At 62.4% G+C, this 228,595-nt stretch carries 207 protein-coding genes, 5 tRNA genes and 2 pseudogenes (2 of these 214 running past the window's edge); 130 read left to right on the top strand and 84 right to left on the bottom strand.

Annotated elements, in window-relative coordinates; genetic code table 11:
* The 3 genes from FGK64_RS01645 to FGK64_RS01635 all read left to right on the top strand — a co-directional run.
* Window positions 1-1,025, top strand: the 3' portion of a protein-coding gene (locus tag FGK64_RS01645) for a TRAP transporter substrate-binding protein (protein ID WP_138862065.1). 64 nt of this gene lie to the left of the window's left edge; 1,025 of the gene's 1,089 nt are visible here — the last part of the coding sequence; its start codon lies off the left edge, out of view; its stop codon occupies window positions 1,023-1,025.
* A gap of 72 nt (window positions 1,026-1,097) precedes the next feature.
* The gene (locus tag FGK64_RS01640) at window positions 1,098-1,991 is read left to right on the top strand and encodes a TRAP transporter small permease subunit (RefSeq protein WP_138862064.1); all 894 of its coding nucleotides are present in this window, start codon (window positions 1,098-1,100) and stop codon (window positions 1,989-1,991) included.
* 15 nt (window positions 1,992-2,006) lie between these two features.
* A complete protein-coding gene (locus FGK64_RS01635; RefSeq protein WP_138862063.1) occupies window positions 2,007-4,346 on the top strand; it encodes a TRAP transporter large permease in 2,340 nt (779 codons plus the stop codon).
* A gap of 83 nt (window positions 4,347-4,429) precedes the next feature.
* Here the strand turns inward: FGK64_RS01635 and FGK64_RS01630 are convergent, their stop codons facing one another.
* The 4 genes from FGK64_RS01630 to FGK64_RS01615 form a co-directional block, all read right to left on the bottom strand.
* Window positions 4,430-5,254 (bottom strand): arginyltransferase, encoded by an 825-nt coding sequence (locus tag FGK64_RS01630; RefSeq protein ID WP_138862062.1) that lies wholly within the window; start codon window positions 5,252-5,254, stop codon window positions 4,430-4,432.
* A gap of 297 nt (window positions 5,255-5,551) precedes the next feature.
* The gene (locus FGK64_RS01625; RefSeq protein ID WP_138862061.1) at window positions 5,552-5,995 is read right to left on the bottom strand and encodes an RDD family protein; all 444 of its coding nucleotides are present in this window, start codon (window positions 5,993-5,995) and stop codon (window positions 5,552-5,554) included.
* Window positions 5,996-6,068: 73 nt separating this feature from the next.
* Window positions 6,069-6,494 carry a DUF2852 domain-containing protein gene (locus FGK64_RS01620; protein ID WP_138862060.1) on the bottom strand — a complete coding sequence of 142 codons (426 nt, stop codon included), beginning with the start codon at window positions 6,492-6,494 and terminating at the stop codon, window positions 6,069-6,071.
* A gap of 159 nt (window positions 6,495-6,653) precedes the next feature.
* A complete protein-coding gene (locus FGK64_RS01615) occupies window positions 6,654-7,121 on the bottom strand; it encodes a YbaK/EbsC family protein (RefSeq protein WP_138862059.1) in 468 nt (155 codons plus the stop codon).
* 63 nt (window positions 7,122-7,184) lie between these two features.
* Here FGK64_RS01615 and FGK64_RS01610 point away from each other — a divergent pair, with 63 nt between their 5' ends.
* Genes FGK64_RS01610 through FGK64_RS01590 form a run of 5 tightly spaced genes read left to right on the top strand, consistent with a single transcriptional unit; the run spans window position 7,185 to window position 12,465 of the window.
* Window positions 7,185-7,565, top strand: a complete 381-nt coding sequence (locus FGK64_RS01610; RefSeq protein ID WP_138862058.1) for a nuclear transport factor 2 family protein — start codon at window positions 7,185-7,187, stop codon at window positions 7,563-7,565.
* 31 nt (window positions 7,566-7,596) lie between these two features.
* Window positions 7,597-10,383 carry a bifunctional [glutamate--ammonia ligase]-adenylyl-L-tyrosine phosphorylase/[glutamate--ammonia-ligase] adenylyltransferase gene (locus tag FGK64_RS01605; protein ID WP_138862057.1) on the top strand — a complete coding sequence of 929 codons (2,787 nt, stop codon included), beginning with the start codon at window positions 7,597-7,599 and terminating at the stop codon, window positions 10,381-10,383.
* Window positions 10,380-10,655, top strand: coding sequence for a hypothetical protein (locus FGK64_RS01600; protein WP_138862056.1), 276 nt, complete (start codon window positions 10,380-10,382; stop codon window positions 10,653-10,655). Before FGK64_RS01605 ends, FGK64_RS01600 begins: the two co-directional genes overlap by 4 nt.
* A 38-nt stretch (window positions 10,656-10,693) precedes the next feature.
* The gene (locus FGK64_RS01595) at window positions 10,694-11,914 is read left to right on the top strand and encodes an RSP_2647 family RNA methyltransferase (RefSeq protein ID WP_138862055.1); all 1,221 of its coding nucleotides are present in this window, start codon (window positions 10,694-10,696) and stop codon (window positions 11,912-11,914) included.
* Complete coding sequence (locus tag FGK64_RS01590) at window positions 11,911-12,465, top strand: RSP_2648 family PIN domain-containing protein (RefSeq protein WP_138862054.1); 555 nt, start codon at window positions 11,911-11,913, stop codon at window positions 12,463-12,465. Before FGK64_RS01595 ends, FGK64_RS01590 begins: the two co-directional genes overlap by 4 nt.
* On the opposite strand, the gene FGK64_RS01585 is transcribed toward FGK64_RS01590, so the two are convergent.
* Window positions 12,450-13,142 (bottom strand): M48 family metallopeptidase, encoded by a 693-nt coding sequence (locus FGK64_RS01585; RefSeq protein WP_138862053.1) that lies wholly within the window; start codon window positions 13,140-13,142, stop codon window positions 12,450-12,452. The two genes, FGK64_RS01590 and FGK64_RS01585, sit on opposite strands and share 16 nt — an antisense overlap.
* Before the next feature lie 218 nt (window positions 13,143-13,360).
* Between FGK64_RS01585 and FGK64_RS22100 the strand changes: the two genes are divergently transcribed.
* Window positions 13,361-13,507 (top strand): hypothetical protein, encoded by a 147-nt coding sequence (locus FGK64_RS22100; RefSeq protein ID WP_171053948.1) that lies wholly within the window; start codon window positions 13,361-13,363, stop codon window positions 13,505-13,507.
* Between the two features lie 61 nt (window positions 13,508-13,568).
* On the opposite strand, the gene FGK64_RS01580 is transcribed toward FGK64_RS22100, so the two are convergent.
* The 5 genes from FGK64_RS01580 to FGK64_RS01560 form a co-directional block, all read right to left on the bottom strand.
* Window positions 13,569-14,753 (bottom strand): vWA domain-containing protein, encoded by a 1,185-nt coding sequence (locus FGK64_RS01580; protein WP_138862052.1) that lies wholly within the window; start codon window positions 14,751-14,753, stop codon window positions 13,569-13,571.
* Between the two features lie 61 nt (window positions 14,754-14,814).
* Window positions 14,815-14,982, bottom strand: a complete 168-nt coding sequence (locus tag FGK64_RS01575) for an apolipoprotein acyltransferase (RefSeq protein WP_138862051.1) — start codon at window positions 14,980-14,982, stop codon at window positions 14,815-14,817.
* Window positions 14,983-15,002: 20 nt separating this feature from the next.
* Window positions 15,003-16,367, bottom strand: a complete 1,365-nt coding sequence (locus FGK64_RS01570) for a DUF2927 domain-containing protein (RefSeq protein WP_138862050.1) — start codon at window positions 16,365-16,367, stop codon at window positions 15,003-15,005.
* Window positions 16,364-16,816 (bottom strand): GNAT family N-acetyltransferase, encoded by a 453-nt coding sequence (locus FGK64_RS01565; protein WP_138862049.1) that lies wholly within the window; start codon window positions 16,814-16,816, stop codon window positions 16,364-16,366. The genes FGK64_RS01570 and FGK64_RS01565 overlap by 4 nt, the downstream gene beginning before the upstream one ends.
* Window positions 16,817-16,825: 9 nt before the next feature.
* A complete protein-coding gene (locus FGK64_RS01560; protein ID WP_138862048.1) occupies window positions 16,826-17,668 on the bottom strand; it encodes an AAA family ATPase in 843 nt (280 codons plus the stop codon).
* A 184-nt stretch (window positions 17,669-17,852) separates the two neighbouring features.
* Between FGK64_RS01560 and dksA the strand changes: the two genes are divergently transcribed.
* Window positions 17,853-18,275: an RNA polymerase-binding protein DksA gene (dksA, locus tag FGK64_RS01555; RefSeq protein ID WP_138862047.1), complete on the top strand. Its 423-nt coding sequence runs from the start codon at window positions 17,853-17,855 to the stop codon at window positions 18,273-18,275.
* A 69-nt stretch (window positions 18,276-18,344) separates the two neighbouring features.
* Window positions 18,345-19,490, top strand: coding sequence for an FAD-dependent monooxygenase (locus FGK64_RS01550; RefSeq protein WP_138862046.1), 1,146 nt, complete (start codon window positions 18,345-18,347; stop codon window positions 19,488-19,490).
* A gap of 162 nt (window positions 19,491-19,652) precedes the next feature.
* Here the strand turns inward: FGK64_RS01550 and FGK64_RS01545 are convergent, their stop codons facing one another.
* Both FGK64_RS01545 and gyrA read right to left on the bottom strand, forming a co-directional pair.
* A complete protein-coding gene (locus tag FGK64_RS01545; protein ID WP_138862045.1) occupies window positions 19,653-20,003 on the bottom strand; it encodes a DUF6614 family protein in 351 nt (116 codons plus the stop codon).
* A 120-nt stretch (window positions 20,004-20,123) separates the two neighbouring features.
* Window positions 20,124-22,856, bottom strand: a complete 2,733-nt coding sequence (gyrA, locus tag FGK64_RS01540; protein WP_171053993.1) for a DNA gyrase subunit A — start codon at window positions 22,854-22,856, stop codon at window positions 20,124-20,126.
* Between the two features lie 222 nt (window positions 22,857-23,078).
* Here gyrA and FGK64_RS01535 point away from each other — a divergent pair, with 222 nt between their 5' ends.
* Complete coding sequence (locus FGK64_RS01535) at window positions 23,079-23,348, top strand: usg protein (protein ID WP_138862043.1); 270 nt, start codon at window positions 23,079-23,081, stop codon at window positions 23,346-23,348.
* Between the two features lie 124 nt (window positions 23,349-23,472).
* Here FGK64_RS01535 and FGK64_RS01530 read toward each other — a convergent pair whose 3' ends face one another.
* Complete coding sequence (locus FGK64_RS01530; RefSeq protein ID WP_138862042.1) at window positions 23,473-24,426, bottom strand: radical SAM protein; 954 nt, start codon at window positions 24,424-24,426, stop codon at window positions 23,473-23,475.
* 192 nt (window positions 24,427-24,618) lie between these two features.
* Between FGK64_RS01530 and zwf the strand changes: the two genes are divergently transcribed.
* The 4 genes from zwf to FGK64_RS01510 all read left to right on the top strand — a co-directional run bounded on the left by zwf (window position 24,619) and on the right by FGK64_RS01510 (window position 30,161).
* Complete coding sequence (gene zwf, locus FGK64_RS01525) at window positions 24,619-26,076, top strand: glucose-6-phosphate dehydrogenase (RefSeq protein WP_138862041.1); 1,458 nt, start codon at window positions 24,619-24,621, stop codon at window positions 26,074-26,076.
* Entirely contained in the window at window positions 26,073-26,744 is a 672-nt protein-coding gene (gene pgl / locus FGK64_RS01520; RefSeq protein WP_138862040.1) for a 6-phosphogluconolactonase, read from the top strand. Before zwf ends, pgl begins: the two co-directional genes overlap by 4 nt.
* A 3-nt stretch (window positions 26,745-26,747) precedes the next feature.
* Complete coding sequence (gene pgi / locus FGK64_RS01515; RefSeq protein ID WP_138862039.1) at window positions 26,748-28,355, top strand: glucose-6-phosphate isomerase; 1,608 nt, start codon at window positions 26,748-26,750, stop codon at window positions 28,353-28,355.
* A gap of 186 nt (window positions 28,356-28,541) precedes the next feature.
* Entirely contained in the window at window positions 28,542-30,161 is a 1,620-nt protein-coding gene (locus tag FGK64_RS01510; protein ID WP_138862038.1) for a long-chain-fatty-acid--CoA ligase, read from the top strand.
* A 114-nt stretch (window positions 30,162-30,275) separates the two neighbouring features.
* Here the strand turns inward: FGK64_RS01510 and FGK64_RS01505 are convergent, their stop codons facing one another.
* The 6 genes from FGK64_RS01505 to FGK64_RS01480 form a co-directional block, all read right to left on the bottom strand.
* Window positions 30,276-30,503: a hypothetical protein gene (locus tag FGK64_RS01505; RefSeq protein ID WP_138862037.1), complete on the bottom strand. Its 228-nt coding sequence runs from the start codon at window positions 30,501-30,503 to the stop codon at window positions 30,276-30,278.
* A gap of 251 nt (window positions 30,504-30,754) precedes the next feature.
* Window positions 30,755-30,828: transfer RNA gene (locus tag FGK64_RS01500), tRNA-Gly, on the bottom strand.
* Between the two features lie 304 nt (window positions 30,829-31,132).
* A complete protein-coding gene (locus FGK64_RS22795) occupies window positions 31,133-33,865 on the bottom strand; it encodes a methyl-accepting chemotaxis protein (RefSeq protein WP_138862036.1) in 2,733 nt (910 codons plus the stop codon).
* Window positions 33,866-33,931: 66 nt separating this feature from the next.
* The gene (locus FGK64_RS01490) at window positions 33,932-34,282 is read right to left on the bottom strand and encodes a hypothetical protein (protein WP_138862035.1); all 351 of its coding nucleotides are present in this window, start codon (window positions 34,280-34,282) and stop codon (window positions 33,932-33,934) included.
* Between the two features lie 33 nt (window positions 34,283-34,315).
* The gene (locus FGK64_RS01485; RefSeq protein ID WP_138862034.1) at window positions 34,316-35,512 is read right to left on the bottom strand and encodes a chemotaxis protein CheW; all 1,197 of its coding nucleotides are present in this window, start codon (window positions 35,510-35,512) and stop codon (window positions 34,316-34,318) included.
* A gap of 118 nt (window positions 35,513-35,630) precedes the next feature.
* Window positions 35,631-37,670 carry an ASKHA domain-containing protein gene (locus tag FGK64_RS01480; protein ID WP_138862033.1) on the bottom strand — a complete coding sequence of 680 codons (2,040 nt, stop codon included), beginning with the start codon at window positions 37,668-37,670 and terminating at the stop codon, window positions 35,631-35,633.
* 222 nt (window positions 37,671-37,892) lie between these two features.
* Here FGK64_RS01480 and guaB point away from each other — a divergent pair, with 222 nt between their 5' ends.
* The 3 genes from guaB to FGK64_RS01465 all read left to right on the top strand — a co-directional run bounded on the left by guaB (window position 37,893) and on the right by FGK64_RS01465 (window position 42,906).
* Window positions 37,893-39,341, top strand: a complete 1,449-nt coding sequence (guaB, locus tag FGK64_RS01475; protein ID WP_138862032.1) for an IMP dehydrogenase — start codon at window positions 37,893-37,895, stop codon at window positions 39,339-39,341.
* A gap of 2 nt (window positions 39,342-39,343) precedes the next feature.
* Window positions 39,344-40,501 carry an RsmB/NOP family class I SAM-dependent RNA methyltransferase gene (locus FGK64_RS01470; protein ID WP_138862031.1) on the top strand — a complete coding sequence of 386 codons (1,158 nt, stop codon included), beginning with the start codon at window positions 39,344-39,346 and terminating at the stop codon, window positions 40,499-40,501.
* A 101-nt stretch (window positions 40,502-40,602) separates the two neighbouring features.
* A complete protein-coding gene (locus tag FGK64_RS01465) occupies window positions 40,603-42,906 on the top strand; it encodes an ATP-binding protein (protein WP_138862030.1) in 2,304 nt (767 codons plus the stop codon).
* 3 nt (window positions 42,907-42,909) lie between these two features.
* Here the strand turns inward: FGK64_RS01465 and FGK64_RS01460 are convergent, their stop codons facing one another.
* The gene (locus FGK64_RS01460; protein ID WP_138862029.1) at window positions 42,910-43,503 is read right to left on the bottom strand and encodes a gamma-glutamyl kinase; all 594 of its coding nucleotides are present in this window, start codon (window positions 43,501-43,503) and stop codon (window positions 42,910-42,912) included.
* A gap of 183 nt (window positions 43,504-43,686) precedes the next feature.
* Here FGK64_RS01460 and recA point away from each other — a divergent pair, with 183 nt between their 5' ends.
* The 3 genes from recA to FGK64_RS01445 all read left to right on the top strand — a co-directional run bounded on the left by recA (window position 43,687) and on the right by FGK64_RS01445 (window position 47,833).
* A complete protein-coding gene (gene recA / locus FGK64_RS01455) occupies window positions 43,687-44,757 on the top strand; it encodes a recombinase RecA (protein WP_138862028.1) in 1,071 nt (356 codons plus the stop codon).
* A gap of 105 nt (window positions 44,758-44,862) precedes the next feature.
* Complete coding sequence (gene alaS, locus FGK64_RS01450; protein WP_138862027.1) at window positions 44,863-47,541, top strand: alanine--tRNA ligase; 2,679 nt, start codon at window positions 44,863-44,865, stop codon at window positions 47,539-47,541.
* 4 nt (window positions 47,542-47,545) lie between these two features.
* Window positions 47,546-47,833, top strand: a complete 288-nt coding sequence (locus tag FGK64_RS01445; protein WP_138862026.1) for a DUF1330 domain-containing protein — start codon at window positions 47,546-47,548, stop codon at window positions 47,831-47,833.
* A 136-nt stretch (window positions 47,834-47,969) separates the two neighbouring features.
* On the opposite strand, the gene typA is transcribed toward FGK64_RS01445, so the two are convergent.
* Window positions 47,970-49,793: a translational GTPase TypA gene (gene typA / locus FGK64_RS01440; protein WP_138862025.1), complete on the bottom strand. Its 1,824-nt coding sequence runs from the start codon at window positions 49,791-49,793 to the stop codon at window positions 47,970-47,972.
* A 74-nt stretch (window positions 49,794-49,867) separates the two neighbouring features.
* On the bottom strand, window positions 49,868-50,203 hold the full coding sequence (locus FGK64_RS01435) for a DMT family transporter (RefSeq protein WP_138862024.1): 336 nt from the start codon (window positions 50,201-50,203) through the stop codon (window positions 49,868-49,870).
* Between the two features lie 198 nt (window positions 50,204-50,401).
* Here FGK64_RS01435 and FGK64_RS01430 point away from each other — a divergent pair, with 198 nt between their 5' ends.
* The gene (locus FGK64_RS01430) at window positions 50,402-52,201 is read left to right on the top strand and encodes a calcium-binding protein (protein WP_138862023.1); all 1,800 of its coding nucleotides are present in this window, start codon (window positions 50,402-50,404) and stop codon (window positions 52,199-52,201) included.
* 230 nt (window positions 52,202-52,431) lie between these two features.
* Window positions 52,432-52,647 carry a hypothetical protein gene (locus FGK64_RS01425; RefSeq protein WP_138862022.1) on the top strand — a complete coding sequence of 72 codons (216 nt, stop codon included), beginning with the start codon at window positions 52,432-52,434 and terminating at the stop codon, window positions 52,645-52,647.
* Between the two features lie 82 nt (window positions 52,648-52,729).
* On the opposite strand, the gene FGK64_RS01420 is transcribed toward FGK64_RS01425, so the two are convergent.
* Entirely contained in the window at window positions 52,730-53,944 is a 1,215-nt protein-coding gene (locus FGK64_RS01420) for an NADP-dependent isocitrate dehydrogenase (RefSeq protein ID WP_138862021.1), read from the bottom strand.
* Window positions 53,945-54,223: 279 nt separating this feature from the next.
* On the opposite strand from FGK64_RS01420, the gene FGK64_RS01415 reads away from it, so the two are divergent.
* Window positions 54,224-55,132 (top strand): collagen-binding domain-containing protein, encoded by a 909-nt coding sequence (locus FGK64_RS01415; RefSeq protein ID WP_171053947.1) that lies wholly within the window; start codon window positions 54,224-54,226, stop codon window positions 55,130-55,132.
* Here the strand turns inward: FGK64_RS01415 and FGK64_RS01410 are convergent.
* The 3 genes from FGK64_RS01410 to FGK64_RS01400 are packed head-to-tail and all read right to left on the bottom strand — an operon-like array spanning window position 55,129 to window position 56,631.
* Complete coding sequence (locus FGK64_RS01410) at window positions 55,129-55,707, bottom strand: HD domain-containing protein (RefSeq protein ID WP_138862020.1); 579 nt, start codon at window positions 55,705-55,707, stop codon at window positions 55,129-55,131. The genes FGK64_RS01415 and FGK64_RS01410 overlap by 4 nt on opposite strands.
* Entirely contained in the window at window positions 55,704-55,976 is a 273-nt protein-coding gene (locus FGK64_RS01405) for a hypothetical protein (protein ID WP_138862019.1), read from the bottom strand. The genes FGK64_RS01410 and FGK64_RS01405 overlap by 4 nt, the downstream gene beginning before the upstream one ends.
* A gap of 1 nt (window position 55,977) precedes the next feature.
* A complete protein-coding gene (locus FGK64_RS01400) occupies window positions 55,978-56,631 on the bottom strand; it encodes an alpha/beta hydrolase (RefSeq protein WP_138862018.1) in 654 nt (217 codons plus the stop codon).
* A 242-nt stretch (window positions 56,632-56,873) separates the two neighbouring features.
* Here FGK64_RS01400 and iscR point away from each other — a divergent pair, with 242 nt between their 5' ends.
* From iscR to FGK64_RS01345, 11 genes are all read left to right on the top strand, one after another.
* Window positions 56,874-57,332: a Fe-S cluster assembly transcriptional regulator IscR gene (gene iscR, locus FGK64_RS01395; protein WP_138862017.1), complete on the top strand. Its 459-nt coding sequence runs from the start codon at window positions 56,874-56,876 to the stop codon at window positions 57,330-57,332.
* Between the two features lie 60 nt (window positions 57,333-57,392).
* Window positions 57,393-58,436 (top strand): cysteine desulfurase family protein, encoded by a 1,044-nt coding sequence (locus FGK64_RS01390; protein WP_138862016.1) that lies wholly within the window; start codon window positions 57,393-57,395, stop codon window positions 58,434-58,436.
* Between the two features lie 16 nt (window positions 58,437-58,452).
* On the top strand, window positions 58,453-59,976 hold the full coding sequence (gene sufB, locus FGK64_RS01385) for a Fe-S cluster assembly protein SufB (RefSeq protein ID WP_138862015.1): 1,524 nt from the start codon (window positions 58,453-58,455) through the stop codon (window positions 59,974-59,976).
* A 69-nt stretch (window positions 59,977-60,045) separates the two neighbouring features.
* Entirely contained in the window at window positions 60,046-60,357 is a 312-nt protein-coding gene (locus tag FGK64_RS01380; protein ID WP_138862014.1) for a heavy metal-binding domain-containing protein, read from the top strand.
* Window positions 60,358-60,380: 23 nt separating this feature from the next.
* Window positions 60,381-61,136 carry a Fe-S cluster assembly ATPase SufC gene (gene sufC, locus FGK64_RS01375; protein WP_138862013.1) on the top strand — a complete coding sequence of 252 codons (756 nt, stop codon included), beginning with the start codon at window positions 60,381-60,383 and terminating at the stop codon, window positions 61,134-61,136.
* Window positions 61,136-62,416, top strand: coding sequence for a SufB/SufD family protein (locus FGK64_RS01370; RefSeq protein ID WP_138862012.1), 1,281 nt, complete (start codon window positions 61,136-61,138; stop codon window positions 62,414-62,416). The genes sufC and FGK64_RS01370 overlap by 1 nt, the downstream gene beginning before the upstream one ends.
* On the top strand, window positions 62,416-62,910 hold the full coding sequence (locus FGK64_RS01365; RefSeq protein ID WP_138862011.1) for a YIP1 family protein: 495 nt from the start codon (window positions 62,416-62,418) through the stop codon (window positions 62,908-62,910). The genes FGK64_RS01370 and FGK64_RS01365 overlap by 1 nt, the downstream gene beginning before the upstream one ends.
* On the top strand, window positions 62,900-63,496 hold the full coding sequence (locus tag FGK64_RS01360) for a Yip1 family protein (protein ID WP_171053946.1): 597 nt from the start codon (window positions 62,900-62,902) through the stop codon (window positions 63,494-63,496). The genes FGK64_RS01365 and FGK64_RS01360 overlap by 11 nt, the downstream gene beginning before the upstream one ends.
* The gene (locus FGK64_RS01355) at window positions 63,489-64,709 is read left to right on the top strand and encodes a cysteine desulfurase (RefSeq protein ID WP_138862009.1); all 1,221 of its coding nucleotides are present in this window, start codon (window positions 63,489-63,491) and stop codon (window positions 64,707-64,709) included. The genes FGK64_RS01360 and FGK64_RS01355 overlap by 8 nt, the downstream gene beginning before the upstream one ends.
* 78 nt (window positions 64,710-64,787) lie before the next feature.
* Window positions 64,788-64,864 (top strand) — tRNA-Arg (locus FGK64_RS01350).
* Window positions 64,865-65,176: 312 nt separating this feature from the next.
* The gene (locus FGK64_RS01345; protein ID WP_246057645.1) at window positions 65,177-66,619 is read left to right on the top strand and encodes an ATP-binding protein; all 1,443 of its coding nucleotides are present in this window, start codon (window positions 65,177-65,179) and stop codon (window positions 66,617-66,619) included.
* A gap of 15 nt (window positions 66,620-66,634) precedes the next feature.
* On the opposite strand, the gene FGK64_RS01340 is transcribed toward FGK64_RS01345, so the two are convergent.
* The 3 genes from FGK64_RS01340 to FGK64_RS01330 form a co-directional block, all read right to left on the bottom strand.
* Window positions 66,635-69,244, bottom strand: a complete 2,610-nt coding sequence (locus FGK64_RS01340; RefSeq protein WP_138862008.1) for an AAA family ATPase — start codon at window positions 69,242-69,244, stop codon at window positions 66,635-66,637.
* Entirely contained in the window at window positions 69,241-70,371 is a 1,131-nt protein-coding gene (locus tag FGK64_RS01335) for a metallophosphoesterase family protein (protein ID WP_138862007.1), read from the bottom strand. The genes FGK64_RS01340 and FGK64_RS01335 overlap by 4 nt, the downstream gene beginning before the upstream one ends.
* Window positions 70,372-70,442: 71 nt before the next feature.
* On the bottom strand, window positions 70,443-71,438 hold the full coding sequence (locus FGK64_RS01330; RefSeq protein WP_138862006.1) for a helix-turn-helix transcriptional regulator: 996 nt from the start codon (window positions 71,436-71,438) through the stop codon (window positions 70,443-70,445).
* 371 nt (window positions 71,439-71,809) lie between these two features.
* Here FGK64_RS01330 and FGK64_RS01325 point away from each other — a divergent pair, with 371 nt between their 5' ends.
* The 8 genes from FGK64_RS01325 (at window position 71,810) to FGK64_RS01290 (ending at window position 81,532) form a co-directional block, all read left to right on the top strand.
* The gene (locus tag FGK64_RS01325; RefSeq protein WP_138862005.1) at window positions 71,810-72,823 is read left to right on the top strand and encodes a substrate-binding domain-containing protein; all 1,014 of its coding nucleotides are present in this window, start codon (window positions 71,810-71,812) and stop codon (window positions 72,821-72,823) included.
* A 70-nt stretch (window positions 72,824-72,893) separates the two neighbouring features.
* Window positions 72,894-74,405, top strand: coding sequence for a sugar ABC transporter ATP-binding protein (locus FGK64_RS01320; protein WP_138862004.1), 1,512 nt, complete (start codon window positions 72,894-72,896; stop codon window positions 74,403-74,405).
* Window positions 74,405-75,412, top strand: a complete 1,008-nt coding sequence (locus FGK64_RS01315; RefSeq protein WP_138862003.1) for an ABC transporter permease — start codon at window positions 74,405-74,407, stop codon at window positions 75,410-75,412. The genes FGK64_RS01320 and FGK64_RS01315 overlap by 1 nt, the downstream gene beginning before the upstream one ends.
* 8 nt (window positions 75,413-75,420) lie before the next feature.
* The gene (locus tag FGK64_RS01310) at window positions 75,421-76,401 is read left to right on the top strand and encodes a sugar-binding transcriptional regulator (RefSeq protein WP_138862002.1); all 981 of its coding nucleotides are present in this window, start codon (window positions 75,421-75,423) and stop codon (window positions 76,399-76,401) included.
* Window positions 76,391-77,386: an aldo/keto reductase gene (locus FGK64_RS01305; RefSeq protein ID WP_138862001.1), complete on the top strand. Its 996-nt coding sequence runs from the start codon at window positions 76,391-76,393 to the stop codon at window positions 77,384-77,386. Before FGK64_RS01310 ends, FGK64_RS01305 begins: the two co-directional genes overlap by 11 nt.
* A gap of 69 nt (window positions 77,387-77,455) precedes the next feature.
* Window positions 77,456-79,183, top strand: coding sequence for a glycerol-3-phosphate dehydrogenase/oxidase (locus FGK64_RS01300; protein WP_138862000.1), 1,728 nt, complete (start codon window positions 77,456-77,458; stop codon window positions 79,181-79,183).
* Complete coding sequence (locus FGK64_RS01295; protein ID WP_138861999.1) at window positions 79,174-80,016, top strand: class I fructose-bisphosphate aldolase; 843 nt, start codon at window positions 79,174-79,176, stop codon at window positions 80,014-80,016. Before FGK64_RS01300 ends, FGK64_RS01295 begins: the two co-directional genes overlap by 10 nt.
* A complete protein-coding gene (locus FGK64_RS01290) occupies window positions 80,009-81,532 on the top strand; it encodes an FGGY-family carbohydrate kinase (protein WP_138861998.1) in 1,524 nt (507 codons plus the stop codon). The genes FGK64_RS01295 and FGK64_RS01290 overlap by 8 nt, the downstream gene beginning before the upstream one ends.
* 17 nt (window positions 81,533-81,549) lie before the next feature.
* Here the strand turns inward: FGK64_RS01290 and FGK64_RS01285 are convergent, their stop codons facing one another.
* Entirely contained in the window at window positions 81,550-82,638 is a 1,089-nt protein-coding gene (locus FGK64_RS01285) for a substrate-binding periplasmic protein (RefSeq protein ID WP_171053945.1), read from the bottom strand.
* Window positions 82,608-84,506 carry a hypothetical protein gene (locus FGK64_RS01280; protein WP_138861996.1) on the bottom strand — a complete coding sequence of 633 codons (1,899 nt, stop codon included), beginning with the start codon at window positions 84,504-84,506 and terminating at the stop codon, window positions 82,608-82,610. The genes FGK64_RS01285 and FGK64_RS01280 overlap by 31 nt, the downstream gene beginning before the upstream one ends.
* A gap of 788 nt (window positions 84,507-85,294) precedes the next feature.
* On the opposite strand from FGK64_RS01280, the gene FGK64_RS01275 reads away from it, so the two are divergent.
* From FGK64_RS01275 to FGK64_RS01265, 3 genes are all read left to right on the top strand, one after another.
* Window positions 85,295-87,916, top strand: coding sequence for an N-acetylmuramoyl-L-alanine amidase (locus tag FGK64_RS01275; RefSeq protein WP_138861995.1), 2,622 nt, complete (start codon window positions 85,295-85,297; stop codon window positions 87,914-87,916).
* A gap of 43 nt (window positions 87,917-87,959) precedes the next feature.
* Complete coding sequence (locus FGK64_RS01270; protein WP_171053944.1) at window positions 87,960-90,623, top strand: trypsin-like serine peptidase; 2,664 nt, start codon at window positions 87,960-87,962, stop codon at window positions 90,621-90,623.
* A gap of 111 nt (window positions 90,624-90,734) precedes the next feature.
* Window positions 90,735-91,019 (top strand): SH3 domain-containing protein, encoded by a 285-nt coding sequence (locus FGK64_RS01265; protein ID WP_138861993.1) that lies wholly within the window; start codon window positions 90,735-90,737, stop codon window positions 91,017-91,019.
* A gap of 9 nt (window positions 91,020-91,028) precedes the next feature.
* Here the strand turns inward: FGK64_RS01265 and FGK64_RS01260 are convergent, their stop codons facing one another.
* A complete protein-coding gene (locus FGK64_RS01260) occupies window positions 91,029-91,913 on the bottom strand; it encodes an HAD-IIA family hydrolase (protein ID WP_138861992.1) in 885 nt (294 codons plus the stop codon).
* 240 nt (window positions 91,914-92,153) lie between these two features.
* On the opposite strand from FGK64_RS01260, the gene FGK64_RS01255 reads away from it, so the two are divergent.
* The 7 genes from FGK64_RS01255 to FGK64_RS01225 all read left to right on the top strand — a co-directional run bounded on the left by FGK64_RS01255 (window position 92,154) and on the right by FGK64_RS01225 (window position 99,483).
* A complete protein-coding gene (locus tag FGK64_RS01255) occupies window positions 92,154-92,927 on the top strand; it encodes a DeoR/GlpR family DNA-binding transcription regulator (protein WP_138861991.1) in 774 nt (257 codons plus the stop codon).
* Complete coding sequence (locus FGK64_RS01250; RefSeq protein ID WP_138861990.1) at window positions 92,924-93,976, top strand: ABC transporter ATP-binding protein; 1,053 nt, start codon at window positions 92,924-92,926, stop codon at window positions 93,974-93,976. The genes FGK64_RS01255 and FGK64_RS01250 overlap by 4 nt, the downstream gene beginning before the upstream one ends.
* 25 nt (window positions 93,977-94,001) lie before the next feature.
* Window positions 94,002-95,258 carry an ABC transporter substrate-binding protein gene (locus FGK64_RS01245; protein ID WP_138861989.1) on the top strand — a complete coding sequence of 419 codons (1,257 nt, stop codon included), beginning with the start codon at window positions 94,002-94,004 and terminating at the stop codon, window positions 95,256-95,258.
* 62 nt (window positions 95,259-95,320) lie between these two features.
* On the top strand, window positions 95,321-96,214 hold the full coding sequence (locus FGK64_RS01240) for a carbohydrate ABC transporter permease (RefSeq protein WP_138861988.1): 894 nt from the start codon (window positions 95,321-95,323) through the stop codon (window positions 96,212-96,214).
* Window positions 96,211-97,020 carry a carbohydrate ABC transporter permease gene (locus FGK64_RS01235; protein WP_138861987.1) on the top strand — a complete coding sequence of 270 codons (810 nt, stop codon included), beginning with the start codon at window positions 96,211-96,213 and terminating at the stop codon, window positions 97,018-97,020. Before FGK64_RS01240 ends, FGK64_RS01235 begins: the two co-directional genes overlap by 4 nt.
* 1 nt (window position 97,021) lies before the next feature.
* Complete coding sequence (locus FGK64_RS01230) at window positions 97,022-97,816, top strand: metallophosphoesterase (protein ID WP_138861986.1); 795 nt, start codon at window positions 97,022-97,024, stop codon at window positions 97,814-97,816.
* Between the two features lie 11 nt (window positions 97,817-97,827).
* Window positions 97,828-99,483 carry a Na/Pi cotransporter family protein gene (locus tag FGK64_RS01225; protein WP_138861985.1) on the top strand — a complete coding sequence of 552 codons (1,656 nt, stop codon included), beginning with the start codon at window positions 97,828-97,830 and terminating at the stop codon, window positions 99,481-99,483.
* 6 nt (window positions 99,484-99,489) lie between these two features.
* Here FGK64_RS01225 and FGK64_RS01220 read toward each other — a convergent pair whose 3' ends face one another.
* Complete coding sequence (locus tag FGK64_RS01220; protein WP_138861984.1) at window positions 99,490-100,386, bottom strand: LysR family transcriptional regulator; 897 nt, start codon at window positions 100,384-100,386, stop codon at window positions 99,490-99,492.
* 84 nt (window positions 100,387-100,470) lie between these two features.
* On the opposite strand from FGK64_RS01220, the gene FGK64_RS01215 reads away from it, so the two are divergent.
* A complete protein-coding gene (locus tag FGK64_RS01215; RefSeq protein WP_138861983.1) occupies window positions 100,471-101,325 on the top strand; it encodes an oxidoreductase in 855 nt (284 codons plus the stop codon).
* Between the two features lie 30 nt (window positions 101,326-101,355).
* Here FGK64_RS01215 and FGK64_RS01210 read toward each other — a convergent pair whose 3' ends face one another.
* From FGK64_RS01210 to FGK64_RS01190, 5 genes are all read right to left on the bottom strand, one after another.
* Window positions 101,356-102,009 carry an aspartate/glutamate racemase family protein gene (locus FGK64_RS01210; protein ID WP_138861982.1) on the bottom strand — a complete coding sequence of 218 codons (654 nt, stop codon included), beginning with the start codon at window positions 102,007-102,009 and terminating at the stop codon, window positions 101,356-101,358.
* Window positions 102,006-102,842 (bottom strand): ABC transporter permease, encoded by an 837-nt coding sequence (locus tag FGK64_RS01205; RefSeq protein WP_138861981.1) that lies wholly within the window; start codon window positions 102,840-102,842, stop codon window positions 102,006-102,008. The genes FGK64_RS01210 and FGK64_RS01205 overlap by 4 nt, the downstream gene beginning before the upstream one ends.
* Before the next feature lies 1 nt (window position 102,843).
* Window positions 102,844-103,710: an ABC transporter permease gene (locus FGK64_RS01200; protein WP_138861980.1), complete on the bottom strand. Its 867-nt coding sequence runs from the start codon at window positions 103,708-103,710 to the stop codon at window positions 102,844-102,846.
* A 146-nt stretch (window positions 103,711-103,856) separates the two neighbouring features.
* Window positions 103,857-105,128: an ABC transporter substrate-binding protein gene (locus tag FGK64_RS01195; protein ID WP_138861979.1), complete on the bottom strand. Its 1,272-nt coding sequence runs from the start codon at window positions 105,126-105,128 to the stop codon at window positions 103,857-103,859.
* Window positions 105,129-105,220: 92 nt separating this feature from the next.
* Window positions 105,221-106,195: an ABC transporter ATP-binding protein gene (locus tag FGK64_RS01190; RefSeq protein ID WP_138861978.1), complete on the bottom strand. Its 975-nt coding sequence runs from the start codon at window positions 106,193-106,195 to the stop codon at window positions 105,221-105,223.
* A gap of 250 nt (window positions 106,196-106,445) precedes the next feature.
* On the opposite strand from FGK64_RS01190, the gene FGK64_RS01185 reads away from it, so the two are divergent.
* Window positions 106,446-107,132 (top strand): GntR family transcriptional regulator, encoded by a 687-nt coding sequence (locus FGK64_RS01185; RefSeq protein ID WP_138861977.1) that lies wholly within the window; start codon window positions 106,446-106,448, stop codon window positions 107,130-107,132.
* On the opposite strand, the gene FGK64_RS01180 is transcribed toward FGK64_RS01185, so the two are convergent.
* Genes FGK64_RS01180 through FGK64_RS01165 form a run of 4 tightly spaced genes read right to left on the bottom strand, consistent with a single transcriptional unit; the run spans window position 107,129 to window position 111,599 of the window.
* Complete coding sequence (locus FGK64_RS01180) at window positions 107,129-108,472, bottom strand: CoA transferase (RefSeq protein ID WP_138861976.1); 1,344 nt, start codon at window positions 108,470-108,472, stop codon at window positions 107,129-107,131. The two genes, FGK64_RS01185 and FGK64_RS01180, sit on opposite strands and share 4 nt — an antisense overlap.
* A 37-nt stretch (window positions 108,473-108,509) precedes the next feature.
* Window positions 108,510-109,550: an ABC transporter substrate-binding protein gene (locus tag FGK64_RS01175; protein ID WP_138861975.1), complete on the bottom strand. Its 1,041-nt coding sequence runs from the start codon at window positions 109,548-109,550 to the stop codon at window positions 108,510-108,512.
* Entirely contained in the window at window positions 109,550-110,935 is a 1,386-nt protein-coding gene (locus FGK64_RS01170; RefSeq protein WP_138861974.1) for a sensor histidine kinase, read from the bottom strand. Before FGK64_RS01170 ends, FGK64_RS01175 begins: the two co-directional genes overlap by 1 nt.
* Window positions 110,928-111,599, bottom strand: coding sequence for a response regulator transcription factor (locus FGK64_RS01165; protein ID WP_138861973.1), 672 nt, complete (start codon window positions 111,597-111,599; stop codon window positions 110,928-110,930). The genes FGK64_RS01170 and FGK64_RS01165 overlap by 8 nt, the downstream gene beginning before the upstream one ends.
* A 167-nt stretch (window positions 111,600-111,766) precedes the next feature.
* On the opposite strand from FGK64_RS01165, the gene FGK64_RS01160 reads away from it, so the two are divergent.
* From FGK64_RS01160 to FGK64_RS22810, 6 genes and pseudogenes are all read left to right on the top strand, one after another.
* Entirely contained in the window at window positions 111,767-112,744 is a 978-nt protein-coding gene (locus FGK64_RS01160) for a Bug family tripartite tricarboxylate transporter substrate binding protein (RefSeq protein ID WP_138861972.1), read from the top strand.
* 84 nt (window positions 112,745-112,828) lie between these two features.
* On the top strand, window positions 112,829-113,260 hold the full coding sequence (locus FGK64_RS01155) for a tripartite tricarboxylate transporter TctB family protein (RefSeq protein WP_138861971.1): 432 nt from the start codon (window positions 112,829-112,831) through the stop codon (window positions 113,258-113,260).
* Window positions 113,261-113,270: 10 nt separating this feature from the next.
* Complete coding sequence (locus FGK64_RS01150; protein WP_138861970.1) at window positions 113,271-114,809, top strand: tripartite tricarboxylate transporter permease; 1,539 nt, start codon at window positions 113,271-113,273, stop codon at window positions 114,807-114,809.
* 201 nt (window positions 114,810-115,010) lie between these two features.
* A tRNA-Ser gene (locus tag FGK64_RS01145) sits at window positions 115,011-115,100 on the top strand.
* Between the two features lie 335 nt (window positions 115,101-115,435).
* Window positions 115,436-116,266, top strand: coding sequence for a DDE-type integrase/transposase/recombinase (locus FGK64_RS01140; protein WP_246057644.1), 831 nt, complete (start codon window positions 115,436-115,438; stop codon window positions 116,264-116,266).
* A 12-nt stretch (window positions 116,267-116,278) separates the two neighbouring features.
* Window positions 116,279-116,407: pseudogene (locus FGK64_RS22810) on the top strand (integrase core domain-containing protein); the annotation flags it as partial.
* Here FGK64_RS22810 and FGK64_RS01130 read toward each other — a convergent pair.
* The gene (locus tag FGK64_RS01130; RefSeq protein ID WP_210236531.1) at window positions 116,396-116,818 is read right to left on the bottom strand and encodes a hypothetical protein; all 423 of its coding nucleotides are present in this window, start codon (window positions 116,816-116,818) and stop codon (window positions 116,396-116,398) included. The pseudogene FGK64_RS22810 and the gene FGK64_RS01130 overlap by 12 nt on opposite strands.
* 828 nt (window positions 116,819-117,646) lie before the next feature.
* On the opposite strand from FGK64_RS01130, the gene FGK64_RS01120 reads away from it, so the two are divergent.
* The 9 genes and pseudogenes from FGK64_RS01120 to FGK64_RS22435 form a co-directional block, all read left to right on the top strand.
* Window positions 117,647-118,246 carry a TetR-type transcription factor C-terminal domain-containing protein gene (locus tag FGK64_RS01120; protein ID WP_171053943.1) on the top strand — a complete coding sequence of 200 codons (600 nt, stop codon included), beginning with the start codon at window positions 117,647-117,649 and terminating at the stop codon, window positions 118,244-118,246.
* A 90-nt stretch (window positions 118,247-118,336) separates the two neighbouring features.
* Window positions 118,337-119,497: an acyl-CoA dehydrogenase family protein gene (locus tag FGK64_RS01115; RefSeq protein ID WP_138861968.1), complete on the top strand. Its 1,161-nt coding sequence runs from the start codon at window positions 118,337-118,339 to the stop codon at window positions 119,495-119,497.
* Window positions 119,498-119,507: 10 nt separating this feature from the next.
* Window positions 119,508-120,551, top strand: coding sequence for an acyl-CoA dehydrogenase family protein (locus tag FGK64_RS01110; RefSeq protein WP_171053942.1), 1,044 nt, complete (start codon window positions 119,508-119,510; stop codon window positions 120,549-120,551).
* A gap of 13 nt (window positions 120,552-120,564) precedes the next feature.
* A complete protein-coding gene (locus tag FGK64_RS01105) occupies window positions 120,565-121,362 on the top strand; it encodes an enoyl-CoA hydratase/isomerase family protein (RefSeq protein ID WP_138861966.1) in 798 nt (265 codons plus the stop codon).
* Between the two features lie 27 nt (window positions 121,363-121,389).
* Complete coding sequence (locus FGK64_RS01100) at window positions 121,390-123,036, top strand: AMP-binding protein (RefSeq protein ID WP_138861965.1); 1,647 nt, start codon at window positions 121,390-121,392, stop codon at window positions 123,034-123,036.
* Window positions 123,037-123,062: 26 nt separating this feature from the next.
* Complete coding sequence (locus FGK64_RS01095; RefSeq protein ID WP_138861964.1) at window positions 123,063-123,617, top strand: TRAP transporter small permease; 555 nt, start codon at window positions 123,063-123,065, stop codon at window positions 123,615-123,617.
* Window positions 123,614-124,924 (top strand): TRAP transporter large permease, encoded by a 1,311-nt coding sequence (locus FGK64_RS01090; protein WP_138861963.1) that lies wholly within the window; start codon window positions 123,614-123,616, stop codon window positions 124,922-124,924. Before FGK64_RS01095 ends, FGK64_RS01090 begins: the two co-directional genes overlap by 4 nt.
* Window positions 124,925-124,984: 60 nt before the next feature.
* The gene (locus FGK64_RS01085) at window positions 124,985-126,091 is read left to right on the top strand and encodes a type 2 periplasmic-binding domain-containing protein (RefSeq protein ID WP_138861962.1); all 1,107 of its coding nucleotides are present in this window, start codon (window positions 124,985-124,987) and stop codon (window positions 126,089-126,091) included.
* A gap of 161 nt (window positions 126,092-126,252) precedes the next feature.
* A pseudogene (locus FGK64_RS22435) lies at window positions 126,253-126,339 on the top strand (IS6 family transposase); the annotation flags it as partial.
* Between the two features lie 150 nt (window positions 126,340-126,489).
* Here FGK64_RS22435 and FGK64_RS01075 read toward each other — a convergent pair.
* Genes FGK64_RS01075 through FGK64_RS01040 form a run of 8 tightly spaced genes read right to left on the bottom strand, consistent with a single transcriptional unit; the run spans window position 126,490 to window position 133,194 of the window.
* The gene (locus tag FGK64_RS01075) at window positions 126,490-127,017 is read right to left on the bottom strand and encodes a 2,4'-dihydroxyacetophenone dioxygenase family protein (protein ID WP_138861961.1); all 528 of its coding nucleotides are present in this window, start codon (window positions 127,015-127,017) and stop codon (window positions 126,490-126,492) included.
* A gap of 14 nt (window positions 127,018-127,031) precedes the next feature.
* Window positions 127,032-127,736, bottom strand: coding sequence for an SDR family NAD(P)-dependent oxidoreductase (locus tag FGK64_RS01070; RefSeq protein WP_138861960.1), 705 nt, complete (start codon window positions 127,734-127,736; stop codon window positions 127,032-127,034).
* Window positions 127,733-128,653 (bottom strand): sugar kinase, encoded by a 921-nt coding sequence (locus tag FGK64_RS01065; protein WP_138861959.1) that lies wholly within the window; start codon window positions 128,651-128,653, stop codon window positions 127,733-127,735. Before FGK64_RS01065 ends, FGK64_RS01070 begins: the two co-directional genes overlap by 4 nt.
* Window positions 128,654-128,665: 12 nt before the next feature.
* Window positions 128,666-129,316, bottom strand: coding sequence for an RraA family protein (locus FGK64_RS01060; protein WP_138861958.1), 651 nt, complete (start codon window positions 129,314-129,316; stop codon window positions 128,666-128,668).
* Between the two features lie 52 nt (window positions 129,317-129,368).
* A complete protein-coding gene (locus tag FGK64_RS01055) occupies window positions 129,369-130,337 on the bottom strand; it encodes a C-terminal binding protein (RefSeq protein WP_210236530.1) in 969 nt (322 codons plus the stop codon).
* Window positions 130,338-130,354: 17 nt separating this feature from the next.
* Complete coding sequence (locus FGK64_RS01050) at window positions 130,355-131,371, bottom strand: DctP family TRAP transporter solute-binding subunit (RefSeq protein ID WP_246057643.1); 1,017 nt, start codon at window positions 131,369-131,371, stop codon at window positions 130,355-130,357.
* 18 nt (window positions 131,372-131,389) lie between these two features.
* Window positions 131,390-132,676 (bottom strand): TRAP transporter large permease, encoded by a 1,287-nt coding sequence (locus FGK64_RS01045; RefSeq protein WP_138861957.1) that lies wholly within the window; start codon window positions 132,674-132,676, stop codon window positions 131,390-131,392.
* A gap of 2 nt (window positions 132,677-132,678) precedes the next feature.
* Entirely contained in the window at window positions 132,679-133,194 is a 516-nt protein-coding gene (locus FGK64_RS01040; protein ID WP_138861956.1) for a TRAP transporter small permease, read from the bottom strand.
* 125 nt (window positions 133,195-133,319) lie between these two features.
* Here FGK64_RS01040 and FGK64_RS01035 point away from each other — a divergent pair, with 125 nt between their 5' ends.
* The 6 genes from FGK64_RS01035 (at window position 133,320) to FGK64_RS01010 (ending at window position 140,625) form a co-directional block, all read left to right on the top strand.
* Window positions 133,320-133,976, top strand: coding sequence for a GntR family transcriptional regulator (locus tag FGK64_RS01035; protein WP_138861955.1), 657 nt, complete (start codon window positions 133,320-133,322; stop codon window positions 133,974-133,976).
* A gap of 540 nt (window positions 133,977-134,516) precedes the next feature.
* On the top strand, window positions 134,517-135,539 hold the full coding sequence (locus FGK64_RS01030) for a TRAP transporter substrate-binding protein (protein WP_171053941.1): 1,023 nt from the start codon (window positions 134,517-134,519) through the stop codon (window positions 135,537-135,539).
* A 123-nt stretch (window positions 135,540-135,662) separates the two neighbouring features.
* Entirely contained in the window at window positions 135,663-136,157 is a 495-nt protein-coding gene (locus tag FGK64_RS01025; RefSeq protein WP_171053940.1) for a TRAP transporter small permease, read from the top strand.
* A 1-nt stretch (window position 136,158) separates the two neighbouring features.
* Window positions 136,159-137,433: a TRAP transporter large permease gene (locus tag FGK64_RS01020; RefSeq protein WP_138861952.1), complete on the top strand. Its 1,275-nt coding sequence runs from the start codon at window positions 136,159-136,161 to the stop codon at window positions 137,431-137,433.
* Between the two features lie 166 nt (window positions 137,434-137,599).
* Entirely contained in the window at window positions 137,600-138,913 is a 1,314-nt protein-coding gene (locus FGK64_RS01015; RefSeq protein WP_138861951.1) for a M24 family metallopeptidase, read from the top strand.
* A gap of 89 nt (window positions 138,914-139,002) precedes the next feature.
* Complete coding sequence (locus FGK64_RS01010; RefSeq protein WP_138861950.1) at window positions 139,003-140,625, top strand: class I adenylate-forming enzyme family protein; 1,623 nt, start codon at window positions 139,003-139,005, stop codon at window positions 140,623-140,625.
* A 216-nt stretch (window positions 140,626-140,841) separates the two neighbouring features.
* Here the strand turns inward: FGK64_RS01010 and FGK64_RS01005 are convergent, their stop codons facing one another.
* The 4 genes from FGK64_RS01005 to FGK64_RS00990 form a co-directional block, all read right to left on the bottom strand.
* The gene (locus tag FGK64_RS01005) at window positions 140,842-141,309 is read right to left on the bottom strand and encodes a carboxymuconolactone decarboxylase family protein (RefSeq protein WP_171053939.1); all 468 of its coding nucleotides are present in this window, start codon (window positions 141,307-141,309) and stop codon (window positions 140,842-140,844) included.
* Window positions 141,310-141,728: 419 nt separating this feature from the next.
* Window positions 141,729-142,631, bottom strand: coding sequence for an amidohydrolase family protein (locus FGK64_RS01000; RefSeq protein ID WP_171053938.1), 903 nt, complete (start codon window positions 142,629-142,631; stop codon window positions 141,729-141,731).
* Between the two features lie 47 nt (window positions 142,632-142,678).
* The gene (locus tag FGK64_RS00995; RefSeq protein WP_138861947.1) at window positions 142,679-143,071 is read right to left on the bottom strand and encodes a cupin domain-containing protein; all 393 of its coding nucleotides are present in this window, start codon (window positions 143,069-143,071) and stop codon (window positions 142,679-142,681) included.
* A 50-nt stretch (window positions 143,072-143,121) separates the two neighbouring features.
* On the bottom strand, window positions 143,122-144,264 hold the full coding sequence (locus FGK64_RS00990) for an aromatic ring-hydroxylating oxygenase subunit alpha (protein WP_138861946.1): 1,143 nt from the start codon (window positions 144,262-144,264) through the stop codon (window positions 143,122-143,124).
* 74 nt (window positions 144,265-144,338) lie between these two features.
* Between FGK64_RS00990 and FGK64_RS00985 the strand changes: the two genes are divergently transcribed.
* From FGK64_RS00985 to FGK64_RS00945, 9 genes are all read left to right on the top strand, one after another.
* Window positions 144,339-145,301 carry a LysR family transcriptional regulator gene (locus tag FGK64_RS00985; protein WP_138861945.1) on the top strand — a complete coding sequence of 321 codons (963 nt, stop codon included), beginning with the start codon at window positions 144,339-144,341 and terminating at the stop codon, window positions 145,299-145,301.
* 568 nt (window positions 145,302-145,869) lie between these two features.
* Entirely contained in the window at window positions 145,870-148,878 is a 3,009-nt protein-coding gene (locus tag FGK64_RS00980; protein ID WP_171053937.1) for a BPTD_3080 family restriction endonuclease, read from the top strand.
* On the top strand, window positions 148,875-149,804 hold the full coding sequence (locus tag FGK64_RS00975; RefSeq protein WP_138861944.1) for a hypothetical protein: 930 nt from the start codon (window positions 148,875-148,877) through the stop codon (window positions 149,802-149,804). The genes FGK64_RS00980 and FGK64_RS00975 overlap by 4 nt, the downstream gene beginning before the upstream one ends.
* Complete coding sequence (locus FGK64_RS00970) at window positions 149,801-152,668, top strand: site-specific DNA-methyltransferase (RefSeq protein ID WP_138861943.1); 2,868 nt, start codon at window positions 149,801-149,803, stop codon at window positions 152,666-152,668. Before FGK64_RS00975 ends, FGK64_RS00970 begins: the two co-directional genes overlap by 4 nt.
* 27 nt (window positions 152,669-152,695) lie before the next feature.
* A complete protein-coding gene (locus tag FGK64_RS00965; protein ID WP_171053936.1) occupies window positions 152,696-153,109 on the top strand; it encodes a hypothetical protein in 414 nt (137 codons plus the stop codon).
* Window positions 153,106-155,118, top strand: a complete 2,013-nt coding sequence (locus tag FGK64_RS00960) for a 3'-5' exonuclease (protein ID WP_138861941.1) — start codon at window positions 153,106-153,108, stop codon at window positions 155,116-155,118. The genes FGK64_RS00965 and FGK64_RS00960 overlap by 4 nt, the downstream gene beginning before the upstream one ends.
* Before the next feature lie 238 nt (window positions 155,119-155,356).
* Window positions 155,357-155,581, top strand: a complete 225-nt coding sequence (locus tag FGK64_RS00955; protein ID WP_138861940.1) for a helix-turn-helix domain-containing protein — start codon at window positions 155,357-155,359, stop codon at window positions 155,579-155,581.
* A 29-nt stretch (window positions 155,582-155,610) separates the two neighbouring features.
* Window positions 155,611-157,680 (top strand): tyrosine-type recombinase/integrase, encoded by a 2,070-nt coding sequence (locus FGK64_RS00950; RefSeq protein ID WP_138861939.1) that lies wholly within the window; start codon window positions 155,611-155,613, stop codon window positions 157,678-157,680.
* 26 nt (window positions 157,681-157,706) lie between these two features.
* Window positions 157,707-159,104, top strand: a complete 1,398-nt coding sequence (locus tag FGK64_RS00945) for a hypothetical protein (RefSeq protein WP_138861938.1) — start codon at window positions 157,707-157,709, stop codon at window positions 159,102-159,104.
* A 226-nt stretch (window positions 159,105-159,330) separates the two neighbouring features.
* On the opposite strand, the gene FGK64_RS00940 is transcribed toward FGK64_RS00945, so the two are convergent.
* Window positions 159,331-160,830, bottom strand: coding sequence for a DUF3987 domain-containing protein (locus FGK64_RS00940; protein WP_138861937.1), 1,500 nt, complete (start codon window positions 160,828-160,830; stop codon window positions 159,331-159,333).
* Window positions 160,831-161,183: 353 nt separating this feature from the next.
* Here FGK64_RS00940 and FGK64_RS00935 point away from each other — a divergent pair, with 353 nt between their 5' ends.
* Complete coding sequence (locus FGK64_RS00935; RefSeq protein WP_138861936.1) at window positions 161,184-161,573, top strand: hypothetical protein; 390 nt, start codon at window positions 161,184-161,186, stop codon at window positions 161,571-161,573.
* A 93-nt stretch (window positions 161,574-161,666) separates the two neighbouring features.
* Window positions 161,667-161,972: a hypothetical protein gene (locus tag FGK64_RS00930; RefSeq protein ID WP_138861935.1), complete on the top strand. Its 306-nt coding sequence runs from the start codon at window positions 161,667-161,669 to the stop codon at window positions 161,970-161,972.
* Between the two features lie 43 nt (window positions 161,973-162,015).
* On the opposite strand, the gene FGK64_RS00925 is transcribed toward FGK64_RS00930, so the two are convergent.
* The 3 genes from FGK64_RS00925 to FGK64_RS00915 all read right to left on the bottom strand — a co-directional run bounded on the left by FGK64_RS00925 (window position 162,016) and on the right by FGK64_RS00915 (window position 165,478).
* On the bottom strand, window positions 162,016-164,292 hold the full coding sequence (locus FGK64_RS00925; protein WP_138861934.1) for a DUF6538 domain-containing protein: 2,277 nt from the start codon (window positions 164,290-164,292) through the stop codon (window positions 162,016-162,018).
* A 118-nt stretch (window positions 164,293-164,410) separates the two neighbouring features.
* Window positions 164,411-164,485: transfer RNA gene (locus FGK64_RS00920), tRNA-Asn, on the bottom strand.
* Between the two features lie 72 nt (window positions 164,486-164,557).
* Window positions 164,558-165,478 carry an MBL fold metallo-hydrolase gene (locus tag FGK64_RS00915; protein WP_138861933.1) on the bottom strand — a complete coding sequence of 307 codons (921 nt, stop codon included), beginning with the start codon at window positions 165,476-165,478 and terminating at the stop codon, window positions 164,558-164,560.
* 125 nt (window positions 165,479-165,603) lie between these two features.
* Between FGK64_RS00915 and FGK64_RS00910 the strand changes: the two genes are divergently transcribed.
* Window positions 165,604-166,923, top strand: coding sequence for an ATP-binding protein (locus FGK64_RS00910; protein WP_138861932.1), 1,320 nt, complete (start codon window positions 165,604-165,606; stop codon window positions 166,921-166,923).
* Between the two features lie 146 nt (window positions 166,924-167,069).
* On the opposite strand, the gene FGK64_RS00905 is transcribed toward FGK64_RS00910, so the two are convergent.
* The 5 genes from FGK64_RS00905 to FGK64_RS00885 all read right to left on the bottom strand — a co-directional run bounded on the left by FGK64_RS00905 (window position 167,070) and on the right by FGK64_RS00885 (window position 172,858).
* Window positions 167,070-167,903 carry a bifunctional allantoicase/(S)-ureidoglycine aminohydrolase gene (locus FGK64_RS00905; protein ID WP_138861931.1) on the bottom strand — a complete coding sequence of 278 codons (834 nt, stop codon included), beginning with the start codon at window positions 167,901-167,903 and terminating at the stop codon, window positions 167,070-167,072.
* 93 nt (window positions 167,904-167,996) lie between these two features.
* Entirely contained in the window at window positions 167,997-169,502 is a 1,506-nt protein-coding gene (locus FGK64_RS00900) for a tripartite tricarboxylate transporter permease (protein WP_138861930.1), read from the bottom strand.
* 1 nt (window position 169,503) lies between these two features.
* Window positions 169,504-169,998, bottom strand: a complete 495-nt coding sequence (locus tag FGK64_RS00895; protein WP_138861929.1) for a tripartite tricarboxylate transporter TctB family protein — start codon at window positions 169,996-169,998, stop codon at window positions 169,504-169,506.
* 95 nt (window positions 169,999-170,093) lie between these two features.
* Window positions 170,094-171,068 carry a Bug family tripartite tricarboxylate transporter substrate binding protein gene (locus FGK64_RS00890; protein WP_138861928.1) on the bottom strand — a complete coding sequence of 325 codons (975 nt, stop codon included), beginning with the start codon at window positions 171,066-171,068 and terminating at the stop codon, window positions 170,094-170,096.
* Between the two features lie 71 nt (window positions 171,069-171,139).
* Window positions 171,140-172,858 (bottom strand): thiamine pyrophosphate-binding protein, encoded by a 1,719-nt coding sequence (locus FGK64_RS00885; RefSeq protein WP_171053935.1) that lies wholly within the window; start codon window positions 172,856-172,858, stop codon window positions 171,140-171,142.
* Window positions 172,859-172,990: 132 nt separating this feature from the next.
* Here FGK64_RS00885 and FGK64_RS00880 point away from each other — a divergent pair, with 132 nt between their 5' ends.
* The 4 genes from FGK64_RS00880 to tig all read left to right on the top strand — a co-directional run bounded on the left by FGK64_RS00880 (window position 172,991) and on the right by tig (window position 176,340).
* Window positions 172,991-173,674 carry a GntR family transcriptional regulator gene (locus FGK64_RS00880; RefSeq protein ID WP_138861926.1) on the top strand — a complete coding sequence of 228 codons (684 nt, stop codon included), beginning with the start codon at window positions 172,991-172,993 and terminating at the stop codon, window positions 173,672-173,674.
* An 82-nt stretch (window positions 173,675-173,756) separates the two neighbouring features.
* Window positions 173,757-173,841, top strand: a tRNA-Leu gene (locus tag FGK64_RS00875).
* Window positions 173,842-173,949: 108 nt separating this feature from the next.
* Window positions 173,950-174,819 (top strand): type IV pili methyl-accepting chemotaxis transducer N-terminal domain-containing protein, encoded by an 870-nt coding sequence (locus FGK64_RS00870; protein WP_138861925.1) that lies wholly within the window; start codon window positions 173,950-173,952, stop codon window positions 174,817-174,819.
* A gap of 189 nt (window positions 174,820-175,008) precedes the next feature.
* Window positions 175,009-176,340 (top strand): trigger factor, encoded by a 1,332-nt coding sequence (gene tig, locus FGK64_RS00865; RefSeq protein WP_138861924.1) that lies wholly within the window; start codon window positions 175,009-175,011, stop codon window positions 176,338-176,340.
* A 93-nt stretch (window positions 176,341-176,433) separates the two neighbouring features.
* On the opposite strand, the gene FGK64_RS00860 is transcribed toward tig, so the two are convergent.
* The 5 genes from FGK64_RS00860 to rpsF form a co-directional block, all read right to left on the bottom strand.
* Window positions 176,434-176,985: a manganese efflux pump MntP gene (locus FGK64_RS00860; protein ID WP_138861923.1), complete on the bottom strand. Its 552-nt coding sequence runs from the start codon at window positions 176,983-176,985 to the stop codon at window positions 176,434-176,436.
* Window positions 176,986-177,103: 118 nt separating this feature from the next.
* Complete coding sequence (locus FGK64_RS00855) at window positions 177,104-177,574, bottom strand: transglycosylase SLT domain-containing protein (RefSeq protein WP_138861922.1); 471 nt, start codon at window positions 177,572-177,574, stop codon at window positions 177,104-177,106.
* Window positions 177,575-177,778: 204 nt separating this feature from the next.
* Window positions 177,779-178,402: a 50S ribosomal protein L9 gene (gene rplI, locus FGK64_RS00850; RefSeq protein WP_138861921.1), complete on the bottom strand. Its 624-nt coding sequence runs from the start codon at window positions 178,400-178,402 to the stop codon at window positions 177,779-177,781.
* 11 nt (window positions 178,403-178,413) lie between these two features.
* Entirely contained in the window at window positions 178,414-178,641 is a 228-nt protein-coding gene (rpsR, locus tag FGK64_RS00845; protein ID WP_028957713.1) for a 30S ribosomal protein S18, read from the bottom strand.
* Window positions 178,642-178,669: 28 nt separating this feature from the next.
* Window positions 178,670-179,023 carry a 30S ribosomal protein S6 gene (gene rpsF / locus FGK64_RS00840; RefSeq protein ID WP_138861920.1) on the bottom strand — a complete coding sequence of 118 codons (354 nt, stop codon included), beginning with the start codon at window positions 179,021-179,023 and terminating at the stop codon, window positions 178,670-178,672.
* 277 nt (window positions 179,024-179,300) lie between these two features.
* Between rpsF and FGK64_RS00835 the strand changes: the two genes are divergently transcribed.
* The 26 genes from FGK64_RS00835 (at window position 179,301) to cysE (ending at window position 200,832) form a co-directional block, all read left to right on the top strand.
* On the top strand, window positions 179,301-179,807 hold the full coding sequence (locus tag FGK64_RS00835) for a hypothetical protein (RefSeq protein ID WP_138861919.1): 507 nt from the start codon (window positions 179,301-179,303) through the stop codon (window positions 179,805-179,807).
* Between the two features lie 94 nt (window positions 179,808-179,901).
* Window positions 179,902-180,831, top strand: a complete 930-nt coding sequence (fabD, locus tag FGK64_RS00830) for an ACP S-malonyltransferase (RefSeq protein ID WP_138861918.1) — start codon at window positions 179,902-179,904, stop codon at window positions 180,829-180,831.
* 26 nt (window positions 180,832-180,857) lie between these two features.
* On the top strand, window positions 180,858-181,595 hold the full coding sequence (fabG, locus tag FGK64_RS00825) for a 3-oxoacyl-[acyl-carrier-protein] reductase (protein WP_138861917.1): 738 nt from the start codon (window positions 180,858-180,860) through the stop codon (window positions 181,593-181,595).
* A gap of 344 nt (window positions 181,596-181,939) precedes the next feature.
* The gene (locus tag FGK64_RS00820) at window positions 181,940-182,173 is read left to right on the top strand and encodes an acyl carrier protein (RefSeq protein WP_037309926.1); all 234 of its coding nucleotides are present in this window, start codon (window positions 181,940-181,942) and stop codon (window positions 182,171-182,173) included.
* A 145-nt stretch (window positions 182,174-182,318) separates the two neighbouring features.
* On the top strand, window positions 182,319-182,870 hold the full coding sequence (locus tag FGK64_RS00815; protein WP_138861916.1) for a GNAT family N-acetyltransferase: 552 nt from the start codon (window positions 182,319-182,321) through the stop codon (window positions 182,868-182,870).
* A 125-nt stretch (window positions 182,871-182,995) separates the two neighbouring features.
* The gene (gene fabF, locus FGK64_RS00810; protein ID WP_138861915.1) at window positions 182,996-184,255 is read left to right on the top strand and encodes a beta-ketoacyl-ACP synthase II; all 1,260 of its coding nucleotides are present in this window, start codon (window positions 182,996-182,998) and stop codon (window positions 184,253-184,255) included.
* Complete coding sequence (gene mltG, locus FGK64_RS00805; RefSeq protein WP_138861914.1) at window positions 184,255-185,409, top strand: endolytic transglycosylase MltG; 1,155 nt, start codon at window positions 184,255-184,257, stop codon at window positions 185,407-185,409. The genes fabF and mltG overlap by 1 nt, the downstream gene beginning before the upstream one ends.
* 201 nt (window positions 185,410-185,610) lie before the next feature.
* Window positions 185,611-185,964: a hypothetical protein gene (locus FGK64_RS00800; protein ID WP_138861913.1), complete on the top strand. Its 354-nt coding sequence runs from the start codon at window positions 185,611-185,613 to the stop codon at window positions 185,962-185,964.
* Window positions 185,873-187,243 carry a DNA-packaging protein gene (locus FGK64_RS00795; RefSeq protein ID WP_171053934.1) on the top strand — a complete coding sequence of 457 codons (1,371 nt, stop codon included), beginning with the start codon at window positions 185,873-185,875 and terminating at the stop codon, window positions 187,241-187,243. Before FGK64_RS00800 ends, FGK64_RS00795 begins: the two co-directional genes overlap by 92 nt.
* A 129-nt stretch (window positions 187,244-187,372) precedes the next feature.
* The gene (locus FGK64_RS00790) at window positions 187,373-188,560 is read left to right on the top strand and encodes a phage portal protein (protein ID WP_138861912.1); all 1,188 of its coding nucleotides are present in this window, start codon (window positions 187,373-187,375) and stop codon (window positions 188,558-188,560) included.
* Window positions 188,553-188,780: a GTA head formation protein, RCAP_rcc01685 family gene (locus tag FGK64_RS00785; RefSeq protein WP_138861911.1), complete on the top strand. Its 228-nt coding sequence runs from the start codon at window positions 188,553-188,555 to the stop codon at window positions 188,778-188,780. Before FGK64_RS00790 ends, FGK64_RS00785 begins: the two co-directional genes overlap by 8 nt.
* Window positions 188,781-188,810: 30 nt before the next feature.
* Window positions 188,811-189,368, top strand: coding sequence for an HK97 family phage prohead protease (locus tag FGK64_RS00780; RefSeq protein ID WP_138861910.1), 558 nt, complete (start codon window positions 188,811-188,813; stop codon window positions 189,366-189,368).
* Between the two features lie 32 nt (window positions 189,369-189,400).
* Window positions 189,401-190,582, top strand: coding sequence for a phage major capsid protein (locus tag FGK64_RS00775; protein WP_138861909.1), 1,182 nt, complete (start codon window positions 189,401-189,403; stop codon window positions 190,580-190,582).
* 170 nt (window positions 190,583-190,752) lie between these two features.
* On the top strand, window positions 190,753-191,352 hold the full coding sequence (locus FGK64_RS00770) for a head-tail connector protein (protein WP_138861908.1): 600 nt from the start codon (window positions 190,753-190,755) through the stop codon (window positions 191,350-191,352).
* Window positions 191,349-191,687: a head-tail adaptor protein gene (locus tag FGK64_RS00765; RefSeq protein ID WP_138861907.1), complete on the top strand. Its 339-nt coding sequence runs from the start codon at window positions 191,349-191,351 to the stop codon at window positions 191,685-191,687. Before FGK64_RS00770 ends, FGK64_RS00765 begins: the two co-directional genes overlap by 4 nt.
* The gene (locus FGK64_RS00760; protein WP_138861906.1) at window positions 191,684-192,097 is read left to right on the top strand and encodes a DUF3168 domain-containing protein; all 414 of its coding nucleotides are present in this window, start codon (window positions 191,684-191,686) and stop codon (window positions 192,095-192,097) included. The genes FGK64_RS00765 and FGK64_RS00760 overlap by 4 nt, the downstream gene beginning before the upstream one ends.
* Before the next feature lie 25 nt (window positions 192,098-192,122).
* A complete protein-coding gene (locus tag FGK64_RS00755) occupies window positions 192,123-192,536 on the top strand; it encodes a phage major tail protein, TP901-1 family (protein ID WP_138861905.1) in 414 nt (137 codons plus the stop codon).
* Complete coding sequence (locus FGK64_RS00750) at window positions 192,536-192,859, top strand: gene transfer agent family protein (RefSeq protein ID WP_138861904.1); 324 nt, start codon at window positions 192,536-192,538, stop codon at window positions 192,857-192,859. The genes FGK64_RS00755 and FGK64_RS00750 overlap by 1 nt, the downstream gene beginning before the upstream one ends.
* Window positions 192,856-193,080 carry a rcc01693 family protein gene (locus FGK64_RS00745; RefSeq protein WP_138861903.1) on the top strand — a complete coding sequence of 75 codons (225 nt, stop codon included), beginning with the start codon at window positions 192,856-192,858 and terminating at the stop codon, window positions 193,078-193,080. Before FGK64_RS00750 ends, FGK64_RS00745 begins: the two co-directional genes overlap by 4 nt.
* The gene (locus FGK64_RS00740) at window positions 193,067-193,726 is read left to right on the top strand and encodes a phage tail tape measure protein (protein WP_138861902.1); all 660 of its coding nucleotides are present in this window, start codon (window positions 193,067-193,069) and stop codon (window positions 193,724-193,726) included. Before FGK64_RS00745 ends, FGK64_RS00740 begins: the two co-directional genes overlap by 14 nt.
* Before the next feature lie 22 nt (window positions 193,727-193,748).
* Window positions 193,749-194,381 (top strand): DUF2460 domain-containing protein, encoded by a 633-nt coding sequence (locus tag FGK64_RS00735; protein WP_138861901.1) that lies wholly within the window; start codon window positions 193,749-193,751, stop codon window positions 194,379-194,381.
* On the top strand, window positions 194,381-195,268 hold the full coding sequence (locus FGK64_RS00730; protein ID WP_138861900.1) for a DUF2163 domain-containing protein: 888 nt from the start codon (window positions 194,381-194,383) through the stop codon (window positions 195,266-195,268). Before FGK64_RS00735 ends, FGK64_RS00730 begins: the two co-directional genes overlap by 1 nt.
* Window positions 195,265-195,699 carry an NlpC/P60 family protein gene (locus FGK64_RS00725; protein ID WP_138861899.1) on the top strand — a complete coding sequence of 145 codons (435 nt, stop codon included), beginning with the start codon at window positions 195,265-195,267 and terminating at the stop codon, window positions 195,697-195,699. Before FGK64_RS00730 ends, FGK64_RS00725 begins: the two co-directional genes overlap by 4 nt.
* 12 nt (window positions 195,700-195,711) lie before the next feature.
* Complete coding sequence (locus tag FGK64_RS00720) at window positions 195,712-199,620, top strand: baseplate multidomain protein megatron (protein ID WP_138861898.1); 3,909 nt, start codon at window positions 195,712-195,714, stop codon at window positions 199,618-199,620.
* 4 nt (window positions 199,621-199,624) lie between these two features.
* The gene (locus tag FGK64_RS00715) at window positions 199,625-199,927 is read left to right on the top strand and encodes a DUF7742 family protein (protein ID WP_138861897.1); all 303 of its coding nucleotides are present in this window, start codon (window positions 199,625-199,627) and stop codon (window positions 199,925-199,927) included.
* A 92-nt stretch (window positions 199,928-200,019) separates the two neighbouring features.
* Window positions 200,020-200,832, top strand: coding sequence for a serine O-acetyltransferase (gene cysE, locus FGK64_RS00710; RefSeq protein WP_138861896.1), 813 nt, complete (start codon window positions 200,020-200,022; stop codon window positions 200,830-200,832).
* Between the two features lie 75 nt (window positions 200,833-200,907).
* Here the strand turns inward: cysE and FGK64_RS00705 are convergent, their stop codons facing one another.
* The 6 genes from FGK64_RS00705 to FGK64_RS00680 form a co-directional block, all read right to left on the bottom strand.
* Window positions 200,908-202,233: a pyruvate dehydrogenase complex dihydrolipoamide acetyltransferase gene (locus FGK64_RS00705; protein WP_138861895.1), complete on the bottom strand. Its 1,326-nt coding sequence runs from the start codon at window positions 202,231-202,233 to the stop codon at window positions 200,908-200,910.
* 11 nt (window positions 202,234-202,244) lie between these two features.
* On the bottom strand, window positions 202,245-203,621 hold the full coding sequence (locus FGK64_RS00700) for a pyruvate dehydrogenase complex E1 component subunit beta (RefSeq protein WP_138861894.1): 1,377 nt from the start codon (window positions 203,619-203,621) through the stop codon (window positions 202,245-202,247).
* Window position 203,622: 1 nt separating this feature from the next.
* Window positions 203,623-204,633: a pyruvate dehydrogenase (acetyl-transferring) E1 component subunit alpha gene (gene pdhA / locus FGK64_RS00695; RefSeq protein ID WP_138861893.1), complete on the bottom strand. Its 1,011-nt coding sequence runs from the start codon at window positions 204,631-204,633 to the stop codon at window positions 203,623-203,625.
* A 109-nt stretch (window positions 204,634-204,742) separates the two neighbouring features.
* On the bottom strand, window positions 204,743-205,033 hold the full coding sequence (locus FGK64_RS22430; RefSeq protein ID WP_246057642.1) for an FtsB family cell division protein: 291 nt from the start codon (window positions 205,031-205,033) through the stop codon (window positions 204,743-204,745).
* A gap of 145 nt (window positions 205,034-205,178) precedes the next feature.
* Window positions 205,179-206,072: a fructose bisphosphate aldolase gene (locus tag FGK64_RS00685; RefSeq protein WP_138861891.1), complete on the bottom strand. Its 894-nt coding sequence runs from the start codon at window positions 206,070-206,072 to the stop codon at window positions 205,179-205,181.
* Window positions 206,073-206,257: 185 nt separating this feature from the next.
* Window positions 206,258-207,454 (bottom strand): phosphoglycerate kinase, encoded by a 1,197-nt coding sequence (locus FGK64_RS00680; protein WP_138861890.1) that lies wholly within the window; start codon window positions 207,452-207,454, stop codon window positions 206,258-206,260.
* Between the two features lie 129 nt (window positions 207,455-207,583).
* Between FGK64_RS00680 and FGK64_RS00675 the strand changes: the two genes are divergently transcribed.
* Both FGK64_RS00675 and FGK64_RS00670 read left to right on the top strand, forming a co-directional pair.
* Window positions 207,584-208,093: a peptidylprolyl isomerase gene (locus tag FGK64_RS00675; protein WP_138861889.1), complete on the top strand. Its 510-nt coding sequence runs from the start codon at window positions 207,584-207,586 to the stop codon at window positions 208,091-208,093.
* Complete coding sequence (locus tag FGK64_RS00670; protein ID WP_138861888.1) at window positions 208,083-208,640, top strand: peptidylprolyl isomerase; 558 nt, start codon at window positions 208,083-208,085, stop codon at window positions 208,638-208,640. Before FGK64_RS00675 ends, FGK64_RS00670 begins: the two co-directional genes overlap by 11 nt.
* Window positions 208,641-208,679: 39 nt before the next feature.
* Here FGK64_RS00670 and FGK64_RS00665 read toward each other — a convergent pair whose 3' ends face one another.
* From FGK64_RS00665 to FGK64_RS00645, 5 genes are all read right to left on the bottom strand, one after another.
* Complete coding sequence (locus tag FGK64_RS00665) at window positions 208,680-209,396, bottom strand: hypothetical protein (protein ID WP_138861887.1); 717 nt, start codon at window positions 209,394-209,396, stop codon at window positions 208,680-208,682.
* A 150-nt stretch (window positions 209,397-209,546) separates the two neighbouring features.
* Window positions 209,547-210,077, bottom strand: coding sequence for a bactofilin family protein (locus tag FGK64_RS00660; RefSeq protein ID WP_138861886.1), 531 nt, complete (start codon window positions 210,075-210,077; stop codon window positions 209,547-209,549).
* Window positions 210,040-211,389 (bottom strand): M23 family metallopeptidase, encoded by a 1,350-nt coding sequence (locus tag FGK64_RS00655; RefSeq protein WP_138861885.1) that lies wholly within the window; start codon window positions 211,387-211,389, stop codon window positions 210,040-210,042. Before FGK64_RS00655 ends, FGK64_RS00660 begins: the two co-directional genes overlap by 38 nt.
* 191 nt (window positions 211,390-211,580) lie before the next feature.
* The gene (locus FGK64_RS00650) at window positions 211,581-212,405 is read right to left on the bottom strand and encodes a ferritin-like domain-containing protein (protein WP_138861884.1); all 825 of its coding nucleotides are present in this window, start codon (window positions 212,403-212,405) and stop codon (window positions 211,581-211,583) included.
* Complete coding sequence (locus FGK64_RS00645; protein ID WP_138861883.1) at window positions 212,402-212,863, bottom strand: peroxiredoxin; 462 nt, start codon at window positions 212,861-212,863, stop codon at window positions 212,402-212,404. The genes FGK64_RS00650 and FGK64_RS00645 overlap by 4 nt, the downstream gene beginning before the upstream one ends.
* Before the next feature lie 75 nt (window positions 212,864-212,938).
* Here FGK64_RS00645 and FGK64_RS00640 point away from each other — a divergent pair, with 75 nt between their 5' ends.
* From FGK64_RS00640 to lpdA, 6 genes are all read left to right on the top strand, one after another.
* Window positions 212,939-216,331, top strand: a complete 3,393-nt coding sequence (locus FGK64_RS00640) for a YhdP family protein (protein WP_138861882.1) — start codon at window positions 212,939-212,941, stop codon at window positions 216,329-216,331.
* Window positions 216,332-216,386: 55 nt separating this feature from the next.
* Window positions 216,387-217,439, top strand: a complete 1,053-nt coding sequence (queA, locus tag FGK64_RS00635; RefSeq protein WP_138861881.1) for a tRNA preQ1(34) S-adenosylmethionine ribosyltransferase-isomerase QueA — start codon at window positions 216,387-216,389, stop codon at window positions 217,437-217,439.
* A gap of 101 nt (window positions 217,440-217,540) precedes the next feature.
* On the top strand, window positions 217,541-218,803 hold the full coding sequence (locus FGK64_RS00630) for an MFS transporter (RefSeq protein WP_138861880.1): 1,263 nt from the start codon (window positions 217,541-217,543) through the stop codon (window positions 218,801-218,803).
* A gap of 105 nt (window positions 218,804-218,908) precedes the next feature.
* Complete coding sequence (locus tag FGK64_RS00625; RefSeq protein WP_138861879.1) at window positions 218,909-219,487, top strand: DUF924 family protein; 579 nt, start codon at window positions 218,909-218,911, stop codon at window positions 219,485-219,487.
* Between the two features lie 38 nt (window positions 219,488-219,525).
* Entirely contained in the window at window positions 219,526-220,200 is a 675-nt protein-coding gene (locus tag FGK64_RS00620) for an SGNH/GDSL hydrolase family protein (RefSeq protein ID WP_138861878.1), read from the top strand.
* 84 nt (window positions 220,201-220,284) lie between these two features.
* On the top strand, window positions 220,285-221,679 hold the full coding sequence (lpdA, locus tag FGK64_RS00615) for a dihydrolipoyl dehydrogenase (RefSeq protein WP_138861877.1): 1,395 nt from the start codon (window positions 220,285-220,287) through the stop codon (window positions 221,677-221,679).
* A 49-nt stretch (window positions 221,680-221,728) separates the two neighbouring features.
* Here the strand turns inward: lpdA and FGK64_RS00610 are convergent, their stop codons facing one another.
* Window positions 221,729-222,715, bottom strand: a complete 987-nt coding sequence (locus FGK64_RS00610; protein WP_138861876.1) for a DUF4394 domain-containing protein — start codon at window positions 222,713-222,715, stop codon at window positions 221,729-221,731.
* A gap of 239 nt (window positions 222,716-222,954) precedes the next feature.
* Between FGK64_RS00610 and FGK64_RS00605 the strand changes: the two genes are divergently transcribed.
* From FGK64_RS00605 to uvrA, 3 genes are all read left to right on the top strand, one after another.
* A complete protein-coding gene (locus FGK64_RS00605; protein ID WP_246057641.1) occupies window positions 222,955-223,491 on the top strand; it encodes a methyltransferase domain-containing protein in 537 nt (178 codons plus the stop codon).
* Between the two features lie 70 nt (window positions 223,492-223,561).
* Entirely contained in the window at window positions 223,562-224,713 is a 1,152-nt protein-coding gene (locus FGK64_RS00600) for an MFS transporter (RefSeq protein ID WP_138861874.1), read from the top strand.
* Window positions 224,714-224,827: 114 nt separating this feature from the next.
* The gene (gene uvrA / locus FGK64_RS00595) at window positions 224,828-227,713 is read left to right on the top strand and encodes an excinuclease ABC subunit UvrA (RefSeq protein ID WP_138861873.1); all 2,886 of its coding nucleotides are present in this window, start codon (window positions 224,828-224,830) and stop codon (window positions 227,711-227,713) included.
* A gap of 33 nt (window positions 227,714-227,746) precedes the next feature.
* Here uvrA and FGK64_RS00590 read toward each other — a convergent pair whose 3' ends face one another.
* The 3 genes from FGK64_RS00590 to FGK64_RS00580 form a co-directional block, all read right to left on the bottom strand.
* Complete coding sequence (locus tag FGK64_RS00590) at window positions 227,747-228,025, bottom strand: hypothetical protein (protein ID WP_138861872.1); 279 nt, start codon at window positions 228,023-228,025, stop codon at window positions 227,747-227,749.
* Window positions 228,026-228,040: 15 nt separating this feature from the next.
* Entirely contained in the window at window positions 228,041-228,505 is a 465-nt protein-coding gene (locus FGK64_RS00585) for an excinuclease ABC subunit A (protein WP_246057640.1), read from the bottom strand.
* A 71-nt stretch (window positions 228,506-228,576) separates the two neighbouring features.
* On the bottom strand, window positions 228,577-228,595 hold the 3' portion of the coding sequence (locus FGK64_RS00580) for a Hint domain-containing protein (RefSeq protein ID WP_138861871.1). The gene runs 1,559 nt beyond the window's last position; only the last 19 of its 1,578 coding nucleotides appear in the window; its start codon lies beyond the right edge, outside the window; it ends in the stop codon at window positions 228,577-228,579.

The raw sequence follows: 228,595 nt of genomic DNA, 5'->3' as shown, positions 1-228,595 counted from the left end.
TGGCTGCACCGGCCTATGCTCAGGGCAAACGGACCCTGACCATGGTCACCACCTGGCCGCGTGGTCTGGCTGGCGTGTGGGATTCGGTCGAGCGCGTTGCGAATTCGATCACCGAGGCAACCGACGGTCAGCTGACGGTTGAACCCAAGGCCGCAGGCGAACTGGTTGGCGCGTTCGAAAGCTTTGACGCCACCGTTTCGGGCCAGGCCGACATGTACCACGGCGCCGACTATTACTGGGTCGGCCAGCACCCCGCATGGGCCTATTTCACCGCTGTTCCCTTCGGCATGACCGTGCCCGAGATCATGACCTGGTACTACGGCCAGGATGGCATGGCACTGCACCAGGAGCTGGGCGAAGTGTTCGGCGTGCGGTCCTACATCGCGGGTCAGACCGGCGCGCAGGGTGGCGGCTGGTACCGCAAGGAAATCACCTCGGCCGACGACTTCAAGGGCCTCAAGTTCCGTATGCCGGGCCTGGGCGGCGAAGCGCTGTCGAAGCTGGGCGCTTCGGTTCAGGTTCTGCCGGGCGGCGAAATCTATCAGGCGCTGTCGACCGGCGCACTGGACGGCACCGAGTGGATCGGCCCCTGGTCGGACGAAAAGCTGGGCCTGCAGGAAGTCTGTGACTTCTACTATCCCGCCGGTTTCCACGAGCCGGGCGCCGCACTGTCGGTTGGCATGAACCTGGAAGTGTTCAACAGCCTGACCCCGTCGCAGCAGAAGATTTACGAAATCGCCTGCGCCGACGCGCATCAGGCCAACTATGCGCAGTTCATCGCGAACAACGGCCCCGCGCTGGAGCGTCTGAAATCGGGCGGTGCGCAGGTCAAGGAATTCTCGGAAGACGTGTGGGATGCCTTCGGCGCGGCTTCGATCGAACTGCTGAACGGCTATACCTCGGACGATCTGTTCAAGAAGATCCACGAGTCGGCCCAGGCCTCGCTGCGCTCGACCTCGGGCTGGTTGTCGGTGTCCGACAGCTACTACGCTCAGCAGCGCAACCGCGTTCTGGCGGCGATGTAAGCGGGCAATTCCGAAACAAACCGGCCGTGCGCGACATCCGCGCACGGCTTTTTTGGCTTAGGGGCAAAGGCGATGGGTGACGCATTGGTCTGGCTGGTGACGAACATCGGCCTGGGGTTCTACAACTTCTTCTACGCGCTGTCGCATCCAAGCCTCTGGCTGGATTGGTCGAACGGTGAATCGCTGGTGCGCTTCATCTACTACGGCGCGTCGGTCGAGCTGTTCTTCGTGGCGCTGGACCTGTTCCTTGTCATCACCGTGATCGGGCTGATCCGGCCCGGGTTCATGTGGGGTGTGACGCGCGGGCTCGAAGGCTTTGCCAATGGCGTCGGACGTCTGGCCGCATGGGTCGGGCTGCTGATGGTGCTGCAGCAGGTGATGATCGTGTTCCTGCAATCCATCTTCCGGCTTGGCACCTTGTCGATTTCGCCGCTGGGACTTGGTTTTGAACAGTCTGTTGGTTGGTTCAGCGAAGAGCTGAAGCTGTACAATGCCATGATCGTCGCGCTCTGCGTGACCTACACCTTTGTGCAGGGCGGCCACGTGCGCGTGGACCTTGTGTATTCCGTCGTGAAATTCCGTACCAAGAAGATCATCGACATGTTCGGGTCGATCTTCTTCATGCTGCCTGCCGCCATCCTGACATGGCTATATGCGTGGTTTTTCCTGTGGCGCAGCCTTGTGACACCCAAGGTATCGGCCAGCGACAAGCTGGACCTGCTGCTGCGCAAGTCGAAGATCATGAAATGGAGCGTTGAAACTATCGGTTTCTCGCCCAACGGGTTCAACGCCTACTTCCTGTTCAAGATCCTGATGCTGGCCTTTACCGCATTGGTTCTGCTGCAGGCCGTGGCGTTCTTCTATCGCTCGCTTCTGGAGTTCCGCGAAGGCGAGGAAAGCGAAAACAAACATATCGACCGTGACACGCTGGGCGCGGGCGAAGAAGCCTATGAAGGCACGCACTAACAGGGGGCAGGGCGCATGTTTCTGGGACTTGATGGCGTCGAGATCGGTCTGATTATCGTTCTCTTCTGCCTCTTCGGCGGAATTCTGTCCGGCTTTCCGGTGGCCTTTGCCATCGCGGGCGCCGGGGTTATTTCCTTCGGTATCATTGCCGCGCTCGACAGCGCGGGGCTGTTGATCCATCAGGCGATCGACACTGGGTCCGAGGCATACAACGCCTTGCTGGCGCAGGGGGTGCATCGCGACGCGATCAGCGTATTCCGATACCCCGATTTGCCGCGCGTGGCGGAATCCGTGTTCCCCGGCGGTTGGGAAATGGCGGTCAACCGCAACCTGTCGTTCATCGTGAACCGCATGAATGAACGGGTTTTTGCAGGGCAAAGCATCGAAACGCTGCTGGCCGTGCTGATGTTCGTGATGATGGGCATCGTGCTGGAGCGGTCCAAGATCGCCGAGGATCTGCTGACCACCATGGCGCGGGTGTTTGGCCCGCTGCCGGGTGGTCTGGCCGTGTCGGTTGTTGTTGTGGGCGCGTTCCTTGCGGCATCCACGGGCATCGTCGGGGCTACGGTTGTCACCATGGGCCTGCTGTCGCTGCCCACGATGCTGCGCAACGGCTATTCCCCGGAAATCTCGACCGGGGTCATCGCGGCCTCTGGCACGTTGGGCCAGATCATTCCGCCCTCGATCGTGATCGTTCTGCTGGGGACACTGGCGGGCGATCTGTATTCGACGGCGCAGGAAACCCGCGCGCAGGCTGCCGGCTGTACCGACGCGCTGACCTATCTGGGACGCCCTGCGGTGGTGTCGGTCGGCACGCTGTTTCAGGCCGCGATGCTTCCGGGCATCCTGCTGGCCGTTCTCTATGCTGCCTATGCCTTTGGCTACGCGCTGTTCAACCCGTCGCGGGCACCCGCCGTTGACGTGGGCCATGGTTCGGGCGAGGTGATCACCCGCTCCGAGGCGCTGACATGGTTCCTGATCGTGCCGGCCGTGGCAATTTTCGGGACTATCGCGCTGGGATACATGGAAATCGTCGGCGACCAGGTGCTGCACACCACCGCTCAGTCCACGGGCGATACCGTGTCGATCCTGCGTACCAATGTGTCCGAGCAATGCCAGGCCGCGATGATCGAATTGCACGGGCAGGCGCGCTGGGATGAATCCGTCCGCATCGCAGGGGAAACGGCGGCGAATGTCGCGGCTGCTGCGGAAGCCGGCGGCACGGACGAGCCTGTTCCGTTGCCTTGGGCCGCGCCCATCGGGACCGGAGTCGCCATCATCGCGCTTTTGCTGGGGCTGGTGCTGACCACGGCGCGTGGGATCGCACCTTCGCTAGATCCGCGCCCGCTGATGATTGGCGGCGTTGGGGTCGCGCTGATGATTCTGGCCGATCTGCTGCTGATCCAGCCTGACACCAGCGCCGGCGTCACCGTGCTGATCCTGCTGATCCCGCTGGCGATCACGCTGTGGTCCTGCCGCGAGGCTGCAGCCCGGTTGGCGCAGAACGATCTGATCCGCGTGGTGTTCCCGCCGCTGGTGCTGATCATTGCAGTTCTGGGCTCGATCTTGGGTGGCATCACCAACCCAACCCCGGCCGCTGCGCTGGGGGCCGCGGGGGCGATCATGCTGGCGGCCTATCGCAAGCTGCGTGACGAGGGCGGCTCCGGCAAGATCATCATCAACGCGACCTTCGCGATCATCGTGATGATCCTTCTGGGCATGAATTTCGACCTGCGCATCAACCAGGCCGAGGTGCCGTTCGAATCCTGGGTCGCCTTCCTGTTCGCCTATGCTGCCTATATGTTCGCCTTCTTCGGCCTGCTCTATGCCTGCTGGGTTCTGTATCGCACGGCGGTGCTGCCGCCGGTGGTGCGGGAAACGGCCAAGGTGACGTCGATGGTGTTCACCATCCTGATAGGATCGCAGCTTCTGAACCTCGTGGTGATCTCGTTCGGCGGAGAACATTACATCCAGCAATTCCTGATGAGCTTTGACAACGAGTTCAAAGTCTTCCTGATCGTGATGCTGGTGCTGTTCCTGCTGGGTTTCGTGCTGGATTTCTTGGAAATCATCTACATCGTGATCCCCATCGTGGGGCCGGTGATCTATGGCGGCAGCTTTGACCCGAAATGGGTGACGATCATGATCGCAGTTAACCTGCAAACCTCGTTCCTGACGCCGCCTTTCGGATTCGCGCTGTTCTACCTGCGTGGCGTGGCCCCGAAAGAGGTGACGACCGGCCATATCTACCGCGGCGTCTTCCCCTTTGTGATCATTCAGGTGGTGGGGCTTGGCATCCTGTGGTTCTTCCCGGGCATCGTGACCATTGTCCCGGCGCTGCTGGGCGGAAACTGACGCGACAGTTGGTGCCGGGTGGAGACACCCGGCGTTGACATCAAGGGATTTGAGATGGAAATCGCCCGAAACAGGGGCCGGAGTCAGCCGCGCTGGCCGGTCGGATGACGGTCGGGAAGCTGGATGTTTGCGACCTGCTCGGCAATCGGATCGGTCGATAGCGGGTGGGTTTCGTGGCTGTAGGCTTCGGGGTCGTTCATGGGCTGCCATTCGCCGCCCAGGTAAATCTCGAGACCCGAAAAATTCGCCTTGTAGCCCATCTTCTGGCTGCCGGGCACCCAGTAGCCCAAATAGACGTAAGGGAGGTCAAGTTCCTGCGCCAGCCGCACATGATCCAGGATCATGAAAGTGCCCAACCCGGCGCGTGGTCGGTCGGGAGTGTAAAACGAATAGACCATGCTTAGCCCGTCGTCCAAGACGTCGGTCAGGCTGACAGCCTGTAGCTCGCGTAGTTCGTCGGTGTATTCGATCACCCGGCTGCGGATCGGCGTTTCCTCGATCATCGCGGCGAACTCAAAGACATCCATATCGGCCATGCCACCGTCGGCGTGGCGTTCATCCAAATAGCGCCGGAACAGGGTAAACTGTTCTTCAGTGGCCCAGGGCGATGTCGTCTTGCGCGTCAGGTGCTCGTTCCGGCGCAGGATTTTGCGCTGACTGCGCGAGAGCGTCATACGCCGGACGTCAATGCGCGCGGACAGGCAGGCAGAGCATTCCGCGCAGGAGGGACGGTACAGAACGTTCTGCGACCGCCGAAACCCCTGTTGCGACAGCGAGTTGTTTAGTCGATCGGCGTTTTCCCCCTGCAGCGCGGTAAACAGCTTCCGCTCCATCCGGCCGTCTAGGTACGGGCAGGGCTGGGGGGCCGTAACATAAAACTGCGGCGCGATGGGAAGCGTGTGGCGCATGGAAAACTTGAATTGTCTCGAACTCGTTTAACAAAAAGATAACAACGCAGGCGGGCCGCGCCAAGTAGAGAAGTGTTGCTTGCACCAGCAACCTGAATTCAGGGTTAATTCTTCGCTCCGACCGCTGGGTTCATTGCTATGGCGCAAGGGGGCTCTGCCCCCGCCCGGCTGCGCCGGACTCCCCCGGGATATTTGAAGCCCAAAGAATGGAGCGGGACACCCTGCTTCTTTGGGCTAAAAATATCCCCGCCGGAGGCATCGCGCGTCAGCGCGATTTCGGGACGTCTCAGCCTGGTGTCACGCTGCGCGGACCATGCGGCGGTTCAGGGCAGAGGTGCCCAGCAGCATGTCGCCCAAGCCCTGGCCGCGTTGCGAGGTTGCCATCATGACGATCGAGATCACCTGGAGGATCGGAATCGCGCAGGCCATGGTGTAAAGTAGCGTGTGCATCACGGCGTGCCCCGGGTCGAACCTGTCGCCGCGCGCGGTGCGCAGCTCGATCCCGGCAAGGCGCATCCCCAGTGTGGCCGAGCCATTTGCAAGCGTGATTACGCGGTAGGCGAAGCCGATTGTCAGGTAGAGGATCGGCCAGATCAGCAGGCCGACGAAGGCGGTGAACAGCACCACGACACAGCTGATCAGCAGGATGAGGATGGTATCGGCTATCCAGGCGATCAGGCGCTTGATCGCGACGCCATCATAGAATTGGGGCTGTCTGTCGGGGTCTGGCAGGTTCATCATCTTGAATGTGGCTTTCCATGTAAAAATTGCAACGGCCCCCGGTGTGGCGGGGGCCCTGCGGTTTTATATGGCCTCAGGCAGCGTCGCTTTCGTCATCGCTGCGGCTCGCGCGCTTGGCACGGTCGTCGATGAACTGGTCGAATTCGGCCTTGTCCTTGGCTTCGCGCAGGCGTTCGAGGAAGGCCTCGAATTCGCTTTGCTCTTCTTCCAGCCGGCGCAGCGTGTCTTCCTTGTAGGCGTCGAATGCCGAATTGCCGGTGCGCGAGTGTACGCTGTGGAAGTGGCGGCGGCGTGCGCTGCGGCTGCAGGAGGATTTGAACATGCGTTTGCTCCAGATCATGTAGAACAGAAGGGCAAGGCCGACGGGCCAGAAGAAGATGAAGCCCAGGACCATTGCGGCGATCCAGGCGCCTTTGCCTTTTTCGTCAAGCCAGGATTCGGCTCTGCTGAACCAGCCCGGCCTGTAGGCAGCTGGGTAGGTATCGCTCGTCATTGTCATTGTCGCTCTCTCCGTTTGGAACTGTCGAATGTGAATGTCTTTCACATTACGATAGATCGGGATGGCAAAGCGGCTTTGCAAGGGGTGATGTGAATGTTTTTTACATCGGTGCAGTGATGCTGGGGCAAGTATCTGAATAAAAATGGATTTTCCAAAGGTTCAGTCGGTGAAATCGGCCGTTTGGCCACCCGTCAGCGTCACCATTCGACCAGGCGCGATGGAAAAGACGTGATGCGGTGTGCCTGCGGCGGCCCAGACGTAGTCAAATTCCAACAGGCGCGGGTCGACAAAGGCACGGATCGGATTCAGGTGGCCCAGAGGAGATACTCCGCCGATGGCGAACCCGGTTTGCGCGCGCACCAGTGCGGCATCGGCCTTGCCCAGCGGTTCGCCTGCGACAGTGGCGGCCTTTTCGGCGTTGACCCGGTTGCCGCCCGCAGTCAGGAACAGGATCGCTTCGCCGCTCGTTTCGCCGCGAAAGATGATCGATTTTGCGATTTGATCGACCTCGCAGCCCACCGCCTGCGCGGCATCGGGCGCCGTGCGGGCCAGCGCCGTTTCGCGAATCTCGGTGGGTTCTCCGGCAGCGTCCAGCGCGGCGCGCACGCGTTTCAGGCTCTTGCTCATGTCGGGTCGTCTCTTTCCTGTGCCGGTCTTGCGATTGTCGGCGGAACATGCAGGGTTGGCGGGATGGTGACAAGGGACAACCCAAGCGTGACGCGCGCGGGCTTGCTGGCGCTGGAAACGGCGGTGTGGCAGGCCCTGTGCTATGGCGATGCCGCCGCCGACCGTGCAGCGCTGGCCGAGGATTTTCTTGGGGTCTACCCCTCGGGGCAGGCCACGCGCGCCGAGCATGTGGCGCAATTGGCGGATGGGCCAAGTATTGCGGCGTTTGAGCTGTCGCAGGTGGTCTGGCGCGACTATGGCAACGGGCTTGCGATGATCAGCTATCACGCGCGCTATCGTCGGGACGGGGCAGAGGAGGACGAGCAGATGTACGTCTCGTCGCTCTGGCGCTGCGAGGCGGGGACGTGGCGCAATGTCTTCAGCCAGGACACGCCTTGCGCTTGAACACGCCCGCGCGCCGTGTATGCCTGAGCATATGAGATTTTCCGATCGCATCACCCGCAGCCCCCGGCCCATGGCGCCCGACTTGGGCGCAGAGGCCGCCGCCGCGCTTCCCGATATGCCGCCCGAGCTGCGCGAGGTTATCGTTGGCGCCGCGGCCAGCAGCCCGTTTCTGAACGGGTTGATCCGGGGGCACGCCGCTTGGCTGGAGGGCGCACTGGACGATCCAGAAGCGGCAGTGGTTGCGGAGTATGAAGCGATCCGAGAAGCATCGCCGGACGCATTGAACAGCGTTCTGCGGCGGGCCAAGGCGCGGATTGCCCTGATGACCGCTCTGGCAGATCTGGCTGGGGTCTGGCGGTTGGAAACGGTTACCGGCACGCTTAGTGATTTTGCGGCGCTGGCTTGTGACGCCGCATTGCAGGCTGAAATCGCGGCGCTGATCCGTCGTGGCAAGCTGCCGGGGCAGGGCGAGGATGACGTGGCCAGCGCCGCCGGGCTGTTCGTGCTTGCCATGGGCAAGATGGGCGCGGGCGAGCTCAATTATTCTTCCGACATCGACCTGATCTGCCTGTTTGACGAGAGTCGTTACGACCCTGACGATTATCACGAAGCGCGGCAAAGCCTTGTGCGGGCGACCCGCAACATGTGCGCGCGGCTGTCGGATCGCACCGCCGAGGGCTATGTGTTCCGCACCGACCTGCGGCTGCGGCCTGATCCGTCGGTCACACCTGTCTGCATGTCGATGGCGGCGGCGGAAACCTATTACGAAAGCCTTGGCCGCACGTGGGAACGTGCCGCCTATATCAAGGCACACCCCTGCGCGGGTGACACCGAGGCTGGTGCGCGGTTCATCACCGCGCTGCGGCCTTTCATCTGGCGGCGGCATCTGGATTTCGCCGCCATTCAGGACGCCCATGACATGCGCCTGCGCATCCGCGAGAACAAGGGCACCGGGGGCGCGCTGACGCTCTCGGGCCACGACATGAAACTGGGGCGCGGCGGTATCCGCGAGATCGAATTCTTCACCCAGACCCGCCAGTTGATCGCCGGAGGGCGCGATGAATCGCTGCGTCTGCGCGGCACGGTGCCGGGGCTGCGCGCGTTGACGGTGGCGGGTTGGGTGACGGAAGACGTGTCGGACAGGCTGGCCGATCATTACCGCGCCCATCGCGAAATCGAGCATCGCATCCAGATGGTGCATGACGCCCAGACCCACAAGCTGCCCACGAACCCCGAGGAATTCACCCGCGTCGCCTGCCTGACTGGCATGGACGAGGCGGACCTTCGCGCCGATCTGCTGCGCCGCCTGAACGAGGTGCATGAGCTGACCGAGGGCTTCTTTGCCCCCGATGTCAGCCCTGTCACGCCGACCGCGACGCCAGAATTCGATACCTCGATCTGCCGCCGCTGGCCCCGCTATCCGGCGCTGCGCTCGCAGCGGGCGCAGCAGATATTTGAACGCCTTCGCCCCGAAATGCTGGCCCGGCTGGCGCGTACTGCCCGGCCGGAAGAGGCTCTGGTGGCGCTGGATGGGTTCATGGCGGGGTTGCCCGCCGGGGTGCAGCTGTTTGCGCTGTTCGAGGCCAATCCCCAGCTGATCGACCTGCTGATTGACATTGTCGGCACCTCGCCCGCGCTGGCGGGGTATTTGTCGCGCAATGCGGGGGTGTTCGATGCGGTGATCGGGGGCGATTTCTTTACCGACTGGCCGGCCAAGGCGACGCTGGCCGCCGATCTGACCGCGCGGCTGGAATTGGAGCCCGACTATGAGGCGCGGCTGGACACCGCGCGCCGCTGGGCGCGGGAATGGCGGTTTCGCGTCGGGGTGCACCACCTGCGCGGATTGATCGACGGCTACGAGGCCGGGACGCAATATGCCGATATCGCCGATGCGGTCATCACCGCGCTGTTCCCCGTTGTAACCGATCATTTTGCCGCGAAACACGGCACGCCTCCGGGGCGGGGGGCGGCGGTTCTGGGTATGGGCTCGCTTGGGCTGGGGCGGCTGAACGCGGCTTCGGATCTGGATCTGATCGTGATTTACGATCCCGATGGCGTCGAAAATTCTGAAGGGCGCAGGCCTTTGCCCGCGCGTACCTATTACGCGCGGCTGACGCAGGCGATGATAACCGCGCTGACCGCGCCCATGGCCGAGGGGCGGCTGTACGAGGTTGACATGCGGCTGCGGCCCTCGGGCAATCAGGGGCCGGTCGCCACCAGCTGGGCCAGCTTCCGCGACTACCAGGAAACTCAGGCCTGGGTGTGGGAACATCTTGCGCTGACGCGTGCGCGGGTGATCGCGGCGCATGACGCAGGGTTGCGGGATGATATCGAAGCCTTCCGCCAGAAGCTGCTGCGCCAGCCACAGGACCGCGACAAGGTGCTGCAAGAAGTCTCCGAGATGCGCGCCCGCATTGCCGAGGCCCGCGCGCCTGCCAGCGTCTGGGATGTGAAAACCGGTGCCGGGCGCTTGCAGGACATTGAATTGATCGCGCAGGCTGGCGCTTTGACGGCGGGGCTTGCGGTGCCGGATGTGCCCGGGGGCCTGCAGGGTGCCGTGGAAACCGGCTGGCTGTCGCCTGAGGCATCTGTCGCCATGGCAGAAGCGGCGGCGCTGTATTGGTCGGTGCATGCGGCAGTTGCGCTGCTGGCGGGCAGTGCGCGCGATATGGGCGAGCCGGGGCAGGGCGCGGCCGATTTCCTGTGTCGCGCCACGGGGGCCGAAACGGTTGACGACCTGGCCGCCCGGCTGGAGGACGCCTACAGGGATACCGCGCGGCGCATCGCGACCGCGCTGGGGGAGGACGAGCAGGAATGAGCAGGACGGGCAACCCGGACGACCCGAAGGGGCTGATCCGCGAGGCATACAACATCGAGGGCATCACCGAGGCCGAGTGCCGGTCGATCTTTCTGGACTGGGCGCTGTCGCTGGGCGAGGGCACCGAAACCGCGGCCTCGCTGCGCCGGCTGGTGGACAGTTACGGCGCCAATGCCCCCGACCACCCGATGACGGCGATCCTGCGCGACGGGCAAACCGCGATCACCGCGCCCCGGCGGCGTGGCGGCTGGCGGTCGCGGCCCCGCAGCTAGGGCTTTCGCCGGGCGCGGCCTGCGGATATGAGGGCGCCATGACAAGCTCTGCGCCCCATCCCGCCCAAGTGTTCGACCGCCCGACCGTCCGGCTGAAGCCCAAGGCCAATGCCCGTGGGCTGCGCCGGGGTTTTCCTTGGGTCTATGATAGCGATCTGGTGACCGACAGGCGCACCCGCGCGCTGCTGCCGGGCTCGCTGGCCTTGCTGGAAGATGGCGAGCGCGCGCCGCTGGGGCTGGTCACCGTCAACCCGCAGTCAAAGATCATCTGCCGGATGCTGGATACCGATCCGAATGCGCAGATCGACGTGGCGTGGTTTATTGCCCGGATCGCGGCGGCCCAGGACATGCGCGCGCGGATCTACGATGCGCCTTTCTATCGCCTGATCCATGCCGAGGCCGATGGCCTGCCCGGCGTGGTGATCGACCGCTTCGGCGACACCTGCGTGGTGCAACCCAACGCCGCCTGGGCCGAGCTGCATATCGAGCCGCTGGCCGAGGCGCTGGCGCAGGTGACGGGCTGTGCCACGATCTTGAAAAACGCCTCAGGCCGGGCGCGCGGGCTGGAAGGTTTGGACGATGTTTCATCCATGTTGCGCGGGCAGGCGCCCTATGCGCCGGTGCCGGTTGTGATGAACGGCGCGACCTATATGGCTGACGTGACCGGCGGCCAGAAGACGGGGCTGTTCTATGACCAGCGGCCCAACCACGCCTTTGCCGCACGGCTGGCAGGCGGCGCGCGGGTGCTGGACGTATTTTCCCACGTTGGCGGCTTTGCGCTGGCCATGCTTGCGGGTGGGGCGGTGTCGGCGCTGTCGGTCGATGGCTCGGCCCCGGCGCTTGATCTGGCGATGCGCGGCGCGCAGGCCGGTGGCATGGCCGACCGATTTGCCACGCGCCAAGGCGATGCGTTCGAGGTGATGACGGCGCTGGCCGGTGAAGGCGCGCAATTTGATGTGGTCGTCTGCGACCCGCCCGCCTTTGCGCCCAACAAGCCCGCGTTACAGGCGGGGCTGCGCGCCTATGAACGGGTGGCGAGGTTGGCCGCGCAGCTGGTGGCGCCGGGCGGTTATCTGGGCTTGTGTTCCTGTTCCCACGCCGCCGATCTGGCCGCCTTCCGCGAGGCCAGCGCGCGCGGCATCGGGCGGGCGGGGCGCACGGCGCGGATGATCCACACCGGCTTTGCCGGCCCGGACCATCCGCAACTGCCGCAACTGGCCGAAAGCGGTTACCTCAAGGCAGTGTTCTACCGGCTGTGAAGATCGTCATCGACACCTGCGTCCTGTTCCCCACGGTGATGCGCGAACTGGTGCTGGGGGTGGCCCGCGCGGGCGTGTTCACCCCGCTCTGGTCCGAGAGGATACTGGAAGAATGGCGCCGCGCCGCCGCGCGACTGGGGCCAGAGGGCGCCGCGCAGGGCGAGGCGGAAATCGCGCTGCTGCGCGCGGCTTGGCCCAAGGCGCTGCGCCCGGCTGCACCAGGTCTGGAATCGCGGCTGTACCTGCCCGACGCCGCCGACATTCACGTGCTGGCGGTTGCTGTCGATGTCTCGGCCGATGCGATCATGACGATGAACGCCAAGGATTTCCCGCGCAACCTACTGGCCGAAGAAGGGGTGGCGCGCGTTGATCCAGACACCTTCCTTTTTCAGGCGTGGCAGGCGAACCCTGACCGGGTCGTGCCCGTCGCGCAATCCGTGCTGGACACCGCGCGCCGCTTGTCGGGCGAAGACTGGCAGATGCGGGCCTTGCTGAAAAAAGCGCGCTTGCCCCGGCTGGGCCGCGCGTTGGCGGATCACGACGGCGGGTAGAGACCCCAGTTGCGTTCCAACCGTTCCAAAGCGGCGATGCGCTCTTCCGTCTTGGGGTGGCTTAGAAGCCATGCGGGGGCGCTTCCGTGGCCTTCGCTCATCGCGGCGAGCTTGCGGAACATGGATTTCTGTGGCGCGATCCCGATCCCGGCCTTGGTCAGCAGCGCGGCGGCATATTCATCGGCTTCGTATTCATCCTGCCGTGACAGACGCGCCGCCAGAAGCGATGTCAGCATCCCCGCAATCCACGGCCCGATAAAGGGCACAAACCGCCCGATCACCATCATCAGTGCGGTGCGAATGGCATTCTGACCGGAAAAGTCGATCATCCGCCGCCGCGAATGTCCCAACGCCACATGCCCCAACTCGTGCGCGATGACAGAACCCATCTCTTCGGCAGTGATCTCGCCTGCCTGAAACTTGCGATAGAAGCCGCGCGTGATGAAGATACGCCCATCGGGCGCCGCCAACCCGTTCACCGGATCGATTTCATAGATGTGCACCGGCACTTGATCGACTTCGAGGCTCGCCGCCATGCGGTCTGTCAGGCGATTCAGGCGCGGATCGACCAGTCGGGTGGATTTGCTGTTCAACTCGCGATTGGTGCGCCAGACCGAAAACCGGTACATGATCACCGCGTAAAGAACGGCCAGTAGAATTGGACTAAAGCGCAACATGCCCCAGATATGGCGGTGAACAGCCTGCCCGGCAAGGCCCCGGCTTAAGGACCGACAGTCTGGTGAACGGTTTGTAACTTGCTGAAACGCATGTTACGAATTTATCACATGTTAACCGTCGTGTGAAAAACTGACAAAATCGCGGAACCCATTCGGTGTCCCAGCCATTATTCCTGTACCAACAGGGGCTGAGCAAAAGAAAACGAAGCAGGTGTGCCATGCCACGTGATGAAATAGCGCAGAACCTGAAGCTTGCTTTCAGGGTCAACACGACGGACAGATCCGACAGCGATGATCGGATTGCAGAGCTGCTGTCGGCCCTGAAGGGCCAGTCCAGCGCAGAACAGAAATCCGGCGCGGAATGACTCCCGCCGGATTAAATTTCTCTTATGTCTCAGGCACCCGTCGCCGGCTGCGGCCGGGTGATTAGCGCGTCAGTTCGCGCATTCCTTTTTCCAGCCCTGCCAATGTCATGGGAACCATCTGGTTCTCGAAAATATCCTGCACCATCTGGATGGACTGGGTATAGCTCCAGTATTTTTCGGGGATGGGGTTGATCCACAAGGTCGAGCTCCACTGGTCGCGGGCACGTTTCAACCATGTCTGCCCGGATTCCGCATTCCAGTGTTCATTCGCCCCGCCGGGATAGGCAATTTCATAGGGACTCATCGAGGCGTCGCCGACAAAGATCGCCTTGTAGTCAGGCCCATAGGTGCGCAACACCTCGTGCGTCGGGGTCTGGGCATCCCAGCGACGGCGATTGTCGCGCCACACACCTTCATACAGGCAATTGTGGAAGTAGAAGTGTTCCATATGCTTGAATTCGCTGCGCGCGGCCGAAAACAGCTCTTCCACCACCTTCACATGCGGATCCATCGACCCGCCCACATCCAGAAACAGCAGCACTTTCACAGCATTGCGCCGCTCGGGGCGGGTCTTCACGTCGAGATATCCGTTTTCCGCGGTCGAGCGGATCGTCCCGTCAAGGTCCAGCTCGTCCGCCGCGCCTTCGCGTGCCCAGCGGCGCAGGCGTTTCAGCGCGACCTTGATGTTGCGCGTACCCAGTTCCACCGTGTCGTCCAGGTTCTTGAACTCGCGCTTGTCCCAGACCTTGACCGCGCGCCCGTGGCGGCCTTCTTTCTGGCCGATGCGCACGCCTTCGGGGTTGTAGCCGTAGGCGCCAAAAGGCGAGGTACCCCCGGTGCCGATCCACTTGTTGCCGCCCTGATGGCGCTTTTGCTGTTCGCGCAGCCGCTCGCGCAGCGTCTCCATCAGCTTTTCGAACCCGCCCAGCGCCTCGATCTCGGCCTTTTCGGCGTCGGTCAGGTGCTTTTCGCTCATCTTGCGCAGCCAGTCCTCGGGCAGGTCGACGGCCTCGAGCACCTGATCGAACGAGATATCTTCCAACCCTTTAAAGCTCGCGGCAAAGGCCTGATCGAACTTGTCCAGGTTGCGTTCGTCTTTCACCATCGTCACCCGCGCGAGGTAATAGAACGCCTCGACATCATAGGTCGCCAGACCGCCTTTCATGCCTTCGAGAAAGCTCAGGAATTCGCGCAGGCTGACCGGAACACCGGCCTTTCGGAGGTTTTCGAAAAACGGAAGAAACATGGGCGCTCCAATAGTTGCGGGCAGGTCCAGCCTAGACCGTCGTGCCCGTCTGTGCCAGCAGTCAGAGCATCATGCGGTGGATCACGATGGTTGCAATGGTGCCCAGAAGGGCAAGCCCGATCGCGCCACCTGCTGCATATTGCAACATATCGACTGTCTTGCCCCCGTTGCGCCGCGCGCTCCACGCGCCCAGTACGGCCCCAATGAGCGCCCCGCCAATCACCAGCATCTTGTCGTGTTCCTTTCGGATCAGCCGCGGCGCGCCTTGGGCGCAAGGGCTGCGATTTCCTTCATCTTGGCGCGCACCGCGCCGTCCGAGCCAAAGCCGTATCGCGCCCATCCCAGACTGTCCAGCCGAACCGCCTGCGCCTCTTCGTCCCGCCCCAGCAGGTCCAGCGCTTCGGCCTGAAGCAGCATCAGCGTCGCCAGAAGGGCGGCGTTTTCGGCGCGGCGGGCGATGTCGAGATGCGGCTCGATCCGGGCCAGCGCCTCGTCGCCGCGTCCACGCGCGACGGAAAACGCCGCTGTTTGCGTGGCGATGAACGCGCGATGCAACTCGGTGCCGGGCGTGCGTTCCAGATAGGACATGGCGTTTGAGTAATGCTGCTGTGCCAGCACCGGGTCGGTCGCCTGAATCATCCGGCCCAGCATGTAGTGGCTGAAGGCGCGGCGATGATCCTGCCAGCCCAGCTCTGATGCCGTGCGTGCCGCCCGTGCCGCCGCCGCGCGGCGGGTTGTCAGCGTGACGCCGGGGCCAAGTGCGGTTTGCACATCGGCAATCCAGTTGCGGGGCGTGGCGGAAATGGCGTGGCTCGGTTCGCTGTCACCACGTGGGTTCATCCGGGTCAGAATGCCGGGCAGGCGACTGGCCACCTCGGTACGCGACATGCCCGAATGCAGCTCGGGGGCATAGGTCGCGCGCAGGATCAGCATGTCGTAGCCGGTCAGGATCGTGTGCACGTTGTCGTCGTTGAAGACGGAGTCGGCCAGTCGATACATGTCGTTCAGCGGCCCCAATGCCTGCGCCAGTTCCTCGTGCAGGCAGTCGCGCACCTCTTGCGGGGCGGTGTCATTGGGCAGGAACACCGCCATGCGATAGCGTTCGCGCAGCATCGACCAGTTGGTTTGCGGTGCGCGCCGGTTGCGCATGAATTCCGCCAGAGAGCTGACGTTGGGCACCACGAAACAGGCGGCCTGGGGCAGGGCGCGCTTGATCTCGGACCGGTTGACCGCTTCGACCGTGATATTGGCCTCGCCGCGCGAGATTTCCGAAATCGAAATCCCGGCTTCGCGATTCAGGCGCGCCAGAAGCGCGGTCAGATCGGTTTTCAGTGAGGCGGGCGCTTGCCCGGCCACGCGCAGGGTGATCGGCCCCTCGAACCGCGTGAAATTCGGCAACTCGCGCCCGCTTTCCAGTTGGAAATGCAGGTCAAGGAAATCCTGCGCGATGTTGACGTTGCTATAGACCGGCGGGCGGACATAGCTGACGCCGAAGGTCTTCATCGGCGGCAGGCTCGACTCGCCGATCTGGGCGCGTGTGGGCTGATCCGGGCTGGTGTCGCTTTCGCAGGCGGCCAGCATCAGAACAGCGCACAGCAGCGCCCACATCTTCATGGCCGCGCGTATTTGATGAACGGCGTCAGCACGCCGATCCGGTCATACAGCTGACGGCCCACGGCGTTGAACTCTTGCGTCATCCAGTAGACAGAGGGCGCGCCCTTGGCATCGGCCACGTCATACACCGCCTGAATCAGCGCGCGCCCCGCACCGGTGCCACGCGCTTCGGGGCGGGCATAGAGATCCTGCAGGTAACACACCTCTTCGATCTTCCAGGCGTGGCGGTGGAACAGGTAATGCACCAACCCCACGGCACGCCCGTCCTGTTCTGCGATCATCGCGTTGAAATCACGCGGATCGTCACCCAACAGCCGGGCAAAGGTGCTGTCATAGACCTCGGGCGTGACAGAGGATTCATAAAATTCGAGGTAACCCGCCCACATCTCCTGCCAGTCGGCACGGTCGCTTTCGCGCAGAGGGCGGACGGTGGTGGCGATCTTGCTCATGGTGGTAACTCAGCGGTTCTGGGCGCGCGCCATGAAGGCGAGCCGTTCGAACAGATGAACATCCTGTTCGTTCTTCAGCAGGGCGCCGTGCAGTTTGGGCAGGGCATTGGCCCCGTCGCGCTTCAGGTCTTCCGCCGTCAGATCTTCGGCCAGCAGGAGCTTGAGCCAATCCAGCACTTCCGAGGTCGATGGTTTTTTCTTCAGCCCCGAAGTTTCGCGAAGTTCATAGAATTGCGTCAGCGCTGTGGTCAGCAGCGATTCCTTGATCCCGGGGTGGTGCACTTCGACGATCTTGCGCATCGTGGCTTCGTCGGGGAAGCGGATGTAGTGGAAGAAACAGCGCCGCAGGAAGGCATCGGGCAGCTCTTTTTCGTTGTTCGACGTGATGATGACCACGGGGCGGTTCACGGCGGCGACGGTTTCGCCGGTCTCGTAGACGTGGAACTCCATCTTGTCGAGTTCCTGCAAAAGGTCGTTCGGAAACTCGATATCGGCCTTGTCGATCTCGTCGATCAGCAACACCACGCGCTCGTCCGAGGCGAATGCTTCCCACAGCTTTCCGCGACGGATGTAGTTGGACACATCGTGAACTTTTTCCTCGCCCAGCTGGCTGTCACGCAGGCGGCTGACCGCATCGTACTCATACAGGCCCTGTTGCGCGCGGGTGGTGGATTTGATGTTCCACTCGATCATCCGCATCCCAAGGGCATCCGCGACCTGCCGCGCCAGCTCGGTCTTGCCGGTGCCTGGTTCGCCCTTGACCAGCAGCGGCCGCTCCAGCGCGACGGCGGCATTGACCGCGATCGTCAGGTCTTCGGTCGCTACGTAATCTTTGGTGCCCTGAAATTTCATGCCTCGCCAATCCTTTGTTTCTGCGCCGGAAACAGCCCCGAGGCTGTTCACATCTTTAAAACAGAGCGTGGCACTATTGTGTAGTGACATTCTCGGGTGCCTCGGATAAACGCTGCGGCAGTGGGGTGCCAGATACCAGGGGAAAATTATGTCCAACGGTCTTGGCCAGTCTGAGGGGGCAAAAATGAAGCAGGAATCCTTCTTGCCGGATGACTATCAACCGGCCGAAGACGAACCGTTCATGAACGAACGTCAGGTTGAATATTTCCGGCGCAAGCTTCTGAACTGGAAACAAGAATTACTTGCAGGAAGCCGCGATACGATCGAGGGTCTTCAGGATGGCACGCGCAACATTCCCGATGTTGCGGACCGTGCCAGCGAAGAAACCGATCGCGCGCTTGAACTGCGGACGCGCGACCGCCAGCGCAAGCTGGTTACCAAGATCGACGCGGCGCTGCGACGCATTGACGAAGGCGAATACGGGTACTGCGAAGTCACGGGCGAGCCGATCTCGCTCAAGCGGCTGGATGCACGGCCGATCGCAACAATGAGCCTCGAGGCGCAGGAACGTCACGAGCGCCGCGAAAAAGTGCACCGCGACGACTGACCGAAGGGTCGCAACAGCTTACAGGCGCCGGGGCCCACGCTCCGGCGTTTTGCGTTTCAAGGGGGCTGTATGGCGCTGACAGGGCAAGAGATCACCGTGCTGGGCGCGGGAATTGGCGGGCTGACCGCGGCGCTGGCTTTGGCCCGGCGCGGCGCGCGGGTACGGGTGCTGGAACAGGCTGAGGCGTTGACCGAGGTCGGCGCTGGAATCCAGATCGCGCAGAACGGCATGGTCGTCCTGCGTGCGCTTGGAGTGTTCGATGACCCACCGCCAGCTGTTTGTTCTCAGGGTGTAGACCTTCGCGACTATCGTGCCGGTCGGCTTGTGATGCGCCTGCCACCGCCTGCTGCCGGGCCGACATGGTACTTTCACCGGGCGGATCTGATAAAAACGCTGGCCCGTGCAGCGCAGGCCGCAGGGGTGAATATCGAGCTTGGCCAGACGGCGGTGGCGGTCAGTACTGTTGGTGGTGCCGCCTGCATCCACCTTGCCTCGGGGCGCGAGATGGAAACGCCTTTGCTCATTGCGGCAGACGGGATGCGCGGGCCGGGGCGAGCCGCTGTCGCGGGGGACACAATCGCAGAATTCTCGGGGCAGGTGGCCTACCGGGCGCTGGTGCCGGGGCAGCCCGGCGCGCCGGAACGGGCCACCCTGACGATGGCGCCGGGCCGACACGCTGTGACCTATCCGCTGCGCGACGGCAAGGTCACCAACATCGTCGCCTTTCAAGAGCGCCGCGACTGGGAGCGCGACAGCTGGCGCGACACGATTGATGCAGCCGAAGTGCGCGCCACCTTTGCGGATTTCGGCGGGCCGGTGGGGCAACTGTTTCAACGCATCGAAACTGCGCATATCTGGGCGCTCTACCTGCATCCGGTGGCCAGCCAATGGCACAAGGGCGCGATTGCTTTGCTGGGCGATGCCGCACATCCAACGCTGCCCTATATGGCACAGGGCGCTTGCATGGCCATCGAAGACGCTTGGGTGCTGGCTGACTGCCTGACAAATGACGGTGGATTTGCCGCCTACCAGGCACGCCGGATCGAGCGGGTCAGGCGCGTGGTCGCAGCTGCCGGTGCAAACGCGTGGCGTTTCCACGCACGCAGTCCAATGCGCGAGATCGGACAACTCGGGCTGACAGTCGCAGGCCGCTGGCTCGCGCCGCGTTACACGTGGTTATATGGGCACGACGTAACGTCCTCCCCGGCGCTCTAAGAGATCAGGCCGACCAGTTCCTGACTGTAGCTGAACATGCTGCTCTATGCTTCCTTTCGGCAATAATACTCAATTGCGCCTCGCTTTTTCCAAGACACATCGCTTGAGTCTGATGGCAGGCATGTGAGTTTTTGTGCCGAAAAGAAATTGGGCTTAAGTTGCTTACAGCAACGCCATACGCTCGGCGCGCTCGGGATCGGGGAAAGGGCGGTAGAGGGCGAAATCAGCCTCGGAGATCAGCATGTGGACGTTGTGATGCAGGGTTGCGATGTCTTCGTCCTGCTGACCGGTCAGGCGAAAGGCTTCATCCAATTGGCTGAGGTTTTCGACTTCGATTTCGAGCAGGAAATCGCGAAAGCAATCGGCGGCAAGGTTCAGTTTGCGCCGCAGCAAGCGCCAGTTCCGGATCACGCCTTTCGTGGCAAGAAAGCTCATCCATTCGTCGACGGCCTTGGCAAAGGCAAGCGCCTTGGCATCGTCGCGTATCGAGATTTGGCAGGAATACAGGTTCACCAGCGCCTCCTTGGTTGCTGTGCAGCGCAGTTTGACCTGAAAGCCGTTACACAACCCTTAAAGTACGCATGAAAACGGCGCCCGAAGGCGCCGCGTTCAATCCCAACCGTTCTGAAGGAATTAGTTTTCCGGGCTATCGGCTTCGGCTTCGGGCGTGTCATCGTCATCGCCCTGATCGGCGATCCAGGCGACGCTGACAACTTCTTCCCCTTTGGCGGTGTTGAACACCTTGACGCCGCCGGCGCTGCGCGAGCGGAACGAGATGCCATCGACCGGCACCCGGATCGACTGTCCGCGCGAGGTGGCAAGCATGATCTGGTTGTCCAGTTCCACCGGGAACGACGCCACGATGTCACCGCCGCGCATGGATTTTTCCCATGCTGTCACGCCCATGCCGCCGCGTCCGCGGATCGGGTAGTCGTGGCTTGACGACAGCTTGCCCAGGCCCTTGGAGGTGATGGTCAGGATCAGGTTCTCGGCGGCCGACATCTCTGCGTAGCGCTCGGCCGGCAGCAGGCTGTCGGCGTTGCCTTCTTCCTCGTCCACTCCGTCTTCTTCGGTCACGCCGGCCATCAGGCGGCGCATCTTGAGGTAAGAGGCCCGTTCGTCCGAGGTGGCATCGAAATGGCGGATCACCGACATCGACACGACTTCGTCGCCATTGCTCAGCTTCACGCCGCGCACGCCGGTCGAATTGCGCGAATTGAACACGCGCACATCCGGCACCGGGAAGCGGATCGCGCGGCCCGAGTTGGTGACCAGCATCACGTCGTCATCCTCGGAACAGATCCGAGCATTGATCAGCCGGGTGTTTTCGTCTTCGCCTTCGAATTTCATCGCGATCTTGCCGTTGCGCATGACGTTGGTGAAATCCGACAGCCGATTGCGGCGGACGGATCCCTTCGACGTGGCAAAGACGATCTGGAGGTCGTCCCATTCATCTTCGTCGCGGTCCACCGGCATGATCGCGGCGACCGAGACGCCCTGCGGGATCGGCAGGATGTTGATGATGGCCTTGCCTTTCGACGTGCGTCCGCCTTGGGGCAGGCGCCATGTCTTCAGCTTGTAGACCATGCCTTCGGTCGTGAAGAACAAAAGCTGCGTATGGGTGTTGGCGACGAAGAGCGTGGTGACCACGTCGTCTTCTTTCAACCCGCCACCCGACAGCCCCTTGCCGCCGCGCTTCTGGGCGCGGAAGTCGGCCAGCGGGGTGCGTTTGATATAGCCGCCCGACGTGACCGTCACGACCATGTCGGCGCGCTCGATCAGGTCTTCGTCTTCCATGTCGCCGGACCAGTCGACGATTTCGGTGCGGCGCGGCACGGCAAACAGGTCTTTCACCTCGCGCAGCTCGTCCCCGATGATGCCCATGATCCGGTCGCGGCTGCCCAGGATTTCAAGGTATTCCTTGATCTTGCCGGCCAACTCTTCCAGTTCGTCCGTCACTTCCTTGACGCCCAGCTGGGTCAGGCGTTGCAGGCGCAGTTCCAGGATCGCGCGGGCCTGTGCCTCCGACAGGTTATAGGTCCCGTCGTCGTTCATCGTATGGGTCGGATCGTCGATCAGGCGGATGTAGCCGGCGATATCCGAGGCGGGCCAGCGGCGCGTCATCAGTTTCTCGCGGGCCTCGGCGGCGTCGGCCGAGGCGCGGATGGTGGCAACCACTTCGTCGACGTTGCTGACCGCCACGGCCAGACCGCAAAGGATGTGGCTGCGTTCGCGGGCCTTGCGCAGGTCATAGGCGGTGCGGCGCGCGACCACGTCTTCGCGGAAGTCGATGAACGACGTCAGGAAACGGCGCAGGGTCAGCGTTTCGGGGCGTCCGCCGTTCAGCGCCAGCATGTTGCATCCGAATGAGGTTTGCATCGGCGAGAAGCGGTAAAGCTGGTTCAGCACCACCTCGGCGGTGGCGTCGCGTTTCAATTCCACCACCACGCGCACGCCGTTGCGGTCGGATTCGTCCTGAACGTGGGCCACGCCTTCGATGCGCTTGTCGCGCACCTGCTCGGCGATCTTTTCGATCATTGCGGCCTTGTTCACCTGATAGGGGATCTCGTCGATGACGATGGCCCAGCGGTCCTTGCGGATTTCCTCGATCCGGGTCTTGGCGCGGATGATGACGCTGCCGCGCCCCTCAAGGTAGGCCTTTCGCGCGCCCGAGCGGCCCAGCATGATGCCGCCGGTCGGGAAATCGGGCCCCGGGACATAGTCGATCAGCTGTTCGCTGGTCAGGTCCGGGTCTTCGATCAGGGCCAGGCAGGCATCCACCACTTCGCCCAGGTTGTGGGGCGGGATGTTTGTGGCCATGCCGACGGCAATACCGCCCGCGCCGTTGACCAGCATGTTCGGGAAGCGCGCGGGCAGGACGGTCGGCTCGCGGTCTTTGCCGTCGTAGTTGTCCTGGAAATCGACGGTTTCCTTGTCGATATCGGCCAGCATGAAGGCCGAAGGCTTGTCCATCCGCACTTCGGTATAGCGCATCGCGGCGGCGTTATCGCCGTCCATCGAGCCAAAGTTGCCCTGGCCGTCGAGCAGCGGCAGGGACATCGAAAAATCCTGCGCCATCCGCACCAGCGCATCATAGATCGCGCTGTCGCCGTGGGGGTGGTACTTACCCATGACGTCGCCCACGGGCCGCGCCGATTTGCGGTAGGGTTTGTCGTGCGAGTTGCCGACCTCGTGCATGGCATAGAGAATACGGCGGTGCACCGGCTTCAGCCCGTCGCGCAGATCGGGGATCGCGCGGCTGACGATGACCGACATCGCGTAATCAAGGTAGGACGTGCGCATCTCATGTTCGATCGACACGCTGGGGCCCGAATAGCTTGGGCGCTCCGGTGGTGTTTCGTCCATGTTTTCAGGGGGTTCTGGCGTATCGCTCACGTCGGCTGCCTGTCTTTTGTGCATGCTCTATATATAGTGGAGGCACCTTATCAGAACCCGTACATAAGGTGCAATAGGGGCTGGCCAGCGCGTTTGGCAGCCGCGGGGGTTGATTGATAACATGCTGTTTTTGTTGATTTTTAAGAATTGCGATTCAAGATGGGTTTATACAGGCAAATTTCGAGGTCGCGCATGGACAGATCCGAGACCGAGCTGATGCTCAAGGGCTATGGGCTTACAACGGCGGAAATCTTCTATCGAATGCCGGATTTTCAGCGCGTGCTGAACAGCTACGTCTGGCAGGATTATGATCTGGCGCCGGATCACAAGCGGTTGTTCGAGTTCATCGAATTCTGGCAGCGCGAGATTGAAGGGCCGTTGCATTCGGTGCGGTTTACGCATCGCAAGCTGATCGGCCCGGGCGAATGGCGCAACATGGTGGGCGAATTCACGCTGCACTAGGGTGCGTTTGATTTGAGTGAGGGGGCTCTGCCCCCGCCCGCTGTGCGGGCTCCCCCGGGATATTTGAGCCTCAAAGAAGGGGCGGGCAGGCGTGCTCGCCCTGTGGCCTGCGGCGGACTGTATGTCAGGCCGAGCAACTGGCTCCGCCCAGCACGCAGAACTTGGCGCAATGGGGGTGGTTCAGAGCCACGTCAGATTCGGCCTGGGCCAGGGTTGGGCCAAGGTCGAACTGCGCGTCGTAGGGCAGCAGGGTGCAGGCCACGACGCTGGGCGCATCGGCGCCGCGGCGTTTCACGACCATGCGGGAGGAGGCGCACATCACGCTGTCGGGCGACTTTTTCAGGATGTCCCAGCAAGCGGTGGTGATTTCGGGCACCTCGACGGTTTCGTCCATCTCGGGGAACAACACGCAGGTGGCCGGGTCGTGCGCGTCGATGTCGAAGTCGTAGCGCGCGAAGAGCGCGGCATAGCCGTCGCGGCCCTCGCTGTCGCTGCCTGTCCACTGCGCCCGCCCGGCTACGGCCATGCGCAGCCCCGCATCGCGAAGCCATTTCATCCCGTCGAGCGTGCGGGCAAAGCTGCCAGTGCCCCGTTCGCGATCATGTTCCGCCGCGTCGAAGTGATCGAGCGAGATTCGCAGCGTTAGCCGCGCGCCAAAATCGCGGTTCAGCGCGGCCAGCCCGGCGCGGACCTTGGGGCGCATCATCGGCTGCATTGCGTTGGTCAGGATCAACACCTCGAACCCGGCGTCCAGCGCAAGGCGCGCCATGTCGATCATTTCGGGGTTCATGAATGGCTCGCCGCCGGTAAAGCCGATTTCGCGCACCGGCCAGCCCCGTTCGACGATCTGGGCAAGGTAGTCGGAAACATCTGCGGCGCTCAGGTAAACCAGCGCATCGTTGGTCGGGCTGCTGTCGATATAGCAGTTTGCGCATGTGATATTGCACAGCGTTCCGGTGTTGAACCACAGCGTTTCCGGGCGGCTCAGCGCGACGCGGGCGCGCTCAGACCCATCGGCAGTGCGGCGCGGGTCAGCGAACTTGCCCGAATTGGCGGCGCTGGCGGCATTATCTTTCATCTTGGCGTCCCGACGGTGGCGTGCTGGTTGGATCTAGCCTATGGCTTTTACAAAACGAAACCCGTGGTGCCACCTCTGACGGATAAGTGATGCCAGCGGAGCACGCCGCTGGACCACGGTGTGTTGTTTGCGCTAACATGCGCCAAACGAGTCTGCCGTGCCCAAGGCGCCGGCGATCGAAAGGACAGGGAAATGGTTTCACGCGTCATTCCAGTCGATCCGTTCGACCTTGTGATCTTTGGGGGCACCGGCGATCTGGCGCAGCGCAAGATCCTGCCGGGCCTGTTCCGCCGCTATTGCTCGGGCCAGATGCCAGTGGATGCGCGTATTATCGGTGCGGCGCGCAGCGAACATGACAGCGCGGAATACCGCGCCTTCGCGGCGCAGGCGATCCGCGAGTTTTCCGGTGGGCGGCGGTGCGAGGATGGCACGCTGGACGATTTCCTGAACCGTCTCGAATACGTCACCATCGACGCGCGCGGCACCGATGGCTGGGAACAGCTGGCAAGCCTGATGCGCGATGGCGTGGTGCGGGCCTTCTATTTTTCGGTCGCGCCGGCGCTTTTTGGCGATCTGGCGCAGCGGATCCACGAACACGGCATGGCAACGGAAGAGTCGCGCATCGTGGTGGAAAAGCCGTTCGGCCATGATCTGGCCAGTGCGCGGGCGCTTAATCGCACGCTGGCGACGCATTTCGATGAAAGCCAGATTTACCGCATCGATCATTACCTGGGTAAAGAGACCGTTCAGAACCTGATGGCTGTTCGCTTCGGCAACATGCTGTTCGAACCGCTGTGGAATTCGCAATACGTCGATCACATCCAGATCACCGTGGCCGAAACCGTCGGCGTGGGCGGGCGCGGCGAATACTACGACAAGTCGGGTGCCATGCGGGACATGATGCAGAACCACCTGATGCAGCTTCTGTGCCTGATCGCGATGGAGCCGCCCGCGAAATTCGACCCGGACGCGGTGCGCGACGAAAAGCTGAAGGTGATCCGCGCGCTGGATCCGGTTCTGCCGCACCATATCGTGCGCGGCCAATACGGCGCGCAGGATGGCGAACACCCCAGTTATCGCGAGGCGGTGGGAAATCCGCGCACCCGCACCGAAAGCTATATTGCGCTGAAAACCCACATTTCCAACTGGCGCTGGGCCGGGACGCCGTTTTACCTGCGTACCGGAAAACGGCTCAAGGCACGGTCGTCTGTCATCAACGTGCTGTTCAAGGACACGCCGCATTCGATCTTTGGCGAAGAGGCGGGACGTCATGCCAACCTGTTGACGATCCGGTTGCAGCCGAACGAGGGCATCACGCTTCAGGTGACAATCAAGGAACCGGGACCGGGCGGGATGCGTCTGATCGACGTGCCACTGGACATGACGTTTTCCGATGCGCTTGGCCCGGAAGAGGCCGACTTTCCCGACGCTTACGAGCGGTTGATCATGGACGTGATCCGGGGCAACCAGACGCTGTTCATGCGAGGAGACGAGGTGGAGGCCGCCTGGGCCTGGACCGACCCGATTATCGCGGGGTGGGAGGCGCGCAACGACGTGCCCAAGCCCTATGACTCGGGCAGCGCCGGGCCGACCGATGCCGAGATGCTGATCCAGCGTGACAATCGCAATTGGAGGGGGATCACCCCGTGAAGATCGAAACCTATGCCGACCGCGAGATGCTGGCCATTGACCTGGCCAACGTTCTGGCGTCAGAGCTGGAAAACTGCCTGTTCAACCACGATCATGCCTCGCTGGCGGTGCCTGGGGGCACGACGCCGGGGCCGGTGTTCGACGCACTCAGCGGGGTCGATCTGGATTGGCGGCGCGTGCATGTGCTGCCGACAGATGAACGCTGGGTGCCGGAAACGCACGAACGCTCTAACGCGCGGCTGATCCGCGACCGGTTGCTGGCCGACCGTGCCGCAGGGGCGCGGCTCGTGCCGCTGTATCGCGATGGCGCCAACCCAGAGGATGCGCTGACCGAAATTACCGCCGAGCTGGCGCGAGAACTGCCACTGTCGATCCTGCTGCTGGGCATGGGCGACGACATGCATACCGCGTCCCTCTTTCCCGGCGCGCCCGGGCTTGATGTGGCATTGGCGGGCAAAACGGGGCCGGTGGCCATTCTGCGGCCCGAGGGTCAGCCCGAAGTGCGGATTTCGCTGTCAGCGCCCGTGCTTGATGGGGCATTGTCAAAGCACCTTGTGATTTTTGGCGCGGCAAAGCGCGAGGCTTTGGAACGCGCCACGACATTGCCGGTGGAACAGGCGCCCATCCGCGCCGTTTTAAGTGATATGACCGTACATTGGGCCGAATGATTTATGCTTGATCTTGACCAGCTGACGTCCCTGCGCGCCGCGCAGGGCAGCCGCCGTATGACCGAACTGTTTGCGGACAACCCGACCCGGGCGCAGGATTTCAGCGTCTCAACCGGCGACATGCGGCTGGACTATTCCAAGACGATGATCGACAGCGCCGTGCGGGATGCGCTGCTGGCTTTGTGCGACAAGGCCGATCTGGCCGCGCGGCGCGATGCGATGTTTTCGGGCGAGCCGATCAACACGACCGAGGGGCGCGCGGTGCTGCATACGGCTCTGCGCAATCTTGATGGCGGCAAGGTGATGGTTGACGGGCAGGATGTCGTGCCCGGTGTCCGCGACACACTGGCGCGGATGCGCGCCTTTGCCGACGGGGTGCGCGGCGGCGCCATCGCCGGGGCAGGGGGCGCAATCACGGATGTGGTGAACATCGGCATCGGCGGGTCCGACCTTGGGCCCGCGATGGCTGTGCGCGCGCTGACGCCCTATCACGACGGGCCGCGCTGCCATTTCGTTTCTAACGTGGATGGCGCGGATATCACCGACACGCTTGCCGGGCTGGATCCGGCGACAACACTGGTCATAGTGGCCTCGAAAACCTTTACCACCATAGAGACGATGACCAACGCGCACACCGCGCGCGACTGGCTGACGCGGGGCGGCGGCGATGCCGGGATGCAATTCGCGGCCCTGTCGACAGCGGGCGACAAGACGGCCGAGTTCGGGATTTCGCCCGATCATGTCTTTGGGTTCGAAGATTGGGTCGGTGGGCGCTATTCCATGTGGGGGCCGATCGGGCTGTCGCTGATGATCGCCATCGGTCCCGACGATTTCGACAAATTCCTGTGCGGCGGACAGGCCATGGATGCCCATTTCCGCGAAGCGGATTGGGCGCAGAACATGCCGGTTCTGTTGGCGTTGGTGGGGCTGTGGCATCATCAGGTTTGTGGCTATCGCACCCGCGCGGTGCTGCCTTATGACCAGCGGCTGGGCCGGTTGCCCGCCTATTTCCAGCAGCTGGAAATGGAAAGCAACGGCAAGTCGGTGGCAATGGATGGCACGCCGCTGCCATATCCCAGCGGCCCGATTGTCTGGGGAGAGCCGGGCACCAACGGACAACACGCCTTTTATCAGCTGATCCATCAAGGCACCGCCGTGGTGCCATGTGAATTCATGGTGGCCGCCAAGGGGCACGAAACCGGGCTTGCCCATCATCACCGGCTTCTGGTTGCCAATTGCCTGGCGCAGTCCGAGGCGCTGATGCGTGGCCGCTCGCTGGACGAGGCGCGCGCCAAGGTGGCCGACCGTTTCAGCGGGGCCGAGTTGGAACGGCAGGCTGCACATCGCGTGTTTCCGGGCAACCGGCCTTCTACAACTTTGATCTATCCACAGCTTACGCCGTATGTTTTGGGCCGTATTGTTGCACTTTACGAACATCGGGTGTTTGTCGAAGGGGTTTTGCTGGGCATCAACTCCTTTGACCAATGGGGCGTGGAACTCGGCAAGGAACTGGCCACATCGCTCCAGCCAATGGTTGATGGAACCGCATCCGCCGACGCCCGCGACGGTTCGACAGCGGCGCTGATCAATTATGTTCTGGGGCACCGATAGGGCCGACCCGCTCCGTTGCGTCACGGGCGCGTGGCTTGTGTTGCAAATGGCCTGAATCATTGCCAATTTATCCGGCAGGAGGAGAAGGGGGCGACCATCGCGCGACCCGCGCGGATCAATCCCAGCTTCAGCGCCATTGCCATCCGCGGCCGGCAACGCTTCGGCCGCCCATGAAAGGAACGTGCCATGCTGGGCCGGATGATGACCGAACCGCTGCTAATTTCGTCGCTGATCGAACATGCGGGGAAATACCACGCCGATACCGAGATCTGGTCGGTCGAGACCACGGGTGGGGTCGAAACCACCTCCTGGGGGCAGGTGGCCGAAAACGCGCGCCGCCTTGGGTCGGCGCTGACGAAACTGGGGCTCGACCCGCAGGCGCGCTGTGCCACGATTGCCTGGAACAACCGACGCCACCTTGAGATTTACTATGGTGTGTCGGGCGCCGGGCTGGTCTGCCACACGATCAACCCGCGGCTGTTCCCCGAGCAGCTGGTTTATATCATCAACCATGCCGAGGATAAGGTGCTGTTCCTCGATGCCACCTTCCTGCCGATTGCCTCCGGTCTGAAAGACAAGCTGCCGACTGTCGAACACTTCGTGCTGATGGGCCCGCGCGACGAAGAGGCCGCCTCCAAGGTTCCCGGCCTCAAGTTCTATGACGAGCTTATCGCCGAGGGTGACCCGGAGTTCGAATGGCCGAGCTTTGACGAGAACACTGCCTCAAGCCTCTGTTACACCAGCGGGACCACGGGGAATCCCAAGGGGGTTCTGTATTCGCACCGCTCGACTGTGCTGCACAGCTTTGCCTCGAACACGATCGACGTGATTGGCTATTCCGCGCGCGATGTGGTGCTTCCGGTGGTGCCGATGTTCCACGTCAACGCCTGGGGTTCGCCCTACGCCGCGGCGATGTCAGGCGCGCGTCTGGTGATGCCGGGGCCGGGGCTGGACGGCGATAGCCTTGTGCGCCTGATCGACACCTACGGGGTGACGCTGGCGATGGGTGTGCCCACAATCTGGCTGGGCCTGCTGGGCGCGGCCAAGAAATCGGGCTCGAAACTCGAGTCGCTGACCCGCACTGTCATTGGCGGCTCGGCCTGTCCGCCGTCGATGATCGACACCTTCCGCGATACCTATGGCGTCGACACGGTGCACGCCTGGGGGATGAGCGAGATGAGCCCGCTGGGCTCGGCCAATCACCCGCTGGCGAAACATGCCAAGCTGCCGTTGGAACAGCAGCGCAAGATCCGTGAAAATCAGGGCCGTCCGCCTTTTGGCGTTCAGCTGAAGATCGTCGACGACAACGGCAAGGATATGCCCGAGGATGGCAAGGCGCAGGGTGATCTTCTGGTGCGCGGGCACTGGGTGCTCGACAGCTATTTCCGTCAGGACGATGATGGATTGCTGGCTGATGGATGGTTCGCCACCGGCGACGTGGCAACGCTCGACCCGGACGGCTATCTGACGATCAAGGACCGCTCGAAGGATATCATCAAATCGGGTGGCGAATGGATTTCCTCGGTCGAGCTGGAAAACATTGCCGTGTCGCATCCGAAACTGGCCAATGCGGCGGTGATCGGCGTAGCGCATCCGAAATGGGACGAGCGCCCGCTTCTGGTGGCTGTGAAAGCAGAAGGCGAAAGCCCCAGCGAAGAAGAATTGCTGGCATGGTACGATGGCAAGATCGCGAAATGGCAGGTGCCCGACAAGGTCGTGTTCGTTGATGCGTTGCCCGTCGGAGCAACCGGTAAAGTATTGAAACGAGAGCTGAAGACCCAATTCAACGATGTGCTGACGGTCTGAGCAACCGGGTGTCGGCATAGGTGCCGGATGCCCCAAAACGTGATGGCGCGGGACACTGTCCCGCGCCGTTAACATTTCACTTGTTACCATACGAACACGCATGACCATGAGGGTCTAGTCGCCACATTGGCAGGTTTCCTTGCGGGGCGGCGCGCGAAGAACCTGAGTATTCCAGCGCGCAACTTTTCCGCTTATCAGCCAAATACAGGCCAAAGTGACCGGACATACCACCAGCAGCGCCCAAAATGCGCCTGTTTCGAGACAGGCCAAGGCAAGCCCGCCGCCGACGCTGGATACAATTAGCAGTTCAAAAAGCGCGCGTCGCAGTTCCCCTTTGGTCATCTTCGATTTCCCCTTGTGACGCAGACAGTGCTACAGAGCAGGGGTGACAAAACATGACGTGGGGTGTGTGGAGAATTCTTCGAATGTGATCGTCTGGTGCGGGCTGTCCATAGATACCGGTAGTCGGGCCTTGGCGCGATACCAGCTCGATAAACGCTTTCCTGAGCAGTCGGATAATTCGCGCACGTCAAACCAGACGTGCGCCACTTGGCAGCCTTGGGGCGACTAAATCACAGACATATCCAAGGATTTGGAGCGGGTAGCGGGAATCGAACCCGCACTTCAGGCTTGGGAAGCCGGCGCGCTACCACTACACCATACCCGCAACAGCGATGTCTCTAGCCTGCGCACCGACCTTGTGCAACCGAGAATCTGGCTTTGATGGCTCCCGAGTTGTGGCGGGGCCCGGCGTGAGCGATTTCGTCTGCCAACAGGCCAAGCTGCATCTTAAACGGCGATGCAGGTCTGGCGCAGTGAAGGATGGATATATCGAACACCCGGGGCTTGCTGTTCAAAACCAAGTACGATCGCTGGGCAGGCCGCCGTTTGGTGGCTGCGAGAAGCAACCACCAACGTTGGAGCGTGGATCGATATGCCCTGCTGATGGCCCGAACATCTTTCGCTCGCGCTCACGAGCGGGTTCCGGCGGTTTCGACCAGTTCGCCGATCAATTGAACCACCCGTTCAGAGACTTTCTGCTGAACATTGGCAGAGCTTGATATTTTCTGAATCGAACTGGTGGTCTGGGCAACGCTGGATACGATTTCTTCAAAGGCGAGTTTGGCAGCCTGCGATCGTTCGGTGCCAAGGTTCACCCGCTCAACAGATTGGCCTATCAGCTTGCCGATTTCCTGCGCGGCTCCAGAACTGCGTTCGGCCAGCTTGCGCACCTCGTCTGCCACGACCGAAAACCCGATACCATGTTCCCCGGCCCTTGCGGCCTCGATCGCCGCGTTGAAGGCAAGAAGGTTGGTCTGGTTTGCAATTTCGCCGATTACGCGCACGATATCTGATATTTCGTCCGAAGACTTTTGGATAAGGTCAATCGAGGCGATAGCATTGTTGAGCGCGTCAAACCCGACATCTGCGTTGCTGCGAGATGCTTGCGCCATCTCGATCGTTTCGGCGGTCGACCCTGTGATTTGGGATATGGAATCACCAAGCTCCGAGACGATGCCACCCATCTCGCCTGCCTTGCTCTTTATTTCATTCTCAAGCCGAACCTGCGTGGTGATATCAAAGGCGTATTCGATCACGCCGCGTGGAAGGCCGGACTTGTCGAAAATCGGTGCGCAGGTCGTGTTCACGAATATTTCATTGCCGAATTTCCCAACCCGGGTTGCGCGACCAAGCCAGTACTGACCGTTACGAAGATCGGACCACAAGTTGCGGTATTCTTGTGTCTGCACTTCGTCGCTCGGGCAGAAATGGGCATGATTCTGGCCGATCATCTCGCGGCGGGAATATCCGGTCAGGCGCAGAAATTTATCGTTGGTATCCACAACGTTGCCATCCAGATCGTATTCGATCATTGCCAATGACTTGTTTATCGCTCCGACCTTGCTTTCGAAATCAGCCGCGCGAATGGTTTCGGCTGTGACGTCGACAGCATATTTTACGACTTTCTTCGGAGAACCGTCGGAATCCAGGACCGGGCTGTAGGTTGCACGAAGCCAGATTTCGCTGCCATCGGCACGAATGCGACGGAATTCACCTTCGACATACTGGCCGGATTTCAATTTTTCCCACTGCTTGGCATAATCAGGGCTTTCGACCGTTTCCTTGTCGCAGAACATGCTGTGGTGCTTGCCTGCGATGGCCTCTTCCGAGCGGTATCCCATAGCTTCGAGGAAATTCGTGTTCGCGGTCAAAATCTGACCTTCGAGGTCGAATTCGATCATTGCCTGCGCACGGCTGATCGCCTTGATCTTACTTTCATAATCGGCAGAGAGAGCCTTTGCTTCTGTGATATCTCGGGAATAGGCAACCACGCGCGCCGGATTGCCGTCGTAATCGAGAATGACGCTATACTCCACGTGAAGGTAAAGGACGTCACCGTCCACATTCATCATGCGCAGCTCGCCGCCCAGCCCTTGTCCCGCGCGGAATGTCTTCCACATGCCTTTAAATGCGCTCGAGCGGTTGGTATCTGGTGGGCATAATTCCTCTAGGCGCTTGCCTTCGATGTCCGAGCTATTTCTTCCCGTGAGTTTGCAAAATCGGTCATTCGCGCGGAGCATTCTGCCTTCGATGTCAAACTCGAAGATGCAAAGAATGTTTTCGATTGCATCCACGCGGCTTTTCATGTCGCGGCCGGACAGCCAGACATTCGTTGTGTCCATTCCAATCTTGACGATTTTCTGAACCTTGCCAGCGGCGTCATGAACCGCATTGTAGCTCGCCCGGAGGCGAACCAGGGTTCCGTCCTTGCGCTGCAGCACGTAGAAATCGGTGCGACTTTTGCCATTCGCCAGATCTTTCCAGTGCTGCCGATACGCCGGGCTGCCAACTTCGTCCGAGCGACAGAACATCGCGTGGTTCTGACCGACGATTTCAGAAAGTTCGTAACCCATGAGATCGAGGAAGATCTGGTTCGCATCCAGCACATCTCCCTCGGGCGTGAACTCGATTCGCGCAGAGGTTTGGTTGAGGGCGTCAATGATGTCGCCAAGCGAGCGATTTGCGTTCTGCAGATCGCTGATATTGGCGCCATTGAAAACAAAACCACAGAGGTCGGTGGCGTCTTCGGGCAATGCCGTAATCGTACCGCGCAACCAGGTGCGGGCTTCGCCATTGTGCCCGCGGAGACCGATGTCGCCCGACCATTTTCCACCCTTTGCGATGGCATCCCAGTCGGGATAGGAAAGTCCTTCTCCGACATCTGCCGTGGCATCAAAGCCCTGACCGGAAAGATCGTCGGCGGTCGCGTGCATCAGATCGAGCAGGGCGCGACTGGCGCTGACGATATTGCCATCTCTGTCGATGTAAAATTCCAGAGCATCTGCCGCCCGTCCCTGTGCGGGGCGAGGTTGCACATCACCGAAGAACAGGACCGAAGCGCCGTTCTTGGCCGGAATCAACGTTCCCACAAGTGCAAGGTCAGTCTTGCCGGACAAAGGGGCATCAAGCGCTGTCTGAACTTGCCCTGCGCTGGCCAGCGATGCTTGTGCGACCTGTTGTGCCGCGAACAGGTCTTGAAAGGCCGTACCTTTCACTTTCGAGATGGTGATCGGTAGCCGTTTCTTGGGGTCACAGGCTTCCGTGATCTTGCCTGTGTCAGATTCGATACGCAGGGTGACGCCGCCCAAGCCAGCCGCAGCGGCGATAGCGCCAAGATCATCTTCGGATAAATTGAATGTCATGTGGTGATTTCCCCAGTCGGGCCTGAACAGTGAATGGCGGTTTGGCAGATAAGATTTAACGGCGGGTCAACCGGGATGCGGAATCCGATCAACGGCTTCATTGTCTTGCTGCGGGAACTTGGACATCGCCGCTGTCTCATGATCTGATTTGGACCGCTCGGCGGGCGCGGATTTATTTTCGGGATCCAGAGGGCCGGGATTTGGCGCACTATCATTGGGCAAAGAGGTTTCTTCGTCGCGAGTAGTGTCCGTAGTAACCGGCGGCTCGACCCGTTGGAGGATCGTGTCAAAATTCACCAGCGACGTCAGATCGCCGGTCTTGCTGTTCTGCATGATTTGCAGGCCCGTCGTGCTCTTGTTCTTGACGACCCGGCCGCGTGCGACTTCGATCAGCGAGTCCACCTTGAAGCCGAACAATTGTCCGGCCCTGTCGATCAGAAGTATGCCGCTTTAATCTTCGCGATAGGTGCCGCGTTGCCCGAAAACCTGCGCCAGACACAGCAGAGGAACAACCTGGCGGCGGTGCGTGATCGTGCCAGAATAGCCGTCTCCACGCGCAGGTATGGCGATCTGTGCGTTCGGCAGGCGAATAATCTCGAATACCTTGCGGATGTCACAGGCGAATCGCCCGCCGGCATTGAAAACAAGATATGTCTCTTCAGGGCCGCGTGCCTCGTCCTCTGGGCTGGTCTGGTTTCGGTCAGAGGCGGTTGCCCTGGCAAATTGGTGAAACCCATCGTCTTTCTGAACCGCGCTGGACTCCACGACCTGAAACCAGTCGCCGTCTGGTGTCACATAGGCACGCGGGACCAGATCGGGCCGTGTGGTCGTGATTTGGGGGCGGGGCTGGAAATCGCTTTCGCGCAGACGGCAAATGTCGTGAAACCGATCCACTTCAAGCCCGACAAGGCCGCTTCCCTCCATGCGCACAACGATCGAACCCGACTCGGTCGGACGTGCCGCATTTGCCCCAAGCCCAAGCGCCTGCAGGGTATCAAGAACGGGAATATCGTGCCCATGATGGGTGATCACACCATCACACATGCCAACGACAAGCGGGCTATCTTTCAATTCGCTGCGGGGCAGAGTGGCGTCGATCAACAGGGTTTCGACGGCAAAGTTGTGCCCGGCAATGCCACACAGAAGATAGGACACCTCGTCCGGGGCGGCGATGGCATCGGCAGAGTGCATCGTTTCTTGTGCGGTATCCAAACCCTGTGCAAACAGGTCCTCGACCGAAAGAATGCTGATGATTTCACCGTCATGCCGAATGACATCGCGTTCCGTGCCGTTGGGGAGCTGGATTGAACGTCGGTCGCTGGCATTGACCGAAAGCAAACCCCGGATTTCGGTGGCAAGCAGGCCGAGAAGCCTTCCTCCGCAACGGAGCACGACAATGATGTCGCTTTCGCCCCTTGGGGTTGGGGCGCCCTCAAGCATCTGGTGCAGGTCGATCACCGGAACAGTATCGTCACGCAGGATCATGACGCCGATGGTGTAGGGGCTGCCCGCGGGCAGGGGGCTGAAGCAACCGGGCCGCATGACCACTTCGCGGATGCGCAGTGATGGTACCGCCACCACAAGCGCGCCTACCCGAAATATGCCCAAGGATACGGCCCCATCGCGGGGCGCGTCTGTTGCCGTCATGCTCTCACTCCGTTCGACAGAGGAGGCTTAGACGCCAATGCCTTAAAACGGGGTAAAGCTGCTCACGCCGGGTGTGCGGCCAAATCGAATCTGGAACGGCGGGCCGACAGGTCCGCGGTCAGCCGCGCCTGCGCCGCCGCCGCCCGCCGCCTTCGCCATCGCCGCCCTGGTTGAAGCTAACATCGGGCAGGGTGACGATGCTGTTCAACACTGGAAAAGGCTCGACCGCGTTCGGAATCGCCGAGGCGTTAACGAAATGCTCCTGGAACCGTGGCTCGATCGCGGTTTCGATCTTGTCGATCGCGCGTACCGTCTGTTCGATCAACTCGCGCGCGGCGGTGTTCAGCAGGGCGATGCGGGCGCCGGTTCCGGCGGCATTCCCGGCCGAGGTGACACGATCCAGCGGCGCATCCGGGATCATGCCCAGCACCATCGCGTGACGGGGCGAGATATGGGCGCCAAAGGCCCCGGCCAGCACCACGCGATCTACCTTGTCGACGCCCAGCTTGTCCATCAGCAGCCGCGCGCCGGAATAGAGCGCGGCCTTGGCCATCTGGATCGCGCGGATATCGGGGTTCGTCACCGCGATGACCGGCCCGCCAGTGGCCGAACCATCGTGCAGCATGTAGGAATGCGTGCGCCCATCCGCAAAACAGCGCGGCGTGCCCGTTTGCACGGCGCTGCCGATCAGCCCCGAGGCATCGACCAGCCCGGCCAACCGCATCTCGGCAATCGCCTCGATGATGCCAGAGCCGCAGATACCGGTGATGCCCGAGCGTTCGGTCGCCTTGGCAAAGCCCGGGTCGTCTGACCACAAATCGCAGCCGATGACCTGAAACCGAGGCTCTTTCGTTGCGGGGTCGATTTCCACCCGTTCGATCGCGCCGGGTGCAGCGCGTTGTCCGGCCGAGATTTGCGCGCCTTCAAACGCCGGTCCGGTGGGCGAGGAGCAGGCCAGCACCCGCTCGCGGTTGCCCAGCAGGATCTCGGCATTGGTGCCGACGTCGACGACCAGCATCAGGTCTTCGGATTTATCGGGCGCTTCCGAAAGCGCCACGGCGGCGGCATCGGCGCCGACGTGCCCCGCGATACAGGGCAGCAGGTAGACCCGCGCCGACGGATGCAGGCCAAGGTCCAGCTCGGCCGCCGTCAGGTTCACCGCGCTTGATGTCGCCAAGGCAAAGGGCGCCTGTCCCAGCTCGAACGGGTCGATCCCCAGAAACAGGTGGTGCATCACGGGGTTGCAGACGAATACCGCATCGACGATCTGATCCGTCGTGGCGCCCACCTCTTCCACGATCTGGGCGAATAGCGTGTTCATGCCCTCGCGCACGGCGGCTGTCATTTCGGCCGCGCCGTTGGCGTTCATCATCGAATAGCTGACCCGGCTCATCAGGTCTTCGCCAAAGCGGATCTGCGGGTTCATGATGCCGGACGAGGCCACTACGTCGCCCGATTGCAGATCGCACAGATGCGCAGCGATAGTGGTCGAGCCAAGGTCGACAGCAAGGCCGAAAATCGGTTTGTCATGGAAGCCGGGCCAGACCTCGATGATGCGAGGCCAAAGCGCGTTGGTGCCCAGATGTATCGCGCAGGTGACTTTCCAGTCGCCCTTGCGCAGGGCCGGTTGCAGCTTTTGCAGGATCGGCAGGTCGATTTGCACCTCGGGCAGTTCCCACTGGTCGCGCAGCGCATCGCGCAGGCGTTGCAGATCGCCCGAGGGGTCGTGCATGTCGGGCTCGCGCACATCGACATAGAACAGCTTGACCGCCGGGTTCATCGTGATCTGGCGTGTTTCGGCCCGCTTGCGCACCACCTGGCGGTGGACCTGGCTTTCAGGCGGCACATCAATGACCACGTCGCCCTGAATTTGCGCCTGACACCCAAGGCGGCGGCCGTCTTTCAGCCCCCGCTTGCTGCGATACCGCTCCTCGACCGCGTTCCACTCAGACAGCGCATCCTCGGCGACGGTAATTCCGTGCTTGGGGAACGATCCGGCCCCGGGGGTGATCTGACAGCGCGAGCAGATGCCGCGCCCGCCGCAGACGGAATCCAGATCAACGCCCAACTGGCGCGCTGCCGATAGAACAGGGGTGCCCACAGGGAACCGACCGCGTTTGCCCGAGGGCATGAATACAACAAGAGCGTCAGCAGTCATCTTACAGTGCGGCCTTCGTTTTTGCGCACCATAGCGCCGGTTTCGACGCGCGAAAGCCGGTGCGCGGCATATTCATGCCCGCTCGCGTCATTTGCGCAGGATTCTGGGCCTGGGAATGGCTGCCTTGCAGCCCGCGCAATACATATAGTGTTGCCCCTTTCACACCCCGACAATCCGTGCCATAGGGTGGCCGTCAAACGGGGCTTTGCATGGGGAATGATGATGCAGATTCGTGAGGCGCTTACCTTTGATGATGTTTTGCTGGTGCCGGCAGCCAGTTCGGTGCTGCCCAGCACGGCTGACACCCGCACCCGCGTGACGCGCGCGATTTCCATGAACATCCCCCTTCTGTCCAGCGCGATGGACACGGTGACCGAAAGCCGCATGGCGATCACCATGGCGCAGGCCGGTGGCATCGGCGTGATCCACAAGAACCTGGATGTCGAGGCGCAGGCGCGCGAGGTGCGCCGGGTGAAACGCTTTGAATCGGGCATCGTCTACAACCCCGTGACGCTGCGCCCCGATCAGACGCTGGCCGACGCCAAGGCGCTGATCGAACGCTATAATTTCACTGGCTTCCCGGTGGTTGACGAACAGGGCCGGGTTGTCGGCATCGTCACCAACCGCGACATGCGCTTTGCCACATCGGACGAAACCCCCGTCCGCGTGATGATGACCTCGAAAGATCTGGCGATCCTGACCGAACCCGCCGACCGGGACGAGGCGATCAGCCTGATGAAATCGCGCCGGATCGAAAAGCTGCTGGTGACCGACAAGAACGGCAAGCTGACGGGCTTGCTGACGTTGAAGGATACGGAAAAATCAGTGCTGAACCCGACGGCCTGCAAGGATTTGCTGGGCCGTCTGCGCGTGGCGGCCGCCACCAGCGTCGGCGATGCCGGGTTTGAACGCACCGAGGCGCTGATCGACAGCGGCGTGGATATCGTGGTGATCGATACCGCGCATGGCCATTCCGCCGGCGTGATCGAGGCGGTATCCCGCGCCAAGAAGCTGTCGAACGAGGTGCAGGTGATCGCGGGCAACGTTGCCACGGCCGAGGCAACCCGCGCGCTGATCGACGCGGGCGCCGATGCGATCAAGGTCGGGATCGGACCGGGCTCGATCTGCACCACGCGGATGGTGGCGGGCGTGGGCGTGCCCCAGCTGACCGCGATCATGGATTGCGCGGCGGCGGCGGGTGACGTGCCGGTCATCGCGGACGGTGGCATCAAGTTTTCCGGCGATTTCGCCAAGGCCATTGCGGCGGGTGCATCCTGCGCCATGGTCGGTTCGATGATCGCCGGCACCGATGAAAGCCCGGGCGAGGTGATCCTTTACCAGGGCCGCAGCTTCAAAGCGTATCGTGGGATGGGCAGCATTGGCGCCATGGCGCGCGGTTCGGCCGACCGGTATTTCCAGAAGGATGCCGCCAGCGATAAACTGGTGCCCGAAGGGATCGAGGGGCAGGTGCCCTACAAAGGTTCGGCCGGCACCGTGATTCATCAGCTGGTCGGCGGCTTGCGTGCGGCGATGGGTTATACCGGCTGCGCCACGGTCGAGCAGATGCGCAGCAACTGCCAGTTCGTGAAGATCACCGGCGCAGGGCTGAAGGAAAGCCACGTCCACGACGTGCAGATCACCCGCGAGAGCCCGAACTACCGGATCGGCTGAGGATGACGCCGGGCGCCCGGATACAGGCCGCGATCGAGTGTCTCGACGCGATCGCCGGAGGCGCGGCGGCCGAGCAGGTGCTGACCGGCTGGGCGCGTCGCAGTCGGTTTGCCGGGTCCAAGGACCGGGCGGCGGTGCGCGATCATGTGTTCGGCGTTTTGCGGCGCTGGCGGTCTTGTGCGGCGCTGGGCGGTGGCGAAACCGGCCGCGCCCTCATGCTGGGTGCACTTCGGCAAGACGACGAGGCGCCCGAGTCGCTGTTTTCAGGGCAGGGCCATGCACCTGCACCGTTGACCCCCGAAGAACTGGCCTTGGGTCGTCCTCCGGCCGAGGGTGCCGAGGCACTGGACATGCCCGATTGGCTGTGGCCACGACTTGGGGATGATGCCGCGCAGACGGCAGCAGCCCTGCGCCATCGCGCGGGGGTGCATTTGCGAGTCAATCTGATCAAGGCAGATGTGGATTGGGCGATTGAGTCTTTGAAACACAGCGGGATAACGGCGGTTTCTCATCCGGCATCACCCACTGCACTTGAGGTGGTCGAAGGTGCGCGTGCCCTGCGCAATGCGCCTGCTTATACCGACGGGTTGGTTGAATTGCAGGACGCAGCTTCGCAAGCCGTGGTCGACAGGCTGAACCTGCGCGCCGGGATGCGCGTGCTGGACCTGTGCGCCGGAGGCGGCGGTAAGACATTGGCTATTGCGGCGCGCTGCCCCGAGGCGCAGGTGTTCGCCCATGATATCGCGCCGCAGCGGCTGAACGATCTGCAGCCGCGAGCAGAGCGTGCCGGGGCCCATGTATCGGTTATCGCCACCGACAAGCTGGCGGCGGCGGCGCCTTTCGATCTGGTTCTGTGCGACGTGCCCTGTTCGGGCAGCGGCTCGTGGCGCCGCGCGCCCGAGGGCAAATGGCGGCTGGATGCCGCAGCCCTGGATCGCCTGCGCGCCACACAGGCCGATATTCTGCGTCAGGCTATGAATTTCACGACCGAAGGCGGAACGGTCGCCTATGCAACCTGTTCCGTTCTCGCCGAAGAAAATTCGCTTCTTGTTCAGTCTGTTTTGTCAGAATCCTCAGGCTGGTTAATGGTGGATCAGGCGCATTGGCCGGTGACGCAGGGCACCGATGGCTTTTACACCGCGCATCTGTGTCGGGCCTGATCCCCAACGCTCTCTCTTTGTGGCGCAACTGATGTTAACCATAGGTTAATATCTGACAGCGACAGTTTGTCGGCGATTCCGAGGGGGGCCAGATATTGAACATGCCCGACGCTCATTCCCTGCGTCGTGTCCTGCCCGATCTGCCGGTTGCGGTGCGGGTCGGGATTGTTGCCGTCGTCGCATTGGGCTGTCTGGCGCTCGCGCCATCGGCAGACATACCGCTTTTACGTGTGATCCTGATTGCCATTGCCGGAACCTTGATCACTGTTCTGGCGGGCATGATGCTCGTTTGGCTGTCTGCAAGGTTCAGCGCTCGGTGGGGGCGGCAGACCATCGTGGCGAGTATAGCCCATGATCCGGCGCCGATGTTCCTGACCGATCGTGCCGGATATCTTCACCACGTCAATGCGGCTGGCCGCGCGCTTGGGCTTGATGGTACCACCAATTCGTTGCCGGACTATTTGCGTTCGACCCTTGCCGACCCGGCGGGCCTGCTTGAGCGGCTTCAACTGCGGGCAGAGGAAAACGGCTCCGCAGTCGAAGATATTTCCGGGAGCGATGGGCTCATGCGGCTGTCGGTGATGCGGGCCGGACCCGAGGGATTGCTGTGGCGGGTAGAGCGCATGCCGACCACCGGGAGCGTGGGTGCGCGCCGGTTGGCTGCGACAGACCTGCCGGTTCCGGTGCTGACGGTCGACGCATCCGGGCAGATCGTGTTTGCCAACGAAGCGGCCCGCGCGCTTGCCGGGGGGCGTGTCAGCCAGATCGACAGCCTGTTCGCAGGAAAATCGCCGGTTTCGGGCGATATAAATGTCATCAAGACCGTGGCGGGCAAGCTTCCTGTGGCGGTGGCAGAGCTTCCCGGCGATGGCGATCAACGCAATCTGGTTCTGCTACCGGCCCGGGCCGCGACCGACACGCCGGACACCGGGTTTGCCGGATTGCCTGTTCCACTGTTGAAGATCGCCCCTGACGGCCGGATCCTGACCGCGAATGATCAGGCGCTTCAACTGCTCGGAGGCTCTTTGAACGAGGGCGCGATGGTTGGCGATGTGATGCAGGGGCTGGGCCGACCGATTTCGGACTGGCTGCGCGATACGATTGCCAGCGGCGGCACACAGAAGTCCGAATTCCTGCGAGTCGCGCGCAAGGATGCGGAGACCTTCGTTCAGGTGACGATGAACGCGATCAAGGAAAAGGGCGAGGATTTGCTGATCGCGGTTCTCACCGACGCGACCGAACTCAAGACGCTTGAAGCGCAATTCGTGCAAAGCCAGAAGATGCAGGCGATCGGTCAGCTTGCGGGTGGCGTGGCCCACGATTTCAACAACCTTTTGACCGCGATTTCAGGGCATTGCGACTTATTGTTGCTGCGCCACGATCAAGGCGACCAGGATTATGGGGATCTGGTGCAGATCAATCAGAACGCGAACCGCGCCGCCGCGCTGGTGACGCAGCTTCTGGCATTTTCCCGCAAGCAGACCCTGATGCCCGAGGTACTGGACCTGCGCGAAACCCTGTCGGACCTGACCCATCTGCTGAACAGGCTGGTGGGCGAAAAGGTGACGCTGACCCTGAGCCATGACCCGGTGTTACGCGCGATCCGGGCCGACAAGCGGCAGCTGGAACAGGTGTTGCTGAACCTTGTTGTCAACGCACGCGATGCGATGCCGCAGGGTGGCGACATTCGCATTGATACCGAAATTCTGGTACAGCGCGAGCCTCTGGTACGTGACCGCGCCACTGTGCCGCCGGGGGAATACGTGACAGTCCGGGTTAGCGACAATGGCACCGGCATCGCGCCTGACAAGCTCAGCAAGATATTCGAACCGTTCTATACAACGAAACGCACCGGCGAAGGCACCGGGCTGGGACTGTCCACCGCCTATGGCATCGTCAAGCAATCGGGCGGCTTCATCTTTGTCGATTCGAGGCTGGGGGACGGCACGACTTTTACGCTGTATCTGCCGGCCTATGATGCGGTGACCCAAGGTGCGGAGGCCGAGCCGCCGCCCGTAAAAGCCAAACCGGCGGGGCGAGGCGACGGTGTCGTGCTGCTGGTCGAGGACGAAGCGCCCGTGCGCGCATTTGCCTCGCGCGCGCTACGCTTACGCGGCTACACCGTGCTCGAGGCTGAATCGGCCGAGGATGCGCTGCACACGCTGGACGACCCCGACCTGAAGGTTGATATTTTCGTGACCGACGTGGTGATGCCGGGCATGGATGGCCCAACCTGGGTGCGTAAAGCTTTGGAAACGCGGCCAGACGTGAGGGTGGTATTCGTATCGGGCTACGCCGAGGATGCCTTTGCCGACTATGGCCATCCGGTGCCGAATTCGGTGTTCCTGCCGAAACCCTTCTCGCTCAGCCAGCTGACCGACACGGTGCATCAGCAACTGGCGTAAGGCTCAGGGGATGCTGTCATACAGTTCGAAATCCTCGGCGCATTTGCGTCGCAGCTTGTCCCGCATCTTGTCCGACAACTCCAAAGCCGTCGCGGGCGAGACGTTTTCGCGCTGCGGCTCGGGCCGCAGCCCGATGCGGTGCTCGAGGAAATCGAACAGCCTCTCGGGCGCCTCGTAGCGGAACAGATGCGTGATTGGCGCGCCGTCGGGGCGGGGCGCGACGAACCGCGCTTGGCTACCGACATTGGCAAACGCAGGCCGCGCGCCGCGACAATAGGCCTCGACGAATTCGTCAAAGTTCACATTCGCAGTGGAATTCGGCTTGCCCTCAAGGAACGGTCGCTGGCGATAGCGGTACCAGCTGCCCAGCCAGCTGACCGGTTCGCGCACAACGGCCAGCGTTTCCAGCGTGGTGTCGCAGACCTTTTCGTAAATCGGGCGAAAGAACCGATCATACCGATAAAGGGGCGCGTGTTTCAACTCGGGCGGGCCGGTGATAACCAGGTCGGCCCGCGCCCCAAGCGCCGATTGCAGCGCCGTTGTCCCGGTTTTCGGCATCGACAGAATGACCAGACGGTCCTTGTAGAAAACCAGCATTCCGGCCCCCGGTCTTTAACTTTGCCCTGAAATGTAAACCACTAATTAACCTTCCTTGTCAAAAGTGGCGACGCAAGAATTTTATTGAAATGTTCTCCGTTTGGTCTCATATGGAACAAGAGGTGAACAAAGCAGCGATTGCCGCCCGGGACCGGGTGTGACAATAAGATAGGGATCAGGACAATGGCGGACCTTTTGACAATGGACAAGAAGAGCGCGGACAAGCAGAAGGCGCTGGACAGCGCGCTTGCGCAGATCGAGCGGCAGTTTGGCAAGGGCTCGATCATGAAGCTGGGCGCCGAGGGCGCGATCCAGGAAATCGAGGCCAGTTCGACCGGCTCGCTGGGGTTGGATATCGCTTTGGGGATCGGTGGTTTGCCGATGGGGCGGATCGTTGAAATCTATGGCCCGGAAAGTTCGGGCAAGACGACGCTGACGCTGCATTGCGTGGCCGAACAGCAGAAAAAGGGCGGTATCTGCGCCTTTGTCGATGCCGAACATGCGCTGGACCCGCAATATGCCCGCAAGCTGGGTGTCGATATCGACGAACTGCTGATTTCGCAGCCCGATACCGGCGAACAGGCGCTTGAGATCACCGATACGCTGGTGCGTTCCGGGGCGGTGAACATGGTCATCGTCGACTCGGTCGCCGCGCTGACGCCGAAATCGGAACTTGAAGGCGACATGGGCGACAGCAGCGTCGGCGTGCAGGCCCGCCTGATGAGCCAGGCGATGCGCAAGCTGACCGGCTCGATCAGCCGTTCGAACTGCATGGTGATCTTCATCAACCAGATCCGCATGAAGATCGGCGTGATGTTCGGCAGCCCCGAAACCACGACGGGCGGCAACGCGCTGAAATTCTATTCGTCCGTGCGTCTGGACATCCGCCGCATCGGCTCGGTCACCGACCGGGACGAGGTTGTCGGCAACGCGACCCGCGTGAAGGTCGTCAAGAACAAGGTGGCGCCGCCGTTCAAGCAGGTCGAATTCGACATCATGTATGGCGAAGGCATCTCCAAGATGGGCGAACTGCTCGATCTGGGCGTGAACGCCGGGGTTGTGGCGAAATCGGGCGCCTGGTTCAGCTATGGTGACGAACGCATCGGGCAGGGCCGCGCCAATGCCAAGACCTTCCTCAAGGAAAACCCCAAGATCGCGCTTGAGATCGAGGACAAGATCCGCGCCTCGCACGGGTTGGAATTCGACATGCCTCCGGGCAGCGAAGACAGCGACGACGACGTTCTGGAAGCGTAATCCGGAACCAGGAGGGGGCGGAGCGCAATCCGCCCCCTTGCGCTTATGGACAGTTGGCAATCTGCCGGATAAACCCGGTCGAAACCAAGTTTTGGGGCCGACCGCATGCGCACATTGAACGATATCCGTTCCACCTTCCTGAGCTATTTCGCCCGCAACGGGCACGAGGTTGTCGACAGCAGCCCGCTGGTGCCGCGCAACGACCCGACGCTGATGTTTGCGAACTCGGGCATGGTGCAGTTCAAGAACCTGTTCACCGGGGTCGAAACCCGCGATTATTCCCGCGCCACCACCGCGCAGAAATGCGTGCGCGCGGGCGGCAAGCACAACGATCTGGACAACGTCGGCTATACCGCGCGCCACCACACGTTTTTCGAGATGCTGGGCAACTTCAGCTTTGGCGATTATTTCAAGTCCGACGCCATTCCCTTTGCCTGGGAAATGGTGACCAGGGAACTGGGCATCCCCAAGGACAAGCTGCTGGTCACCGTCTACAAATCCGATGACGAGGCTGCCGAAATCTGGAAAAAGGTCGCCGGCCTGACGGATGACCGCATCATCCGCATCGGGGACAAGCCCGACGGCGGCAGCGACAATTTCTGGCAGATGGGGCCGACTGGCCCCTGCGGCCCCTGCACCGAAATCTTCTATGATCACGGCGAGAAATTCTGGGGTGGCCCTCCGGGTAGCCCCGAGGAAGACGGTGACCGGTTCATCGAGATCTGGAACCTTGTTTTCATGCAGTTCGAGCAGTTCGAGGACGGCTCGCGCCGCGACCTCGAGGCGCAGTCGATCGACACTGGCATGGGAATCGAGCGCGTCGCCGCGCTGTTGCAGGGCACCAACGACAACTATGCCACCGACCTGATGCGCAGCCTGATCGAGGCCAGCGCCGATGCCACCAGCACCGACCCCGACGGGCCGGGCAAGACGCACCACCGCGTGATTGCCGACCACCTGCGGTCGACTTCGTTCCTGCTGGCCGATGGGGTGATGCCGTCGAACGACGGGCGCGGATATGTGCTGCGCCGGATCATGCGCCGTGCGATGCGCCATGCGCACCTGCTGGGCGCCAAGGATCCGTTGATGCACCGCCTTGTGCCCGCGCTGGTGCGCCAGATGGGCGCCGCCTATCCGGAGCTGGGCCGGGCGCAGGCGCTGATCGAAGAGACGCTGAAGCTGGAAGAAACCCGGTTCAAGCAGACGCTGGACCGCGGGCTGAAGCTGCTGGATGACGAGTTGGCCGACCTGCCCGAAGGCGCGGAACTGCCCGGCGCGGCGGCGTTCAAGCTGTACGACACCTATGGTTTCCCGCTGGACCTGACGCAGGATGCGCTGCGCGAAAAGGGCCGGGCGGTTGATACCGACGGGTTCGATGCTGCCATGGCCGAGCAGAAGGCCAAGGCGCGCGCGGCTTGGTCGGGCACGGGCGAGGCGGCGGATGCGGCTGTCTGGTATGACGTGGCCGATGCGCATGGCGCGACCGATTTCCTGGGCTACGACACGGAAACCGCCGAGGGGCAGATCGCCGCGCTGATCGTGGACGGCGCGCAGGCCGAACAGGCGGGCGAAGGCACCAGCGTGCAGATCGCGCTGAACCAGACTCCGTTCTATGCCGAAAGCGGCGGGCAGGTGGGCGACACCGGCTTGATCCGCACCGAGACCGGCTTGGCCCGTGTGAGCGACACCAAGAAAACCGCCGGTGTCTTTGTGCATATCGCCGAAGTGACCGAAGGCACTGTTTCACAAGGGCAGGCGGCCACGCTCGAGGTGGATCACACCCGCCGCTCGATGATCCGCGCCAACCACTCGGCCACGCACCTGCTGCACGAGGCGCTGCGCGGTGCGCTTGGCGACCACGTGGCGCAACGCGGGTCGCTGAACGCGCCCGACCGGCTGCGGTTCGATTTCAGCCACGGCAAGGCGCTGGCGGCGGACGAACTGTCGCGGGTAGAAGGCGAGGTGAACCAGTTCATTCGCCAGAACAGTGCGGTGGATACACGGATCATGACGCCCGACGATGCCCGCGCCATGGGCGCACAGGCCCTGTTTGGCGAGAAATACGGCGACGAGGTGCGCGTGGTCAGCATGGGGCAGGCGCCCACGGGCAAGGGCGCCAACAAGCAGACCTATTCGATCGAACTGTGCGGCGGCACCCATGTGGCGCGCACCGGCGACATTGGCGCCTTTGTTCTGCTGGGCGACAGCGCGTCGAGCGCGGGCGTGCGCCGGATAGAGGCGCTGACCGGGCAGGCGGCGCTGGCCCATCTGCGCGATCAGGACCAGCGCCTGGGCGACGTGGCGGCCGCGCTGAAGGCACAGCCTTCGGACGTGCCCGCGCGGGTGCGCGCGCTGCTGGATGAACGCAAGGCACTGGCAAATGAAGTGGCGCAGCTGCGCCGTGATCTGGCGATGTCGGGCGGGGCTGGGAAGGCCGGTGAAGAGGCTGCCGCGCGTGAGGTAAACGGCGTGCCGTTTCTGGCGCAGGTGCTCTCGGGCGTGTCGGGCAAGGATCTGCCCGCGCTGATCGACGAACACAAGTCGCGCCTTGAATCGGGCGTCGTGCTGCTGATTGCCGACACCGGCGGCAAGGCAGCCGTGGCCGCAGGCGTGACCGGCGATCTGACCGGGCGCGTCTCGGCCGTGGATCTGGTGCGCGCGGCCGTGGCCGAGCTGGGCGGAAAGGGCGGCGGTGGCCGCCCCGACATGGCGCAGGGCGGGGGCGCGGATGCCGCCAACGCCGAGGCCGCGATCAAGGCCGCAGAAACCGTTTTGGAAGGATAGACCGATGCCCGCACTCTGGATTGCCCATGTGACCGTGACCGACGAAGAGGCGTACGGGAAGTATGCCAAGCTGGCCGGCCCCGCGATTGCCAAGCACGGCGGCAGCTTTATCGCGCGCGGCGCGCGGTTCGTGCAACTGGAAGGCAAGGAGCGCCCGCGCAACGTGGTGGCGCGCTTTCCCAGCGTCGAGGCGGCGGTAGATTGCTACAACTCGCTCGAGTACCAGGAGGCGCTGAGCCATGCGCGCGGCGCGTCAGAGCGGGAATTGCTGGTGGTTGAAACCAGCGAATAGGCTGGTTTTCAGACTGGAGGTGTAAAAAAGGGGGCTTTGCCCCCTCTTGGCCGCTGGCCAATTCACCCCCAGGATATTTGACCCCAAAGAATTGGGGAGGGTGGCCGGCGCCTGTGATAGGTACCGGCCGTTTTTGTCAGGAGGCCGCGCGCGCGTGGCGCTTGCGCTCGTGCGGGTCGAGGTGGCGCTTGCGCAGGCGGATCGCGTTCGGCGTGACTTCGACCAGCTCGTCGTTGTCGATATAGGCGATCGCCTCTTCCAGGCTCATCGTGACCGGCGTGGTCAGGCGCACGGCATCATCGGTGCCCGAGGCGCGGACGTTGGTCAGCTTCTTGCCCTTGAGCGGGTTCACCTCGAGATCGTTGTCGCGGCTGTGTTCGCCAATGATCATGCCGGTGTAGACATCGGCCTGGGCGCCGATGAACATCTTGCCACGCTCTTCCAGGTTCCAAAGCGCATAGGCCACCGAGGTGCCGTTTTCCATCGAGATCAGCACACCTGCGCGGCGGCCCGGGATCGGGCCCTTGTGCGGGGTCCAGCCATGGAACACACGGTTCAGGACGCCGGTGCCGCGCGTGTCGGTCAGGAATTCACCCTGGTAGCCGATCAGCCCGCGCGAGGGCACATGGGCGATGATCCGGGTCTTGCCGGTGCCTGCCGGTTTCATTTCCGCCAGTTCGCCCTTGCGGGCGCCGGTGATCTTTTCGATGACCGCGCCGGAGTATTCGTCATCCACGTCGATGGTGACTTCCTCGACCGGTTCCAGCGTCTTGCCGTTTTCGTCTTCGCGGAAGAGCACCTGCGGGCGCGAGATCGACAGCTCGAACCCTTCGCGGCGCATGTTCTCGATCAGGACGCCCATCTGGAGTTCGCCACGGCCCGCAACCTCGAAGGCTTCGCCGCCGGGGGTGTCGGTGACGCGGATGGCGACGTTGGTTTCGGCCTCTTTCAGCAGGCGGTCGCGGATCACGCGCGATTGCACCTTTTTGCCATCGCGGCCGGCAAGCGGGCTGTCGTTGATTCCAAAGGTCACGGTGATGGTGGGAGGGTCGATCGGCTTGGCCTGGATCGGCTCGCTGACATCTGTCGCGGCGATGGTATCGGCCACGGTGGCCTTGGCCATGCCTGCAAGGCTCACGATATCACCGGCTTCGGCCACGTCGATGGGCTGTTGGGACAGACCGCGGAAGGCGAGGATCTTGGTGACCCGGAAGTTTTCGATCTGCTTGCCGTCACGCGACAGCGCCTTGACGGATTCGCCGGTGCGCAGCGTCCCGCTTTCGACGCGGCCGGTCAGGATGCGCCCGATGAAGGGGTCGGCGCCCAGCGTGGTGGCCAGCATGCGGAAGGGTTCGTCGCGCTGTGCGATCTGCGCGGGGGCGGGGACGTGTTTCACGATCAGGTCGAACAGCGCCGAGAGATCCTTGCGCGGACCGTCCAGTTCCATATCGGCCCAGCCCGAGCGGCCCGACGCATACATCGACGGGAAGTCCAGCTGGTCGTCATCGGCGCCCAGGTTGGCGAAAAGGTCGAAACATTCGTCCAGCGCGCGATCCGGCTCGGCGTCGGGCTTGTCGACCTTGTTCAGCACCACGATGGGGCGCAGGCCGAGGGCCAATGCCTTGGAGGTCACGAACTTGGTTTGCGGCATCGGACCTTCGGCGGCATCCACCAGCAACACCACGCCATCGACCATCGACAGGATGCGTTCGACCTCGCCCCCGAAATCGGCGTGGCCGGGGGTGTCGACGATGTTGATCCGCGTGCCTTTCCATTCGACCGAGGTCGCCTTGGCAAGAATGGTGATGCCCCGTTCGCGTTCGAGGTCATTGCTGTCCATCGCCCGCTCGGTGGTGGCTTGATTTTCCCGGTATGTCCCGGATTGTTTGAGAAGCTCGTCGACCAGCGTCGTCTTGCCGTGGTCTACGTGTGCGATGATCGCGATATTGCGAAGGTCCATAACGTCAGCCTTTATCGGGAGGTTGCCGGGCGCATAGCGCGCCGCAGTGCAGAAGGCCAGAGTTAATAGGTGCCTTAGTGCGTTGCTGTGCGCGAAAACAGCTGGATCACCACGATTCCGGCAACGATCAGCCCGATCCCGAGCACGGCGGGCAGATCGAGCGGCTGGCGGAACACGATCCAGCCGATGGCCGCGATCAGCACGATGCCCACGCCCGACCAGATGGCGTATAGCACCCCGACCGGCATGTAGCGCAGCGTCAGGCCCAGCAGGTAGAAGGCCACCGCATAGGCCACCACGGTGATGACCGAGGGCCAGAACCGCGTGAACTGCTGGCTGGCCTGCAATGCGCTGGTGCCAATGGTTTCGGCCGCAACCGCCAGGACAAGATACAGGTAATGGTAAGGCATCGGGGCATCCGCAGCAGGTGGTATCTGTTGGCCCTATCCTGTCGCGGCTTTTCGGTAAAGTGCTCGCCTCATGAGTGTGGGGAATATGTAACCTTGGGCCGTCTTGTGCGGCGGCGCGCGGTGCCGTGATTGACGCAGGCGCAACGCGTGGGTCTGATATGCGGCAAGACACGAAAACGCGTCACATGAGGCAGGAAAATGAAACTGAATGCGCTTGGCCAAGAGGTGGTTGTGGAATCCGCGGGCTTTGGCGGTACCGCCAATTCCCCTGATCTGATCACTTTGAGCAACGGCAACCTTCTGATCGTCTGGACAGAGGTGTTGGGCACCCCGACCGACTCGTTCGACGATGTGGACGGTGGGGTTTTTGCACGGGTGCTGGATGCCAATGGCATCCCGGTCGGCGACATCCTGCAGATCAACGGCGCGAGCACCGGCCTGCAGGCCAACCCCGAGGCCGTAGCCCTGAGCGCGGGCAGCTTTGCAATTGGCTGGAGCAGCTATCAGACGTTTGGCGATCACCCTGCGGACGTTGACACCTATATTCGCTACTTCGATTCCAGCGGCACGCCCTTCAACAACTTCCTTATTGATGTGCATCAGGACACGGTCCCACTCGCGACCGACGATGTCCTTATGGAAATGGTCGGTCTGGCCAGCGGTCGGATCGCCGTTCTGCTCGAGAACGAGACCGAGGAAGGCTATTACACCTACATATATGACGGAGCAGGGGCGCCTTTGGTGCAGATGTCGGCCCCGGCGTCAGACATGATCCAGCTGAGCAACGGAAATATCGTGCGCGCCGATGTGATCGCGCCGCAGGTGGGCAGCGGCGAGGAAGGCGATCACGTTCAGATCACCATGCTCAGTTCTCGCTTTACCGCGCCCGACGACATTCCCGGCGTCTACGATGGCCTGATTTTCTATATCGACGGGATCGAGGGCAACGCCTCGAAAACACCGAAGCAGGTGCAACTGGCGGCGCTGGCGGGTGGCGGATTTGCCGTTGCCTATGTCGAGAAAACGCCTGGCGGCTCGGCAGTCGCGGTATCGGTCGTGACGGACGACGCGCAGATCGAATTCGAAACCGTGCCGCTGTCGCAGACGCTGAGCTACCTTAGCCCAAAGGTGCAGATCGAGATGATCGCCCTGTCGGGTGGAGGGCTTGCGCTGGCGGTGACCACTCCGGACGACAGCGGTGGCGGAGTCGGGCTGGACCTGTTGCTGCTTGATGCCGATGGCCGGATGGTGGACAGCCACAGCCTCAGTGTCGATCAAACGGGTGATCAGTTCCAGCCGTCGCTGACCGAGTTGCCGGACGGCCGCATCGCGCTGGCCTACACCGATGATCGCGCCGACGATCCGCTGCAAATTCAGTTCTTCGAGGTGACTGGCGATGGCGGCCGTTTCATCGGGACGGCGGGCGATGACGATCTGGCCGGGCTTGGCGGCAATGATCGGATTCTGGGGCTGGCGGGGAATGACACAATTAAGGGCGGGCGCGGCGACGATCGGCTAGTTGGTGGCGATGGCGACGATACCATTTTCGGCGGTACGGGTGCGGATTCGATCCGTGGACAGGCCGGCAACGATACTCTGGTCGGCGGCGGTGGAGCCGACGGGATCGGCGGAGGCGCCGGAGACGACGTGATCCGCGGTGGCGCCGGGCGCGATGTGCTGGGTGGCGGCAGCGGGGCGGACAGGCTGCTGGGGCAGGCGGGCAATGATGTTCTGATTGGCGGGCTTGGCGACGATACGCTGATCGGCGGCGGCGGGCGCGATACCTTCCGGTTTGTCTATGACAGGTCCGGCGATGACGTCATCTCCGATTTCGATGCCACGCGCGACAAGCTGTGGGTCGACCTGCGAGGCAATGCCGCAGGAGATGTGACGGTCGACGTGGTCGATGGCGATACGCTGGTCGGGTTCGGCGATGCGTCGGTCACTTTGAACGGGGTAACACTGACCGAGGCCGAGATTACCTTTACCTTCGTCTAATGCATGAAATGACACAGGGCGCTGCCGGCGTCTGTGCTACGCTCGGGTCTGTTAGGCTCGGGCGTTTTTCTTTTGTTGGGTACATGCAGCCTGAATATACATGCCAGATACAGCTTTGTTTTTGGCGCATGTATTTGAAAACACTTAACTATTGAGGCGCCGGGAGTGTCGCGTTAATCTTACGTCAAGGTGATGGGTGCACCTGGCGTTAGGTATTGGGGAGTGCTGACATGACACCAGATGGTTCGGATAACCTGGCCAATGTATCGGCCGCGGCAATGGACTTTGCGCATACGTTGGGGAATGTGCAGCAAATGTTAAGTTCCAGCAATCGGCTGCTGCGTCCGGACACGGGGCCGGATGTGTTGATGGCGATTGCCGAATCCCTGCGCTCGGCCGCCGACATGCTGCAATCTCTGGTCGATGCACCGGATGAACGATTCTAAGGTTTGCACCTCGACACCACGGACATGAAAAAACCCGGCGCCGAAAGTGCCGGGTTTTTCCGTTGGTCGGAGCTGGGAGCGTTTAGCCCGCCAGCGCCTTGTTCAGGTTTTCGTCGACCTTTTCGAGGAAGCCCATGGTGGTGAGCCACTTCTGCTCGGGGCCGACCAGCAGCGCGAGGTCTTTGGTCATCGAGCCCGACTCGACCGTTTCCACCACGACACGCTCCAGCGTGGTGGCGAAGTTCATCAGCGCGTCGTTGTTGTCGAGCTTGGCGCGGTGCTTCAGGCCACCGGTCCACGCATAGATCGACGCGATCGAGTTGGTCGAGGTTTCCTCGCCCTTCTGGTGCTGGCGATAGTGCCGCGTCACGGTGCCGTGCGCGGCCTCGGCCTCGACGATCTTGCCATCGGGGGTCATCAGCTGCGAGGTCATCAGACCCAGCGAGCCAAAGCCCTGCGCAACGGTATCGGACTGCACGTCGCCGTCGTAGTTCTTGCACGCCCAGACAAAGCCGCCGTTCCACTTCATCGCGCAGGCGACCATGTCGTCGATCAGGCGGTGTTCGTAGGTGATGCCCTTGGCCTTGAACTTGTCGGCGAATTCCTCGTCGAACACCTGCTGGAACAGGATCATGAACTGTCCATCATACTGCTTGAGGATGGTGTTCTTGGTCGACAGGTACAGCGGCCAGCCCAGGTTCAGCGCATAGTTCATCGACGCGCGGGCGAAATCCTTGATCGAGTCGTCAAGGTTGTACATGCCCATGTAGACGCCCGAGGTCGGGGCCTTGAACACTTCTTCCTCGATCACGGTGCCGTCTTCGCCGACGAATTTCATCGACAGCGTGCCCGCACCGGGGAATTTCATGTCGGTGGCGCGGTACTGATCGCCAAAGGCGTGGCGGCCGATGACGATAGGCTTGGTCCAGCCCGGCACAAGGCGCGGCACGTTGTTGCAGATGATCGGCTGGCGGAACACCACGCCGCCCAGAATGTTGCGGATCGTCCCGTTGGGCGAACGCCACATCTTTTTCAGGCCGAATTCCTCGACGCGCGCCTCGTCCGGCGTGATCGTGGCGCATTTCACCGCAACCCCGACTTCCTTCGTCTTTTCGGCGGAATCGATGGTGATCTGGTCGTTGGTCTCGTCACGCGCCTCGATCCCGAGGTCGTAGTACAGCAGGTCGAGATCCAGATACGGCGTAATCAGTTTCTTCTTGATGAAATCCCAGATAATCCGGGTCATTTCATCGCCGTCCATTTCGACGATGGGGTTTTCCACCTTGATCTTGGTCATGGGCGCGGTCCCTTTGTTGCGGTTGAGTCGTCTGGGCTGTCTCTAGCGCACATCTTGCAGGTGCGAAAGGTTGTATACACTCGTATACCGCGAATTTCCCGGTCGAATTGTCGCGACGGGCGCAACAGTGCCGGGGTCGCAGTGCCAACTGTTCCCGGTGCCGTAGGGTTACATGCTGTCAGCAAAGGTTTTTGTTAACCTGTATTCTTTTGTCAGGTATGGCTCGGCGCGCCGGCGCGGCAAATGCCGCAGCGCGGCGGGATGTTTCCGGGGGTTACCATGTTCAAATCCGTTTTTCTGGCTGCCGCGATTGTCGCAGCGCCGTTTTCTGCCGCGCAGGCGGCTTCGCTTGATGCCGTCGACCTGCTTCAGCAGTTCAACCTGATCACCAAGGGCGACGTTCAGGCCAACAGCCTGCATGTTCATGGCCGGGCTCTGATTGGCGGCGGAATGACCGGCAACAAGGTCGACGTGAACATGGACAATATCGACAATATCGTTGGGTCCGATTTCGACGATCTGATCGTGGGCAATGCGACCTCTGGCACCAAGGTACATCTGCACAATGGCGCCACCGCAAGTATGAACGGAACGCCCGGTCTGGTCGAAGCGGGCAGCTATACAACGCCCGCCGTGATGCCCGAAAACTACGCCGCGATCCTTGACGATTTCGCCGCGCAACTGGCTGGCGTGGACGCCACCGCGATGGCCGTCAAGAACAGCGACGGCAACCTGATCACCTTTGGCGCGGCGGCAAGCGGCGGCACCACCTATTACGATATCGTGGCGGCCGACCTGCAGAACCGCGATATCGATCTGCTGCTGAACGGCGCGGAAAGCATCGTGATCAACGTGACCGGCACGGGCACATTCAACCTGAACAGCAACTTCCGCGGCAACAAGGCGGTGTCGTCGAATGTGATCTGGAATTTCACCGGCTTCGACACGGTGAACCTGTACCGGTCGATCTGGGGTCAGGTGCTGGCTGGTGACTCGCACGTCTATTTCAACGCCGATATCGAAGGCTCGCTGTTTGCCGATACGGTGACCGCGCAGGCGCAGGTGCATGTGCAGCCTCTGCAATTCACGCCGCCCGTGTCGCAGGTGCCGCTGCCGGCAGGTGGCTGGCTGATGCTGGCGGGCTTTGGCGCCTTCGGGGCGCTGCGGGCCCGGCGCGCGCGGGCCTAGGCGCGCGCGAACCACGCCACAAGGCGCGGGCGCATCCAGGCCCAGAGGCCGGGCGCGCCCCGCTTGACCGGAGAGCCCACGCGGGTTTCCATCTGGTCCATCGTCACGTTGTAATCGGTCCATGTGCCGCCGCCCGATGCCAGGTTGGCAACCGGGGTCTGGAAACGGTCGATCGCTTTGGCAAACTGCGCATCCACGCTTTCGGCCGCTTCGAATTCCTGCCACAGCGCCAGATAGTCGGCCCCTTGATCGGCCGGAAGCAGGCCGAACAGACGCGTGGCGGCAGCCGCTTCTTTCGCGGCCATTGCCTCGTGATCGACATGGCCGTGAATGGGCGCATCGCCCGCGTCGATTTCCACGATGTCGTGGATCAGCAGCATCCGAAGAACACGATCAATCCGCACGTCAGGCCCGGCGTGTTCACCCAGCACGGCGGCATACAGCATCACATGCCACGAATGCTCGGCGGAATTTTCATGCCGCGAGTTGTCGATCAGCCGCGAGGCGCGCAGGATCGACTTCAGCCGGTCGGCTTCGCGCAGGAAATCCACCTGCGCGTCGATCCGGTCGCTCATTCCGGCGCCTTGTGATCTGCCTCGTTGCTCGCCTTGTCGGCGGCAACCTGGGCTGATCGCGCCTCGGCCAGTTTCTTTTCCAGAAACCGGCGGCCGGTGATTTCCGCCTGACGCACGCGCACCTCGGTCAGAAACGCCTCTTCCAATGTCTGCGACGAAGCCCCGATCACGGCGGACACCTCCATGAACAGGCGGTCGTTGCCGGTTTCGCGCATGGCCTCCATCACGTCGTCGGCCAGTTTCGAGGCCATGATCTGAAGTGTGCTCATATCAGCGGGTGTTCTCTGTCAGACGGCGTTTCACATAGTCCGAGACGCTGCCGATGAGGGTGTCCATGTGCTGATCCTGAAAGAAATGGTCAGCGCCGGGCACTTCCTGATGGGTGATCGTGATGCCCTTCTGTTCGTGCAGCTTGCCGACCAGCGAGGTGGTATCGGCGGGCGGCGCGACGCGGTCCGAGCTGCCGTTGATGATCAGCCCGGACGAAGGGCAGGGCGCCAGGAACGAGAAATCGTACATGTTGGCGGGGGGCGAGACGCTGATGAAGCCCGTGATCTCGGGGCGGCGCATCAGCAGCTGCATCCCGATCCAGGCGCCAAAGGAAAACCCCGCGACCCAGCAATGTTTCGAGTTGTTGTTCATCGATTGCAGGTAATCCAGCGCCGAAGCGGCATCCGACAACTCGCCGATGCCCTGATCGTATTCGCCCTGGCTGCGCCCGACGCCACGGAAATTGAACCGCAACACGGTGAACCCCATGTTGTAGAAGGCGTAGTGCAGGTTATAGACGACCTTGTTGTTCATCGTGCCGCCGAACTGCGGATGCGGGTGCAGCACGATGGCGATGGGGGCGTCTTTTTCTTTTTGCGGGTGATAGCGGCCTTCCAGGCGACCTTCGGGTCCGGGAAAGATGACCTCGGGCATGGGCAGTTGATCCTGTCTCGTCTTTTTTGTCGGCGGGGTCCGGCGGGCATTCTTGACGCAAGCGCCCGCGGTCCTTAGAACGGTTCTAATCGGTTGGCCGCGGTTGGTGCGACCGGCTGTGCGCACATACGCACTGTTGCGTTGAAGGTCAATGTTTTCGGTGCTTTCGGGCGTGTTATGGCCGGGTTTGGCCGTGGAACCGCCCGGGGTCGGGCAGGCATTGCAGAAGATGGGAGGCCGGAATGAAACTTTCGACCAAAGGGCGGTATGCGATGGTGGCGCTGGCGGATATTGCGCTGCAACCCGAGGGCACGATGGTGACGCTGGGCGATATTGCGCAACGGCAAAAGATTTCGCTGCCGTATCTTGAGCAGCTGTTCGTCAAGCTGCGCCGGGGCGGTCTGGTCGAATCGGTGCGCGGACCGGGGGGCGGTTATCGCCTGGCCAGACCTGCCGCAGACATTCGCGTGGTCGATGTGCTTTCGGCGGTTGATGAAACCGTCGATGCAATGCAGAAGGGCGCCGGCGCGTCGGGCGGGTCTTCGGGCAGCCGGGCGCAATCGCTGACAAATCGGCTGTGGCAGGGGCTAAGCGCGCATGTCTACGTGTTCCTGCACCAGACCAGTCTGGCGGACGTCATCGGCAATGGGCTGGTGCCCTGTCCGGCGGTACCGGGGCTGTTCGCGGTCGTCGACGAATAGACGCAGGCGTGTCGCATTGGGCGGACGTCGGGATTTGAGTATTTGGACCGAAAAGAAGCCGTGAACAGGGTCTATCTGGATCATAACGCCACGACCCCGCTGCGCCCCGAGGCGCGGGCGGCGATGGTTGCCGCGATGGATGTGGCGGGCAATCCGTCGAGCGTTCATGCCGAGGGCCGCGCCGCCAAGGCGCTGGTCGAACGCGCGCGCGCGCAGGTGGCGGCGGCGCTTGGTGCGGATGGGGCAGACGTGATCTTTACCTCGGGCGCGACCGAGGCGGCGGCGCTGGCCTGCGCGGGGCGGGGGCTGGCCTCGGCGGCGGTGGAGCATGATGCGGTGGCGGCCTGGGGCTCTGGCACCCTGTCGGTGCGGGCTGATGGCGTAGTCGAGGTTTTCGAGCCGGCGGCGACAGCCCTGCAACTGGCGAATTCCGAAACCGGTGTGGTGCAGGAGTTGCCTGCAGGTCTTGCCGTTACGGACGCGACGCAAGGCTTTGGCAAACTGCCTTTTGCCTTCAACTGGAGCGGAGCCGAGATGGCGCTGGTTTCCGCGCACAAGCTGGGTGGGCCCAAGGGCATTGGCGCGCTGGTGATCCGCAGGGGGACCGATCTGGTGGCGCAGCTGAAAGGTGGCGGGCAGGAGATGGGGCGCCGGGCGGGCACCGAGAACGTGATCGGGATTGCGGGTTTTGGCGCCGCGGCCGAAGCTGCAGCGCGGGATCTGGCCGATGGTCGCTGGGGCGAGATCGAGAAACTTAGAAATATTCTAGAAAACGGGCTTGAGGCCAGCGCCAAGTCGATTATTTTTGTCGGGAAGGATTCTCGCCGTTTGCCCAATACATCGTGCTTCGCGGTGCCCGGGTGGAAAGGCGAGACGCAAGTCATGCAGATGGATTTGGCGGGGTTCGCGATCAGCGCCGGATCGGCCTGTTCCAGCGGTAAGGTCCGCGCCAGCCGTGTGCTGGGCGCGATGGGATATGATGAGACGGTTGCCGCATCGGCGATCCGCGTGTCGCTTGGGTTGGAGACCCGGGAAGAGGACGTGCAGCGGTTCGTGGATGCCTGGCTGAAACAGGAAAGCAAGTATCGCGCGCGCGCCGCGTGATGGCAGGAGAATGACAATGGCCGCTTTGGACCAGACCCAGGTGAAGGAAGGTGTCGATCAGGATACGGTCGACGCGGTGCGCGAGGTCGGTGGCGCCTACAAGCACGGCTGGAACACCGATATCGAGATGGAATACGCCCCGAAAGGGCTGACCCCGGATATCGTGCGCCTGATTTCCGAAAAGAACGAAGAACCCCAGTGGATGACGGAATGGCGGCTGCAGGCTTATGAGCGCTGGCTGACCAAGGAAGAACCGACCTGGGCGATGGTCGACTACCCCGAGATCGACTTTCAGGATCAGTACTATTATGCCCGCCCCAAGAGCATGGAGGTCAAGCCGAAGTCACTGGACGAGGTGGACCCGAAGCTGCTGGCGACCTACGAGAAGCTGGGTATTCCGCTGAAGGAACAGATGATCCTTGCGGGCGTCGAGGGTGCCGAGGATGCGCCCGCCGAGGGCCGCAAGGTGGCCGTGGATGCGGTGTTTGATTCCGTGTCGGTCGGGACGACCTTTCAGGCCGAGTTGAAAAAGGCCGGGGTGATCTTCTGTTCAATCTCCGAAGCGATCCGCGAGCATCCCGAGCTGGTGAAGAAATACCTTGGCTCGGTCGTGCCGGTGAGCGACAACTTCTATGCAACGCTGAACAGCGCGGTCTTCTCGGATGGTTCGTTCGTCTATGTACCGCCCGGCGTGCGCTGCCCGATGGAGCTGTCGACCTATTTCCGCATCAACGCCGAGAATACCGGCCAGTTCGAACGCACGCTGATCATCGCGGACAAGGGCAGCTATGTGTCCTACCTTGAAGGCTGCACGGCACCGGCACGCGACATCGCACAACTGCATGCAGCGGTTGTGGAAATCATCGTCGAGGAAGATGCCGAGGTGAAATATTCCACGGTGCAGAACTGGTATCCGGGCGACGAGAACGGCAAGGGCGGCATTTACAACTTTGTCACCAAGCGCGCCGACTGCCGGGGCGACCGGGCCAAGGTGATGTGGACGCAGGTGGAAACCGGAAGCGCGGTGACGTGGAAATACCCCAGCTGCATTTTGCGCGGCGACGACAGCCAGGGCGAATTCTACTCGATCGCGATCGCCAATAACTACCAGCAGGCCGATACCGGCACCAAAATGATCCACCTTGGCAAGAACACCAAGAGCCGGATCGTGTCGAAAGGGATCAGTGCGGGCCACGCGCAGAACACCTATCGCGGGTTGGTGTCGATGCACCCCAAGGCGAAGCACGCGCGCAACTACACGCAATGCGACAGCCTGCTGATCGGCGACAAATGCGGGGCGCATACGGTGCCCTACATCGAGGTCAAGAACAACTCGGCCCGGGTTGAACACGAAGCGACGACATCGAAGGTGGACGACGACCAGCTGTTCTATTGCCGTTCGCGCGGGATGGACGAGGAAGAGGCCGTGGCTCTGGTGGTGAACGGGTTCTGCAAGGACGTGCTGCAGGCCCTGCCGATGGAATTCGCCATGGAAGCGCAACAGCTGGTGGCGATTTCACTGGAAGGGTCCGTGGGGTAGTAAAAATCTCGCCGAGATTTTTGACAAATGTCTCACGGAGACATTTGGGCGCTTGATGGGAGACTTGGGATGATCATTACGACCACGCCGTCGGTCGAAGGCTATCAGATTGCCGCCTACAAGGGCATCGTCACGGGCGAGGCCATTCTGGGCGCCAACGTGTTCCGCGATCTGTTTGCCGGGATCACCGACATCATAGGTGGCCGGTCAGGTGCTTATGAGAAAGAACTGGGCCGTGCGCGCAAGGTTGCACTGACCGAGCTGGAAGAGCGCGCCGCCGACCTTGGCGCGACCGCCGTGGTCGGGGTCGATCTGGATTATGAAGTCATCAACAACATGCTGATGGTGAGCGCCTCGGGCACCGCCGTCGTGCTGGGCTGAGCGGCCCGTAGGAAGGAAAGAAAATGCTGGAAATCAAGAACCTGCATGTAAAACTTGAAGAAGAGGACAAGCAGATCCTCAAGGGTGTCAACCTGTCGGTGGAGGCCGGGAAGGTCCATGCGATCATGGGGCCGAACGGGTCGGGCAAATCGACGCTGTCCTACGTTCTGTCCGGGCGCGATGGTTACGAGGTGACCGAGGGCAGCGCGACTTTGGAAGGCACCGACCTGCTGGAACTGGAGCCGGAAGAACGTGCCGCCGCCGGTCTGTTCCTGGCCTTTCAGTATCCGGTCGAAATTCCGGGCGTCGGCAACATGACCTTTCTGCGCACCGCCGTGAACGCGCAGCGCAAGGCGCGCGGGCAGGACGAGATGAGCGCCGCCGACTTCCTGAAAGAGGTGCGCGCGCGCGCCAAGGATCTGAAGATCGACGCCGAGATGTTGAAGCGTCCGGTCAACGTCGGCTTTTCGGGCGGCGAGAAGAAGCGCAACGAGATCCTTCAGATGGCCATGCTGGAGCCGCGCATGTGCATTCTGGATGAAACGGACTCGGGGCTGGACGTCGACGCGATGAAGCTGGTGTCGGATGGCGTGAACGCGTTGCGGTCCGAAGGGCGCGGTTTTCTTGTTATCACGCATTATCAACGGCTTCTGGACCATATCCAACCTGATGTCGTACACATCATGGCCAATGGGCAGATTATCAAGACCGGCGGGCCCGAGCTTGCCCTGGAGGTCGAGAAGAACGGCTATGCCGACATCCTGAACGAGGTAGCGTAATGGCGGTGCCCGATCGAAGACTGTCGGAGACCGACGCCCGGCTTGAGGGGCTGCGCATGCCCGAAGGCGGCTGGGCAGCCCCCGCACGGCAGGATGCGCTGGCGCGTGTGCAGGCGATGGGCCTGCCGCAGCGGCGCGACGAATACTGGAAATTCACCCGCCCCGATACGCTGGCGCAGGTCGAGCCGCCGAAGGCTGGGCTGTTCCACAGCGACGAGGCGCCGATGTACGATGGCATCGATCGGCTGCGCATCGTTTTCGTCGACGGCGTGTTCGACGCCGCGCAATCCGACGATCTGGCGCTGGAAGGTGTCAGCATCGAACGGCTGGCCGAGGTTGGCGCCAGAGATATCCATTGGGCCAAGGACTTGTACGGCACTCTTGAAGCGCGCGGGCAGGTGCCTGTCGCCCGTCCCTTTGCGGCGCTGAACACGGCCTTCGCCGAGGATGGCGTGCTGATCCATGTCACCGGGCGGCCCTCGCGGCCGATCAACCTGGTCTACATGCACCAGTCCGAGTCCTCGGATGCGATCCTGCACAATGTGATCAAGGTCGACGCCGGGGCCGAAGCGACGATCCTGGAAAGTGGCCCCGCCGCGGCGCGGTTCAACAAGTGTACCGAGGTCGACATCGCCGATACCGGCCGGTTGCACATGGTCCGCTCGCAGGGGCGCGACCATGAACGCCGCGCGGTGACGCATATCTTTGCCCGTCTTGGTGCCGAGTCGGTCTTCAAGGCCTTCACGCTGACCATGAACGGCGTGCTGACGCGCAACGAATGCGTGGTCGAGCTGACCGGAGATGACGCGGTGGCCCATGTCGCTGGTGCCTGTGTGGGCGATGGCGATTTCCACCATGACGACACGGTCTTCGTCACCCATGACGCGGTGAATTGCGAAAGCCGGCAGGTGTTCAAGAAGGTGCTGAACAACGGCGCGACCGGCGTGTTCCAGGGCAAGATCTTGGTCAAGGCGGGCGCGCAAAAGACCGATGGTTACCAGATCAGCCAGTCGCTGCTGCTGGATGGCGACAGCCAGTTCCTGGCCAAGCCCGAGCTGGAAATCTACGCCGATGACGTGGCCTGTTCGCATGGCTCGACCAGCGGCGCGATTGACGAGGATGCGCTGTTCTACCTGCGCTCGCGCGGGGTGCCCGAAGGCCCGGCGACCGATCTGCTGACGCTGGCCTTTCTGGGCGAGGCGCTGGACGAGATCGAGAACCGCGACCTGGCCGAGCATCTGCTGGAGCGGCTGAACAACTGGCTGGCCCGCCGACGCTGATGCCGGTCACCGCCGACATCACCGCCACCTATCGCGGCCCCGGTCGCGTGATGGATCGCCTGCTGGCCGCCGGTCAGCGCGAGGATCGCGCGCTGGCGCTGCTGATGGGCTTCTGCGCGCTGATGTTCGTCGCGCAGATGCCCCGCCTTGCGCGGGAGGCGCATTTCACCGGGCAGGAACTGAACATGCTGATGGGCGGGGCCTTGCTCGGCTGGGTCTTCATGGCGCCGCTGGGGCTATACGCGCTGGCGGCACTGACCCATCTGATCGCGCGTTTGCTGGGCGGCAAGGGCAGCTGGTATGGCGCGCGGCTTGCCCTTTTCTGGGCGCTGCTGGCCTCGACCCCGCTGTTGCTGCTGCATGGGTTGGTCGCCGGTTTCATCGGCTCCGGACCGGCGTTGCAATTGGTCGGCCTGATCTGGCTGGTCGTTTTCCTATGGTTCTGGGGGCGTTGCCTGTGGCGGGCCGAACGCGGAGACTATGATGCTGTTTGACCCTTTAGCCATGGCACGGCGCACCGTGACGGCCCCGGCCGAGGCGGCGCAGGCGTTGATGGGCCTTGGTCTGTCGCGCCAGGTGCTTTGGACGGCGCTGATCCTGATGGCGGTGCTGCAATCTGCGATTTTCGGATTTTCGGTCCTGATGGCGCCACCGATGCCCGAGGGTGTCGCAATGGCAGAGTTATTCACGTCGCCCTTGCGCTTTTTTGTTCTTGCCGCAGTTGCGCTGGCACTGACGGTGTACGGGCTGCTGTTCATCGGCCGCGCCATGGGCGGCAGCGGCGCGATCGAGGATATCCTTGTGCTGGTGGTCTGGTTGCAGGCCCTGCGGGTGGCGATCCAGCTTGTCGTGCTGGTGCTCAGCTTTCTTGTGCCGGTTCTGGCCACGCTGGCGGTTCTGGCCGCCACCATCATCGGCATCTATGTCATGGTGCATTTTATCAATCAGGCGCACCGGCTGAATTCGCTGGGGCGCGCGGTGGGCGTGCTGATCGCGGCCAGCCTTGGCGTGGTGATCGGCCTGTCGGTGATCCTTGCGCTGATCGGCCTGCCGCTGGGAGGAGCCTCGGGCTATGTATGACGTCAACCAGATCCGGGCGCAGTTTCCGATCCTCGCGCGCGAGGTGAACGGCCAGCCGCTGACCTATCTCGACAACGGCGCCTCGGCGCAGAAGCCGCAGGTGGTGATCGACGCGATCACCCAAGCCTATGCGATGGAATATGCCAACGTGCACCGGGGCCTGCATTTCCTGTCGAACCTCGCGACCGAGAAATACGAAGCCGTGCGCGGCACCGTTGCGCGCTTCCTGAACGCCGCCGATGAAAACGAGATCGTGCTGAATTCGGGCACGACTGAGGGCATCAACATGGTCGCCTATGGCTGGGCCATGCCGCGGTTTGAACCGGGCGATGAAATCATCCTGTCGGTGATGGAGCATCATGCCAACATCGTGCCCTGGCATTTCCTGCGCGAACGGCAGGGTGTGGTTCTTAAGTGGGTCGATGTGGATGCAACCGGAGCGCTTGATCCGCAGGCGGTGCTGGATGCCATCACGCCCCGGACCAAGCTGATTGCCGTCACCCATATGTCGAACGTGCTGGGCACGCTGGTAGACGTGAAAGCCATCTGCCACGGCGCGCGCGAGCGTGGTGTGCCGGTGCTGGTCGATGGCAGTCAGGGCGCGGTGCATCTGCCAGTGGACGTGGAGGACATTGGCTGCGATTTCTATGCGATCACGGGGCACAAGCTCTACGGACCGTCCGGGTCGGGGGCGATCCATGTGCGCAAGGAACGTCTGGCCGAGATGCGCCCCTTCATGGGCGGCGGCGACATGATCCGCGAGGTCAGCAAGGATGCCGTGACCTATGCCGATCCGCCGATGAAGTTCGAGGCCGGAACCCCCGGCATCGTCCAGACCATCGGGCTGGGCGTGGCGCTGGAATTCCTGATGGACCTGGGGATGGAGAACGTCGCCGCGCATGAGGCAATGCTGCGCGATTACACGGTCGAAAAGCTGGCCGGGCTGAACTGGCTTCAGGTGCAGGGCACGACACCCGACAAGGGCGCGATCTTTTCCTTCACGCTTGATGGCGCGGCCCATGCCCATGACATCTCGACCATTCTTGACAAGAAGGGCGTGGCCGTCAGGGCAGGGCACCACTGTGCCGGGCCGCTGATGGATCACCTCGGCGTCTCGGCCACCTGCCGCGCGTCTTTCGGCCTCTACAACACCACCGAAGAGGTCGATCGCCTTGTCTCGGCGCTGGAACTGGCGCACGAGCTTTTCGCCTGACGCGCAATTCGAAAAAGCAGCCTCCCGCGCAATCGCATGTTGCGGGTCGCTGCGCGATGGTCTAATCCACGCCGCAACGCACCCGTAGCTCAGCTGGATAGAGCGCTGCCCTCCGAAGGCAGAGGCCAGAGGTTCGAATCCTCTCGGGTGCGCCAGTTTTCCATACTGCGGACTTTGGTTTGTACGGCTCGCCGGCTTTGCGGGGCGGGCTGGTCTGCACTGGCGCGGGGCTTTGCTTATATATCTACGTACTTCTCAAACATGACGGCTTTGGGTCAAACCACCGCCACTTTTCGAAACAATTAACCTGTTTCAGAATTGAATATTTAAGGCCCTCCCCAATGATCTCTGTCTTGTCGTGTATCGTCGTTCAGCACGACATAAGTCTTGTTTTGCTTGCCGCCGCGCTTTGCGCCTTCGGGAGCTGGGCAACCTCCCGCATTTTCAGAACCGCGCGCAGCCGACCGATGCCGCAGGCTCAGGTGTGGTACTGTCTTACGGCCGCCACGGCGGGGGTTTCGATCTGGTGTACGCATTTCGTCGCCATGCTTGGCTTTCGCCCGGGGGTTCCCGTCAACTTCGATCTTGGCCTGACATTTGCCTCGCTCGTGATTGCAATCCTGGGTTGTACTTTCGGCTTCCTGTTTACCGCCATCTTCCGGTTCAGGTTCGCGAGTGCCATCGGCGGCGCGATTCTTGGGCTGACGCTGGCGGGGATGCATTATGCGGGCATGATCGCCTATCGCGTGCAGGGCTTGGTGATCTGGGATAAAACCTACCTGATCGTGTCGATCGTGTGTGCCGTGGTGTTGTGTGCCGCGGCCGTCTGCAGTGGCGCGCGAAGCCACAAGTACAGCGAGTTCCACATGGCCGGAATCCTGACGGCGGCCATCGTCAGCCTGCATTTCATCGGCATGACCGCCTTTCATGTCGAACCGCTTGAAATTGCCGGGAACTATGTGAACCCCGAGGCGCTTCGCGTTCTGGCTTTGGCAATTGCGGGGATCGCGCTGCTGATCGTGTTGGGCGGGCTGCTGAGCTATATGATCGAAGGGCGCGCCCGGCTTGAAAACATCGCCGAGCTGACCGCCGCGCGCAATGCCGCCGAAGCCGCAAGCCGCGCCAAATCCGAATTCCTGAGCGTGCTCAGCCACGAGTTGCGGACACCCCTTACCATCGTTCTGGGGTATGCCGGGATGCTGTCCCATCTGAAGGAGGCGCAAAGCCCCGAGCCGAACAGCACAATCGATCCGGCCGCGCCGAAGGGCCGGACCGTGGCAGAGCAGGCCGACAAATACGGGCGCAAAATCACGACATCGGCCAACCATCTTCTGAGCCTGATCAACGAGATACTGGACTACACCAGCATGGAACTGGGCGATGCCAAGCTGCAGAAGAAGGAATTTTCCCTGCATGATCTGCTGGAGGATGTGCGCGACCAGTTTCAGGTGATGAGCGCCCAGAAGAACGCCGCGCTTGTGGTCGAGTGCGATCAGATCGAAGCCTTTGCCGATCGCGGGCGCATCCTGCAAATTCTGATCAACCTTGTCGGTAACGCGATGAAATTCTCGAAGGGCAGCCAGATCACCCTGCGCGGCAAACGGCAGGGCAGCGGCTATGTGATCGAGGTGGCCGACAACGGGATCGGCATCCCGGAAGACAAGATCGAGGTGATTTTCGAAGCGTTCCAGCAAGTCGAATCCGCAGATCACCGGGCGGCGGGTGGCACCGGGCTTGGGCTTGCCATTTGCGAACGTCTGGCCGTGGCCCACGGCGGTGCCATAGCGGCCAGAAGCACCTTGGGCGCAGGAACTGTGTTTACCGTGACCATGCCGGCCGAGGCGATCTTTCAAGAGGCCGCGTCCGCCGGCAAAGTTGGCATCGTCGAACAGCCGCGCCTTGCAAGCTAAGGCCCGATGGGCCGATCACCCTGTGGTTTCGGGCGCCATATGCAACAGCCGTAGCGCAGTGCCGCCAAGGCTGCGGAAGGCGCGCTGGCGGCAACTGAGCACGATGATCTGCAGATCGCCCGCCTGACGGTGCAGCGCGTCGAACATGCGTTCGATCCGATCGTCGTCAGAGAAAACCAGCGCGTCGTCCAGGATCACCGGCGCGGCGCGCCCGGAGCGGGCCAGCATCCGGGCAAAGGCCAGCCGAACCAACAGGGCCACCTGTTCCTGCGTACCGCCAGACAGGATGTCGATCGGTTCTTCGCGCCCCTCGCGGATCAGCACTTCGGGCAGCAGCGATTCTTCGCCCCAGGTTAGGTCGGCCTCGGGCCAGAGCAGGCGCAGCAGTGGTTTCAGCTCTTGCACGATCGGGGCGAAATAGCGATCGCGCGCCTGGCTGCGGGCGGCGTCCAATGCCTGCTCCAGGCGCTGCAAAACGGCCACCTCGTGCAGGACGCGCGACAGGGCAGCCCGGGCGGCGGCAAGCTCCTGTTCGGTCTCGGCAAGCCGTTCTTCGACGGCGTCGCCGAATGACCGGGTGATACGTTCGTCAAGCCGGGCTAGAAGCGGGCGCAAACCGGCGATTTCATCCTGGGCCCTTTGCTGGACCGACTCTGCCCGAGTCAGGGCGGCCCCTGTGCTGGCAAGATCGGGGGCATCGCGGGTCAGCGTGGCGTGGGCGGTTTCTGCCTCGGCCAATGCGGCGGCGCTTTGTGCAGTCTCGATTGCCAGGCTGTCGAGCGTGGCCGAGCCAAAGGCAGCCAGCGTTTCGTCGGCGCGGCGCAGCCTGTCTGCCAGAGCATCCCGTGCGGCTTCGGCTCGGGTGGCCATGTCGCGGGCGTCGGCGAGGCGCTCGGCCGCGCTGTCCCGGGCGGCGCGGGCGGTATCGCGCAGGGTGCGTGCCTTTGCCAACGCGGTTTCAGCGGCGGCTGGATCAGGCGCTTCGTCCTGCGAATCCAACACCGGAATGCGGGCGAGCGTGCTGCGCAGCACTTCGATCCCGTCGGGCGCGAGGCTGTTCAGAACGGCCTTGGCCTGATCGTGGGCCTGTTCGGCCTTGGCGCGGGTCGCAGCGGCTGTGCGCGCGCCGTCGACATCGGCAACGCCTGCGTCTGTCAGCGCGGCGCGCAATGCGCGGTCGGCAGCATCGACGCTGCTATCGTCATGTACGGTATCGCCCGGGCACACCTCAAGCTGACCAATACCGTCAAGGTCCAGCCGCATGACGCGGGGCAGAGGCACAGGGTGGCCATCTGGCAGCGCCGCGCCCCCGGCCCGAATCGTGCCTTCGCGCCCCGGTGTATAATGGGCGACAACCTGCGTCACCGTCGCATCGCGGGCCGCGCGTGCCGTGGCAAGGGCCCCGGCCAGGGTGTCGATCCGGCGCAGGCTTGCCGCGTCGGGGCCGATGCGTCCTGCCGCTGCGGTTTCCATGGCGCGGCGTGCCTCTTCGGCCTGGACAATGCGGTGTGTCAGGTCCGTACGACGGTCGGCCCCATCCCGCGCGGCCTGCGCCTGCTGGGCGGCATTGCGCAGGGCTTCGGCTTTGGCGGCGTTGGCCTCTGCCTGGTCCAGCCGGGCCTGCGCCGTGTCGCGGGCGGCTTGCGCCTCGGTTCGGGCGTGCAAGGCGGTCCGGGCTTTGGTGTCAGCCGCGCTCAATTCCTGCCGAGCTGCTGTCTGTTCGTCCCGGGCCGCGTTAAGTTCGGCAAGACGGGCCTGTGCAGCCTGTGCTTTTAGCCGCGCCAGATCAACGGTGCGGGCCTGCGAGTCGATCGTTTCCGCATGGCGCTGCGCTGCCGCATGGGCAGAGCGGGCCGCTTCCAGTGCGGTTTGGCGGCTTGCTACGGCGTCGGGGTCTTCCCATTCGGCCAGCTCTCGCCGGGCGCGCGCGCGGGCTGTCAGCGCCTCTTGCAGATCGCGCGCCGTGGCGGCCAGGGTCTCGCGCTCGGCTTCCAGCCGCTCGACCTCGTCCTGAGCGGTTTTCCACGGGCCGCCAACCTTGGGCCGCCCGGTGCCGGTGGCCAGCGCGGCCAGTTCCTCGCGGCATTGGCGCAGCGCGGCATCCATCCGGCGCCCGCCCGTCATCGCCTCGACTTCGTGACCGACCGACGACATCAGGTCGCGCCGCGCGTCAAGGCTCAGCTTGCGCTCGGCTTCGGTCGCCTCAAGCAATCCGGTCAGGCCCTGACGCACCCAGATCAGCCCCGAAGGCCCGCCCGAGTCGCGCCCCAGCAGATCGGCGATCCAGGCTTCGGCGGCATCCGATTGCGCCACAAGCCCCGTTCCCCGGTGCACTGTCGCCGCCGGCTTCTTCAGCCAGCGTTTGCTGAGACGAAACAGCCCATCGGGCGTATCGACCTCCATTGACACTTCGGGGGCGCCACCGGCATGGGGTTGCAGAGACGTGACTTCCTTCTTGCGCGACCCGTGCGGGATGAAGAACAGCGCCTGAATGGCATCGAACAAAGTGGATTTACCGTGCTCGTTCGGTTCGCACAGCAGGTTCAGGCCATCGGAAATACCAGAGATCCGGGCGCTGTCGGTGAAACGGCGGACATTGGTCAGAGTGATCGACCGGATTTTCATTCCATCCCTCCCCGCACATAGGCATACAGCCGGGCCAGCGCATCGCCCGCCACCTGCCTGTCATCCTGCGAAAGGTCGTCGGATTCTGCGTCGTTCAGCAAGGTTTCGGCGGCAATGCGCAGGGCGCCGCCCGTGTCGATGTCATCCAGATCGGTGGTGTCGTACAGCGTGCCAAGCTGCGCGGTGAGCAGTTCGAAATGTGCAAAATCAGGGGCTGCCCGGGCGGCCGCCTCTTGCAGCGCAGCGCGGGCGGGCAACCCGGCCCAGCCGCTGGCCTCGATCCGTAGCAGAATGTCGCGCCGTGCCGCGCCCGGCAGAACGGCGGCAAGGGCCTCTGCCGCGTCCTGGCCCGAGGTCAGCGGCACCGCGCGGGTGTCCCAGTGGAACTGCCCGGTTTCCACCTCTTCGATGCGGGGCGTGGCGCCGGGCGCGTCAATGGCGACGGCAAGGCAGACGCCCCGGGCGCCATGTTTGAACCGGTCCTGTTCTGGGGTGCCGCTATAGTGCACGCGGTCAGAGATTGCCCGGCGCCCGTGCCAGTCGCCCAGTGCAAGATAGTCGAGCCGGGCGCTGCGATCCCGGTCGGGGGCGATGGCGGCGCCGCTTTCGGTGAAATCGGTCACGCCCCCGTGCGCCAATGCAATCCGCAACTGGCCGTCACCGCTGGGCAGTGTTGCAAGCGGCTCGGTCGGGTCACTCGCCGAAGCGCGAAAGGCAACGGGGCAGGGCAGCAGCACCGCGGTTTCGTCCATCTTCAGCGGGGCGGCGATAGTTACCGCGCGAATGTTCGCGGGCGCATCGGCGCGGATCGTGTCCCACAACGGTTCGGCGTCGCGCAGGTTGTCGTGATTGCCGGGCAGGATCCACCATGTGATCGCCGGGTCTTCGCCCATCGTCGCAAGCGCATGGCGGATCACGCCGGGCGAGGGCGTGGCGGTATCGAAGGTATCCCCGGCCAGCAGCACATGCGCCGCGCCATGATCGCGCGCGGCTTGGGCCAGACGCGACAGCGCGCCATGACGGGCCTCCATCAGACGCCCCCGGATGTTGCCGTCAGCGGCTTCGGGGATGTTGGCGAACCTGCGCCCGATATGCAGGTCTGAACTGTGGATGAAACGAAAACTCATGGCAGGCCCCGGGGTATTGGAAAGTGAAAAGGTCTGCTGTCAGACATGGCGCAAATGGGTGGCAAAACCTGTCATGGAAGCGCCGGGAAATCGGTTCGACGATGCGCGGCAACCATAGCGCGCAGGGCATCCGGGGCGATCACCTCGACCTGATCGCCCCATTGATACAGATACCATGCCATCTCGACGTGGCCCGAGGCGGAAAACCGGACGGTCAGTGCGCCATCGGGCTCGTCGGTCACCATCTGATCGGGATGGAACACGAATTGCCGTGCAACATCCGCAGTTTCAGGCGTGAACCGCCAGACAACCGGGCCGAACTCCGATTCCGCGTGATAAGAGCCGAAGGCTTTGGCCGAAAATCGGGCCAGATCGAAATCGGCCAGCCGGGTAAAGCTGGTGCCGGTGATTCGCGCACCGCGGATACGGTCCAGCCGAAACCGCCGCATCTGCCCATCGCCATCGACGGGCCGCGCCACAAGATAGCGGCGGATGCCCAACAGCATCCCATAGGGCTCCAGCACACGCTCGGTGGGGGTGCCATCTGCCCCCAGATAGGTCAGCGCCACGGTCCACGGCGCGCGCAGCGCTTCGGTCAGGACGCCCAGCGTGGTCAGATCGGGCGGCAGATGGGGCCCGGGCCGCGAGGCAAATCCTTGCGCTTCCAGCAGCGCTTCGGCGTCGGCTTCGGTACGGCGGGCGTGGCTGGAAGGCATCGCTGCCAGCAAACGATCGCGCAGCACGTTAAGGCGCTGCGCCTCGTCCGGGGCGCTGTCACGCTCGGCCCGCTTGATCGCCATGTCCAGCGCCACAAGTTCACTGTCACGCACCCCCTGCGCCTGCAGCCAGCGATGATCCAGCCGGGGCATCCGCCAGCGGCGTCGCCGGTCGGCATCCTCAACGATGTCGACCTGGGTAAAAACAGTTTCGAAAGATCGCATCATGCGCTGGGCAGTGCGGTGATCGCAGCCGAATTCCGCTGTCAGATCCGAAAGCGAGATGCCGTCATACCGCGACATGGCCATTTCGGCGACCCGCAGCAGGTCGGCAGCCTTTGCATAAGACATCTGGCGGGCCCTTCTAGATCCGATAAACGGATCTTAGTGTTTGGTGGTGACAGATTTTGCCATGCTTGTGCGGAACAGCCGCAATGTCAACGGGGCGTCGAGAAGCCGGCTGGACGAAGCCACTGCCAGTGGGGTCAGCTGCATGCCCAACATACCTGTACACCCTGCATTCGCCACCTTGGCAATCTTCGAGGGGGGCTCCGAATTCCGCAAGGCATATGAAATAAATTTCAGTTCCCGAGGAAAATTTCGGGTGTCGTTGACGGGGGCGGTCGGGATTCGTAGCGTCCCTGCAATGAATGTCGGCGATTGAAATAAATTTCGACTTCATGTGAGCCCCGGATCGCGCCGGGTGCATAGGGAGGAATAAAATGGCAACGAATTTCAAATCACCGGCCTTGGCCGGAACGGTGGCGGCTGTCCTGAGTGCATCGCCCCTTGCTGCGGAAGAGGGCCGCAGCCCGATCATGTGCGAGCCCGGTGATACCTATATCATGAACGTGATGGTCTCGGCACACCCCTATTGGGTGCCGGTCTACGAGGCGTTCCAGCAGGCCGCCGCCGCCTTTGGCTGCGAAACGGTTTTCTCGGGAACGCCGGATTACGACATCTCGAAACAGATCGCGTCCTTCGAGCAGGATGTGGTGCGTCAGCCGGCAGGCGTGCTGTTGCATCCGATGCAGTCCGATCCGTTCATCGAGCCCATAAATCAGGCGATCGATCAGGGAATTGACGTTGTCACCTTTGCTGCGGATTCTCCGCTGTCCAAGCGCACCGCCTATATCACGTCGGACAACCACGCCGAGGCCAAGTTTGCCGCCGAAGAGATCGTCAAGCAGCGTGGCGAGACGGGTGAATATGCCGTGCTCGAAAATCCCGGGCAGTCGAACCACGATCTGCGCGTGACCTCGCTGGTGTCGTATATGGAAGCCAACTATCCGGGCTGGGAGCTGGTGGGGCGGCAGGCCACCAATCAGGACAGCACCGCAGCCTATCGCGCCATGTCGTCCATCGTACAGGCCAACCCAGAACTTGACGCCGTGTGGATCCCCGAGGCGGGATCGGCCGAAGGCGCGGTGGCCGCCATTCAGGAAGCGGGGGCCGACGTGCTGGTGATGCATGCCGATATCACGCCCACGATGCTGGAACACATCCGCGCCGGCAACGTGCACATGGCGCTGAACCCGAACCAGGGTATCCAGGGGTTCATGGGGTTTGTCGCCCTGCATCTGGCGGCGCATCCCGACATCTTCGAGCCGTTCAACGACTACAAGACCTCGGGCTACAACCCGTTCCAGATCCCGTTCATGGACAATGGGTTTGCCGTGATCACCCAAGAGAACGCCGACAGCTTTGATCTGAACGCGTACATGAAGGACCGGTAAGACCGGGTTCAGCAGGCGGCAGCACAGCCCTGCCGTCTGCTGCCACTGTCCGCCGATTAGGGTGATCGCAATGACTGATGTCGTTCTGAAACTGTCCGGGATCCACAAGTCCTTTGGCTCGGTGCAGGCGCTGCGCGGCGTGGATCTGACCATGCGGCGGGGCGAAATCCACGCCCTTGCGGGCGAGAACGGCGCCGGGAAATCGACCCTGATGAACGTGATCGACGGCATTCTGGCGCCCGACCGCGGCACCATCTCGTGGGAAGGGCGCGAGGTGACCATTGGGTCACCGACCGAGGCACAAAAGCTTGGGATCGGGCTGGTGCATCAGGAAATCGCGCTGTGCCCGGATGTTTCGGTGGCAGAAAACATCCTGATGGCACAGATGAACATGAGCCGCAGGCTGTTCGTCGACTATGCGGCACTAGAGGCGCGGGCGGCCGAAGTGCTGGGCCAGCTTGCCGATATCGATCCGCGACAGCGGGCCGGAGACCTGTCGATTTCGAACCAGCAGCTGGTCGAGATTGCCAAGGCGCTGACGCTGGACTGCAAGGTGCTGATCCTTGATGAACCGACGGCGGCGCTGACTGACAAGGAAGCCCAGATCCTGTTTGGGATCATGCGGCGCCTCGCGGACCGAGGCATCGCGATCATCTATATCTCGCACAGGATGGCCGAGATCTTCGACAATTGTGACCGGGTGACCGTGTTCCGGGATGGCCGCCATATCTCGACCATGCAGGTTTCCGAAATCGAGCCGCAGGATGTGGTGAAAGCGATGGTGGGGCGGGTCATCGACGACCTGTATCCCGACAAGGCCGACGCTCCGGGCTCCGATGTCGTGCTGGACGTGCGCAATCTCAGCGAGGCGACGCGCTTTCGCGATGTGTCGTTCCACCTGAAACGCCGAGAGGTTCTGGGCATCGCCGGTCTGATCGGGGCCGGGCGCAGCGAGATCGCCAAGGGCATCTGCCGGATCGAAGGGGACATCACCGGAGAGGTCTGGCTGAACGGCAAGCCACTAAAATTAAGGGATTATGGCGAAAGTATCGACGCGGGAATGGTGTACCTTTCGGAAGACAGAAAAGGGTCGGGCTTGTTCCTCGATATGTCGATTGCCGAGAATATCTCGGCGCTCGATCTGTCGCGCATCGCGCGGCGCGGTGGCAGGATCGACGCGCGCAAGGAACACGCCCGCGCGCGCGAGTTGGGCCAGCGGCTGGGACTGAAATACGGGCGCCTCAGCGATCCGGTGTCATCCCTGTCGGGCGGCAATCAGCAGAAGGTGGCGATTGCGAAAATGCTGTCTGTCGATCCGGCGCTGATCTTTCTGGATGAACCGACCCGGGGCGTGGACGTGGGCGCCAAGGCCGAGATCCACCGCATCCTGCGCGATCTGGCGCAAAGCGGCGTGGGCATCGTGGTGATTTCCTCGGAACTGCCCGAGTTGATTGGGCTGTGTGACCGGATCCTGGTGATCCGGGAAGGGCGCGTTGGCGGGGAAGTCACGGGCAACGAGATGACCGAGGAGGCCATCATGAGCCTAGCCTCCGGCGTGGCATTTGAGGGAGCGGCACAGTGATGCAAAGCGGTACGGATCAAGCAATCGGCATCGACGGAACGCGACAGCCCAAAGGGCCGGGTGTCGCCAAGGGCCTGCTGAAGATGCGCGAAACCGGGCTGATCGCGATCATCCTTCTGCTTGTGGTGGTGATGTCTTTCGCCTCGCCCTATTTCCTTACCTGGGTGAACATCCGCACGGTCATCATGGCATTCGCGGTCGAGGGCATCGTCGTGGTGGGGATGACGATCCTGCTGATCTCGGGCGGTATCGATCTGTCGGTCGGGTCGGTGACGGCGCTGGCCATGGTGATTGGCGGCTGGTTGTTTCTGGCTGGTTTCGATCCCTGGATCGCCTCGGCGATCGCCATCGGCTGCTGCACAGCCGTGGGGGCCTTCATGGGCTTTTTCGTTACCAAGATTGGGCTGCACCATTTCATCGTGTCGCTTGCGGTCATGGTGATTGCACGGGGGATCTGCCTGCTTGGGACGGGGGGCCGGCCGCTTGGGCTCTATACCCTGCCACCGGAATTCAAGTTCATTGGGCAGGGCTCGCTTGGGCCGGTGCCAGTGGTGATCCTGACGTTTATCGTGATCGTTGTGATCTTCGATATCCTGCTGCGCCGCACGACGATGTTTCGCAAGGTGTTCTATACCGGCAGCAACGAACGCGCCGCGGCCTATTCCGGGATCCGCACAAAGCGGGTGATCTTTGCCACCACGACCCTGTGTTCAACGCTCTGCGGCGTGGCTGGCGTGATCTATATGGCGCGCTTCGGTTCGGCGCAGCCCACCTTCGGCATCGGGATGGAGCTGAACGTGATTGCCGCGGCGGTGATCGGCGGGGCCAGCCTGAACGGCGGGACAGGTACGATCTTTGGCGCGATCCTTGGCGCGGCGCTGCTTTCGCTGGTGTCAAGCTCGCTCGCGCTGCTGGATGTCTCTGTCTACTGGCAGGACATCATTCGCGGCTCGATCCTTCTGGCGGCGGTCACCATCGATCTGTTCCTGAACAAGCGGCGCGGGTAGGGCAGGCGATGCAGGATCCAACCACAGATTTCGAACTTTCGCGCCTGATCCAGACGGTGCTGACGCTGCACTTCATCGAAGGGATGAAACAGTCCGAGATCGCAGACAAGCTGAACATGTCGCATTCCAAGGTGAATCGGCTGATTGCGCAGGGGCGCAAACTGGGCATGGTCAAGATCAGCATAGATACACCCTTTCCCCGGCTGGCCGAGCTTGAAGCCGACCTGTGCGGAGCTGGGGCGTTGCGTGCTGCCGTGGTGACACCTTCGGTGCTGGGCAATGCAGAAACAACGCTGAACCAGGTCGGGCGGGCCGCCGCCGGGCTGCTTCTGGAAAACCTGCGCGACGGCGATGTGATCGCCATTTCCGGCGGCCGCGCGGTCAGCGCGGTGGTCGAGAACCTTGTCGCCGAGAGGCCGATGGACGTAACCGTGGTGCCGCTGACCGGCGGGGTGCAAGGAAAGTTCTATACCGATGTGAACCGGCTGGTATCGCTTTTGGCCGAGCGGCTGTCGGGCCGCGCGATGCTGTTGCACGCGCCGCTGTTCGCCGAGAACCGGCAACAATGCGACATGCTCAAGGATATGGCGCAGGTGCGCGACATTCTTGATCTTGCGCGCGGGGCGACCGTTGCGCTGACCGGCGTCGGTTCGGTCGCGCCCAGCGGGTCAAGTTACTACGACTTGAACCCGGTGCCGAAATCCGACCGCGAGATGCTTGTGCGTATGGGGGTCGAGGCCGAGTTCCTGGCGCATCTCGTTGGCCGTGACGGGACGGTGGCCGACTATGAACTGAACAGGCGCCTTGTGGCGGTAAACCCGGCCGAGCTCGGCTCGTGCCGGGTGGTGATCGGCGTGGCCTCTGGCCCGCAGAAGGCGCGACCGCTGCAAGCGGTGCTGAACGGTGGTTTCCTGCATACGCTCGTGTCGGATGAGGAAACGGTAACTGCTCTGCTTGGAAATTTGAAAGGATCGAAGAATGTCGCATGAAATGCTGTGCCGCCCCATCGGGGCCTCGGGGATCAAGGCCTCGGCTGTGGGGCTGGGAACATGGGCCATCGGGGGCTGGATGTGGGGCGGTACCGACGAAGCCGCCTCGATCTCGGCGATCCACACTGCGCTCGACGAGGGCATCACGCTGATCGACACCGCGCCCGCCTATGGTCAGGGTCTGGCCGAAGAGATCGTTGGCCGCGCCATCGCATGCCGCCGCGACAAGGTCGTGCTGGCCACCAAATGCGGGCTGGTCTGGGACACGCAGAAAGGCAACCATTTCTTCGACTACGAAAGCGGGCCGGTGCATCGCTATCTGGGGCGCGAGTCGATCATTCACGAGGTGGAGCAAAGCCTGCGCCGCCTGCGCACCGACTATATCGACCACTATATCACCCATTGGCAGGATCCGACGACGCCCGTTGATGAAACGATGGCGGCGCTGGAAACCCTGAAGCGCGACGGCAAGATCCGCTCGGTCGGGGCCAGCAACACCTCGGCACAGGACATCCGCGCCTACCTGGACACGGGCCAGCTGGACGCCGTGCAAGAGGAATATTCGATGGTCAAGCGCGGCATCGAACAGACGCATCTGCCGCTGTGTCGGAAAAAGGGTGTGTCGGTTCTGAGCTACTCGTCGCTGGCGCTTGGCCTGCTGAGTGGCAAGATGGGCCCTGACCGCAGGTTCGAGGGTGACGACCTGCGCAAGGATAACCCCCTGTTTTCGCGCGAGAACCTGCAACAGGTCGAGACGTTGATGCGTGAAATCGACCCGATCGCCGAGGCCCATGGAGCAACCCGTGCTCAGGTTGTTGTCGCCTGGACGCTGCAGCAGCCGGGGATCACCTTTTCGCTGTGTGGTGCGCGGACGGCTGACCAGGCGCGCGAGAATGCCGCCGCCGGTCGCATCAGGCTTGCGCCCGCAGAGGTGGACACCATCACCGCAGCGGCGGACCGGCGTCTTTCGGCGATGGCCGCCTGACCGGAGCAACGTTACCCGCCACCCGCCCGAAGAAACGCCGGAACGCCCCGTCCGGCGCAGGAGACCGTCATGCCGATGCAAAGAGGCCAGGCCCTAGATCATATCCGTGCCGATGCCGCCTTTGACGCCGTGGTGATCGGCGGAGGCATCAACGGCTTGGGCGTCTATCGCGATCTCTCGTTGCAGGGGCTGCGGGTTCTGCTCGTGGAAAAGAACGACTTCTGTTCAGGGTGCAGCGCCGCCCCATCGCGGATGATCCACGGCGGGTTGCGCTATCTTGAGAACGGTGAATTCGCGCTGGTGCGCGAGTCTTTGTCAGAACGGGACGCGCTATTGCGCAATGCGCCGCATCTGGTGCGCCCGCTGCCAACAACCGTGCCCATCGTGCCGCTGGTTTCCGGAATGTGGAACGCGGCGGCAGGCTTTCTGGGGCGTACCGGGCGGCCGACACGCCGGGGCGCGTTGCCCATCAAGCTGGGGTTGTCGCTGTACGATTTTGTGTCGCGCAAAGGCCGCAGGCTGCCGCGCCACCGTTTCAACAGCGCTCGCCGCACGCGGCAACTCTGGCCCGATCTGTTTCCGGGGCTGACCTGCTCGGCCACCTATCACGATGCGTGGATTTCCTATCCCGAGCGGTTGGGGATTGAATTGCTGCAGGATGCCGAACGCGCCGGCTCCGGGTCTGTGGCGCTGAACTATGCCGAATTGACGCAAAAGGGCGGCAGCTTTGTCCTGCTGGATCACGAAAGCGATACGTGCTTGCCGGTGTCGCCTAAGGTGGTGGTGAATGCCGCCGGGGCGTGGCTGGACGAGGTGCGCCGCTCCCTTTTCCCGGGGGAAAACGCGCCTCCCTTGGTCACAGGCACCAAGGGCTCACACCTGATCCTTGATAATCCGGCTCTGGCCCGTGCGTTGGGCGGGCACATGATGTTCTTTGAAAACGTCGACGGGCGGGTCTGTATCGTGTTCCCCTACCTTGGCAAGGTGCTTGCCGGATCGACCGACATTCGCGTCAGCAAGGTAACGCGCACCCGGTGTGAGCCGGAAGAGCGGGACTATATCCTCGACTCGTTGCGGCGTCTGTTCCCCGCGATCCCGGTCGACCCGGGGCAGATCGTGTTCAGCTACAGCGGCATCCGGCCGCTGCCCGCCAGTGACGCCGATTTTACCGGCCGCATCAGCCGCGATCATGACGTTCTGCGTGTTGACGGGCCGGTCCCGCAATTTTGCATGATCGGGGGCAAGTGGACGACATTCCGTGCCTTCGCGGCGCAGGCCAGCGATCTTGTTCTCGCCGAGATCGGGGAACGGCGGCGGCTGGACACCGGCACAGTACCCATTGGGGGCGGAGCAGGATTTCCAGGGCAGGCGGAACTCGCCCGGTCGCTGCAAGACCGGTTTGGCATTTCGACGGACCGCGCTGAACATCTGGTTGATCTTTACGGATCGCGCGCCGAACAGGTGATGACCCATTGCGCCGTGGCTAAAACGGATGCGCCGCTGGCCCGTGATCTGGCGATGACCGAAGCCGAGATTGTCTGGCTGATCCGAACCGAGCGGGTCGTGCATCTGGCAGACATCGTATTGCGCCGTACCCCGCTTGCCATCACCGGCCGGATCGACCGCGCGCTGTTGCAGGGTATCGCGGCCATCGCCGCTGCCGAACTTGGCTGGTCCGACGACAGAACCCGCCGCGAATGCAACGCCGTGACCGCCGAATTGTCCGAGTTTCACGGGGTTTCACCCCAACACCTGGATACCCGAAACAAAAACAGGAGCCGCACAGAATGCGCATAAGCCCCAAAGCCCGCATGAACCGGATGTTCACCAATGGAGGCTGTCTTGACGTCGCCATCGATCACGGGGTCTGTAACGAGCCAGGCTTTCTGAACGGCCTGGAAGACATGGCCAGTGTGGTCGACACGCTGATTACGGCGGCGCCCGATGCGATCCAGATGACCTATGGCCAGGCCGACCTGCTGCAAGCGCGGCCGGAAAAAACCAAACCGGCGCTGGTCATGCGGATCGACATGGGCAACCCCTATAACGATACCCGGCACCGGGTGATGTGGTCAGAGTTGCAGAACGCGGACGAGCCGATCATCGGCGCGCTGGAAATGGATGCCGCCTGCGTGGTGGTGAACCTGTTCATGCTGCCCGACGAACCCGAATTGTTCCGCCAGTGCGTGAATAACATCGCCCGGGTGCGTGCTGCCTGCCACCGCTACGGGATGCCGCTGATGATCGAGCCGCTGGTGATGCTGCCCAACGACGTGCGCGGCGGTTATCAGGTGGACGGAAACGCCGAGAAGATCGTGACGCTGGTGCGGCTTGCCTCGGAGATGGGGGCCGATATCATCAAGGCCGATCCGACAGACGATCCCGATGATTTCCACCGCGTGATCGAAGCGGCGCGCGTGCCGGTTCTGGTACGAGGCGGAGGCAAGGCCGACCTGAAGGAGGTGCTGTCGCGGTCGGCCCGGTTGATGGCGCAGGGCGCAAGGGGGATGGTCTATGGTCGCAACATCTATCAGCACGACAACCCGCGCGCGGTGGTCGCGGCGCTGATGGCGCTGGTGCATGACGGCGCGGATGGCGATACCGCGTGGGAGATTTACCGCAATGGCTGACGGTGCGCGCTACCTGCTGGGGCTGGACGCGGGAAATACCGTTATCAAGGCGGTGCTGTTCGACGCCGAGGGGCGGCAACTGGCGGCCCGGGCGCTCGATGGTAGCTCGGTCAGCCCGGCGCCGGGGCGGGTCGAACGCGATATCGACGAACTGTGGGCCAATGCCGGCGAGGTGATCCGCGCCTGCATCACCGACGCTGGTATCGCCCCCGAAGAGATCGCCGCCGTGGGCTGCGCGGGGCATGGCAACGGGCTGTATCTTGTCGATGACGCGGGCGCGTCCGTGATCGGCATTCAGTCGCTTGATACGCGTGCCTCGGAGATGGCCAGGACGTTGGCGGATCAGGCGGGCGATGCCTTGTTCGACCTGTGTCTGCAAAAGCCGTGGCCGTCGCAGACGCCGATGTTGCTGGCCTGGCTGAAACGCCATGCGCCCGAGGTGTACAGCCGCGCGGCGACCGTGATGTTATGCAAGGATGTCATCACCTTCCGGCTGACTGGCGCGCGCACCAGCGACGTGTCGGACATGTCCGGCTGCGGATTGGTGCGGATGCCGGATGGTGTTTACGACGACCGGCTGCTGTCGCTTTACGGGCTTGAAGATGCGGCGGGAATGCTGCCGCGATTGGTCGGGCCAACCGAGGTTGCCGGGCATGTCACCCGCGATGCGGCTCTTGCCACCGGTCTTGCACCCGGAACACCTGTCATCGCGGGTTTTTTCGACGTGATCGCCAGTGCGCTGGGCTCTGGTGTGGCGACACCGGGAGAGGCCTCTCTGATCGTGGGCACGTGGAGCATCAACCAGGTCGTCTCGACCGCGCCGATCACCTCGCAAGAGGTGTTCATGGTGGCCCGCTATGGCGATGACCGTTTTATGAACATCGAATCCAGCGCCACATCCGCCGCCAACCTGGAATGGTACATCCGCGAGTTGGTGGAACGCGGTGCGCATCACGATGACCCCTTTGGCCAGTGCGCGGCGCAGATCGCCAGGATCACCCCGGCGCGCGACGATCCGATCTATCTGCCGTTCCTGTATGGCTCGCGCCTTGGCTCGGAGTTTCGTGCAGGTCTTTACGGGCTGGGGGGCTGGCACGGCGAGGGCCATGTTCTGCGCGCCATCCTTGAAGGCGTGATGTTCGAACACCGACGCCATGTCGAGGTGCTCCACTCAGCCGGGGTCAAACTGCGGTCGGCCACGCTCTCTGGTGGGGGGACGCGCAGCCCGGTGTGGCCGCAAATGTTCGCGGACGGATTGGGCCTGCCGGTGCGGGTGGCAGACTCGCAGGAAACCGGCGCGCTGGGTGCTGCCATGGGGGCATCTGTGGCTGCCGGTTTTTATGATGATCTTGAAACCGCTGCCGCCGCGATGGCGCGCACAAAAACCCGCCTGACCCCTGATCCGGCAATGCAGGCGCATTTTGATGCGCGATACCGGCGTTTTCTGGCGGTGCGCGATGCGATGCGCCCGCTTTGGGCAGAGGATGCAAGGACGCAGGCCGCGCAGGGGGGATAGGCCACTCAGGGCGCGGTCTAACGCTCGGGCACGATCATGCTCTTGAACAGGGTGATCAGCGAGGGCGATGGATCCTTGCCTGGGAAATAGCGTGCAAACAGCTCGAACGGCAGCGTGGTGCGCCACGGCGTGCCGGTGGGCGTGGTGGTTTCGCGGACCGCACTGAAGGTTTCCAGCAGGGCCTTCTGCAATATCTTGATCTCGGCCGGTGCAATACGGTCAGAATAGACCATCGCATAGGGTTCCACTGAAAAGAACCTGTCTGACACCGCAACGGGGCCGCAATCGACTGCGCCATCGGTGCGAAGCGTGTCGAGATAGCTGAGGATGATGTCGCGATCACCAAAGTAGTAGCTGAGAGGCACGCCACTTGAATCCGGCTCGCGGCTGCAGAGCGCGGCAATCCCCGTCTGGTGCGTTTCGAACACCTTGTAGCAAACCGTATCCCAGCCGCTTCTGGGGATCACGCTTCGCCCCGATTGCAGCGCGTTGTTGATGATTTCGGGTGCGGTGCTGCCATCCAGTACGCCGATGCGGATGGTGCCGATCCGGCCGGAAGCCTCGATCCCGTGGCAGGACGCGACCTTGGTCTGATGCGCGTCGGCGCCCGGGGGATCACCATTTTCATAGGATACGATGCCATTCTTGGCAGGCACCAGCCGGCGGCCGTTGAAATCTGTCAGCGTTCCGCCCGCCGCAGCCTGTTCGATCCGGGCAAGCCCTGCCAGGTAGATCGCATCGTTCTGTTCCTTGTCATCGAAGTACAGAAACGACCCGCCCGATACGAAGACAATGGGCGAGAATTGAAACCGGGCGGCCCGATCCAGGGTCACGGTCACCGGGTCGCACAGAAGGTCGATCCTGTCTTCGTCGCCCAGCCACGACAGCCGGTTGGCTGCGTTGACATCGACCAGCGTGTAACCCAGCCCCGAAGTGTCCAGCACCGCCTTGCACAGATCGAACAGGAACCCCTTCGGTTCACCCGCCTCGCGATAAACAAAGGGTTTGGCATCGTGCCGGATGCCCACGCGAATGGGATCGGCCGCGCCGCCTTGTGTGAAGGTGCCGATCAGGATCAGGCAGAGGACGGGGATGCTAAAGCGCATTTGCGTTTCCATTGCGCAATTGACCACGAAACCATGACATTCATCAGAACAAGAAGCGTAATGCTGACCAGAACCAGAGCCAGGGCCTGCTGCCGCTGTGTCGTTTCGATATTGCGGCTTAGAAGCTCTGCATCCGTCATTGTCAGCGAGGCATAGTCGGGATCGAACATCAGGGCGCCGAACTGGAACACGGCGTGGATGACGATCAGAACCATCGACCAGAATATAAAGGGCCGCATGTGGCGCAGCTCCTGATCATAGGCCAGCCGCAGGAACAGCGCGAGGATCGTGCCGGGCAGGGCAGCCGCCGCGAAGGTCTTGAGGTTCTGGGCCTGTAGCAAATCGGAAAAGGCCAGCGTGTCCTGTGTGCCTCCGATAATCGGTGCAAGGTAATGAAACAGTGCCTGGCACAGGAAACAGAAAGCGAAGGCCACGACAAGATACAGCTGGTACTGGAAGATGGGCGGCCGAAAGAAATTCACCCAGCGTTTCCACCGCTGTTCTTCGTCATAGACCACGCGGAAGACGTAAACCGGAACCAGCGCGGCCGTCAGGGTGGTTGCCATTCTCAGCGCGAAAATGCCGGCGTCCTTCTTGCTCCAGATCACGTAGTCGGTCAGGCCAAGAAGCAGGTAGAGTCCAAAGCCGATCATGCTGGCGACAATGGAGACGAACACCGCAAAGTTCATCGCGGTAAAGCTGCTTTGATCGTCGATGTTGTCGCGGGCGCGGTCGACCCAAGTGCGGAGCGTGTTGATCACGCCATCGTCGTTGCGGATACTGCCAACATTGCCCGAGCGTTCAGCGTAAAGCGCGATCATCAGGCAGCACAGTTCATATTGACCGACAGATCCCGTATTCGGGTCGCCGGCCACGCGCCGTTGCAGCGCCGCCCATCGCTGGCCAATGATCTGTTTCGCTGCCGCGATGTCTCGCACACCAAGGTCAGCCGCCTGCTGCGCGCCATAGGGGCGCGGGGCTTCTGCCAGCCCTTCATTGGCGGCTTGGGCAACACGCAGGCCAAGCGCCGGGCTTGGCCTTGCCTCCTGCGCGACCTTGCTCAGGCTGACAAGATCGCTCACCTCTTCGGTGGTCAGGGTAACCTCGCTCTCAAGATTGGTTGGCGCGCGCCGCGAAATCAGCGCGCGGACTTTCGGATGCGGCCATGTCTTTGCGTCCATCCATGCCTTGAAGCAGAAAATCTTTTCGAGCTGTTCGATAAAGCGGCGGGTGCCAGAGTCGCTGTCGCCTGTCAGGTCAGCGTAATATTGCCGCGCGTTCTGAAGTGTCTCGTGCGTCTCATCGTCAAAGGCATGTTCGGTGGGAACCGGGTCGGCCTTCAACTGCTCCCAAAGCTTGATGACCTGACGAGGAATGCCCGCGACAAGCAGGGACAGTTTTCGCACGCGAACCTCGGCTGCACGAACGAACATGATGCTGGGCAGCAGCCCGACCATGCCAAGCGCCAGCAGCACCGGTTGCCATGGGTACTGTGTAAAGCGCGACGGCCGATCCAGCCAGGCAAGAACCTCTTGTGCGAACGTAAGCTCGGGTCTTGGGACCAGTTCTGGGGTGAAGATTGCCGTGTCGAGCGCATCAAGGTTCACGCCGACTTCGACAGGGAGCACGCCTTTCAGCCCGGCCACGATCGCCGCAGACAGCACCGTGTATATGATGGCAAGCCCGGCCACATAAAGCGCGACGGCAAACCAGAAATAACGCCCAACCCTGATCGAGGACGGCGGCAGGCTGCTGATGAACGTGTCACTCGAAAAGCCACTGGCCTTTCCGGTGTCAGCCTCTTGCGAAATCGCTGAGCCCGTCGACGGAATATCAAGCCGTTCACGGGCGTATAGAATCAGTATCAATAACCCAATTACATACGCAATTATGAAAGGGTCCGTGTTTTGAAATGGCATGGGCGCATTCCTTTATGTCCACGCCATACCAGGCGTGGCCAATCCCGAAGGCGTCTTAAATTACCTTGTCAGCAGCGGGTGAGTTTTGGGTTGCACTGAGCCTGCGCCGCGTCGGGCGAATAAATTAAAAGGCCGCCAGTCAACGCAATAGTTAACAGAATAACAAATATTCTAAAGCCAGACATTGCAATCCGCCTCCGAATTTTGAACAAAAATATTTAGTGTACTGTGGCGGTGCATATCACACTTTTTACGCGAAAAGAATACTTTCTTTCCCCCCAAAGCTGCTGGCGCGATAGATGGTCAGAGTGGGTGGCGAGCCGGGAGAGGTTGGGGTTATGTTTTAAAATTCTGTTTTTATTCATTATTTATGATTCTGCGATCTTCATTCTTGCGGGATCTTTCGCGCGATAGCAGACGGCGTTGGATCGGTCTGGCGCGTTACTCTGCGCGCAAGTTCAAGGATCGGGGCACCTGTCGCAGCATCGCTGGGCGCGCGTGTGTTGGTGCGGTTCTTGACAGGCTGCTATGGGGGAAACCATGAGAGTTAACTTCTCGCAGCTGTTTGATTTTCTGTCGTATTCGACCCTTTTGCGCTGGTCTTGGGGTCCTGTCAATTCGGTATTGTAAACTTCTGAATTCGCGAATCGCGAAATTCTTGTTACGATGGGTGTCATTAAGAATATTAACTTTTGCAGCCGCAGCTTTTGCGCGGTTCATTTTACAGCGAGATTGCCATGACGTTAGAGGCCGATATTCAAAGGCGGATTGATTCCGCCGTCGCGCAGGGTGATGAACAGGCCCTGAACGATCTGCTGAAAGACCTGTACGAACCGGCTGAACACGGTGACAATCCGTTCGATGCCGCGATCCAGCTGCGCCCCGAGGTGAAACGCGAACTCAGCGAAATCGCTGTTGAAAGCGATGCGGCGCTGAACTGGGCGAACAAGATCGCGCGGGCCGGGCGGTGGGTGGCCTATCAGGCCAAGACGGCCGTGGGTTTCAAGGGGCTGCGCATTGTCGAGGAAGGCGACAGCTGGTTCCAGTATCCAATGCTTCTGGACGACACCATCGACCAGCTGAGCCGCGATGCCGACAAGGCAATCTTTTCCCTAAGCGGCGCAGGCGATCTGCTGGAAGACATGGCCAACCGCCGCGAATACCTAAGCGCCTTGCAGCAGACCTCGGCCAGCCTGATGCTGCTGTCGGGTGGCGGCAACGACATTCTGGGCGGCGGTCGGTTCGGAACCTTTCTGCTGCCCTATGCTCAGGGCAAGACGGCCAAAGAGTTGTTGAATATGCCGGTCGTCAATGCCGAGTTGGGCAAGGCCGTCCGTGCTTACCGCAGTATCTTGAAAGAGGTGAAAGACAGGTTCCCGGCGGTGCGGGTTCTGGGCCATGCTTATGATGTGCCCTTTCCCGAGTCCGATGGCCGCTGGATCGGCAAGCCGCTTGGTGCGGCGGGCATTCCGTTGGACGTGGGGCGGTCAATCGTCGAACACCTGCTGGACCTGTTCACCAATGAACTGCTTGGACTTGAAGCGGAATTTTCGAACTACGGGTTCGTCAACCTGCGCGGCAAGGTGGATCAGGGCAAGAACAGCTGGTTCGACGAGTTGCATCCCAGAAACGCGGGTTATGGCCGGGCGGCCGAGGAATTCCGGAACGCCATAACCGATCTGGTTTCGGCTGGCAGCGTCGAAATCGCCGAGACCCCGATGGATGCAGCCGCGATTCCGATGACCCGACTGTCACCCGGTGTGAGCGAGGGCGAGTTTGTTGCTGCCGCGACGGGCCAGGTGATCGTGCTGGATCCGGGCCACGGCGGCGCACCGCCGCCAACAAAACTTGGCGGTTCAAGCTGGAACAACGCCATCGGCCCTCAGGGAACGTTGGAAAAGACGCTGACTCTGGACATTGCCGGGCGCGCCAAAGCCGTATTGGAAGGACAGGGGCATCGGGTCCATCTGACTCGCGACACCGACATAAACCTGTCTTTGAGCGATCGGGCCAAGGCCGCCCGCAACCGCAAGGCGGCGGTGTTCGTGTCGATCCACTTCAACGCATCGGCCGGGCACACGGCGCAGGGAACGGAAACCTTCGTGCATCCCGATCACGCGGCGCGGTCGGAACAGCTGTGTCGGACGGTTCAGGCGGCGATGGTGGCCGCCCTTGGCTTGCGCGACCGGAACAAGGGCGATCCCAACGGTCTCAAGACGGGCGCCTTCGGGGTGATCAACGGGGGGCGACACGCGGCGGAAACGGCCGCTGTGCTGCACGAAGTCAGCTTCCTCGATCGTGCCGATGAAGAACAGCGACTGATGGGCGAACCCTATCGTGACCGGATCGCCCGAGCACTGGCGCATGGCATTTCCGATTATCTGACCGCCGGCACCGAAAGCTTTGTTTTTGAAAGTGGCAGCAGCGATATCGGCGATGCCATCGAACTGGCGGCGAGCGAGGCGCACCGGACGGTTCCCGAATATCTTGGCTGGGCCGAAGCGCCGCAATCGGACCGGGTCGGGCTTGCCATGCCGCGTCAGACCGGCCGTGTCGCGCCGCGTCAGGCGGATTGGACGCACGCAGGGCAGGCGAGGTCGGCTGAGGCCCCGCAGTCGGGTTGGGCCCACGCGCAACAGTCGGGATTGTCCGACGGGCCGCAGGCGGAGTGGGTCGGAGGCCATGCGCTGCCACAGGATAGCGAAAGCGACAGTTTGGTTGCCCAGCCCGAGTTCGCGCGCCTGCTGGCCGAAAGCCTCTCGCGCGGGGCAGGCGACGCCAATGACATTTCGGAATTCGCCCATGTCGATCCGGGACCGGGGTTCGATATTTCTGGCATGGGGCTGAATGTCGAGGCGGACACCAGCGCCCTGCGTCCGATCTTTGCCGGGGTCGAAAGCGATGGGTTCGATGTAGGCGCATTCGAAACCTTCATCGCCGATCTGGGCCTGATGCATTTCAAGGCCATCGAGTTTCTGTTTCTTGGCAACAGCAATGCACCGGGGCGGAGCTGTGACGGGCGCAACGCCCTGCCGCCGCAAAGCCTCTGGCCGAAGATTGCACAATCCGCGCTGATGCTGGATGAAATCCGGGCCCGACTTGGCGCGCCTGTGCGGATACTGTCGTGTTACCGCAATGCCTCTTACAACAGCTGCGTCGGTGGGGCATCGGGAAGCCTGCATATGCAGTTCAACGCAATCGACTGGCGCTGCGACAGAGGCACGGTGGATGAATGGCACAGCGCCGCAATCGCCGTGCGGCAGTCGCGCAGCGGATTTGCGGGTGGCATTGGCGCGTATGGCAACAGCGGCTTCGTCCACATCGACACCCGCGGCAGCAACGCCGACTGGACCGGTTGAGCCCAGGGCGCCGATCAGCCACCCCCAGATGCGGAGTATAGCCATGCGCGACCATATCACGCCCCCGCCGCCGGGACGGGCCGCATCCGACACGGTGCCCTTCATCTCGGATTGGCGGGACACCCGTTCGTTTTCCGATGTTTCTGCCAATGCCGGCGTTACCGACACACGGAAAATGCTCGAAGGCTGGACAGCCACCCGCGAGAAGGCGTTGCGTGGTGTCCAGCTAGAGGCGCAGGTGGGCGATTGGAACACCGTGCCCGCCAGTCTACTGGAACTGCTTGCGCGCTATCGCCGGTCGGTGGCCCGGATCGTGGTGCCACCGGGGCAGACCAACTTCCGTCAGGTCCGGGCCGACAGCGGCTGGACCGGAACGGGCTTTCTGGTGGCGCCGAACCTTTTGCTGACCAATCACCATGTGCTGAACAGCGCCGAGGTCGCGGGCGTCGCGACGGCCGAATTCGATTACGAGTGGCCCAGTGACAAGCTGTTTGCCAATGTCGGCACGCCGGAGCCGCCGACCGTGCGCTTTGATCTGGCGCCGACACGGCTGTTCGTGACCAGCCCCGTCGGGGGCGGAGGGCTGGATTACTCGTTCGTCTGGATCTCGGACAAAGCTTCGGAACAATTCGGGAAAATCCGCATGGAGCGCGGATCCTTCATGATCAACCAATACGAACCGACCTTTGTCATCCACCATCCCAAGGGCCGCCTGAAAGAGGTGTCCTTGGACGATACCGAGCTTCTGGCCGTTAACGCGCTGAACATCCTGTACGCCGCCGATACCGATTTCGGGTCGTCCGGGGCCTGTGTGTTCAACCGCAACGGTCGGCTGGTTGCCCTGCATCACGCACGGCAGGAAGGCGAGGCGCTGCGTCGCAATTACCCCGAAGCCGCGCAACGCCTGTCCGACGGGCGCGCCGTCGAGGTTGGAAACGAGGGCATCAAGATTTCCGCCATCGCGCTGGATCTTGAGGCGCGGACAAGGCGGGGCGACACGGACTCGGAAAGCGCGGCCGAGGTTCTGGCGCAGATCGAAGGCTCGGACACGCTGACCGGCGTGTTTGGCGCGCTGGGCCGCACCAGCAGCGCAGAGGGAGACGCCGCGCGCGTCCGCGATCTGTATCAGGGCACGGATCAGGACATCGATATCGGGTTCTGGAACATGCACTGGCTGACGGACAGCGGGGCAGGGCCGGTTCGCGTTGAAGATGCCGTTACCGCGATGGCCGATCTCAACCAGGATATCTGGTGCCTGACCGATGTGTCGCCATTGATGGTTGGGGACATCGTGGCCGGGCTCAGTGACAGGTTCGGCGAAGAATTCGCGATCCTGTTCAGCGAAGACGGCGCCTCTCAGCTGCGGCTGGCGACTGCTGTGATCTGGCGCCCGGGCACGGCCAGTTGCACGAAAGAAGATTGGCCTGCTGCCGTTGCCGGTGCGTGGACACGACCGGTGCCCGATATCGAAGGCGGGGGCGGCATATTTCAGTCGCCTCCTGCGCGATACCGCATCGGGTCGCCATCCCGACCGGACGTGGGCATCAATCTGGTGCCGGTCAGCATCCGGCCGCTCCGCTCGGACGAGTTGCGCCGCCGTCTGGCGTCCAAATTGCTCGCCCGGGCCGTCGATCTGACCATCACTGCCACCTCCGGCACGTCCGATTGGATCATCGGGGGCACGTTCGAACCGCCCTTGGCCGACGAGGAGTCGGCCGCGCTGCAAGCCCGCGACTACGAAGTGATGTCCGCCGCCGACAAGCGGAGGGGCGGGGCGGTGAATTTCCTGCGCGCGCGCACCTCGGGCATTGGCAATATCTTTGTCACGGCGGATCTGGACCTGATCGGCGACAAGCACAACTTTTTTGACGTGGTGACAGACCGCACCGTCGACAAGTACATCAACAAGCTGGCCGACAATCGACCCGCCGTGCTGCGGCTGTCGCTGGACAAACCCGGCGCGACGCTCAGCGAGCAGACGCTTGACGCAACCATCAACAGCCTGATGTCGGGCGCGCCGGCGCGGGCTGCGGTCCACAGCTTGGCGCCGTGGCATGACGGGCTGGACTGGCGGGGCCGCGACAAGGTGGGGTTCCTGCTGGCAAACCGCGATCGCTTTCATGCGCTTCTGGCGCAAACCGCCGCCAACCAAAGGCAGATTTACCCCGATCTTTCGCCGCTCACCCTGCGCGACCTCTGGGTCATCATCTTCGCCGAGGCCGGGCTTGGACCGGGCAGCGTTGATCCGCAGTTCCGTCATTCCAATGGAGAAATCGGCCTGTTCCCGCTGCCGTCCAACATCGCCTTCTGGATCGGGGCTGACGCGCCTGCCTGGAACCAGCCGATGCCGCTGGCGACGAATATCGAAAGTTACGCCCGCTACCTCGGTCAGATCCGGAACAAGACCGTGGCGACTTCAGCCGGCCGCGCGCTCTATCGCGATCTGTTCCGCGAACCGGGGATCGCCAGGGAAGAGGCGCGGCAGGCGAAACTGCTGGCTGCCATTGTCCACGGCTATTTCGTGCGGGCAAATTATCGGGAGGGAGCCGTTCCGTTTCAGCACCTGCTGTCAGGTCTGGCGCAGGATGTGCCCGTCGACAGGCTGTTGTCGGGAACATCCTATGTTCACGCCGGAAGCTCGATCCTGACCAACCGCCAGCGCAACATCGACGCCGCGCTGGATGCCTATACCGCCGCAATGGTTTGAGGGCGCGTCGGGCCGCGTGCGATGCGCCAGCAGGTGGGGTCACGCGGCTCTTGCCGGTTGGGCCGGGGTTTGTCATTCAGGGGGCAAAACTGGCGAGCAAGGAGCAGGCAGATGCGGTGGGCGGCAATCGTGGTGTCAGGGACGATACTGCTGGCGGGATGCGCCGGGGTGATGGGCGAGCGTGCAGTGGTGACGGGTGTCGGCCAAGGCGACCTGCTGAAACTGCGCTATGGTCCAAGCCTTGGCTACAAGGTCAAGCTGGGGCTACCCGACGGAACCGAGGTTGTCCGGCGGACATGCGTGACCGAGATGGGGCAACTGTGGTGCGAAGTGTCGCTGGCGAAGGACCCGGGCGTGACGGGATACGTTTCGGCCGACTATCTGAGAAAGCCCTAGAACCCGCGCTTAGATGCGCGACAGCCGCCATGTTGGCATCACCTCCGAGGCGCTGCGATAGGGCCCCGTGTCAACGCCGCTGAACATCCCGTCCTGTTCCACGAACACGGTGCGCCAGCCGCGCGCGGCAGCGCCAAGGATGTCGGTGTGCAGCGTGTCGCCGCACATGGCGATCCGGTCCGGCGGGATGCCGGGCAGCGACTGTTCGGCAAGCGCGAAGACTTCGGGGAAGGGCTTGCCGAAAAAGCGAATGTCGGAAAGGCCCCGATCGGCCAGTAAATGGCCGTAATGTCCGGGCTCCAGCGAAAACCCGTGGTCGCGCGGCGCGGCGATATCGGCATTGGCGATGACCACGGGGCGCGGGGCCGCGGCAAGGCTGGCGGCCAGCAGGCCCTGGCGGGTGTCGTCCCAATCTTCGCTCGACAGGAACAGAATGCCCTCGGCCCGGTCGTAGCTCTCTGGGGTCTGGTCCAGTCGCAGGGTGTTGGAGTCGATGTCCGTCAGGGCATCAGACGGGGCGGCGACACAGCCCCACAGCCGGTCGTCGAGGCTGAGCAAGGCGGCGTCGCGGCTGGTTATGATCTCGTCGTGCGCAACCCGCATCCCCAGCTTGCGGAATTTCTCGGCCGCGCGGTCGTGGTCGTAGCTGGCGGCGTTCGACAGGATGCGGATGGCACGCCCGGCATCGCGCAGTTGATCCAGCCGCCGCGCGGCGCCGGGGATCGGCGTTTCGCCTACGTTCAACACACCGAAAGCATCGAAGACGAAGGCATCGACCGTATCGGCAATGTCCAGAAGCGAATCGATCCTGGTGGTTGCACGTTCGAACCGGGCCTGCGGCAGCCGGGGCCGCACCGCCTGATAGCGGTCAAAGATGCTGACAACGTCGGTCATGTCGCGGGCGGGATCCTTCAGTGCAAGCAGGGCAACGCCACGGAAGCGGCGCGGTCGGGGCGATGGTAGCGGGCACGCGGGGAAAGAAAAGCAAAAACGACAAATCAACATTTTTTCCTGCGCGGCAGGGGTTTCATGGGGTGAAGCGTGTCTTGTGCTAAATTTGTAGGCGACATGTGTATGATTTCGTTGTTTTGTTACAATTGCTCCGTATAGTTCCAACAAAACGACAGGGAATCGATGGCTTCGAAACGGATCAAACGGCGCGACCTTATCCTGCAGGTCGTACAAGAGCGGGGCGGCGCCAGCGTCAACGCGCTGGCCGAGATGCTGGGCGTGTCGACCCAGACGATCCGCCGCGACATCGACCTGTTGTGCGAAGACAATATGCTTCGCCGCAGGCATGGGCGGATCGAACTGGCCGAAGACCGGCTGAATACTCCGTTCGATCAGCGCGCCGGGTCCAACCTTGCCGGGAAGCGCGCGATCGCCGCAGTAGCGGCAGCGCAAATCCCCGATGGGGCGACGCTGTTCCTGTCCATCGGCTCGACGGTGCTGAGTGTGGCGCAAGCCCTGACAGACCGCAGGGAACTGACCGTGATCACCAACAACCTCAGCGCTGCGATGGCGCTGAGCGATGAGGTCTCGAACCGGATCATCCTGCCGGGGGGAGAGCTGCGGCTGCCCGACCGCGATTTCGTGGGCGAGGAGGTGGTGTCGTTCTTCTCGCGCTACCGGGCCGAATTTGCCGTGTTCGGCACCGCAGGCGTGGCGGACGATGGCCGTTTGCTTGAATTTCACCAATCCGAGGTGCGCGCATCCGAGAAGATGAGGGCGAATGCGCAGCGCTCGATCCTTGTGATCGACCACAGCAAATTCGGGCGCATGGCCCCGGCGGCGGGGGCGCTGATCGGGGATGTGGACCAGACGATCTGTGACACAGCTCCGGTGGGGTTCGCCCCGGTGATCGACGATCTGGGCGACAGGATCATTTTTGCGGAGGGGGCGGAATGAGCGCGACCAATCCATTTGTGCATGTTGACAACGTGGCGAAGCGGTGGAACGGCCAGCTGGGGGTCGAAAACATTTCTCTGTCGATTCCGCGCGGGTCGTTCGTGGCGCTGCTGGGGCCATCGGGCTGCGGCAAGTCTACGACGCTGCGCCTGTTGTCGGGGCTGGAATTGCCCGACGAAGGCACTATCGCGATTGACGGGCGTGACGTGACCAATGCCGCGCCATCTGATCGCAATCTGTCGATGGTGTTCCAGTCTTATGCGCTGTTTCCGCATCTGAACGTGGCCGAAAACGTGGTGTTCGGGCTGAAGGTGCGCCGGGTCGCGGCCGCCGAGCGGCGCGAAAAGCTGCACCGCGCGTTAGAGATCACCGGGCTTCTGGGCTATGAAGATCGCAAACCCGGAGAGCTGTCGGGCGGGCAACGCCAGCGGGTCGCGCTGGCCCGGGCGATCGTGGCGAACCAGCCGCTGTGCCTGATGGATGAACCGCTGTCTAATCTGGATGCCAAGCTGCGCGCCTCGGTGCGCAAGGACATCAAGAAGTTGCAGACCGACCTCGGCATTACAGTGGTTTACGTCACCCACGACCAGACCGAAGCGATGAGTATGGCCGACATGGTCGTGCTGATGAAAGACGGTCATATCCAGCAGGCCGGCCCGCCGGAAGAGTTATACTATCGCCCCGCCAACACCTTTGTCGCTGAATTCGTCGGAGCGCCACCGATGGCGCTGATCGACGGCGCGGCGCTGCCGGGGGTTGGTGGCGCCGCACGTGTCGGCCTGCGGGCCGAGAATGTCACAGTTGCCGAACCGGGGCAGGGGCGGCTGTCATGCACTGTGGCGGATTGCGAATTCCTCGGCTCGGAAACCTTCATCGGGCTGTCACATCCGGCCGCTAGTGGCCTGACCGTCAGCCTGCCGGGGCTTCGGCATATTCCGGCAGGCGAGAAGATGGAAATCGCGTTTTCGGACAAGGATTTGCACTTTTTCGACGCGGCAGGCCAGCGGCTTGCCGACCCGGCCGGGCAACCGGCCTTCACCGACGGATGAACGCGTAGTTTCAGGGAGAACTCAGATGAACGCTTTCAAGACACTCAGCCTCGCAACGGCCTCGGCCCTTGCCCTGGCGGCACCGGCTGCGGCCGAAACCGAACTGACCATGTACTACCCCATCGCCGTAGGCGGTGCGCTGACCGAGGTGGTCGACGGCATCGTCGCCGATTTCGAGGCGGCGAACCCCGACATCAAGGTGAACGCCGTCTATTCCGGCAACTACGACGACACCCGCGTGCGCGCGCTGTCGGCGCTGGCCTCGGGCGAACCGGCGCAGCTGGCCGTCATGTTCTCGATCGACGCCTATGACCTGATCGAACAGGACATGATCGTGGCCTTCGACGATATCGAAGGTGTGGATCAAGCCTGGCTCGACAGCTTTTACCCGGCGCTGATGGCGAACGGGCAGGTCGAGGGCAAGACATGGGGCATCCCGTTCCAGCGCTCGACCATCGTGGCCTATTATAACAAGGATATGTTCAAGGCCGCCGGTCTGGACCCCGAGGCGCCCCCGGCAACCTGGGACGAAATGGTCAGCATGGGCAAGGCGCTAACCAAGGACGGCACCTATGGCCTGATGATCCCCTCGACCGGCTATCCCTACTGGATGTTCCAGGCGCTGGCGATCCAGAACGGCAAGGAACTGATGTCGAATGACGGTCTGACCACCTATTTCGACGATCCCGCCGTGGTTGAGACGCTGGAATTCTGGAAATCGCTCAGCACGGACGAGGGCATCATGCCCGAGGGCACCGTGGAATGGGGCACGCTGCGCCAGGCCTTCCTGGAAGGCCAGACCGCGATGATGTGGCATTCGACCGGCAACCTGACCGCCGTCAAGAACGCCGCCAGCTTTGATTTCGGTGTGGCCGAGCTGCCCGCGAACGTGCGCAAGGGCTCGCCCACCGGGGGCGGCAACTTCTATGTGTTCAAGGACACCTCGCCGGAAGAGCAGGCCGCCGCGCTGAAGCTGATCGAATTCATGACCGCGCCCGAACAGGCGGCGGCATGGTCCATCGGCACCGGCTACATGGGCGTGTCGCCCGCGTCCTACGACACCGAGGCGCTGTCGACCTACACCAAGGAGTTCCCGCCGGCGCTGGTCGCGCGCAACCAGCTGGAAAGCGCGGTGGCCGAGTTTTCGACCTTTGAAACCGCCCGTGTGCGCGAAGGTCTGAACAACGCGATCCAGGCGGCGCTGACCGGGGCGAAATCGCCCGCAGATGCGCTGGCCGAGGCGCAGGCCGCCGCCGTGCGCCTGCTCAAGGACTACCAGTAACCACCCAGGCGGGCGCCCCGATGACAGGGGCGCCCGTTTGCCATTCCGCGAGGGGCACAGCCATGGCCGATCACGTCAGCAACGAACGCCGCAGACAGGCGATTTATGGCTGGATCCTGCTGTCGCCCGCCGCGATCCTGCTGGCGACCTTCGCGTTCTACCCCTCGCTGGCCACGCTCTGGTCCAGCCTGTTCAGCCGGGGCACCCGGCGACGGCCCAGCGAATTTGTCGGCGGCGAAAATTATAGCGACCTGTTTGCCGACCCGGTGTTCTGGAAAGTGGTCACCAACAACCTGATCTATGCGGGCGCGACCATTCCGATTTCCATCGCCATCGCGCTGGGCATGGCGCTTTGGGCGAATTCGAAACTGCCCGCGCGCGGGTTCATCCGCACCGCCTATTTCACGCCGACCGTGCTGCCGATGATCGCCGCCGCGAACCTGTGGCTGTTCTTCTATACGCCCGGGCTTGGCGTGCTGGACCAGATCGGCGGGCTGTTCGGCCTGCCCAGCGTCAACTGGCTGGGCCAGCCCGAAACGGCGCTGTGGGCCGTGATCATCGTGACGATCTGGAAAGAGGCCGGGTTCTTCATGATCTTCTACCTCGCCGCGCTGCAGACGATCCCCGAGGATTTGAAAGAAGCCGCCGACATCGAAGGCGCCAGCCGCTGGACCTATACGCGCCGGATCGTGTTGCCGCTGCTGATGCCGACGACGCTGTTCATCGCGGTGAATGCGCTCATCAACTCGGTCAAGCTGATCGACCACCTGTTCATCCTGACCAAGGGCGGGCCGAACGATGCGTCCAAGCTGATCCTCTATTACATCTGGGAGATGGCCTTTGCCTTCTTCGATGCGCCCCATGCGGCGGCGATGACGATCCTTGTGCTTGTGGTGCTGGGCGTGGTCGCGGCCGTGAAATTCACCATCCTCGACAAGCGGACCCATTACCAATGAGCAGGCTTTCCCGGCATTTCGAGGCGCTCGGCGCGCTGCTGCTGGCGGTGATCTGGATTTCGCCGCTGGTCTTCGCCTTCTGGGCGGCGTTTCACAGCACGTCGGATGCGGTCAACTTCAACCTGACCTCGCCTTGGACGCTGGACAACTTCCGCACCGCCTGGGAGGGCGCGCCGTGGTTGCGGTACTTCCTGAACACCTTCGTACTGGTCACGGTGATCCTGATCGGGCAATTCGTGGTGACGACGCTGGCGGGCTTTGCCTTTGCCCAAGTGCGCTTTCCGGGGCGCGACGTGCTGTTCATTCTTGTTCTGATGCAGCTGTTCATCCTGCCCGAAGTACTGATTGTCGAGAATTACGCCATGGTCTCGCGGCTGGGGCTGTTTGATTCCATCCTTGGGGTGGGGATGCCCTATATGGCCTCCGCTTTCGGGATCTTCCTGATGCGGCAGGCGTTCAAGGGCGTCCCGATTGAGCTGCACGAGGCCGCGCGCGTCGAAGGCTGCGGCTGGTTCGGGATTCTTTGGCGCGTCTACGTTCCGCTGGCCCGGCCGACGTACCTGGCCTATGCGCTGGTGTCGGTCTCGACTCATTGGAACAATTTCCTGTGGCCGCTGATCGTGACGAATTCGCCCGATACCCGGCCGCTGACCGTGGGGCTGTCGATCTTTGGCGCGCCTGAAAACGGCGTGGACATCAGCGTGATTTCCGCGGCCACGATGATGACGGTGGCGCCCCTTCTGATCGCCTTCCTCGTGTTCCAGCGCCAGTTCGTGCAGGCCTTCCTGCGCGCGGGGATCAAATGACATGGCACGATTTCTGCAACTGACCGACCTGCATGTGGTGGCCGAAGGCGCACACGCCTCTGGCGTGCTGGACACGCGCGCGCTGTTGGAGGCCGCCATCGACCGGCTGATCGCGATGCGCGCCGCGCTGGACCCGCTGGATGCGCTGCTGGTCTCGGGCGATATCAGCGACGATGGCAGCGCCGGTAGCTATGGCTTTGCCCGGGCGCAGCTCGACCGCCTTGGCCTGCCGATGTTCGTCGTGCCGGGCAACCACGATGCACGCGCGCCGATGCGCGCTGCGTTTGCCGACCTCGACCATGTGCCCGGCTCCGGCCAAATCGACTGGATCGCACAGGTGGGCGACACCCGCGTGATCGGGCTGGATACGCTGGTCGAAGGGCAGGGCGGCGGACGCCTGCACGACGACAGCCTCGCCATGCTGCGCGATGCTGTGGCGGATGCGACCGGCCCCGTGCTTGTGATGCTGCACCACCCGCCGATCCGCACGGGCATCCGGTTCATGGATGCTATCGGGTTGGAAAATACCGCGGCGCTGAATGCCACTCTGGCCGATGCACGCGCCGACATCACCCTGATTGCGGGCCATGTGCATGGGGTCCATCACGGACGGCTGGGCCGCCATCGCGTCTTTACCGCACCTTCGACCTGCAGCGGGTTCGCGCTGGATCGCCGGGCGGATGCCGTCACGGGGTTCTACCTCGGGCCGACTGGCTGTGCTGTAATCGACACGGGGGCCGACGGAATTATCAGCGCGGTTCCGCTGGATCCTGCAGACGGCCCGTTTTCGTTCTAGAACGGCGCGCTATGGAAAACTCTCCCGTTCTGGTTGTTCTCAATCTTGCCGCCGCGGCGGCATTCCTGATCTGGTCGGTGCGCCTTGTGCGCACCGGATTCGAGCGTGCGTTCGGAGGCCACTTGCGCCAATGGCTGCGCCGGTCGACCAGCAACCGCCTTGCCGCTGCCGCCACCGGGGCGGGCGCGTCGATTCTGCTGCAAAGCTCGACCGCAGTGGCGATGCTGCTGGCGGGGTTCATGTCGTCGGGTGCGATCAGCGTGGCGGCCGGGCTGGCGATCATCCTTGGGGCCGATCTGGGGTCGGCCATCGTGGTGCAGGTGCTGACCTCGCCGATCTCGGTTTTGATGCCGCTGCTGTTGCTGGCGGGTGTGCTGATTTTCCTGCGCAGTTCGCGCCGCAGCCTGCGGCAGGTGGGGCGAATCCTGATCGGGCTGGCGCTGATCTTCATGTCGCTGGACCTGATCCGCGATACCAGCTTTCCCCTCACGCAAAGCGATACCGCGCGCGCCACTTTGGCCTACCTGTCGGGCGATCCGCTGACGGCCTTTCTGTTGGCGGCAGTCTTTGCATGGCTGGTGCATTCCAGCGTTGCCGCCGTGCTGCTGTTCGCCACGCTGGCCGCGCAGGGGGTGCTGCCGTTGCAGGCGGCCTTTGCGATGGTGCTGGGCGCGAATCTTGGCGGCGCCTTCATCGCCTTCTTCCTGACGCTGCAATCGGATGTCGACGTGCGCCGCGTGATCCTTGGCAACCTGCTGCTGCGGGGCGGCGGGGCTTGTGCGGCTGTAATCTCGCTTTACTGGCTGGATGCTACCGCGTTGATCCCCGGCGGCTCGGCGCAGCAACAGGCGCTGAACGTGCATCTTGGGTTCAACGGTCTTCTGCTGCTGGTCGGGTTGGTCGTGCTGGTGCCCTGTGCGCGACTGGCCGGGCTGTTCCTGCCGGCCACGGCCGGTTTGGGCGCGGACATCACACGCTCGGCGCTGGATCCGACGGTCAAGAACCGCCCGGCACTGGCATTTGCATGCGCACAACGCGAACTGGTCGAGATGGCGAACCGGATCGAGGCGATGCTGCGCGAGGCAATGCCCCTGTTCGACACCTTCGACGAACCCGCCGCCGAAAGGCTGCGCGTGGAACAGCGCGAGGTGTCGCGCATGTCGCTGGATCTGCGCGTCTACCTGTCGGGCATCCGCAGCACGGACCCGAACGAAGATACCGGCACCCGTGCTTTCGATCTGGCGGGGGTGGCCGTGAACCTTGAGGCGGGGGCCGACAGCATCGCGCGCAAGATGGTCAGCCTTGCCCGGCGCAAGAATGCGGAAAAGACGCATTTTTCCGAAGACGGCTGGCGCGAGCTGAGCGATTTTCACGATACTGTCCTTCGCAACGTGCAGCATGGTATCATCGTGCTGATGTCGGAAGATATCGGCGCCGCGCGCGAGTTGGTTGGGCAGAAGGAAAAGATCCGCGAGATCGAAGAACGGCTGGAGCGCAATCACCTGACCCGCCTGCGGCAGGGTCTGACGGAATCGATTGAAACCAGCGCCATCCACATCGATCTGCTGCGCGCGCTGAAGATGCTGAACACATCCTTCGCGATGATCGCCTATCCGATGCTGAAGGAACATGGCGAACTGCTGGAAAGCCGGCTGGCCAACAGCTAGGGCCGGTCAGGCCCGGGCGGCGCGCAGGTAGTCCACAAAGGCGCGCAGCGGGGCAGGCGGACGGCGTCCGTGGAAGTACAGGAACGGGCCTTCAAAACCGGGCCACCAGTCTTGCAGCACGGGAACCAGCGCGCCGCTGTCGAAGTGTGGCTGCAGCCAGTTGCGAAAGGCCATGCACAGCCCCATCCCGGAAATCGCGTGCCCGATCAGCGCGGCCGAGCCATTGGTGCCCACGGTCAGCCGCGCCCGAACGTCCAGCGAGAGCGTTTCGCCGTTGCGCTCGAACTCCCACGGGACAAGCGCGCCGCTGGTGAACCGCGCGCGCAGGCAATCGTGGTGCAACAGGTCGCGGGGGTGGGCCGGGATTCCGGCGCGTTCCAGATAGGCCGGGGCGGCGGCCAGCGCGGCCTGCTGGCGCCGTGGCCCCAGGGGCAGGGCGATCATGTCCTGCGCCAGTGCTTCGCCATAGCGCACCCCGGCATCGCATTGCGCGGCCACGGTATCGACCAATCGGTCGTCTACCATGATTTCGACCGTCACGCCGGGATGGCGCGCCATGAAGCCTTCGATCAGCGGCGGCAGGATATCGACCATCACCGCCCCGGGTACATTCAGCGTCAGTCGCCCTTGCAGCGTGCCGGACCGGCTGCGCACCGAATCCATCGCGTCAGCCGCGTCGGCCAGAAGCGGCGCGATCCGTTCGGCCAATTCGTGGCCCGCTTCGGTGGGCGCGACGCTGCGGGTGGTGCGGGTCAGCAACCGGGTGTCAAGCCGCGATTCAAGTCGGGCAATGGTGTCACTGATCGTTGCCGGAGACAGACCAAGCGTGCGGGCGGCGCTGCGAAAGCCCCGCGCGCGCACCACCGCAAGAAACACGCCAAGATCGTCAAGATTGTTCGTCATGCCGATCAGCTTATTCGGATTGAGGGGTGTTTTCAAACAATCTGGCGGAGGCCATCTGTGGCCTGTCAAACAAGGAGACGCCGCATGACAATTCCCGCCGCCGCCGCTGGCCGCTTTACCTTTCCCGGAACTGACCTGAGCGTGAACCGCTTGGGCTATGGCGCCATGCAACTGGCCGGTCCGCACGTGATGGGCCCACCGAAAGATCGGGAAGAGGCGCTTGCCGTCCTGCGCGAGGCCATCGCGCTGGGCGTCGATCATATCGACACCAGCGATTACTACGGGCCCCATGTCACCAACGAAATCATACGCGAGGCGCTACACCCCTATCGGGATGGCCTGGTGCTGGTCACCAAAGTCGGCGCCTGGCGCGACAATGCGGGCGGCTGGAACCTGCAACGTGACGCTAGTTTTCTGCGCCAATCGGTCGAAGACAACCTGACCCGCCTCGGTCTGGACCGTATGGACATCGTGAACCTGCGCCTGGGCGGCCCCGAGGACGATGTCGCAACGCCGATGCGCCTGATGCGCAAGCTACAGGATGAAGGGCTGATCGGCCATATCGGCGTCAGCACCGTCACGGCGGATCAACTGCGCATCGCCCGCGATATCGCGCCTGTGGTTTGCGTCCAGAACCACTACAACCTTGCGTATCGGGACGACGACGCGCTGATTGACGGGCTGGCAGAAGACGGGATCGCCTATGTGCCTTACTTCCCGCTGGGCGGCTTCAGACCGCTGCAATCCGCAACGCTGGACACGGTGGCGCGTGACATGGGCAGCAGCCCGCAGAAGGTGGCGTTGGCGTGGCTGCTGCAACGCAGCCCGAACATGCTGGTGATCCCCGGCACCTCGCGCCGGGTGCACCTGCACGACAACGTGGAGGCCGCTGCGCTGACGTTTACGGAAGCGCAGAAACGCGCGTTGGACGCGATCTAGGGCAAGCAGGCCGCCCCTTTGCCGGGGCGGTCACCCCGCGCAGGCCACCGCCGCCCGCGCCAGTTGGGCCGAAGCCGCTACCCCGTCGATCAACGGCAGACCCGCACGGGCGGCCAACTCCGCACGTAGCGGCGACATGCCCGCACAGCCCAGAATGACGCAGCCGGCCTGATCTTGCACGCGGGCGGCCTCAATCTCCTCTGCGATACGATCAAGCGTTTCGGGCGCGCCTTCGTCGATGGTCAGCACCGGCAACCCACTGGCCCGGACCGAGGCGCAAATCCCCGCAAACCCAAGCGCGGCGATGTTTTCCTCGATCACCGGGATCGACACGGGCAAGGAGGTGACAACCGAAAACCGCCGACCAAGAAGCATCGCCATGGCATAGGCCGCCTGTCCGATCCCCAGAACCGGGCAATCCAAAGCGGCCTGTGCCTCGGTCAGCCCGGTATCGTCGAAACAGGCAATCACGATCGCATCCGCACCCTCGGCGCGCGCAGCGCGGGCGCGGACCAGCACACCGGGCACGGCGGCAGCGCCGTCTTCGGGGCCCTCAATCGCGGGCGGGCCATCCGTATTGGTCACCCCGACGATCTCGGCCCCGTACAGCGCCTCTTGCGCCATGGTGACGATGCCATCGGTCATCGATTGCGTGGCATTCGGGTTGATATAGGCAATCTTCATGCGGCCTTGCCTGCGTCCGACCCATGGCGCGCCCGCCGCCGCCCGATCACCCAGACGCTCACAAGAAACACCGCGATGATGACGAAGGAAAACGCCGTGGTCAGCGTCCCCAAGGCATAGATCACCGGGGTCGTCACATTCGTCGTCATCCCGAAAATTTCCAGCGGTAACGTGTTGTAGCTGCCGGCCGTCAGTAGGGTGCGCGCAAATTCGTCATAGCTGAGGGTAAACCCGAACAGCGCCACCCCGATAAGCGAAGGCGCGATGATCGGCAGCACCACATGGCGCAACGTCTGCCACGCGGTTGCCCCCTGATCGCGCGCCGCTTCCTCATAGCTTTTGTCGAAGCGGTTGAAGACGGCGAACATGATCAGCAGCCCAAACGGCAGGGTCCAGGTCAGCTGGCTGCCAAAGCCCGAGGTTGCCCAGTGAATCTTCAGCCCCAGCTGGTTGAAGATCAGCCCGACGCCCAGCGAAATCAGGATCGACGGGATCACAAGCGAGGTGATGGCGGCATAAAACAGCAGCCCCGAGCCCGCAAAACGTTTGCGAAACGCCAGCCCCGCCATGACCGAGACAACAACGGTGGTCACCATGACCAGCAGACCCAGCACAAGGCTGCGCCGGAATGCGCCCCAGATATCGCCCACCGCCTGTTCCTGGAACAGGTCGCGGAACCAGTGCAGCGAAACCCCGTTCATAGGAAAGGTCAGCCCGCCCTGTGGTCCCTGAAAACTCAGGATGCCGATGGTCAGGATCGGCCCGTAAAGGAACAGCACAAACAGGACGAAAACCGCTGAAAGAACATAGAAACTGCGCGGACGGCGGTCCATCTCAAAGCTCCTTGCGGATGTTGACGAAGCGCAGCAGGATCGCGATCACGATCAGCACGGTGCCCAGAAGCACCACGGCGGTTGCCGCGGCCGAGGGGTATTGCAGCAGCCCGATGTCGTTGGAAATCAGCCGCCCCACGTTGGCGCGCTGTGAGCCCGACATGAACCGCACGGTGATGAAATCGCCCATCACCAGCGTGACCACGAATATGGTGCCGATCATGATGCCGGGCTTGGTCAGCGGGATGATCACATGCATCAGAGTCTGCAGCCCGTTGGCGCCATTGTCCCGCGCCGCTTCCAGCAGCGATCGGTCGATCCGCATCATCGTGTTGAAGATCGGAACCACCATGAACAGTGTGTAGAGGTGCACAAAGGCAAGGATCACCGAGAAATCGGAATAGAGCAGCCATTCCAGAGGTTCGTCTATCACGCCCCAGGAGATCAGCGTCTGGTTGGCGATCCCGTTACGCCCCAGAAACGGTATCCACGAAATCATCCGGATGATGTTCGAGGTCCAGAACGGGATGGTGCAGAGCAGGAACAGTGCGATCTGCATCGTTTGACTGCGGATGTGGAAGGCCAGGTAATAGGCCACCGTGAACCCGATCACCAAGGTCAGCGCCCAGGTGATAAGCGCGTATTTCAACGTATTTCCGAACACCCGATAGGTGACGGGCGACGAAAACAGGAATTCGTAATTGTCGAATTGGAATGCCGGGTAAATCGAAAACTCCGTCGCACCCCAGAAGCTGACGATCACGATCATCACGATCGGCGCAATCAGGAACGCCAGCAGCACCAGCGTCAGCGGTGTGGCCTGCACCCATCCCAGCATATGCCGGTTTTTCAGGAAATGTGCCGCCATCTGTCCTCCACGCGCGTCCCGCTTCTCTTTGGCAAAAATACTCTCGGGGGGTCCGGGGGGCTGAAGGCCTCCCGGCCGGTCGGCGCGCGTCAGCGCGCCGAAACCCATTTCGCGGACCGGCGCGCGTCAGCGCGCCGGCTCCACGTTTACGATGCGATGAATTCGTTCCACTTGCGGACCATGTACTGGTTCTCGTCCATCACGGCGTTCCAGCAGGCGACAGAGCCCATGCGTTCCTCGAAGGACCCGCCGTCGCGCACGGCTCCGGCCTCTGCCAGCTTGTCGCCGGTGGGCGAGGTGATGACATCGGTGGCTTCCTTGCCCTCGAACCAATAGCCCCACTCGTTCTCGCTCATGAATTCTTTCGAGGTTTCCGGAACGGCCGAGTAATAGCCCTGGCGCATCAGGTAGCCGCCGACCCAGCCCGAGAGATACCAGTTGATGTACTCATAGGCCGCATCCAGCTCCATGCCCGACAGCGAATTCGACAGCCCGATGCCTCCGCCCCATGACCGGTAGCCCTCTTTCAGCGGCTGGTAGACACAGTCGATGCCGCGCGACTTCACGGCGGTGATCGCGGGCGACCACATCGACTGGATCACCACTTCGCCCGACGCCATCAGGTTTACCGACTCGTCGAAGGTTTTCCAGAAGGCGCGGAACTGGCCTGCCTGCTTGGCCTCGGTGAAGATCGCGAAGGTCTTGTCGATCTCCTCGCGAGTCATGTTGCCCTTGTCGCCGTACTGGATCTCGCCCATGGCCTCGCAGACCATCGCCATGTCCATGATCCCGATCGAGGAAATATCCAGGATCGACGCCTTGCCCTTGAACTCGGGGTTCAGCAGCTCGGCCCATGTGTCGATGGGGCGGCCGATCAGGTCGGGGCGGATGCCCAGCGTATCGGCGTTGTAGATCGTCGGGATCAGCGTCATCCAGTTGGTCTGCTCGTCCGCGAAGGTCTTGGCGCCCTGTTCCGGCACGAAGCCCACGGTGTGCGGCGCGGTGCCCTGTGCGATCACGCTGTCTTCGGTCAGCTTGCCGGATTTGAAGATGCCGACGATCTTGTCGTAGTTCTTGATCTTGCTGACATCCATCGCCTGCAGGTTGCCCGTCGGCCAGACCTTCTTGCAGATCCAGTATTCGATGTCGGCGATGTCAAAGCTGTCGGGCTGGGTCGCGGCGCGCTGGGTCACGCTGTCGGAATCCAGCGCCGTCATTTCCAGTGTGAATCCCAGGTCTTCCTTCACCTTGTTCGCCACGTCGTTCAGGTTCGACACGCCGGTGCCGAACTGGCGCAGCACGATGTTCTTGGTGTCCTGCGCCCACAGCATCGGGGCGGGGAAGGCCGAGGCGGCAATCGCCGCGCCGCCGGCTTTCAGCAGGGACCGGCGGGAATATCCTACCTTGGGTTTGGCCATGTCTTGATCCTCTCTGGTTGGAAGTCTTTTGTTGGGTTTGTTGGGTTTGTTGGGTTTGTTGGGTTTGTTGGTGTCGTCGTCGTTCCGGCCCATCAGGCCCGAAGGTGGTGCAATCGGCGTTCGTCCCATGCCAATCGCACGGATTCGCCGGGGGTGTTGGGCGCGGCAAAGAACTGCTCTTCCGGCAGCAAGGCCAGTACGTCGTCGCCGGTCTCGGTGCGGGTGCTGACCGCGACCGAGGCGCCCTGGTATTCCACGGCGATCACCGTCGCGGGCAGCCCTTCGGGCGCAATGGTTACCGCGTCCGAGCGGATCGTGGCCTTGCCGCCGGGCAGGGCGATCACGTTGTGCCCGCCAATAAAGCGCGCGACAAATTCGGTGTCGGGCTGCGCCCAGACCTCGCGCGCGGGGCCCGCCTGTTCGATCACCGCGTTGTTCATCACGACGATCTCGTCGGCCAGCGCCAGCGCCTCGTCCTGCCCGTGTGTGACGTGGATAAAGGTGATGCCCAGCTCGCGTTGCAGCTTCTTCAGCTCGCTGCGCATCCGGATCCGCAGGAACGGGTCCAGTGCCGACAGCGGTTCATCCAGCAGCAGCACCTTGGGTTCCGTCACCAGCGCGCGCGCCAGTGCGACCCGCTGTTGCTGCCCGCCCGACAGCTGCGCGGGCAGGCGATCGGCCAAATGCGTCATGTCGACCAGATCCAACAGCTCGTTCGCGCGCTTGTGCCGCGTGTCTTTGTCGACGCCCTTCATGCGCAGTGAAAAGGCAACGTTGTCGCGCACCGACAGGTGCGGAAACAGCGCGTAGTTCTGGAACATCATCGCGGTGCCGCGCTGGGCCGGGGGCAGGCGCGATACATCCTGCCCGTCCAGCAGGATCGAGCCTTCGCTGATCTCTTCGTGCCCCGCGATCATACGCAGGGTCGAGGATTTGCCACAGCCCGACGGCCCCAGGAAACACACGTAGCTGCCCGGGGAAAAGACGTGGTTCAGATCGCGCACGGCAACCGTGTCGCCATAGCGTTTGGTCAGGTGAACCAGTTCCAGATCGTATCCTGTGCGCATCGTGCCCCCAATCTGCGTCTCCTGGTCAGCATGAGAGCAGCCCGCGGCGAACCGGCAGAGAATTCTGTGCCAGACAGGAGCGGAAACACGATCTGCGCAAAGATTGTGCGCTTGTCACATTGATGTGCGCATAAATGGTCACAAGTTTGTATACAATTATGCCGACAACCTCATACGTCGGGTCGCACTTGTTCATTCCTCCGCGAATCGCGACAACGAGGGACAGGCTGCAATTCGGAAGGCCGTGACGATGACGATGACCGATTCCAAACAGTGGACGACCGAGACGGTGGCCGCCGATCTTGAGCGCGCCGTGCATGAACATCGCCTGCCGCCGGGCACCAAGCTGGGCGAGGATGAATTGGGCGAGGCCTATGGCATCAGCCGCACCATCGTGCGCGCGGCCTTGCTGGCGCTGTCGCACCGCCATCTGGTCGAGTTGAAGCGCAATCGCGGCGCCTTTGTCGCTCAACCTTCGGTGCGCGAGGCGCGCGAGGTGTTCGAGGCACGGTCCTTGCTGGAGCCGCGCACCGCCCGTTCTGCGGCCGAGCGGATGACGCCTGCGGCGCTCGACATGCTGCGCGCCAATATCGCGCAGGAACACGAGGCGCTGGATTCGGGCGAAAACGGGCGGGCGCTGTTCCTGTCGGGGCAGTTCCACGTTGAACTGGCCCGCATTGCGGACCAGTCGACCATCGAGGGCATCATCTCGGAATTGATCTCGCGGTCGTCCCTGATCATAGCGCTGTACTGGCGCCGCCGCGCCGCGCTGTGCGAAACGCAGGCGCATCACGCTTTGCTGGATGCCTTTGCCGCGCGCGACGGGGCGCTGGCCGAGCAGCTGATGAAAAGCCACCTGCTGGATCTTGTGGCCTCGCTGGATTTGCGCAACGTGACACAGCCCCCGACATCCCTGCGCGAGGCGCTGCAACGCTAGGGTAGTTGCGCCCATTGCGCAGGGTCCACGCGCAGGTGGCCCGCCGGGACGCGCCAGTCGGGCCCTTTGCCCTCCAGCGTGACGGGGAAGCGCAGCCGCCGCGCAGGGCCCCATGCGGTCTGCTCGACATCGGGGGCCAGATCTTCGCCACGTTCGCGCAGGTCGCCGCCGGTGAAATCACCTGCGCCTGCCGACGTCAGCAGCGTGGCGGTTCTGGCCAACGACAGGTGCGCCGACCAGCCAGCACCGCTTCGCGCCCGCAGGCGCAAGGCCCGCAGCACGGCCGCTGCGATCAGATAGCCGGTGGCATGGTCCAGCGCCTGAACGGGTAGGGGGGCCGGGCGGTCCGCTCGGGCGCGTTTCATCCCTTCGGCCGCGATGCCCGAACTCATCTGCACCAGGCTGTCAAACCCGCGCCGCCCGGCCCAGGGCCCGTCCCAGCCATAGGCGTTCAGGCAGACGTCGATCAGGCCGGGGCGCAGGCGCTGGCGAGTTCCGGCGTCATAGCCCAACCCGTCCAGCGCGCCGGGGCGATAGCCGTGCACCAGGACGTCTGCCTTGGCCAGCAACGCCTCGAATACCTGACGGTCCTCTGCGCGGCGCAGGTCCAGCCCGGCGCGGCGTTTGCCAATCGTCACCTCGGGCACCACGCCGGGTTCGTCCCATGTGGGCGGGTCGATGCGCAGCACATCTGCGCCGAATCCGGCAAGAAACCGCGTGGCAATCGGCCCGGCCAGAACGCGAGTCAAATCCAGCACGCGGCATGCTTCCAGCCCTTGGCGATCCGGTTTCGGCCCGTCGCCCGTGTGCGTCCAGCGGATCAGCGGTTGCGCCGCCACGGCCTGCCCCTGCGGGTGACTTGCCCAATCCGACAGCCCGCGCATGGCCGCCGCCACACCACCCGCGCCGACAATGGCGGTTTCCAAATTGTCGGCCTCCCAGTCCGCGACGGCCTCGGCAACCTGCGCGCGGTCCGGTGCGGCGCCCAGTACCGACATCGCCGCCGCGCGGTGGTGCGGGGCATTGGTGTGCAGCCGGATCCAGCCATCCGAGGTGGGATAATCGCCGGCGACCGCATCCCAGGCCGACGGCAGGTCCCACCCCTTGGGGCGCAATGTCATGTCAAACCACAGCTGCGCCAAGCGCCGGTCGAGCGCGACCTGGCGCGCCCCGGTCAGAGCGGCCAGTTCTAGCGCCGCTGCGCGGACCGAAGACACGGCAAGATCGGCCACTTGAAAGCACGATCGCAGTTGCCCCTCTCCAGTCTCTGCGATCTGAACATTCGCGGTGTCCTCGCGCCCAAGCGCGGCAGTGATCTGATCGGTGATCGAGTGTGTCATGGATGCCTTTTCCTGAGTTTCCGGTATGGCCCCGCAGTCATGGCAGTTCCGCCTGCATGAACGTGTCGGACCAGAACCGCAGCAGCAGGCGGCGGCGGTTGGCATCGCGCGCCACCAGCAAGGTGGGCGACAGCGGCACATAGCGGCGCGCACTGACCGCCAGCCCGGTTTCCGCCGGGTCCATTTGCGTGACCAGCCCGGCGCGCTGCAGCATGGCTTGCGCTTCGTCGCTCAGCAGGAAATCCACCAGCCGCCCCGCCACCCCCGCCTGAGCTGCGCCCTTTGGGATCATGTAACCGCGCGACAGGATCAGCGTGTAATCCTCGGGCAGGATCATGCCCACATCAGGCAGGTTGGCGTTGGCCACGTAAGAGCCAAGCACATTGTAGGCAATCAGATATCGCCCCTCGGACACGCCCTGTATGATTTCGGCCGAACAGCATGTGGCAACGGACTCCACCCGTGCGAACCCCTCGAGCAGCGCGCCGAAAGTCGTCGCCTCGAGACTGTCGGCATAGGCAAACAGATATCCCAGCCCGGACTCGGCGATGTCATATGTGGCGATACGCTTGCGGAAAAACTCGGGCCGAGCGCGCATGGCGTCCAGAAAGGCGAACCGGTTGCGCGGCACATCGGCCCCCGCCAGCAGGCGCCGGTTATAGGCGATCACCGCGGGTTCGGTCGTTACGCCCCAAAGTTCGTCGCGCCAGCGCCGGTTGTCGGGCAGCGCCGCCGTGACGGCCGAGCGATAGGGCGCGCCGCAGGCGGCATTCACCAGCCAGACCATGTGCTGCACCGCCGAAGACAGGACGGCATCGGCCGGGCGCGCGCCAGACTGGCAATCGTCCCGGCTGAGATCGAACAGATCGTTCGATCCCCATTGTTCATAGGTGATCGTCAGCTCGGGGTTCAGCGCGGCAAAGCGGTCCATCACGGGGCGGATGATCCCGATATCGGTGGTGGATCGCATCAGGAAAGACGTGGCACCATCGCCAAAGCGGGTTGTGGCCTCTTGTGCAGGGGCCGTCAGCGGCGAAAGGGCCAGCAGGCAGAGCAGGGGCAGCAGAAAGCGGGGCATCAGGTCTCCTCGGCCGGGAAGATCAGGCTGGCGCGGAATCCGGCGTCGGTGGCGCGCATGTCCACCCGGCCGTCAAAGGCTGTGGCCACCGAGGTGACAATCGACAGCCCGATCCCGCTGCCCTGTTCGCCCGAGGCGGCGCTGCGGTTGAACCGGTCGCCAAGGCGGGCGATCACGCTTGCGTCCGGGCCTTGGCCAGCGTCTTCGATCCACAACGCGGCCTCGGGTCCTGTGCGGGTGACGCCGATGCTGACGGGTTGCTGCCCGTGGCGCAGCGCATTGCCCAGCAGGTTGCGCGCCGCTTCGCCAAGCGAAAAGGCATCGCCGCGCACGATCACCGGGTCTTCTCCGATCACCAGCCGCAGGTCGGCGCCCGGGGCAATCGCCATGTGGTCGTCGCGATCCATCAAGTCCAGCGCCACTTCGCGCAAGTCGATGGGCGCGCGCGGGGCGCTGTCGGTGCGGTGGATCACCATGGCGCGGCTCAGAAGTTGATCGAGCAGCGTGCCCAGAGAGCGGGTCCGCAGGAGCAGCCTGTCCAGCGCGCGCTGGCGCGGCTCGGGCTCGGGCTCGGATACTGCGGATTCGGCATGGACACGGATGGCGGCAACGGGGGTACGCAGCTGGTGGGCGGTGTCCGAAATCAGATTGCGCATCGCATGGACCTGCCCATCCAGCCGCCCCATGAAGCGGTTCATCGCCCCCAGCATCACGCGCAGTTCCGACGGCAGCCGGTCGGTTGGCATTGCGGTCAGGTCATGGGGATCGCGGCGCGACAGATCCTCGACCAGGTCGCCCAAGGGCCGCAGGGCCGAGCGGATCACCAGAAAGGCAAAGACCATGAGCGCCGCCCCGGCCAGCGCCATCGGCAGCAGCGCATCCAGCACCAGCGCCCGGGTCATCGCGGTCCGCGCACGCAGCGTCTGGCCCACGGTCACATGCACGGGGCCGGAAAAGTCACGTTCCACAAAGCGGCGGGTGACCTGCACGAACCGCGCCGGTTCACCATTCAGCGCGGCATCGAAAAAGCGCACCGGGTCTGCGCCGCGGGTGGGTGTGTCGATCAGCGGGGCGTCATCCAGACCTGTCACGCGCTGCCCATCCGGCCCGGTCACGGCGTAATAGATGCGGTCGTCGGGAGCCTGCGCCAGCAGTTCGAAGGCCGAGACCGGCAGATTGACCAGTGGCGCGCCGTCGCGAATCCGGATGGATTCAGCGATGTCGCTGGCCGCGCCGACCAGGATACGGTCATAGGACTGCCGCGCGGCCTGTTGCCCGTTCCACCACGTCGATCCTGCCACCAACACGCCGCCGAACAGCAGGATCGCTAGCACCGTCAGCACCACGCGCGAGGCGAGGCTGCGGGCAGGGCGCAGGTTACTCATCCAGATCGATCCGATAGCCGACACTGCGCTGGGTCTGGATCGCCACGCCCGATCCGGCGAATTTCTTGCGCAGGCGGGCGATGTACAGCTCGATGGCGTTCACGCCCACGTCGGCATCTTCAAACCCGTAAAGCGAGTCATAAAGCCGTGTCTTTGACAGGTAATGCCCCCGGTGACGGATCAGCATGTCGAGCAGGGCCGCCTCGCGGCGGGTCAGATCGAGCTGGCGTCCGTTCAGTTGGGCGCTGCGATCCTTGGGCGCATACACCAGCGCGCCGATGGTGATATGGGCCTCTTTCCGTTCGGCCTCGCGCCGTACCAGCGCGCGCAACCGCGCCTCAAGCTCGCGCTGATCAAAGGGCTTGCCTAGGTAGTCGTCGGCGCCAAGGTCCAGCGCGCTGACCCGATCATCGATGCTCGACAGGGCGGTGAGCATCAGGACCGGCGTGCGGTCGGCCCCGGCGCGCATGTCGCGCAGCAGGGCAAGGCCGGATCCGTCGGGCAGGTTGATATCCAGCACCACGGCATCATAGCGTTGCACCGCCCGGAAATCGCGGGCATCTTCAAGCGTTGCTGCCAGATCGCAGACGACACCCGAACGGGCAAGATGCGCGATCACGCCTTCGGCCAGATCGACCGTATCCTCGACCATCAAGATGCGCATGTTGTCTGCTCCTGCCAACCTGTCGCCGAAACCCGGAGCCGTGACAGGTTCATGACAGCAACAACGGTTACACATCCTGAACTCGCAGGGAAAGGGCACAAAGCCATCCCGCGCGGGGCCGGTTTCGGCGCGTGAGGGCGCGCCGCAGAGGACCTGAGGAGGAACACATGAACCTGTCCGCAACCCGCGGCGCGCTTGCCGCCGTCGCCCTGTCGCTGTCTGCCCTTGCGGCCACGGCGCAGGAAAACCCCGAATGCATCGCCCCCGCCAACCCCGGCGGCGGTTGGGATTTCACCTGCCGTCAGGTCGGGAAATCGCTGCAGGATCAGGGCCTGATCGACCAGACCATGCAGGTGGTCAACCTGGCCGGTGGCGGCGGTGGCGTGGCCTTTGCTGAAGTGGTGAATAAGCGCAACGACGCCGACAACCTGATCGTCGCCGCATCCTCGGCCACCGCGACACGTCTGGCGCAGGGCGCATACCCCGGCAACACGATGGACCAGGTGCGCTGGGTCGCCTCGGTTGGCGCGGATTACGGCGTGATTGCCGTGGCCGCCGACAGTGACGTGAACACGTTGCCCGAGCTGCTGGACCAGATCAAATCGGACCCGGGTTCTGTGTCTGTGGCGGGCGGATCGGCCGTGGGCGGCTGGGACCACCTGAAGGTTCTGATCGCCGCCGACGCCTATGGCATCGAGGATGTGCGCAAGGTGAAATACATCGCCTTCGACGGCGGCGGCGAGGCGGTGACACAGCTGCTGGCCGGATCGGTTCAGGCCTTCACCGGCGATATTTCCGAGGCCAAGGGCTTTGTCGACAGTGGCGACATCAAGGTGATTGCAGTGCTGGCGCCCGAACGTCTGGGCGGCGAATTCGCCGAATTCCCGACGGCCAAGGAACAGGGCGTCGAGGCCATCGGCGCGAACTGGCGCGGGTTCTACGCCCCGGGCGGCATGTCGGACGATGCCTATAACGCCTGGGTGTCCAAAATCGGCGATCTCTACGCCTCGGACGAATGGAAGCAGGTGATGGCCGCCAACGGTCTGGCCCCGCTTGATCTGCAAGGCGCTGAATTCCAGTCCTTCGTGGCCGACTCGGTCGCGCGGATCCAGTCGATCTCCAAAGAAATCGGCATCATCAAGTAATCCACTCACGGATCGCCTGCCGGGCGCCGCATCCTTCCCGCGGTGCCCGGCCTTTTCCTGTATGACCCCAAGAAAGGATCCGCCATGAGCGATCGCATCTTCGGTGTCGTCGGTATCCTCATCTCAATTGGCTATGTCTTCGCCGCGCTCGCGATCGAGGAAAGCTTTCTGTCGGATGCCGTCGGGCCCAAAGCCTTCCCCCTGATCATCGCCGCCATCCTTGGCATCTCGAGCCTTGTGATCGCGCTGCGGCCCGATGCCGAACCGGCCTGGCCCAGCCTTGCGCGTCTGGTCGAAATCGCCGCCGCCGTGGTCGTTCTTATCCTTTACGCCGAGATGCTGCCGGTTGCGGGCTTTGTCATCGCCACCGCCTTTGCCGCCGCCTATCTGGCCTGGCGCCTTGGCTCGTCGCTGCTCGAGGCGGTGCTGACCGGCATCGGCACCTCGGTCGGCATCTACGTCATTTTCCACCTCGTGCTGGGCCTGTCGCTGGCGCGCGGCCCCTTCGGGTTCTGAGGAGCGCGCAATGGAAACGCTTGCAAATCTTGGCGACGGCTTTGCCATCGCGATCACATGGCAGAACCTGCTGCTGGCGCTGCTCGGCTGCTTTCTGGGCACCATCATGGGCGCGCTGCCGGGGCTTGGCCCGTCGAACGGCGTGGCAATCCTGATCCCGCTGGCCTTTACGCTGGGCCTTGGCGCGACGCCTTCGCTGATCCTGCTGACTTCGGTCTATTACGGGGCGATGTACGGCGGGCGCATCTCGTCGATCCTGCTGGGCATTCCCGGCGATGAACCGGCCATGATGACGGTGCTTGACGGGCATCCGATGGCGAAAAAGGGCATGGCAGGTGAGGCGCTGTCTCTCTCGGGTGTGGCCTCTTTCGTTGGCGCGTTCTTCGCCACATGGGGGCTGATCCTGCTGGCTCCGCAGCTGGTGAAAATCGCGTTGCTGTTCGGTCCGGCGGAATATTTCGCGCTCTTCGCGCTGGCCTTCATGACACTGGGCGGCGTGTCGTCGACCAACCAGGCGAAATCGGCCTTTGCCGCCGCGCTGGGCCTTGGGCTTGCCACCATCGGTGTCGACACCCAGACCGGCGTGCCGCGGTTCACCTTTGGCGAGGTGCACCTGTACGACGGGCTGGATTTCCTTGTAGCCATCGTTGGCCTTTTTGCCCTGTCCGAGGTGTTTATATTCCTTGAAACCCGGCATGGCGGTGCCGAGGCAGACGGCAAGAAGATGGTGATCGGCAAGCTTTATCCGCCGATGTCGATGCTGAAGGCCTGTACGCCCACGATGCTGCGCACGTCGTTTCTGGGCTTTATCGCAGGCGTTCTGCCAGGGGCAGGGGCCTCGCTCGGGTCGTTCATCTCCTATTCGATGGAAAAGCGCCTGGTCGACAAGAAGGGCACGTTCGGCACCGGCGATCCGCGCGGCGTGGCTGCACCCGAGGCGGGCAACAACGCCGCCGCCGGGGGCGCGCTGGTGCCGATGCTGGCGCTGGGTGTGCCCGGATCGGGCACCACGGCGGTGCTGTTGGCGGTGCTGCTGGCGCTGAACATCACGCCCGGGCCGCTTTTGTTCACGCAGAACCCCGACGTGGTCTGGGGCCTGATCGCGGCTCTGTTCATCGCCAACTTCATGCTGCTGGCGATGAACATTCCGATGGTGGGCCTGTTCACGCGGGTGCTGATGATCCCCTCGCGCATCCTGATGCCGATCGTGGCGATGGTATCCTTCGTCGGGATCTACGGCATTTCCGGGTCAACCTTCGATCTGCTGGTGATGATCGGGTTCGGTGTGATGGGCTGGCTGCTGCGCAAGTTCGACGTGCCTCTGGTGCCGATCATCCTTGGCACGCTGCTGGGCAATGCGATGGAGAACAACCTGCGCCGCGCGGTGACCATCGACAATGGCAACTGGTGGACGCTCGTCGACAGCCCGCTGGCGCTGACGCTCTGGGCCATCGCCATCATCGGCTTTGTGCTGCCATTGATCGTCGGCGCCCGCGTGAAAGCGGGGATGCACGCCCGCCGCGACGACGAAGGCGCGATCAGCGACTGAAACGCCCGGGCAACCGTGTGCTGGCGTGACTGCGCGCCATGGAGCCCCCGCCATGTCCCGCCCGGCGGGCCAGACCCCTGCGGCACTGCCGCAGGGGTTTTTCATACCGGTGCGAGCTGTCTGGGCAAAGCGACCGAGAAGTTTCCGCAGACCGAAATTTCGCCTTGTACTCCCCGTACCTGCGCCGCTATACCCGGCGGCGGAGACGTGGCCGAGTGGTCGAAGGCGCTCCCCTGCTAAGGGAGTATACCGGAAACGGTATCGAGGGTTCGAATCCCTTCGTCTCCGCCACTAATTTTTTTTAAGTATTTGATTTATATTTTATAATTTATCTTTTGGGGTAACCCATCCCCCGATGAGTCCCCCACTTTGCCTCGGACTGCCTCGGACTTTCTAGGAACATTGCGCAGAGTTGTATTGACCCAGTGAAAATCTGCTCGTGCTACAAAGGAGAACGTGGCAATGAGTATGAGGATGGACGACAGCATCAAACGTTAGACGGCGAAGCGTAAGACCGCCTTGGTGATCGAGATCATTCAGGGCAAGACGACGGTGGCCGAGGCGAGCCGGTCGTTTGCCTGACACCTTCCGAGATCGATAACTGGGTCGAGGACGCGAAGCGGGGCATGGAGGATTCCCTACGCGCCAACCCGCTCGATATTCGCGAGCAATACGAAAAGCAGATCAAGAGTCTGCAGGAAGCTTATGGCGAGGCGATGCTGGAACTGCGTGCCCGAAAAAAAGCTGGCGGCTCTCATGGAGCGGGAGGACGGCAATTGATCCGGACGCTCCATGAGGGCCTTCTGGCCGATGGCCTCCGCGTGCCGCTGACCAAGCTTTGCACCTGGTTTGGCGTGCCGCGGCGCACGGTCTATTGCAAGCCGACCAAAGCAGCGCCCAAAGTCGATGACCGGTTTGCGGTCCCGATCGAGGCGATGATCGAGGAAAATCCTTCGTTCGGCTATCGCACCGTTGCGTGGTTGCTCGGGTTCAACAAGAATACGGTGCAGCGGGTCTTTCAGCTCAAGGGCTGGCAGGTCCGCAAACGCGCCATCGGCATGCGGCCGCGGATCGAGGCGGTGCCCTCGGTCGCCACCGCGCCGAATGAGCGCTGGTCAACGGACTTGGCTCGCGTCTGGACAGGCACAGACGGTTGGGCATCACTGGCCTTGGTTATCGATTGCCACACGCGAGAGCTTCTGGGCTGGCATATCTCCAGATCCGGCAAAGCGACTACTGCCAGTGCAGCTTTGGAACATGCTTTGATCAGCAGGTTCGGGACCCTTGGCCGCGTGCGGAATGAATTCCTCCTTCGCTCGGACAACGGCCTGGTTTTTACAAGCAGACACTTCACGGCTTTGGTCCGCAGTTATGGTCTGAAACAGGAGTTCATAAGTCCACACTGCCCGCAGCAGAATGGCATGGTCGAAAAGGTCATCCGCACCCTCAAAGAATAATGCACACACCGTTATCGCTTCGAGAGCATCCAGCACGCCAACCGCGTCATCGGCGACTGGATCAGCTTTTACAACCACCGCCGCCCGCATCGGGCCCTTACCATGCGCACGCCTGCCGAGGCATTCAGATTATCGGCTTAAACTGAGCAGAAAACGCTGGGTCGATACATTCGACCAGATGCCCACGATCAGGTGCGATTTGATGATGTCGATGATCTGTCGAGCGATCGCTGCCGCCTGGATGCCGGTCACTGATTCATTGCCCCTAATGTTCTCCGGAACATCCCGACCCCGATGCTTGCGGGCCACCTTGCTTGCGAGATCCACGACGCTGTTCAGGTATTCGCGCTCGGACAGCCGCTTCTCGCGATAGGCGCGGATGGTCTCTGCGATCAGCTGGGAGAACTGTTTGCAGAACGTCGGGTCTTCATCCATCTTCTCGGTGATTGCCCGGCGGGTGGAGCTGGTGATGCGGTCGGCCTTGGAGGCTTCGGAAATCTCCGTTTCCTCGATGACAGCCTTAAGCGCGTCGGGATCGTTGATGTTGACCACCTAATGATGGTTTCCGCCGGCATCGCAACGACATGGTTATCGAGCTGCTACTGGCTCTTCGGCTCGAACTCGCGGACGTTCAGCTTCTCCTGGTAGCGGAGCCGGACCGACCGCTTCAGTTCAGAGATTTGCTTCCAGTCCCGCTTGAGGGCATTGATTCTGACTTCGTCGAAGATATGCCGCCATACTTGCGCCGCCAGTTTTAGAAAGTCGCGCCGCTGATCCCGTGCTTGCGGAACAGATCCGGCGCGCTCATGCCCGCCTGATGCTTCTTCAGAATACCAATTATCGGCGCTTCGCTGAACCGGGGTCTCTTCATCGTCTGTCTCCTCAGTGGGAGAACAGGATAACCTCAAATCGAGAACTTTTCAGGCGAGCATGTCGCCCGGCACGAAACCCGGTAAAGACAGTACCGGCGCACCGCCGGTGGGAGGATCTCGCGCGCACACCTCTACACCTACGAACATCTTCCCTCGCCGGCCTCGCGACGTTGATGAAGATTTTTGCTTTGAAAAATAAAGGAAAATTTCGGTCAAACATATTGGAGTTAAGTTGTGTTGACTATCGTAAAGAAATATCTAATGGTGGGTATATTCAGAACCTAAGCAGTTTCTGGCGCAGAGGAGGCGGCAGTTGCGATGCGGCGGGGCTAATCGCGCACCGGAGAGGAGACCGATGGGCAACAGCAAAACGATTGATGCCCTGGCACCCGATGGCCTGCGCGATCCGGTCAGGGAGAGCGGGCGGTTCCGCCTTGCCTTTGGGGCGGGTTCCAGTCATCCCTTTGACGTCAGGCGCACCGGGACGGCCGGGCAGGGGAGGGGTGCAATGGACATCAAGGACGAAGTTGCCGAGTACAAACGTCAGCGCATCCTAAACGTGGCGATGACGCTGTTCGACCGGCACGGATACGCGCAGACGACGATCGAGATGATGTCGCAAGAGCTGGGCGTGACCAAGCCCTTCGTCTATTCCTACTTCAAGAACAAATCCGAGATCCTGGCCGAGATCTGCCTGATTTCCCTGACGCCGTCGATGCAAGCCGCCGAACGCGCGGTGGCGGAATATGATACGCCGACCACCCAGTTGCGCGCCGCCATAGAAGGCGTGGTGCTGGCGGTGATCGACAACCAGAAAAGTGTGAACATCTTCGACCGCGAGGAAAAGTTCCAGGACGAGGCGACCCGAAAGGTCGTGCTGGAATATCAGGGCAACCTGACCCGGATGCTGACGCGGATCGTGGTCGAGGGCAACAAGCGCGGCGAATTTGACTGCCCCGACGTGCATTCGGCGGTCTTTGCCATGGGCGGCATCGCCAGCTGGATCCGGCGCTGGTATTCTCCCGGAGGGCGCATGACCCGCGAGGAAGTGGCCCGCGCCCAAGGCGACATCGCGCTGCGCATCGTGGCGGCACGCGACCCCGGCTAGACCCTTGGTCCCGCCGGGCATTCCGGCGGCACCGATTTCCCTGAAGCAGAACCGAAACGCCGCGCGCCCCTGCGCGGTGAAGGAGACCTTATGTCATCACTCTGGACCCCGGAACAGGTTGCCTTTCGCGACGAGGTTCGCACATTCCTGCGCGAAAAGCTGTCACCCGTGACCCGGGACAAGGTGCGCCGGGGGCTGGCCCTGCAAAAGCAGGATCACGAGGATTGGCACGATGCGCTGGCCGAAAAGGGCTGGTACGCGGGCTTCTGGCCCAAGGAATACGGCGGCGCCGGATGGGACGCGGCGCAGACCTTCATCTTCAATGATGAATACGCTTATCATGGCGCGCCCTGGGTTCTGCCCTATTGCGTGAACTATGTCGGCCCGGTGATATTTACCTATGGCAATGACGACCAGAAAGCCCGGTTTCTGCCTGATATCGTTTCTAACAAGGTGCGATTTTGTCAGGGCTATTCGGAACCCGGGGCCGGGTCGGACCTGGCCAGCCTGCGCACCCGGGCGGTGCGGCAGGGCGATCATTACGTGGTCAACGGCTCGAAAATCTGGACGAGCCACGCGCATTTCGCCGACTGGATCTTCTGCCTCGTGCGCACCGATACCGATGTGCGGCCGCAGGCTGGCATCAGCTTTCTGCTGATCGACATGAAGACCCCGGGGATCGAGGTGCAGCCGATCACCACCATCGAAGGGCATCACCATGTGAACGCGGTGTTTTTCTCGGATGTGAAGGTGCCGGTGGAAAACCTAGTGGGGCAGGAAAACGCGGGCTGGACCTATGCCAAGTTCCTGCTGGGACACGAGCGGATGATTTCGGCCGATACCGGGAAAACCCGGCGGCACCTGGAACGCGCGCAGGCGCTGGCCGAGGAACGCGGGCTTCAGGACGATCCGGGCCACAAGGCGCAGATGGCGCAGTTTCATGTGGATCTGAAGGCGCTGGAATGGCTGACGCTGCGGCTGGTGCAAACCAGCGACCAGCACGCCCCGGGGGTCGAGGCGTCGATGCTGAAAATCCGCGGGACCGAGTTGCAGCAGCGGGTGGGCGAATACGCCTTTGATCTGCTGGGGCTAGAGGGCGCGGCGTTCGACATTGCCGAGCCGGAAACCGACGAGACCCCCCTTTCGGGTATCGCGCGCGACATGCTGTTGCAAAAGGCGACGACGATCTGGGGCGGCTCGAACGAGATTCAGCGCGGCATCGTGGCGAAACACACGCTGGGGCTGCGCTAGGGGCATGACGATGACATTCACACTGACCGAAGAACAGGGCATCCTGCGCGACACGCTGGCCCGTTTCATGGACACCAGCGCCCGTGACACGGCGTTGGCGGATCGCTGGCAGGCGCTGGCCGAGCTGGGCGCGCTTGGCATCGGATTCACCGAGGCACAGGGCGGATTGGGCGGCGGCCCGCGCGAAATGGCGCTGGTGCTGGAGGCCGCAGGGCGGACCCGCCGCACGGAACCTTTGATAGATGCGATGGCGATTCCCGGCGCGGCGCTTGGCGTGGCGGATCCGGAGCGCCTGAGCGATCTGGCCGGTGGCGCGCGGATCGTTGCGGCGGCCTTTGCCGAAGCGGGCGACCCGGTGGGGGTAAACCCCACGATGCGCATCAGCAACGGCCGGGCGAGCGGTGAAAAGGCACTGACCCCCGGTGCAGGGGCTGCGGAGGCCGTTCTGATCTCGGCACGTGACGGCGATACGCTGGTTCTGGCCGAGGTGTCAGAGGCCGATTTCGCCGCCATGGCGCAGCCGATGATGGACGGGCAGGGCGGTTTGCGTCTGGTGCTGGCCGACGCGCCCGCGACGGTGATCGCCACCGGAGAAGCCGCGCAACATGCGATCCGCGCGGGCTGGCGGCAGGGGCTACAGGCCATCTGCGCGCAGGCGGTCGGCACCTCCACCGCGCTGTTTGACGACACGCTGGCCTATGTGCGGGTACGCGAGCAGTTCGGCCAGCCCATCGGGCGCTTTCAGGTGATCCAGCACCGCATGGCCGACATGATGATCGCGCTCGAAGAATCCCGGTCCTTGCTGGATATGGCCTGCCATGTACTGGACAGCGATGGCCCCGACGCCGATCTTCTTATGGCACGGACGGGCATCCTCGACCGTGCCATGGCCATCGGACGCGACGCGATCCAGCTGCACGGCGGCATCGGTATGTCCGAGGAAATGCCGATTGGCCGGGGGTTCCGCGCGCTGAAGGTGTTGCAGGGCCGGTTCGGAGGCGAGCCGTTCCACCGCGCCACGCTGCGCGACATTCCCCATTTCGTGACCCAATAACCCGGAGATTTCCATGCCGCTGTTCGATGACTATCAGGCGCTGAGCTTTGCCCGCGAGGGGCGCATCCTGACGATCACGATGAACCTGCCCGATACGCTGAACGCGATGAACGGGCGGTTGCACGCCGAAATGTCGCGCGTGTTCACCGATGCCAACGAAGACCCCGACAGCGATATCGTGGTGCTGACCGGCGCGGGGCGGTGCTTTTCCGCCGGGGGCGACATCAACTGGATGCAGGAAGCGGTGGACAATCCCGCCGTCTTCAAGCGCACCACCATCGAAGCCAAGCGGATCCTGTTTTCGCAGCTTGATCTGGAGAAGCCGCTGATTGCGCGGGTCAACGGGCATGCGATGGGGCTGGGCGCGTCGCTTGCGCTGTGCTGCGATGTGGCGATTGCCGCCGATACCGCCAAGATCGGTGATCCGCATGTCGCCGTTGGGCTGGTGGCGGGCGACGGGGGCGCGATGCTCTGGCCGCAGATGATCGGCTATATGCGGGCGCGCGAATATCTGCTGACGGGCGATCCGATTCCGGCCACCGAGGCGGCGGCCATGGGTCTGCTGACCCGCGCCGTTGCGCCCGAGGCGCTGGACGATGCGGTCTACGGTCTGGCGCGCCGACTGGCGGCGGGCGCGACGCAGGCCATTCGCTATACCAAGATCGTGACCAACCTTGCGTTGAAACAGGTGGTGCACGCCCATGCCGACGCCGGGTTCGGCTATGAGGTTCTGACCAACGAAACCGCCGACCACGCCGAGGCCGTCGCGGCCTTTCGTGACAAGCGCAAGCCGGTGTTCACCGGGCAATAGGGCGCAGAACAGGGGAGGGGAGTCACCATGGCCGACAGCCACTATACGCAGGCCGGAAACTGGCAGCTGCGTCTGTCAGAGGGGCAGGCCGAGGGCTATTTCACCTCGGGCGCATGGCAGCGCGCCACGCTGGCCAGCACCGCCCGCGCCCGCGCGGCGGCCACGCCCGACCGCATCGCCGTGCAGGGCGAGACCGGCGCGTTGACCTATGCCCAGGCGGTCGAACAGGGCGAGGCGCTGGCCCGCGCGCTGCTCGACATGGGCCTTGCCCCCGGCGACACGCTGTCGTTCCAGCTGCCGAACTGGCTGGAGTGCGTGGTCATCAACCTGGCCTGCGCCTTTGCCGGGCTGGTGGTGAATCCGGTGATCCCGATCTACCGGCAGGCCGAGCTGCGCGTGATCTTGAAAGACGCGCGCACCCGCATCGCCTTTATCCCCGACAGCTTTCGCGATGTGGATTACGCCGCGATGTATGCCGGGTTGCGTGCCGAGCTGCCCGAGTTGGCCCATGTGATCGCGGTGCGCGGCGCGGGCGACGGGGTGCAGGCGCTGATCGCGCGGGGCCGGGGGCTGACCACGCCCTTGCCCGATGTGGCGCCCGATGCGCCCAAGATGCTGATCTACACCTCGGGCACCACCGGGTTGCCCAAGGGGGTGATTTACGGCCATGCGCAGGCGCTGGCCTCGATCGCCTATTCCTTCGAGGCCTGGGGGCTGGCGGGCGAAGGCACGGCCACCGTGGTGCCAACGCCCGTGACCCATGTCACAGGGTTCATGCATGGGCTGGAGGGGCCGTTCCTTCTGGGCACGCGCGCGATCCTGATGGAACGCTGGAAGGCAGACGAGGGCGTGCGGCTGATGGAGCACCACGGCGCGGCCTACATGATCGGGGCGACGCCGTTCCTGACCGAAACGCTGAAGGCCGCGCAGGCGGCGGGCACGCATCTGCCCGCGCTTCAGATTTTCGCCTGTGGTGGGGCCGAGATTCCGCCCGACCTGATCCGCCGTGCGAATGACTGGTTCGCCAATGGCACCGCGACGCGGGTGTTTGGCGCCTCGGAGGTGCCGATGGTCACGCAGGGCTGTCTGGACGATGCTGAACAGGCCGCCGCCACCGATGGCCGGGTCTATCGCTTCGACGTGCGGGTGATCGACGATGAGGGCCTGCCGCTGGGCCCCGGGGCCGAGGGCGAGATCCTGGCGCGTGGGCCGTCGATGTTTCTGGGCTATACCTCGCGCGGGGAAACCGACAAGGCGATTGATGCCGATGGCTTTTTCCACACCGGCGATCTGGGGCGGCTCAGTGCCGATGGCACCATAACGGTCACCGGGCGCAAGAAGGATCTGATCATTCGCGGCGGTGAAAACCTGTCGGCCAAGGAAATCGAGGATGCGCTTGGCCTGCATCCGGCGATTGCCGATCTGGCCGTGGTGGCTGCGCCCCATGCCCGGCTGGGCGAAGGTGTTGCGGCCTTTATCGTGGCGGCCGAAGGCCAGGGCGTGCCCGATCCGGCAACGCTGGGCGCCTTCCTGTCGCAGGCGGGGCTGGCGCCGCAGAAATGGCCTGAGTTCGTTTTCGCGGTCGAAGCGCTGCCGCGCACCGCCTCGGGCAAGGTTCAGAAACATCTGCTGCGCGCCGAGGCCAAGAGCCGGCTGGCGCCGACAGCATCGTAACCGGCGCGTTTGAGAGGACAGACCGGATGCAAAACGACAGCAAACCGATAGCCGCCCCGATCCGTGCCCTTTCGGCGTTGGCCGAGCGGATCGTGGCCGTGACCGCCTGGATCGCCGCGATCACCGTGATCGTGATGTGCCTGCATGTCAGCGCCTCGGCGCTGCTGCGCAGCCTGTTCAACGTTACGCTGCCCGGCACGGTCGAGATCGTGATGTATTACTATATGGTGCTGGTCGCCTTCCTGCCGTGGTCGATGGCGCAGAAGCTGGGCGAACATGTCAGCGTCGACATGCTGGTGACTGTGCTTCCCGACCGGGTGACAGTGGTGCTGCAACTGCTGGTCGATGTGTTTTCGGCGGCGGTGACGGGCATCCTGTGCTGGGCACTGGTCAGCATGGCGATCCGCCAGACCGGGTTCGGGCAGATCGTGGAAACCGGCTGGTTTGGGTTGCCGGTGTGGCCCGCGCGCTGGCTGGCGGCACTTGGCTGTGGCGCGATGGTACTGGTGCTGGCGGTGCAGATCATCAGCCGTCGCCGCTTGCCCAGCCCCTATCGCCCGCTGCCGGAGGGCGCGGCATGAGCGTTGAAACCGGCCTGTTTGCCCTTGCCATCCTGACCGGGCTGCTGGCGCTGCGCGTGCCGATCGGGATCGCGCTGATCGCGGTCGGCGCCGGGGGAATCCTGTACCTGCGCGGCTTTGGCCCGGCCTTCGGGATGCTGCGATCCGTTCCGTTCGATTTCACCGCGCATTGGACACTGTCGGCGGTGCCGATGTTCGTGTTGATGAGCGCGATTGCCTCGCATTCGGGTCTGACGCGCGATCTTTACGCCTCGATGCGGCTGTGGTTCGGGCGACTGCCCGGGGGGCTGGCGATTGCCACCAGTTTCGCCGGGGCCGGGTTTGCCGCGATCTGCGGATCGTCGCTGGCGACCACGGCCGCGATGGGGCGGATCGCCGTGCCGGAAATGGTGCGCGCGGGATATGACAAGGGGCTGGCCGCCGGTTGTGCCGCCGCCGTGGGCACGGTGGGCGCGCTGATTCCGCCGTCGATCCTGATGGTGCTTTATGCGCTGTTCGCGCAGGTCTCGGTTGGCAAGATGCTGGTGGCGGGGCTGTTGCCCGGGTTGCTGACCACGGTGGCCTATGCGGTGATGATCGGGGTGCGCTGCCACCTGCGCCCCGAGCTAGCGCCCAAGGTCGATCTGTCGGGCGTGACCCTGCGCGACAAGGCGATCAGCCTGCGCCGCATCTGGCCGGTCGGGCTGATTGCCGCGATGGTGGTGGGCGTGATCTATGGCGGCATCGCCACCGCGACCGAGGCAGGTGCCATCGGGGCCGTCGCCACCGCGCTGTTGGCCTTTTCCCAACGCACGCTGGACCGGCGCGGGTTGATGCAATGCGCCAATGAAACGGTTGTGACCACCGCCACGCTGCTGCTGATCGGGATCGGCGCGACGCTGCTGGCCCAGTTCCTTGCGCTGTCGGGCGTGCCGCGCTTCCTGTCGGGCGCTTTGCAGGATGTCACCACCAACCATGTCGCGGTGATCCTGATCTGTTGTCTGATCTATCTGGTGATGGGCGCCTTCCTTGACACCATCGGGATCATGCTGCTGACCCTGCCGATCCTGATCCCGATCTTCCGCGAGCTTGGTATCAACGAAATCTGGGCCGGCGTCATCCTTGTGAAAATGCTGGAAATCGGACTGCTGACGCCGCCGCTGGGCATGAACGTGTTCGTCATGAACCGGGTGTCGGGCGACAGCATCAAGCTGGGCACCATCTTTCGCGGGGTCAGCTGGTTCCTGCTGGTCGAGATCGTCGTCATGGCGCTGCTGATCTTCATCCCCGCCATCATCCTTTTCCTGCCGTCCATGATGATTGGATGACAGATCCACCCCCCTGCGAGGAGGCAGGGCGCAACACACGCAAACAGTGAGGACTTTGGAATGACGATTACACCTACCCTGCGGCAGTTGACCGCCGCAGTTCTGGCCACCGGGCTTGTCGGAACCGCCGCCACCGCGCAGGAATCGATCCTGTTCGGGACCTATGTCTCGGACACCACCCAGCTGAACATCGCAGGCTTCCACCCCTATGTAGACGCGCTGAACGAAAGCGGCGAATTCGACGTATCCTCGCTGACCGATGGCGCTGTCGTGTCGGCCCGCACCACGCTGTCGGGTCTGGCCGACGGGATCGTCGATCTGACCTATATCCCGGCGGTCTATTACCCGGCGGAATTGCCGGTCACCAATGTCTTCGTGAACCTTGGTGCGACCATGTCGAACGTGCCCGCCGCGATCGGCGCGATCATCGAAGTGTCGAAACTCGACTGCCCCCAGTGCGAGGCCGAAGGCGAGAAGATGAACTTCGTCGATCTGGGGTCGTGGTCGCTGACGCCTTACCGGCTGCTGTGCTCCAACCCGGTCGAAACCGCCGAAGACGTGAAGGGCCTGCGCATCCGTGCAGCCGGGCACACCATCGCCATCGTGAACGCGATGGGCGCGACGCCGACCAACGTGCCGTCCTCCGAGGTCTACGAGGTGGTGCAGCGCGGGCAGGTGGATTGCGTCTTTGCGCCGATTGCCTGGCTGGACGAATACGCGCTTGGCGAGCTGGTGCATAACGTCACCATGGTTTCGGCGGGCACGATCCCCTCGGCGGCGGCCTTTGCCTTCCGCCGTGACAAGTTCGATGACCTGAGCCCGGAGCAGCGCAAGGTTCTGCTGGACGCCGCGCCGATGGCCGTGGCGGGGGCGCTGTTCGGCACGCAGGGGTCCGATGTCAGCGCGCTGGAACGCGATGGCGTCACCTTCAACGTGACCGAGGCCAGCGCCGATCTGCAAGCCGTGATCGACGAGGCGGTGCAGGCGCAGGTGGCCGGTGCGGTTGAAACAGCCAATGCCGCGGGTGTCGAAGATGCGCAGGGTCTGGTCGATAAGTATCTGGCCGCCTACGCCCGCTGGGAAGGTCTGGTCGAAGGGGTCGACACGCCCGAGGCATATGCCCAGCTGCTGCGCGACGAGATCTATTCCAAGATCGAGATGAAGTGACGCCCGCGCCGTCCTGCACCCGCCCTAGCGGTGCAGGACGGCACCCGGCCGCGCGAAGGCACGTTCGCATCCGCATGCGTCTGGACCTGCCGAATGGCTTTTTCAGAAGACCGTTGCATGTGGCAGGACAGGGCGCTGGCTAGCCTTGTTCCGCCACAAGTTCTCTTTTCAGGTCCTTCAAAACCAGCCCCGGGATCATCCGTTTGGCGGTGATGATGTATGTGCGGTTTCCACGGTTACTCCGCAACACTGCCCTTGCAGAAACCGCAATCGGTATTGCGGGCTTTTCACTGGCGCAGGTGCGACGAGAAAACTGAAGCGGTGCTCGTCTTCGGATCGGTGTGCCCGGTGCTTTGCGCCCTCAGCCTTGCGTGCTGCCTGATCTGTTGCGGGGGCGGCTACCTGATGAACTGATCTACGTAATCGGCCCCCAGGCCCACCTTTTCGTAATGTGCGCGGCACATTTCGATCTTGGTGAAAACATCCTCGTAACCCTGTGTTTTGCCCCAGGGATCGACATAGAGCATCACCCCGTTGACCTGGAACATCGTGATCATTTCCTCGACGTCGTCGGGCACGACTAGGGTGTGGGTCTCTCCGGGGGCTTCAAAGACATAACCGCCTTCCTCGGCCACCCAATCATGCTCAAGATAGTGCCATTTCCCCTTGATGACGTAGCCATGCACGGCCTGTGGGTGCCGGTGGCGCGACAGAACGCCCGATTTCCGGACCCGGAGAAGGTTCATCCAGTAGCCCTGGCTGCGGTTCAGGCACAGGGGGCGAAAGGCCACGTTTTCAGCCTGCGGGACCCAGACACGTTCGTCCGTCGGAATGGCGCTCGGGATCACGATTTCATCCTGCGCGTCCTTCGGAAAAGGCAACTGGTAGGGGGTGCGGGCGTCGGTATCTTCAGTCTCAAGAGGCATGTCAGGTTCTTTCTTCACATTGCGGCATAGCCGCCATCCACGGGGTAGACGCTTCCTGTCACGAAGGAGGCGTGTTCGGACAACAGCCACGCGACCAAAGCGCCCACTTCCGAGGGCTGGCCCCACCTGCGCAGGGGCGTGCGCCCGACGATGGGATCATTTCGCACGGGATCATTGCGAAGCGCCTCGGTCATTTCGGTGGCGATCCAGCCGGGTGCGACGGCGTTCACCCGGATCCCGTCATCCGCCCATTTCCCCGATAGCGCCTTGGTCAGTTGCGCCACGCCGCCCTTGGAGGCGGAATAGGCCGGCACCAGCGGCCCGCCAAAGAAACTGAGCATGGAGGCCGTGTTGACGATAGCTCCGCCTTCAGCCGCAAGCAGCGGGTGCGCCGCGAGGCAGGTGCGCATCGTGCCGGTCAGATTGATGTCGATGACCTTCTCAAATGTCGCGATGTCGTATTCCTGACCACGCTGAAGGATGCCCGCGCAGTTCACCAGCCCTTGCAGCGTGTCGATCTGGCTGAAGAACTCTGTCACCTGAGCGTTGTCGGTGACGTCCAGAACCGCGGTTGCAATCTCGGGTTGCGTGGTTGCAAAGCTGCGCACTTCGTCGCTGGCGACACCCGTGGCCGTGACTTGCCAGCCCGCATTCAGAAGCGTAACGGCAATGCCTGCGCCAATCCCGCGCGTTCCGCCGATGATGACTGCGTGCTTCATCGCGGATCTTTCTGCAGGAACGCTTCGACGTCGGCGCGGTAGGGCATGGGGGCAACGGCCCCGTAGCCCTGAGTTGACAAGGCCGCTGCGGCGTTGGCATAGCGGGCGGCCTCAAAGGGGGTATCCCCTTCGATCAGCCTGGCCAGAAAGGCGCCGTCGAAGGTGTCTCCGGCGGCGGTGGCGTCCACCGCTTCGACACGGCGTCCGGTGATCCGTTGTCGGTCGTCGGGTGTGGCAACCAGCGTACCTTCGGCCCCAAGTGTCAGGGCCACAATCTTGGCGCCAAGCGCCAGGTAGAAATCTGCGATCCGGTCCGGATCGTCTTCTCCGGTCAGCAAGGTGGCATCTTCGAGGCCGGGCAGGGCAATGTCGCAGCGCGCCATGGCTGCGTGGATCACGGCCCGCGCCCGGTTGATCGGCCAGAGCTTCAGGCGGAGGTTTGTATCATAGGACACCCGTCCCCCCGCAGATTTCACCATGTCGATGGCCGCGAACACCGCGTCGGCGGCAGAGGTGGAAATGGCCTGGCTGATCCCCGAGACATGCAGGATATCGGCCGTCTCCAGCGCCTCGCGGGGCAGATCTTCGGGCCCCATCCGGCTGCTGGCCGAGCCTTCGCGAAAATAGCTGAACTGGTGGCCCGCGTCGGTATGCGTGACGAAATAGACACCGGTTGGGGCCGTCGCCACCTGACGCACACCCGAGGTGTCGATCCCCTCGCGCGCCCAGAGGTCCATGAAGCTGTCGCCGAAGGCGTCGGCGCCAAGATGGGTGACATACTCCACCTTGGCGCCCTGCCGTGCGGCGGCAATGGCGCAGTTGGAGGTGTCGCCGCCGTGACCGGGCAGATAGCGCCCGTCAGGTTGCTGGTTGAATTCCAGCATCGGCTCTCCAAGGCAAACGAGTTTCGCTGTCATCTTATGCCCCGGTCAGATGCGGCCATACTTGGCAAGGCCTTCCTTCAGCGACCCGCTTTCGATGATGAGTTTTGCCTGTTCGGCTTCGCGATCATCGATCTCCTGCGCCATCTTCAGCACCTCTTCCGCATGGGCAATCGGCACGCAGACAACGCCGTCGATATCACCAACGATCAGGTCGCCGGGATGGACGATGACCCCTCCCATGTCGACCTCGACATTGGCGGCGAGGGTCTTGGCATGTCCGACGGTGGTGCCGGGGCAGACCGTGCGGGAATAGACCGGAAAATCATAGTCGCGGCGGATTTCGACGATGTCCCGGACACCAGCGTCCAGAACCGCGGCCTCGTGTTTGTTCGCCACCGCGCCAGCGGTCATCAGCCCGCCCCAGACAGCCACATCGACGCTGCCGTTGGTCGAGATCACGATCACCGATCCGGGGTCGGAGGCGTCGATCATGTCCAGCGCGTGCTGCGGCGGCACGGCCTCGTCTGTCGGTCCTTCAAGGACGGTAACGGCCGGGCCCACGATCTTCGTTTCGTTGATACGCGGGCGGATTTCATGATTGAGGAAGCCGGGCCGCCCGGCGACCTTGTCCACCGCATCCGCGACAGAGGCGATTGCGGTTCCACGGAAGCCTTCGATCAGGTCCTGAAGTGTCATTGCGTAGTCCTTTCTTTCGATATGGCGGGGCAGCGGGAGAATGGGTCGGTCGCTACCAGGGATTCATCCAGTTGACGGGCGGTTCGCCCGACAAGACACGGGCGACCTCTTGGGCCGCTTTCTTCTGAAGCTGCGCGACAGAGCGTTCCGAGTACCAGGCGGTATGGTCCGTCAGCAGGGTGTTGGGGGCAGTCAGCAGCGGGTTATCCCGCGCGACAGGCTCGGTTTCGAACACGTCGATGCCGGCGCCGAAAATACGGCCCTCGACCAGCGCGGCGGCAAGGGCGGTTTCATCCACAAGCCCTCCGCGCGCCACGTTGATGACAATCGCGTCGGTGCACATCCGGGCCAGTCGTTCCGCATTCAGGATGTGGCGTGTCTGATCGGTCAGCGGCGCGTGCAGGCTGATGACATCGCTCTGGGCACAGAGCTCATCCATTTCAACAGGTTCGACATTCGCGCTGCGTGCGGTATCGGCATCCAGAAACGGGTCATGGACCAGCACACGGGCAAAGCCGAGCGCGCGGAACTTGCGTGCAGTCGCCAAACCGATCCGCCCGCCGCCGACAAGGCCAAGCACGGCATTCTCCCGCGAGGGGATGGGTGCGGCCTGTCCCACACCCCAGATACCGGCGCGAACCTCCGCATCCCGCGCCGGGATGCGGCGCTGAAGCGACAGGTAGAGGGCCAGCGCATGATCGCTGACTTCGTGTTCGGCCCCGTAGTCGGGCACATTGGCCACATGCACACGGCGGGCCCTTGCTGCAGCAAGATCGATGTTATCCGTGCCCACGCCGTAGCGAACCACGGCCTTCAGGCGAGGGCAGGCCGCAAGTTCGGCCTGCCCGATGGTCCGTTCCCGGACAAGGATCGCGACCGGGTTCAGCCCGGTTAGCGCGGCGACCGCATCGTCCTGAGCCCCGACAGCCACAAGGCTGGCGCCGGACTCTCGAAGGACATCTGCCTCGACGTCATAGGCGGAATAGCCCGGTTCCAGTATGGCGACGGTGTCAGTGGTCACGATGTGGTCCCATCCTGTCAGAAGCTGTCGCGATATGCCTGAACGGCGGCGTCCAGCTTGTTGGGCCAGTCTTCTCCGATTTCCTCGACGACAAAGCTTTTCACGGCAGGCTGGGCCTTTTCGCGGAACATCGCTTTCTGTTCAGGGCTGACCGGCACGACCGTCATGCCTTTTTCCTCGAGGATCGTTGTCGCGTTCGCGTCCTGCGCTGCAGTCATGCCCCGGTGGATCGTCTTGGCGATCTCGCTGCACTGTTGCACTGCGACCTTCTCGGGGTCCGTCAGGCCCTGAAAGAAGTCTTCGCTCATCAAATAGGCGTGCCACGAGAACACGTGACCATCGAGCGAGACATATTTCTGGTTCTGGTAGAGCGACGCGTTGACGATGTTCGTAACGCCGTTTTCCTGACCATCAACCACGCCTTGCTGCAAGGCACCGGGCAGTTCCGGCCACGGAACCGGTGTTGCGGATGCACCAAGGCTTTCCACCAGGGTGACCCAGACCGGCGCGGTCATGACGCGCATCTTCAGACCTTCCATGTCAGCGGGTTCGGCAATCGGGCGCACGTTGTTGGTGAAATTGCGCACGCCGTTGTCGGCGGCGCCGAACATGCGGATGCCCGTCTGCTCCAGCATGTCGGCGGCCAGTTCATCGCCAAACGCGCCGTCCATCACCGACCATGCCATCGCCTGATCGTCGAACAGGTAGGGCAGGGCGAGCACCGAGAAGGGTTTGTACATCGCCGAAATCGGACCGTCATGCACCACCGCCATCTGGATGGTGCCCAGTTGCAGGCCTTCCATGACTTCGTTGTCGCCCGCCAGCTGACCCGCCGGGAAGATCTGAACGTCGATCGATCCGCCGGTCTTTCCTTCAACACAGCTTTCGAAGGCGAGCGCGGCGGCGTGCTTCGGAGAACTGAGGTCTGCCGATTGGAAATGCGCATACTTGAGGTCTTTGGCAACCGCTGCCTGACCGGCAACGGCAAGGGCCACGGTGGCGGTGGCCGTCATGAGTTTTGCTAGTGTCTTCACTTTATCCTCCCTTGGATGTCAGTTTGAGAACCCGAAAAAGGTCGGGACGAAGGTGCTGATACCGGGCACGAGTATGACCAGAAGCAGCACGACCAGTTCTGCGGCCAGAAGCGGCAGAACGGCGCGGAACAGGGCATCGAGCTTGAGCTGCCCCACGCTGGCAATGACGAAAAGAACCGGGCCGACCGGCGGCGTGACCATGCCGATGGTCAGGTTGAGCACCAGCATCATGCCGAACTGGAGCGGATCGATACCCGCGCCGTATGCAATCGGGCCCAGAACCGGAGTCAGAATGATCAGCGCGGGCAGGGTGTCGATGAAGAAGCCGCAGATCAGCGCAAAGGCCGCAAGAATGAACAGGATGCCCAGCCGGGTGTCGGTGATGGAGGTGACCAGCCGCGCCAGCTCCTGCGGGATCTGCAGGTATGTCAGCAGCCACGCGAAAATGGATGCCATCGCGATGATCAGGAAAACCGAAGAGGTGATGACAGCCGCGCGCACGAAGGCCACGTACAGCCCGCGCAGTGAAAAGGCGCGCAGCACGAACCCAAGCAGCAGGGCATAGGCCGAGGCCACGGCTCCGGCTTCGGTCGGGGTGAACACGCCGAAGATGATGCCTCCAAGGATGATGGCGGGCATCACCAGCGCGGGAAGGGCGGCAAGGCCCGCGCCAAGAAGCTCGGACATATCCGCGCGGGTCTCTCGGCCGCGATAGCCGTGCTTCATCGAGATCACGTGATTTGCGAAGGCAAGCGCGATGCCCAGCAGAAGGCCGGGTACGAGACCGGCAAGAAACAGGCCCGCAACGGTCACACCGTTTGTCGAAATCGCAAAGATCACGGCAAGGATCGAGGGCGGAATGATCGGGCCGATCGTTGCGGTGGCGGCCGAAAGAGCCCCGGCATAATGCCGGTCATACCCGGCCTCGCGCATCATGCGCATGACAATGGCAGACGGCCCCGCTGCATCGGCCAGCGCCGAGCCGCTGATCCCCGCAAACAACATCGAGACAAGAACGTTCACATGGCCCAGGCCCCCGCGCAGATGGCCGACCAGCGCGTTTGCGAACCGCAGAAGCGAGCGGGTCAGCCCGCAGGCTGTCATCAGTTCCGATGCCAGGATGAAGAAAGGCACCGCCATCAGCGGGAAGCTGTCGATCCCGGCGAACATGCGCTGTGTCGCGACCAATGGATTCAGGCCGCCTTCGATGAAGATCGCGGCCATCCCCGCCACGCCCATGGTGAAGGCAACGGGTACGCCCAGCAGAAGGGCCGCGAAGAACAGAATGATAAGGGTTTTAGCCATGGTCAGGAGGCCGGCCTTGTGTCTGGTCCGGTATCTGCATCGCCCAGAACTTCAAATTCCTCGCGTACGAAGCGGGCCGCGAACAGGACCAGATGCAGCAGGAACAGCGCGCAGCCGATCGGAATCGATAGATAGGCGACGCCGCGCGGCATGCCGGTGGACATGGTTTCCTTGTTCCAGCCGAATTGCACGAATTCCACCCCAAGCCAGAGCATCACCCCCATGAACACGAACATGATCAGCACGGCCAGCCAGCGGATCAGCCGCGCCATCGCGGAGGGGCAGATATCCTGCAAGGTCGTGATCGCCACCAGGCGTCCTTCCCGCAAGGCCAGCCCGGCGCCCGCAAACGCCCCGAGAATCATGAGGTGGCGCGCGGCCTCTTCGACCCAGGCGAAGGAATGGCCAAAGCCATAGCGGCCGACCACGTTCATGAAGACGATTGTGAACACGCCAGCCAGTACAAGGGCAACCAGCAGGCGGTTCACCGCGACAAGCAGGGCTTCGGCCCGTTCCATCAACGCTCCTCCCCAAGCGGTTGGTGAAATTCAATCAGGAAGCTGGCATACTGTATGCCAGTGTGTCAATGATTGTCTATGCATTGGCGTCTTGCTACTGAACTTGGAGGTTCAAAGGGTCTGCGATGAAAGCTCTTACACGTCCGAAATCGCTGACGGAGATCGTCGCCCAGACACTCAGGGACTGGGTTATCTCTGGTGACATGGACCTTGGCAGCCATCTGTCCGAGGCCCGGATTGCCGAAGATCTGCAGGTGAGCCGCACGCCCGTGCGAGAAGCGATCAATCGGCTGGAAATGGAAGGGCTTCTGACCGTCGAGGCACAGCGCGGCACATTCGTCTTTTCGCTGGAGCCCGCAGAACTGGCCAAACTGTGCGATGCGCGGCTTTGCCTGGAATCCGGCGCGCTGACCTTTGCCTTGCAGACGGGGGCAGATCGGCTGGCAAAGCGGCTGGCCGACTGTGTGGCCCAGATGACTTTGGCGCGAGAGGCGGATGACGTTCCGCGGTACCTGAAGCTCGATTCCGAGTTTCACGAGATCATCGTCGACTGCTCGGACAACCGGTTCATGAAAGATGCCTATCAGACCATCGCACAAAAGATGGCGGCGCTTCGCAACCGGTTGGGGCGGCATCCGGATCACATGGCCAAGTCCTATCGCGAGCATCAGGAGATCTGTTCGGCTGTCGCCGCCGAAGACGAGCCGCTCGCGCAGTCCATCCTGCGGGCCCACATCGGGCGCAAGGAAGGCTCTTACTGGAATCTGGCAACGGAAGGTTGACGCGCTGGCGTCCCTGAAACGACGCACGGCATCGGTCGGGGTGTCGTGCGGATTGCACCTTTAGATAATATGACAGGCTCCGGCGGTGCGCGTTCGGCTGGCGCCAGCCGACTCGTGTTCTGGGTGTTTCTATCGACCAGAGACCAGGTTCATTGCGCAGAAATTGCGATACTACGTCAGGGCCAAAGTATCATTTCTGGTTATACGTTGGCTTGGAAATATCTATTTGTTGAACGGTATTCCACAGCCCATACTCCCTTTCAGCGGCACGGTTCAAACCTTTGAGCGATGTGTGCCGACATGAGCGTTATCCGGGCCGGTGGGGAGGCGGACGGTGATACCCAGAGAACAATTCATCGCTATTGCCGGCGCGTTCTCGGCCAGGGATCGGACCTGACCGGCAGCGCCCCGGGTGCGGGGCCAATCATTCGCAACGGGGCCAAAACCTTGCTGTGATCGCGACGTTGCAGAACCGTTCCGATACTTCGGCGGATTTGCAGGAAATACGCCCGGGACCCGGGCATGATATGGGAGGAAGACATGAAAGAATTTGGCAAGATCACGGGGCGCGCCGTTATCGCGATTGCCGCGGGGGTCGCGACGACAGCAGGCGCTTCGGCAGCAGATTTCACGATGAAGTTTGCAGGCGCGGGTGGGGCCGAGGATCCCTCGAGCAAGTATATCGCGGACTATACCGAATGTGTGCAGGCTGAGTCGCAGAACCGCATCGAGGTGCAACATTTCCCCGGTACACAGCTGGGCGGTATTGGTGCGCAGATCCAGGGCCTTCAGCTTGGGACCATCGAAGCCGCCAGCATGGCCGGGCAGCACATGAAATCAGTCGAGCCCAGCTATGGGGTCATTGACGCGCCGGGCCTGTTCACCAGCTATAAACACGCAAACGACACCTATTGGGATCCGGCCTTCATGGAGCCCTACCTGTCAGCCGGACGGGACAAGGGCGTGATGGGCGTGGGCATTTGGGCCTACGGTCCTTCGTCGTTCCAGACTGTCGACCCGGTCGAGACCATTGAAGATTTCAAGGGGCTCAAACTGCGTATTCTGGCAACAGAGATCGAACAGAGAACGGCCAACACCATCGGTGCCGCAGGCGTTCAGGTGGATTGGAGCGATATCGTTCCGGCCCTTCAGCGCGGCCAGATCGATGGTGTACACACCAACATCGTGCTGGCCCATGCCTTCAAGTTTCAGACCGTCGCAAAGCACGTGACGCTGACCAACGAAACCATGTTCGCCAACGTCCACTTCATGAGTACGAAATTCTATGACTCGCTGCCCGATGATCTGAAGGCCGTGGTCATGGAATGCGGCAAGGTCGCGTCGCAGTCCGTCGCGCCTCTGGCGGAAGAACTCGGCACCGGCGCAGAGCAGAAGTGGACGGATGCCGGAGGTGAGGTCCACCGTCTGAACGAGGCCGAGCAGGCGGAATTCATGTCGTCGGTCGCGGGGATCGTCAACGATGTCTACGGCAACGACCCCGCGCTTCAGGATATGTACGACTTGCTGAAGAACACCGCTCAGACGCATCAGCCTCAAGGGTAATGCGGGTGAAGATCGTCTTGTCGCGGGTGACGCATGTCTGACGTGTCCGAAACTACCAAGACCCGGCCACGCTCGCTCGTGCAGCGTGGCCGATCCTGGATACGGCTTTTCCTGGGGACGCTGATGATTGTCAGCGTCGCGATCAATTTCTCGAATGTGATTGCGAGGTATATCCTTCAGGCGCCGATATTCTGGGCCGAGACAATCATCACCTATATCATGCTTTGGTCGGCGTTCATCGGCGCAGCGCTTATCACGCTGGATGACAAACACCTCAGCATTGATCTTGTTGCCTCGGTCTTCCCACGTCGGTCTCGGTCCGTCGTTCTTGCGTGCAGCGCGGCCTGCCTGCTTGCGGTTGCGTTGATCGTGGTGCCGCAATCGTGGCAGGCGACCGAGATGCTGGTGCGCAACGATCAGCGCACTGCGGTCGAAGGGCTGCCACTGGCCATTCCCAATGCCGCACTGCTGGTCGGGTTCGGTCTGATGGCACTGGCCGGGGTCTACCAACTTGTCGCCAAGGTGCGGCAAGCCCTCTCGCCGCACGACGACGCGGCCGCTTCGATGCCACCGGCATCGAGCTCTGAAAGCGAAGCCAAGAAAGAGGCTGGTTACTGACATGGCATGGACACTTACCTTGCTGCCGATAGGCCTTGCTGTCTTCGGCTTTCCCATTTTCCTCGTCCTGCTGGTGGCGTCCATTGCCAGCCTTGTTCTTTACATGAACATCCCGCTGACGTTGCTCCATCAGCAGATGCTGGGCAGCATCAACAGCTTCGCGCTTATGGCGGTGCCCTTTTTCATGTTCGGAGGCGAGCTCATGGCGCGGGGCGGTATCTCCAACCGCATCATCGCCTGGGTCATGTCCCTCATCGGCGGCGTGCGTGGCAGTCTTGGTCTGACCACCGTCGGCGCATGTACCGTATTCGGTGCCATTTCCGGGTCCGGTCCGGCGACGGTCGCCGCGATCGGGCGGCTGATGTACAAACCGCTGCTTGCCAATGGGTACAGCGGAGCGACCTCGGCGGGCCTTGTTGTCACCTCCGGGGGGATCGCCTCTCTCATTCCGCCGTCCATCGTGATGATCCTTTACGGAGCGTCGGCAGAGCAGGCTGTGTCGTTGCTGTTCCTTGCCGGTTTCCTGCCGGGGCTTCTTCTGGCGCTGCTGATGGCGATCTGCATCTACATCGTTGCCGCGCGTGAGGGTGTCGGCAACACGCAGCCGTTCCATTGGCAAGAGTTCTTCCGCGCCAGCCGCGATGGCGTCTGGGCGCTGTTGATGCCTGTCATCATCCTTGGCGGGATCTATACCGGCATCTTTTCCCCAACGGAATCGGGTGGCGTGGCCTGCGTCTACGCCGTGGTGGTCACCGTCTTCGTCTACAAATCCATGACCTGGGCCGATGTCTGGGATATCGCCGCAGATTCGGTATACCTGACGGCGCAGGTTGTCATCATCGTCGCCGCGGCCGGGGTATATTCGTGGATCCTGACGGTCAGCGGTATTCCTGCGGCGCTGGTGAATGCGTTCAACGCACTGGATGTCGAACCCTGGCTTGGCCTGCTGATCATCAACTGCTTTCTGTTGATCGTGGGCGCGCTGATCGACCCGACTTCGGCGATCCTTGTCCTGACGCCACTTCTTGCGCCGATCGCAATCAGCATGGGAGTCGATCTGATCCATTTCGGCATCATCATGGCGGTCAACATCCAGATCGGACTGTTCACGCCGCCATTCGGGGTCAACATCTTTATCGCACAAGCCATGTTCGACATGCCGCTGAAGGACATCTACCGGGGGCTTGTTCCCTTCTTCATCACCAACATCATCGCGCTGATGATCGTGACCTACTGGCCGGGCCTGTCCCTGTTCCTCGTGCGATTGCTGGGTTGAGGCAGCGCGAACAGGACGCCGACATCTCAACACCCTGCGAGATGCCAGCCGTCTGAACGATGGTCTGGCCGCAGGGGAACTCAACTGAAATCTGCCGTTGATCCCATGCCATGACAGGCATCGGACCGCTCGGCTGCAACCGGAACACTTTAGGAGCAAGACACTGATGCAACCCGATTTTCCGCCAACGAAACGCCCGCTGCCCGAAGTTTTCCACGCGACCAGAGAGCTGTTGCAGCATATCCCGCAAATCTCGCTGACAGAGCGTAACCGCCGGTGGGACAAGCTTCGCAAGAAGATGCTGCACGCCAAGCTGGACGCGCTGATCCTGATGGGGAATGACATTTCCACCGGTAACGGCATGGGCAACCTGCGGTACCTGTTGCAGGTTGGAACCGCGTTCGGTGCCGATGCCCTGTTTCCTCTGGTCGGCGAACCGGTGGTCTGGAGCAACGTCGCGCACATGAACCGCCCGGTAAGCTTGCTCCAATCAACGCAGGAATGGGTTCAGGATTTCCGCAACAAGAGCGGCGCGCCGGGGATTGCGGACGAAGTGACTCGACGGGGGCTGAGCAAGTCCCGGATCGGACTGGTCGGGTTCTCATCCTTCCTTCAGACCCAGACAACTTTCCTGCATCACGATATTCTGGGGCTGGAAAAGGTTCTGCCCGATGTCGAATTCGTCGACGCGACCTCGCTTCTGTCAGAAATGCGGTTCACCAAGAGCGAGGAAGAAATCGACATGATGCGGAAGGCGGGCAAGGTTGCCCGCAAGGCGGTTGATGCAATGCTGGAATCCTGTCAGCCCGGCACGCCCGACGCCAAGGTGTTTGCCGACATGCTTCATACCCAGATCGCCAATGGCGCGGAACCGATCATGTTCAACCTGTTCGCGGCAGGGCCGGTCGACCACCCGGAGGACGAACTTTGGCATCTGCTTCACGGGTTCGAACATCCGGCGGTTCCAACCATGCGCCCCTTGCAGGATGGCGATCTTGTGATTTCCGAATTCCATACGCAATACGGCGGCTACCGCGTGCATACCGAGTACACCGTGTACCTTGGCAAAACCGTGCCCGATGGCTTGAAACGACTGTGGGACGTGGCGGTTGAATGTCTTCACGCCAGCCAGGAGGCGCTGGTGCCGGGCCGCACCTTTGGCGAAGCGGTTGAAATGATCCGGGCACCGGCGAAGAAAGCAAACGTCGATTGGGTCGAACTTGGCTTCAACTCCAAGGGAACGGCATCGCCCGAATTCAGCGTGGTCTACGAAAGCGGATACGGCAACAACCCCGGCAATGGCGATGGGCTGCGCGAACTTGAGCTGGAAGAGGGCATGACGCTGGGGAACAACATTGACCTGCACGATTCAGAATGGAAGGTCGACGTTGGCGTCATGCTTGGCGACTTCATGGTGGTACGTCCCGGCGGCGCAGAAAAGCTGGTGGATACGCCGTTGGAAATTGGCCATGTCAAATGAGGCTTCGGCGTTCGTCTGGCTCTTGCAGGCGGCTCCGCTACGTCGGATGATCGGACAGGGAATGCCCAAGGCCTGAGGTGGAGTGACGAATGAACCAGCATAGCGACAACGTTCCGCAACTGCGGACCGAGACCCATTTCGATGGGCGCAGCATGGCGTGTTACGCGGATCGTCCGTCGACCGTATCCGCCATGTTCGAGACTGTCGTCAACGCCGTCGCGGATGGCCCGGCACTTATCGACGAACGGCGCCTGAGCTACCGGGAACTGGATGTCGAGGTTTCGGCCATCGCCGCCGGACTGAGGGCGCAGGGCATCGGTGTCGGCGACCGGGTCGCTATTTTCCTGAAGAACCGGTGGGAATATATGGCAATCGTGCTGGCCTGTATCCGGATCGGAGCCATTTCCGTACCGGTCAGCACGCGGCTTCAGAAACAGGAACTTGAATTCATCCTGAATGATTGCGGCGCCGGGATTTTGATCTACGAAGACGCGCTGTCGGAGATCCTGCCCGAGAGCGCGAGCACCCCGGCACTTCGCCACGCCTATTCGATCGAAGGGCGCATATCGCCGTCCTTCGCAAGCCTGCTGCTGCCAGATGAACCCGTCGATCCGGTGCCGGCGGACGAAGAAGATGCCGCTGTCATCCTGTATACCTCTGGCACGACGGGGCGGCCGAAAGGCGCGATCCTGACGCATCTGGGAATCGTGCACTCTGCGATGGCCTTTGCGCAAACGCTTTGCCTGACGAATGAAGATCGCGCCCTGATCGCGGTTCCCATGTCCCATGTTACAGGGCTGGTGGGCGTGATGTTTTCCATCCTGTCGGTTGGCGGAAGCGCGATCATCATGCGCGAGTCTTTCGAGCGCCGGGCCTTTCTGGAGCTTGCATCGAGAGAAAGGATGACATTCTCGATCTTGGTTCCCACGATCTATACCCTGATCGCGCTGCATTCGGACCTGAACAATGTTGATCTGTCGGCCTGGCGGATCGGCTGCTTCGGCGGCGCGCCGATGCCGACGGCCACGATCGAGGCACTAGGAGCAAAGCTTCCGCAACTGGTGCTTGTCAACGCCTACGGATCGACAGAGACAACCTCTCCTACGACAATCATGCCGATCAGCGATTGGCGGGACAACATGGACAGCGTGGGGAAGCTGGTCCCTTGCGCCAAGGTGAGGCTGGTCAGTGACGATGGCAGGGATGTCGATGTTGGCGAGCCGGGAGAGCTGTTGATTTCGGGGCCGATGGTCGTGCCCGGGTATTTCGACAACCCCGAGGCGAATGCGAAGGAATTCGTCGATGGATACTGGCGTTCGGGCGACATAGGCACGATGGACGCAGGTGGCTTTCTTCGCATTCTCGATCGCAAGAAGGACATGATCAATCGGGGTGGTTTTAAGATCTACTGCGCCGAGGTCGAGGAAATTCTAAGCCATCACCCCGCCGTGCAGGAATGTGCGGTTGTCGGCCATCCCGATCCGGTACTTGGAGAGCGGGTGCATGTGTTCGTCCAGACCCGCGAAGGGGTTGCCGGAGACAGTGCCGACATGAAGGCTTACTGCGCCGCGCGATTGTCGGATTACAAGGTCCCGGAAACCTACAACTTTCTGGACACGCCTTTGCCGCGCAACAACAACGGCAAGATCCAGAAGCAGGCCCTGCGCGCGATCCTTGCCAACGCAGAGGGCGCCAAGGCTGCGTCACGCTAACCAGCGCCCTGACGGGACTGACGCCTGTGGGCAGGATCGCGTCAGCCTTGTCTGGCGCCATCAGACCCAAGACGGTGGCGCGGATGATCTGATCCGCAGAAATCAAGCGCTTGCGCCTTTGCCCCTCTGGCGACACCAGAAGGGCAAAGGTGGGGTCAGCACCACGTCCCGCAATGGCTTATGCCGCCGAACGGCAAAACGCGGGCAGGGCAACCATCAGCCACTGCAGGATTGCAGCTTGGACAGCTTTTCGATGTCGGCGTCAGGCCGAACTTTCAGCGCGTTGGTCAGCCGGGCCGCGGCGGTATAGAAATTCGCCGTCATGGTCAGTTCGACGATTTCCTGCGGGTTGTAGTGCTTTGCAAGCGCATTGAAGGTTTCGTCGTCGACGCTGTCCGGGCTGGCAAGCCCATCGGCATAGGCAAGGATCGCGCGATGGCGTTCGTCGAACAGATCGCTGTCCTGCCAGTTCTCCATTGCATTTGCCTGCTCTTCCGTCAGCCCGCAGCCAAGCGCCATAGCCTTGTGGGCGAGGAACTCGTACTCGCCATTGGCCAGTTGGGCCGCGCGCATGATCATCACTTCGCGGTCGAGGCGCGGCGTGATCGCGTCCCGCCGGATGGCATAGGCCAGATCGACATATTCTTTGAAGATGGCCGGAGCGTTTCCAACTGTCCTGTGCATATTGGCCGGCTTTCCGCCACGATCGATCATTCCCTGGAACATCGGACGCAGAATTGGGTCGTCGGTATCAACCGGCACCAGTGGCAGGCGCGAGGGGGGCTCGTCCTGCGCATGCGCGGCGAGCGGAACTGAAATGGCCAAGCTGATTATAACCCCCAAGATTGCTTTGTGGTTCACGTGATCTGTCCTCCCTGGTCTTGATCCACGCCATGATCGGCCATGGGTGCGATTCGTTCAATACAAAATTGTCAGACGATTTTGGCGTATTGCACGTTATGCGTGTGTGGAGCGGTTGCGCAATGGCGCCCATCGCAATGACACGATGCGTTTGGATCGCGCGCCTTCCTAAGCGCGACGGCGTGCGTTCGAACCGCCGCATCGAGACAGGGGCGGCGAAAAAATATCGTGCGGGCAGTCACTTACAGGCGGTAAACGTTCATGGCGTTGTCCCGCAGGATCAATCGACGTTCAGCACTGTCGCACCCGGCATCATCCAGTAGCGCCGAATGCGTTTCCCAGATGCGGTGGTAAGAGGCCGCCATTGAATCCACCGGATAGTTCGATCCGCACACAAGCCTGTCCGGCCCCATGGTGTCGATGCACTCCAGGACGTAGGGCCGGACCTCTTCGATCGTCCATCCAAGCCCGAACAGACCGTAGCCCGACAGTTTGACATACACGTTTCCAAGCTCGCGATAGACCTGCAGGTTGCGTTTCCATGCCGCAACGCTGTCTTCGTCCCGCCAGATCGACAGGCCGAGGTGCGGAAAGATGAATGTCGTGTCCGGGTGCTCGCGCATGAGGCGGATCAACCCGTCTGTCTGCTCCGGAGAGGCGGCACGGACTTCGAAGACAAGACCGTGTTCCCTGAGGAGCGCAAAATTGCGAAGCCAGGTTTCGTCTTTCAGCGGATCGTAATCCGGGGCTGCATTCAGACCGGGGTGCATTTCAACCCGCATTCCCCGCATGTTCGCATATTGACAGTGCGCCATGATGATCTCGGCGGCGTCAGGCGCGCTGAGATCGCCGCGCGCCACTATGCCCTGCGGCATCCCGTTTCCGGTGCTGTCGGCCACCGACTGCAACCACGCGGTTTCGTTTACACTGTCCTTGGGATCCGCGTCGGCCTGCACATGAACAGCGGCAACCACGTTCAGACTGCCGATATCCGCGCGAAAATGGTCGATAAGGTAGTCCTGCCGGATCGACCGGTAGTCCCCGGTCACCTTCGCAACGTTCTGTGAAATTTTATCGGTAAGCCAGGGATAATAGTTCTTGTTCAAATCCCAGATATGGAAATGGCTATCGACAAGGTCTTCCAAGGTCACATTCTCCTGTGGGTCTGTACCGCGTGTTTGGGGCGATGTGGTCACTCTGCGATTTCGAGCACCACCATCACACGTGGAAGCTCTCCGACGCCGCGTGTGATATGGCCTTCGCCGTGCGTGTCTTCGGCCAGAACAATCTCGTTAGGGCCGAAAACCTGCTTTGTGCCATCGCTGACCTCGATTTCGACGGCCCCTGACAGGTGCATTACGAATTGACGACGCGGTGCGCAGTGAGGCGTGCCCATCGCGTCATTCTCGGAAACCCGGCGAAACCAGACGCGCTTGATCGGAAGCGCGCTTGTCGCGGTATCCAGCACCCCGGCGCCTTCGATGCGCTCGGTCAACAGAAAGCTGTCTTTTGCAAAGTGTGAGTTACCATCGGCATCGGCGTAGATGCGGGTGTATTCCAGAACAGGCATCTTGTCGGTTGTCATCACTCAAGGCTCCGCTGTGCAATGTGTCGTGGTTTGGAATGTTCATGGCGCTAGGCCAAGGCCGCGCTTTCCTGTGCCAATAGCCGCCTGATCGTGCGCCTTGCCTGTACAGCACCTGCGTCGCTTGGCAGCAGGACCGGTTTCAACGCCAGAATATCGGTTTCATGGCCCATATTTGCCTGAACCGCTTCGACCATCGGTTTGTCTTCGTCCCGAAAGGCTGCCTCGATCGCCTTGGCGCGTTGTGCATTCATCTTGGCGTCGTCTTCGTTGAAATTCCTGATTCCGCCGTAAAAATAGTGCGTGGTGGTTTCGGTCTCCGGGGTCACAAGATGGACATTGGTGCTGACCAGTTGCGCGTCTTCGCCGTGGCCTTCCGGTTGCAAACTATTGACGAGCAGCATGAGACCAGGCGCGCGCCACCTGACCTCGAGTGTCTGGTCAACCCGTCCTCCGGGTTCGGGCAGGTAGGGGTCATAGACAGGGGCAGCTTTCTGGCCGTCGCTGCGCCACCGGATGACGATCTCGTCCCCGTCACCGGCGTGAACCCTTGGTGTTACCTTGGCAATCGATCCGCTTCCCAGTGTGGTGGTGTGCAGAAAGTCGATATGGCTCAGGTCCATGATGTTGTCGTACATGATTTCGTAATTGCTGCGGGTGTGCATGTATCCGGTGATGCGCGCAGTCGGTTTCGCCGCGTCAAGAAAGCTGTAGTCGGGCAGGGGAGTTCGGTCTGCCCTGTCAGGGTCGCCCATCCAGACCCAGATCAGGCCGTTCTGTTCGGCAACCGGAAAGCTGCGGACCCGCGCTGACCTCGGCACCGGTCCTTGGGGATTGTGAACGCATGTGCCGTCGGGTCCGAAGATAAGCCCGTGATAGCCGCAGCGGAGCCCCGCGTCGACGACGCACCCCATGTCCAACGGCGCAAAGCGATGCGCACATCTGTTTTCCAAGGCTACGGCTGTACCGTTTCGCTGCCTGAAGAACACAAGCCCTTCGCCGACGATCCTGCGCGATAACAGTGCGTTCGGTTCCAGGTCCGCACTCCACCCGGCCGCGTACCACAGGTTTTTCACGTAAGGCATAGCGCTGGCTCCTCTCCGCGCCGGGAAAACGGCCGGGCGCCCGAGCAGGCGACCGGGGCGAACCCCCTCGCCGGCACCGCTCCCCTCGTGTGCCGCGTTTGATGTCAACTATGGACGCGTGGATACAGGCGCACTAATATATATTTCCCAGCTAATGCATAACCATCCGCATAGGTCACGCCATGTTCTCCAACCGGGTTATCGGGTCGCAGCTGACGCTCCACAAACTGAACGTCTTTTGCGTTGTGGCCGACCTTGGGAGCATCTCGCGTGCGGCGGACAAGCTGGGGATCGCGCAACCGGCTGTCACCTCTCACATGAAGTCGATCCAGGAAAAGCTTGGGGTGGACTTGCTGACCAAGCAGGGGCGCAACATCGTGCTGACGGACAACGGCAAGCTGGCCTATAAATGGGCGCGCGACCTGATCGTGCGAACACGCGAATTCGAGCGCGAACTGTCCGAGGGGCCGACCGCGCTGCGGGGCAGGGTTGTCGTCGGAGCTTCTCTGACGGTAGGCGGTTATACGTTGCCCCACGTGTTTGCGTCGTTTCGCAGGGAAAACCCCGGCATCAGCATTCAAGTACAGGTCGATACGGCCGTCGATTGCGTGGCTGCGCTGAAGGCAGGGGTAAGCGATGTTGCGGTGACCGGTCTGGACCCGGGGCAGAACGTCGACGGGTTGGAGGTGTCCAAGCTTTGGGACGAGGAGTTGGTTCTGGTCGCGGCGCAAGGCTCGACGCTGGTCGGTGACGCTGCGGGTATTGACGAGATCGCCAACCTTCCCTTCGTGACCAATGAGCTGGGCAGCTCCAAGAACGGGGTGATCGAAAGCGTGCTCAGGCCTTTCGGCATCGTTCACCGAAGCGTCGCTCTGGAGATCGGGCACCCCGAGGGCATCAAGTCTGCGGTGCTGGCCGATTGTGGGTTGGCGTTTCTGTTTGCGTCCTCGATTCAGAAAGAACTGCAAAGCGGGTCGTTGCGCCGGGTGCGTACTCCAAACCTGGACCTGTCAATTCCAATGTACCTGCTCAAGCGACGTGAAAAGAACCTCTCTCCGGTTCAGGACAAGGTGCGAAGCTTTCTTGAGGCGAAACTGAAGCGCAGCGACTTGAATGCAGCTTCCGCGGCAGATGCGAGGCTCTGATCTGCCCGCCGCTGACATCCGAAACAGGGCGATAAGGATATTGGCGCGGACCTTCACTTTCGTCGCAACCCGAATGTTGTGAAGTTTTTGTAGAAGCCGCCGAGCACGACGATTTCCTCGCGATTGCGAGGCCACACTACAGTTTATCTCAATAAGAGATTTATGGCTCCGGCGGTAGGGGCTGGTGCCTTCCAGTAAACTACGTTGAAAACAAAGGAAATTTTTCAGCGATTCCGGACCGGTTCCGGCGGTGTGCCTGCGAATGTGCCGTAACCGGTGCACCGGGTCAAGTGGTGCACAGGACAAGCGCCCCGCGTTCCGATTTCAACCAACGTCGGGAATAGCAGTTGCTTCCCGATCCGATAGTCGACGACGGGGAGCGGTGGTGATGGCCGAGCAGTCGATGCCAGCCTCCTCTGGACGTGCGTCCGAGACGAGCACCTGGCAGATGTGCCCTGACTGATGTCTTGCGCGTAGTGAATGAAGCCCTCAGCCATCTTCCTCACTGATTGCCATGGGGAACATCCTTTGGTTAAGTATCCGTGAGCAGAAAATAATCGAGACGACCATGTCATTTTTTGAGCGGCCAATTCTTAACTCGCCATATTTTGTTCCGGAGCAGCACTGGGAATTGGACGCCGATGGCAGGCCGACCGACACGGTAGTCTCGCGCAGACGGAAGTCAGAACTTATTTCCGCGATGCCCAAGCCCAAGAGCGTCAAAGGCGGCCATCAGGGTGAAATGGAACTCAGCTCTGCGGGACTTGAGGGACAGGATGTCGCCTACAATGTGACCGAATTCGTCAACGAAATGCGCTCTCAGGTCGATGCATGGCGGGCTCTGCCGAACCCGAACGACTGGCAGGTGACACCGGTGACGCAGCGGCTCCTCCAACATTGGCGTGCGATCCAGCGGGACGAGACCCAGGCCATCCGGCCTTTCTTCTGTCAGCTCGAAGCCGTCGAGACGGCAATCTGGATGACTGAGGTCGCGCCGAAAATGGGCGAGCGCGGTAAGCGGGTTCGCAAGCGTCTGGAAACGGCGAACGCGGAGGCGAACCCGGACCTTTTCCGTGTCGCTATGAAGCTTGCGACAGGTGCAGGGAAAACGACAGTGATGGCCATGTTGATCGCATGGCAGACGCTGAATGCCGTTCGGTCACCCAATTCGAAGACCTATTCCCGCGGATTTCTGATCGTCACCCCTGGAATTACGATCCGTGACCGCCTTCGCGTGTTGTTGCCGAATGATGCGGAGAGCTATTACCAGCGCCTCAACTTGGTCCCCGGCGATCTCATGCAGGACATGCAACGGGCCAAGATCGTCCTGACGAACTACCATGCGTTCAAGAAGCGAGAGCGCGTTCAGCTGGCAAAGGGCACTCGATCGGCACTCAAGGGCCATGGCGAAGAGATTTCCACTGAGGAGACAGAAGGCCAGATGCTGCAACGGGTCATGCCGGAGCTCATGGGGCTTGGACGCATCAACGTGATCAATGATGAAGCCCACCACTGCTATCGCGAGCGACCTGGCGGCATCGTCGCCAAGTTGACGGGCGACGAGAAAAAAGAGGCTGACGAAAACGCCGAAGCTGCGCGCCTCTGGATCTCTGGTATCGAGGCCGCCAAGAAAAAGCTGGGCGTCCATACCGTTTATGACCTCTCCGCGACACCGTTCTTTCTCTCCGGTTCAGGCTGGATCGAAGGCACCCTGTTCCCATGGGTGATCTCTGACTTTTCTCTCATGGATGCCATCGAGTGCGGTATCGTGAAGCTGCCTCGCGTCCCTGTCGCCGACAATCTCCCGGGTCAGCCCGAGCCTCTCTACCGGAAGCTCTGGGATGCCATCGGGAAGAAGATGCCGAAGAAGACCAGGGGTGCCAAGCCGGATCCCCAGAGTCTGCCGATCCCCCTGAAGACGGCCATCGACGCGCTCTACGGTCACTACGAGAAGACCTACAAGCTGTGGGAGGCTGAGGGTGTCGACATTCCCCCGGTCTTCATCGTCGTGTGCAACAACACGACGAACTCGGAGTTGCTGCGCGATTACATGGCCGGCTACGAGCGGGAGGATGCGAACGGCGTCATCGAAACCGTGAAGGGCAAGTGCGAGCTCTTCTCCAATTTCTCGACCGATGGAGACCGCCTGCCTCGCCCCCGGACGGTTCTCATTGACAGCGCCACGCTCGAAGCCGGCGGTGATGTCGACAAGTCGTTCCGGGACGCCCATGCCGAAGAAATCGAGGCCTTCCGCCGGGAGCAGGCTGAGCGGGGTGGGAACCAGGACCTCACCGATGCCGACATCCTGCGCGAGGTGATGAACACCGTAGGGAAGAAGGGGCGCCTGGGAGAGCAGGTCCGTTGCGTCGTCTCCGTCTCGATGCTGACCGAGGGCTGGGACGCGAACAACGTGACCCATATCCTGGGCCTTCGTGCCTTCGGCACCCAGCTGATCTGCGAGCAGGTGATCGGTCGGGCCCTCCGGCGTCTGTCTTACGACGCGGATCCAGAGACAGGGCTGTTCCGCACGGAATACGCGGACATCATGGGGATCGACGGTCTGAACTTCTCGGCTCAACCAAGGATCGCGCCGCCGCAACAACCGCGCGACGTGGTCAATGTTCGGGCCGTCTCACCTGACCGCGATCACCTCGAGATCACCTTCCCGCGGGTTATCGGCTATGTCGCAGACCTTCCGTCGGACCGGCTCGACGTCGATTTCTCAGGCATGGAGCGCTACGTTCTGACGACCGAAAAAACCTCGGCCGCGGAGGTCACCATGCAGGGCATCGTCGGCGAGAGCGAGAAGCTCACACTCGAATACCTACGCACCACCCGGCAATCCACGATCGCCTACCACGTCGCCAAGCATATGGTGTTCGAGAAGCTCCGCGATGCCCACCAGAAGCCGCGCATGCACCTGATCCCCGCGGCGAAGCGGATCGTCAACCAGTGGCTCTCTGAGGGCCACCTGCACTGCACCGGGGGCACCGTTCCGGCCCAGCTTCTCTACCGCGAGATCGCCGATGAGGTCTGCGACCTGATCTTCGGCGCCCTGATCGACAAGCCCGGCGGCGACAGCGTCCTGCGCGCCGTCCTCGATCCCTACAATCCGACCGGGTCGACCCTGGGCGTCAACTTCAACACGACCAAGGCCACGCGCTACCAGCCGCGCTCCGACAAGTCGCACCTGAACTGGATCATCACCGACAGCGACTGGGAGGACAAGCTGGCCGCCCGGATCGAGGACCATCCGGCGGTGCTGTCCTATGCCAAGAACCACAACCTCGGCCTCGATGTGCCCTATCTGATGGAGGGCGAGTCCCGGGTCTACCGGCCTGATTTCCTGATCCGGCTCGATGCGCCGGAGCCGACGACCCTGATCATCGAGGTCAAGGGATACCGGGGGCCCGATGCCATGCTGAAGGCCGAAACCATGCGGGCAAAATGGATCCCGGCGGTGAATCGGCTCAGCACCTATGGCAAGTGGGGGTTCGCGGAATTGAGGGATATCAACGACTTTGGGCCTGCACTGGACGAGGCGATCGAGAAGATGCTCGGGACGGTGCCGGCATGACGGACGTCCAGTTCGGGCGCCTTCTGGACCTTCCCTTGCGTGAAGCCTGGAAGCATGAAGCCCACCAGTTCACCCCTTGGTTGGCGAACAACATCGACCACCTGTCGGATGCCATCGGCATTCCCTTGGAACTCACCGGAACCGAAGTCGCGGTTGAAAGCTTCTCGGCGGACATCCTGGCCCGCAACCCGCTGGATGATACGGTTGTTCTGATCGAGAACCAGCTGGAGATGACCGACCACACCCACCTTGGTCAGATCATGACCTATCTGGCCGGTCTGGAAGCGCAGACGGTGATCTGGATCGCTCCTTCGTTTCGAGAGCCGCACCTGTCCGCCATCCGCTGGCTCAACCAGCACACGGCCGATGGCTTTTCCTTCATCGCGGTCAAGGCACGCGTTGTCAGGATCGGCGACAGCCCTTTCGCGCCCATATTCGAAGTGGTGGAAAAGCCGGATGACTGGGGCAGGGCGCTGAAGAAAAAGGCCGCAGCCGTCTCGGATTCCGGGTTTGACGCCAAGGAAAAATTCTGGCTCGGCATGGCCGAAGCCTACCCCGATCTCGTGGCCGAGGGCATGCACCCCGGGCGCGCTTCAAATGCTTGGATCACGCTGGTCGCAGAGCCCAAGCTTGTCGTTTCGCTCTTTGTCGCCCAGAAAAGCACCGGGGCGTTCATCCGCGGCACCTCCGGTGCCGACGCCGACATGATCCATTCCGTTCTCGCCGACCACCGGACCGCGCTCGAGGCGGGCCTGGGACAACCGCTGGTGCCGTCCGAGAACGGCCGCTTCTTCGTCTCCCAGATCGACAAGGGCTACCTGAACGAAACCGACTGGCCCATGATCCAGTCCTGGCTGATCGACACCTACAAGACCTACCGCGATACCGTCCGTGCGGCGTTCGCTGGCACCGAGGCAGAGCAATGACCGACAAGACCCAGATCGACCCCATCACCCACGAAGACGAGCGTGTGAACATTCCCACGCCCGAGCTTGCCCCCATGATGGACCCCGACGACGCGCGGCCGATCAAGGCGGCCTATGACCTGCGGAACCCGGACCTCGATCCGCAGCTGATCTGGCGCGGCAAGGACATCGACCAGGCTGCCGTCACCGCCGACGCGCCGCCGATCTACCTTCAGGAGCAGGTGCACCCCAAGGCGATCATCGAGGACCTGCGCGCCGGCGGCAAACGGAACGGAGAGGGCGGGGGCGTCGACCTCTTCGACCATTTCGGGCTGAGCGACGAGGACCGCGAGGCGGAGATCGAGTTCTACCGCCACCACCGCAAGTGGTCGAACCGGATGATCCTGGGCGACGGGCTTCAGGTCATGGCATCCCTGGCCGAGCGCGAGGGGCTGAAGGGCCAGGTCCAGGCGATCTATATCGACCCGCCCTATGGCATCAAGTTCAACTCCAACTTCCAGTGGTCCACCACCTCGCGCGATGTGAAGGACGGCAAGCTGGAGCATCTCACCCGCGAGCCCGAGCAGGTGAAGGCGTTTCGGGATACCTGGCGCGACGGCATCCATTCCTACCTGCAATACCTGCGCGACCGGCTGGTGGTGGCGCGGGAGCTGCTGACCGAGAGCGGGTCGTGCTTCGTTCAGATCGGGGACGAGAACGTCCACCGGGTGCGGGCGCTGATGGATGAGGTGTTTGGGGAGGAGAATTTTGTCAGCGTCATCAGGTTCAAGCGCGGTGGATTTCAGACAGCCGCATTCTTACCGGAAACCCAAGACTCAATCGTATGGTTTGCAAAGGAAAGAGAGCGCGTCAAATTTCGCAGGCTCTTCAAAGAGGCCGAGAGAAGCGAAGCATTCCCAGGGCAGACCGTCTTTGCGGAAGACGAAGCAGGAGTCTACGCGCCGATCAGGCGCGACAAAATCGACAAATCAGTTGCCAAAGTGTTTCGCCACCGTGCGGCCTATAGCGCGACCGGATCAGAGAGTTCTCGTTTCGAGGTTCTGCATCAAGGAAATCGGTTTCTCCCTTCTGGCAAGAGGGGATGGTCCACCCACCCGGTGGGAATGACGCGAGTGGGCAAATCCGAACGTTTCTGGGCGTCTGGCAGGACCCTTGAACGTAAGATGTATTTCGAAGATTCTCCATTCACGCACTTCGATGCGAACTGGGTGGATACTGTGTCCTCAGGCTTCTCTGAGGACAAGGTCTACGTCGTCCAAACCCAGACTTTGGTTGTTGAACGCTGCCTCCTCATGACCACCGACCCCGGCGACCTCGTGCTCGATCCCACCTGCGGCTCCGGCACAACCGCTTACGTGGCCGAGCAATGGGGCCGACGCTGGATCACCATCGACACATCCCGCGTGGCCCTCGCGCTCGCCCGGGCCCGGATCATGGGCGCGCGCTACCCCTGGTATCTGCTCGCCGACAGCCCCGAGGGGCAGAGGAAAGAGGCCGAGGTCACCCGCTCCGCCCCCGCCACGGCCGCGACCTATGGCGACATCCGCCACGGCTTCGTCTACGACCGCGTTCCCCACATCACGCTCAAGTCCATCGCCAACAACACCGAGATCGACACGATCTGGGACACCCTGCAACCGGCCGTCGAGGAGGCCCGCGCGGCCCTTAACGCCGCGCTCACAGGCCACGCCACGCCCTTCACCGTCGAAACCGGCGGCCGGAAGGATAAGAAAATCGACTTCACCGCCTCTGGCGAGGTTGACCTGCCAAGCGGAGAATTGGCCCCGGCGAACGGCTTCATGGAATGGGAAATCCCCCGCGACGCGCCGGAGGGATGGCCCGCTGCCGCCAAGGAAGCCATCAAGTCTTTCTGGCAGGCCCGCATCGCGCGCCAGACAGAGATCGATAAGTCCATCGCCGCCAAGGCCGATTTCGAATACCTCTACGACAAGCCCTTCGAGGACAAGAAGCGCGTCCGCGTTGCCGGCCCCTTCACGGTCGAAAGCCTCTCGCCGCACCGCACGCAGGCAGTGAACGAACACGGAGAGCTGATCGAGGAGCATGACGCCGCCCAGGGCAAACGCAGCGGGCGCGAGATGGAGGCCGAGAACTACCGCACGGCCATCCTCGACAACCTCGCCAAGGCCGGAGTCCAGCAGTCCGACAAGGAGGACCGGATCACCTTCACCTCCCTCCAGGCGACGGGGGGCGAATGGCTGGCCGCCGTCGGGCTCTACATGGAAGGTGACACGGAACGAAAGGCCGGCATCTTCCTCGGCCCCGAATATGGCACCCTGCAACGCGCCGACCTGATCGCCGCCGCGCGCGAGGCTGTCGACATGGGCTTCGACATCCTGATCACCTGCGCCTTCAACTACGACGCCCACACGGCCGAGACCCGCAAGCTGGGCCGCCTGCCGATCCTCCAGGCGCGGATGAACCCGGACCTGCACATGGCCGACGACCTGCGCGCCGGCGGCGGGAACCTGTTCGTCGTCTTCGGCGAGCCGGACATCCAGGTGAAGGACGACGGCGACAAGATCCGGATCGAGCTGCTGGGCGTTGACATCTTCAAGCCCGCGACCGGGGAAGTCGTGTCCTCCGAGCCCGACGACATCGCCTGCTGGTTCATCGACACCGACTACAACGAGGCGTCCTTCTTCGTCCGTCACGCGTATTTCCCGGGGGCGGAGATCCCCTACAAGCAGATGAAGACCACGCTGAAGGGGGAGATCGACGAGGAGGCCTGGGAGAGCCTGAAACGGACGGTCTCGCGGCCGTTTGCGCGGCCGAAGTCGGGCAGGGTGGCTGTGAAGGTGATCAACCACCTCGGGGACGAGGTCATGAAGGTTTTGGGGGTGTAACGGTTGCCGAAGCGGCCTGGAAATTACATGGGCGGTAGTTCGATTGAAAGACCGCGTGCCAATCCACCTCGTGAATGGGTGGAGGAGGTCGAATACGCCCGGGCTTTGAGCGATTTCGGCCCTGGCGAGCACTTTTTTTCGGATCGCCAGCTGGAGGACCATCTTAATGGCCTTCGGAGGAACTTTGAAGGACGGCCTCTCACTAAACGCGCGCGAAAGGCCGCCGGAACCGTCATGTCCGAGCTCTCGTCAAGGTTCGTTCAAGATCATCGAATGAATATGGTGTTCGAAATCGCCGCCTTCGAAATGGCGGAACTCTATGAAAGGATGGTTCCGGAGACGCGGAATCCCTTTTTTCCAGAGCGCGAAACACGGTGGCGTCATCTTGCCACGGAGCGGGCCAAGTTGATCATTCGGAGACAGGGCGGAATGGAAGCATGACCCACCGCATAGCCGACACCTTCTACGACGCACTGGCCAAGCTGACGCCGCAGGAACAGAAAGCCGTCAAACAGTCCGCTTTCGACTTCCAGATGGACCCGAGCCTGCCCGGCTTCCAGATGCACCGTGTCGACCGTGCCAAGGATCCGAACTTCTGGACCGCGCGCGTCACGCGGGACATCCGGATGGTCATCCACAAGACCGACGGCGATACGCTGCTGGCATGGGTTGGCCACCATGATGACGCCTATCGTTGGGCCGAGACCCGGCGGATCGAGGCACACCCGAAGACCGGCGCTATCCAGATCGTCGAAGCGCGCGAAACAGTCGAGGATGTTGTCGTCCACCGCTTCGTCGAAGAGGCCGTTCTCCTACCACGGCTGTTCGAGTCCGAAACCGACGAAACGCTCCTGTCGTGGGGCGTGCCGGAGGACTGGATCGGCACCGTTCGGGAGGCCACAGACGAAACCGTTCTGGATATTGCAGGCTATCTGCCGTCCGAGGCTGCCGACGCCATCCTCGCCGCTGCGACCGGGGAACGGCCGACACCCTCCATCGCTTTCGCGACCGGACAGGATCCGTGGTCTCACCCGGATGCGCTGCGGCGGTTCCGCGTTGTGGAAGACGTCGAAGAACTCCGTGCGGCACTGGATGCTCCTTGGGAAAAATGGACCGTTTTCCTCCATCCGGCACAGCGGGAATACGTGGATCGCGACTTCAATGGGCCGGCCCGGGTAATCGGCTCTGCCGGCACCGGCAAGACCGTGGTCGCTCTTCACCGTGCCGTCCGCCTCGCCGCCGATCCGTCCGCTCACGTCCTGCTGACCACTTTCAACCGACGTCTGGCCGACCTGCTTCGTCAAAAGTTGCCGCTGGTCGCACTGCCTTCGGCCATGGAAAGGATCACTGTCGAAAGCTTGGGGTCCGTGATCCACCGGCTACATGCCGAGCGGTTCGGCGGAGTCGACGTCGTCGACGAAATGACCCTGCGACGATTCCTGGAAGAGGCTGCGGCAGGAGCGTCGCTCACTGTCGATCCGGAGTTCCTTTTCGACGAATGGTCCCTGATCATCGATGCGTGGAACGTTCGGGATGCCGAGACGTATCGCGATCTGCCGCGGCTCGGTCGGAAGCAGCGCATGGCGGCGTCGCGGCGGGAGGCCCTATGGGCTGTCTTTGACGCCACGAGGTCGCGGCTTGAGGTGGAAGGACTTACCACAGAGGCATCGAGTGCGCATGACTTGCGCGGCCATGGCCATTTCCCATGGACACATGTTGTCGTCGACGAAGCACAGGACATTTCGGTGCCGGAGCTTCTTTTGCTGGCCGACGCTCTCGGTGCGAGTCCCAACGGTCTCTTCTTCGCCGGAGACATCGGCCAGAGGATTTTCCGTGCTCCATTTCCATGGGCCGCGGCCGGCATTGACATACGTGGACGTTCGCGCAGCCTGAAGGTGAACTACAGGACGTCTCATCAGATCCGGAGGCGCAGCGACACCTTGCTGCCTGAAACGCTCGTGGAAGCCGATGGCAGCGAAGAAAGCCGCCTGGGTGTGACCTCGGTCTTCGACGGCCCAGCACCGGCTATACGGATCTTCGATGATCCTCATCGGGAACACGATGATCTTGGACAATGGATCGATGACCTTCGGCGCCGTGGTGTCGAGGCGGACGAAATTGCCGTCCTGGTCCGCTCGACGGTTCAGGTGAGACAGTTCGAAGACCTGAAGGCCCAAGTCATGCTGATGCATGATGCAAAGGGTGCCGAGTTCAGGGCCGTTGCGGTCGCTGGGTTGAACCATGATGTTCTCCCGGACAATGCGCGTCTGCTTGCTGCTCTGGATGAGGCGCAACTCGACGAGGTCATGGCGACTGAACGCCATCTGCTCTACGTCGCCGCCACACGCGCCAGAGATTTCCTGTGGCTCTCCGGGACCGAGCCGGTTTCTGAGTTCCTGGCAGACCTTGCGGCCCTTGAAACTGTCCCCTCTGATGGGTCCGGGCAGTAGCTACAGGTTGCGGCGATACCGAATATCGCCGGTTCACTGTTGTTCAGGCGCGATGATCGTTGATCAAACCACTTGGCGCGCCTGCTAATCCTGAGAATTCCTCACAGCCTTTCGCAGGATTAGCAGCCTTGGAGCGCCGAATCCGGCTTCGACGTCGCGTCTTCTTCGATTTTTCCGTCATTCGCTTTTGTGGCGTGGCCTGGGGCGTAGTTCCTTTCCGGTCAGAAGGAGCGAGACGATGCCAAACGAACATTATCATACCGTTGCAGAGGTGGCAGAGAAGCTGCGTCGGCACCCCAGGACGATCCGAGATTGGATCGTTGACGGCTGCAAGACCGAGCGTGGTCATGTGCGTCTTGAAGCGACGAAGGTGGGAAAGTCCTGGTTGATCCATGCTGATTGGCTGGCGCTTTTCGAGCATCGTATCCGCCCCGTTCGGAGGGCGGATCTCGATCTCGAGTAGCGCCAGCCATTCTGTAGGGGAAGACCAATATGTCGTTGCAGGACAAAATTCGGGAACACCTGGAGATCACCGGGCTTTCAATGCGGGCGCTGTCGATGGAGGCAGGCCTCTATCCGAAGGCGGTCGCCACCATTCTGAACCGACCAGGGCATCGACCAGGCCGGAAAATCTTGGATGCCCTCGGTCGGGCAATGAACGTCGAACTGCCGGATACGGAGCCAAGAACGACGTATGCACAGCTCATTACGCGCCTGGGCATCGCAACCGGAGACCGCGACGTCGACAGCCGTAATCGGCGGCTGCGATCTCGTGTCAATACTGTGCTAAGGGCAGCGGAATGGGTCCCGGAAACCGAGGAAGTCGACCGCCGACGCGCGGTGGAGCTTTTCGCCGGCTGGTCCGCTGCCACCTTGGGATTGGCACCAAGAAGCTTCCACAGCTACAAGTCCGACTTCATGACGGCTATCGATCTCGCATGTGGTGGAAACCGCAAGCAAAGCATCCGCGATGTCAGCGGGCTCCATCGGGACATCTACGAGGCCATCCAGAGTTCGACACTGCCCGAAGATCTCAAGCTGAACGCCGGAGCGTTCTTCTTTTTCCTCGACCGGGAACGCCTTCTGCCGAGTCAGGTCGACACCCATGTGCTGCTTCAGTATTTTCACTATCGCTGCGATGATACCGCGAAAACCGAAGCGGTGTGCCGTAAGCACGTCAAGCGGATAGCGGGATTGTGCTGCCGTCTCGCATTGGAACCGGCTTTTGCCGAATATGGCTTTCATTGTGTGGATCATCCCTTCGGCGATCAGCGCGACAAGTATGATGTTCCTGTATCAACGCTGGAAGGTTTTTTGCGCGAATTCGACGGCCCTTTCACTCGTTGGGTGATGGGCATGGAATCGCGGGAAGGCCTGTCCCATGCAGACTTCGTGGCGCACCTGGATCGTGAAGATGCGGAAAAGAAGGTCACTGGCAAGCTCGCGCTTCTGAAGCCGAGGAAGGGCGGAAAGAAGAAAACGGAGGCGGAGCGGAAGTCGGCGGGCTTCCTGGTCGAAGATGAAACCTGGTCTGAGGCAACGCTTGCCAACCGTCGTGGCATCTTGGTCGCGGGAGCGAAAGCACTGTTCGCGTCCACGGGATATCTCATCGAAAGCGTCGAGGAGTATAGCGATCCTACTGTCGTCGAAGCTGTTCTGGAAGCCGTCACGGCCGCCAACAGCTCCAAGGAATTCCCAAGCAGCTACGCGTCAACGATGGGCAAGGCCATCAAGAAGATGGCTCGGGACTACGTCGGTAGACCAGACACGGAGATCGATGATATCGCGTCGCTGATCAGCGACTACTCCACGGGTTCGAAAGGGATAGCGGAACGGAACAAGGCTAAGCTCCGTAAGATCGTTGGGGAGAAAGAGCAACGGCTCCTCGACCTGGGGGAAATCCTCACGGACGAAGTCAATGCTCGCTTGGATCGGTCCGTGAGACAACACCCTGGCATGAAGCGCCTCGATTGCCTCGATGTCGAAATGGCTCGCGACATGATGTGCGTCGTGGCGAGTGACATCCTGCTCGCACGTGCGCCCCGCAAAGCCAACGCCACCGGCATAAAGCTGTCGTGGATCTCCTGGCGTGAAGGTCTTGCGACGATCACGGTGCCCAATATCGAAGTCAAGATGCGCGACGGGAGTGATCCTGACCTGCCGATACCGCTCGGTGGAAATGAGTCGCGGCGACTGCGGCTCTACATCGACAAGGTCCGTTGCCGCGTCCTTCGCGAGGGCGATGACCGGAACCCCTATCTGTTCCCGTTTCAAGCAATCACAGGCGCGCCAGGACAAGCCTACAGTGGTCTTCCGGAGCGACTGATGCGGCACACGAAACGGGTTGTCGGAATCCGGATGAATCCGCATTTATATCGGCACTTTCTTGGCTGGCTCTGGCTCAGGGAAGATCCCAATCGGCTGCCAGATGTTCAGCGGCTTCTCGGGCACAAGACCCTCGAGACCACGCTCGAATTCTATGCCGAAATCGATGAAACCCTCGCGCTGGAGCGTTGGCAGAAGCACCTCACGAAGCGGAAAATTCGCGGCACACGGTCATGACGCTGCCGGGAACGAAGGAGATGCCCATGGCACCCATAGGATCAAAGCGGTTCGTATCCGTGTCCCGAGAGATTCACGCCGAGCTGAGCCTCGATCGGCCAGACCTCGACCTTGCGCCGGTCGTCATGGCGCTGGAAAATTTTTCCCATTGGCGCGGAAGGGAGCGTTCACTTTGTGAACCTCCCGTGCGCGAGGAGTTGCAAGGATACCTGGCGGATAACTCCGAGACGCGTGGACCGCACGTGGCCGTCGGCCAACTGTTCTATATTCAAGCGGCGGCTCCGGTTCTCTGGGGGATGCCCTTTGCCGCATTGATCGCTCGACTTATCCGCTCTCACCGTTGCGAGCCAAAGAATAGCGTATTGCCGCAAGCGGAACGCGTCCGCAGATTGATCAGCCGGCTTCCGGACGAACACCATAAAGGGTTGCTCTTGAAGATGGGCACCGATTTGGGCGGGACAAAAAACGTATGGAGCCTGAGCTATCTCGAGGCCGTGTCTATCAGCCTGCTGCGCTGGACGAGGTGGTGTGAAAGCCTCGGGCATTCTGTTGAGCCCACAGGGACGACCTTCTGGCAATACGCTGGTGACTTGGAGGAAGACGGCGTTTCAGCCCGGAGCATTACTGACTACCTGGTTCGCATCATGGCGGGGTATCGTGCCAGCTACACGCCCGGATTCACCAGCACCGCCTGCGACCACGTCACCTCCCTGCATCGCGCGCGCGCGAAACGCGCGGGTTCGCCGACGAAGACCCGCGCTCAGCTGGTCGGCGCATCTACGATCTATGACCTGGGATGTGACCTCATCGAAGGTGCCCGGGCGAGAGGGCCGAGGGGCCTGCACCAAGCTCGCGATTACCGGAATGGCCTTCTGCTGATGTTGGCCGCTGCTGTGCCCCAGCGCGCCCGTGCCATGTCCCATTTCGACATCGGCCAGACCGTCATCCTGCTCGACCATCCGCACATCAGGATCCGTCTGCCCGGGTCCGCGTTGAAACTGCGGGAACACAAGAAGGGCCGCGGCGGATACGACCGCGTGATCGAGAATTCCGATCTTTGGAACGCAATCGACGGATACCAGCGGACCTATCGCCCGTTCTTCGATGATGGAACCATGATGTTTCCGAGCCTTCTCGATATCGGCTCGGCAATTTCCTCTAAACAGATAGGGGTTCTGACCGGGAACCTGACTGAGCGCCACCTCGGGGTTCGCGTCAGTGTGCATCGGGTGCGGGACAACGTGGCGACCGAGGCATCTGAAGAGCTCCAAAGCGGCGGCTACATCGCACCAGCGCTTCTCGACCACAAAAGCGCCACAACGACAATGGCGAGCTACGATCACGCCCAGGGCGTGCGGGCCGCACGTGACCATTCGGTATTCATCGCAGCTCGACGGTCTTACTCAGCGGAGCTAAAGTTGTAGAGAGACGAGGCTCACCGCCGCAGCGTTCCGTAAGTAACCGTAATCGCTGCACTATTATGGCATCGTGTAGAACGGGTTCTTTCCACCCGCATGGGGTGGCACCAGACCGTCCTCAACAATTTCCGGACTTTCCTTCAACAGCTGTCAGCCGCCGCGGAAACTTCGAGTTCCGGTTCAACATGCTGCCCCAGCCACCGATGAAGGTCGGTGACCGGGGCGCTATGGGTCACGCGCTCGGATTTAGTTGATAGGCCCGACGACGAGCCTTTCCATCGACCACGGTTCCCTCAGGCAGTTTTGCGATCCACTCGTGTTGAACAAGGATGCCAAGAGCCATATCCATCGCCTTGCGGGTCCGGGTGCGCACAGGTCCTTTCTGCAAGACGACGTCAGTCGCAAAGCCGCTACCCGGCGCAAAGTTGCTCCGGAGCCAATCCAGCAGCTTCTGAGCGTGCGCGACGGCTTCTTCATTCGTGCCAGAAACACACAGGTATTTGAACTGCTGGAGATGGTAGCGAACGATCTCGCATGCGCCCGGCATGGTGCCTTCCGACACGAGCGTTGCATCCGGGTCCTCGTAGAGCGTCATCAGGGCGGCGATCCGGCAAGCATGTTCCGGGGCCTTTGCGGCAAAGCTGCTGATATCCGCGGCCCACTTCCCGCGGCCGAGTTCACCTTCGACATCGTCGTGGAAGGCCACGCATTGACGGAAAGCGCCATCGGACAGTCTCAGGGCCTTCACGGTCGGATCGGCCAGGGTGTCGCGAAGAGCGCGCGCAGTGTCATCCTGGAACACCCTAACGATCGCGTCGTCAGACGGCGCAATCGGTCGATATCGACGCTTACCCATATTGCTCTCCGGCCAGGCCGGAAGCATGCGCGCCAGGATCCCCTGACCGAGCATGAACTCGTTGCCGAAGCTGTCCCGGATGAGGTTTGGTTGGAACATCAGGTTGAGCGTTGTCGGGGTCGGCGGAACGTATCCGTCGCCGTCTTGGCTGGCGCGGGGACGAACGAAAAACGAGCCATCCCACAGCTGTGACAGAGTTCCGCACGTCAGCGCCTGTTTTTCCTTCGACATCGAGTGGCCGCCGAAGAACGTCGAAGCTTCATCCGAGAACCAGCCCAGGAAGCCAGCCCTCGACGAGATGGCCTTGAACGCCCCCTCGATGGTCGGTTCCGTGACCAGGAAGTTCGGAAATTCCGGTCGCGACGGCGCGGGGTCACCGCGTTCGAGGTTCCGCAGCGCGTCCTCATGCTCTTTGACCAGTTCTTCGTGTTCCTGCCGCAGTTCCAGCACCGTTCGGTTCACGCCGCCCATCGTCAACCTGTCCGTCGCGCTCTTGCGTTCGCCGGAGAGCGCGACGAGGACGAAAAAGCATGCCGCATTCGCAGATGACCCCAGGGTCTGCACGCTGGCGCGGCTTGCGTAGGTCAAGGATACAGCTGCCAGCACCGACTGAGCGGCAATGGCTTCCGGGGCTTGGGTCGTTGCTGCGACGGCGCGCACGACCTTCCCGAGCCCTTCGCTAAGGCTCTCGACCGGGTAGGCAATAGCCGCGGGCTCGGCGTGTGGTAGCGGGGAGGGCGAGTTCCATTTTTGCGGGGCCTCGCCTGTGGGCAAGCGGACCTTTGTCGCTTTCGTGATCCCGGACGTTCCTTCGGCCGACTGCTGGGAACGGGACAAGATGCTCTGGACTATCCCCATAATGGTTCGTTTCGACACGATGGTCTCCTTCCATTCTTCGTGTCGTCAGCAAATCGGTTCATCGATCTTGCGGCGGAAATGATCCGGTGTGGGAAGGTGCGATTTATTGAGGAGAAATCGTGGCGGAACCGGTGGCCGAGCTTATCGGGCTGGGAGGGCGGTTTCCCTCCGTCTCCATCTGACGAGAGACGAAGGGCAACCGCCTTGAGAGGCAGCCCGGGAAGGATGGCAAGAAAGTTGGGTCATACGGTGCGCGGCACCACGAGATGGCACAGACGATGATCGTCTACAGGCGATCCGACGCAAACATGGGATCCGGACCGGAATTCTTGACCCGCGCATGACGCGGAAACAACCCGGAGCCCATCACGATGATCCACACAACCTCTGCGTTCGTCCGCAAGGACAGGGTGACCCACCCCATGAATGCCATCCTCTCCTTTGTCTCGGAGCACTACGAAGCTCTGTGGCATGCAGCTCGGCTTCTGGGCGGCTACGACAGTGCCCGTCTGGTCGACCGGTGCCTCGAAAGGCTCACAGAAGATCAGACCGTCACGCCCCGTGCCCGCATCATGCTCCTCCAGATCATGGAACTCTTGTCTCTGGAGCAAGTCGACGACCCTGGGCAACCCTACATGGGATATTTCGCTGCGATTGATCCCTGCGATCCGGTCGTAGAGGAAATCTGCCTCCTGACCGACCAAATGCGGGAGGTGCTTTGCGCGTCCGGCATCGAAGCTGACATGGAGGAAATGGCCTGAAAGGCCTCCGACACCGCCGGTGACAGCCGGCGGTGCTTGACGGCAGCAGGTTTCAGCTCGGTCCAATGACCGACCCTGGTCAGGAGACTTGTCATGAATATGACAACGAATGGCGGCGTCATGTGTGCAGCAGCGGATGCCAAGCAGTTCCTGTGCGAACATGGCAGCAGCTTCAGCCAACTATTGCGCGATGTCGCTGGTGAGAGCGGGCTCTACCTCGCGAAGGAACTCCAGAAGGCGTTGGACGGAGACAGTGTCGATCCGGTTGGCGCCGGGCATGCGTTGCGTGCAGTGTCCAACCTGCTCATCGGGTCCGATATCCCGCATGGCGTCTGTCCGGGAGCGTTCCGCTGGCACGGTGCTCGGGTGACAGAGCTTGCGGCGCGCTTCCCGAACTGATGGCCGATGCCCCGGTCAAAGAGCCGGGGCATCACCTTGACAGTTATTGCCCCACGACCCTCAGACCGCGCTCCTTCGCCTTCGCGTTGACGATAGCGCGGTCCTGTTCGAATGGCCTGCGAATGATGGAAATGTCGACTTCAACTGAGGCCAGTCTCTGGAAGAGTGGCTTCATTCTGAGGCTCTGAGCATAGGATTTTTCCCCTTCGTCGAGCGGCGCGTGCCCCATGAGCCGACGACGGATGGAATCGGCCAGATTGTCGCTCAGCAGGTAGTTGTTCACCGTGGTCCGGAAGGCGTGGAAATCCAGGCCGGGCCGGTAGACCTCGTTGTCTCGGCGGTAGTAATTGAATTTCTTCGAGAAATTCTCGGTGAGAGTCCCCTTCCATTTGCCACGGGTCAATTTCGGGAACAGGCGTATCCTGCCCTCGGACTTTCGCAAGGCAATGAGTTTCTCGATCCCAAGATCGATCAGGTTTTGGTGGACTGGAACCTGTCTCTGGCTGGCTTCGGTCTTGATGGAATTGACCTCGGAATTCGTGACGTTCATGTAGAGATGGCCGTCCTCATAGCCGAAGTCGTCCGGGCCGAGTTGAAGAACTTCTTCCTGCCGCAGCCCGTTGTGCACCGCAATCAGCGGCGCCCAGAAGAGCGGCTCACCGACATCTTCCAGTTCGTCCTGGAAGATGGGCGAGCGGAACAGATCATGCAGTCTGTCGTCCCAGGCGACCCGAGCTTTGATGTTCTCGCGGCTACGGAGTTTCTTCACCTCCTTGTTCGTCCAGACGCACAGGGCGAACGGATTCACATCGATCAACTGCATGTCCATGAGCATTTTCCCCACGGCTCCGAGCACGCGAGCGTGCTTGAGGTAGGTGTCGACCTTCAGGCGGGGGATTTGATCCTCCTGCCGCTTTCGATCGATTTCCTCGTCGGTGGCACCGGCAGACTTCATCCGTTTCAACTCGGCCTCCAGTTCGGCCGCTTTGGAATCACATCGTTCGATCAGATCCTTATACCCGTCCGTGGCAAGGAACGGGGCGAATTTTCCGTGGTGCGTCGGGAGACGCCAGAGCCTTTCGAGGGCATCGTTCACGGATTCCGGATCGATTTCGTCGACCGGACCGGATCCGAGCTCTTCCGGCCAGTAATCGCTCGCAAGCCGAAGCCTGCTGACGTTCTCTTTTTTGAACTTTTCTCCGGCCAGTCCATCTCGTTTCTGCGGTCTTGCAAAATCGTTCTGATATCCGAGGTCCTTGAGGTCAAAGAACAGGTTGATGGCTTCCGGCAACGTGATTCCACGCGCCTTGGCAAGCGCGCGCTGGGAAGCTTCAGGGAGCTTGTGAACCGCGACGTGGATGTTGGGTGGACGCATGGAGATGCGGTTCTCTTGAGCCTGGGCATCGCTCAGGCCCTTCGGGGCTTTCAGTCCGAACGGACGAACAACCGGAATTGCGACGCCTTCATATATGGTCGTGTCCGGATCGATCGCGCCGACAGTATGCGAAAGGGGCGGCGTCGAACCGGAGGCTTTTTCACGAACAGCAACCGACGGCGACGTGGCGACGTGGGTGGCCCTGGAGGTGTCAGGCCGTGAGGCTGGCGTTTCCGCTGCTTGCACCGGCGTCCGGGCCACGTCCGATGCGAGGTTTGCCGGCGTGACGGAGACCGGGGGAAGCGGGGTAACTGAACTCGGGGAAATGTATGCCCGAATGTTGGTGTCGACGGCGCGGCGGAAGTATACGGTCGGCTGATCGAAGATGCCTTGCTGACGTCGTGCTCTCTCTGCACTGACATCGAGCAAGACCCTGGTCGCTTCGTAGGCCAGTGCCGTCCAATCCTGATCAGCCTCATCAAGCGCCAGTCCCAGAAGCGCTGCAACGTTTCGGAGGGGCGCGCGCGCCACCTCGCGATCTCCGAGGTAGATGGCCCTGCGCAGCGTATCCTGAAGTGCGGCCTCGCGTTCGAGATCGAGAGCCGCAACCTCTGGGCTTCGCGACCCGGCAAGGGCGCGGGACCGTTCGAAGGCCTCGATCTCGAACCGGGCCAGGCCGGTCAGCAAGCTATTCGTCATCTCGGGCGCGATTGTCATCGTCTTCTCCGCAGCTGCGGCGAAGACCTTGTCACTGAGGGCCGTCAGGCGCGCGCTCAGGATCTTCGCATCGCGCAGGACATGCGTTCGGAGCGAGAAACAGAAAAATTCCCTCTCAAGGGGTTTGGAGGGGGTTGGGGCACCGAGACTGCGGGGCACGCGGCGGCGCCAGGCGTAGCCCGCGGGACGATGTTCGAGGTGAAGGGGGAGGCTGCGATTCCGGGGCATCGAGATGCTCCTGTGCACGGGTGTGTGCACCGCCGTGTGCACCAGATTGTGCACCCCGTCGTCGGGCTCCGATTCTGGATCGGTGAACCCTTTGGTTTTCAGTAGCTTATTAGGATATTGGCTCCGGCGGTAGGGATCGAACCTACGACCAATTGATTAACAGTCAACTGCTCTACCGCTGAGCTACGCCGGAACGGTGGAGGCGATATAGCAATGGTTTTTTCTGGCGTCCAGAGCGATACCGCGAAAAAGCTGGAAAAAATTCTTAGGTATCGGGCATGAGTTGAAAGCGGGCGGTTTCGGATAGGGAGCCGATCGGGCTTGCACGGTTTTTCAATTTCAGATCAACAAGATGCGCCAGAACGTTCCGTGTGGCCGCGGGCAAAAGGGCGGCTGGCGTTTCGGTGTAGATCGCGCGAGCAAGGGCCTCGGCCGTGGCTGGACCCGAGCCAAGTTGATCAAGGATCGACGCTTCGCGCGACAGGCGGTGTGAGATCAGCCAGTCGAGCCGTGCGCGTGGGTCGGTGACCGGGGCGCCATGTCCGGGATAGAAAACTTCCCAGTCGTGCGTACGCAGACGCTGGCACGACGCCATGAAATCGGTCAGATCGCCGTCGGGGGGCGATACGATCGACGTGGCCCAGCCCATGACATGATCAGCGGTAAAGCATCGGTTGCCCCAACCCAGGGCGACATGGTTGCCAAGGTGCCCCGGCGTATGGATGACGCGCAGCGACCAGCCTTCGGCGGAGATCACCTCGCCATCTTCAATCCTCTGATCCGGGGCGAAATCATGGTCGATCCCTTCGCCCCCTGACACCATTCCCGCGTCCGCCAATTGTGCCATCACCGTGCTGCGGCCTGCTGTTGCGTCGCCGAAGGCGAGAACAGGGGCCCCTGTGCGGTTGGCCAAAGGGCGGGCAAGAGGGGAGTGATCCAGATGGCTGTGCGTGACGATGATGTGGCTCAGCCGCTGGCTTGGGCCGATGGCTGCGCAAATCGCATCCAGATGGGCCGTGTCCAAAGGGCCCGGATCGATGACGGCAATGTCGGTAGTTCCCAGCAGATAGGTGTTGGTGCCGCGATAGGTCATCGGAGAGGGATTGGGCGCCACGATCCGGCGCAGGCCCGGCGCGATCTCCTCGGGGACGAGAACCGGCGGGTCGAAATCATCGGGCGCAAGCATCGGACGGGCCTTTCAGAATGTGTCGCACAGGGATAGCCCGAGGGCGTTTTGCGGGCAAGCTCAGGCAGGAGGCGCGCCGACGGATCCCGCTTTCTAAAGGATGCGCAACGCACTAGGGTCTGGCCATGTCGTTCAAATGGCTCAAAACATATATGCCGCGCGGTCTTTTTGGCCGGGCCGCACTTATCCTCGTGCTGCCGGTGGTGGTGGTGCAACTTGTGGTGTCTGTTGCATTCATCCAGCAGCATCTGGAGGATGTGACCACGCAGATGACGTTGAATACCGTGCGTGCGATTGACGTCATCCTGACTGAAATCGCGGCCGAGCCGGAAACGGATACCACGCGCAGCGATCTCATGAGCCTGCTCACCGGGTTCCAGATGACATTGGAATTCATTCCCGCTGAAAAGCTTCCGGTTTCGGACAGCATCGGATTTTTTGACTATTCCGGTCGGGTCGTGCGCGACACGTTGCATGGGCGATTGCCCGAGGTTGTGGCTGTCGACTTGCCTGACAACCGCATCGTACACGTCTTCGTCGAGACGGACGAAGGCCCGGCGCACATTAGCTTTAACCGGCGGCGGGTCACGGCGGCGGCGCCGCATCAGTTGATCGTGACGATGGTCTTCTTCGGCTTGCTGATGACGCTGATCTCATTCCTCTACCTGCGCAACCAGCTGCGCCCGATCACGCGGCTTGCTGCCGCGGCGCAGGCCTTCGGCCGTGGACGGGTGGTGCCCTATGCGCCGTCGGGCGCGATTGAGGTGCGGGCCGCGGGGGGCGCGTTTCTGGATATGCGGGCGCGGATCGAACGGCAGATTGAGCAACGCACCATGATGCTCTCGGGAGTCAGCCACGATCTGCGCACGCCGCTCACGCGCATGAAGTTGGGTTTGTCCCTGATCGACAGCGAGGATGCCGAACCGCTGATGCGCGACGTTGATGACATGCAGCGACTGGTCGACGCGTTTCTTGAATTTTCGCGCGGCGCCGGTGAGGGAGAGCCGGAATCCTGCGACCCGATCGCGCTTGTGCGCCTGGCGGTGGACGATGCGGTGCGCGCAGGCAGCCAAGTCAGCCTGGTCGAGACCACGGGTCACGGACGCATTGCGCTGCGACCGGTGGCAATACGGCGCGCGATTGACAACCTGCTGGGCAATGCGACCCGCTATGGCACCAAGGCCGAAGTGTCTGTTGTCCTCACGGAAAAATCCCTGCGCATCCGCGTCGAGGACGATGGACCCGGTATCCCGGCAGATCGTCGCGGAGAGGCGATGAAACCGTTTTCGCGGCTGGATCCCGCGCGAAACCAAAACGCCGGTGGTGGTGTGGGACTGGGCCTTGCCATCGTGAATGACGTGGCTCGTGCCCACGGAGGTGTCCTGCGCCTAGGGCAGAGCACGCGTCTGGGCGGGTTGCGCGCGGATATCGTGATCGGGCGCTGAGCCGATACCGGAGATGGGGGCTCTGCCCCCGCCCGCTGCGCGGACTCCCCCGGGATATTTGATGCCCAAAGAAGGAAGAGAAGTTCCCTGCTTCTTTGGGCCCATAAATATCCCCGCCGGAGGCACGCGCGTCAGCGCGTTCTTCATCAGCCGCACGCGAGCGGTGTGAGGGGCATATGCCGGTTCACGTCCTTGTAGAGCAGGTAGCGGAAGCGACCGGGGCCTCCGGCATAGCAGGCCTGGGGGCAGAAGGCACGCAGCCACATGAAATCGCCGGCTTCGACTTCGACCCAGTCACGATTCAGGCGGTAGACGGCCTTGCCTTCCAGAACGTAAAGCCCGTGTTCCATCACATGGGTTTCCATGAAGGGGATCACCGCGCCCGGTTCCAGCGTCACGATGGTCACATGCATGTCGTGGCGCAGGTCGGAGGGATCGACAAAGCGGGTGGTGGCCCAGCGGCCCTCGGTTCCTGGCATCGGGGTGGGGGGCGTGTCGGCATCGCTGGCGATCAGCACATCGGGCACATCAAGGCCCGGGGCGGGTTGCCAGGCTTTGCGGATCCAGTGAAAGCGCAGCGTATCCTGGCCCGTGTTGTGCAAGGTCCATTTGGAGGCAGGGGGGAGATAGGCAAACCCGCCAGGGGCAAGCTGATGTGTTTGGCCGCCCACCGTCAGCATGGCCGTGCCTTCGACGACGAACAGCGCGGCCTGGGCCTGCGGGTCGCTTTCGGGGGTGTCGGAGCCGCCGCCCGGTGCGACCTCCATGATGTATTGCGAGAAGGTTTCGGCGAAGCCGGTCATCGGGCGGGCGATCACCCAGAGGCGGGTCTTGTCCCATCCGGGCAGGAAACTGGTGGTGATGTCGCGCATCGTGCCCTTGGGCAGGACGGCGTAGCTTTCGGTGAAGACGGCGCGGTCGGTCAACAGCTGTGTCTGATCGGGGTGGCCGCCGGTTGGGGCGTAGTATGGGCGGGTCATGGTGGCTCCTGACTTTTGGCCACTATGCGCAGGTTCGTGGGCGGCTGCCAGTGCGGCGAACGCACCAGCAGCCTTCGCCTTTTTTTGAGAATGTCAGCTTTTGGCGGCGCGCAGGGCCGGGCGGACCCTGAGCAGCCAGATGAAAAGCGCGGTCAGTGCCAGCAGCACCACGCTGGCGGGGCTGCGCAGGAAGATCGTCGGGTCGCCTTCGGAGACGATGAGCGAGCGGCGCAGGAACTCCTCGAAATAGGGGCCTAGGATCACGCCCATAAGCGCAGGCACCACCGGGTAGCCGAAGCTGCGCAGCAGGAAGGCCACCGCACCAATCGCCAGCGCCATCCACATCTGGAAGAACGAAAACGACGAGGCATAGACACCAACCATCGAGATCATCGCGATGAAGCCGTAGAGCACTCCACGGTTGATCTGCGACAGGCGCAGGTAGACGGGACCGAAGGCCAGAACCGACAGGAACACGAAGATCGAGGCCACGAAGAGCGCCGCGAACATCGGCGCGATCACGACAAGGTTGTCCGACAGCAGCGCGGGTCCGGGCACCAGCCCGTGGATCAGCAGCACGCCGAAGATGATCGCGGTGACAGCGTCTCCGGGGATGCCCATGGTCAGCAGCGGGATCACCGCGCCGCCGCACATGGCGTTGTTGGCGGATTCCGAGGCGGCCAGCCCTTCATAGGAGCCGTTGCCGAATTTTTCGGGCGCTCGGGCGCTGCGCTTGGCTTCGGCATAGGCGATGAAGGATGCCATTGAGGCGCCGCCGCCCGGCAACATGCCGATGACCACGCCGATCAGCGCGCTTTTGACAGTGGCGATCAGCCCGACTTCGCGGATATGGGCGCGGGTGGGCAGGAAATCGCGGCGGCGCGGGCGCACCACCTTGGCCACTGCCTCGGCCTTTTGCAGGCTTGATGGTGCGGCGGATTGGGCGATCATCTCGCACACGGCGAACAGGCCGATCACGGCGGGCAGCAGCCCGATGCCTTCGATCAGGTGGTAGCTGCCGAAATCGAACCGCCCCACGGGCACCATCGGGTCGATCCCCACGGTCGATATCATCAGGCCAAGCGCCATGGCCATCATCGCCTTGATCAGCGGGCCAGAAGCGACGATGGTCACAGTGACCACGGCCAGCAGTACAAGCGAGAACTTGTCGGGGGTCTGGAACATCAGGGCAATGGCGCTGACCGGTTGCGCCAGCGCAATCAGCACCACGGCACCGATCAGACCGCCAAGGGCCGAGGCAAGTGCGCTCATCCCCAAGGCCTGCGTGCCTTCGCCGCGTTTCATCAGGGCGTGGCCGTCGATGGTGGTGATGGCGCCCGAGGGCGCGCCGGGGATATTCAGCGTGATGCCCGTGATGGACCCGGCGTAGATGCCGGCCATGTAGATGCCGGCCACCATGACCAGCGCGTCCGACACATCCATGCCGAAGGTGAAGGGCAGCAGCAGCGCGATGGCCAGCGTGGCGGTCAGGCCCGGGATGGCCCCGAACACGAGGCCCAGCATGAAGCCGCCGACCAGGTGCAGGAAGGTCATCGGGTGGGCGAGGGCGGCAAAGCCCTGTGCGATTTCCGAAATCATCTCAGGCTCCCCAGACCGGCAGATACAGATCGAACAGCTTGACGAAGAACAGCCAGCCGAACAGCGTGACCCCGACCGAGGTTGCCAGCGCGATCAGCGCCGAGCGGACCGGCGCGCCGGTGGTTTCGTAGTTGAAGAACAGTGCGATCAGGAATGTGTAAAGCGCGGCAGCCACTGCGTAGCCCGCGTAGAAAAACGTGATGATGAACAGCGCGGTCAGCCCGATGGCGACCAGAGGCCCGATCACATGCAGCGCGGGAATGGTGTCAGAGGCGTCGCGCGTGCTGCGCACGGCGGGGGCGGCGCGGAATTCGGCAATCACGATCCACGCGGCGGCGATATAGACAAACCCGCACAAGATCATCGGCAGGAAGGCTGGGCCGGGTTCGCCCGTGGCAAAGGGGCGGTCCATCGCAGCGACCTGCCCGGCGTAGATCGTGTTCATGGCGGCAAGGCCAAGGGCGAAAAGAACCTGACCGTTCAAGAGGCGTGGCATTCAGTGTTTCCCTGTTGCGGCAGGGCCGGCGGCGCGCGCCGGCCCGGTGGGTGGGCCGGTCTGATGCCGGCCATCACCTAGTGTAAGCGGACGGTTTACTTGTCCAGCAGCCCTTGTTCGACCAGCGCGTCCATCAGCTGAAACGCCTTGGCTTGCGAGGCTTCGATATAGGCGGCGGTCTGCTCGCGGTTCATCCAGACGGCGCCCATTCCGGTTTCCTCGGCCACTTTCTGGAACTCGGGGTCGTCGAAGACGGCGGCGAAACCTGTTTCCAGCGCGGCCTTGTGCTCTTCGCTGACGGCGGCCTGGGTGGCGATCAGGCGGAAGCCGCCCCAGACCACGTCATAGCCCGCTTCCTTGAAGGTCGGGACGTCGGGGAAGCTGGGGTCGCGTTCGTCGGCCATCACACCCAGAACCCGGGCCTGACCGGCCTCGACGGCTGCATAGGCGGCCGAGATGCTGGTCGAGGCGGCGTCGGTTTCACCCGACAGAAGCGCCTCGCGCTGCGGGCCCGAACCCTTGGGGTAGGGAACGTGCTGCACGTCGATCTCGGCCTGCGAGGCGAAATCCAGCGCGGGCAGGTGCCACACGCCGCCGGTGCCCACGTTCGAGATTTTCAGCGTGCCCGGCTCGGCCTTGGCGGCGGCGACGAACTCTTCCAGCGAGGCCCAGGGCGCATCGGCACGCACAACCAGCGCGGTGGGGTGCACGGTGACCGAACCCAGATAGGCCAACTCGGCGGTGTCATAGCCCGGCACCAGCTTGTAATAAGGCACGGTGATCACGCTGTCCCAGGTCAGCGAACCGATGGTATAGCCATCGGGGCGCGATTTCATCAGGCGCAGCGTGCCCACGCCGCTTTGCGCGCCGGTGACGTTCTGGGTGTTGATGCCCACGCCCAGCGACTTTTCGGCATGGTTCATGAAGGTGCGCATCACGGTGTCGGTGCCGCCGCCCGCGCTCCAGGGCATGATGTGCATGATGTCCTTGCTGGGATAATCCTGCGCCAGCGCCGGCGCCGCCAGCATGAGCGAGGCCGCGATGGCCCCTGTCAAACGCTTGAGTGTCATGGTGTCCTTCCTGTTGTGGTCTGGTTGGTGGTTGGATGGCGGCCCCGAAGGCCCGCCGGAGCCGTCCGCAGTCAGTAGAAATACGGCAGCTTTTTCTCTTTCGCGGCTTCGATCCAGGGCGGAACGAAGGGGATGATCTTGTCCTGCGAAGGCACCATCATCTCGATGAAATTGGCGCCGGGGTTGGCGATGGCCTCGGCCAGCGTCGCCTCGATCTGGTCGGCCGAGGTGATGCGCGCTGTGGCAAAGCCGAACCCTTCCGCGACCTTGACGTAATCGACCGCGCCGAAATCGGTGGTCCAGGGCGCGTCGACATCGTCCAGCAGGATCGCCTCGCCCCGGATCCAGCCGTAATTGTCGTTGCGCGTCAGGATCACGGTGACGTTCTTGCCGCTGCGCTTGATGGTTTCGAAATCGCCCAGCACAAAGGCCAGCGAGCCGTCGCCGGTGAAGGAAATCACCGGCCCGTCGCCCGCATAGGCCGCGCCGATCCCGGCGGGCACCGAATAGCCCAGCGCGCCCATCGAATAGTTGGTGATATAGCGCCGCCCGGCCTCGCGCACCGACAACAGCGCCGAGGGGTAGATCGCGGCAACGCCCGGTTCCGCCGTGACGATGGCATTGGGCGGCAGCAGTTTATCGAGAGCCTGCGTCAGCTTGACCGGCGAAACGGTGCCTTCGGGCATCGGGATGTTGGAGTTGAACACCGCATCCAGCGCCGTGCGCTTCATCTCGGTCAGGTCCAGCGTGGGGCGGTCCAACTCGGGGTGCTCGGCGCGGATCAGCTCGGCCATGTAGGTCAGGCTGGCGCGGGCATCGCCCACCATGCCGACGGCCAGCGGGTAGTTGTTGCCGATATGCGCCTCGGCGATGTCCAGATGCAGGAAGGTCGTCGTGGCCGGATCGCCGTAAAGTTTCCAGTGGTTGGTCGAACTGGAATCGGTGTTCGACCCGACGAAGAACACGGTATCGGCGCTGCCCACATAGGCGTTGGAATACTCCATCCCGCCGCGCGCCCCGACCACCCGCAGCGACAGCGGGTGCGTTTCCGGGATCGCGCCCTTGCCGGGGGTGGTGGTGGCGACGGGAATTTGCAGCAGCTCAGCCAGATCCAGAATGGCCTGCGTCGCGCGCGAGATCAGCGCGCCCTGGCCGCAGACGATAACCGGTTTTTCCGCCGCAAGCAGCACGTCGATCGCCTTGCGGATCTTGGCGTGGTCGGCCACTGGACGATGCGCGGGGTATTCGCTGTAATCGCTGTCGGCGTAGAGATCGGTAATCTCTTCCTCGTCGTGGAAAATGTTGATCGGCACGCGGATGTGCACCGGCGCCGGCCGCCCCGAGGTCGCCACCCGGAAGGCGCGCCGCATCAGGTGCGGAATGTCGCGCACGTTGGTCAGGTGAAAGGATTCCTTGCAGATGCTTTCGTACAGCTTGGTCTGGTCCACCCCGGTCAGCCCGTGCTTCTTGTCCTGGTTCACCGGAATGTCCGAGCTGAAATAGATGATCGGCACCGACGACAGGAACGCCTCGGTGATACCGGGGGTGCAATGGGTCACGCCGGGGCTGGGTGCTTCCAGAACGGCGGGCTTGCCGGTGATCTTGGCATAGGATTCCGCAGCAAAGGCGGCCGTGCGTTCATCCCGGGTCAGCACGAATTCGATGGGCGACGATTTCTGCCATTCCTTGTACCAGCCGATCGTCGTTTCGCCGGGCAGGCCAAAGACATGATCGACCCCATGCAGTTCCAGCATTCTCAGGATCACCTGTGCCCCGTTCATCATCGTCATACGCCTGCGCTCTCCTGAATTCCAAGCTGTATACAGATCAATACACAGAGCGTAGTACAATTCAATTGTTATCTCGCGAAAACTGTGCAGACTGGCCATGTGCGCGGTCGTGGGGCGGAAGGCATTGGGAACATGAGCAAAAATACCGGAACGGTCGAGCGGACGTATCTGCGGCTGAAAGAAATGGCCGCAAATTATGAATTCAAACCCGATTCGCGCTTGAACGAGAGCGAGCTGTCCAAGCGGCTTGATACCAGCCGAACGCCGCTGCGCGAGGCCCTGAACCGGCTTGTGGCCGAGGGCTTTCTGACCTCACGCGCGGGGCAGGGGTTCTTCTGTCGCCCGCTGGTGCCCGGCCACATCATGGAGCTTTACGAGGCGCGCGCCGCCATCGAGTGCGAAGCCGCCCGGCTGGCCGCCCTGCGCGCCGACCCGGCCCAGATCGCCGAGCTGGAGCAGTTCCTTGAAACCTCGCGCCCCGAGTATATTCCGGGCACCTCGCCGGTCGAGCTGACCCGCTTGGACGAGGAATTCCACGTCCGCCTGACCCGGCTGGCGGGGAATGCCGAAATGGTGCGGATGCTGGAGAACATGAACGCCCGCATTCACTATGTCCGCCTGATCGACCTGAAATCGCTGTGCGAACACTCCGGCGCCGACACGGTGACGACCGACCCGCACCGCCGCATCCTGGACGCGATCAAGGCCCGCGACCCCGAAGCCGCGCGGCAAGAGATGGCCAAGCACATCGAGCGCCGGCTCGAGGCGATCACGGACACGGTTCGCGCTGCATTTGCAGAACTTTACACCGCCTGACGGCGGCGCTGTTTTGCTCTCGCATCCCGAAACAACCTTTGCTAAGAGGTGCCCTGCTGGGGCGCATCGCGCCGGGGCATGTGCGGGTGTGGCGGAATTGGTAGACGCACCAGATTTAGGTTCTGGCGCCGCAAGGCTTGGGGGTTCAAGTCCCTTCACCCGCACCATTGACCGGATTTGATTGAAACTGGCGGCGCTCGGTTGTCGGCTTCAACCTCTCTTTTACGCTTTGACGGCAAGACATTCGGAAACGCCCGTTTCAGGAGAGTCGTCGCATGTTTCTTATCCGTCTTGTTATCGCTTTTGTGCTTGGGCTAAGCCTGCTGCCCCTGCCAGGTACAACCTTCGCCGCCGAGGGTATGAGCCCGGCCGAAGTCCAGCAGCGAAAGATCAACCTTGCGGGTAAGCAGCGAATGCTGTCTCAGCAAATTCTGATGTTCGGTTGCATGGCAACATACGGGGTTCACCGCGACGTATCTGCCGCTGCGGCGCAGGCCGCGATTTCCGAATTCGATCACGTTCTTGGTGCGCTGCGCCAAGGCGACGATGAATTGGGGCTCCGCTATGAACGCAGCGGTACGGTGCTTCAGGCGCTGGGCAGGGTTGAACAGATATGGCCACAATTTCGGGGCGCCGCACAGGCATTGATCCGGGGCGAAGATGAAGAACTTGGCCCGCTGCGCGAAATGGCACCAGATTTGCTGAGCCGTATGAACGCCGCGGTACAGGAAATGGTGGCGGATTCCAACGCCGGTGGCGTACCCGAACTCAAGCGGGCGATTGATGTCGCCGGGCGACAGCGGATGCTAATAATGAAAATGACGGCCGAGGTGTGTCTGGTCAAAAGTGGCCTTTCGCCTGACGTCGATCTGTCGCGTGCGTCGAAGACGATGAATCTGTTCGATACTGCGCTCTACAATCTGCAATACGGCAACATCGGTGATGACGTCATCGAAGCACCCAGTTGGGAAATCGCCGAGATGCTGAAGCTGGTAGAGGCACAATGGGATGTCATGCGCGGCAATATCGAAGCCGTGCTGAAGTCGCCCAACCCCACTGTCGAAGAGATGGATGCGATGATGAAAACCGCGATCCAGCTTTTGAATGACATGAACGAAACCGTGTGGATGTACGAAAACATCTGAACCTGTGGCCTGACGTGAGCGGTGCCGGTGCGGACTGTCTGCACCGGCGTTTGCCGTTGCGTCGCTGGTGATCGACGATCTGTTGGCCTTGGGCGATTCCCGCTTGATCCCCTTGTGCGCCGCAACTAGTAAGACGCAAATTTCATCAGGCTGCCAAGGGGCGGCCTGTCAGTTTATGTGAGGATGGACATGCAAGTCACCGAGACCTTGAACGACGGTCTGAAGCGCGGATACGCGATCACCGTCACGGCCGCCGAGCTTGACGCGAAGGTCAACGAGAAGCTCGTCGAGGCTCAGCCCGAAATCGAGATGAAGGGCTTTCGCAAGGGTAAGGTGCCGATGCCGCTGCTGAAAAAACAGTTCGGCCAGCGTCTTCTTGGTGAGGCGATGCAGGAAACCATCGATGGTGCGATGAACCAGCACTTCGAGGACAGCGGTGACCGTCCGGCGATGCAGCCGGAAGTCAAGATGACCAACGAAGACTGGAAAGAAGGCGACGACGTCAACGTCGAGATGTCGTATGAAGCGCTGCCCGAGATCCCGGATGTGGACCTGAGCACCGTCAAGCTGGAAAAGCTGGTCGTCAAAGCAGGCGACGCGGAGATCGACGAGGCGCTGGGCAATCTGGCCGAAAACGCGCAGAACTTCGAGCCGCGCAAGAAAGGCACCAAGGCGAAAGATGGCGACCAAGTCGTGATGGATTTCGTCGGCAAGGTTGACGGTGAAGCCTTTGAAGGTGGCTCGGCCGAGGATTACCCGCTGGTACTGGGCTCCAACAGCTTTATCCCCGGTTTCGAAGAGCAGCTGGTTGGCGTGAAGGCCGGCGAAGAAAAGGCCGTGACCGTGTCCTTCCCCGAGGATTACCAAGCCGCCCATCTGGCTGGCAAGGAAGCGGTGTTCGATTGCACCGTAAAAGAGGTGAAGGCACCCAAAGCGGCCGAGATCGACGACGAGCTGGCCAAGAAATTCGGCGCCGAAGATCTTGCCGCTCTGAAAACCCAGATTGGCGAGCGTCTGGAAGCGGAATACACCGGCGCGGCCCGCGCCGTGATGAAGCGCAAGCTGCTGGACGAGCTGGACGCGCTGGTCAGCTTTGACTTGCCGCCGAGCCTTGTCGAAGCCGAAGCCGGCCAGATTGCGCATCAGCTGTGGCACGAGGAAAACCCCGACGTGCAGGGCCACGATCACCCGGAAATCACCCCCAGCGACGAGCACAACAAGCTGGCCGAACGCCGCGTGCGTCTGGGCCTGCTGCTGGCCCACCTTGGCCAGAAGGCAGAGGTTCAGGTTTCTGACGCCGAGATGACCCAGGCGATCATGAACCAGGCGCGCCAATACCCGGGACAAGAACGTCAGTTCTTTGAATTCGTACAGAACAATCCGCAAATGCAGCAGCAGCTGCGCGCGCCGCTGTTCGAAGACAAGGTTGTCGATTACGTGTTCGAACTGGCCGAAGTCACGAACAAGGACGTTTCGAAAGACGAGCTTCAGAAAGAAGTCGAAGCCCTGGAAGACGAATGATCCGTCTTTGACAGGCTGACATAAAGAACCCCGGGCCATATGCCCGGGGTTTTTTCTTGTCTTGGTGTGTCCGGTTTGGACAGGGAGCCTGGATCAGGCTGCCAGATGTTCCATGAGGATCAGGGCGCCAATCCCGACAAGCGCGATACCTCCGGCGATTTCGGCAACACGACCCGCCCGAAAGCCAACCATACGGCCTGCCAGATGCCCGGTCGCGGCCATGGCCATCGTCGTGAACCCGGTGGCAAGCGCGACGACAAGGATATTGACCTCGGCAAAGGCGAGCGAGACGCCCACGGCCATCGCGTCGATCGAGGTTGCAACGGCAGCGAACAGCAGAGCCATGACAGTTGTCGGCGCAGGTGTTGCATCGCGCGTGGCTGGCATCATCATGCGCACCCCGACGGCGGCCAGAAGTGCAAAGGCAATCCAATGGTCGACAGAAACGATGAACTGGCTGGCCGTGGTCCCGATCGCCCAGCCGATCACCGGCGTCGCGGCCTCGACCGCGCCAAACACAGCACCGGTTTTCAACGCGCGCGTCAGGCTGGGCCGGGGGCCCGGGCGCGCATTGCTGGCAAGCGCGACCACGAAGGAATCAAGCGACATCGCAATGGCGATCGCGGCAATGGATAGGGGTGTCATGCGATACGTCCCAAGCAGCCTGGCTATGGGGGTGTATATAGGCGTATCTATGAAATATGCAATAAAAACAATCAGTTGATACTGAAACGCAGAAGCATTCGCAACTGAGGCGGCGGCCCTATTGGGCCAGCCCGGTTTCCTGCAGCATCCCGCGACGTTTGGCTTCGTAGTAGTAGCCCCGCGCATAGAGCCCGACGGCAGCGTCCTGCGAACCGTCCGCCAGCAGCCAGGCGCCGCGCAGATATTTGACCGCGTATTTCAGGTTGGTTTCCGGGTCGAGCAGATCGTTGGGTTGACCGCGAAAGCCCATCGAGCGGGCGGTGGCGGGCAAAATTTGCAGCAAGCCGTAATAGGGGCGGTTGATGGCGCCCGGACGGTGCGTGCTTTCGCGGATTGCCAGGCGATGCACCAAGGTGCGCGGCACCTCGTATTCATCGGCGTAGGTGTTGATCAACTGCCGTAGTTCTGGCGTTTCGTTGGGGTGCAGGGGCGGATCGAACGGCGCCCGGGCATTGGCCGAGGGCATGGCACAGGCGGAAAGAGCAAGCGCACAGAGCGCCAAGCCTAGAAAGCGGCGTATGTTCAGCATGGGAAACCCGGAAAAATTGGATCCTGCGCAAGCTACCCATGTGAGAGGATGAGACAACCCCGCATCTTTCGCGAGGCGAAGAACCGCCAGTTTTCGCGCGGCTCTGGCGAAACCATGCCGATTTGCGCGGCTGGCCGTGGCCTAAACGCAAAAACCGCGCAGCGAACTGCGCGGTTTCCAAAACATCGGCGCTTTGACCGAATGTTATTCCTTGGGCTCTTCTTCGGCTTCGGGCTGTGCCGCGGGGGCATCGTCGCCAAAGTCGTCGGCTGCTGCGCCACCGATATCGTCGAACAGTTCGGAGATCTCGAATTCGGCAGCTGCTTCTTCTTCGGCGGCCAGTTCCTGGATCGACTTGCCCGACGCCTGCAGTTCGGCCTCTTCGGGCGAACGGGCGACGTTCAGAGTGATCGTAACGTCGACTTCGGGGTGCAGCGTCACGTTGACCGTGTGCAGACCCAGTTCCTTGATCGGCTGTTCGATCACAACCTGCTTGCGGTCGAGCGAGAAGCCGGCCTCGGAGGCTGCCTCGGCTGCGTCACGGGTGGTGACCGAGCCGTAGAGCGAGCCGCCGTCAGAGGCCTGACGAATCACGACGAACTGCTGACCGTCGAGACGGTTGCCCATGTCCTCGGCTTCCTTGCGGGTTTCGAGGTTGCGGGCTTCCAGCTGGGCTTTCTGCGCTTCGAAGCTGTCGATGTTGGCCTGCGACGCGGTCAGCGCCTTGCCTTGCAGCAGCAGGTAGTTGCGGGCGTAGCCGGGTTTGACGTCGACGACATCGCCCATCTGGCCAAGCTTGGCCACGCGTTCGAGAAGAATGACTTGCATCGGAACTCTCCTTACTTGACGGCGTAGGGCAGCAGCGCGAGGAAGCGGGCGCGCTTGATGGCGCGGGCCAGCTCCCGCTGCTTCTTGGCGGAAACGGCGGTGATGCGCGACGGCACGATCTTGCCGCGTTCGCTGATGTAGCGCTGCAGCAGGCGGGTGTCTTTATAGTCGATCGCCGGAGCATTCTCGCCCGAGAAGGGGCAGACCTTGCGGCGGCGGAAAAACGGTTTTGCGGCCATGGTTTAGTGTCCTTTCTTCAAGCCAAGATCAGCGGCGTTCGCGACGGTTGTCGCGTTCGTCGCGCTTCTGCATCTGAACCGACGGGCCTTCTTCGTGGGCGTCGACCTTGATGGTCAGAACGCGCATCACGTCGTCGTGCAGGCGCATCAGGCGTTCCATTTCCTGAACTGCCGAAGCCGGAGCGTCCGAGCGCAGGTAGGCATAGTGGCCCTTGCGGTTCTTGTTGATCTTGTAGGCCATCGTCTTGACGCCCCAGTACTCGTGATCGACGAGGCTGCCGCCATTGTCGGTGAGAACGGTGCCAAAATGTTCGATAAGGCCTTCGGCTTGCGTGTTGGACAGATCCTGACGCGCAATCATGACATGCTCGTAGAGGGGCATGTATACTCCTGTTTATGTCAAGGCGCATTTCATAGGCTGGGCCATCTTGCCCTGCGGCCCGGCCACGAGAGTCTGCGCGGTTCGGTAGATATGCAGGGAGCCGCCCATATACAGGGTTTGAGCGGTAAGGCAAGCCCGGTCGTGATTGCCGGAGTCCGCGCCGATTGCCAAAAATTTGACGCTTTCTGACTCTAGCAGGTTGGCGCACCAGCCCGGCCGGAATTTCGGGGCCGGTGTTGAAATTATTGAAATTGATGGTGTGTGGAGGAACTGACAGATGCAGCAGGGCAAGGACGACGCGGTCGCGGGATTTGGAGACAGTGCACCGGTGATGGTGCGTTTCATGCCCAACTGGCCAGTTCGGGTCGTGATATTCCGGGTCACGGGAACCGTCTTGTTGCTGTGCTCTGCCGGAATGTGGGTTGTTCCCGGCAGCCTCTCTGATCCTGATCTGGCCATGTTCAAGCTGGGCGTATCGGTATTTTTCTTCTTCTGCGGGTTGGCGCTGTTGATGCGAAACCATCAGGACAATCAGCCCGATGCCTATTTCGATCCGATCCGGCATGAAGTGCGGGTTTTGCAAAAAGACGATAAAGGCGAGCCGCGTACAATCCTTCGACGCAGCTATGACAGCCTGGGCAGTGTCGATTTCGGGGCGCAGGTGGTGGCACTGTTCGACCGCGATGGCAGCATGTTGATGCGGTTGGCAGTCGAAGATGCCGACGTGCGCCGGGCGCTGCGCATCCAGTTGGGCGGTCTGGTCAGGCTGACCGAGCGGGCCTGACGGGGAAGCTGTTTTTGCCTCAATTCGCAGGCAGGGGCGTTGCCAGCGCCTTTGGGCCGGGCTATGCCCTTCGCAATTCTGCGAGGAGAGCACCATGAGCAAGGCGTTGATTTTTCCCGGACAGGGAGCGCAAACGATCGGTATGGGGCAGGCGCTGGCCGAGGCCTATCCGGTGGCGCGGGCCGTGTTCGACGAAGTTGACGAAGCCTTGGGCGAGAAGTTGAGCGAACTGATCTGGGACGGCGAGGCCGATGTGCTGACGCTGACCCAGAACGCGCAGCCGGCGCTTATGGCGACCTCGATCGCGGCATTGCGCGCTTTGGAGGCCGAAGGATTCAAGGTTAGTGATGCCGCCTTTGTGGCGGGGCATTCGCTGGGCGAATATTCGGCGCTGGCGGCCGCAGGCAGCCTGAGCGTGGCCGATGCGGCGCGTCTGCTGCGGACGCGCGGGCGTGCGATGCAGGAAGCGGTGCCCGTGGGACTTGGCGCCATGGCGGCGCTGCTGGGGCTTGATCTGGCCACCGCGCGCGAGGTTGCGGCAGAGGCGGCCGGCGATCAGGTGTGCGAGGCGGCAAACGACAATGACCCGGCGCAGGTGGTTGTGTCGGGCCACAAGGCCGCCGTGGAACGCGCGGTCGAGATTGCCAAGACCCGTGGCGCCAAGCGGGCCGTGCTGCTGCCGGTCAGCGCGCCGTTCCATTGCGCGCTGATGGCGCCTGCGGCGGATGTGATGGCCGCCGCGCTGGCGGAGGTGGAAATCAATGCTCCGGTGGTGCCTTTGGTTGCAAACGTTCTGGCCGCGCCGGTCACCGATCCGGAACAGATTCGCGATTTGCTGGTGCAACAGGTCACCGGCGCCGTGCGCTGGCGCGAAAGCGTCGAGGCCATGGCGGCCGCCGGCGTGACCGAAATGTACGAGGTGGGCGCGGGCAAGGCGCTGTCGGGTATGGTGCGACGCATCAATCGCGACATCGCCTGCAAACCCGTGGGCACCCCCGACGATGTAAAAGCCGCGCTGGCCTGACCTGCGCAAGAGCGAAAGGAACAGACATGTTCGATCTGACAGGTAAATGCGCGCTGATTACCGGCGCATCCGGGGGTATCGGTGGCGAGATCGCCAAGGCGCTGCATGGCGCCGGGGCGACGGTGGCACTGTCCGGCACCCGGGTCGAGCCGCTGGAGGCCCTTGCGGCCGAATTGGGCGAGCGCGCGCATGTGCTGCCGTGCAACCTGTCCGACGCCGAGGCCGTCACCGCGCTTCCCAAGCAGGCGGCCGAGGCGATGGGCGCGGTCGATATTCTGGTCAACAACGCCGGGATCACCCGTGACAACCTGTTCATGCGGATGTCGGACGATGAATGGCAAAGCGTGCTGGATGTGAACCTGACCTCGACGTTCCGGCTGTGCAAAGGCGTATTGCGCGGCATGATGAAGGCGCGGTGGGGTCGGATCGTCAATATCTCGTCCGTGGTCGGCGCGACGGGCAATCCGGGGCAGGGCAACTATGCCGCGGCCAAAGCCGGCATGGTGGGCATGGGCAAATCGCTGGCCTACGAGGTTGCGAGCCGTGGAATCACGGTGAACACGGTGGCGCCCGGTTTTATCACCACAGCGATGACCGATAAGCTGACTGACGATCAGAAGTCGGGGATTCTGGGGCAGGTGCCTGCCGGGCGCATGGGCGAACCCGGAGAGATCGCCGCTGCTGTTCTGTATCTGGCGAGTCCCGAGGCGGCCTATGTCACCGGGGCGACGCTGCATGTGAATGGTGGCATGGCCATGCTTTAGTGTGCCCAATGCATGCCGATCACAGGCATGTGTTGCATCGCTCGCGGGCTGTGGGTAAGCATTCCGAAGGGGGCGATCAGGACGTACGGGCCCAGTGGCTCAATTGCGCTAGTGCCGGGTCTGAAAGAGGAAGATCAGAGGGTCGTACCATATATTGTGAAAGCGTTTGCCATTAGCGTGGTCTATGCTATAGCGGCGCAGATTCCGGCAGGGGGGCAAATGTCCGCTCCTGCCTGTCCCGGTTCGCCGGGGAAGAGCCGTCCCGCTGTGGGGCGAAACCAAGCCACCCGGCAGCGAGCCAGGGCAAAATGGGCCAAGGGCCCGCAAGAGAATGAGGAACGGACATGAGCGACGTCGCAGACCGCGTTAAGAAGATCGTTGTTGAACATCTTGGTGTTGAAGAAGACAAGGTGACCGAGAACGCATCGTTCATCGACGATCTGGGTGCTGACAGCCTCGACACCGTCGAGCTGGTTATGGCGTTCGAAGAAGAGTTCGGGATCGAGATTCCGGATGACGCCGCCGAGACCATCCAAACCTTTGGCGATGCAGTGAAATTCATCAACGAAGCCTCCTGATTTCAGGTCGGTAGAGTTACGGAAACGGCGCGGCCCCGGCGGGGCGGCGCCGTTTTCGTTTGTGCGGCTTGGAAGGGGCTTGCGCCGGGCGCGCGCAACCTGTCACAGATGGGGCGAGAGCAGACATCGACAGGACGGGCGCCAAATGATCCGATCCATCCCAAACATCAACACGTCGCGGGTGACCTTGCGGGCAATGCGCCCCGAGGATTTCGGCAGATACGCGGAAATCTGGGCCATGCCCCATGCGTTACGCACGATTTCCGGCGCGCCGCGCGACAGACGTCGCGCGTGGGAGACGTTTCTGCGCAATGCGGGGCACTGGCAGATGGCCGGGTTCGGCCATTGGGCCGTCATGGACCAGCGCCAGCGAGAGATGATCGGCCATCTTGGGTTCCTTTACGGCAGCACGCCGGTGGACGAGGAATTCGACACGTTTCCGGAAGTCGGCTGGCTTATGGTGCCCGAAGCGCGCGGCAGCGGCGTGGCGCTGGATGCGGCGCAGGCTGCGCACGACTGGTTCGACCGGGTGATCCCGAACAAGCTGGTCGCGCGGATTTCAGTCGACAATCCGGTGGGACGGCATATCGCGGAACATCTGGGTTATCGCGAGTTGCGGCAGATCGAGATCACCCATGACGGGCGACAGCAGCAGGTCGCGCTGATGCGTCGCGATGGTCCGGCAGGCCATGTCTAGGCAGCGTGTTACGAGCGGCGGAAGCCGTCAGGACTTGCCCCCGCCGCCCTGTGCGGGGTAAGAGCGTTTCGCAATTGGCAACCGTGGGCCGAAACGGGCCGACGCAACGGGCAAGAGGGCAGCACATGCGCAGAGTTGTTGTAACCGGACTGGGGCTGGTGACGCCGCTGGCGGACGGCGTAGAGGAAAGCTGGTCCCGGATTCTGGACGGGCAGTCGGGCGCTGGGCCGATCACGCAATTCGACACGGAAGGGTTGACCACGACCTATGCCTGCGAAGTGCCGCGTGGCGATGGCTCGGATGGGACGTTCAACGCCGACAAATATATGGAGCCCAAGGAGCAGCGGAAGGTCGACACCTTCATCATGTTCGGGATCGCGGCCGCACAGCAGGCGGTTGAGGATTCGGGCTGGTTGCCGACGGATAAGGATGGACAAGAGCGCACCGGGGTTCTGATCGGCTCGGGCATCGGGGGGCTGAATTCCATCGCCAACACGGCGGTGATGATGGAAGAAAAGGGCCCGCGTCGCGTCAGCCCGTTCTTTGTGCCCGGCGCGCTGATCAACCTGATCTCGGGTCAGGTGAGCATCAAGTACGGCTTCAAGGGGCCGAACCATTCGGTGGTGACAGCCTGTTCGACTGGCGCCCATGCGATCGGGGATGCCAGCCGGCTGATTGCCTTTGGCGATGCGGACGTGATGGTCGCCGGTGGCGCCGAGGCCGCGATCTGCCGGATCGGGATTGCCGGGTTCAACGCCTGCAAGGCGCTGAGCACCAAGCGCGCCGACGATCCGAAAAAGGCCAGCCGCCCCTATGACGCCGACCGCGACGGGTTCGTGATGGGCGAAGGCGCGGGATGTGTCGTGCTGGAGGAGTACGAACACGCCAAGGCGCGCGGCGCCAAGATTTACGCAGAAGTCGTGGGATATGGCTTGTCTGGCGATGCCTATCACATCACTGCGCCCTCTGAAGACGGTGACGGAGCGGAACGGTCGATGCGCGCGGCGCTGAAGCGGGCGGGGCTGGAGCCGAAGGACATCGACTATATCAACGCGCACGGCACCAGCACCATGGCTGACACCATCGAATTGGGCGCAGTTGAGCGCATGATGGGTGACGCGGCGAGCAAGGTCACCATGTCATCTACGAAATCGGCGACCGGCCACCTGCTCGGTGCGGCCGGGGCGATCGAGGCGATCTTCTCGATCCTTGCGATCCGCGATCAGGTGGCGCCGCCGACGATCAACCTCGACAATCCGGCGGTTGAAACCAAGGTGGATCTGGCGCCGAACGCCAAGCGTGAGCGCGCGATCAAATATGCGCTGTCGAATTCCTTTGGTTTCGGCGGCACCAATGCCAGCGTGATTTTCGGAAAGATCGACTAATGTGGCGAAGCCTTGCCTCTAACATGCTGACGATCCTTGTGGTCGTGTTGTTCCTTGTCGGGGGCATCATCCTGTGGGGCAAGAGCCAGTATGTGGCGCAGGGCCCGTTGGAAGAGCCGATCTGCCTTCGGGTGGAGCGCGGTTCTAACATGGCGCGGGTCAGCCGCGATCTGGCAGGGCAGAACGCGGTGACCAATGCCGCGATTTTCCGGATTGGCGCCGATTATACCGACAAGGCGCAATCGCTGAAGGCGGGAAGCTTTCTTGTCGAATCCAACGCCTCGATGGAGCAGATCGTTGACCAGATCACCCGTGGTGGCGCGAGCACCTGCGGCACCGAGATCGTGTATCGCGTGGGCGTGACCCGGGTGCAGACCCAGGTGCGCGAGTTGGACCCGGCGACGAACCAATTCGAAATTACCGCAGAATTCGACCCGCTGTTAGATGAGGCGCCGGCCGAGTTCAGTGCCAAACGGGGTGAATCTGATACGCGCTATCGCATCGCGCTGGCCGAGGGCGTGACCAGCTGGCAGGTGGTCGAGGCACTGAAAGCGATGGACCTGCTGGAGGGCGAGGTTGCGGCGGTTCCGGGCGAGGGCACATTGGCGCCAGACAGCTACGAGGTGACCGTAGGCGGTGACCGGCAGGCCATTCTGGATGTGATGGCTGAGCGACAAGCAGAACGGATTGCAACAGTCTGGGCCGCGCGCGAACCCGATCTGCCGCTGAGCGGGCCGGACGAGATGCTGATTTTGGCCTCGATTATCGAGAAGGAAACCGGCGTTCCGGAAGAGCGCGGTGAAGTGGCAAGCGTCTTCGTCAACCGCCTGAATGCCGGGATGCGACTGCAGACCGATCCGACCGTGATCTACGGGCTGACCAAGGGGCGGGGCGTTCTGGGGCGCGGGCTGCGTCAGAGCGAGCTGCGCAGGGTAACGCCCTGGAATACCTATGTGATCGAAGGGCTTCCGCCGACCCCGATCGCGAACCCGGGGCTGGCAAGCCTGCAGGCTGCAGTAGCCCCGGCCGAGACGGAATATGTATTCTTCGTGGCGGATGGTTCAGGCGGCCATGCCTTTGCCACCACCTTGGAAGAGCATAATCGCAACGTCGCAAAATGGCGAGAAATCGAGGCGCAGCGGGCCAATAACTGATCCGCTCGCTGATCATCATGGTTTACAAAACCTTAATGATAACGAACGCTTAGCTCGTACGGTTCAGGTGAAATGCCTTGACATTGCGTACGGTCCAGCGTATATATTTCCTATGCTAGAAAAAGTCTGACAGCCGCCGGTTCGCCTGCGGCTGTTTGCTTTTCTCTCGAGCGGTGGGCCGACCCAACGCGAGAGGACACGATGACCGACAAGACGATGATCACACCGGGCGAGCAGATGTCCCGGACCGCAGAGCTTTTGCGATCCCTACAGGATTCGGTGCGCCGTGTGCGCCAGCAGGCAGAGGCACTGTGCCAGAATTTGCAGGCCGGAGACGAAACAGAAGTTGGAACCGCTAGCAAGCAGATCGCTGCAGTCGAGGGGCTGATCCGTACCTGCCAGAAAGTAGAGGCGAGCCTTGTCGAACAATACAGAAGCCAGGCCGGTATCGCGAAAGGGGGGTATGCGCTCGACCTTGCGAACGCCCGATCTGAGATCGGGAGCCGGCTTGATCGCCTTCGCGAAAGCTCGGACGCGGACGAAATTTCTGAATGATCTGACCGAGGGAGAGCTTTGCGCTCTCCCTTTTCTTTTCGATTTCTGGGCGATGCCGCATCAGTTGCCCCCAGAGGGGGATTGGCGCACATGGGTGGTGATGGGAGGCAGGGGTGCCGGCAAGACACGGGCCGGGGCGGAATGGGTACGCGGCAAGGTTGAAGGGTCGTGCCCGCTGGAACCCGGGGTGGCGCGGCGTGTGGCGCTGGTTGGCGAGACCTATGACCAGGTGCGCGATGTCATGATCCTCGGCGACAGCGGGATCATGACCTGTTCGCCGCCCGACCGACGCCCGGAATGGAAGATCACCGAACGCAAGTTGATCTGGCCAAATGGGGCAGAGGCGCAGGCGTTTTCTGCAAGCGATCCCGAGCGGCTGCGGGGGCCGCAGTTCGATGCCGCCTGGCTGGACGAGTTGGCCAAGTGGCGGCGCGGTCGCGAGACGTGGGACATGCTGCAATTCGCGCTGCGTCTGGGAGATTTTCCCCAAGCCTGTGTGACGACGACACCGCGCAACGTTGAGGTGCTGAAAATGGTCTTGTCGATGGAGACAACGGTGACCAGCCAGGCCCCGACCGAAGCCAACCGCGCCAATCTGGCCAAGAGTTTCCTGGAAGAAGTGCGGCGGATGTATTCGGGCACCCGGCTTGGTCGGCAGGAATTGGACGGTGTCATGCTGGTGGATACCGAAGGCGCGCTGTGGACGCATGACATGATCGAGCAGGCCCGGATCAGGACGATCCCGGCGATGGATCGTGTGATCGTGGCGCTGGACCCGGCAGTTAGCAGCAATGACAAATCCGACGCCTGCGGGATCATCGTTGCGGGCGCACAGACACAGGGGCCCCCGCAGGATTGGCGCGCCTATGTGCTGGCCGATTGCACGATCCGGGGTGTCGGGCCGGTGGGCTGGGCCTGTGCCGCAATTGCGGCGATGGATCAATACGGCGCCGAACGGTTGATCGCCGAGGTTAATCAGGGGGGGCAGCTTGTCGAAGAGGTGATCCGGCAGGTTGATCCGTTCGTGCCCTACAAGGCCGTCCATGCGGCACGTGGCAAGATCGCGCGCGCCGAGCCGGTGGCGGCGTTGTATCAGCAGGGGCGGGTGCGCCATGCCGAGGGCCTGCTGGATTTGGAAGAGCAGATGAGCCGGATGACGCCGCGCGGGTACGAGGGAGAAGGCTCTCCCGACCGGGTGGATGCGTTGGTCTGGGCGTTGCACGAGCTGATGATCGCACCTGCGCGCCATTATAGGCGGCCCAGTCTGCGCATGTTGTAACGCGCCCTTCGCTGACCACCGTACGGTCGCTTTTGTGGCCGTTAGCACTTTGCTGTCATTGATTTTTCCAACGCATCGACCCGGCCATCCGGGCCGGCCGGTGCCCAGCGCAGATCAGGAGCAACAATCATGGTATTGGACTTCCTTCGCCTCAGAACACAAGGGGAGACCCCGGAGCAAAAGGCGAGCGCGACAGGAGCGGTTGTGGCCTACCACAGTGCCGGTCGTGTGGCGTGGAGCCCGCGCGATACGGTGACACTGACCAAGACGGGGTTTTCCGGTAATCCGATCGGATTTCGCTCGGTCAAGTTGATTGCCGAAGCAGCGGCGGCGCTTCCGCTGGTGTTGCAGGATGCCAGCCGGCGGTATGACAGCCATCCGGTGCTGAACCTGATCAAACGCCCGAACCTTGCACAGGGACGGGCCGAATTGTTGGAGGCGCTGTTCGGTCAGCTGCTGCTGACCGGAAACGCTTATATCGAGGCGGTCGGAGAAGATGCGGAGTTGCCTCTGGAGCTTCATGTGCTGCGGTCCGACCGGATGCGTGTCATTCCCGGAGCTGATGGTTGGCCGATGGGGTATGAATATGCTGTAAGCGGGCGCAAGCACCGGTTCGACGCAACCTGCGCGGCTTCTCCGGTGTGCCATATCCGCAGCTTCCACCCGCAGGACGACCACTACGGGCTGTCGCCCTTGCAGGCCGCTGCAATGGCAGTGGATGTGCACAACAGCGCCTCGCGCTGGTCGAAGGCGCTGCTGGACAACGCGGCGCGGCCGAGTGGAGCGCTGGTGTACCACGGCGCGGATGGGCAGGGCACCATGGCCGATGACCAGTTTCAGCGTCTGTCTGCGGAAATCGAGGCCAATTTCCAGGGCGCGCGGAATGCCGGACGGCCGATGGTTCTGGAGGGCGGGCTTGATTGGAAGCCGATGGGATTTTCGCCCAGCGATATGGAGTTCCAGAAAACCAAGGAAGCCGCCGCGCGGGAAATCGCGCTGGCCTTTGGCGTGCCGCCGATGCTGCTGGGGATTCAAGGCGATGCCACCTATGCGAATTATCAGGAGGCAAACCGCGCCTTTTTCCGACTGACGGTTCTGCCGCTGGCGACGCGGGTTGCATCTGCCCTTTCGGCGTGGCTGTCGTGTTTCACGGGTGAGGTTATGGAACTGAAGCCCGATCTGGATCAGGTGCCAGCGCTGGCAGCCGAACGCGATGCGCAATGGGCGCGGGTATCAAACGCGGAATTCCTGACGGATGCCGAAAAGCGCGCTTTGCTTGGGTTGCCGGCGCTGCCGGAAGGCGGGCGGGATGCGTGAAGAATGGCCCAAATACAAATCGTTCGAATGCGAGCCGGGTCTGCGGATGGTGGCGCATGAGAAGGTTTATCAAGCGCACCACGAGAACCTGAATAAGCGGTTGGACCGGCTGGAAGAGATGATGGAGCGCTTGGAGCGGCGTCTGTGGCTGACGGTTTACGGCGTGGTCGCCGTGATCCTGGCGCAGGCCTTCGAGTCGATCCTTGTCGCGGCCCCATGAAGCGAAAATTTGAAACCTCAGGAGTTCAGCATGGAAATCGAAGGTGGGCTGGAACACAAGTTCGCACGCTTTGGCACAGCCTTGCGCGTGGATGATGCCGCGGTCATCGAGGGCTATGCCAGCCTGTTCGATGAACCCGACCAATCCGGAGATATCGTCCGCAAAGGGGCCTATGACGGCGCCATCGAACGGCTGGCCGAGACCGGGCGGAAGCTGAAAATGCTGTGGCAGCACGACCCGGCCCAGCCGATCGGTGTCTGGGACGAAGTGCGCTCGGATGCGCGGGGCCTCTGGGTCAAAGGGCGGATACTGGACAGTACGCAGTGTGGCCGCGAGGCTGTGGCGCTGATTGGCGCCGGGGCCATTGATGGATTGTCGATCGGGTATCGTACCGTGCGAGCCACGAAAGACGACAAGGGCCACCGGGTGCTGATCGAGCTGGACCTGTGGGAGGTCTCGCTCGTCACTTTTCCGATGCTGGCCAGTGCACGGGTGTCAGGCAAGGCGGATGACCCGGGCGCCTGGGCGGATCTGCGCGAACTGGCCGAGGCGCTGGAACGCGCGCGCCAGGAACTGGTGCGGCTGTGAGCCACGCGAAACTTAATTGAAGGATTGGTCTTATGAGCAAGAGCGAGACGAAGGCCTGGAACGGCGATGCAGCAAGCCCGGTTCAGGAGGTGAAAGTCGCGATGAGTGATTTCCTGCGCGATTTCAAAGAATTTCAGGACGGAGTTAAATCGAAACTTCAACAGACGGAAGAGCGACTGACAATGCTGGATCGTAAATCACAACTTGCCGCCCGGCCGCAGCTGGCTGCGTCGGCGGATCTTGGGGCACCGCATCGCAAGGCGTTCAATGCCTACCTGCGCAACGGTGACGACGATGCCCTGCGCGGCCTTGAGATCGAGCACAAATCGCTGTCGACCGTCGTCAACAGCGATGGCGGTTACCTTGTCGACCCCCAGACCTCGGACCGCGTGAAATCGGTGCTGTACTCTACCGGGTCGCTGCGGTCGGTTGCGGCTGTCGTGAACGTCGAGGCAACGACCTTTGATGTGCTTGTCGATCAGGCCGACATCGGCGCTGGTTGGGCGACCGAGACGGCAGCGACCACTGAAACCGCTACGCCGCAGATTGACCGGATATCTATTCAGCTGCATGAGCTGAGCGCACTGCCCAAGGCTTCGCAGCGGTTGCTGGACGACAGCGCCTTCGATGTCGAAGGCTGGCTGGCAGAGCGGATCGCCGACAAGTTTGCCCGTGCCGAGGCGGATGCCTTCATCAACGGCGACGGCATCGACAAGCCGCGCGGCATACTGGACCACACCACGGTGGACAACGACACGTGGAGCTGGGGCAACATCGGCTATGTCGCGACCGGGGCCGATGGCGATATCGGCGGCGGCGATGCGGTGATCGACCTGGTCTACGCGCTTGGCGCGCGGTACCGGGCCGGGGCGAGTTTCGTGATGAACTCGAAAACCGCGGGCGCCGTGCGCAAGCTGAAGGACGCCGACGGGCGCTTCCTGTGGAGCGACGGGCTGGCCGCTGCCGAACCGGCGCGCCTGCTTGGCTACCCGGTGGTGGTCGCCGAGGACATGCCCGATATTGCCAGCGACAGCTTTGCCGTGGCCTTTGGCGATTTCGGTGCCGGCTATACCATTGCCGAACGGCCCGACCTTCGGGTTCTGCGCGATCCCTTCAGCGCCAAGCCCCATGTGCTGTTCTATGCAACCAAGCGTGTTGGCGGCGATATTTCCGATTTCGCCGCGATCAAGCTGCTGAAATTCGGCGTTTCCTGACCGGTGACGTCGGATGTGGGGCCGGGCAACCGGCTTCGCGGCGGGCGCGTGAACAAACCCCTCCATGTTGTCTAGCTGCTCCCCTCCGTCCGAGCAATGTGGAGACGCACGCGTCCGCCATCGGGAGTCTATCCCCGAGCCGGAGGGTTCCGAGGTTGCGGAGTGAATTCATGATGTTGATCGAAGAAACCACCGTACCCGATCAGGCCCTGCCGGTGGATGCCTTCAAGTCGCACTTGCGGCTTGGAACGGGATTTGGCGAAGACGGCCTCCAGGACCCGGTTCTGAAGGGCTTCCTGCGCGCTGCCATTGCGGCGATCGAGGCGCGGACAAGTAAGATTCTTGTTATCCGACAGTTCTGCTGGACACTGGCTGGCTGGCGTGACCGATCGGGACAGGTGATGCCTGTGGCGCCGGTGACCGATCTGGTCCAGGTAACGCTGGTCAACGCACAGGATTACGAGACCGATATTCCGGTCGCACAGTTCCGGATCGAACCCGACAGTCAGCGGCCGCGCCTGCGCCCTCTTGGGGCGGCCTTGCCAATGGTGCCGCCCAGCGGTCGGGTGCGGATCCGCTTTAGGGCCGGCTTTGCAGCCAACTGGGAGGCGCTTCCCGCCGATCTGGGGCAGGCAGTTCTGCTTTTGGCGTCGCACTACTATGAATACCGGCATGAAACCGCATTGGGCGAAGGGTGTATGCCGTTCGGCGTGACCTCTCTCGTGCAGCGGTATCGTCCGATCCGGTTGACACCGGGGTATGGTCAGTGAGCGCGCCGCGTCTCAACCGACGCCTGACGCTTGAGATGCGTCAGCGCCTGGCGGATGGCGGCGGCGGCTATGAAGAGGTCTGGGTGCCGCTGGGAGATATTTGGGCGGATGTCCAGCCTCGCACTGGGCGCGAGCGTGCCGAAGTGGGTGTGCCGGTTTCAGCGGTGGCCTACCGCATTGTGGTGAGGGCGACGCCGCATGGCTCGGCGTCGCGACCCATGCCGCACCAGCGGTTTCGCGAGGGCGAGCGGATTTTCCCCATCCTTGCTGTGGCAGATTGCGGTTCGGATGGCCGGTTCCTGACCTGTTTTGCGCAAGAGGAGGTGGTGTCGTGAGCTATGCCATCGGAGCCGCGCTACAGGCTGCGGTGTATCAGCACCTGAGCAGCGACCCGGCGCTGACCGCGATCGTGGGCGACGCCATCTATGACGCGCTGCCATCGGGCAAGATGCCCGATCTGTACGTCATGCTGGGCGAAGAGGATATGCGCGACCGTTCAGACTCGAGTGGCCACGGAGCTCTGCATTTTCTGCGCGTTTCGGTCGTGACCGAAGTGGCCGGATTTGCCAGCGCGAAAGCGGCCGCAGCGGTGATCGCCGATCGATTGTGCGACGCTGAACTGACGCTGGAGCGCGGTCGATTGATAGGGCTGTGGTTCGAACGCGCGAGCGCGCGCCGGCTTGGAACCGCCGCACGGATGCGGCGCATCGATCTGCGGTTCCGGGCGCGGGTCGAAGATAACTGAACATGAAATTTGTGGAGACACGGATATGGGCGCCCAGAACGGCAAGGATCTGTTGATCAAGGTGGATATGACCGGTGACGGCCAGTTCCAGACCATTGCGGGCCTGCGGGCCACGCGGGTGAGTTTCAACGCCGAGAGTGTCGATGTGACAAGTCTCGACAGCCAAGGCGGATGGCGCGAGCTGCTGTCGGGGGCGGGTGTCAAATCGGCCTCGATCTCGGGCGCTGGGGTGTTTCGCGATGCCAGTACCGACGAGCGTGCACGGCAGCTGTTCTTTGATGGCGATACGCCCGATTTCCAGGTGGTGATCCCGGATTTCGGCGTGGTTGAGGGACAGTTTCAGTTGTCGTCGATCGAATACGCGGGCACCCACAATGGCGAGGCGACCTATGAGTTGTCGCTGTCGAGCGCGGGTGCGCTGAGTTTCACGGCCCTGTGATGGCAAACCCTTGGACGGGCGAGACCGAACTGGTGATCGACGGGGAACGGCATGTGCTGAAGTTGACACTGGGCGCGTTGGCCGAGTTGGAAGAGCGGCTGGAAGAGCCGTCGCTTGTGGCGCTGGTCGAACGGTTCGAGGCGGGGCGATTTTCCAGCCGCGATGTTCTGGAACTTGTGCTTGCAGGTGCGCGCGGCGCGGGCAGCGATATTGATCGAGCCGCATTGATGCGTGCCGAGATCGAAGGCGGCCCGGTTGCGGCGGCCCGGGCGGCGGCGCAGCTGATCGCACGCGCCTTCATCGTGCCCGGCGCGGCAGAGTGAGCGGCTTCGACTGGCCTGTGCTGATGCGGTTGGGGCTGCACGGGCTGCGGCTGACACCGGCGCAATTCTGGGCCCTGACCCCGGCCGAGTTGCACGTGATGGCCGGGCAGGGATTGCGGTCGCCCGTGATGGGACGGGACGGGCTGGAGAGGCTGCTTGCAGCGTTTCCCGACGAGACCGGGCCCGAAGATACAGGAGAGATGTCTGATGTCGGACCGTGACGGAATTGACGATCTGAGTGAACGCGCCGAGGGTCTGGAAGACAGCCTGAGCGCAGCGGCCCAGATGACGGCCGGATTTGACAGCGAACTGCGCCGCATGCGCGAGTCGCTTGCGGCCACGGGGCAGGATGTGGCCACGCTGGAGCGCGGGCTGTCGCGCGGGTTGCGGCGCGCGTTCGATGGCGTGGTCTTTGACGGGATGAAGCTGTCGGACGCGCTGGAAACCGTGGCGCAATCCATGATCCAGACGACCTATTCTGCCGCGATGCGCCCGGTGACGCAGCATTTCGGCGGTTTGCTGGCCAAGGGTGTCAATGGGCTGATGCAGGGGATCCTGCCGTTCGAGAATGGCGCCAGTTTCAGCCAGGGGCGGGTAATGCCCTTTGCCAATGGCGGCATTGTATCGGGTCCGACGACGTTTCCGATGCGCGGCGGTTTCGGGCTAATGGGCGAAGCCGGCCCCGAGGCGATTATGCCGCTTGCGCGGGGGCGCGATGGCAAGCTGGGTGTGCGCGGAAATGGCGGCGGTGGTGTTCAGGTGGTGATGAATGTTCAGACGCCTGACGTGCAGGGATTTCAGCGTAGCCAGGGCCAGATCGCCGCACAGATGAGCCGGGCGCTGAGTCGCGGCAACCGCAACCGCTAGTTCGCTACTTGAGAGGTTTGCCATGAACTTTCACGACGTCAGATTTCCGGCTTCGCTGAGTTTCGGCTCGATCGGGGGGCCGGAGCGGCGCACCGACGTGGTGACGCTGGCCAACGGGTTCGAAGAACGCAACACCCCCTGGGCCCATTCGCGGCGGCGCTATGATGCGGGGCTTGGGCTGCGATCCCTGGACGATATCGAGACGCTGATCGCCTTTTTCGAGGCCCGGCGCGGGCAGATGTACGGATTTAGATGGAAGGACTGGTCGGATTACAAGTCGGGTCGGGCCAGTGCGGCCCCCGATTTTGAAGATCAGCAGATCGGGCAAGGCGATGGAACGGAGACGCAGTTCCCGCTGTGCAAGACCTATCGCTCGGGCGCGTTCACCTATGCGCGCCCAATCACGAAACCGGTGGCGGGTTCGGTGCGGATTGGCATCGAGCAGGACCTGCTGGCTGAAGGGGTGGATTTCGAGATCGACACCACGACGGGTGTCGTCACGTTCGTTCACCCACCGGCAGAAGGCGCGCGGATCATGGCGGGATTTGAATTCGACGTGCCCGTGCGGTTCGATTCTGATCGTATCGCAACAAGCGTCGCAAGCTTTCAAGCAGGCGAAGTGCCGAATGTGCCCGTGGTCGAGGTGCGCGTGTGATGGCCGGCATGAGCGAGGCTTTTCGCGCCCATGTTGCCGGTGGGATGACAACACTGTGCCGGTGCTGGTCGGTGGTGCGCCGCGACCGCGTGACTTTCGGCTTTACCGATCATGACTGCACGCTGCGCTTTGACGGGATGGAATTTGCGGCGGAGACGGGTCTTGCGGCCTCGGCCTTGCAGCAAACAACCGGGATCTCGGTCGACAACTCCGAGGCGCTGGGTGCGTTGAGCGATGTGGCGGTTAGGGAAGAAGACATCGAAGCCGGGCGGTTCGACGCGGCAGAAGTGAGCGCCTGGCTGGTGAACTGGGCCGATGTGTCGGTGCGATGGTTGCAGTTTCGCGGCACCATCGGTGAGATCCGCCGCAGTGGCGGGGCCTTTCGCGCCGAGTTGCGCGGATTGACAGAGGCGCTGAACCGTCCGGTCGGGCGCGCTTATCAACGGCCGTGCACCGCTGTTCTGGGCGATGCGCAGTGCCGGTTCGACCTGTCCCAGCCGGGCTATGCGGTTGAGATCGAAGCGCAGGCTGTCACGGACAGGCTTGTCTTTCGGTGGGACGATTTGGATGGGTTCGAGCCGGGTTGGTTTCAACGCGGGCGGCTGAGCGTTCTGGAAGGACCAGCCGCCGGTTTGTGGGCGCCGATCAAGCATGATCGCTTCGTTGCTGGCGCCCGCGAGATCGAGCTGTGGGAGCCGATCCGCGCGGCGGTTGCTGCGCCCGAGCGCGTGAAGCTGGAGGCGGGCTGTGACAAGCGGTTGGAGACCTGCAAGCTGAAGTTCGGCAACCTGATCAACTATCAGGGCTTTCCGGACATACCGGGCGAGGACTGGATGATGTCGGTGCCCAAGAAGACCGGTGTCAACTCGGGGGGGAGCCGGAGATGAGCACCGTTGCCGACAGGGCGGTTGCCATCGCGCGCCGCTGGATCGGCACGCCCTACCGCCATCAGGCGGCTTGTTGCGGGGCGGGGGCCGATTGCCTTGGTTTGATCCGGGGCATATGGCGCGAGCTGTACGGGGCCGAGCCCGAAGCCGTGCCTGCCTATTCGATGGACTGGTCCGAGCCACAGCGGGAAGAGCGTTTGTGGTTGGCGGCGCGTCGGCACATGCGCGAGCGACGGTGTGAAGAGGCGCGGCCCGGCGACGTGATCCTGTTTCGGATGCGGGATGGCGGGGTAGCAAAACACATCGGGCTGCTGTGCGACAGCAACGGCGCACCGGGTTTCATTCATGCCTATTCGGGCCGGGGTGTGATCGAGAGCCCGCTGAGCCAGCCGTGGCAACGCCGTATCGTGGCCTGTTTCCAATTCCCATAAGGGGGTATCTGCATGGCAACCATCCTACTTTCGGCGGCCGGGGCAGCGATTGGCGGCTCCGTTGGTGGCACGCTGGCCGGACTGTCGAGCGTTGCCATCGGGCGCGCAGTCGGCGCGACACTGGGCCGGGTGATTGACGAACGCATCTTGGGGCGGGGCTCGGCCGCAGTTGAAACTGGCCGGGTCGAACGGTTTCGCCTGACCCAGGCGGCGGATGGTGCCCCGATTGCGCAGGTCTATGGCCGGATGCGCGTGGGCGGGCAGGTGATCTGGGCCTCGGACTTTCAGGAAACGGCAACAGTGTCGGGCGGGGGCAAAGGCGCGCCCGCAGCGCCAAAAACGACGACCTACAGTTACAGCGTGTCGTTGGCCGTGGCATTGTGCGAAGGCCGGATCGGCGGGGTGGGGCGTGTCTGGGCGGATGGCGAAGAGGTGGCGCCCCGTGATCTGAACATGCGGGTCTATGTCGGAGCGGGCGATCAGTTGCCCGACCCGGTGATGGAGGCGGTTGAAGGCGCGGGGAATGTGCCGGCTTATCGTGGCACGGCCTATGTGGTGATGGAAGACATGCAGTTGGAACGCTTCGGCAACCGGGTGCCACAGTTTTCCTTTGAGGTGCTGCGCCCGGCTCAGCCCGACGCACCGGATTTCGACAGCGACCTGGCGCAGATCGTGCGCGGGGTTGCCGCGATTCCCGGGACCGGCGAATACAGCCTTGCGACGACGCCGGTCTATTACACCAACGGGCCGGGCAGCCGCTGGGCGGCGAACATGAACACGCCCTCGGGGCGCAGCGATTTTGAAACCGCGATGGCGCAACTGGCAAGCGACCTGCCGGCAGCGCAGGCCGTGTCGCTGGTGGTGTCGTGGTTCGGGAGTGATCTGCGCTGTGGTAGTTGCCTGGTGCGCCCCAAGATCGAACGCGCCGCGATCGAGGGGGAGAACATGCCCTGGAACGTGGCTGGGCTGACCCGCTCCAACGCCGAGGAAATCGCCCGGGCGGACGACCGGCCGATCTATGGTGGCACCCCCGCCGACGCGGCTGTGGTGGAGGCGATCCGCCATATGAATGCCGAAGGCCGGCAGGTCATGTTCTACCCGTTCATCCTTATGGACCAGCGGGAAGGCAATGGCTTGCCCGACCCTTACGGTGGTGCCGAGCAGGCGCGGCTGCCTTGGCGCGGGCGGATTTCTCTTTCGACGGCGCCCGGGCGTGCGGGTAGCCCGGATGGCACCAGTGGGGCGGACGCCGAGGTGGCGGCCTTTTTCGGAACCGCTTCGGCGGCGGATTTTACCTTGGGTGATGGGACTGTTTCCTACTCTGGTCCTGACGAATGGGGCGTGCGGCGGTTCATTCTGCATTACGCCGCGCTTTGTGCGGCGGCGGGCGGCGTCGAGTCTTTCTGCATCGGCTCCGAGATGCGCGGGCTGACACAAATTCGAGGGGCTTCGGGCTTTGTCGCGGTTCAAGCGTTCCGCGAACTAGCGACAGAGGTGCGCGCCCTGCTGGGGCCGGATGTGAAGCTTGGCTATGCCGCTGACTGGTCGGAATACTTCGGCTATCAACCGCAGGATGGTTCGGGTGATCGGCTGTTTCACCTTGATCCGCTCTGGGCGGACCCCGAGATCGATTTCATTGGAATCGACAATTACATGCCCCTGTCGGATTGGCGCGATGGCAACGATCATGCAGACCGGGCCGCAGGTTGGCAGAGCATTCACGATCTAAACTATCTGCGCGCGAACGTAGCGGGCGGGGAAGGCTACGATTGGTATTATGCTTCGGAAGAGGCAATCGCATCGCAGCGGCGCACCCCGATCACCGACGATGCGCATGATGAGCCTTGGATCTGGCGCTACAAGGATATCCGCAACTGGTGGTCCGAACCGCATCACGACCGCATCGGCGGCGTGCGACAAGCACTGGCAACCGATTGGGTCCCCGGTTCAAAGCCGATCCGGTTCACCGAGCTGGGCTGTGCCGCTGTCGACAAGGGAACCAACCAGCCCAACAAGTTCGTCGATCCGAAATCGTCGGAATCCGCGCTGCCGCGCGCCTCGAACGGGCTGCGTGACGATTTCATCCAGATCCAGTACCTGCGCGCAATGCTGGGGTATTGGGCCGAGCCTGAAAACAACCCTGTGTCCGAGCTGTATGGCGGCGCGATGATCGATCTTGACCACGCCTATGTCTGGGCATGGGACACGCGCCCGTTCCCGGCCTTTCCCAACAACCGGACCCTGTGGGGCGATGGCGGCAACATGGCGCGCGGTCACTGGGTCAACGGGCGGGCGGGATCGCGGACGCTTGCCTCGGTCGTGACCGAGATTTGCGCGCGCGCGGGGCTAACGCAGATCGACACGCAGGGCCTGCACGGCGTGGTGCGTGGCTTTGTTGTCGATGACATCGGCGAGGCGCGCGCGGCGTTGCAATCGCTCATGCTGGCCCATGGATTTGACGCGGTGGAGCGGGACGGCGTGCTGGCGTTTCGGATGCGAAAGGGAAACACGCCCATCCCGCTTTTGTCGGAAGAGCTGGCCCGCACGGCCGAACTGGAGACGACGCGCGAGCAGATCCGCGCGCCCGAGGCGGAAACCACCGGCCGTGTACGGGTTCGGTTCATCGAAAGTGGGGCCGATCATGATGTGGTCGCTGAAGAGGCGGTGTTGCCGGATGAGGCCACTCACGCGGTATCGTCGAACGATCTGTCGCTTGCGATGACACGGTCCGAGGGGCGGCAATTGGCCGAACGCTGGCTGGCGGAATCACGACTGGCGCGTGACAGCATCAGCCTTGCGCTGCCACCGTCCAGGATGGACGTGGGCGCGGGCGATGTGATCGCGCTAAGCGGGGCAACCTATCGCGTTGATCGCGTGGAACAAAGCGAGGTGCAGACGCTGGATGCGGTGCGGATCGAGGCCGCTGTTTACGAGCCGTCTGAGATGCCTGAAGATACCCCGGCGCAAAGCGCATTTGTCGCCCCGGTGCCGGTGCTTCCGCTGTTCATGGATTTGCCGCTGATGACGGGCGATGAAGTGCCGCATGCCCCGCATCTGGCGGTCACGGCCCAGCCCTGGCCGGGCAGCGTTGCCGTATATGCCTCGGGCAGCGACGACAGTTATGCGCTGAGCGACATCATCGCGTCACGCGCCATGGTGGGGATGACCGAAACCCCGTTGATCCGAGCGCGACCGGGTGTGTGGGACAATGGCGCCCCATTGCAGGTGAAGATGATAACCGGCGCTTTGGAAGGGCGCGATGCACAGGCAGTGCTGAATGGCGCAAACCTTGCGGCGGTGGGCGATGGAAGTTCAGGCAAATGGGAGCTGCTCCAGTTCACGACCGCCGAATTGATCGCCCCCGACACCTATTGGCTGTCCGGTCGATTGCGCGGGCAGGCGGGCAGCGACGGGCTGATGCCGGATGAATGGCCCGCCGGGTCGTGGTTCGTTCTGCTGAATGGGGCGCCGCAGCAGATTGGCCTGACAAGCAGCCAGCGCCGCATCGCGCGCCATTATCGTATTGGAGCGGCGCGTCGGGCCTATGACGATCCGTCGTATCAACATCTGATTGAAGCTTTCGACGGCAATGGTTTGCGGCCTTATGCCCCCGGGCATCTGAGGGCAACGCCGTCTGACAGTGGTGATCTGGCGCTGACATGGGTATGGCGGAGCCGTATTGATGGGGACAGCTGGGAGATGCCCGAGATTCCGCTGGGTGAGGAAATCGAAGCCTATATGCTGCGCGTCATTGCGACCAGTGGCGGAGCGATCCTGCGAGAGGTGCAAGTGCACCAGCCGGGATGGACCTATGGCGCGGCGATGCAGGCAGCTGACGGCTTTGTGGCGGGCGACCGGATCGCTGTGGCACAGATCTCGGCGCGGTATGGGCCGGGGCCATTCGCTTCGGTCGACGTGTGACGAGATGCGTCCCGTGCTGCACGGCGACGTAGTGGATGCGGCGCGCGCCTTGCTGGCCGCCACGCCCGAGGCCCGCCCGAGCCTGTGTCGCGCCATGTTTCGCCGCGCCGAACTGGCCGATCGATACCTGCGCCGCCACGGGCGTTTGCACCCGCGCTGGGGCAATGGCACGCTGATGTCGGCGGCGCGGCGGCACATGCTGGCGCCCGAACCGACGTTCGACGATGGCCCCTACCGCCAATGTTTCATCATGGTGTTGAGCGAACTTGGCGCAGTGCGCGCTGATGGCGGTGGTGGTTGCGGTTAAGTATTAATCCCTGGAATGGCCTCCATCACGGGTTTGCGTTTGGAAAATCGCTCCCATATGCCTATTCTGACAGCAACCAAAGGATGGAACCCATGGCCGAGACCAGAACCAAGATTGCGCAGGTCGATCCTGTTTGGAGCCGCATCACCGCAGAGGCCGAGGCCGCGGTGCAGAAGGAACCGTTGATGGGCGGTCTGGTGCACGCCTGCATCCTGCACCACAAATCGCTGGACAAGGCGCTGTCTTACCGGATTGCGGCCAAGCTGGCCTCGAACGAGATGTCGATGGTGATCCTGCGCGAAATTGCGGATCAGGCCTATGCCGAAGAACCCGAACTGGTCGAGGCCGCGCGCGCCGACCTGGTGGCCGTTTTCGAGCGCGATCCGGCCTGCCACCGGCTGTTGCAGCCGATCCTGTACTTCAAGGGCTACCAGGCGACGCAGGCCTATCGCGTCGGCCATTGGCTGTGGAAGAACGGCCAGCATGACCTGGCCTATTTCTTCCAGATGCGGATTTCCGAGATTTTCGGCATCGACATCCATCCCAACGCGCGCATCGGCAAGGGGCTGATGATCGACCACGCGCATTCCATCGTGATCGGCGAAACCGCCGTGGTGGGCGACAACGTGTCGATGCTGCATTCGGTGACTCTGGGCGGGACCGGCAAGGAAGAGGAAGACCGCCACCCCAAGATTGGCGATGGCGTGCTGATCGGCGCGGGTGCAAAGGTGCTTGGCAATATCAAGATCGGCCATTGCAGCCGGATCGCCGCCGGGTCGGTCGTGCTGTCCGAGGTGCCGCCCTGCAAGACCGTGGCGGGCGTGCCGGCCAAGATCGTGGGCGAGGCCGGGTGCGACCAACCCTCGGTGCGTATGGACCAGCTGTTGCAGGGCTGCGGCGGCTGAGTTTTTTCGTCACTGCGTGGAAATGAAAAGGGCACCCCGATCAGGGTGCCCTTTCTGTTTGGTATGGCGAGCGTCTCAGGCCAGCATCACCATCGGGTTTTCCAGGTTGTCGACGATGGCCTGCAACAGCTGGGCCCCCAGTGCGCCGTCAATCACGCGGTGATCCACCGAAAGCGTGACCGACATCACGGTGGCAACTGACAATTCGCCATCTTTTCCGACCACAGGCTTCTTCACCCCGGCACCAACGGCGAGGATGGCGCCATGCGGCGGGTTGATGACCGCGTCGAAGTTGTCGATGCCAAACATTCCGAGGTTCGAGATTGCAAAGCTGCCGCCCTGGTATTCATGCGGCGCGAGCTTGCGGTCGCGGGCGCGGGTGGCGAGGTCTTTCATCTCGGACGAGAGCGCCGAGAGCGATTTCATCTCGGCATCTTTCAGCACCGGCGTGAACAGCCCGCCTTCGATGGCGACAGCAACCGCCACGTCCGAAGGTTTCAGCCGCAGTACGCGGTCACCGGCCCAGACAGAATTGCCCTCGGGGACGGATTGCAGCGCAAGCGCGCAGGCCTTGATGATGAAGTCATTGACCGAGAGTTTGACGCCCCGGCCTTCCAGTTGCTTGTTGAGATCGCCCCGGAACTTCAGCAGCGCGTCGAGCTTGATGTCGCGACGCAGGTAGAAGTGCGGGATCGACTGCTTGGCTTCGGTCAGGCGGGCGGCGATGGTCTTGCGCATCCCGTCCAGCTTGATTTCCTCGTAGGCTCGGCCTTCGTACATCTTGGCGACCGCATCGGCCGATGGGCCGGTGGCGAGGGCCGGGGCCGACGCCTTTTCGGCCTTGGCAGGTGCTTCGGCTGGCTTTGCCGCGCCGGGTTTGGCCGCTTCGACATCGGCCTTCACGATGCGGCCGTGCGGACCAGAACCGGTGATTGAGGCCAGATCAAGCCCCTTGTCTGCTGCAATCCGACGCGCCAGAGGCGAGGCGAAGATGCGATTGCCGTCAGCGCCATTGGGCGCGGCAGGTGCGGAGGCGGGGGCAGGCGCGTCGGAGCCCCCTTTGGGGGCCGCCTCCTTGCCTGCGTCAGCGGCTGGCGCCTCTGACGGGGCGCTTTTGGCCGGCGCTGCCTTTGCATCGCCGATGTCGTCGGCGCTTTCGCCGTCTTCCAGCAGAACGGCAATGGGGGTGTTCACCTTTACCCCTTCGGTGCCCTCGGCCACGAGGATCTTGCCTACGGTGCCTTCGTCGACCGCTTCGAATTCCATCGTTGCCTTGTCGGTCTCGATCTCGGCCAGCAGGTCGCCGGAGGACACGGTATCGCCCTCTTTGACCAGCCATTTCGCCAGCGTGCCTTCCTCCATCGTCGGAGACAGGGCGGGCATCAGGATTTCTGTCGGCATGGCCTTGCTCCTTACTTGTAGGTCACTTTTTTCACGGCTTCGATCACCTCTTCGGTGGTGACCAGCGCGTGCTTCTCAAGGTTGGCGGCATAGGGCATGGGAACGTCCTTGCCGGTGCAGTTGATCACCGGGGCATCCAAGTAATCGAACGCCTCCTGCATGATGACCGAGCTGATGTAGCTGCCGACAGACGGCTGCGGCCAGCCTTCTTCGACGGTGACACAGCGGTTGGTCTTCTTCACCGATTGCAGGATGCTGGCCGTGTCCATCGGGCGCAGGGTGCGCAGGTCGATGACCTCGGCGTCGATGCCGTCATCCGCCAGCTTGTCCGCCGCTTCCAGCGCATAACGCATCCCGATGCCGAAACTGACGATGGTCACGTCTGTGCCTTCGCGCCAAATGCGGGCCTTGCCGAAGGGCACGGTGTAATCGTCCAGATCGGGCACGTCGAAGGACTGGCCGTAGAGGATTTCATTCTCGAGGAACACCACCGGGTTCGGGTCGCGAATGGCCGATTTCAGCAGGCCCTTGGCGTCGGACGCCGAATAAGGCATCGCCACTTTCAGCCCCGGGATCTGCATGTACCAGGCGGCGTAATCCTGGCTGTGCTGCGCGCCCACGCGGGCGGCGGCCCCGTTTGCTCCGCGGAACACCATTGGCGCGCCCATCTGACCGCCCGACATGTACAGCGTCTTGGCGGCCGAGTTGATGATCTGGTCGATCGCCTGCATCGCAAAGTTGAATGTCATGAATTCGACGATCGGCTTCAGCCCGCCAAAGGCCGCACCAACGGCGATCCCGGTAAAGCCATGTTCGGTGATCGGCGTGTCGATCACGCGTTTGGGGCCGAATTCGTCCAGCAGGCCCTGGCTGATCTTGTAGGCGCCCTGATACTCGGCGACTTCCTCGCCCATCAGGTAGACATCGCCGTCACGGCGCATTTCCTCGGCCATGGCGTCGCGCAGGGCCTCGCGCACGGTCTGCTGCTTCATCGCCGTGCCTTCGGGCCAGTCGGGCGAGGTATCGGCAGCTTTGATCTCGGGCGCGGCCTGTGGCTGCTGCGCGGCGGGTTTGTCAGGCTCCGGAGCCTGTTCGGACTTGGTCGCGTCGCCGCCGGACGAGGTTTCGATATCGTCGGCGCTTTCGCCCTCATCCAGCAGAACGGCGATGGGGGTGTTCACCTTTACGGCTTCGGTGCCTTCGGCCACAAGGATCTTGCCCACAGTGCCTTCGTCCACCGCTTCGAATTCCATCGTTGCCTTGTCGGTCTCGATCTCGGCCAGGATGTCACCCGAGGAAACGGTATCGCCTTCCTTGACCAGCCATTTCGCCAGCGTGCCTTCTTCCATGGTGGGAGAGAGGGCGGGCATCAGGATTTCGGTTGCCATCTCAGTTCACCTCCTGCGGGATTTCGTCGGCGTAGATGTCGGTCCACAGTTCTTCGAGCGCGGGCTCGGGGCTTTCCTTCGAGAAGTCGGCCGAGGCGTTGACGATCTCCTTGATCTCCTTGTCGATCTCTTTCAGCTTGTCCTCGCCCACCTCGGCCTTCAGCAGCATGCCGCGCACCTGTTCGATGGGGTCGCGTTCCTCGCGCATCTTCTGCACCTCTTCGCGGGTGCGGTATTTCGCCGGGTCCGACATGGAATGCCCGCGATAGCGATAGGTCTTGATTTCAAGGATATAGGGGCCCTTGCCCTCGCGGCAGTGGGCGACGGCCTTGTCACCGGCGTCCTTGACGGCCAGCACGTTCATCCCGTCGACCAGCTCGCCCGGGATGCCAAAGGGTTCGCCGCGCTTGTGGATTTCCTCGGTCGAGGTCGACCGTTTCTGCGCGGTGCCCATGGCGTACTGGTTGTTCTCGATCACGAAGATCACCGGCAGCTTCCACAGGGCGGCCATGTTGAACGCCTCGTACACCTGGCCCTGGTTGGCGGCGCCATCCCCGAAGTAGGTGAAAGTGACGCGGCCGTTTTCCTTGTACTTGTCGGCAAAGGCCAGGCCCGCACCCAGCGGGACCTGCGCGCCCACGATGCCGTGGCCGCCGTAGAAATGCTTCTCTTTCGAGAACATGTGCATCGAGCCGCCCTTGCCCTTGGAATAGCCGCCTTCGCGGCCCGTCAGCTCGGCCATGACGCCGTTGGGGTCCATGCCGCAGGCCAGCATGTGGCCGTGGTCACGGTACGAGGTGATGCGCTTGTCGCCTTCCTCGGCGGCTGCTTCCAGCCCAACGACGACTGCCTCCTGCCCGATGTAAAGGTGGCAGAAGCCCCCGATCAGACCCATGCCATAAAGCTGACCGGCCTTTTCTTCGAATCGCCGGATCAGCAGCATGTCACGGTAATAGCTTAGCAGTTCGTCTGTCGAAACGTTTGATTTCGCAGCGGTTTTCCGAGTGGCCATCGCCTCGTATCCCCCTCCTGAAAAAATAGTTTAGCGTTAAACTATTCAATACTCGAATTTCACGCGGGTTGCGAGTACTTATATTTACCATGTTCGGGGGAGGCAGGGATCAGCGGATCACGATCTCATCCGCGCGCAGCAGGCCCAGCACCTCGCGCGCGCGCTCGTCCAGCAGATCGAGGTCGAGAAACCCGTCCGACAGCCGCAGGGTCAGGTTTTCCATCGTGGCGATTTCCGCCTTCAGCGCGGCCAGATCGCGGGTCAGCGCGTCACGCTCTGCGGTGATTTCCACGCGGCTGAACAGGCCGTAATTCCCCTGCACTGCGGCAAAGGTAAAATAGGCGCTCAGCGCGAAGGCCAACGCGAAAAAAACAAAGCCGCCAAGATTGGGTCGATTCACGGGAAAACTGCCTTGGTTTCGGTCTCTTCGAACCGTTTGAAACACTATGGCATAGGTGATTCGCTGTGTGAATCCCAATTCGTTCACGTTTGTGACAAACAGGGGGGCTGCGGCGCGCCAGCATGGGCGCGCCGGAGACTTGGGCTTAGCCCGCGACCGAGGCCGAATAGATGCTGTCGATGGTGCCTGCGATGGTGTCGTTGAAGGCTGCATCGTCCTGCTGGGCCGACAGGCCCTCGGTCAGCGCGCGCGAGAAGGAGGCGATGATGCCGGTGTTCTGCGACAGGCGGGTGTTGGCCTCTTCCCGGCTGTAGCCGCCCGACAGCGCGACGACGCGCATCACGCGCGGATGATCGACCAGCGATTTATACTGGTTCGCCTTTTCCGGCAGCGTCAGTTTCAGCATCACCTGACGATCTTCGGGCAGGGCATCCAGACGACGGGTGATCTCGGCCAGCAGGATGTCTTCGGCCTCGGCCTTGTCGGCGATGGAAATCGTCACCTCGGGTTCGATGATCGGCACCAGCCCGTGGCTCAGAACCTGATTGCCGATGTCGAACTGTTGATCGACCACGGCGCGGATCCCGCTGGGCGAGGCGGCGTCGATGACCGAGCGCATCTTGGTGCCGAAAATCCCGGCCTTCACCGCGCGTTCCAGCAGCGCGTCCAGATCGGGCATCGGTTTCATCATCTTCACGCCATCGGCTTCGTCGGCCAGGCCCTTGTCGATCTTCAGGAACGGCACAACGCCGCGATCTTCCCACAGGTAGGTGGCCGTGGGTTTGCCGTTCACCTGGCGGTCCATCGTCATCTCGAACAGGATCGCGCCCAGGACCTTTTCGCCGGTAAAGGCGGGGGCGCTGGCGATGCGGGCGCGCATGGCGTGGATCAGGTCGAACATCTCGGCCTCGGACCCATAGGCGCTTTCCTCGACGCCGTAGAGGCTCAGCGCCTTGGGCGTCGAGCCGCCGCTTTGGTCCAGAGCGGCGACAAAGCCCTTGCCCGAGGTCATCTGGTCACGTTGCTGGCTGTTCGACATAAGAAAAATCCGCTGTTCTAAGGGCCCCGGTCCTTGGCGGGATCCGGCGGCGTTTTACTCGTTTCGTCAGGGTTTAGGGCAGGGCGCACGCGCTTTCAACGGGCAGGCAGCCTGTTTGCGCCAACATCACGCGGCGCGGAACAAATCGCACGCGGCGCGGCGGTTTGTTGACCGGGATCAGACGATCAGGCGGGCCGGGTCAGGGCCGCGACGCCGGGCAATTCCTTGCCCTCCATCCATTCCAGAAAGGCGCCGCCCGCGGTCGAGATATAGGTGAAATCCTCGCCCGCGCCCGCGTGGTTCAGCGCGGCGACCGTATCGCCTCCGCCCGCCACGCTGATGAGCGTGCCTGCGCGCGTCAGCTCTGCCGCCTGTTGCGCGGCGGCGTTGGTTGCGGCATCAAACGGGGCGATCTCGAAAGCACCCAGCGGGCCGTTCCAGATCAGCGTTTTCGCGCGCTCCAGCGCCATCGCTACATGGGCGACAGTCTCGGGGCCGGCATCCAGAATCATCTCGTCCGCCTCTACGTCCTCGACCCCGCAGGTGCGGTTCTTGGCCCCGGCCTTGAACTCGCGCGCCACGACCACGTCACGCGGCAGCAGGATCTCGCAGCCCGCCTCAGCGGCCTTGGCGGCAATCTCGCGCGCGGTGTCGGCCATGTCGTGTTCACACAGCGATTTGCCAACGTCGATACCATTGGCTGCCAGGAAGGTGTTGGCCATGCCGCCGCCGATCACCAGCATGTCGACCTTGCTGACCAGGTTGCCCAGCAGGTCCAGTTTGGTCGAAACCTTGGCGCCACCGACCACGGCGGCTACAGGGCGTTCGGGCGTGCCAAGCGCGGATTCCAGAGCGCGCAGCTCGGCCTGCATCAGTCGCCCCGCGCAGGACGGCAGCAACCGTGCCACGCCTTCGGTCGAGGCATGGGCGCGGTGGGCTGCCGAGAAGGCATCATTGCAATAGATATCGCCCAACTTGGCGAATTCGGCCGCTAATTCGGGATCGTTCTTTTCCTCGCCGGGATAAAAACGGGTGTTTTCCAGCAGCACGATCTGGTTGTCGTCCTGCGCCTCGATCGCGGCTTCGGCGGCATGGCCGCGGCAATCGGCACAGAACAGAACCGGCTTGCCCGTTGCGGCGGCCAGCGGTTCGGCCAACTGGCCCAGCGACATCTCGGGCACATGCTGGCCCTTGGGGCGGCCGAAATGGGCCAGGATCACCGGGCGCCCGCCCGCGGCCATGATGTCGCGCAGGGTGGGCACGATGCGCTGGATACGGGTGTCATCGGTGACGCGGCCATTGTCGAGCGGAACGTTTATATCGACGCGGACCAGCACGCGCTTGCCGTTCAGTTCCATATCGTCGAGCGTATTCCAGGCCATGCCGCTTTCCTTTGAACCAACTGTTACCGGCGGTTTGTCCCACATTTTCGCCAGAGGTCAATGGATCACTTGGCATTCGGCGGCCCCCGGCTTAGGTATCGGCCCAACACCTAGTGACAGGAGAGCCCGATGGCCGAGATCAAAGACCCCGAAAACACCATCCTGCTGGAATTGAAGGACGGCACCGTCGTGATCGAGCTTCTGCCCGACGTGGCCCCCAAACACGCCGAGCGCATGAAGGAACTGGCGCGGTCGGGCGCCTATGACAACGTCTGCTTTCACCGCGTGATCGACGGCTTCATGGCGCAGACGGGCGATGTGCAGCACGGCGACATGGAAGACGGGTTCAACATCCGCATGGCGGGCACCGGTGGCTCTGATCTGCCGAACCTGCCGGCTGAATTTTCCAAGCTGCCGCACGATCGCGGCACGCTGGGCGCCGCGCGCTCGCAGAACCCCGACAGCGCGAATTCGCAGTTTTTCATCAACTTCAAGGACAACCATTTCCTGAACGGCCAGTACACTGTCTATGGCCGTGTGATTTCAGGGATGGAGCATGTCGACGCGATCACCCGGGGCGAGCCGCCCGCGAACCCCGACCGCATGGTCAGCGTCAAGGTGGCGGCCGATGCGTCTTGATCTGACAGCCGCCATGGCGGCGCTGGTGCTGGGCGCGGGCCCGGCGCTGGCAACTGGCCTGACCATAGATGTGGAAGGCGAGGCCAGCGGCCAGATCACCATCGACCTGTTCGAGGATGTCGCCCCTCAGCACGTTGCGCAGATCACCGCGCTGGCGGCGGAAGGGGCTTATGACGGCGTGGTGTTCCACCGCGTGATCGACGGTTTCATGGCACAGACAGGCGATGTGCAGTTCGGCCGCACCGGTGGCGACATGCGCCGCGCCGGCATGGGCAAATCCGAACGCCCGAACGTGCCCGCCGAATTTTCCGACATGCCGTTCGATCGCGGTGTTGTCGGGATGGCGCGCTCGTCCGACCCGAACAGCGCGAATTCGCAGTTCTTCATCATGTTCGACGAAGGCCATTTCCTGAACGGTCAGTATACCGTTGTCGGGAAAGTGACCGAAGGTATGGACGTGGTCGATGCGATCAAGCGCGGCGAAGGCCCGAACGGTGCGGTGATCGGCCAGCCCGATGCGATGGCCAAGGTGCAGGTCACCGAATGATTTGACAGGGCTGGCCGGATGACCTCCGGCCGGTCCGTTTCAGGTGCGCGACTCCAGCGCGCGAAAGACGCAGACCTGTGGCCAGACGATCTCGGCCTCCAGCATCGGAATACTCCAAGTATCCTTGCGATATTCCAGCGCCTTGTTCCATGCCCAGTCGTCATCGTTCAACAACGCATAGCGCGCCCACAGATCGTGGTTCCCACTGGTGCGAACGTCGTCCGGGCTGATCCCCTGATCCCGAAGCCAGATTTCCGACGCGGCGCTGCGCGTCTGAGCCAGTTGCAACTGGGTGCACGTACCGTCGATTTCCCGCTCGAACACCATTGCCGCGATGCCTCCGATGATGACAAAAGCCGCCGCGTGCAGCGCATATCGGTTTATGACCTCGAAAACGGCAAGTCCCACATCCTTGATGCGTCGCAATACCCGGGCAATCAACCGGAACGGTGCGGCGACCGCGTAAAGGATGGACGTGACCAGTCGCGAAACGGCGGAGGGGCCTTCGTAGATATTGGCACGTTGTAGCGATCGGCCGATGACACGCGGTGAATGCGCCGGATGGCGGCCCGCCATCTCGCGGCGAACTGCGACAAGCGTCATGATCTGCATAAGCACTAGGATAAACAGGAAATCGGCAATGTGGGCGATGATCAAAGCGGGGATCCAGCCCAGACTGACACCCAAAAAGAACCCGAAGGCCCCGACCGAGTAAATCCAGCCCGCAATAAATACGCCAATGCCAAAAATCGTCATGGGAGCGCCCGAACAACCAAAATATCCGCCAATCCTTTCTCGCAGGAATACGGCGTGGTTAAGGCGTTCCAGACGTCAACAGTATGGCAACAAAAAAAGGCGCCTTCGATGGAAGGCGCCTTTGTCATGTCTGCAAGGACTGTCCTGAAATCAGGACTTGGCCGTCGCGGTGGCCTGCGGTGTGGCGGCGGCCGGGTTGCCCTGGCCGGGTTTCGCGTTGCGGGCGCCCGGGTTCAGCGGGTCGTCCTGACGCTGGACGGAGCCTTCGAAATGCGCGCCGCTTTCGATGGCGATGGTCTTGTGGATGATGTCGCCTTCGACACGTGCGGTCGACGTCAGGCGCACCTTCAGACCGCGCACGCGGCCGATGATGCGGCCGTTCACCACCACGTCGTCGGCGGTGACTTCGCCCTTGATGGTGGCCGATTCCCCAACGGTAAGCAGGTGGGCACGAATGTCGCCTTCAACCGTGCCTTCCACCTGAATGTCACCGCTGGTCTTGATGTTGCCGGTGATGTTCAGGTCTGCCGACAGGGTCGATGCGGGCGGCTTGGGCTTGGGTGCGCTGGCGCGGTAATCCGACGGAGTCGGCGTGCTGGTTGCCGGAGCCGATCCCGAAGTCGAGCTCTGGTCGTCAGAGCTCTTATTTCCGGGCTCGTTGATCTTGCTTTTTGAAAACATTGTTCGCAGCCTTGATGTAGGTCATGGGGTTAACGGGAGTGCCATCAACGCGCACTTCATAGTGGAGATGGGTGCCGGTGACCCGGCCTGTGTTACCCATATCAGCAATGTGATCCCCGCGCGAGATCCTTTGACCCTCTTTCACGAGGATCCGAGAGTTATGGGCATAGTAGGTTTCGATGCCAAAATCATGCTTGATTTTCACCAGCTTGCCAAATCCAGACAACCATCCGGCATGGCTGACAACGCCATCGGCAGTGGCATAGATGTTGGTCCCCATCGAACCGGCGAAATCCGATCCGTTATGCATCCGGCGCCCGCCGGTTTTAGGGTCTCGGCGATAGCCAAAGCCGCTGGTATAGCGCACGGCATCGCGGATCGGGCTGGCAAAGGGCACTTTCTCGGCGGCGATGCGGTACATGTTCAACGTGTCCATCCGGCCCAGAACGCGGTTGGCGCGGGTCTGGTCGGGCGATGGTTCTTCGCCCCGGGTCGAAAAGCTGATGGCGGTCAGCGGGCCACCCTGGCCGGAATAGCCGCGCCGCACCTGCGCGATCAGCCGGTCGGGCGAAAGGCCCGCGCTTTTGAACATCGCATCCAGCGGCTCGACCGACACCGCAACGGCGGCTTCAAGCTGGCGGAAGATATCGTCGTTGCTTTCGCGCAGCAGCTTCAGCTCGCGTTCGATCTCGTCGCGTTCCTGCAGCGCGTTTTCCGCATCGGCCAGCATGTTGTCGCGTTCCTGCGCGGTCTCTGCCAGCGCTTCGGACATCAGGTTCAGCGGGGCCGGCGCTGCGGCCATGGCGATCTGCGCGGTTTCCGTTGTCTGCGCCTCGAGGTCGGCCACCTTGCGGCGGGCGGTGTCGCGCGCCTTCATGGTCGACCGCAGCGTTGTTTGGATCACGTCGATCCCGGTTTCCAGTTCCAGCCGGCGGGTTTCCGAGGCCAGCAGTTCCGACTGCATCGAGGAAATCTGCGCCAAGGCGGTGTTGAACCGCTCTTGCGCCACCATCGCCTCGACCGCGCGTTCGTCCCGCTCGGCTGACAGCGCATTCAGGCGATCCTGAAACATCAGCTGGTCGCGGCGGGCCTGATCGCGGAAGTTGCTGGCGCCGATGCTGTCCATCAGAACAATGGCGGTGGCGACGATACCCCAGGCAACCACAACCGAAACGCCCATGAAGGCAAGAAACTGGGTTTCCGATTTCAAGCGGATGAACCGCGTGTCATTTTCGGATTTCAGGAACACGCGCCGCTCGGGAAACCAGCGTTCCATGATGGCATGTGTCTTGATCGCCAGACGTGTCCGCACGTGGTTTTCCTTCAACCGTCCCACCCATGGGAGCAGCCCTGTCGGCCACGCTCCCCCCGCGTGATTACTGGCTTGGGTTGTTTCGGGCAACCCAGAGGCCATTCCATCGGCGCCGAAGCGGCGATTCCGGCCTTTATAGGCAGAAATCCGCCGATGGAATCAGGGGGTTACGGGGATGTGTGTTGCGCGCATCACTGATGTGCGTCTGCCAAAGGCCAGTAGAAATCGGGGGGAATCCCGGCCTCGGCGCGTTTTTCGTCGTTAAATGGCGGCTTCAGCGCGCCGTGGAAATAGCGTTGAACAAGGTCGTGAAACGCATCTTTCGGGTCGCGGTTTTCGCGCCCGCAGAGAAAGTGAAACCACTTCGAGCCATAGGCCACATGGGCGACTTCTTCGGCATAGATGGTTTCCAGCGCGGCGACGGCCTCGGTGGCGTCGGCCTTGCGGAAAATCTCGATCATGCCCGGGGTCACGTCCAGCCCGCGCGCCTCCAGCACCATGGGCACCACCGCCAGCCGGCCCGGCAGATCGTTACGCGTGTCTTCGGCGGCACGCCACATCCCGGCGTGGGCGGGCAGGGCGCCGTAATGGCTGCCCATGCCGTCAAGACAGGCGCACATCAGCTGAAAATGGCGGCTTTCGTCATCGGCGGCGCGCACCCAATCGTCGTAGAACCCCATCGGCATCGGCACATGGCCGAAGCGTGCGATGATGTCCCAGTGCAGATCGACGGCGTTCAATTCGATATGCGCCACCGCGTGTAGCAGGGCGATGCGGCCCGCCGGGCTGCCCGGACGGCGGCGCGGCACCTCGCGGGGCAACAGCAGTTTGGGGCGTGCGGGCCGGGCCGGGTGCAAGGGAGGATCGCCGCGCCCCACCGCCATCGGCGTGGCCCCGGGCTTGCGCGAGGCAAGCCAAGCCGCCGCATGCGCGCGGGACAATTCCGTCTTGGCGCGGCCATCGGCGGTGCTCAGAACCTCGACCGCGCGTTGAGTCAGCGTCTGCCCTTCGCTCAAAGCGCGCGCACCGCGTCCAATACCTCGGCCACATGGCCGTCGACCTTCACCTTGGGCCAGATCTTGGCAATGCGGCCCTCGGCGTCGATCAGAAAGGTCGACCGCTCGATTCCCATGAAGGTCTTGCCGTACATCTTCTTTTCCTTCCAGACGCCGTAATCTTCGCAGGTGGTGCCGTTTTCATCCGACAGCATTCCGGTTTTCAGGTCGTGCTTGGCGACGAACTTGTCGTGCTTGGCCACGCTGTCCTTGGAGATGCCGAACACCTGCGCGCCCGCGTCCTGAAATGCGCCGATATCGGCGGAAAAGCCGATCGATTCCTTGGTGCAGCCCGGTGTGTCATCCTTGGGGTAGAAAAACAGCACAACCGGCGCGCCCCGCAGGCTGGCAAGCGAAACCTCGCCGCCGCCATCGCGGGGCAGGGTGAAATCGGGGGCTATGTCGTTGACCTCGGGCATCATTTGGCTCCAATTCGTGATGGATTGCGAGTTTCATAATAGGCCGTCGCGGGCAATAATAAAGTCGGGCAAACCGTGAAGCAGGAGCAGGGCAAGCCAGTGGCCGATCAGCCGCAGACACCACCAAAGGTGCGCCCGCCGGGACGGCGACGGCGTCGGGCGGGGCATGCGCTGCAAACGCTGATCGGCTTTACTCTGGGCCTGTGCGTGATGGCGGCGGTTGGGGTCTATGCACTGATCGGGCAGTCGATCGCGGTGCCCGGCTGGGTGGCCGAGCGGATCGAGACGCGCGTCGAGGAAGGGCTGAACGGCGCTGATCTGGCGTTCGATGACATCGAATTCGTGTTGCGCAAGGGCTGGCGTCCGCGGGTGCGGCTGCAAGGCATGTCGCTGACAGGGCCGGAAGGGCAACGCATTCTGCAACTGGCCAACGCCGAGGCCAGTCTGGCCATGCGCCCGCTGCTGCGTGGCAAGATTCAACCCAAACGCATCTATGTCGCGGGCGCCGTTGCGGTGCTACGCCGCGATGCCACCGGCAAGATCGAGCTGGTGTTCGGCAATGGCACGGCCCCGATCCGCAGCGCGGCCAGTATTCCGGCTCTGATCGAAAGCTGGGATCAGGCGCTGTCGCTGCCGCAGCTGACGGCGCTGACGGCAGTCGATCTGGAAGGGCTGACGCTGCGGTTCGAAGACTTGCGCATCGGGCGGGCGTGGACGCTGGATGGCGGCCAAATCCGGCTGGACCGCGACGGCGATCAGGTGCGCGCAGCGGCCAGTTTTTCTTTGCTGGGGGGCGAGGCCACCGCCGGGCTGGTCGAGGCGAATTATTCCAGCCGCATCGGCGAAACCCGTGCCAGTTTCGGCATTTCGGTTCAGGACATCCCGGCGCCCGACATTGCGGCGCAGGGCCCGGCGCTGAACTGGCTAGGCGTCCTGCGCGCGCCGATTTCGGGTGCTTTGCGCGGTGGGGTGGACAACGCGGGCCAGCTGGGGCCGCTGTCGGCCACGTTGCAGATCGGCGCCGGGGCGATTCAGCCCACCGCCGGAACCCGGCCGATCCGGTTCGAAGGTGCGCGCAGTTATTTTACCTATGCGCCCGACCGCCAGACGCTGGAATTCAACGAATTTGCCATCGACAGTTCCTGGGGCAGCCTGCGGGCCGAGGGCCGCGCCTATCTGGGCGGGGTCGAACAGGGGCAACTGCGCGATCTCGTGGGGCAGTTCACTTTTTCGGACATGCGGCTGAATCCGCGTGGGGTCTATGAGACGCCCTTGGTGGTCGATCAGACGGATGTGGACCTGAAGCTGGAGTTGAGCCCGTTTCGCCTGACGCTTGGGCAGGCGGTGATTCATCAGGGTGATGCGCTGGTGCGCGCCTCGGGCCGGGTGGCGGGCGGGCCCGAGGGCTGGCGCATCGCGATGGATGCTCAGGTCCCCGATCTGACGCCCGAACAGCTGGTGGCGGCATGGCCCGACCGCGCCGCGCCAAAACCGCGCGACTGGGTGCAGCGCAACCTGTCGGGCGGTCAGCTGCGCGACATCAACGTCGCGCTGCGTCTGGAGCCGGGGCAGGCGCCCGACATGGCGGTGGATTTCGATTTCGAGGGTGTCACCACCCAGTTCATGCGCACCATGCCCCCGATCCAGAATGCCGCCGGGCAGGCCACGCTGATCGGGCGGCGCTTTGTGGTGACGGCCAGCGGTGGCACTGTCACGCCAGACGAAGGCGGGCCGGTCGAGATTGTCGGGTCGTCTTTCATCGTGCCCGATACAGGTATCAAACAGGCAGCCCCGGGGATCTTGAGACTTCAGGCCAAGGGTGCGGTGACATCGGTGATGTCGCTGCTGAACCGCCCGCCGATCGAAGTGCTGAAACAGACACCCTTGCCGGTTGCCTTGGCCGAAGGGCAGGTGAGCCTTGCCGGGACCCTCTCTTTGCCGCTGAAGAAAAAGGTCGATTACGACGAGATCGAGTTTCATTTCGATGGCGCGATCGAGGGTGCCGACAGTACGGTTCTGGTGCCGGGCCAACGTATTACGGCGCAGGCGCTTCGGATCAGTGGCAATCAGGACGGGATAGAGGTGTCGGGCCCGGGCCAGATCGGCGGCGTGGCAGCAACCGTGCGGTGGAGCCAGCCGCTGGGCAAGGGCGTGAGCAAAGCCAGCACGCTACAAGGCACCATCGCGCTGTCGCAGGACACGGTTGAAAACTTCAACATCGGTCTGCCTGCCGGAACCGTGGGCGGCACGGGCGAAGGGCAGTTCCGGGTCGATCTGGCACCGGGTGTGCCGCCCAAGCTGACCCTGAACTCTGACTTGCGCGGCGTGTCGCTGCGGCTGCCGCAGGTCGGATGGGCCAAACCCGCTGGCACCGAGGGCACGCTTGCGCTGGCGGCCACGCTGGGCGAGCAGCAGCGCGTTGACAGTTTGCGCCTCGAAGGCGCGGGGCTTTCCGCCGATGGCACCGTGACCATCCGTGAAGATGGTGGGCTGGAGCGCGCGCGGTTTTCGCGTGTGCGCATCGGGGGATGGCTGGATGCCCCCGTTGATATGGTCGGGCGCGGGGATGCGCCCCCGTCGATCACAATTCTGGGCGGCACCGTCGACATGCGGCGCACCGATTTCGGCAGTAGCGGCACGAGCAGCGGGGGCGGGTCCGGCGGCGGGGCCTCCAGTCCAGTGTCGGTCACGCTCGACCGCCTGCAGGTGACTGACACGATCGCGTTGACGGCTTTCGCGGGCGCCTTCACCACCACCGGAGGGATGGACGGCACCTTTAGCGGACGGGTCAACGGGCAGACGCCGGTGACCGGACGGATCGTACCTCAAAACGGGCGCACGGCGGTGCGGGTGCTGTCCGACGATGCGGGGGGCGTTTTCCGCTCGGCCGGGATATTGCAGCAAGGGCGCGGAGGCGCGTTCGACCTGACCTTGCTGCCTGCCAGCGCCGAGGGCCAGTTCGACGGGACGCTGCGGGTGACCGACACGCGGGTCAAGGATGCGCCAGCCATAGCCGCGTTGTTGAACGCGATCAGCCTTGTGGGGCTGTTTGACGAAATGTCGGGCGCGGGAATCCAGTTTACCGAGGTAGACGCGAAATTCTTGCTCAGTCCCTCTCAGCTGCGGCTCACGTCGTCATCGGCGGTTGGGCCGTCGATGGGGATTTCGATGGATGGCACATATGATGTGGCCGATGCGCGTCTGAACATGCGCGGCGTGATCTCTCCGGTTTATCTGCTCAACAGCATCGGTGCCTTCATGACTCGCAAGGGCGAGGGGCTGATCGGCATCAACTATACCCTGCAAGGCGCTGCCAGCGACCCCAAGGTCGGCGTCAATCCGCTCTCGGCTCTGACGCCCGGTGTGTTCCGCGAAATCTTTCGCCAGGGCGAGCCCGGAGTGGTCAGCGAGCGGGCCCCGACGCGGCCCGAGAGGGACCCGACAAGCCCGGAATGGCAGGGGCGCTAGGCGCGCGCGTTTCCGCTGTGGTCAAAGCGGTGCGAAGCGCCTATAGCGCGGCGCCATGAAACTGACCGATTTCGATTTCGACCTTCCCGAAGACCTGATCGCGACCCGCCCTGCGGTGCCGCGCACCTCGGCGCGCCTGTTGCTGGCGCAAGGGCCGGCGCTGTCAGATCGTCGGGTCAGCGACCTGCCGGATATTCTGCGCCCCGGCGATCGGCTGGTGTTGAACGATACGCGGGTGATTCCGGCACGCTTGTCAGGGCAGCGATTTCGCAGCGGTAAGGCGGGCGACACCTCGGCCAGGATCGAGGTAACCTTGCTGGAGCCGCGCGCCGATGGCACATGGGCCGCACTTTTGAAGCCGTTGAAAAAACTGCGCGTCGGCGAAACCGTCGAATTCACTGGCGGGTTGTCGGCCACACTGACAGGCGTGCAAGACGGGCAGGGGCTGCTGCGCTTCAACCTGGTGGGCGAGGATTTCGATGCGGCACTGGCCAAAGCCGGGCAGATGCCGTTGCCGCCCTATATCGCGCAGCGTCGCCCGGCGGACGAACGTGACCGCACCGATTACCAGACCGTCTTTGCCCGCAATCCGGGCGCGGTGGCGGCACCCACGGCGTCGCTGCATTTCGACGATGAATTGCTGGCGGCGCTGGCCGCGCGAGGTGTCGCCTTCAGCCATGTCACGCTGCATGTGGGAGCGGGCACCTTCCTGCCGGTCAAGGTCGATGACGTGACAACGCACAAGATGCACGCCGAATGGGGCGAGGTGGGTGAAACCGCCGCGCAGGAGATCACGCAGACCAGGCGAGAGGGCGGCCGCGTGATCCCCGTCGGCACCACCGCGCTGCGCCTGATCGAAACCGCCGCACGCGGGGGAGAGATTGCGCCGTGGACGGGCGAGACCGAGATTTTTATCTACCCCGGTTTCACCTTCCACGCGACCGATGCGCTGATGACCAATTTCCACCTGCCGAAGTCCACGCTGCTGATGCTGGTCTCGGCACTGATCGGGCATGACCGGATGAACGCGATCTATGCCCATGCGGTGGCCGAACGATACCGCTTCTTCTCTTACGGCGATTCGTCGCTTCTGATCCCGGGCGAGTGAGGCCTATACACAAATCCGACAGGTTTGCGTCGTAGACAGGCACGACCCTGCCGCCGCCCCTCCGATACCACCCCCTTAAACGCCCCCCGAAAGGAGGCATGATGTTACAAGTTCTCTCCAGCGCCTGGGCGCTTCTGCTTGGCCTTGGCCTGCTGATGGTCGGCAACGGGCTGCAAGGCACGTTGCTGGGGGTGCGCGGCAATATCGAGGGCTTTTCGACCCTTGAAATGTCGTTCGTGATGTCGGCCTATTTCCTTGGTTTCCTCGGCGGCTCTCGCATGGCGCCGGACATGATCCGCCGGGTCGGGCACGTGCGTGTCTTTGCTGCGCTGGCCTCGTTCATTTCGGCCGTGATGATCCTGTACCCGCTGCTGACCGAACCGGTGGTCTGGATTCTGGGCCGCGTGGTGATCGGGTTCTGCTTTTCCGGCGTGTATGTCACGGCCGAAAGCTGGCTGAACAACGCCGCAGACAACGAAAACCGCGGCAAGGCGCTGTCGCTTTACATGATCGTGATGATGCTGGGCGTCGTCGTATCGCAGGCGCTGGTGATCGTGGCGGACCCGTCGGGGTTTGAGACCTTCGTCATTGCCTCGATGCTTGTTTCCATATCATTCGCGCCCATTCTTTTGTCGATCTCGCCCACACCCGCGTTCGAGTCGACCAAGCCGATGACCTTGCGCAAGATCATGGAGGTCTCGCCGCTGGGCTGCGTCGGCATGTTCCTGCTGGGCGGCGTCTATGCCGCGCAATTCGGCATGGGCGCCGTTTATGGCGCCGCCGCCGGGCTGTCGCTGGCGCAGATTTCCACCTTCGTCGGCACCTTCTACGTCGGTGCGCTGCTGCTGCAATATCCGCTGGGCTGGCTGTCGGACCGGATGGACCGGCGCCTTCTGATCCTGCTGGTCGCCGGTCTGGGCGGCGCGGCTTCGGTCCTGGGGATGCTGCTTGGCGGCAATTTCGCGCTGCTGCTGACGGCGGCCTTTCTGATCGGCGGTACGACCAACCCGCTGTATTCGCTGCTGATTGCCCACACCAACGATTTTCTTGAACCCGAAGATATGGCCTCGGCTTCGGGCGGGCTGGTGTTCATCAACGGTCTTGGTGCCGTGGCTGGGCCCGTCGTCACCGGCTGGCTGATGGGGGATGAGGTGTTTGGCGCGCCGGGCTTCTTCGTGCTGCTGGTGGTGCTGCTGTTCCTGCTGGCTGCCTATGCTGCCTATCGCACAACGCAGCGCCCTGCCGTTCCGGTCGAAGAAACCGGCAGCTATGCCGCGATGTCGCCTGCGGCTACGGCCGTGGCGGTGGAATACGCACAAGAGGTTGCCATTGAAGCCGCCCGAGAGGACGGGGAACAGGCGTGACCCCGCTGCATCTGTAACCGTGCTGTTGCAATTTGTTACTGTAACAGTTTTGCAAAACGCGCGTTAATTCACAGGTGTAACGCGTAACAACGACAAGAGGATGTCATGAGTGGCCCGGAAGATATTCTAGCGTTCTGGTTGGACGAGATCGGCCCCGAGGGCTGGTACAAGCAGGATGAGGACCTCGACAATACCATTCGCGACCGGTTCGGCGCGATGTGGGAAGGCGCGATGGAGGGGAAATATTCTCTGTGGCTGACCTATCCCAGCGGTGTTTTGGCCTATGTCATTCTGACCGATCAGTTCCCGCGCAACATGTTCCGGGGCGATGGTAAATCCTTCGCCAGTGACCGGATCGCGCTGGCGGCGGCGAAATCGGCAATCTCCAAGAATTGGGACATGAAGATCGACGAACCGGCGCGCCAGTTCTTTTACCTGCCGCTGATGCATTCCGAAAACCTCTGCGATCAGGACCGTTGCGTGCGCCTCATGGTCGAACGCATGCCCGAGGGTGGCGCGTCGAACCTGTTGCATGCGCGCGCACATCGTCAGGTGATCCGTCAGTTCGGCCGCTTTCCCTATCGCAACGAGGCGCTGTCGCGCCGGCCCACCGCACCCGAGGCCGAATATGTTGCCGCTGGCGGCTACGGCGAAACCGTGCGCGAATTGCAGGCGGCAGGTTAACACTGGCACGCGCATGGCCCGGCGCTAGGTTCCGGGTCATGCGGTTGCTTGTATCACTTCTTTCGCTATGGCTGTTGACGGGGTGCTCTGGCGCCCCGGGCGCAGAGCCGCGTATCCTTGCCATTGGCGACAGCGTGCTTGCCTTTCACAAACCGCTGGGCGGTTCGGTCCCCGATGTGGTGGCCAGTCGGCTGGGCCAGCGGGTTGAAAATCGCGCCGTGTCAGGCGCGCGAATCAGCAATTCTCTGTCTCCTGATCCGGCCCGCCAGTATGACATTCGCCAGCAGTATCGGCCTGGCACCTGGGATTGGGTCATCTTCAACGGTGGCGCAAATGATCTTTTGTGGGAATGTGGCTGCAATCGCTGCGATGCCACGCTTGACGGCATGATCTCGGACGACGGTCGGCGTGGTGATATACCGGCCTTGCTTGGTCCGATTGCCAAGGCAGGCACGCGCATCGCGGTTCTGGGCTATTATGACGGCAACGCCCTACCGAACGCGTTTTCCGGTTGCGAAGTGTCGATCGACCGGCTGAACGCGCGGCTGGCGAACATGGCGGCAAAAGACTCGAACATGATCTATGTCGATGCGGGCGTGGCGATGGATCCGGCCGACCCGGGGCTGTGGTTTGTCGACCGGGTGCATCCTTCGCGCCGGGGTGCGCGTGCCATCGGGGAGGTGCTGGCGCGGGCGATCGCGCGGGCGCCCTGACAGGGCGCAAGCGGGCATTGAAGCACGCTGGAATATAGTTTAACGGTAAACTAGTTTTTCGATGCATTGCCGGAGGGGCAAAGAATGGCTTCCAAATCCTTTGATCTTGTCGTGATCGGCGCGGGGCCGGGGGGCTATGTCGCGGCCATCCGGGGCGCCCAGCTGGGCCTTTCGGTCGCCGTGGTCGAACGCGAGAACCTTGGCGGCATCTGCCTGAACTGGGGCTGCATTCCGACCAAGGCGCTTCTGCGGTCGTCCGAGGTGTTCCACCTGATGGAGCGCGCCAAGGATTTCGGGCTGAGCGCCGACAAGATCGGCTATGATCTGGATGCCGTGGTCAAACGTTCGCGCGGGGTGGCCAAGCAAATGGAAGGCGGGGTGAAACACCTGCTGAAAAAGAACAAGGTCGAGGTGGTGATGGGCACCGCGACGCTGGCCGGCAAGGGCAAGATCACCGTCAAGACGGACAAGGGCAGCGAAGAGCTGACGGGCAAGAACATCATCCTGGCAACCGGCGCCCGAGCGCGCGAGCTGCCCGGGCTTGAGGCCGATGGCGATCTGGTCTGGACGTATCGCCACGCGCTGGTGCCGTCGCGGATGCCGAAAAAGCTGCTGGTGATTGGATCGGGTGCGATCGGGATCGAATTCGCCAGCTTCTACAACACGTTGGGGGCCGACACGACCGTCGTCGAGGTGATGGACCGCGTACTGCCCGTGGAAGACGCCGACATCAGCGCCTTCGCCAAGAAGCAATTCGTCAAGCAGGGTATGAAGATCATGGAGAAAGCCATGGTCAAGAAACTGGACCGCGCCAAGGGCAAGGTGACTGCCCATATCGAAGTGGGCGGCAAGGTGGAAACCCACGATTTTGACACGGTGATTTCCGCCGTTGGCATCGTCGGCAATGTCGAGGGGCTGGGCCTTGAAGAGCTGGGCGTCAAGGTCGACCGCACCCATGTTGTGACCGATGAATATTGCCGCACCGGGGTCGACGGGCTCTACGCGATTGGCGACATCGCCGGGGCGCCTTGGCTTGCCCATAAGGCCAGCCACGAAGGCGTGATGGTGGCCGAGCTGATCGCAGGGCAGCATGTACACCCGGTCAAACCCGAAAGCATCGCGGGCTGCACGTATTGCCACCCGCAGGTCGCCTCGGTCGGTTATTCCGAAGCCAAGGCGAAGGAATTGGGGTATCAGGTGAAGGTCGGCAAATTCCCCTTCATCGGCAACGGCAAGGCCGTGGCGCTTGGCGAACCCGACGGGATGGTGAAAACCGTGTTTGACGCCAAGACGGGCGAGTTGCTGGGCGCGCATATGGTTGGCGCCGAGGTGACGGAACTGATCCAGGGCTATGTGGTGGGCCGTCAGCTGGAAACCACCGAGGAAGATCTGATGCACACGGTCTTCCCGCATCCGACCCTGTCGGAAATGATGCACGAAAGCGTGCTGGACGCCTATGGGCGCGCAATTCACTTCTGATCTGTAAATCCCGGGGGCGGGTTTCGCCCCCGGGGTCTTGCTTTATGCCTTATGCCTTGCGGCGCTTGCGCGCGAAGGCCGCGCCGCCAGCGATGGCACCGCCCAGCAGCAGTGCCGAAGCAGGCAGAGGCACAGGCTGCGGCGTCGGAGCCGAGGCGGCAAAGCCCGACAGGTTTTTCATGCCTGTATTGCCGACCAGCGTGGCAAAGCCGGTCGTCAGATCGATCTCGAACAGCTTCGATTTCATGCCTTTGGAATTCAGCAGGGCGATGGCGGTATTGTCGCCTTCCGCTTTCGAGATGATGTCAAAGCCGCCAACGGTTGTGAAATCAATCTCTTTCCCGTTGAACGTGACCTTGGCGATGGTGTCGAGGATACCGGCGTTATTCGCCAGCGACACCAACGAGTTGGTGCCCGCGTCCAGCGCATATTGGAAGGTGGTCGAGGCTTTGGCCCCGGCGACCGCATTGGTATAGGCATTTGCGAAGATCGCAGGGTTCACACCGGCGTTCGCGTCCGCCACGCCATCGGGGTTTCCGTCGCCATCCGCATCCGTTGCGGCGGTGCGATAGAACAGATCGGTGAACCGCTGCACCGTGTTGGCATTCGCGCTTTGGAAATCAGACGGGAAAAACACCACGTTGTCGTCGGCGGTCGACACACCGCGCGCCGCGTCGATGGCGTTGTTGAAATCGAACCCGACCTTGGCACCGTCGCCGATCGAGGCGTTGTTGAATGTGGCCCCGGTATCGGTGGTTGTGCCCGACATGGTGTCGATCACGACGATCTTGTTTCCGTTCTTGCCTTTGCTCAAGCCGTATAGTTCGCCCGTCACAGGGCGATAGGCGATGGCGTCGATTGTGGCGTCCAGCTTGATAACGCTGGAATTTTCAATCGAACCGAGGCTGTCATAGACGACCAGCCGCTTGCCGTTGCCGGTCAGGGCATAGCCGCTGCTGTCGCTCAGATGGGCCGCTGTGGCGCTGCTTGCCGTCGCTGTAACAATGGCGGCGGCAAGATAGGTAAACCGTTTCATATTCACTCCTCACTCGAAATCAAATTGCACAGCACAGGCTGTCAGGGAGGAGGTAGTCGGCGGCCACAATTTTGCCTTAATTAAACTTATTTGTGATAGTGAAACTTTTTCCACCTGTTCTGCGTCACATTCGGATTCACCGGCTTTATAAGTCGAATGTAGGCTTAGCTTCATGTTGCGGCGTATCAAGGCGTGGACATCGTGACAGGTAAAAGATGGTCAGCCTGAACAGAGTTGTGATGCAGCGCCAAAGCCGCGCGATGATCCGCGCGCTTGCGCCGGACACGCTCGATGTGGCTGAGATCTCGGGCAAATGGGGGCAGGCGTTCACCTTTCGCAGCTATCGGCAGTATCTGTATCCCGAACATGATATTTGTGCCGGGCCTTACCTGGGTGACGGCGGTCAAATCGAACAGTTTGATCTGATCCTTGCCAATCAGGTGTGGGAACATCTGGACAGGCCGTATGCCGCCACCCGCCATGTGCATCAGATGCTTCGGCCGGGCGGACATTTCTGGGTCGCGGTTCCGTTTTTCGTACCGTTCCATGCCGCGCCGGCAGATTGTTCGCGCTGGTCGGCGCGGGGCCTGCGCAATCTGCTGATCGAGGCGGGGTTTGACAAAGCCGACATCACCGCAGACCAATGGGGCAATCGCGATGCCGCCTTGCGCAATCTTCAAGGCAAATGGCCTCCGACATATGATCGAGAGACCGACAGCCTGAAGAATGACCCGAAGATGCCGATTTGCGCCTGGGCCCTGGCGCGCAAGCGATAGGCGGCGCATTTCCATTCTGTGCAACTGCCGTTAGACCGGGGGCAATCGCGTGGGCGGAGGGGAACGGCCGATGGAGCGCACACCATTTCTGACGGTCATCGCGATCTGGGCAGCTGGTCTGGGGGCCGCGGCGCAATTTGGCAAAATCTCTGTCACCTTTGCGATGCTGGGCGAACACTATGGTGCCAGCGGCGCGGCGATGGGGTTTGTTGTGTCGCTGGTCGGGTTTGTCGGCATCCTGTTTGGCGTGGTGGCCGGGGTGATCGTGTCGCGCGTGGGGTTTCGGCGTGCGTTGATTTGGGCGCTGTTTCTTGGGGCGGCGGTCTCGGCCTATCAGGCGCTGATGCCGGCTTTGGGCTTGCTTTGGCTGTCGCGTGCGGTTGAAGGCGGCTCGCATCTGGCCATTGTCGTTGCCGCGCCAACGCTGATCGCGCAGATCAGCGCGCCGCGCCATCGCGGGCTGACCCTGTCGTTGTGGTCTACCTTCTTTGGTGTCGCATTTGCCGTACTCGTGCTGGCCGGTCTGCCGCTGGCCCGGGAGCAGGGGCCACAGGCGCTGTTCGCGGCGCACGCGGTCTATATGGCGCTGATGGGCGTGGTGATCCTGATGCTGCTGCCACGCGATGTGATCGGGCCATCGGGTGCGCGGCTGACGTTGAGAAAGGTGCTGGCCGACCACCTGCGGATCTACCGTTCGCCCCGCCTTAGCGCGCCTGCGTTGGGATGGCTGTGCTATGCCGCCGCCTGGGTCGCGACGCTGACGATCATGCCGGCCTTCGTCCGCGCCGATATCCGCGATCTGGTCGCAGGGGCAATGCCGCTGGCGGGCGTGGCCAGTTCGATGACGCTGGGCGTTTTCCTGCTGCGGCACCTGCCTGCGATCACGGTCGTTGTGACGGGGTTTGCCGCTTCGCTTGCGGCCTCTGTCGCGATCTGGCTGGCGCCGGATCACGGCTGGCCCTTTCTGCTGCTGGCGGCGTCGCTGGGGCTGGTGCAGGGCGGATCATTCACCGCGATCCCGGGGTTGAACCCCGATCCGCAGGATCAGGCGCTGGCCAATGGTGCGCTGGCGCAGATGGGGAACCTTGGCAACACGGTCGGAACGCCAGTTCTGGCCGCCCTCACAGCCTCGGCTGCGGCGACGGGCTATATGATCTTCGCGTTGGTCTGCTTCGGTGGGGCCATCGCGGTGCATCTGATGCTGGCGGCGGCGCGGCGCTAGGCGCATTTGCGGACAAAAACCGCGCTGGCGCATTTGTTCCCGGTACGTTCTTACTTTTCGATTGGAGACTCGGTTCACCTGACCTATGTATGAGCCGTTAACAAGGGCAGACCCATGGCCGAGCTGAAACACATCGAAGTGCGCGGCGCGCGCGAGCATAACCTGAAAAACATCGACGTGGATATTCCGCGCGATCAGCTGGTGGTCATCACCGGCCTGTCAGGCTCGGGCAAATCCAGTCTCGCGTTTGACACGATCTATGCCGAAGGGCAGCGCCGCTATGTGGAATCGCTGTCGGCCTACGCGCGGCAATTCCTTGATATGATGGAAAAGCCCGATGTGGATCACATCAGCGGCTTGTCGCCCGCGATTTCCATCGAGCAGAAGACCACCTCGAAAAACCCGCGGTCGACCGTGGGCACCGTGACCGAGATTTATGACTACCTGCGTCTGCTGTTTGCCCGCGCGGGCACGCCCTACAGCCCCGCAACCGGCCTGCCGATCGAGGCGCAGCAGGTGCAGGACATGGTCGACCGGATCATGGATATGGAGGAGGGCACGCGCGGTTATCTTCTGGCGCCCATCGTGCGCGACCGCAAAGGCGAATATCGCAAGGAATTTCTTGAGTTGCGCAAGCAGGGGTTCCAGCGCGTCAAGGTGGATGGTGAATTTTACGAGCTGGACGAACCGCCCACGCTCGACAAGAAATTCCGCCATGACATCGACGTGGTTGTCGACCGGATCGTGGTGCGCGAGGGTTTGGAAACGCGGCTGGCCGACAGTTTGCGCACCGCGCTGGATCTGGCCGATGGCATCGCCATTCTGGAAACCGCGCCCAGGGCGGGTTCGGGGGAAAACGATGATGCGGGCGCGCCCGAGCGGATCACCTTCTCGGAAAACTTCGCCTGTCCTGTCAGTGGTTTCACCATCCCGGAAATTGAACCGCGGCTGTTTTCCTTCAACGCGCCATTTGGGGCTTGTCCATCCTGCGACGGTCTGGGCGTCGAGCTGTTCTTTGACGAACGCCTTGTGGTGCCGGACCAGAACCTGAAGATTTACGACGGCGCGTTGGCTCCGTGGCGCAAGGGCAAATCGCCCTATTTCCTGCAAACGATCGAGGCCATCGCCAAGCACTATGGGTTCAACAAGAATGCCAAGTGGAAGGATCTGGACGCGAAGGTTCAGCAGGTGTTCCTCTACGGCTCTGGGAAAGAGGAAATTCCGTTCCGCTATGACGAAGGCGGGCGTGTGTATCAGGTGACCCGCGTGTTCGAAGGCGTGATTCCCAACATGGAACGCCGCTATCGCGAGACGGATTCGAATTGGGTGCGTGAGGAATTCGAACGCTATCAGAACAACCGCCCCTGCGGCACCTGCGGCGGCTACCGCCTGCGGCCCGAGGCGCTGGCCGTGAAGATCGCGGGGCTGCATGTGGGGCAGGTCGTGGAAATGTCGATCCGTGAGGCACTGGCCTGGGTCGAAGGGGCGCCCGAAGGGCTGAGCAAGCAGAAGAACGAGATCGCCCGCGCGATTTTCAAAGAAATCCGTGAACGCCTTGGCTTCCTGAATAACGTGGGATTGGAATATCTTACGCTGTCACGTTCAAGTGGCACGCTGTCGGGCGGTGAAAGCCAGCGTATCCGTCTTGCCAGCCAGATCGGCTCGGGCCTTCAGGGGGTCCTCTACGTGCTAGACGAACCCTCGATCGGTTTGCACCAGCGCGACAACGACAGGCTGCTGACCACGCTCAAGAACCTGCGCGATCAGGGCAATACGGTGATCGTGGTCGAACACGACGAAGAGGCGATCCGCGAGGCGGATTATGTCTTTGATATCGGGCCAGGCGCCGGAGTGCATGGCGGCAATGTCGTGGCCCATGGCACGCCCGCGCAGATCGCGGCCAACCCTGACTCCGTCACAGGGCAATACCTGTCTGGCAGTCGCCAGATCGAGGTGCCAGCCGAGCGGCGTGCCGGCAAGAAAGGCAAGTCGATCAAGGTGGTGAAAGCCTCGGGCAACAACCTGCACGACGTCACGGCTGAATTCCCGCTGGGCAAATTCGTGTGCGTCACAGGCGTGTCGGGCGGGGGCAAATCCACCCTCACGATCGAAACGCTGTTCAAGACGGCCTCGATGCGGCTGAACGGGGCACGGCAGACACCCGCGCCTTGCGAAACCATCAAGGGGCTGGAACATCTGGACAAGGTGATCGACATCGACCAACGCCCCATCGGGCGGACTCCGCGGTCAAATCCAGCGACTTACACCGGGGCCTTCACTCCGATCCGTGACTGGTTCGCGGGCCTGCCCGAAGCGAAGGCGCGCGGCTATAAGCCCGGGCGGTTCAGCTTCAACGTCAAGGGTGGCCGCTGCGAGGCGTGCCAAGGCGATGGTGTCATCAAGATCGAGATGCACTTTTTGCCAGACGTCTATGTTACCTGCGAAACCTGCAAGGGCGCGCGCTACAACCGCGAGACGCTGGAAATCAAGTTCAAAGGCAAGAGCATAGCCGACGTTCTTGATATGACGGTCGAAGACGCGCAGGGCTTCTTTCAGGCAGTGCCCAGCATCCGCGAGAAGATGGACGCGCTGATGCGCGTGGGCCTTGGCTATATCAAGGTGGGCCAGCAGGCGACGACGCTTTCGGGCGGCGAGGCGCAGCGGGTGAAGCTGTCCAAGGAACTCAGCCGCCGGTCCACCGGGCGCACGCTGTATATTCTGGACGAGCCGACCACGGGTCTGCATTTCGAAGATGTGCGCAAGCTGTTGGAAGTGCTGCACGAGCTTGTCGATCAGGGCAATTCGGTCGTGGTGATCGAACACAACCTTGACGTGATCAAAACCGCAGACCATCTGATCGACATCGGCCCGGAAGGCGGCCATGGGGGCGGCCATATCGTGGCTGTTGGCACACCGGAAGAGGTGGCCGAGGTCGAGGCCAGCCATACCGGGCATTATCTGAAGGATATGTTGAAGCCAAGAAAAGTGGCCGCCGAATAACTCGGGCGGCCATTGTTTTCTTGTCAGGCGGATTTATTTGCGCAGCTGTTCGGCTGAACCGATGAAGGCAACGATCTCGCGGGTTTCGGTATTGATTTCAAAGATGTCGTCGCCAACCTTCGCGTAGTCACGCTCGGCATCCAGCCCATAGTTGTCGGCATCTTCCAGCAATTCATAGTCCTCGCTTAGCTGATCGCCCAGCTGATAGTGGAATTGATCTGTCTGGGAGGCACCGGTGGTCACCGGCTCTTCCGCCCACACGTATCCCACGGCAAGGATGCACGCTGTTGATAGGGTCAGGATCGATTTCATCGTCTGGCCTTTCGCTTAATTCACGAGGGTCTGGAACAACCCGATGACGCCCAGAATTTGGCGCGTCTCACGGTCGACCTGAAACACCTGGTCTTCGACGCGGTAGTAGGTGCCAGCCGGATCAAGTCCATAGCGACCGGGGCTTTCAAGTACGATGTAGTCGTCCCGAATCCGGTCTCCGACCCGGTATGAATACACACGATCGTACCTGTCACTCTCGTAGACCCGGCGTTCGTGGTCGCGGTCATAGTGGCGGTCTCGATCATAGACATGATCTCTGTCGTGCGTCTGGATCATCTTCTTGGCCTGACCCGGAGGCGTGCAAGGCACAGCTTTCTTGGCCAATCCGGGGGGGCAACCGGCGATCAGCTGAATATCGGCTTCGTGATCGGGCCCTTGCGGTTCAAAGTAGACATCAGCCGCAGCTGGCGACGTAAGGGCCATCAAAGCGGCGAAAGCGGTCATGTGAATACGTGTCATGGCGATCTCCTGTCTTGCAGGGTCAACACCTATGACGTGCAAAATGTTCCATCCGGGCGCGGCGCAAAGCCTTATGCGCGGAAAGCCGCC

The sequence above is a fragment of the Arenibacterium halophilum genome (assembly GCF_005938225.1).
Lineage (GTDB): Bacteria > Pseudomonadota > Alphaproteobacteria > Rhodobacterales > Rhodobacteraceae > Arenibacterium > Arenibacterium halophilum.
This window is presented reverse-complemented; position numbering and strand designations above follow the sequence as displayed.

Bases quoted from the DNA above. Each gene is read 5' to 3' on its own strand.
- FGK64_RS01580 (WP_138862052.1), bottom strand. From the start codon at position 14,753: ATGTTTCTTCCGTTTTTCGAAAACCTCCGAAAGGCCGGTGTTCCGGTC.
- FGK64_RS01370 (WP_138862012.1), top strand. From the start codon at position 61,136: ATGGCGGTGCCCGATCGAAGACTGTCGGAGACCGACGCCCGGCTTGAG.
- FGK64_RS00680 (WP_138861890.1), bottom strand. From the start codon at position 207,454: ATGGCCTGGAATACGCTCGACGATATGGAACTGAACGGCAAGCGCGTG.
- FGK64_RS00985 (WP_138861945.1), top strand. From the start codon at position 144,339: ATGTTCTCCAACCGGGTTATCGGGTCGCAGCTGACGCTCCACAAACTG.
- FGK64_RS01470 (WP_138862031.1), top strand. From the start codon at position 39,344: ATGACGCCGGGCGCCCGGATACAGGCCGCGATCGAGTGTCTCGACGCG.
- FGK64_RS01160 (WP_138861972.1), top strand. From the start codon at position 111,767: ATGAACCTGTCCGCAACCCGCGGCGCGCTTGCCGCCGTCGCCCTGTCG.
- FGK64_RS00730 (WP_138861900.1), top strand. From the start codon at position 194,381: ATGGCCGGCATGAGCGAGGCTTTTCGCGCCCATGTTGCCGGTGGGATG.
- FGK64_RS00995 (WP_138861947.1), bottom strand. From the start codon at position 143,071: ATGACAACCGACAAGATGCCTGTTCTGGAATACACCCGCATCTACGCC.
- FGK64_RS01360 (WP_171053946.1), top strand. From the start codon at position 62,900: ATGCTGTTTGACCCTTTAGCCATGGCACGGCGCACCGTGACGGCCCCG.
- FGK64_RS01005 (WP_171053939.1), bottom strand. From the start codon at position 141,309: ATGCACAGGACAGTTGGAAACGCTCCGGCCATCTTCAAAGAATATGTC.
- FGK64_RS00960 (WP_138861941.1), top strand. From the start codon at position 153,106: ATGACCCACCGCATAGCCGACACCTTCTACGACGCACTGGCCAAGCTG.
- FGK64_RS01140 (WP_246057644.1), top strand. From the start codon at position 115,436: ATGGAGGATTCCCTACGCGCCAACCCGCTCGATATTCGCGAGCAATAC.
- FGK64_RS01265 (WP_138861993.1), top strand. From the start codon at position 90,735: ATGCGGTGGGCGGCAATCGTGGTGTCAGGGACGATACTGCTGGCGGGA.
- FGK64_RS01245 (WP_138861989.1), top strand. From the start codon at position 94,002: ATGAACGCTTTCAAGACACTCAGCCTCGCAACGGCCTCGGCCCTTGCC.
- recA (WP_138862028.1), top strand. From the start codon at position 43,687: ATGGCGGACCTTTTGACAATGGACAAGAAGAGCGCGGACAAGCAGAAG.
- mltG (WP_138861914.1), top strand. From the start codon at position 184,255: ATGTGGCGAAGCCTTGCCTCTAACATGCTGACGATCCTTGTGGTCGTG.
- FGK64_RS01410 (WP_138862020.1), bottom strand. From the start codon at position 55,707: ATGAGCGACCGGATCGACGCGCAGGTGGATTTCCTGCGCGAAGCCGAC.
- FGK64_RS01620 (WP_138862060.1), bottom strand. From the start codon at position 6,494: ATGACAATGACGAGCGATACCTACCCAGCTGCCTACAGGCCGGGCTGG.
- FGK64_RS01460 (WP_138862029.1), bottom strand. From the start codon at position 43,503: ATGCTGGTTTTCTACAAGGACCGTCTGGTCATTCTGTCGATGCCGAAA.
- FGK64_RS01240 (WP_138861988.1), top strand. From the start codon at position 95,321: ATGGCCGATCACGTCAGCAACGAACGCCGCAGACAGGCGATTTATGGC.
- FGK64_RS01040 (WP_138861956.1), bottom strand. From the start codon at position 133,194: ATGGAACGGGCCGAAGCCCTGCTTGTCGCGGTGAACCGCCTGCTGGTT.
- FGK64_RS00885 (WP_171053935.1), bottom strand. From the start codon at position 172,858: ATGACGATGATGAACGGGGCACAGGTGATCCTGAGAATGCTGGAACTG.
- FGK64_RS00930 (WP_138861935.1), top strand. From the start codon at position 161,667: ATGAATATGACAACGAATGGCGGCGTCATGTGTGCAGCAGCGGATGCC.
- fabG (WP_138861917.1), top strand. From the start codon at position 180,858: ATGTTCGATCTGACAGGTAAATGCGCGCTGATTACCGGCGCATCCGGG.
- FGK64_RS01535 (WP_138862043.1), top strand. From the start codon at position 23,079: ATGGACAGATCCGAGACCGAGCTGATGCTCAAGGGCTATGGGCTTACA.
- FGK64_RS01415 (WP_171053947.1), top strand. From the start codon at position 54,224: ATGTTCAAATCCGTTTTTCTGGCTGCCGCGATTGTCGCAGCGCCGTTT.
- FGK64_RS01600 (WP_138862056.1), top strand. From the start codon at position 10,380: ATGAGCAGGACGGGCAACCCGGACGACCCGAAGGGGCTGATCCGCGAG.
- FGK64_RS00965 (WP_171053936.1), top strand. From the start codon at position 152,696: ATGGGCGGTAGTTCGATTGAAAGACCGCGTGCCAATCCACCTCGTGAA.
- FGK64_RS01480 (WP_138862033.1), bottom strand. From the start codon at position 37,670: ATGACTGCTGACGCTCTTGTTGTATTCATGCCCTCGGGCAAACGCGGT.
- FGK64_RS01095 (WP_138861964.1), top strand. From the start codon at position 123,063: ATGCAAAACGACAGCAAACCGATAGCCGCCCCGATCCGTGCCCTTTCG.
- FGK64_RS01015 (WP_138861951.1), top strand. From the start codon at position 137,600: ATGCAACCCGATTTTCCGCCAACGAAACGCCCGCTGCCCGAAGTTTTC.
- FGK64_RS01225 (WP_138861985.1), top strand. From the start codon at position 97,828: ATGGAAAACTCTCCCGTTCTGGTTGTTCTCAATCTTGCCGCCGCGGCG.
- FGK64_RS01170 (WP_138861974.1), bottom strand. From the start codon at position 110,935: ATGAGTAACCTGCGCCCTGCCCGCAGCCTCGCCTCGCGCGTGGTGCTG.
- FGK64_RS00795 (WP_171053934.1), top strand. From the start codon at position 185,873: ATGCGCTCGACCTTGCGAACGCCCGATCTGAGATCGGGAGCCGGCTTG.
- FGK64_RS01335 (WP_138862007.1), bottom strand. From the start codon at position 70,371: ATGAGTTTTCGTTTCATCCACAGTTCAGACCTGCATATCGGGCGCAGG.
- FGK64_RS01090 (WP_138861963.1), top strand. From the start codon at position 123,614: ATGAGCGTTGAAACCGGCCTGTTTGCCCTTGCCATCCTGACCGGGCTG.
- cysE (WP_138861896.1), top strand. From the start codon at position 200,020: ATGGCCGAGACCAGAACCAAGATTGCGCAGGTCGATCCTGTTTGGAGC.
- FGK64_RS01185 (WP_138861977.1), top strand. From the start codon at position 106,446: ATGACGATGACCGATTCCAAACAGTGGACGACCGAGACGGTGGCCGCC.
- FGK64_RS00750 (WP_138861904.1), top strand. From the start codon at position 192,536: ATGGCAAACCCTTGGACGGGCGAGACCGAACTGGTGATCGACGGGGAA.
- FGK64_RS00705 (WP_138861895.1), bottom strand. From the start codon at position 202,233: ATGCCGACAGAAATCCTGATGCCCGCCCTGTCTCCGACGATGGAGGAA.
- FGK64_RS01575 (WP_138862051.1), bottom strand. From the start codon at position 14,982: ATGCTGGTGATTGGCGGGGCGCTCATTGGGGCCGTACTGGGCGCGTGG.
- FGK64_RS01230 (WP_138861986.1), top strand. From the start codon at position 97,022: ATGGCACGATTTCTGCAACTGACCGACCTGCATGTGGTGGCCGAAGGC.
- FGK64_RS00835 (WP_138861919.1), top strand. From the start codon at position 179,301: ATGCAGCAGGGCAAGGACGACGCGGTCGCGGGATTTGGAGACAGTGCA.
- FGK64_RS00915 (WP_138861933.1), bottom strand. From the start codon at position 165,478: ATGCTTGCGCCCGATGATTTCGACCCGCCGGTTCTCGTCCCCGAGGAG.
- lpdA (WP_138861877.1), top strand. From the start codon at position 220,285: ATGGCTTCCAAATCCTTTGATCTTGTCGTGATCGGCGCGGGGCCGGGG.
- FGK64_RS01195 (WP_138861979.1), bottom strand. From the start codon at position 105,128: ATGGCCAAACCCAAGGTAGGATATTCCCGCCGGTCCCTGCTGAAAGCC.
- FGK64_RS01605 (WP_138862057.1), top strand. From the start codon at position 7,597: ATGAGATTTTCCGATCGCATCACCCGCAGCCCCCGGCCCATGGCGCCC.
- FGK64_RS01585 (WP_138862053.1), bottom strand. From the start codon at position 13,142: ATGTTGCGCTTTAGTCCAATTCTACTGGCCGTTCTTTACGCGGTGATC.
- FGK64_RS01610 (WP_138862058.1), top strand. From the start codon at position 7,185: ATGGTGACAAGGGACAACCCAAGCGTGACGCGCGCGGGCTTGCTGGCG.
- FGK64_RS01355 (WP_138862009.1), top strand. From the start codon at position 63,489: ATGTATGACGTCAACCAGATCCGGGCGCAGTTTCCGATCCTCGCGCGC.
- FGK64_RS01200 (WP_138861980.1), bottom strand. From the start codon at position 103,710: ATGGCGGCACATTTCCTGAAAAACCGGCATATGCTGGGATGGGTGCAG.
- fabF (WP_138861915.1), top strand. From the start codon at position 182,996: ATGCGCAGAGTTGTTGTAACCGGACTGGGGCTGGTGACGCCGCTGGCG.
- FGK64_RS01035 (WP_138861955.1), top strand. From the start codon at position 133,320: ATGAAAGCTCTTACACGTCCGAAATCGCTGACGGAGATCGTCGCCCAG.
- rpsR (WP_028957713.1), bottom strand. From the start codon at position 178,641: ATGGCCGCAAAACCGTTTTTCCGCCGCCGCAAGGTCTGCCCCTTCTCG.
- FGK64_RS00910 (WP_138861932.1), top strand. From the start codon at position 165,604: ATGTCGTTCAAATGGCTCAAAACATATATGCCGCGCGGTCTTTTTGGC.
- FGK64_RS01165 (WP_138861973.1), bottom strand. From the start codon at position 111,599: ATGCGCATCTTGATGGTCGAGGATACGGTCGATCTGGCCGAAGGCGTG.
- FGK64_RS00980 (WP_171053937.1), top strand. From the start codon at position 145,870: ATGTCATTTTTTGAGCGGCCAATTCTTAACTCGCCATATTTTGTTCCG.
- FGK64_RS00800 (WP_138861913.1), top strand. From the start codon at position 185,611: ATGACCGACAAGACGATGATCACACCGGGCGAGCAGATGTCCCGGACC.
- FGK64_RS22795 (WP_138862036.1), bottom strand. From the start codon at position 33,865: ATGACATTCAATTTATCCGAAGATGATCTTGGCGCTATCGCCGCTGCG.
- FGK64_RS01400 (WP_138862018.1), bottom strand. From the start codon at position 56,631: ATGCCCGAGGTCATCTTTCCCGGACCCGAAGGTCGCCTGGAAGGCCGC.
- FGK64_RS01110 (WP_171053942.1), top strand. From the start codon at position 119,508: ATGACATTCACACTGACCGAAGAACAGGGCATCCTGCGCGACACGCTG.
- FGK64_RS00770 (WP_138861908.1), top strand. From the start codon at position 190,753: ATGATGTTGATCGAAGAAACCACCGTACCCGATCAGGCCCTGCCGGTG.
- FGK64_RS00660 (WP_138861886.1), bottom strand. From the start codon at position 210,077: ATGTTTTCAAAAAGCAAGATCAACGAGCCCGGAAATAAGAGCTCTGAC.
- FGK64_RS00675 (WP_138861889.1), top strand. From the start codon at position 207,584: ATGGCCGAGATCAAAGACCCCGAAAACACCATCCTGCTGGAATTGAAG.
- FGK64_RS00755 (WP_138861905.1), top strand. From the start codon at position 192,123: ATGGGCGCCCAGAACGGCAAGGATCTGTTGATCAAGGTGGATATGACC.
- FGK64_RS01100 (WP_138861965.1), top strand. From the start codon at position 121,390: ATGGCCGACAGCCACTATACGCAGGCCGGAAACTGGCAGCTGCGTCTG.
- sufB (WP_138862015.1), top strand. From the start codon at position 58,453: ATGGCCGCTTTGGACCAGACCCAGGTGAAGGAAGGTGTCGATCAGGAT.
- FGK64_RS01085 (WP_138861962.1), top strand. From the start codon at position 124,985: ATGACGATTACACCTACCCTGCGGCAGTTGACCGCCGCAGTTCTGGCC.
- FGK64_RS00935 (WP_138861936.1), top strand. From the start codon at position 161,184: ATGATCCACACAACCTCTGCGTTCGTCCGCAAGGACAGGGTGACCCAC.
- FGK64_RS01320 (WP_138862004.1), top strand. From the start codon at position 72,894: ATGACTGATGTCGTTCTGAAACTGTCCGGGATCCACAAGTCCTTTGGC.
- FGK64_RS01625 (WP_138862061.1), bottom strand. From the start codon at position 5,995: ATGATGAACCTGCCAGACCCCGACAGACAGCCCCAATTCTATGATGGC.
- FGK64_RS01215 (WP_138861983.1), top strand. From the start codon at position 100,471: ATGACAATTCCCGCCGCCGCCGCTGGCCGCTTTACCTTTCCCGGAACT.
- FGK64_RS00855 (WP_138861922.1), bottom strand. From the start codon at position 177,574: ATGCTGAACATACGCCGCTTTCTAGGCTTGGCGCTCTGTGCGCTTGCT.
- alaS (WP_138862027.1), top strand. From the start codon at position 44,863: ATGCGCACATTGAACGATATCCGTTCCACCTTCCTGAGCTATTTCGCC.
- FGK64_RS01315 (WP_138862003.1), top strand. From the start codon at position 74,405: ATGCAAAGCGGTACGGATCAAGCAATCGGCATCGACGGAACGCGACAG.
- FGK64_RS00785 (WP_138861911.1), top strand. From the start codon at position 188,553: ATGCGTGAAGAATGGCCCAAATACAAATCGTTCGAATGCGAGCCGGGT.
- FGK64_RS01235 (WP_138861987.1), top strand. From the start codon at position 96,211: ATGAGCAGGCTTTCCCGGCATTTCGAGGCGCTCGGCGCGCTGCTGCTG.
- FGK64_RS00900 (WP_138861930.1), bottom strand. From the start codon at position 169,502: ATGATTTCGGAAATCGCACAGGGCTTTGCCGCCCTCGCCCACCCGATG.
- FGK64_RS00860 (WP_138861923.1), bottom strand. From the start codon at position 176,985: ATGACACCCCTATCCATTGCCGCGATCGCCATTGCGATGTCGCTTGAT.
- sufC (WP_138862013.1), top strand. From the start codon at position 60,381: ATGCTGGAAATCAAGAACCTGCATGTAAAACTTGAAGAAGAGGACAAG.
- FGK64_RS00815 (WP_138861916.1), top strand. From the start codon at position 182,319: ATGATCCGATCCATCCCAAACATCAACACGTCGCGGGTGACCTTGCGG.
- FGK64_RS00955 (WP_138861940.1), top strand. From the start codon at position 155,357: ATGCCAAACGAACATTATCATACCGTTGCAGAGGTGGCAGAGAAGCTG.
- FGK64_RS00945 (WP_138861938.1), top strand. From the start codon at position 157,707: ATGGCACCCATAGGATCAAAGCGGTTCGTATCCGTGTCCCGAGAGATT.
- FGK64_RS01430 (WP_138862023.1), top strand. From the start codon at position 50,402: ATGAAACTGAATGCGCTTGGCCAAGAGGTGGTTGTGGAATCCGCGGGC.
- FGK64_RS01485 (WP_138862034.1), bottom strand. From the start codon at position 35,512: ATGACGGCAACAGACGCGCCCCGCGATGGGGCCGTATCCTTGGGCATA.
- FGK64_RS00775 (WP_138861909.1), top strand. From the start codon at position 189,401: ATGAGCAAGAGCGAGACGAAGGCCTGGAACGGCGATGCAGCAAGCCCG.
- FGK64_RS00600 (WP_138861874.1), top strand. From the start codon at position 223,562: ATGGAGCGCACACCATTTCTGACGGTCATCGCGATCTGGGCAGCTGGT.
- FGK64_RS01305 (WP_138862001.1), top strand. From the start codon at position 76,391: ATGTCGCATGAAATGCTGTGCCGCCCCATCGGGGCCTCGGGGATCAAG.
- FGK64_RS00605 (WP_246057641.1), top strand. From the start codon at position 222,955: ATGCAGCGCCAAAGCCGCGCGATGATCCGCGCGCTTGCGCCGGACACG.
- FGK64_RS01300 (WP_138862000.1), top strand. From the start codon at position 77,456: ATGCCGATGCAAAGAGGCCAGGCCCTAGATCATATCCGTGCCGATGCC.
- FGK64_RS01270 (WP_171053944.1), top strand. From the start codon at position 87,960: ATGCGCGACCATATCACGCCCCCGCCGCCGGGACGGGCCGCATCCGAC.
- FGK64_RS01070 (WP_138861960.1), bottom strand. From the start codon at position 127,736: ATGAAGCACGCAGTCATCATCGGCGGAACGCGCGGGATTGGCGCAGGC.
- FGK64_RS00950 (WP_138861939.1), top strand. From the start codon at position 155,611: ATGTCGTTGCAGGACAAAATTCGGGAACACCTGGAGATCACCGGGCTT.
- FGK64_RS01330 (WP_138862006.1), bottom strand. From the start codon at position 71,438: ATGTCTTATGCAAAGGCTGCCGACCTGCTGCGGGTCGCCGAAATGGCC.
- dksA (WP_138862047.1), top strand. From the start codon at position 17,853: ATGAAGCAGGAATCCTTCTTGCCGGATGACTATCAACCGGCCGAAGAC.
- FGK64_RS00700 (WP_138861894.1), bottom strand. From the start codon at position 203,621: ATGGCAACCGAAATCCTGATGCCCGCCCTCTCTCCCACCATGGAAGAA.
- FGK64_RS01175 (WP_138861975.1), bottom strand. From the start codon at position 109,550: ATGCCCCGCTTTCTGCTGCCCCTGCTCTGCCTGCTGGCCCTTTCGCCG.
- FGK64_RS01020 (WP_138861952.1), top strand. From the start codon at position 136,159: ATGGCATGGACACTTACCTTGCTGCCGATAGGCCTTGCTGTCTTCGGC.
- FGK64_RS01345 (WP_246057645.1), top strand. From the start codon at position 65,177: ATGCCGCAGGCTCAGGTGTGGTACTGTCTTACGGCCGCCACGGCGGGG.
- FGK64_RS01150 (WP_138861970.1), top strand. From the start codon at position 113,271: ATGGAAACGCTTGCAAATCTTGGCGACGGCTTTGCCATCGCGATCACA.
- FGK64_RS00870 (WP_138861925.1), top strand. From the start codon at position 173,950: ATGTTTCTTATCCGTCTTGTTATCGCTTTTGTGCTTGGGCTAAGCCTG.
- FGK64_RS00975 (WP_138861944.1), top strand. From the start codon at position 148,875: ATGACGGACGTCCAGTTCGGGCGCCTTCTGGACCTTCCCTTGCGTGAA.
- FGK64_RS01595 (WP_138862055.1), top strand. From the start codon at position 10,694: ATGACAAGCTCTGCGCCCCATCCCGCCCAAGTGTTCGACCGCCCGACC.
- FGK64_RS00895 (WP_138861929.1), bottom strand. From the start codon at position 169,998: ATGCCACGCCTCTTGAACGGTCAGGTTCTTTTCGCCCTTGGCCTTGCC.
- fabD (WP_138861918.1), top strand. From the start codon at position 179,902: ATGAGCAAGGCGTTGATTTTTCCCGGACAGGGAGCGCAAACGATCGGT.
- rpsF (WP_138861920.1), bottom strand. From the start codon at position 179,023: ATGCCCCTCTACGAGCATGTCATGATTGCGCGTCAGGATCTGTCCAAC.
- FGK64_RS01285 (WP_171053945.1), bottom strand. From the start codon at position 82,638: ATGCGCTTTAGCATCCCCGTCCTCTGCCTGATCCTGATCGGCACCTTC.
- FGK64_RS01250 (WP_138861990.1), top strand. From the start codon at position 92,924: ATGAGCGCGACCAATCCATTTGTGCATGTTGACAACGTGGCGAAGCGG.
- FGK64_RS00620 (WP_138861878.1), top strand. From the start codon at position 219,526: ATGCGGTTGCTTGTATCACTTCTTTCGCTATGGCTGTTGACGGGGTGC.
- FGK64_RS00625 (WP_138861879.1), top strand. From the start codon at position 218,909: ATGAGTGGCCCGGAAGATATTCTAGCGTTCTGGTTGGACGAGATCGGC.
- FGK64_RS00790 (WP_138861912.1), top strand. From the start codon at position 187,373: ATGGTATTGGACTTCCTTCGCCTCAGAACACAAGGGGAGACCCCGGAG.
- FGK64_RS00610 (WP_138861876.1), bottom strand. From the start codon at position 222,715: ATGAAACGGTTTACCTATCTTGCCGCCGCCATTGTTACAGCGACGGCA.
- FGK64_RS01565 (WP_138862049.1), bottom strand. From the start codon at position 16,816: ATGAGCAAGATCGCCACCACCGTCCGCCCTCTGCGCGAAAGCGACCGT.
- FGK64_RS01220 (WP_138861984.1), bottom strand. From the start codon at position 100,386: ATGACGAACAATCTTGACGATCTTGGCGTGTTTCTTGCGGTGGTGCGC.
- FGK64_RS01505 (WP_138862037.1), bottom strand. From the start codon at position 30,503: ATGACCAAAGGGGAACTGCGACGCGCGCTTTTTGAACTGCTAATTGTA.
- FGK64_RS00970 (WP_138861943.1), top strand. From the start codon at position 149,801: ATGACCGACAAGACCCAGATCGACCCCATCACCCACGAAGACGAGCGT.
- FGK64_RS01290 (WP_138861998.1), top strand. From the start codon at position 80,009: ATGGCTGACGGTGCGCGCTACCTGCTGGGGCTGGACGCGGGAAATACC.
- FGK64_RS00890 (WP_138861928.1), bottom strand. From the start codon at position 171,068: ATGACACTCAAGCGTTTGACAGGGGCCATCGCGGCCTCGCTCATGCTG.
- FGK64_RS01105 (WP_138861966.1), top strand. From the start codon at position 120,565: ATGCCGCTGTTCGATGACTATCAGGCGCTGAGCTTTGCCCGCGAGGGG.
- FGK64_RS01275 (WP_138861995.1), top strand. From the start codon at position 85,295: ATGACGTTAGAGGCCGATATTCAAAGGCGGATTGATTCCGCCGTCGCG.
- FGK64_RS00685 (WP_138861891.1), bottom strand. From the start codon at position 206,072: ATGTCGAACAGCCAGCAACGTGACCAGATGACCTCGGGCAAGGGCTTT.
- FGK64_RS01310 (WP_138862002.1), top strand. From the start codon at position 75,421: ATGCAGGATCCAACCACAGATTTCGAACTTTCGCGCCTGATCCAGACG.
- FGK64_RS00670 (WP_138861888.1), top strand. From the start codon at position 208,083: ATGCGTCTTGATCTGACAGCCGCCATGGCGGCGCTGGTGCTGGGCGCG.
- FGK64_RS00645 (WP_138861883.1), bottom strand. From the start codon at position 212,863: ATGCCCGAGGTCAACGACATAGCCCCCGATTTCACCCTGCCCCGCGAT.
- FGK64_RS01295 (WP_138861999.1), top strand. From the start codon at position 79,174: ATGCGCATAAGCCCCAAAGCCCGCATGAACCGGATGTTCACCAATGGA.
- FGK64_RS01420 (WP_138862021.1), bottom strand. From the start codon at position 53,944: ATGACCAAGATCAAGGTGGAAAACCCCATCGTCGAAATGGACGGCGAT.
- FGK64_RS01635 (WP_138862063.1), top strand. From the start codon at position 2,007: ATGTTTCTGGGACTTGATGGCGTCGAGATCGGTCTGATTATCGTTCTC.
- FGK64_RS01340 (WP_138862008.1), bottom strand. From the start codon at position 69,244: ATGAAAATCCGGTCGATCACTCTGACCAATGTCCGCCGTTTCACCGAC.
- typA (WP_138862025.1), bottom strand. From the start codon at position 49,793: ATGGACCTTCGCAATATCGCGATCATCGCACACGTAGACCACGGCAAG.
- FGK64_RS01190 (WP_138861978.1), bottom strand. From the start codon at position 106,195: ATGCGCACAGGATACGATCTGGAACTGGTTCACCTGACCAAACGCTAT.
- FGK64_RS01210 (WP_138861982.1), bottom strand. From the start codon at position 102,009: ATGAAGATTGCCTATATCAACCCGAATGCCACGCAATCGATGACCGAT.
- FGK64_RS01510 (WP_138862038.1), top strand. From the start codon at position 28,542: ATGCTGGGCCGGATGATGACCGAACCGCTGCTAATTTCGTCGCTGATC.
- FGK64_RS01640 (WP_138862064.1), top strand. From the start codon at position 1,098: ATGGGTGACGCATTGGTCTGGCTGGTGACGAACATCGGCCTGGGGTTC.
- FGK64_RS00725 (WP_138861899.1), top strand. From the start codon at position 195,265: ATGAGCACCGTTGCCGACAGGGCGGTTGCCATCGCGCGCCGCTGGATC.
- FGK64_RS01380 (WP_138862014.1), top strand. From the start codon at position 60,046: ATGATCATTACGACCACGCCGTCGGTCGAAGGCTATCAGATTGCCGCC.
- FGK64_RS01530 (WP_138862042.1), bottom strand. From the start codon at position 24,426: ATGAAAGATAATGCCGCCAGCGCCGCCAATTCGGGCAAGTTCGCTGAC.
- FGK64_RS00665 (WP_138861887.1), bottom strand. From the start codon at position 209,396: ATGACGATTTTTGGCATTGGCGTATTTATTGCGGGCTGGATTTACTCG.
- FGK64_RS01045 (WP_138861957.1), bottom strand. From the start codon at position 132,676: ATGGCTAAAACCCTTATCATTCTGTTCTTCGCGGCCCTTCTGCTGGGC.
- FGK64_RS00780 (WP_138861910.1), top strand. From the start codon at position 188,811: ATGGAAATCGAAGGTGGGCTGGAACACAAGTTCGCACGCTTTGGCACA.
- FGK64_RS01325 (WP_138862005.1), top strand. From the start codon at position 71,810: ATGGCAACGAATTTCAAATCACCGGCCTTGGCCGGAACGGTGGCGGCT.
- FGK64_RS01010 (WP_138861950.1), top strand. From the start codon at position 139,003: ATGAACCAGCATAGCGACAACGTTCCGCAACTGCGGACCGAGACCCAT.
- FGK64_RS01180 (WP_138861976.1), bottom strand. From the start codon at position 108,472: ATGACACACTCGATCACCGATCAGATCACTGCCGCGCTTGGGCGCGAG.
- FGK64_RS00905 (WP_138861931.1), bottom strand. From the start codon at position 167,903: ATGACCCGCCCATACTACGCCCCAACCGGCGGCCACCCCGATCAGACA.
- FGK64_RS01120 (WP_171053943.1), top strand. From the start codon at position 117,647: ATGGACATCAAGGACGAAGTTGCCGAGTACAAACGTCAGCGCATCCTA.
- pgi (WP_138862039.1), top strand. From the start codon at position 26,748: ATGCTTGATCTTGACCAGCTGACGTCCCTGCGCGCCGCGCAGGGCAGC.
- FGK64_RS22100 (WP_171053948.1), top strand. From the start codon at position 13,361: ATGCCACGTGATGAAATAGCGCAGAACCTGAAGCTTGCTTTCAGGGTC.
- FGK64_RS01025 (WP_171053940.1), top strand. From the start codon at position 135,663: ATGATTGTCAGCGTCGCGATCAATTTCTCGAATGTGATTGCGAGGTAT.
- FGK64_RS01255 (WP_138861991.1), top strand. From the start codon at position 92,154: ATGGCTTCGAAACGGATCAAACGGCGCGACCTTATCCTGCAGGTCGTA.
- FGK64_RS00820 (WP_037309926.1), top strand. From the start codon at position 181,940: ATGAGCGACGTCGCAGACCGCGTTAAGAAGATCGTTGTTGAACATCTT.
- FGK64_RS01435 (WP_138862024.1), bottom strand. From the start codon at position 50,203: ATGCCTTACCATTACCTGTATCTTGTCCTGGCGGTTGCGGCCGAAACC.
- guaB (WP_138862032.1), top strand. From the start codon at position 37,893: ATGCAGATTCGTGAGGCGCTTACCTTTGATGATGTTTTGCTGGTGCCG.
- FGK64_RS00880 (WP_138861926.1), top strand. From the start codon at position 172,991: ATGAGCAAAAATACCGGAACGGTCGAGCGGACGTATCTGCGGCTGAAA.
- FGK64_RS01465 (WP_138862030.1), top strand. From the start codon at position 40,603: ATGCCCGACGCTCATTCCCTGCGTCGTGTCCTGCCCGATCTGCCGGTT.
- FGK64_RS01365 (WP_138862011.1), top strand. From the start codon at position 62,416: ATGCCGGTCACCGCCGACATCACCGCCACCTATCGCGGCCCCGGTCGC.
- FGK64_RS01030 (WP_171053941.1), top strand. From the start codon at position 134,517: ATGAAAGAATTTGGCAAGATCACGGGGCGCGCCGTTATCGCGATTGCC.
- FGK64_RS01630 (WP_138862062.1), bottom strand. From the start codon at position 5,254: ATGCGCCACACGCTTCCCATCGCGCCGCAGTTTTATGTTACGGCCCCC.
- FGK64_RS01425 (WP_138862022.1), top strand. From the start codon at position 52,432: ATGACACCAGATGGTTCGGATAACCTGGCCAATGTATCGGCCGCGGCA.
- FGK64_RS01405 (WP_138862019.1), bottom strand. From the start codon at position 55,976: ATGAGCACACTTCAGATCATGGCCTCGAAACTGGCCGACGACGTGATG.
- FGK64_RS01615 (WP_138862059.1), bottom strand. From the start codon at position 7,121: ATGAGCAAGAGCCTGAAACGCGTGCGCGCCGCGCTGGACGCTGCCGGA.
- FGK64_RS01570 (WP_138862050.1), bottom strand. From the start codon at position 16,367: ATGAAGATGTGGGCGCTGCTGTGCGCTGTTCTGATGCTGGCCGCCTGC.
- rplI (WP_138861921.1), bottom strand. From the start codon at position 178,402: ATGCAAGTCATTCTTCTCGAACGCGTGGCCAAGCTTGGCCAGATGGGC.
- FGK64_RS00720 (WP_138861898.1), top strand. From the start codon at position 195,712: ATGGCAACCATCCTACTTTCGGCGGCCGGGGCAGCGATTGGCGGCTCC.
- uvrA (WP_138861873.1), top strand. From the start codon at position 224,828: ATGGCCGAGCTGAAACACATCGAAGTGCGCGGCGCGCGCGAGCATAAC.
- FGK64_RS01560 (WP_138862048.1), bottom strand. From the start codon at position 17,668: ATGAAATTTCAGGGCACCAAAGATTACGTAGCGACCGAAGACCTGACG.
- FGK64_RS01065 (WP_138861959.1), bottom strand. From the start codon at position 128,653: ATGACAGCGAAACTCGTTTGCCTTGGAGAGCCGATGCTGGAATTCAAC.
- FGK64_RS00740 (WP_138861902.1), top strand. From the start codon at position 193,067: ATGTCGGACCGTGACGGAATTGACGATCTGAGTGAACGCGCCGAGGGT.
- FGK64_RS01550 (WP_138862046.1), top strand. From the start codon at position 18,345: ATGGCGCTGACAGGGCAAGAGATCACCGTGCTGGGCGCGGGAATTGGC.
- FGK64_RS00715 (WP_138861897.1), top strand. From the start codon at position 199,625: ATGCGTCCCGTGCTGCACGGCGACGTAGTGGATGCGGCGCGCGCCTTG.
- tig (WP_138861924.1), top strand. From the start codon at position 175,009: ATGCAAGTCACCGAGACCTTGAACGACGGTCTGAAGCGCGGATACGCG.
- FGK64_RS00630 (WP_138861880.1), top strand. From the start codon at position 217,541: ATGTTACAAGTTCTCTCCAGCGCCTGGGCGCTTCTGCTTGGCCTTGGC.
- FGK64_RS01115 (WP_138861968.1), top strand. From the start codon at position 118,337: ATGTCATCACTCTGGACCCCGGAACAGGTTGCCTTTCGCGACGAGGTT.
- FGK64_RS01155 (WP_138861971.1), top strand. From the start codon at position 112,829: ATGAGCGATCGCATCTTCGGTGTCGTCGGTATCCTCATCTCAATTGGC.
- FGK64_RS01060 (WP_138861958.1), bottom strand. From the start codon at position 129,316: ATGACACTTCAGGACCTGATCGAAGGCTTCCGTGGAACCGCAATCGCC.
- FGK64_RS00590 (WP_138861872.1), bottom strand. From the start codon at position 228,025: ATGAAATCGATCCTGACCCTATCAACAGCGTGCATCCTTGCCGTGGGA.
- queA (WP_138861881.1), top strand. From the start codon at position 216,387: ATGAAACTGACCGATTTCGATTTCGACCTTCCCGAAGACCTGATCGCG.
- iscR (WP_138862017.1), top strand. From the start codon at position 56,874: ATGAAACTTTCGACCAAAGGGCGGTATGCGATGGTGGCGCTGGCGGAT.
- gyrA (WP_171053993.1), bottom strand. From the start codon at position 22,856: ATGGACGAAACACCACCGGAGCGCCCAAGCTATTCGGGCCCCAGCGTG.
- FGK64_RS00585 (WP_246057640.1), bottom strand. From the start codon at position 228,505: ATGACACGTATTCACATGACCGCTTTCGCCGCTTTGATGGCCCTTACG.
- FGK64_RS01260 (WP_138861992.1), bottom strand. From the start codon at position 91,913: ATGACCGACGTTGTCAGCATCTTTGACCGCTATCAGGCGGTGCGGCCC.
- pdhA (WP_138861893.1), bottom strand. From the start codon at position 204,633: ATGGCCACTCGGAAAACCGCTGCGAAATCAAACGTTTCGACAGACGAA.
- FGK64_RS00925 (WP_138861934.1), bottom strand. From the start codon at position 164,292: ATGCCCCGGAATCGCAGCCTCCCCCTTCACCTCGAACATCGTCCCGCG.
- FGK64_RS01075 (WP_138861961.1), bottom strand. From the start codon at position 127,017: ATGCCTCTTGAGACTGAAGATACCGACGCCCGCACCCCCTACCAGTTG.
- FGK64_RS01445 (WP_138862026.1), top strand. From the start codon at position 47,546: ATGCCCGCACTCTGGATTGCCCATGTGACCGTGACCGACGAAGAGGCG.
- zwf (WP_138862041.1), top strand. From the start codon at position 24,619: ATGGTTTCACGCGTCATTCCAGTCGATCCGTTCGACCTTGTGATCTTT.
- FGK64_RS01205 (WP_138861981.1), bottom strand. From the start codon at position 102,842: ATGGACCGCCGTCCGCGCAGTTTCTATGTTCTTTCAGCGGTTTTCGTC.
- FGK64_RS00735 (WP_138861901.1), top strand. From the start codon at position 193,749: ATGAACTTTCACGACGTCAGATTTCCGGCTTCGCTGAGTTTCGGCTCG.